The sequence below is a fragment of the Rhodopseudomonas palustris HaA2 genome, assembly GCF_000013365.1.
GTDB classification, from domain to species: Bacteria; Pseudomonadota; Alphaproteobacteria; order Rhizobiales; family Xanthobacteraceae; genus Rhodopseudomonas; species Rhodopseudomonas palustris_J.
In genome coordinates this window covers 4,450,820-4,678,019 of sequence record NC_007778.1, presented here as the reverse complement: position 1 = coordinate 4,678,019, position 227,200 = coordinate 4,450,820, and the positions used below count along the sequence as shown (strand labels likewise).

Sequence of the window (227,200 nt, the reverse complement as noted above, 5' to 3'; positions counted from 1 at the left end):
CGTTGTTGCGGTCACGAAACGCCTTGCAGGGGAGTGCTGAGTGGTGCGCGGACGGGTGGGGTTGGCAGTGGTGATTGCAACTGGTGTGACGGCGTCTCAACCCGCGGCGTTCGCCGGTTCGTGGACGCTCCAAGAAGGGCAGGGTTACGGCTACATCACTGCGACCGCCAGTGCGGCAAACACCGCGTTCGACGGTGCCGGCGCGCAGCATTCGATTCCGCGCTACCGGAAGGCCGAGGCGCAGGCCTTGATCGAATATGGTGTCACCGACTGGTTCACCATGATCATCTCGCCGTCGCTTCAGCACGTCGACATCGCCGCGCCGGTCGACGCCAGCCGGTCGGGATTTGGCTACACCGATTTAGGCGGCAGGGTTCGCCTCTGGGCCGGCGGATCATGGGTGGTCTCGGCGCAGACGACGTTCCGAATCCCGGGGACGTTCGACAAGTCGAATGCGGCGGCGATTGGATACAGTGATTCCGAAATCGATGTACGCGGCCTTGTCGGATACAGCACCGCGGTGGGAGGGTTGCCAGCCTTCGTCGACGTCCAGATCGCGCAGCGGTTCAGGCTGGGCGGCCCGCCGGACGAATTCCGGGCCGACATCACCTTCGGCATACGGCCGCAGGAGCGCTGGCTGCTGCTGGCGCAATCGTTCAATGTGGTTTCGGAAGGCGTGGGAAGCTGGGGATATGCGAGCTTCGCGTATCACAAGTTGCAACTCAGCGCGGTTTACGCCCTGACGCCGACCCTGTCGCTGCAGGCCGGCGGTTACACCACCTACACGGGTCGCAACGCGTTGCAGGAGAACGGTCTGGTTGTCGGGGCCTGGTTCAGGTTCTGATCAGCGCTGATTGCAGACGCCGGTCCAGGCGCAGGACAACACGGTTTGCGCCGGTTTGCCTTGGACGGTGAAGTCGGTGTCGTGGACGCCGCCTGCCGCGGGGTCGGTGAACCAGCGCCAGATCATCACGCCGCGGATCGACGGCCGGTCGAGCGCCGCCAGCCAGTCGGCGATGACGTCGGCCTGCAATTGCTGATCGGGCTGGGCGACACGCTCCTCCGCGCTTTCCCAGGGCTTTGCCGTCGCTCCCTTGGCCGATCTCAATCCGATTTCGCCGACCAGGATCGGTTTGCCGACTCGGCGCGACAGGGCTTCGAGACGCTCGGCGACGGCGCCCATCACGATCAGCCGTCCGGCACGATCGTCGTCTGCTCCCAAGGGGGGATAGAGCGACACGCCGACTGCGTCGAGCATCGGCCAGAACGTCACCGCCTCGGCCTCTTCGACATTGTGCGCGACGTAGAGCAATTGTCCGGGAAACAGCCGGCGTGCGGCGGCGATCAGCTCGATCCACTCCAGCCGATGGCTGGTCTTCTTGAGTTCAGTCCCAATCGCCAGTCTCTCGGCGCCTTCTTCGGCCGCGATCCGTGCGATACGCTCCAGTTCGATCTGATACCTGGAGAACCAGCTGCGCCATGCCGCCTCGGAGTCCGGCTCGACCGCGCCGGCCCAGCTCTCGGGTACCCAAACGTGCGGCTTCACGACCACGGACAGGCCTTGCCCCTTCGCTTGGCGGATGGCGAGCCGTAGGGTCTGGTCGGGCATCTCGCTGCCGGACCCGATATCCGGACTTGAAATGGTTGGTTGCCAGAGGAACGGAACAATCGCAACGGCGCGCGCGCCGAGCCGCTTTGCGAGGCGCAGTGAGCGTTCGGCGTCGGCGCCGCCGAACGGATGGCCCGCGGCCGCGACGATGTTGAAGCCGTCGAGTCGCTGTGCGGCAACCTGATTGCTGGCTGCGATCGTCAGCGTGATCGTCAGCGCCGCCAACAGCGGGATCGAACGCCGCGATCGAGCGCTCGATTTGCCCGGCGCGAGCATCACGTTACGAGTTCGCTCGGGCGTCACGCGCCTTGATGCCTGCGAGCAGCAGAGCGAGCGAGCGACGCACATTTGCAATGTCGACAGAATCGACACCTCCGTCGGAGATTGCCTGTTCGAGCTCGGCCGCGAGGTCGCCGAGCTGCGGAAATCCAAATACGCCGGAGGCGCCGGCGAGCCCGTGAGCAATCTCGCCGATTTGCTTCAAGCTCGCTTTCCTCGCCTTCCCCGACCTCAGAGTGTTCGCGAGTCGTTCCAGCTTGGCGACATCGTTGTCGAGACGCTGCAGAAAATCGCACTGTAGCCGTGCGAGCTTGCTGCCGATCGGTTCGATGTGGGAGCGGACCGAAGCCGCGAGCGTCATCGGGTCGAACGGCTTGGGGATGACGCCGACGGCGCCGAGAGAGCGGAACAGGTCGAGCTCGCGGGTCTGGGCGCGGGCCGTCATGAACACCACTGGAATGCCGGCGGTGATCGCGTTCGCGCGCAGGCGCACGAGCGTCGCCGGACCATCCATTCCCGGCATCATGACATCGAGCAGGATGATGTCGGGAGGCCATTCGGCGGCGACCGCGATGGCTTCGGAGCCAGATCCACAGCTGCGCGTGATGAACTCGGAATTCAGACCGAGCGAGATCGCTGCAATCTCGCGAATGTCCGGCTCGTCATCGACGTGAAGGACACGAATCGTCATGCCACCTCGCGATGTTCGCGATGAGCCAGGCAGTCCCGCACCGACGCCAGCAAGGAATCCAGCGGGGTCCGTGATTTGACGAGGATCACATGCACTTGTCCGTCGGGTGTCAGTTCGATCGGGCTGGTGCAAAAGACGATAACCGGGATGGCTTCACCGTCAGCGTCGTGCAGATCAGCCAATAATTCCAGCCCGGAGTGCTCGCCGAGCGAGATGTCCAGCAGGACCATGTCGACCGGATCGACCGACAAGATGCGTCGTGCGTCCTGGAGGGACCCGACCGATATCACCTGGGCTGCCGGGCTGAGGGCATGGGCGACAGCCGCCAGAATGTTGGGATCATCATCGAGGTGCAGAACTCGATACTTTGGAACCGACGGCCGTTCATCGATCGGAATCTTCCATTCCGGAAGATCGACGCAGAACACCGTGCCGCCGCCGGCCGCGTCTTCGAAGCTGACCCGGCCATTGAGCCGTTCGACGATCTGCTTGACGATGCTGAGGCCGAGGCCGGTACCGCCTTTCTGTCGTGCGTCGGTCGCATCCGCCTGGGCGAATTTTTCGAAGATGTGCAGCCGGAAGGTGGCTGGAATTCCGTCGCCCTGATCGCGAACGGAAATGCGGACAAACGCGTCGTGTGGTTCGACCGCGACAAGGACGTCCCGACCAGGAGGCGAGGCCTTGATCGCGTTCGAAAGAAGGTTGGTAATCACCTGCGCGAGGCGATCCGGGTCGGCGTTGACGTCGCTGCTCCTCGATGCGGTGGTGAGCCCGACATTGACGCCGTAGCCTTCGGCAAATCCGCGGTTGCTCTCGATCGCCTGCTCCACAATGGCGTGCACGTCGACGCGACACAGATTGAAGACCACGCGACCGTCGCCGAGTTTTTCGATATCGAGGATGTCGTTGATCAGGCGCACCAGCCGTTGGCTGTTCTTGTAGGCAATGGCCACGAGCCTCGCCGCGGGCTCCGGAAAAATGCCGACCCATTGCCCCACCAGAAGGCCGAGTGAGCCCGAGATCGACGTCAGCGGCGTGCGCAATTCGTGGCTGACGGTCGCGACGAATTCGTCCCTGAGGCGCTCCATGTGCTTGCGGGCGCTGATCTCGCGGATCGCGGCGGTTACCAGGATGCTGCCTTCGCTTTCCAGCGGGCTGAGCATGATCTCGATCGGAAATTCGCTGCCGTCCTTTCGCCGGCCGGTGAGCTCGATTCCTGCGCCGATGTGCTGGGCCAATGCATCTTCCCTGGATCGTAACCGGTCGGCGATCAACCGCTCGGCGAATCCTTCGGGGATGATGTTCGTCACCTTCTGGCCGAGCAGTTCGTCGCGACGATAGGCGAACTGCTTTTCCGCTTGCAGGTTGAGCAGGACGATCTCCCCGGTTTGATTCACCACCACCATCGCGTCAGGCGCCGCCTCCAGCAGCGCCTGGTATCGTCCCTCCATCTGCACCAGGTGCTTTTCCGCGTCCTTACGCTCCGAGATGTCGCGTATGGCAGCGGTGACCAGGACGCCTTCGGGACTGTCGAGCGGGCTCAACATGATCTCGATCGGGAATTCGCTGCCGTCCTTGCGGCGCGCGATCAGTTCGATGCCGGTTCCGATTTGCTGGGTCCGTGCGTCTTCCGCTGTTCGCAGCTTGTCGGCGATCAGCCGCTCGGGCACGTGCTCAAGCAGCGCTATCTCCAGCCGGCCTGATCCGGCTTTCTCTCCAACACCGACAGGACAAGAGCATGAAAAAGCTGATGGCAGCGGCGTGCGCCGCCGCGTGCATCGTCGCGTCCGCGCCTGCGTATGCCGGGAATTACGGACCGGGCGTGACCGACACCGAGGTGAAGATCGGGCAGACCATGCCGTATAGCGGCCCGGCCTCGAGCTTCGCCGCGATCGGGCGCGCGATGACGGCGTATTTCGAGAAGCTGAATGCCGAGGGCGGTGTCAACGGCCGCAAGATCAACCTGGTCTCGCTCGACGACGGCTACAGTCCGTCGAAGGCGGTGGAGCAGACCCGCCGGCTAGTGGAGAGCGACGAGGTGCTGGCGATCGTCGGCACCTTCGGTTCGCCGACCAATTTTGCGATTCAGAAATATCTCAACACCAGGAAGGTGCCGGGTCTGTTCCTCGGCACCGGGGCGAACCGCGTCTCCGAGCCGCAGACCTATCCGTGGTCGATGGGCTGGCAGCCGAACAACCACGCCAAGGGCGTGATCTACGCCAAATATCTTCTCAAGGAACGCCCCAACGCCAAGGTCGCGGTGCTGTATCAGAACGACGATTTCGGCCGCGACTATGCCAAGGGCTTTCGCGACGGGCTCGGCGACAAGGCCGGCAGCATGATCGTCAAGGAGCTCAGCTACGAGATCACCGAGCCGACGGTCGACTCCCAGATCTTGCTGTTGAAGTCGACCGGTGCCGATGTGTTCCTGAACATCTCGACGCCGAAGTTCTCCGCGCAGGCGATCAAAAAGATGACCGAGACCAAGTGGGAGGCGCTGCACATGCTGAGCGACGCCGCCGGTTCGATCTCGAGCACGCTGGTGCCGGCAGGGCTGGAGAACTCCAAGGGCGTGATCACGGTCGCGTTCCGCAAGGACCCGAACGATCCGGCCTGGGCCGAGGATCCGGGGATGAAACAGTATCTGGCATTCATGAAGCAATACATGCCGAACGCCGATCCGTCCGAGACGTATTACGTGTTTGGCTATGCCACCGCGCAGACCTTCGAGCATGTGTTGAAGGCCTGCGGCGACGAACTGACCCGCGAGAACCTGATGAAGCAGGCGGCCAGCATCAAGGATCTGGAACTGCCGATCCTGCTGCCCGGCATCAAGCTCAACACCAGCGCGACTCACTTCACGCCGATGAGCCAGGAGCAGTTGATGCAGTTCGACGGCACCAGGTGGAAGCCGATCGGCGTGGTGATCGACGCCGCAAAATAGATCGGCGACAAATGAAAACGCCCGGCGAAAGCCGGGCGTTCCTTGCTGGCGGAAGATGCGTCGACTAGTCCGTCATGCTGGCGCGCAGCACCTCACGGGCGATGGTCATCTTCATCACCTCGGTGGTGCCCTCGGCGACCTGCGCGATGCGACTCTGGAAATAGAGCTGGCCGAACCGGCTCTCCTGCAGCACGCCGAGCCCGCCGTGGATCTGAATCGCGCGATCGATCACCCGGCAGGCGGCGAGGGGCGCGAAGCACTTCACCATCGCGGCTTCCTTGCGTGCGTCGAGCCCCTGATCCAGCATCCAGGCGGTCTTGTAGACCATCAGCCGCGACTGCTCGAGGTCCATCTCGGACTCGGCGAGCATCCACTGGATCGCCTGCCGTTCGGACAGCGGCTTGCCGAAGGTCTCGCGCGCGCGTGCGCGCTTGACCGCCTGGGTCTGCGCCCAACGCGCGGTGCCGGTGAGCCGGGCACCGATCACGGTGCGGTTGCGGTTGAGCTGATCCATCATGTAGCGGAAGCCCATGCCCTCGGCGCCGAGCAAGTTCTTCGCCGGAACGACGCAGTCCTTGTACTGATAGTCGCAGCTCCGCCCGAGATAGGTTCCGGGCGCCATCGTGGTGTATTCGCGCAAGACCGAGACGCCGGGATTGGGATAGTCCACCAGAAACAGGCTGATGCCTTCGTAGCCTTTGCCCGGATCGGTGACTGCGTAACAGAGCAGATATTTCGGCGTGATGCCCGGATGGTTCGGCGGCGGCGCCCAGCGCTTGATGCCGTTGATCACATAGGTGTCGCCGTCGCGCACCGCGGTTGTCTCGATTCCGGCGGCGTCCGAGCCGGCGCCGGGTTCGGAAATATTGATGTGGTAGAACTTGTCCTCTTTCAGGATCGGGTAGAGATAAGCCTCCTTCTGCCATTCCGGGGCAACGTACAGCGCCGGGTGCGGATCGAGGAACCCCGACCAGGTCGTCAGCAGGCCGTGCATCACCGGCGATTTGACGATCTCTTCGTAGACGAGGCACTTCGCCATGGTGCCGAGCCCCTGACCGCCGGCGTCCTTCGGCACGGCGAGACCCCGGAAACCATACTCGCGAAACCGGCGCACGACGTCCATGAAGACGTCGTGCGGAACGGCGTAGTCGTCGATGCCCCATTGATCCTCGAGTGGTCGGCACACCTCGTCGACAAAGGCCGCCGCCCGCGCCTTGATCTCCTGTTGGTCCTTGGACAGTTCAAAATCCACGTGCGATCTCCAGCCGGTTCGAAACGATCGACCGTATCGAGCGTGGCACATGCGCAACATGACGCCGCACCTCAATTGTGTTGGCCGATTAGGCCAGAGACCTGCACCAGCCTTCTCTCCGGCCTCTTGTTACTCCGCCGACAGATCGGGCGGCTGCCGGCCTGGATACCCAGCCGGTCATCCGCCTACGCAGTCGTGATCGTATCATCTGAGATACGCGAATCGTCGAGAGTTCAGGCGCACGCCGGACGGGAACAGAATCGACATTTGCTGCTTGAATGCATGCCAATTTTTGCATTCAGAGAGACTTCGGTGTTTGAACAGTCATCGACCAGGATCTCCGCCGCGACTTACGGCGCTGTGGTCGCCATTCCTGCTCACAATGAGGCCGACACGATCCGTCGGTGCCTGGCGGCGCTGGCGATGCAGCGCGACGAGTCCGGTTGCCCGGTGCGCGCCGGGGCATTCGAAATTCTGATCTACGCCAACAATTGCAGCGACAGCACCGTCGAGGTGGTCCGTCACTTTGCCTGCTGCATTCCGCATCCGATCATCGTGATCGAAGCACAATTGCCGCCGTCGCAACTCTCGGCCGGCGCGGCACGCAAGACGGCTATGGATCTCGCTGCCGCGAGGCTCGCCGAGCGTGGCGCAGCCGACGGGGTGATCCTCACGACCGATGCAGACAGCTGCGTAGCGCCGACCTGGTTCTCGACGACGATGCGGGAATTGAGCGGCGGTGTGGATTGCGTTGCGGGATACATCGATGCCGAACCGCTCGAACTGGTCGGCCTCGGGCCGGCGTTTCTGGCGCGCGGTCGGCTCGAAGACGCGTATCTGAGATTGATCGCCGAAATCGACGCCCGTTGCGATCCCCGCCGCCATGATCCCTGGCCGAACCACCGTGTCGCGTCCGGCGCGAGCCTGGCCGTGGTGTTGAAGGCCTATCTGGCCATCGGCGGGTTGCCGCTGCGCGCGGTGGGCGAGGATGCCGCCCTCACCGCTGCGCTCGACCGCGGGGGGTTCAAGGTGCGACATTCCATGGCCGTCTCGGTGACGACGTCGTGCCGGCTCGACGGTCGTGCGCAGGGCGGCGCCGCCGATACGATGCGGCTGCGCCACGCGATGCCGGACGCGCCCTGCGACGACGATCTCGAGCCGGCGTTGCAGGCGACCCGCCGCGCCATCTATCGCGGACGTCTGCGCCGGCTGCTGGACGAACAAAGGTATCGCGCCCGGCAGGTTCAGGATATTCCGGCTCAGCAGCCACCGCGCCCAGGCGCTACGTTCGACGAGGCGTGGCAGCAGCTTTGTCGCGACAATCCGGTTCTTCGCCGCGGCGGGTCGTTGCGACCGTCCGATCTGCCGCGGCAGATCGCCGTTGCGACCATGGTGCTACGGCATCTGCGGCTGCCGCTCAGTGCGACGACAGTCGTTCCAGCCGATATGTCGCGTCGCGAACGATGGCTCGAGCCGGCAGCCTGACAGCAACAGCATCCGCGAACTGATCGCTTGCTGCCTGGCCGGTGAGCGGATAATCGGTTTCGCCCAACCAATGGCACATGATGATCTGGCCGCCGGGACGAAGCGCCTTGACGCTGAGCGCGGCCACGCGCTGCAGGTCGTCGCTGTCGAAGTAGTACAGCACCTCGGACAGGACGATGAGGTCGAAGTCCCCGGGCGGAAAATCGTTCGGCAAAGTCGCGACGGCGAAGGTCACATTGGGAGGCTGCGTTTCGCGTGCCGCGGTGATCGCCGTCGGCGAGGCGTCGATCGCCAGCAAGGTGTCGCAGCGCGGTGCCAGCAGGCCGGTCAGCACGCCGATCGAACAGCCGACTTCCAGCCCGCGATCGTAACGCGACCGCCCGAGCGCCTCGATCGTCGATTGATACTTCTCCCGCTCGTAGGCGCTGCTGCGAAAGCGCCACGGGTCGATGTCGGCGATATATTTCTGTTCGAAATAATCGGGCGGGATGGTCGCGGTCTTTCGGCTCATGACGACACCCGGATGAAATACTCGAATGGGCCGACGAATGGCGCGAGCGTTGTTGCGGTGAAGCGGAAGCCGTCCGGATCGTCGTCGATCAGGTCGGTCATCTGCGAGACGTGTGCGGCGATGGCGGAGCGCTTTTTGTCCTGATACGTCGAGATGTCGAGCCGAAATCCTTGCGGCGGGGGGCGGTCGATCGGCGTCGCCGGATCGAGATGCCAGCCCCAGATCGGATAGGCCCACAGCACGAGATGCGGAAGCCGGCTCAGCACCGCGTCCGCCATGCGCGCGGCGGCGAGGTGGTCGCAATGCGGATCGCCGTCCCAGGTCACGAACAGCGATTTGGCGCCCGCGCGGCTGCAGAGTTCCGCGATGGCGCTCACCGCCGTCTCGAACGGCGGCCCGGAGGTCGGCGCGTTGGTGTCCGGAAGCCCGAGATGATGCATCCGGTCCGGCGCCACGCCGAGAAGTGATCCGGCGGCTTCGAATTCCGCCCGTCGGATTTCGATCAGACGCTGCCTTGGGTACATCCGTGAGCCCGGATGCGAACCGCCGCCGTCGGTGATGACGACGACATCGGCGCGCTCGCTGGCGTCGCAGGCGCACGCGATCAGCCCGCCGGCCCCGAGCGATTCGTCGTCGGGGTGAGGCGACAGCAGCACGAACGGCGCGCCGCCGGTGAGGTCGTGCCGCGAGCCGAGGGGCAAGCGCCTGACCGCTTCGAGATATTCGGCCGTCGTCAAATCAGAAATCCCCGACGGATACGGAAGATCTGAGCCAGCTCCGCGCGGCGTCGCTCATCGCAAGATCCGGCACCGGCTGCCGCAGATAGGTTGCCAGATCACGACAGATCCGCTCGATCGGACTCGGACGAATGAACGAGGGAAGGCCGACGCCACGCTGCACGGCTTCCATGATGTCGAGCGCCGAGCGCTCGGTGACCATACGGGTCATGTTGGTAAAACCAACGACGGCGGACGCGTCCTTGTCGTCGCTGCCGAACCGTCGCGCGGCCTCTTCGACCCAGAAGCGTGCGGTTCGGGCGGCAGCCACGCAATGCGCGACGCGTTGAAGCTGATAAGGGTCTTCACCGCGCCCACGCGAGATCAGGTGATCGCGAAACAGGTCGACCAGCCGTTCCATCGCACCGAGATGCGCAGCGCAAAATCGCCACGCGCCGCCGGAGAAGTATGGCTGACGCATGAAGTCGCCGGCCACGCCGACGATCTCGTCCCCGCCGACAGCAATGCCCGATAGTTCGACAGCGCCTGTTGCGGTGGATCGCATCCCCTGCGCCGTCCAGCCGCTGAGATCGACAGGATAGTCCAGCGCCAGCCGCAGCAGGCACATCAACTGATCGTCGCCGGCCTTGGCCGTCACGATCGGGCGGGTCACGAAGCCGGCCCCGGATGCGAGAATCTTGCGGCCGCGCAGCTCGGCCGCGTTGCCGGCTCCGACGATCGTCAGGCCGGCGGCATCGTCAGCGCCCCACACACCCGCGGTTGCGCCATCCGCGACATCGATCGCGAGGGAGGCGATCTGCGCCTCGGTCCCGTAGCGGCAGACCAGCGAGATCGCGTTGACGTGCCCTTCGAACAACCGGGCGATCGACAAGTCGCCGGCGCCCACCATGCGTAACACCGTGCAGAGCACGCCCTGCCGCTCGTTCTCACAAAGCCCGGAGCCGCCGAGCCGTTCGGGAAAGGCGGCCATTGCCAACCCCGACCGGTGAAACTCCGACCAGAGCGTGGAGTCGATCGTGGCCGTGGCATCGGCTTTGTCGGCCCTGTCGAACGCTGTCGTGGCGAACAGCCGGGACCGGTCGATCAGAGCTTTGGTGTGGGTTGGCGACAGAATCGGGATCACTCACGACAAGGGCTGCTGGGTTTGATTCAGCGAGTGAAGTCCCGGCTGGCGGTTCGGTTCCCGCGCAGACGCGCGACCGGCATCGTCCGGTCGCGCCGATCCCTTGACGACGCCGGATGCATCCGAATGAACCGAGGCGGAAGCTGCGATTCATCTCGCGGTCGAGAATGCCGGCCCATTTCGGGCAGGCCGATCGCTCACCACATCGTCTGGCTGGCGCGCTCGGGCCAGGCGCGATCGTAGCCGTCACCGCCGACGCGGTTGTCGGTCATCGATGCGAGAATCTGGCCCGGCGTCGGCAGCGTGGCCGGATCGACCCGTGTGGCGGGATTCCACAAATCGGAGCGCAGAATCGCGCGCCCGCACTGGAAATAGATCTCCGCGATCGTCATCACCAGGACGGTGCGCGGCAGCTTGCCCTGCACGCGAAATCGCTCCAGCAGATCGGCGTCGGCCGAGACGATCGCCCGCCCGTTGATCCGCAGCGTCGTGAGCGAACCTGGTATCAGCAGCATCAGCGCCACGCGCGAATCGCGAACGACGTTGCGCAGCGAGTCGATGCGGTTGTTGCCGTGCCGGTCCGGAAGCATCAGCGTCTTGTCGTCGTGGATATGGATGAAGCCGGGCAGGTCTCCGCGCGGCGAACAATCGAGTCCTTCGGGGCCACAGGTCGCGAGCGCCGCGAACGGTGAGTGCGCGATCAGCGTGCGATACGCCGGCGTGATGCGGTCCGAGACCTTTTCGGTCGAAGCGTCGCCCGCGACGCCGTAAAGTTGCTCGAGATCGTTGATCGACGTGATGGCCGGGATCGTCACTGCACCACTCTCCTTCTGGCGGAATCTCCGTCGCAGATGATCTCGACGAGTTCGCGAGCATGGTCGTCACGGCTCGCGACGTTCAGGATGGTGAAGTCGGCGTCAGCGCTACTGCCGACCGTTCGGCCGATTCGATCCGCGCTGATGCCGTCGCTGCGTCTCGCCCGCGCCGCGATGCGGTTCGCGAGAATGTCCTCCGGGGCGGTGACGAGCACGACGGTCACGTTCTCATAGGTCTGCCGCGCCAGCGCGATGACCGTGCGCGAGACGTTCGCGACCACGGTGTGGCCGGCGCGAAGCTCGTTGTCGATCGAGCGCAGCACGCCGTAGCTGTGGCCGTGCGCCTGCCAATGCAGCGCGAATTCACCGCCGGCGATCATGGCCCGAAACGCCTCGGGCGTGCTCTGCAGATTGTCTTCGGCAGGCGAAGGCTCGCGCGTGATCACGCGCCGTGCGAACACGATGTCGCGCTTGCCGAGGCAGGTCGCCTTGGCGATGCCGAGCAGCGTGTCCTTGCCGGCGCCGCTCGGGCCGACCAACAGCACCAGCCGTCCGGGTCCGATCCGGCCGTTGTGTGCGGTGATCGGCGCGAAGTCGGTCATGCCACGCGATGCCCTGCGCGCCAGACGCTGCGCACCGCCGGAACGTGGTGGGCGACGTGCACGCGGATCAGGTCGGCGCGCTTGCCGACCGCGATCTCGCCGCGATCGGGCAGCCCGACTGCTTCCGCCGGCGCCTTGGTGACGGTCCGCACGGCGGCCGCGAGATCGATCGCCGGCGCCCGCAGCGGCAATTGCAGTGCGGCCATCAGCAGGCTCGACGGGATGTAGTCCGACGACAGGATGTCCAACAGCCCCTCGCGCGCCAGATCGATGGCGGCGATGTTACCGGAATGCGAACCGCCGCGCACCACGTTCGGCGCACCCATCAGGATGTCGATGCCGGCCTCGTGCAGGCCGCGCGCGGCCTCCAGCGTGGTCGGGAATTCCGCCACCGCGACCCGGTCACGGATCGCGTCGGTGACGTTCTCCTCGGTGGTGTCGTCGTGGCTTGCCAAAGGGATCTCGTGTTGTTGCGCCAACGCGACGATCGCGCGCATGTTGGCTTCGGCGTAGGTTTCCTTGCAGTACAGCCGCCGCGCGAACATCACGTCGAGCTCGGCGTCGGTCATGCCTGCGCCCTTTCCGCGGTAGTAATCACGCAGCTTCTCCTCGTCGCGAAACTGCCGTTGGCCGGGGGTGTGATCCATCAGCGACATCAGCCGGACGTCGGGCCGGCCGATCAGCTCTTTGGCTTCCGCCACCACATTCGGCATCGGGATTTCGCAGCGCAGATGCAGGAAATGCTCGGCGCGCAGCAGATTGGCGTCACGCGCCGTGCTGATCGCTTCCGCCAGCACGCCGGCCTGTCCGTCGACATCTTCGGCGCCTTCCTCGCGCCAGACCCGCAACGAATCCAGCACCGTGGTGATGCCGCAGGTCGCGAGCTGTCCGTCATACGACACCACGGCGGCGACCGGATTCCACTGCACCTTCGGACGCGGCATGTAGTGCGCCTCGAGGTGATCGGTGTGCAGCTCGATCAGCCCGGGCATCACCAGATCGCCGCCCATGTCGAGACTGCCGGCCGGGACGCCGCTCTCGCCGATCTCGGCGATGCGGCCGTTCTCGATCGCCAGCCAGCCGTGCTCGATCACCCGGTCGGCGAGCACGATGCGGGCGTTGCGCAGAACGAATTCGGAGTTGGTCGTCATCGGTTTTCGTCTCTCTTCAGGCGGCAGCGGCGAAGCTCGCGACGTCGATCAGCCGATCGGCGATCCGGGCGCGGACTTCGTCGTCGTGGACAATGGCGATCAAGGCGACGCCGTCGCGTTTCTTCTCGGCGATCAGGCGCATCACCACCTCGCGATTGGCGGCGTCGAGCGACGCGGTCGGCTCGTCGAGCAGCAGGATCGGCACATGCGCGATGAAGCCGCGAGCGATGTTGACGCGCTGCTGTTCGCCGCCGGAGAACGTCGCCGGCGGCAGCGACCACAGCCGCTCGGCGATGTTGAGCCGCTTCAACAATTCGCCGGCGCGCCCGCGTGCCTCGTCCTTGCCGACGCTGCCTGCGACCAGCGGCTCGGCGACCACGTCGATTGCTGCAACACGCGGCACCGCCCGTAAAAACTGGCTGACATAGCCGATCGTGTCGCGGCGCAACTCCAGCACCTGCCGCGGCTCGGCGGTAGCGAGGTCGATCGTCGCGCCGCGATGCAGGATGGCGATGCGACCGGCGTCGCAGCGATAATTGCCGAAGATCATCTTCAGGATCGACGATTTGCCGGCGCCGGACGGCCCGGCCAGGACGACGCATTCGCCGGCGTCGACGTGGAACGAGACGCCGCGCACCACGGGCAGCCGCACGCCGCCCTGCAGGTGCATGACGAAGGTCTTCTCGGCGTTGGTGAGTTGGATCATCGCGGACATCGGCGGGCTCATGGCGGCAGGATCGAGGCGACGAGAAGCTGGGTGTAGGGCTCGTGCGGGTCGTCGAGCACCTGGTCGGTGAGGCCGGTTTCGATCACGCGGCCACCCTGCATCACCATCACCCGATGTGACAACAGGCGCGCGACCGCGAGATCATGCGTGACGACGATGGCCGCAAGCCCGAGGTCGGTGACGAGGCCGCGCAACAGATCGAGCAGCCGCGCCTGCACCGAGACGTCGAGGCCGCCGGTCGGCTCGTCCATGAACATCAGCCGCGGCTCGGTCACCAGATTGCGCGCGATCTGCAGCCGCTGCCGCATCCCGCCCGAGTAAGTCCGCGGCGCGTCGTCGATGCGGTCCAGGCCGATCTCGACGCGCGACAGCCAGGACGATGCGGTGTCGCGGATCCGGCCGTAGTGATTCCAGCCGACCGCCATCAGCCGCTCGCCGACATTGGCGCCGGCCGACACCGCCATGCGAAGGCCCTGCGCCGGATCCTGGTGCACATAGCCCCAATCGGTGCGGAACAGGAACCGCCGCTCCGCTTCGCCGAGCGCCGCGAGATCACGCAGCACGCCGTCGCGCATCCGGTACGAGACCCGGCCGGCGCTCGGCGGCAGTTGCGCCGACAGCATCTGCAGCAGCGTCGACTTTCCGGAGCCGCTCTCGCCGACGATCGCCAGCACTTCGCCCGGATACAGCGTGAACGAGACATCGCGGCACGCCTGCAGTCGGCCGTAGGATTTGGCCAGGCCTTCGGCGATCAGCAGCGGTTCATTGAACCGAGAGGATGAGGTGCGATCAGGCATCTGCGCGCTCCTGATGCGGCGCGCTTTCGCTGCCGCGATGGCCTTGCACCTGACGTGTTTCGCAATAATCGGTGTCGGAGCAGACGAACATCCGTCCGCCGCGATCGTCGGTGACGATCTCGTCTAGATACGACTCCTCCGATCCGCACAGCGCGCAGGGCGCGTCCTGGCGATAGCGCGTGAACGGATGGTCCTGGAAGTCCAGCGACACCACGTGCGTATAGGGCGGGATCGCATAGATCCGCTTTTCGCGGCCGGCGCCGAACAATTGCAGCGCCGGGCAATCGTCCATCTTCGGATTGTCGAATTTCGGCGTCGGCGACGGGTCCATCACGTAGCGCGAATTGACCTTCACCGGATAGGCGTAGGACGTCGCGATGTGGCCGAATTTGGCGATGTCCTCGTACAGCTTGACGTGCATCAGCCCGTATTCGGCGAGCGCGTGCATCCGCCGCGTCTCGGTCTCGCGCGGCTCGAGAAAGCGCAGCGGCTCCGGGATCGGCACCTGATACACCAGCACCTGGCCCTCGTGCAGCGGCGCTTCCGGAATCCGGTGCCGTGTCTGGATCACGCTGGCATCCGTCGTGCTGGTGGTGGTCGCAACGCCGGCGGTCTTGGCGAAGAATTTCCGGATCGAGATCGCATTGGTGGTGTCGTCGCTGCCCTGATCGATCACCTTCAGCACGTCGTCCGGGCCGAGGATCGCTGCGGTGACCTGCACGCCGCCAGTGCCCCAGCCATACGGCATCGGCATCTCGCGGCTGGCGAACGGCACCTGATAGCCGGGGATCGCGATCGCCTTCAGGATCGCGCGGCGGATCATCCGCTTGGTCTGCTCGTCGAGATAGGCGAAGTTGTATTGTGGCGCGTTCATTCCGCGGCCTCCCGCAACGCATCCGCTTGCTCGGCGGCATCGGCAAAATCCTGCCGCAGCCGGCGGATCAGTCCGAGCTCGGACTGGAAGTCGACATAATGCGGCAGCTTCAGATGTTCGACGAAGCCGGTCGCCTGCACATTGTCGGAATGCGACAGCACGAATTCCTCGTCCTGCGCCGGCGCCAGCGCCTCCTCGCCGAGTTCCTTGGCGCGGAGCGCACGATCGACCAGCGCCATCGCCATGGTCTTGCGCTCGCTCTGCCCGAAGGCGAGGCCGTAGCCGCGGGTGAAGCAGGGCGGCTCTGTGGCCGAACCCTTGAACTGATTGACCATCTGGCATTCTGTCAGCGCGATGCTGCCGAGCGGCACCGCGAAGCCGACGTCCTCGGCGACGAACTCCAGTTCGACTTCGCCGAAGCGGATTTCGCCGGCGAACGGATGCGAGCGGCCATAGCCACGCTGCGTCGAGTAGCCGAGCGCGAGCAGGAAGCCCTCGTCGCCGCGCGCCAGATTTTGCAGCCGCAGATCGCGATCCGCCGGAAAGTTCAGCGGCTCGCGGGTGAGGTCGCCGACCGGCGCATCGGGGGCCGGCGCGGGCGACGGCTCGATCAGTCCGTCGCGGCCGAGGATATCGGTGACGCGCGGCATCGCTTCGTTCGACACCTCCGCATTGACCGGCTGATCCGGCTCGCCGCCTGCGGCGAGTTGCGGATCGAGCAGCCGATGGGTGTAGTCGAAGGTCGGTCCGAGAATCTGCCCGCCGGGAATATCCTTGAAGGTCGAGGACACCCGCCGCCGCACCGCCATCGCGCCGGTGTCGAGCGGTTCGGTGGCGCCGAACCGGGGCAGCGTGGCGCGGAATGCGCGCAGCAGGAAGATCGCCTCGATCAGATCGCCGCGGGCCTGCTTGATGGCGAGTGCCGCCAACTCGCGGTCATACAGCGAGCCCTCGACCATCACCCGGTCGACGCCGAGCGCGAGCTGTTCGGAAATCTGCGCCAGTGTCAGTTCAGGCACGGCGCGGTCGCCGCGGCGCTCGTGCGCCAGCAGCCGGTGGGCGTTGTCGATGGCGCGCTCGCCACCCTTGACGGCGACATACATCAGTTGCCTCCCTTGGCGACGAGCCGCGTGGTGCGCGGGATCGCGATCATCGCAGGGCCCGAGACCAGGATCAGATCGATGCCGCGCGGAAACAGGACGTGGTCGGCTTCGTGCTGTGACACGAGGCTGTCCGGCAGCGGCGCGCGCAGGGCCGCCGCCCCGCGGATGCCGGGTCCGCTCAGCTCGAACCCGGGGCCTTCGTCCAGACTCTCGAGCTGCAGGATCAGCGTGGTGGAGCGATCCGGATAGTCGTCGCTGCCGAGCGCGAAGCATTCGAGTGTCGGCATCCGATGAGGCTCGGCGATCAGTGCGAATGCAGCGGCTTCGGGCGCTTCGACGACCGGCGCGGAGGTGTGAAATCTCAGCCATTGCGTCACGACAGATGTTTTCGTCGCTGCGTCGAGCCACAGCGGCGTATCGTGATCGAACAGCGTCAGCGCGATCGCCGCGGTCGCCGGCATCAGCGGCGCCGGAACATGGTGCAGCTCGGCATCGAGCCGCTGCAGCGCGCCCGGCCGCGCCATCGCCTGCATCACCGCGCGGAACGTCGCCTGCGCCGAGGTGACCTTGTCGGCGAAGCCGGCGGACAATTCGACCGTCCCGATCATCGTCAACCCTCGCCTCGCACCAGAGTATAAAAGTCGACCTTGGTCGCAGCGGTGTGTTCGGCCTTGCGCTGCTGCGCCGTGGCCTGCTCGGCTCGCAGCGGCGCCAGCACCCTGGCTTCGATCGCCTCGGCGTAATCGTGGCGCTGGATCAGCGCGTCGCACAGCGCGATCAGCCGCGCCTTGTCGCGGTCTCGCCCGAGCGTATAGCCGAAGCCGCATTCGCCGCTGTCGAGCCGCACCGCCGCCCGCGTCACCGTGGCCTCGCCGAGATTGAACGCCGCGCCGTCGCCGCCGATCCTGCCGCGCACCATCACCAGGCCGTTCTCCGGCTCGCGCAGCGTCTCGTTCGCAGGCAGTTCCAACCCCGACAGCCGCGCCGCAATCTGCTCCGCCCCGGCATGAACCAGCACGGCCATCGCCGCCTGCCGGGTCTGGGGACCGGATTCGAAGGATGTCGTCATCTTGACTCTAGCCCGCATCAAGTTGTCTGTGATAATAGACAACTTGATAAAGCCGCGCCATGACTTTTTGATGACGGCGCGACGAAATCGCGCGGCCGCGACGACGATCGAACGGATGTGGATGGATGACGACTCTAGAACCGGATTCGGGCGTCGCGCTGTGGCGCAAGGTGGCCGATTCGATCGAGCGCGGGATCGCTGACGGCCACTACGCGGCAGGCGAGAAGCTGCCCGGCGAGGTCGAGATCGCGCAGGCGCATCGCGTCAATCGCCACACCGTCCGTCGCGCGCTGGCGGCGCTCGCCGAACGCGGGCTGGTCCGCGCCGAACGCGGCAGCGGCACCTATGTCGAGACCTCGCGGATCGCCTATCCGCTGCGCTCGCGGACGCGGTTCTCCGAAATCGTCGGCGCCGGCGGCCACGAGCCGCGCGGTCGATTGCTGGCGGCGAGCCGTGAAGCGGCGACCAAGGATCTGGCGCGGCAGCTCGACCTTGCGGCGGGCGCGCCGCTCATCCGCATCGAGGGGCTGCGGCTCGCCGACCGCGCGCCGATCTGCGTCGGAACCACCTGGTGCTCGGCCGAGCGCTTCCCGGAGGCCGAAACCTTGTATCGCCGCTTCGGCTCGATGACCAAGGTGCTGGCGCAGTACGGTGTCTGCGACTATCGCCGCGCCTCGACCCGAATCACCGCGGCGATTGCCGACGCCGGCGATGCGGCGCGGCTGGATCTCGGCATCGGCCGCCCGGTGCTGATCGTCGAGGCGCTGGACGTCGACGGCGAGGGGCACCCGCTGCTGGCGATCCGCTCCCGCTTCGCCGCGGAACGGGTCCAGTTCGTGGTCGAGACGGAGTAGCTCCGTTCCGTCGCTTCGCACCGCCCACAATCGTCATCGCCCGCGAAAGCGGGCGACCCAGTATTCCAGAGAGTCGGCGCATCATTTGCGATGCCGCGGAATACTGAATCCTCCGCATTCGCGGAGGATGACGTCCGAAATGGCGGAAGAAAAAGGAGGAATGGCAATTGCCGTCACACGACCGCGCGGCGGCCGATGATCGCGAAGCGCAGCTTGCCGGACAGCCAGTCGATCGCCGCCACCGCGATCATGATCAGCATGATCAGGAACGACACTTTCTGCCACTCCAGGACGCGGATCTGCTCGGCGAGCTGCAAGCCGATGCCGCCGGCGCCGACGATGCCGATGATGGTGGCCGAGCGCGTGTTGGATTCGAAATAGTACAGCACCTGGCTGGCGAGGATCGGGATCACCTGCGGCAGCAGGCCAAAGCGGATGCTGTGGACGTGCGATCCACCGGTCGCCTTGACGCCTTCGATCGATCGCTTGTCGGCGGTTTCGAAAGCTTCGGAAAACAATTTGCCGAAGGTGCCGAAATCGCTGCACATCACCGCGAGAATGCCGGCGAACGGGCCGAGTCCGACGACGCCGACCCAGATCAGTGCCCAGATCAGCGTGTCGACGCCGCGCACCGTGTCGAGCCCGCGTCGGGTGACGAGTTGCAGCACGCGGCTGCCGACGACGTTGCGCGCGGCCAGAAACGAAACGGGAAATGCCAGCACCGCGCCGCCGAGCGTGCCGAGGAAGGCGATCGCGATGGTTTCGCCCATCGCGTTCAGATAGATCTTCGCCTGCGCCCAGGAGCCGGGATCGGGCGGCAGCATCATCCCGGTGAATTCGACCAGCCGGATCGAGCCGCTGATCAGACGGTCGAACGGAATCTCGAGCCTGATCAGCCCGAACACGAACAGCGCCGCCATTACGGCGAGACCGCCGATCACTCGGCCGCGCCGCCACCAGTCGATCCCGAACTGATCCGGAAAGCGACGGACGATTTCGGCCTGATCGTCGAAATTCAGCGCCCTGCGCGTGTCGGTCATCGGCTTTCCCGCCCGATCAGACGATGACGGACCGCCTCTGTGCCGTAATCGATCGTTATCACTGCGATGATGATCAGCATCAAGATGGCGCTGACGTCGGTGTAGTAGAATTTGCGGACCGCCTCGATCAGGTCCTGCCCGATGCCGCCGGCGCCGACGAAACCCATTACGGCAGCGCCGCGGACGTTGATCTCGAAGCGCAGCAAGGCGTAACTGACGAAATTCGACAGCACCTGCGGCACCACCGCAAAGCGCACCATCTCCACCCAGTTGCCGCCCGAGGCGACGACGCCGTCGATCGGTTCGTCGTCGATATTTTCGACGACTTCGGCGAACAATTTGCCGAGCGCCCCTGTGGTGTGGATCGCGATCGCCAGCACGCCCGGCAGCGGCCCGAGTCCGAAGGCCAGCACGAACACCAGCGCAAAGACGAGCTCCGGAACGGTGCGGCAGATCTCCAGAAATCGGCGGGTCACGAACACCATGGTGCGCGAGCGGACTAGATTGGCGGAGGCCAGGAAGCACAGCACGAAACCGGCGATGGCGCCGATCAAAGTGCCGACATAGGCGATCAGCAGAGTGTCGAGCAGCAGCCCGGTCCAGCGCTTCAACCCCCACAGCCATTCGGCGAGGTCGGCCCACAGCGTGCCGAGCGACAGCGTCGGCATGATCGAAATGAAGTAGGATGGGAAGCGCCAGAAATTGTCCGCGAACTTCGCCGGGTCGACTTCGCCCATCCACGCCGCCGCGACGATCGCAGCGACCAGGATGGCCGCGCCAATCGCGGTGCGGCGGCGTTTGGCCGACACCGCGTCCTCATAGTGATCCATGAGGTGACGCAACTGAGCGTCGGGCAGTTCCGAAACAACCGCTGGCATCCACTATCCTGGCAAAAAGAGGGCGGCCTTGAAGGCCGCCCGTTTCAGTCGATCGTGTCGGCTCAGGATTTGCTCTTGCGCAGGGTGTCGACGAATTTCGTCAGATCGATGACCGGCTGATAGGCCTTGTGATCGACCGCGTCATAAGGCTTGCCCTTGCCTTCGTAGATCTTGTTGAAGGTTTCCGGATCGTCGGTCGCCAGATCGAGAACCGCCTTGCGGATCGCCGCCTTCAGGTCCGCCGGCAGGTCGGTGAGATAGGCCATCGGCGAATTCACGATCTGGTCGGACTTCAGGATGATGCGGAAGTCGGCCGCCTTGGCCATGCCCTTGCGGTCCATCCGCAGCAGGTTGGATTCGGCTTCGGTGTTCCACCAGTTGAATGCGGCGTCGCAGGTGCCCTGCGCGACGCCGATCACGGCATTCTCGTGGCTGCCGGCGTAAATCACTTTGCCGAAGAACTTGTCCGGATCGATCGACAGCTTGTTCATCTCGAAGCGGGGGACGTTGTTGCCCGAGGTCGAATTCGGATCGACCAGGCAAAGGTTCTTGCCCTTCAGGTCCTGAATGTTCTTGTAGGGCGACTCCGTCTTCACGTAGAGGACCGAGTAGTACCCTTTGCTGCCGTCATTGTTCACTTCGATGGCGAAAGGTTCGACCTTGGCGCCGATCAGATAGGCGCGGGCATAGGATGCCGGACCGTACATCGCGATCTGGATGTTCCCGGAGCGCTGGCCTTCGATCACGGCGGCATAGTCGTTGGCGATCCGCAGCGTCACCTTGGTGCCGAGCTTCTTCGACAGATACTCCGTCAGCGGCGTCCAGCGGGTGGTGGTGCCAGAGGCGTTCTCGTCCGGCACCTTGCCGAACACCAGTTCCGGATATTTCGACTTCCAATCCTGGGCCGGAGCGGCCGAGGCGGTCAACGCCAGCGCGAGGGCGCCTGCGAGAACGGTGCTGAACTTGATCATGGTGTGACGGGCCTTTTCGGGTGGACATGAACGGCAAGCCTCGAACGATGCTTCGAACGAGGGTGAGGTGATGCGCGATCGGGGGCGGCTCTTGCCGCCGGTTCATCCGGTGGCGACGGCCTGGGCGTAAGCGGGCAGGGCGGGCAAGGTGGGAACGACCGGCGCGTGATGGTCTGCACCCATGACGTCGTTGGCTTCGAGATCGTACAGCTCCCGCGCGACCCGGTCGGTGAGTTCGGCCGGCGCGCCATCGAACACCACGCGACCCGCCGCCATCCCGATCAGCCGATCGCAGTAGACCCGCGCCAGATCGAGCGAGTGCAGATTGCAGATCACGGTGATGCCGAAGTGCTTGTTGATGCGCAGCAGCGCATCCATCACGATCTTGGTATTGCGCGGGTCGAGCGACGCGATCGGCTCGTCGGACAACACGATGTCGGGCTGCTGCACCAGCGCCCGCGCGATCGCGACCCGTTGCTGCTGGCCGCCGGACAATTGGTCGGCGCGCTGCGCCGCGAAAGGCGCCATGTCGAACTGATCCAGCGCCGACATCGCCAGCGCGCGATCCTTCTCCGGCCAGGCCTGCGCCAGCGACCGCCAGGCGGGCATATGCGCCAGCCGTCCCATCAGCACGTTGGTCAACACGTCGAGCCGGCCGACGAGATTGAACTGCTGAAAGATCATGGCGGACCGCGCCCGCCACTGACGGAGTTCGCGGCCCTGCAGTGCGGTGACGTCGATGCCCTCGAACAGGATGCGGCCTTCGGAAGGCTCCGCAAGCCTGTTCAGCATTCGCAACAAGGTCGATTTGCCGGCGCCGGATCGGCCGATCACGCCGATGAAGCTGCCGCGCTCGATGGCGAAGGAAGCGTTGTCCACGGCGGCATGGTTGCCGAACCGGCAGGTGAGACCTTCAACTACCAGCATGCGCTGCTCCTGGAGCTTGTTGAGCATATCGGTAGCGCTGCTATTTTGCAGGCGTGTGACAACGGCGCGGCTCTGCCGTTATGCACAGCATGTGCGTGTCATCCCGACGTCACGACGTCGTCACCAAGTCCGCCGAAGAACCTCAGCCTCGACAAACCGGATGCGGGGATTCAATGGTCGCAAAAATGCTCTCTGTCGAACCGACGGTGGATCCCTCGGCCCGGCTTCACGAGGTGAAGCTCGGCGCCTATTGCGAGGTCGGAGCGCGCACGATCCTGAACGAGGTGGCGATGGACGATTACTCCTACGTCGTCAACGACTCGCAGATCACCTATTCGAGCATCGGCAAATTCTGCTCGATCGCGGCCATGACCCGGATCAATCCCGGCAATCATCCGATGCATCGCGCGACGCAGGCGCATTTCACCTATCGCGCCAGCGCGTATTTCGAGGGCGAGAGCGACGATGCGGAGTTCTTCGCCTGGCGCCGCGCCCACCATGTCCATATCGGCCACGACGTCTGGATCGGCCATGGCGCGATCGTGCTGCCCGGCCGCAACATCGGCACCGGCGCGGTGGTCGCCGCCGGCGCGATCGTCACCCGCGACGTGCCGGCCTATACGATCGTCGCCGGCAATCCGGCGCGGCCGATCCGGTGGCGGTTTCCGGAAGTCGTCGCCGAGCGGTTGGCCGAACTGGCGTGGTGGGATTGGGAGCATGAGGCGCTGCGCCTGGCACTGCCGGATTTTCGCCAGTTGGCGGTGGAGGAATTCCTCGACAAATACGAAGCCGCCGCGAAAATGCGGCGGGGATCGCGCAGCAAGGACGTGACGGCATGACCGACATCCTGATCGAAGGCGGCCGCACGCTGCTCGGCGACGAGCTGTCGGAAGCCTCGCTCGAGAGTTCGGGCGGGGTGATCGCGGCTGCGGGTTCGAGTTCGCGTCATCCCGCGATCCGGATCGACGCGCGCGGGTTGCTGGTGCTGCCCGGCATCGTCGATTTGCACGGCGACGCGTTCGAGCGGCAGATGATGCCGCGGCCGGGCGTCGATTTCCCGATCGACGTGGCCTTGGCGGACAGCGATCGGCAGGCGATCGCCAACGGCATCACCACGATGTTCCATGCCGTGACCTGGTCGTGGGAGCCGGGGCTGCGCAGCGCCGCCAATGCCCGGCGGATGCTGGACGCGATCGACGTCACGAGGGCGAGGCTCGCCGTCGATACGCGTATCCACTTGCGCCACGAGGCTTTCAATCTCGACGCCGTCGAGGAGATCGCGCAGTGGATCGGCGACCGCCGCGTCGATCTGTTCGCCTTCAACGACCACATGGATTCGACGATCGCGGATCTGTCGCGTCCGCATCGGCGCGCCCGGATGGTGGAACGCACCGGCCTGTCCGGCGAAGACTTCGACCGGCTGGTCGAGCGCGTCGCCTCGCGCACCGCCGAGGTGCCGGACGCGATTTCTCGGCTCGCCGCCTGCGCCCGCGACGCCGGCCTGCCGATGCTGTCGCATGACGACGACACACCGCAGATGCGGCAGGGCTTCCGCTCGCTCGGCGTCCGCATCGCCGAATTCCCCACCACCGAGGAGACCGCGCGGGACGCCGCCGGCGCGGGCGACTTCATCGTGTTTGGCGCGCCGAATGTCGTGCGCGGCGGCAGCCATACCGGCTGGACCAAAGCGGCGGACATGATCGCCAAGGGGCTGTGTTCGGTTCTGGCGTCGGATTACTACTATCCCGCCCCGCTGCTGGCGGCGTTCCGGCTGGTGCATGACGGCATCCTGCCGCTGCCGCAGGCGTGGAAGCTGGTTTCGGAATCGCCGGCACGCGCGGCGGGATTGTCCGACCGCGGCGTGCTGGAGGCCGGTAAGCGCGCCGATATCCTGATCGTCGACGACCGGATCGCCCTGCGGCCGCGGCTGGTCGCGGCGATCGCGGGAGGGCGGCTCGTTCATCTCGACGAGCCGGAGCGCTTCGTGATGTCGCACAAGGCCGCGCACGAGACGGTTGCCGCGGCCTGAGACGAGGCTATCCTGTCCGCGATGACGCAAATCCCCCGCTACGCCATCTATTATCTGCCGCCGCCCGGCAGCGTGCTCGACCGGTTCGGGTCCGCGCTGCTCGGCTACGACGTTGTCACCGGCGCCGAACCACCGTTTCCTGAGGCGATGACGCGCGCCGTGCCTGACTGGGCCGCCATCACCCGCGAGCCGCGCAAATACGGCTTCCACGCCACGCTGAAGGCGCCGATCGCTTTGGCGGCAGGCCAGAGCGAGGCGGAGCTGCTGTGGGCCTGCGCCACCTTCGCCGAGACGCCGCGGGCGATCCCCGTCATCGCGCCGGTGGTCCAGTCGATCGGCAGCTTCATCGCGGTGGTGCCTTCAGCGCCCTCGGACGAGCTCGTGCAACTCGCGACCGATTGCGTGCGCAGTTTCGACACCTTCCGCGCGCCGCTGACAGCGGCCGATCGGGCGCGCAGGAAGCCGGCGCAATTGACGCCCCGGCAGATCCAATATCTCGATCATTGGGGTTACCCCTATGTGATCGAGGAATTCCGCTTCCACATGACGCTGACCGGCTCGCTCGACCGCGTGCGGCACGTCGAGCTGCTCGGCCTGCTGCGCCAACAGTTCGACGTGCTTGATCTCGGGACGCTGGCGATCGACCGGATCGCGGTGTGCCGGCAGGACAGCGCCGGCGAGCGGTTCCGCAGCATCGGCCAGTTTCAACTGCGGCCGATGCCGTGAAGCGTTGCGGCACGAGGGTCAGCTCACGCGGCGTTCGCGGTTCTCCCAATAGGGCTGTCGCAATTCGCGCTTGAGGATCTTGCCGGCGCCCGACAGCGGCAGCGGCGTCTCGGTGATGTCGACGCTGCGCGGGCATTTGTAGCCGGCGATCAGCGCCTTGCAATGCGCGATCAGTTCGTCGGCGGTGACGCTCGCGCCGGCCTTGGTGACGACCACGGCGTGGACCTGCTCGCCCCAGGCCTCGTGCGGAATCCCGATCACCGCGCATTGCGCCACGGCCGGATGCTGCGCCACCGCGTTCTCGACCTCGACCGAATAGACGTTCTCGCCGCCGGAGATGATCATGTCCTTGACGCGGTCGACGACGTAGACGAAGCCGTGCTCGTCCATGTAGCCGCCGTCGCCGGTGTGCATCCAGCCGCCCGCCAGCGCCCGCGCGGTCTCCTCCGGACGCTCCCAATAGCCCATCATCACATTGTCGCCGCGCACGCAGATCTCGCCGACGGTGCCGTACGGCACCGGCTGGTCGTCGGCGTCGACGATGCGGACCTCGCAGCCGAGCGTAGCGCGGCCGGCCGCGCGCTGCCGTCCCTTGGCCTTGCCGTCGCCGATATGCTCCTTCCAGTGCAGCAGCGTGGCGATCGGCGACAATTCGGTCATGCCGTAGGCCTGGGTGAACTGCACGTGGGGCAGCGCGGCGCTGGCGCGGGCGAGCACCGCCTCGCTGATCGGGGAGGCGCCGTAGATGATGTTCTTCAGCGACGACAGGTCGTAGCTCTTCAGCGCCGGATGATCGACGAACATCTGGATCATGGTCGGCACCAGCAGCACATCGGTGACGCGGTCGTTCTGCATCGCCGCCATCACGCCTTCCGGCGTGAACGACGGCACCATGACATTGGAGCCGCCGGACAGCAGCAGCGAATACATCGCCGCCCCGTTGGCGAGATGGAACATCGGCGCCGCGTGCAGATACACCGAGGTGCTGGGAAACAGACCTTCGCCCAAAGCATTGAGCGCGTTGGCCATCAGGTTGCCGTGGCTCAGCATCACGCCCTTGGAACGCCCGGTGGTGCCGCCGGTATAGAAAATACCGGCGAGGTCCTCGGCCTTGCGCATCGCGTCGGGGATCGGCGCGTTGGTCGCGATGACGTCTTCGTAGCTCTTCATGCCTGCCGGCACATCGCCATCGTCGGCAAAGACCATTGCCAGACCTGGAATCGCTTGCGCCAGCGTCGCGCCTGTCGCGGCGAACGCCTTGTCGACGACCAGAGCCACCGCACGGCAGTCGCGCAGCGCGTCCTCGTTCTCCAGTGCGCTCCAGCGGATGTTGAGCGGCACGATCACGCCGCCGCACCAGCCGGCGGCCAGATACAGCTCCAGATAGCGGTCGGAATTCATCGACAGCACGGCGACGCGCTCGCCTTCGCCGACGCCGAGCGCACGCAGGCCGGCGGCGAGGCGGGCGACGCGCTCGCCGACGTCGCGCCAGCTGCGGCGGCGGCCGTTGAACACGGTGGCGAGGCCGTCGGCGTTGATCTGCAGCGCGCGCCGCAGGCCGTGGGTGATATTCATGAGTGTCCTCCCTGGGGTTACTTCTTCTTTGTTGCAGTCGGCGCCTTGACGACGCTCTTCTTGATCGATGGCGCGGCGAGCCCTTCCGTGAGACGGACAGCGAATTCATCGGCGATCGCATCCGGCGTCAGCGGGCCGCCGCGCTGGTACCAATGGCCGATCCAATTCAGCGAGCCGGCGATCGCGAATGCGGCCAGCTTCGGATCGCACGGCTTGATCGATTTGTCGGCGATGCCCTCCGCGATGTAGCGCCGAAACGTCCGGTCGATACTGCGCTTGGCGTCGCGCACCGTCTGCGCATTGTGCGGCTTCAGGTCGCGCGGATCGAACCGCACCAGGCTGGCGCCGAAATCGGTCGCCATCGTCCCGGCATAGGCGCGCACCAGTGCCCGCAGCTTGCCGAGGCCGTTCTGGCCGCTGCGGTTGATCACGGCGATGAACTCGTCGACTTGCTCCTGCCCCAGCGCCCAGCACTCGAACAGGATCTCGTCCTTGCTGCGGAAGTAGTTGTACAGCGCCGGCTTGGTGATGTTCAGCCGCTCGGCCACCTCGTTCAGGGTGGCGCGGTGATAGCCCTGCTCGAGAAACAGCTGCACCGCCGTGCGCAGCACCGCCTCGCGCTTCTCGTCGCGGGCGCGGCGGCGGCTCTCGAACGGCATCCAGGGCGATTGGTCGTTGGCGGGGCGTCCGTCCATCATGCATCCGTGAAGCGTCGCCGATTGACTCCAGCGACGGTGGCTTATATTACTCATGGGTAATAAAAAGTCCAACGGGTAAGTTAGGGAGAGAAACAAATGGCGTCATCCGTCTACGTCGCCGGTGTCGGCATGATTCCTTTCGTCAAGCCGGGCGCCAACGAGCCCTATCACCTGATGGGCGCCGAAGCGGCGCGGCGCGCGCTCAGCGACGCGGGTGTCGGCTACGACGCCATCCAGCAGGCCTTCGTCGGCTACGTTTACGGCGACTCCACCTGCGGGCAGCGCGCGCTGTATCAGGTCGGCATGACCGGCGTGCCGATCGTCAACGTCAACAACAACTGCTCGACCGGCTCGACCGCGCTGTTTCTGGCGCGGCAGGCGATCGCCTCGGGTGCGGCCGATTGCGTGCTGGCGCTCGGCTTCGAGCAGATGAAGCCCGGTGCGCTCGGCTCGGTGTTCGTCGATCGCCCCAGCGCGTTCGAGGATTTCGATGCCGCCGCCGACAAGTTGATCGATGCGCCCGGCATTCCGCTGGCGCTGCGCTATTTCGGCGGCGCCGGCCTCAGCCACATGCAGAAGCACGGCACGCCGCTGTCGTCCTTCGCCAAGGTCCGCGCCAAAGCGAGCCGCCACGCCGCGAAAAATCCGCTGGCGTTGTTCCGCAAGGAAGTCACCGCGGAGGACGTGCTGAACGACCAGGTGATCTGGCCCGGCGTGATGACGCGGCTGATGGCGTGCCCGCCGACCTGCGGCGGTGCCGCGGCTGTGCTGGTGTCGGAAGCCTTCGCCAAGAAGCACGGCCTCAACATCAACGTCCGCATCGCTGCGCAAGCAATGACAACCGACACGCCCTCGACATTCGACGCGGGCGACATGATGCGGGTGGTCGGCTACGACATGGCGCGTGCCGCGGCCGACAAGGTCTACGAGCAGGCCGGCGTGGGCCCGAAGGACATCGACGTCGTCGAGCTGCACGACTGCTTCGCCCACAACGAGTTGATCACCTACGAGGCGCTCGGCCTGTGCCCCGAAGGCGGCGCCGAGAAGTTCATCGACGACGGCGACAACACCTATGGCGGCCAATTCGTCACCAATCCGTCCGGCGGGTTGCTGTCGAAAGGCCATCCGCTCGGCGCCACCGGGCTCGCGCAGTGCTACGAACTGACCCGGCAGTTGCGCGGCTCCGCGGAGGCGACGCAGGTGGACGGCGCGAAGCGCGCGCTGCAGCACAATCTCGGCCTCGGCGGGGCTTGCGTCGTCACCCTTTACGAACGCGCCTGAGGCGACGCTCATGGTTGATCAATCCGCGGTCGGTCGCCGGTTCACGCCGGTGACGGCCCAAGTCGAGCCGGGCCGTCTGCGCTATTTTTTCGAGACGCTCGGCGAGTCCAATCCCGTGTATCGCGACGCCGCGGCGGCCACAGCCGCCTGCTACAGGGGGATTCCGATCCCGCCGACCTATCTGTTCTGTCTGGAGATGCTCGACAACGAAAAGTCGTTCGAATTTCTCACCGCGCTCGATATCGATCTCGGTCGCGTGCTGCACGGCGAGCAGAGCTTCGTTTATCACGCTCCGGTCGTCGTCGGTGACACGCTGACCTTCAGCCCGCGCGTCGCCAGCGTTACGGACAAGAAGGGCGGTGCGATGACGCTGATCGTGGTCGAGACCGCGGTGACCAATCAGGACGGCGTCCATGTGGCCGATACGGCCCGGACGATCGTCGTCCGCAACGGGTGAACTCCATGACCGAGACGACAACAGCAGCGGTCGGCGACCGCGTCGTGCACAAGCAGTTTCCGGCGATCAGCCGGCATCGGCTGGCGCTGTATTGCGGTGCTTCCGGCGATCATAATCCGATCCACGTCGATATCGACTTCGCCAAGGCGTCGGGATTCCCCGACGTGTTCAGCCACGGCATGCTGGTGATGGGCTATCTCGGCCAGGCGCTCAGCGACGCGTTTCCGCCCGATCGAATTCGTGCGTTCTCGACGCGCTTTTCGGCGATCACGCAGGTCGGCGCCGAGCTGACCTGCGAGGGCACCATCGCCGAACTGTTCGAAGCCGGCGGCGAACGCCGCGCCAGGCTGACACTCACCACCAAGGACCAGCACGGCGAGACCAAACTCGCCGGCGAGGCCGTGGTCGCTCTCTCATAACAACTCCGTTCAAGGACATCTCATGGCCAAACTGCAAGGCAAGGTGGCGCTCGTCACCGGATCGGGACGCGGCATCGGCCGCGCCATTGCGTTGAAGCTCGCCTCCGAAGGGGCGCGGGTCGTGGTCAACGACCTCGACGACGCGCCGGGCGACGCGGTCGCGGCCGAGATCATCGCGGCCGGCGGCGAGGCGATCGCGATCAACGGCAGTGTGTCCGAACCGGGCTTCGCCGATCGCTTCGTCGGCGCCGCGGTCGACAAATTCGGCGGCCTCGACATCATCGTCAACAACGCCGGCTACACTTGGGATTCGACGATCCAGAAGATGACCGACGAGCAGTTCCAGGCGATGCTCGACGTGCATCTGGTGGCGCCGTTCCGCATCCTGCGCGCGGCCGCCGAGCCGATCCGCATCTTCGCCAAGAAGGAGGCCGAAGCCGGGCGCGAGGTGTTCCGCAAGGTGGTCAACATCTCGTCGATCGCGGGGCTCTACGGCAATGCCGGCCAGGCGAGTTATTCCTCCGCCAAGGCATCGCTGGTCGGATTGACGCGGACGCTGTGCAAGGAATGGGGGCGCTACAAGGTCAACGTCAATTGCGTCGCCTTCGGCCTGATCAACACGCGTCTGACGCAACCGATCGAGGCGCAGCAGACCACCATCGACGTCGCCGGCCGCGACATCAAGGTCGGCGTCCAGCCGCAGATGCTCGACGCCATGGCGCGGATGATCCCGCTCGGGCGTGGCGGCACGCCGGAGGAGGCGGCCGACGCGGTGTATCTGTTCTGCAGCCCGGAATCGAACTACATCAGTGGTCAGGTCGTCGTCTGCGGCGGCGGACTTATTCTGTAGCGAGGAAAAATGCAGTATCGATCGCCCTGGATGACCGAGGAACTGGACACGTTCCGTGACCAGTTTCGCAAGTTCTTGGAGAAGGACCTTGCGCCGCACGCCGAAAAATGGCGCAAGCAGAAGATGGTCGATCGCTCCGCCTGGCTCAAGCTCGGCGAGATGGGCGCGCTGGTGCCGAGCGTGCCGGAGGCCTATGGCGGCCTCGGCGCCAGCTTCGCCTATGATGCCGCGATCTACGAGGACATGGAGTCGATCGTGCCGGACGCATTGTCCGGCGTCACCGTGTCGAGCGGCATCGTCGCGCACTACATCCTGAACTACGGCTCGGAAGAGCAGAAGCAGCGCTGGCTGCCGGCGATGGCGCGCGGTGAGCTGATCGGCGGCATCGCGATGACCGAGCCTGGCACCGGCTCTGATCTGCAGAGCGTGCGCACCACGGCCAAGCTCGAGGGCGACACCTACGTCATCAACGGCCAGAAGACCTTCATCACCAATGGCCAGAACGCCGATCTGATCATCGTGGTGGCGCGCACCGGCGGGCCGGGCGCCAAGGGGCTGTCGCTGATCGCGATGGAGACCAAAGACAATCCCGGCTTCAAGCGCGGCCGCAACCTCGACAAGATCGGCCTGCACGCCTCCGACACCTCCGAATTGTTCTTCGACAACGCGACGGCGCCGAAAGAGAATGTGCTGGGCGGCGAAGAGGGCAAGGGTTTCGCCCAGCTGATGCAGCAATTGCCGCAGGAGCGGCTGATCATCGCGGTCGGCGCGGTGGCGGCGATGGAGCGCGCCGTCAAGTTGACCACCGACTATACCCGCGAGCGCAAGGCGTTCGGCCAGCCGATCCTCGACTTCCAGAACACCGCCTTCACGCTCGCCGAGCGCAAGACCGAGGCGTTCATCGCCCGCGTGTTCGTCGATTTCTGCATCGAGCGGCTGATCGCCGGCGATCTCGACGCCGTCACGGCGTCGATGGCGAAATGGTGGACCACGCAGAAGCAGGTCGAGACCGTCGACGAGTGCCTGCAACTGCACGGTGGCTACGGTTACATGCAGGAATATCCGATCGGCCGGATGTTCGTCGATGCGCGGATCCAGAAGATCTACGGCGGCACCAACGAGGTGATGAAGCTGCTGATCGCGCGCTCGCTGTAGCGACCGCGACTGGCGAAGCAGCCCTGCAACGGGCAAGGGAGCGTGGCATGACGTGGGTGATGTCGGAGCAGCGCGGTGCGGTCACCGTGCTGACGCTGAACAATCCCGAGCAGTACAACGCGATGCGCCGCGGTCTGCTCGGCGACCTGCACGCCGCACTGAGCGCGGCCCTCGCCGATCGTTCGGTGCGCGCGATCCTGCTCACCGGCGCCGGCAAGGGATTCTGCGCCGGCGCCGAACTGGGCGGCGCCACGTTCGACGCCGGCGCGAATGTCGCGCCGTGGATGCGCGCCGAACTCAGTCCGTTGCTCGAAATGATGCGTGACGCGGAGAAGCCGATCGTGGTGGCGGTGAACGGCCCGGCGGCAGGCGCCGGTGTCGGTCTTGCGCTCGCCGGCGATATCGTGCTGGCGGCTCGCTCGGCGAAGTTCGTGCTGAGCTTCGTCAAGCTCGGCGCCGCGCTCGATGCCGGCACCTCGCTGTTCCTGCAGCGCTCGATCGGGGTGGCGCGGGCGCGGGCGCTCGCGCTGCTCGGCCGGCCGCTCGGCGCCGAACACGCGGCGCAATGGGGCCTGATCTATCAGGTCGTCGATGATGCCCAACTCATGACCGAGGCGATGGTGATCGCCGAGCAACTCGCGAACGGACCGCCGGTCAGCATCGGGCTTATCAAGCGCCAGATCGAGGCCGCCTGGAGCGCACCGCTTGCCGCGACGCTCGACGACGAAGCCGAACGTCAGGGCCAGGCGTTCGTCACCGCCGATCTGCGCGAAGGCGCCGCCGCCTTCGTCGAAAAGCGCCCGGCGCGGTTCACCGGACGATAGACGCGCTTACGCGTCCATCGTCTCCCGCACCAGGAAGCGCTCGCGCAGGGTCGGCTTGTGCACCTTGCCGGTGGCGTTGCGTGGCAGCGCCTCGACGAAGACCACCCGCTGCGGGCATTTGAACCGGGCCAGTCGCTCGCGGCAATGGGTGTGCAGCTTCGCTTCCGGAAGGTCGTGGCCGGTCTTGACCGCGATGATCGCCACGCCGGTCTCGCCCCATTGCGGATCGGGTGCGCCGATCACGGCGGCCTCGGCGATCTCCGGCAGCTGATACAGCACGTCCTCGACTTCGGCCGGATAGACGTTCTCGCCGCCGGAGATGTACATGTCCTTGGTGCGGTCGACGATGTAGTAGAAGCCTTCGCCGTCGACGCGTGCGGCATCGCCGGTGTGCAGCCAGCCGTCGGTGAACGAGGTGCGGTTGGCCTCCGGCCGGTTCCAGTAGCCGGGGGTGATGTTGGGGCCTTTCACCCAGAGCTCGCCCATCTCGCCGGGCGCGACCGGCTCGCCATCGGGGCCGACGATCTTCAGATCGGCGTGCAGCACCGGCTTGCCGGCCGAGCCCGCCTTGCGCGCGGCGTCGTCGGAATCCAGCATCATCACCGCGGGGCTGGTTTCCGTCATGCCGTAGCCTTGCACCAGGGTGCAGCCGCGCTCCTGCCAGATCCTGAGCAGCGGCACCGGCATCGGCGCCCCGCCGACGCCCGCCATCTGCAGCCGCGACAGATCGGTGTCTGCGAAGGCGGGATGCTGGCACATGAACTGATAGATCGACGGCACGCCGAAGAAATGCGTCAGGCCGATGCCAGCGTCGCCGATCAGCCGCAGCGTTTCGCCGGGATCGAAGGCGCGCATCAGGATCACCGTGCCGCCGGCGTGCAGCACCGGGTTGGTGTAGCAATTCAGCCCGCCGGTGTGGAACAGCGGCATCACGCAGAGAAACACGGTGCGCTGGGTGATGAAGGCCGGGATGCCGAGATTGACCGCGTTGATGAAGGTCATCAGGTGCGTGATCATCGCGCCCTTCGGTTTTCCCGTCGTCCCCGAGGTGTACATGATGGTCGAGACGTCATCGAGCGTCACCGCCTCGGCGCGGGCGAGCCGCGGCGCAGCCGACAGCGCGGCCTCGTAGGGCGCGCCGAACTGCAGGAGATGCGCGATGCCGCATTTGCTCTGAAGATCGCCGGCCATCGCGGCGAAATCGGAATCATGCGCCAGCACAAGCGGTGCGGCGTCGCCGACGATGAACGACAATTCGTGCACGGTCAGCCGCACATTCAGCGGCACGAAGATCGCGCCGAGCCGGAAGCAGGCGAATTGCACCTCCAGCGTGTCGGTGGTGTTGGCGGCCAGCACCGCGACGCGATCGCCACGGCCGACGCCGAGCGACGCGAGGTGCGACGCCAGGCGATCGATCCGATCATCGAGCGCGCGATAGGTCAGCCGGCGTTGCGTGGCGAGATCGATCAACGCGATCCGGTCGGGACGAACTTCGGCGTGATGGGTGATCCAGTCGAAATAGGCGAAGCTCATTTTTGTGTCCTCCCCGCGATATCCGCCGGCTCTTCTGGCCGGCTGGGCGTTGTTCGAGTGAAATCGGCGCAGGGCGATAAGTCAATCACGCCGACTTGTGCGGTGCAGCGTCGATGGTGTGCGCTGCACGGCGGCGCAAACCTCATCGCAGCGGCTCCGCGCAAGCCGCGGGCGATCGAACCGTCGGTGACGGCGAGCGATGCCGAAGGAAGGCAAGTTCTATTCGGCGTCGGATCATCCGTTCGGTATCGTCTGCGGGTAACGACGTACGCGCGCAGCCGGCAGACTAAACATCGTATTGTGGATAAGTACGTAGTCGCTGGCATTTGTATTGGAGAGGCAGATAGATTCGAGTCCTGAGTCGGAGTGTTGGTTGTGTCGGTGCATGTGGCGATCCTGAAGGTGTTGTCGAGTTATCCCGACGGCGTCGCCGGACCTGCCGCCTTGAATGCCGATTTGGCGATTCTGTCCGGCAGTCAGGATTGGACGCTGCGCATGCGGAAGCTCGCAGCGCGGCTTCCGCATATCGATATCTTCAGTCAGAAACTCGTCTTGCGCGATTCGCGGGGCTGGCAGCTCACCGCCGCCGGTCGAGCTGTCCTCGACCTGCTGGAGGGGCGCCGCGACGTTGATCGTTGCGATATCGCTGCCGCCGCACCGGCTGAGCCGGATCAGGCCGGACATGACGCGAACCAGCCCGCCCCGATTCCCGACGCGATTTCGCAGCCGAAGCCGCAATTGACGCTGATCCATGGGGGAAGGACGCGGTCCCACGACGATCGGATGTCGTCCGGGAATATCGCCGTCAAGGGTGCCGTGTCACGGCCCTGAGCCGACAGCGCGATACACGCGGGCCGGCTGCGTCACCTGCGCCTGCCATGTCACATGCTCCGGCTGCGTCACCTGCCGTCTCGGTCCTTGTCGGTCAGCTTGGACCGCAATTTGTCGATCGCCGTCGGAGAAGCGGGTGTGTTGCGAAATTCGCGGATGGCCTGCGCGAGTTCGTAGTCCGACATCGGCTTCACCGGCTTTTGGAGCTGCCCCTTCGCCAAGGCGTCGGCGATCAGATCGAGATGCTCGCTCGGCCCGTCGAAGAATCGGCGAATGCGCGCCAGGAATTCCCTATAAGGCAATGAGTCGTCCCCCGTTCGTGCTCGCGAGCACCGCCGTGCAGGACTCGACCGAAATCGGAAGAAGGCGTGCGGCCGGCATTTCGTCGGAACCGCATTCGACTCGGTGAAACCCGCTCACCGTCCAGGAGTTAATCGTCTCAGGAGAGGTTCGACGTATCAATTGATACGAGACGTCCGAAGGGAGTCCCTGTGGAGAGAGTTCACCGGATCTTGATCGACAAGCTCAAGGAGCATTCGCGGATCGGCCACGAGGATTTGGCCGCCATAAAGGCGCTCAGTTTCACGGTGCGCGAACTCAGGCGGAACGAGGACTTCATCCGCCAGGGCGACACCCCGAAGGTCTCGGCACTCGTGATCGATGGCATGGTCGGACGCTATCATCTGCTGCCGAACGGCCGGCGGCAATATTTGTCGTTTCACATGGCGGGCGACATGCCGGATTCGCAGACGTTGTTTCTCGACCGGATGGACCACGCGGTCTGCGCGATCGGCACGGCGCTGGTCGCGTCGATCCCGCACAAGCAACTGACGCGCACCTTCGAGCAGCGTCCGCAGCTCGGGTTCGCCATCTGGCGCGAAACGCTGATCGATGCGGCGATTTTTCGGGAAGCGATCACCAACAACAGCGCACGTGACATGACCGCGCGGATGGCGCATCTGTTCTGCGAGTTGTTCTATCGCGCCGAAGCGTCGCGGCTGACCCGCGGCAGGATCCTGACGCTGCCGATCGGCCTGGCGCAACTCGGCGAGACGCTGGGCATGGCGATCGCGACCGTCAATCGCACGCTGTCCGAGCTGCGCTCCGCACAGACGATCGAATTCCGCGGCGGCGAACTCGAGATGCTGGACTGGTCGCGCTTGGCCGAGATCGGCCAGTTCGACCCGAGCTATCTGCATCTCAGAAAGGCCTCCCTCGTCGCATCCGACGAATAGGCGGTGCGCTATGAGACCTCGGCCGGAGCCCAATTCGGGAACGGATCCGGCAGTGCTCGCCAGGCGTCCGGCGTGAACTGTGCAGGGTCGCCGACCAGACAGGCGTCGAGCTGCCGGCGCAAGGCGGTCTCGTCCATCTCGCCGGTGCCGATGAAGACGATTTCCTGGCGCCGGTCGCCCCACACCGGGTCGAAATAGGGCTGCATCGCTTCGCGCCAGGACTCCTGATCGGGCCATCGCGCCTTGGGCACCGCCGACCACCACAGGCCACGCTTCGAGGTGCGCACCACGGCGCCGGCCTGGGCCAATTCGCCCACGTAATGCGGCCGGGTTGCGAGCCAGAAGAACCCCTTGGCGCGGATCACGCCCGGCCAGCTGCAGTTGCAGAACCCCTGAAACCGTGCCGGATGAAATGGTCTCCGGGCGCGATACACGAACGAGCTGATGCCGTATTCGTCGGTTTCGGGTACGTGATCCTTGAAGCCGTTCAACTCTTTGAACCACAGCGGGTGCTGATGCGCCCGCTCGAAATCGAACAGCCCGGTGTGCAGCACCGACTGCAGCGGAACGTCGCCGAAATCCGTCTCGATGATCCGGGCGTCCGAATTCAGCGAGCGGACGATCGCCCGCGCCGCTTCGAGTCGGGCCGGCGAGGTGGCCGAGACCTTGTTGAGCACGATGACGTCGGCGAACTCGATCTGTTCGACCAGCAGGTCGACCAAAGTGCGATCGTCCTGCTCGCCGGCAACCTCGCCACGGTCGCGCAGGAACTCCTGGCTCGAATAGTTGGAGAGCAGGCTCGCGGCGTCAACGACGGTCACCATGGTGTCGAGCCGGGCGATGTCGGACAGGCTGGCGCCTTCTTCGTCACGGAACTCGAAGGTGGTGGCGATCGGCAGCGGCTCGGCGATGCCCGTCGATTCGATCACCAGGGCGTCGAACCGGCCGCTTTCGGCGAGCTTGCGGACCTCGATCAGGAGATCTTCGCGCAACGTGCAGCAGATGCAGCCATTGGTCATTTCCACCAGCGATTCTTCCGATCGCGTCAGCCCGCCGTCCTGTCGCACCAGTTCGGCGTCGATGTTCACCTCGCTCATGTCATTGACGATCACCGCGATACGCCGGCCCTCGCGATTGGTCAGCATGCGGTTGAGCAAGGTGGTCTTTCCGGCGCCGAGAAAGCCGGACAGCACCGTGACCGGAAGTCGGGATTCAAGCATGTCGTGGATCCGCTGAAAGGGGACATGTTTGTAATGTTATAACATTACAAACAGGGATTCAAGGTGACCCCGAGCGGAGCGAAGAGGGTGGGGCGAATACCCAGCGGGCGCGCCGTCCAGCTCACGCGCTGCAACGTAAACACGCGCAACCTGCATGCGGCAAGGCGTCACCATCCATTGAGGGGCCGGGCGTTCTCAAGTAAGGCTTGTGGCCAGACGACGATGTAACGGTTCGTCGCGTCGGGCGTTGAATGCGGTTCTGGCTGCGCGCCCGCCCACGCAACGGACAATTCTCACGGACACAGTCATGCCTGCATATCGATCCCGAACGACCACTCACGGCCGCAACATGGCCGGCGCGCGCGGCCTCTGGCGCGCCACCGGGATGAAGGATTCCGACTTCGGCAAGCCGATCATCGCCGTCGTCAACTCCTTCACGCAGTTCGTGCCGGGGCACGTGCATCTGAAGGATCTCGGCCAGCTCGTCGCCCGGGAGATCGAGGCCGCCGGCGGCGTCGCCAAGGAATTCAACACCATCGCGGTCGACGACGGCATCGCGATGGGCCATGACGGCATGCTGTACAGCCTGCCGTCGCGCGAACTGATCGCCGACAGCGTCGAATACATGGTCAACGCGCACTGCGCCGACGCGATGGTCTGCATCTCGAACTGCGACAAGATCACCCCCGGCATGCTGATGGCCGCGATGCGGCTCAACATCCCAGCGGTGTTCGTCTCCGGCGGGCCGATGGAAGCGGGCAAAGTGGTGTTGAAGGGCAAGACCCACGCCGTCGACCTGATCGACGCGATGGTCGCGGCCGCCGACAGCAGCATGAGCGACGAAGACGTGCAGACGATGGAGCGCTCGGCGTGCCCGACCTGCGGCTCCTGCTCCGGCATGTTCACCGCCAATTCGATGAACTGTCTCGCCGAGGCGCTGGGTCTGGCGCTGCCCGGCAACGGCTCGGTGCTCGCCACCCATGCCGATCGCAAGCGGCTGTTCGTCGAGGCCGGTCACACCATCGTCGATCTGGCGCGGCGCTACTACGAAGGCGACGACGAATCCGTGCTGCCGCGCAAGGTCGCGAGCTTCGAGGCGTTCGAGAACGCGATGACGCTCGACATCGCGATGGGCGGCTCGACCAACACGGTGCTGCATCTGCTCGCCGCGGCGCGCGAGGCCGAACTCGACTTCTCGATGAAGGACATCGACCGGCTGTCGCGCAAGGTGCCGTGCCTGAGCAAGATCGCCCCGTCGGTGTCCGACGTCCACATGGAGGACGTGCATCGCGCCGGCGGCATCATGGCGATCCTCGGCGAGCTCGATCGCGCCGGACTGATCCACAACTCATGCCCGACTGTGCATTCGGAGACGCTCGGTGCCGCGCTGGCGCGCTGGGACATCCGCCAGAGCAACAGCGAAGCGGTCCGCACCTTCTACCGCGCCGCGCCGGGCGGCGTGCCGACCCAGGTTGCGTTCAGCCAGGACCGCCGCTACGACGAGCTCGACCTCGACCGGCAGAAGGGCGTGATCCGCGACGCCGAGCACGCCTTCAGCAAGGACGGCGGCCTCGCGGTGCTGTACGGCAATATTGCGCTCGACGGCTGCATCGTGAAGACCGCCGGCGTCGACGCCTCGATCCTGACCTTCTCCGGCCCGGCGAAAGTGTTCGAGAGCCAGGACGACGCGGTGTCGGCGATCCTCGGCAACAAGATCGTCGCTGGCGACGTCATCGTGATCCGCTACGAAGGGCCACGTGGCGGGCCGGGCATGCAGGAGATGCTGTATCCGACCAGCTATCTGAAGTCGAAGGGCCTCGGCAAAGCCTGCGCGCTGATCACCGACGGCCGCTTCTCCGGCGGCACCTCGGGCCTGTCGATCGGTCACGTCTCGCCCGAGGCTGCGGAAGGCGGCCTGATCGGACTGGTGCGGAACGGCGACCGGATTTCGATCGACATTCCCAATCGCGGCATCACCCTTGACGTCGCCGCTGACGAGCTGTCGCGGCGCGCCGAGGAGGAAGAGGCGAAGGGCGACAAGGCCTGGCAGCCGAAAGACCGCAAGCGCAAGGTCTCGGCCGCGCTGCAGGCCTATGCCATGCTGACCACCAGCGCTGCGAACGGCGCGGTGCGCGACGTCAACCGCAGGCTCGGCAAAGGAAAGTAGCAAGCACCTCGAGCGGCCGTGACTCTCGGCCCGCCGACGCCGACCATACAGAACGAGCGCCGCGATGGCGCTCGTTTCGTTTTGAGCAGAGCCGCAGGTTCACCATGGCCTCGGCGCCATCGCGCCGACCAAATCATCGGTCCATCGAGCTGACCGCTAACCCGATTTCCGCAGCCCTGTCGGCTGACGGCGGCGGATTTGATACGCCCGCAGGGCTTCGCCGAAGGCGAGAAAGATCTCGCGATTGATCGGATTGTGCTGCGGGTCGTATTCCGCGTGCCACTGCACGCCGAGCGCGAAGCCCGGCGCGCCGTCGATGCGGATCGCTTCGATCGTGCCGTCCTCGGCGATGCCTTCGATCACGATGCGCCCGCCGGGTTCGAGGATGCCCTGGCCGTGCAGCGAGTTGACCCGGATCAGGTCGCGGCCGAGCAGCTTTGCGAATACGCCCTCAGGCTTGAGCTGGACGTCGTGACGATCGGCGAACACCACGGTGGCGTCGGGATGAATCTCGCCGGTCTCCAGTCGCGGCATGCGATGGTTGATGCGGCCCGGCAGTTCGCGGATTTCCGGATGCAGCGAGCCGCCATAGGCGACGTTCATCTCCTGCAGGCCGCGGCAGATGCCGAGCAGCGGGATGCCGCGCTCGACGCAGGTGCGCACCAGCCGCAGTGCCAGCGCGTCGCGGGCTTCGTCATAGGGCTCGTGGCGCGGGTGAGGCTCGGCGTTGAAATGCGTCGGATGCACGTTGGCGCGTCCGCCGGTGAGCAGGATGCCGTCGACGATGTCGAGCAACTCTTCGAGATCGGTGATCTCGGGGCATGCCGCGAACATCAGCGGCAGCGCGTTGGCGACCTCGGACACCGCGCGCAGGTTGCGTTCGCCGACGTGCTGGACGGCAAAGCGATTTTCGACGAGATGGGCGTTGCCGATCACGCCGACGACCGCTCTGCGCGCCATTCGATTGCTCCTTGACATTCCCTCGGACCATACATCCAAAAGGAGAAAAATCGAGTGTGAGGAATCATCCCGATTTGACTGACAGCTCTGCGCGGGCGCAGGCTCGGACCATCCAACCAAGCGGTCGAAGGCCATGAAAACAGTGACGCCGCGAGGGCTTTCTCGACTGCGCGGGGCCTCGCCCCAACTGGTCGGTGCGGCCGTCGCCGTTGGCAAGGTCAATTCACCCCGGATCGGCCGGTGAGCGCTGCATCACGGCCCGATCCAAGGGCGGCCGCGTCGGCGGGGTCTTCGTCGGCGTCGGGCCGTTGGTTGTTCCCGGCTGGCTTGCGCAACTTCGTCCGCAATCGCGAAATCGGCCTGGTGATCGTGGCGATGGTGATCGGGCTGCTGTCGGGGCTGTTGGTTGCGACGATCTCGATGCTGAGCGAGCTCGCGCACGCCATCCTGTTCGATATTCCATTCGACACCAAGCTGAGCGCGTCCGGCGTGATTTCATGGCAGCGGACGCTGCTGGTGCCGATCGCCGGCGCGGTCATTCTGGCGCTGATCGCCATCTTCTATGCGGGCCGTTTCAAGGGGCAATTGGCGGACGCGATCGAGGCCAATGCGCTGTATGGCGGCCGTGTCTCGATGCGCGGCAGCCTGCTGATCTCGATTCAGACCCTGCTGTCGAACGGCTTCGGCGCTTCGGTCGGGCTCGAGGCCGGCTATACCCAGATCTGCGCGGCCTTCAGCTCGCAAATCGGGCAGCGGCTCGCGGCGCGGCGCGCCGACTTGCGTCTCCTGGTGGCGTGCGGCGCCGCGGGGGCGATCAGCGCCGCGTTCTCGGCGCCGCTGGCGGGCGCCTTCTTCGCCTTCGAGGTCGTGCTCGGCGCCTATACGTCCGCGGCCCTGGTGCCGGTGATCGCCAGCGCGGTGGCGGCGTGGCTGGTGACGCGCCATCTGGCGCATCAGCAGTTCCTGATGGTGCCGGGCGTGCCGACGCCGGTGTCGGTGGAGATGATCGGCCAGGTCATGGCTGTCGGGATTCTATGTGCATTCTTCAGCATCCTGGTGATGCTGGCGGTGGCGTTCGCCGAGCGGACCTTGCAGCGGGTCACCTGGCTGCGCGGCGGGCTGCGCTTCGTCATCGGGGCGGCCATGCTCGGCTGTCTCGGGCTGCTGACGCCGACCGTGCTCGGCTCCGGCCACGGCGCGATGCAGATCCTGCTGGTGAGCAATCCGACCTGGCTGATGCTGGCGACCACGATCCTGCTCAAGACCGCCGCGTCGGCGATCTCGCTCGGCGCCGGCTTTCGCGGCGGCCTGTTCTTCGCTTCGCTGATGCTGGGTTCGATGATCGGCCAGCTCTACAGCACGGTGCTGAGCGGGCCGTTTCCGGAACTGGCGCTGCAGCCGGGAACGGCGGCCGTCGCCGGGATGGTCGCGCTCGGCACCGGCGTGCTCGGCGCTCCGTTCAGCATGGTGTGCCTCGCGCTCGAACTCACCGGCGACTTTTCGATCACGGCGGGCGCGGTTGTCGCGGCGTCGATCAGCGCGATGATCGTGCGCGAATTGTTCGGCTACAGCTTCGCCACCTGGCGCTTTCATTTGCGCGGCGAAGCCATTCGCGGGCCGCAGGACGTCGGCTGGGTCAGGCAGATCAGCGCGGCGACGTTGATGCGGTCGGATTTCGAAACCGCGCAGGCCGGCCTGTCGATCGCCGAGGCGCAGACGCTGTTTCCGCCGGGGCGCATCAAGCAGATCGTGCTGAGGAAAACCGACGGCTCCTATGGCGGCATCGTGGAAGCGCCCGAACTGCACGGGCATGTCCATGCCGAGGACGAGACGCTCGACACGCTGGCGCATCAGCGCGACGAGTTCCTGCTGCCGGACATCACCGTGCGCGACATCGTGACGGCGTTCGACCGCAGCGAAGCCGACGTGCTGGTGGTGGTGAACAATGCCGAGGAGCGGGTGACGATCGGCCTCGTCAGCGAGGCGCATGTGCTGCGCACTTTCGCCACCGAGCTCGAGCGGCGCAATCAGGAAGTGTTCTTTCGCTGATCGGCTCGGCTCAGGGGCGAAGGTCCATGTCGATCCGGACGAAGTCGCCGCGGTAAGTCACTTCGCCGAGATAGATCACGGTGCGGTCGGCGGCGGTGAAGACGCGGCGCACTTCGGCGACCGGCGAGTTCAGCGGCACGCGCAGCAGCCGCGCGACTTCGAGGTCGGCGGTGCCGATGGTCAGCGTCTGCCGCGCGCTGGCGATCGCCGGGTTCTTGAGATCTTTCAGGATCGGAATCACGGTCTGCTTGCGGAATTTGGCCGGCGAGCGGCGGAAGATCGTCTCGTCGAGATAGATCGAGATCACGCAATAAGGCTGGCCGCCGCGCGAATGCACCCGCCGCATGAAGACGTAGCGTGCCGCGGCCTTGCCGTCGGCCTCGATCAGGGGAGCCTTGCTGATACTTTCGGCGATGTTGATGATCTCGGGCGAGGTGTCCTGATAGACTTCGGCGAGATCGGACAGCGAGGTCTCGACCTTCAGCCAGCGGTCCTGCTTGACCTGGCCGGTGATGAAGGTGCCGCGGCCCTGTTGCGCTTCGAGGATGCCGTCGCGCGCGAGCAGCTCGACCGCCTGCCGGATGGTGACGCGCGAGACGCCGAATTCTTCGGCCAGCGCCTCGTTGGCCGGCAGCCGCATGCCGCGCGACCAGCTCCCGCGCGCGATCCGCTGCCGGAAGATGTCGGCGATCTGCGCGTATTTGGGCACGTGGCTGTCGATGCTCAGGTCCATACCGTGAGCATGACGATCCGCGTCGGAACTGGCGTTGATCTTCCTCATGAGGCGATCAGGGCGGCGCCCTTCTCGCCGATCATCAGGCTGGCGGCGTTGGTATTGGCCGAGGTGATCAGTGGCATCACCGAGGCGTCGACCACGCGCAGCCGCTCGACGCCGCGCACGCGCAGGCGCGGATCGACCACCGCGCCGTCGTCGGAACCCATCCGGCAGGTGCCGCAGGCATGGAACACCGTGCCGCCGGTGGTGCGGGCGAACTCCCACAGCCCGGCAGGGTCGTTGATGTTCTCGCCCGGCACCACGTCGAGGTCCCAGCGCTCGCGGAACGACGGCTGCCGATAGATCTCGCGCAGGATCTCGAGCCCGGCGACGATGGTGTTACGATCGATCTCGCGCTCGAAATAGTTCGGTACGATGGTCGGCTGCTCGAACGGGTCGGTCGAACGGATCGCCAGATGGCCCCGCGATTCGGCGTGGCACTGCCACACCGAAGCGGTGAAGCCCGAGTAGCTGTGCAGCGGCTCGCCGGGCTTGTCGACCGACAGCGGCATGACGTTGAACTGCACGTCGGGGCGGCCGTTCTTCGCATAGCGCGTGCAGGCGGCGCCGCCGACCTGGCCGGCGCCGGCGGTGAGCGGCCCGTTGCCGGCGAGCAGCCATTGCAGGCCCATCTTCGCGAGCCCGACCGGGCTGCGCACCTGATCGTTGAGCGAGTGCTTCTGCTTCAGCCGCACGATCATCCGCGCCTGATAATGATCCTGCAGGTTGCGCCCGACCTCGGGCGCATCGGCCACGATTTCGATGCCGAGGCCGCGCAGCAGCGCCGCAGGGCCGATACCGGAGAGCTGTAGCAATTGCGGCGACTGCAGCGCGCCGGCCGAGAGGATTACTTCACGTTCGGCGCGCGCCTGGATCCGTTGCCCGTCCCTGATCCATTCGACGCCGGTGGCGGTGGTGCCGTCGAACAGCACGCGGCTCGCGTGTGCCCGGGTGATCACCGTCAGATTCGTGCGGTGCATGACCGGATGCAGAAAAGCGGAAGCCGAGCTCGAGCGCCAGCGCCGGCCGATGCCGAGCTGATAGGCGCCGACGCCGTAAGTCGTCTCCGCGTTGAAGTCCGGATTGCGCGGCAGGCCGAATTCGATGCCGGCCTGCACCCATGCGGCGGCGGCCTCGCTGCCGGTGCGCAGATCGGAGACTTCGAACTCGCCGAAACCGCCGTGATACTGGCTGTCGCCGCCGCGATAGCGCTCGTAGCGCCGGAAATACGGCAGCAGCTCCTGATAGCTCCAGCCTTTGGCGCCGAGCCGCTCCCAATCGTCGAAGCCGGCCGGCTCGCCGCGGATGAAGATCAGCCCGTTGATCGACGACGAGCCCCCGAGCACGCGGCCGCGCGGCCAGACGATGGCGCGGCCGCCGGTGACGTCGCTCGGCTCGGTGATGAATTTGCGCGAGAAGCGGTCGTCGTAGATCGAGCGATAATAGCCGACCGGCAGCTTCAGCCAGATGTTGCGATCCGAGCCGCCGGCCTCGAGCAGCAGCACGCGGCAGGCCGGATCGGCCGACAGCCGGTTGGCGACGATGCAGCCCGCGGAGCCGGCGCCGACGATGATGTAGTCCCAACCCTGCGCGGCCATCGATGCGGCGTCCTATACGGTTCGATACTGCGCGATGCCGACGAGGTCCGGCTCGACTCCGAGGCCGGGCGCATCGCCGAGCGTGATGGCGCCGTCGCTGATCGCGGCGACGGGGCCACAGAACGCTTCGCGCAGCGGATTGTCGTTGGCGTCGACCTCCAGCAGGCCGTCACCGCCGATGCCGGCGAGCAGATGCGCCGATGCCAGCAGACCGATGCCGCCGCCGAGATAATGCGGGCAGAACCGCTTGCCGGCGGCCACGATGTCGCGGGCGATCGGCGCGCAGGCCGACAGCCCGCCCCATTTGGCGATATCGGGCTGGATGACGCCGAGCGTGTCGTCGGACAGCGCTTGCTGAAAGCTCTCGCGGCTCGCGAAATTCTCGCCGGCGGCGAGCGGCATCGTGGCGGCGCGGCGCAGCGCCTGCCATTCCGGCCACGGACGATCGGCGCGGATCGGCTCCTCCAGCCAGGCGAGATTGTAGTCGCGCAAATGCGGTGCCGCCTCGCATGCCTGCTGCAGCGTCCAGGCCTGATTGGCGTCGGCGGCCAGCGTGCCGTCGCCGGCCAGCGCGCGCAGCGCGGCGAGATTGGGGTGATCGATCTCGGCGCCGAAGCCGATCTTCAGCTTGAGCGCGCGATGGCCGCGCGCCAGCGCGGTTTCGGCCATCTCCCGCGTGCCGGTGGGATTGATGCCGCTGGCATAGACCTTGATCGTGGCATTCGCGCCGCCGAGCAGCCGCCACAGCGGCGTGGCGCGGCGTCGCGCGAACAGATCCCACAGCGCCAGATCGATGCCGGCGATCGCCTGCGCGAACGGCCCTTGCTCGCCGGATTGCAGCGCCAGCACAGCCGTGCGCTGCGTCAGCGCCTCGAAGAATTCGGACGGATGCGCGATGCGGGCGCCCGCCGCGAGCGGCGCCAGCACCTCGTTGATGGTTCGGGCGCGATGCTCGGCTCCGGTGGCGGGAAAGTTCGCCCACGCCTCGCCCCAGCCGCTGATGCCGTCTTCATCCGTGACACGGATGAAAACCGCGGGGCGGGTCGTCATCCGCCCGAATGAGGTCACAACCGGCAGCGACAACGGATAGCGGAAACACATCGCCTCGATGCTGCGGATGGTGAAATCCTGCGCGGTCATCGCGTCCCGTTCCGCGGCGCATCCGCCGCCTCTTGTATGGTCATCCTATTTATAGTATGACTTCGCCAACCGATCAACGCAAAGATGACGGACAACGCACGGGATGAACGGAAACGTCGCGAGGCGCGTGATACTCGGGCTCACGCCATGGGTCGGCGCGGTGCTACTGTGGTACGCGGTGCGCTGGAGCGGCTTCGTCAATCCGTCGCTGATTCCTGCGCCGCACAACGTCGCGGCGAAATTCGTCGAGCTGCTGTTCCAAGAACATCTGCTGCTCGACATCTGGGCCTCGACGCGGCGGGTGCTGCTCGGCGTGATTGCGGGCATCGCAGTGGCGGTGCCGGTCGGCTTCGTGCTCGGCTGGTATCGCGGCGCGCGCACCTTCGCCGATCCGATGATCAACTTCTTTCGCGCATTGCCGCCGATCGCGCTGATCCCGCTGGTGATCGTGTATTTCGGCGTCGATGAAGTGGCGAAGCTGGTGATCCTGTTCTACGCTTCGTTCTTCGCCGGCGTCATCGTGATGTATGAAGGCGTGTCGCAGATCACGCCGCTCTACATCCGCGTCGCGCACACGCTCGGCGCCAGCGAATTCGAGATCTTTCGCAAGGTGATCATTCCGCTGACGGTACCGCACATCCTCACCGCGCTGCGGGTGGCGCTCGGCGTCGCCTGGGCGACGCTGGTGGCGTCCGAACTGATCGCCGCGCAGCGCGGGCTCGGCGCGATGATCCAGAACGCCTCGACCTATTTCCTGCTCGACGTGATCTATGTCGGCATCATTTGCATCGGCTGCATCGCGCTCATCATGGACCTGATCCTGCGCCGGATCAGCGCCCGGCTGCTGGTGTGGCAGGAGAGGGCGTCGGCATGAATGGATCGACGCCTCTGCGGCCGCACCGCGCACAGTTCGACCACGTCTCGCTCGCCTTCGACACCGCGAAGGGCAAGCTGCAGGTGGTCGAGGATGTTTCCTATGCGATCGACGACGGCGATTTCGTCGCGGTGATCGGTCCGTCCGGCTGCGGCAAGACCACGATGATGAGCATGCTGGCCGGCTTCGTGAAGCCGACCGGCGGCCGCGTGCTGTTCGACGGCGCGCCGGTGAAAGGGCCGGGCCCCGAACGCGGCGTGATCTTTCAGGAATACGGCGTGTTCCCGTGGCTCACGGTACGCCAGAACATCGCCTTCGGGCTCGGGCTCGACGCCAACCGCGTGCCGCCGGCCGAGCGCGACGCGATCTGCGATCACTACCTCGCGCTGATGGGACTGGCCGATTTCGCCAACGCCTATCCGAAACACCTGTCCGGCGGAATGCGGCAGCGGCTCGCGATCGCGCGCGCCTATGCGGTGAAGCCGCAATTCCTGTTGATGGACGAGCCGTTCGGCGCGCTCGACGCGCAGACCCGCTCCAGCATGCAGAATCTGCTGCTGCAGGTGCTGGCGACGGAAAACAAAACGGTGATGCTGATCACCCATTCGGTCGAAGAGGCGATCTATCTCGCCTCGAAGATCATCGTGGTCACCGCGCGGCCGTCGCGGATCAAGCAGATCATCGAGGTGCCGTTTCCTTACCCGCGCGACGAGAGCATTCAGGAACGCAAGGAGTTCGGCGAATTGCGCAGCGTGATCCGCGAGCTGGTGATGAGCGAATATCGCAACCAGCAGGCCCAGGCGCGGCCGGTGTCGTTTTCAGACTAGAGAATCGGGATAACAACAAGCCGACCAAGGCCAACAGAGGGAGGATCGAAATGGACCGCAGAACGTTCCTGGCTTCCGCCGCAGGCGTCGCATTGAGCGGGCTCGCCGCGCCGGCGATCGCGCAGAGCAAGACCAAGATCCGCGTCGGCTATCTGCATACGCTTGCCGTCGACGGCCAGATCTGGACCGGCGTCGATCGCGGCCTGTTCGCCAAGCACGGGCTCGAGCTCGAACTGCGCCAGTTCAACACCGGCCTGGAGATCTTCCAGGCGCTGATCGGCGGCAGCCTCGACGTGCTGTCCACCGGCGCGGTGCTGTCGAATTTCCCGGCGCGCGGCCAGGGCAAGGTGTTCCTGGTCAACAATATCGAAGTGGCGACGGCGCAGCTCTGGGTGCATCGCGACATGGGCATCAACAGCTTCGCCGACCTCAAGGGCAAACGCATCGCCACCGCGGTCGGCACCACCGCGCACGTCTTCCTCGACCGGGCGCTGCGCGCCAACAAGATCGACCCGAAGGAGGTCGAGATCCTGAACCAGTCCATGCCGGCGGCGGTGACGTCGTTCATCTCCGGGGCGGTGCCTGCGGTGGCGCTGTGGGTGCCGTTCAACGTCACCGTGCGCGACAAGGTCAAGGACGCGGTCAAGCTCACCGACGCCTCGGCGTTCTATCCGCAGGCCGCGATCATCGGCGGCTGGGCGGCGGCGAACGATTACTACGACGCCAACAAGGAGACGCTGACCAACCTGATCAAGGGCTGGGGCGAAGCCAATGACTACATCGTCGCCAACAGCGAGGACGCCTTGGAGGCGATCCAGAAGAACCACTACAGCCAGACGCCGCTGTCCGACATCAAGGAGCAGTTCAAGGCGCAGAAGATGTTCTCGTCGAAAGACTGGGTGCGGATGTATGCCGACGGCAGCGTGACCAAATGGCTGCAGCAGTCGACCGACTTCTTCATGGGCGCTGCCAACATCAAGGAATTCACCCCGGCGGACAAGTATTTCGACCCGAGCCTGTATCTGAAGGCGATCGGGTGAGAAGAAGGCCGGCGCGCGCCTGAGTTTGATTCGGCGCGCGCATCATGTACTCCCGCCGGCTTGACCGGGCAACCCAGTATTGCAGAGCGCGCGAGTTGTTAGCACCGTGCTGAACGCCGGCGCTCCGGGATACTGGATCCCCGCCTGCGCGGGGATGACGGCTGGGTGTTGCTGCGCGCTGCTCGGTTTGCCAGCCCTCACCCCGCTTTCGCCAGCTCCGCCATATAGGCCCGCCAGCCGCCGAAATGGGTGATGTCGCGGGCGACCTCGAGCGCGGCGGGCTCGACCAGGAAGCCTTTGACCAGCGCGCCGTCCGCCAGCTTCAGGGTGCCGATCGACAAGGGCTGCGGGATCGCAGCGACGAAGCGGCCGAACGCGGCCGGCGACAGCGACCAGATTTCCAGCGCGATCGCCGCGCCTGCGCCTGCTGCGACGCGCAGCATGCCGGGCTTCGGCGGCACCGTGCCGTTCAGCGCATAGAGCTTGTAGTCCGGCGCCGTCGCGGTCGCGCGCAACAGTCGGCCGTCCAGCGACGTCAGCTCGCCGTTCAGCGCCATGCCGGACAGATGCGCGCCGACCACCGCGATCTGAATGTGGTCCGTGCCGGCGTCCGCATCCAGCGCCGCCAGCGGCGGCAGGGCGACGCCCGTCGCGCCCATCGGCAGCGCGGTGTCGGCGTGGAACATGCGGCCGAGGCTGGCGAGCTCGGCATCGCGGCCGCCCGGCGCCAGCAGCGTGACGCCGAACGGGATGCCGTCGGCGCGGATCGACGCCGGGATCGCGAGCCCGCAAAGGTCGAGCAGATTGACGAAATTGGTGTAGGTGCCGAGCCGGCTGTTGAGCGTGACCGGATCGGCCAGCACCTGTTCGACCGTGTAGGCGGTCGGCGCCGTCGGCAGCACCAGCGCGTCGATCGCCGCGAAGGCGGGCTCCGCGAGCTTGCGCAACGCCTGCAGTCGATACAGCGCTGCGAATGTGTCGGCGGCGCTGATCGCCTTGCCGCCGAGCGTGATCTGCCGCGTCACCGGATGCAGCGCGTCGGGGGTCGCGTCGATCAGCTCGCGGATCGCGAGATAGCGCTCGGCGACCCACGGGCCGTCATAGAGCAGCCGCGCGGTCTCGTATAAGGGCGCGACATCGATCTCGATCAGTTCGGCGCCGAGCGACGTCCAGCGTTGCAGCGCGTCGGCATAGGCCTGTTCGGATTGCTGATCGCCGAAAAACTGCAACTGATCGGGCCGCGGTACGCCGAGCCGTGGCCTGTCGGGCATCGCCGACATCGGCGCGATCGGCCGAGCGCGCGAATACGGATCGGTGGCGTCGGGGGTGCCCATCACCCGCAGCGCGATCATCGCGTCGTCCACGGTCAGCGCGAACACCGAGATGCAATCCAGCGTGCGGCACGCCGGCACCAGGCCGGTGGTCGAGATCAGGCCGAGGCTCGGCTTCAGCCCGACGATGTTGTTGAGCATCGCCGGGACGCGGCCGGAGCCGGCGGTGTCGGTGCCGAGGGACAGCGGCACCAGGCCGGCGCCGACCGCGACCGCCGAACCCGAACTCGAGCCGCCCGGCACCAGATCGGCGCGCATCGCGTTGCGCGGAATGCCGTAGGGCGAGCGCACGCCGACCAGGCCGGTGGCGAACTGATCGAGATTGGTCTTGCCGATGATGATCGCGCCTGCGGCGCGCAGCTTCGCAACCGCGGTGGAATCCTGCGCCGGCTGATACGCGAAAGCCGGACAGGCCGCGGTGGTCGGCAGGCCGGCGACGTCGATATTGTCCTTGACGGCGACCGGCACGCCGTAGAGCGGCAGCGACGGGTCACGGGCGGCGAGCGCCACGGCTTCGGCCACGGCGTCCGCCTCGTCGCGCAGCGTGATGAACAGCGCGGGATCGGCATGAGCGCGGATGCGCTGATAGCAGCGCGCGATGGTCTGCGCGGGCGTCGTGGTGCCGGCGCGATGCGCGGCGAGAATGTCGGCGATGGTTTCAGTCACGAAAAGCTCCAGTCACACCGAGACGGCGTAGATTTCATATTCGTCGCGCACCAGCGCGATATGGCCGCGCATCGCGGCCGCAGCGGCATTGCGGTCGCCGCGCATGATCGCCACCACGACGCGGTCGTGTTCGGCCTGCGATTTGGCGAGGCGTCCGAGATTGCGAAACTGCGCGCGCCGGAACGGCTGCACCCGCACCCGCGTCGCCAGCGTGATCTCGGCGATGTAGTCGTTGTGCGCGCCGGCATAGATCGCGTTGTGGAAGCGTTCGTTGACGTCGTGGAAGCGTTCCGGATTGCCGTGGTGACTGAGCATCCGCAGTTCGTCGTGGATCGCTTCGAGATCGCGGCGCTCCAGCGGCGTCATTCGCTCGGCGGCGAAGCCGGCGCACATCGCCTCCAGCTCGGCCATCGCTTCGAACATGCCGCTCAGTCGCTCGAACGACGGCTTGGCCACCACCGCGCCGTGATGCGGCCGCGACTCGACGAGCCCGCTCGTCACCAATTGGCGCAGCGCCTCGCGGACCGGCGTGCGCGACACCTTGAAGCGGTGGGCGAGTTCGGTTTCGTCGAGCGGCGCGCCGGGCGGCAGCGCGCCGCGCACGATCTCGTCGGCGAGCAGGCGGCGCAATTCCTCGGCGCGGGTGGTCTTGCCGATGGTCACGGCGGGCTGTCCCGGCGCGGCTGCGATCGCACCGGCTTTGCGGGCGCCGGCGCCGCGGTCGAGCGCGAGCGGATCGATGGTCATGCCCCGGTCCGCGGTTCATCGATGACGCTGACATGGGCGGCGACGATCCGCCAGCCTTCCGCAAAGCGCACCCAGGTCTGCATCTGGCGGCCGATCTTGCCCGGCGCGCTGTCGCGCGTGAACAGCGTCGAGGCGACCGCCATGTCGCGGCCATAGGCGGTGATCACCGTGCGCATCGTCTTGCGCATCAGCCCGACCGGCGAACGCGCCGCGCGAAAGCCCTGGATCTCGTCGTAGCCGTAGAGATTTTCGCCGATGCCGTAGCGGATCGTGCGCGGGTCATTGCGGAACAGTTCGCCGAGCGTGGCGACGTCGTTGCTGATCAGCGCCGCCTCGTAGCGGGCGAAAGCGTCGCCGACTTCTGCGAGCACGTCGGGCAGGTCGAGTTCCATGTCAGAATCCAATCAAAAGGTTTGCGGGCGCGGCGCGCAGGCGACGCCGGCTGTTTCGAGCGCATGCGCGACGCGCAGCGCGAGGTCCTCGCGCCACGGCGCGGCGATGATCTGGATGCCGATCGGCATCGGCTCGAGCGGGATCGGCACGGCCACGACCGGGAGGCCGATGAACGAGATCGGCTGGGTGTGGATGCCGATATTGGCGCGCACCGGCAGCTCCACGCCGTCGAGCATGAAGCTCTGCTGCCCGAGCTTCGGCGCGACGCAGGGGGTCGCCGGCGCGATGATGACATCCACGTCCCTGAACAACTCGAGCACGCGCGCGCGATACCAGCGGCGAAATTTCTGCGCGCGGTCGACCAGCGGCGCCGGGATCATCGCCCCTGCAATCAGCCGGTCGCGCACCGCGGGGTCGAAATCATTCGGCCGCTGGCGCAGACGATCGAGATGCAGCGACGCGCCCTCGACAGTGGTGATGACGAAGGCCGCGGCGCGGGCGCGCGCGGCTTCGGGCAGTTCCACGGTGATGGTGATACTGAGCGCCTTCGCCACGCGATCGACGGCTTCACGGGCTTCGGGAAACAGATTGGCCGCGAAGTACCCACCGGCCCGCGCGATGCGCAGGCCGTCGAGGCCTTGCGCCAGCGCGGCGTGAACCGGCTCGATCGAACGCGTCGAGCAGGCGGCGTCGTCGGAATCCGGCCCCTGCATCACGTCATAGGCGAGCGCGAGATCTGCGACGTTGCGCGCGAACGGGCCGAGGTGATCGAAGCTCGCGACGAACGGAAACGAGCGCGAGCGCGGCAGCCGGCCATAGGTCGGCTTCAGCCCGAAGATGCCGCAAAACGACGACGGCACCCGGATCGAGCCATTGGTATCCGAGCCGAGCGCCAGCGGCACCTCGCCGCCGCCGACCGCGGCACCCGAACCGCCGGACGAGCCGCCGGTCATCCGCGTCGGGTCGTGCGGATTGCGCGACGGGCCGTCGTGAAAATTCTCGCCGGTGAAGTCGTAGGCGTATTCGCCCATGTTGAGCGCGCCGATCAGCACCGCGCCGGCGGCTTCCAGCCGCTCGATCAGCGTGGCATCGCGTTTCGCGGGGGCAAGGTCGCGATTGATCTTGGAGCCGGCGCGGGTCGTCAGGCCCGCGACATTGAACAGGTTCTTCACCGCGAACGGCACGCCGGCGAGCGGGCCGACCTGTTCGCCGCGCGCGATCGCTGCATCGATCGCGCGGGCGCGATTGCGGGCGCGCTCGGCGACGATGTCGGTGAAGGCATTCAGGGTCGCGTCGCGCTGCGCGATCCGCGCCAGCGCCGCTTCGGTGGCGTCGAGGGCGGTCATCGTCCGGTTGGCGACGGCCGCCGCGATCTCGGCGGCGGTCATCCAGCCGGAGGATGTTTCGGACTTCATCTCAGGCACTGAAGACACTCGCGGGTTCGGTCTCGTCGGGAAGCGGACACTCGTCGACCTGCCGCGCCAGCCTCAGTGACACTTCGAGATTGGCGCGCACGGCCGGCTTCCAGGCCGGGTCGATGGTGAGCCCGAGGGCGGAGCCGACGGAGTCGATGTAGGAGTCGAGGGGATTGGGAGAACTCATAATCAGCTCCATCGGAAGCGTCGGAAGAAGGCACGGCCTGCTCCCTCGCCCCGCTCTTGCGGGGAGAGGGTTGGGGTGAGGGGCTGCTGCGGCCCGGCGAGTGTTGATGTTGAGTTGTGCGCGGTGCCCGGCCCCTCACCCGACCGGCTTCGCTTCGCTGCGCCGGTCGACCTCTCCCCGCGCAGAGCGGGGAGAGGTTGGGCCCTGCGCGGGGCTCTGTGTTTTGAGCAAGTATCATCACGTCACCGGCAGCGGCGGATGCGGGATCGCCGTCAACAGTTCGCGGGTGTAGGCGTCCTGCGGCGCGCCGAGCACCTGCTCGGATGTTCCCTGTTCGACGATCCGGCCGGCGCGCATCACGATCACGCGGTCGCACAAGAGCCGCACCACGTTGAGATCGTGCGACACGAACAGGTAGCTCATCCCCATCGACTGTTTCAGGTCCTGCAGCAAATTCAGCACCACGGCCTGCACGGAGACGTCGAGCGCGGCGGTGGGTTCGTCGAGAATGATCAGCTTCGGCTGCAGCGCGATGGCGCGGGCGATGCCGACCCGGGCTTTCTGGCCGCCGGAGAGCTGATGCGGAAAGCGGTCGAGCAGATCGAGCGGCAGGCCGACCTGTTCGGCCAATTCCTCGCAGCGTGCGCGCAGCGCGTCGCGGCCCTTGATGTCGCCGAGCTGCATGATTGGATCGGCGATGGCGCGTGCGGCGGTGAAGCGCGGGTTGAGGCTGTCGGTCGGGTCCTGGAACACCATCTGGATCGCCTTGCGCTGCGGCAGCCGCGCGAAACGTCCCGGAAGAATAGCGCCGATCTCCTCGCCGTCGAAACTGATCCGCCCCGAGGTCTGATCGAGCAGCCGCATCACCATCATCGAGGTCGTCGACTTGCCGCAGCCGGATTCGCCGACAAGCCCGACGCTCTCGCCATGGCCGACCGTAAAGCTGATGCCGTCGACGGCGCGGAAGACATCGGGCTCGACCGTGGGACCGCGCGAAAACAGTTTGCCGAGCACGGCGGTCGCGCCCTGGCGGGGATATTCCTTGACGAGCTTGTCGACGACGAGGAGGGGCCGCGGTGCCTGCAGAGTCGCTTCGCGCTCCCCGCCTGCCTGGTCGTCACCCCCGGGCTTGACCCGGGGGTCCATCGCCTTCGAAGAAGCGTCTTGCGAAGCGGGATGGATGGCCGGGTCAAGCCCGGCCATGACGGGCTTGGTTGATTGCGCCGGCATCGCGACCGCCATCGTCCCGCGTTCTTCGTCGGAGAGCAACTCGCGCAAACTCACGCCCAGCCGCGGCGTCGCGCGCATCAACTTCTTCGTGTAGGGGTGCTGCGGGTTGGCGAAGATGTCGGCGGCCAGCGCGGTCTCGACCACGCGGCCCTTCTCCATCACCACGACGCGGTCGCAATAGGCGGCGGCGAGGCCGAGGTCGTGGGTGATCAGGATGGTCGACAGGCCACGACTACGCGTGAGTTCGACGATCAGGTCCATCACCGCCTTCTGGGTGGTGACGTCGAGGCCGGTGGTCGGCTCGTCGGCGATCAGCAATTGCGGATTGCAGGCCAGCGCCAGCGCGATCACCACGCGCTGGCACATGCCGCCGGAGAGTTGGAACGGATAGGCGTGATAGCGCTCGCGCGGCCGCGCGATCTTCACCGCCTCGAGAGCCGCGATCGCCTTCTCGCCGCGGTCGGACGAGGTGGATTGAACGTGCTGGCGCAGCACGTCCTCGATCTGGTCGCCGACCTTGCGGATCGGATTGAGCGCGGCACGCGGGTTCTGGAAGATCATCGAGATCTCGCGGCCGCGCAGGTCGCGCATCTGCTGCTCGGTCGCGGCCTTGATATCGATGCCGCCGAACATCACCGAGCCCTCGGCGATCCGGCCGGCGCGATCAAGGATGCGCATCACCGCGAACGACGTCACCGATTTGCCCGAGCCGGATTCGCCGACGATCGCCAGCGTCTCGCCCTTGCCGACCGAAATATCGAAATGCTGCACCGCCTTGACGATGCCGCGGCGGGTGGCGAATTCGACGGTGAGGTCGCGGATGTCGAGGAGCGGTGGGGTGGTCATGACGACATCTCCACATTCCATTCGTCACCGCCGGGCTTGACCCGGCGGTCCATCGCCTTCGAAAGGCGCCTTTGCGAAGCGGGATGGATGGCCGGGGCAAGCCCGGCCATGACGGAGGCGTGTGGGGCGAGGGAAGCAGCTAACAAGACCATCCTCACGTCCTCCGCTGCGGGTCGAAGATGTCGCGCAGGCCGTCGCCGAGCAGGTTGAAGCAGAACACGGCGGTCATCAGCGCGAGGCCGGGGAACAGCGCGATCCACCACTCGCCCGAGACCATGAACGAGGCGCCCTCGGCGACCATGATGCCCCATTCGGCGGTGGGCGGGCGGACGCCGAGGCCGATGAACGACAGCCCGGCGGCGTTGAGGATGGCGTAGCCCATCGTCAGCGACATCTGCACGATCATGATCGGCATGATGTTCGGCAGGATGTGCACCAGCAGGATGCGCATCTCGCTGTTGCCCGAAAGCCTTGCTGCCATGACGAAGCCGGCCTCGCGCCGGACATTGGCCTCGGCGCGGGCGACCCGGGCGTAAAGCGGGAAGTTGACGATCGCGGTGGCGATGATGATGTTCTGCACGGTGTTGCCGAGCGCCGCGACGATGCCCATCGCCAGCACGAACAGCGGAAACGCCATGATGGTGTCGGCGATGCGGCCGACGATGCGGTCGGTCCATCCGCCGAAATAACCGGCTGCGATGCCGGCGAGGCCGCCCATCAGGAACACCAGCACCACCGAGGCGACGGCGATGAACAGATCGAGCCGGGTGGCGACGACGACGCGGCTGAAGATATCGCGGCCGAGCTGGTCGGTGCCGAACCAGTTGGCGGCGGACGGCGGCTTCAGCGCCTGCGCGGTATTGCTGGCGAGCGGGTCGTAGGGAACGATATACGGGCCGAACAATGCGGCGAAAACGATCACCACCAGCAGCCCGAAGGCGAAGGCGGTGACGCGGTTGTCGCCGAGGACGTAGCGGGTGTGCGCGATCATTTCGACCAGGCCGGAGCGCCGCACGGGCTTTGCGGCCGTTGAGGGCTTGGCGGGCTCGGTGATCGGGGGCGCGACGCTGCTCATGTCCACTATCCTTCCAGCCGCACGCGCGGATCGATGACGCCGTAGAGGATGTCGATCACCAGGTTCAGCAGCACATACATGATCGCCATGGTGAGCACGAAGCCCTGCACCGGGGCGAAGTCCGACGAGATCAGCGCCTCGACCGCGTAGGAGCCGATGCCCGGCCAGGCGAACACCTTCTCGACCAGCACATTGGCGCCGAGCAGGAACGAGAACACCATGCTGAGCGTGGTGATCACCGGCAGCATCGCGTTGCGGAAGGCGTAGGTCATCGTCACCTTGCCGGGCGACAGGCCGGAGGCGCGCGCGGTGCGGACGAAATCGGACGACAGGATCGCCAGCATCGAGGCCCGCGTCATGCGCGCGATCGGCGCCAGCGAGAAGATCGCCAGCGTCAATGCCGGAAGCAGCAATTGGCTCAACGCCGATCGGAAGGTCTCGAATTCGCGCGCGATCAGGCTGTCGATCAGATAGAAGCCGGTGACGTTCGGCGGCGCCGAGTAGAACACGTCGAGCCGGCCGAGCGGCGCCGGCGACCAGCCGAGCTTGAAGTAAAACACATAGACCAGCAGCAGCCCGGTGAAGAACACCGGCAGCGAGACGCCGGCCGTGGTGGTGACGCGGCAGATGTGATCGATCCACGAGCCCGGTCGCGTCGCCGCCATGATGCCGAGCGGGATCGCGATCACGATCGCCAGCATCAGGCCGAGCAAGGTGAGCTCGGCGGAGGCCGGCAGCCGGTTGCGGATCTCGGTGGCGACCGGCTGTCCGGTGGTCAGCGACTGGCCGAGATCGCCCTGGGCGAGTTCGGTGGTGTAGCGCACGAATTGCTCGGCCAGCGTCTTGTCGAGGCCGAGCTTCTGCCGGATCTGCTCGATCGCCTCCTTGCTGGCAGCGGGCCCGGCGAAGTAAGCGGCCGGATCGCCGGGCAGCGCCCGGGTCAGCAGAAAGGTGACGATCACGACGCCGATCAGGCTCGGAATCGCGAACATCAGACGCTTGCCGATCATGGTGAGCATCGCTTCAGGCTCCCAGCCACATGCAGGACGTCATCGAGGTGCGCGCCGCCTTCGCGGCGCGCCTCGAAGGATGGTTCAGAGGCACTGCTTGACGCCGCATCCTTCGAGGCGCGCAAGGGCGCGCACCTCAGGATGACGGCGCTGTGCAGGGCGGTCGGCACCGACATGCTCAGCCCTTCACCATCGTCCGGTAGTCCAGCCGGCGGTGGAACCAGTAGGCGAAGCCGGAGATGTTCTTCTGCATCGCGACGTTGAGATAGGGCTGATACAAAGGCACGCGCGGGATGTCCTTGAAGGCCAGATCGACGAAGCCCTTGACGTCGGTGTCGTAGGTCGGCATGTCGCCGGCCGCCGCGGCGACGCGGGCGCCTTCGATCAGCTTGTCCATATCGGGCGAGTTGTAGTTCATGGTGTTGAAGATCGAATTGCCGGAGCGGTAGCACCAGTAGAAGAAGTATTCCGGGTAATCGAGCCATCCCGAAAAGATGTTGACGTAGAGCGGCAGCACCTTCTTGTTCAACTCGGTGCGCCAGTTGGCGCCGGGGATCTTGTTGATCGTGCAGCGGATGCCGATCTGCGCGAGACTCTCCTGGATCAGGATGCACATCGGCTCGTTGACGCCGGCGAAGCCGAGGTCGAACGACAGCGTGGTGTCGAAGCCGCCGGCGTAGCCGGCTTCCGCCATCAGCGCCTTGGCCTTGGCGATGTCGGTATTGTACTTGGTCGGCTGCGGCCACTTCACTTCGGTCGCCTTGTCGGCGGCCGCCCCGAACATCGGATTGGCGAGGCCGAACATCACCGCGTCGATGATCTTCTGATACGGCACCGCATAGGCCACCGCCTCGCGCACCTTGGGATTGTTGAACGGCGGCTGGGTGACGTTCATGCCGAGATACTGGATGCCGTTCGAGATCGGCAGCGACACCACGTTGATCTTGCCGTCGCGCTTCATCTCGGCGAAGTCCTGGTTCGGCAACTCATAGGAGATGTCGGCGTCGCCGCGCTCCAGCAGGGCGCGGCGGTTGCCGGCCTGCGGCACCATGCGCCAGATCACGCGCTTGATCTTCGGCAGCGGGCCGCCGACCCATTTGTCGTTGCGCTCCATGATCACTTCGGTGCCGGCGGTCCACTTGACCACGCGGTAGGCGCCGGAGCCGGCGGTGTTCTGCTTGGTGTATTCGAGGCCCCACGGATCCTTCTCGGTGGCGTTCTTCTTCACCAGTTCGGAATTGACGACGCAGGGCACGATCACCGCGAGATCCGGGATCGTCAGCTTGTCCTTGCGGAGAAAGTCGACCCGCACGGTGTGGTCGTCGACGACGACGAACTGCTCGGGCTTGGTCAGCGAGCCGGCGCTCATCTGGAAGGTCGGGAAGCCGCCGACGCTGACCGAGCGATCGAGCGACCATTTGACGTCCTTGGCGGTGACCGGGGTGCCGTCCTGGAAGGTGGCGTTCTTCTTCAGCTTGAAGGTCGCCGACATGTCGCCGACCACCATGTCCTCGGCGAGTTCGCCCCTGAACTTGTCCTTGTCGTAATAGGGAACCCCGCCGGGGCCTTCCTTCATCTCGTGGGTGATCAGCCGGTCGTAGCAATTCCACGACACCTCGTAGCCCGGCACATTGGTGCCGATGCCGTGGATGTCGAGGTTGTTGGGGCCGCTTTCGGACACCACCAGCAGGGATTCCGACCGTGCGTCCGCCTTCGCAGCGGACCAGATCGCGGGCGCCGGCACCATCGCTCCGGCAGCGAGGGCGGTGGCAGATTTCAGGAAGTCGCGACGTTTCATACAACGCTCCAGGGCACGAGGGGTCGACTCGGAACCTGGATCGCAAACTTCATGCCAGTCGCGGAGCAGCGCCCTAGGATCAGCTCAAGCTCTTGAAAAGACGTGCGATAATGACCCGGAGACGGTGCGTGCGAGCGTTCCGGGTCGGCGCCCGCATTGCATACAAAGGGCCCTTTTATGCACAAAAATTAAGCTGAAATGCGCTGTGGATGCCAAAGTGGCGGGTCTCAGGGTTCCGGGCACCGGGCCGGCCTCAAAAACGCAAACGGCGGCAGGGAGGCTCCCTGCCGCCGTCAGAGTGGCTTGCGTCTGTGGCCCCGCGTGCTGGCAACCCGCCGCTGGCCAACAGCGGGTCAGTTCATCGTGGCGGGCTCGCTGCGCGGCGCCGTCGCGTAGATGACCTTGTCGCCGACCGGATTGGACTCGATCGCCACCGTCGGGCGCACCAGTGGGCGATGGCTGCGATAGACCTCGAACGCGTACCAGGCGGCGACGACGAGCGCGATCAGACCGACCTGACCCGCCGGCAGGATCAGCGACAGCGCGATCAGGGCCACGGCGATGGTGCCGGCCTTCACGACGCTCTCGCTGTCGGTGAACATCGCGTTGAAGCGCTCCCAGTTCTCGCCCTTCCAGAACGGCGCGGTGAAGCGATCGAGGCCGAACCGCGTCCAGGCACCGCGGAAGCCGAGCTTGCGAGCCCACATCAGGTACAACGAGCCCGCAAACGCGAGCAGCGAAATCACAGCGCCGACGGGCCCGGCCGCATAGCCGATTACCACGATGAGAGCGGCGGTGAATGCAATGATCCAGTATTGCATCGGGTTACCCTATCACCCGCTTTGCGGGTGCCTTTCCAATTTGATTCGTTGGGCGGCATGAGCCGAGCCGAGTATGTGCCGATTTCTGTGAATACACCGCAAAAATATTGACTGGTAATCGTTGGCGTGCCTAGCACTTTCGCTAAAGGTAACTGGATGGGGGAATTTCAGCTATCAGCACGCGGGGTGCGGCGACCTGTCGCGATACGGCCGCATCGCTCCGAGTCTCTGTTCCACTGCCGATCAGCTTCGCTGTGTCGGCTCGAGGTTCACGGGCGCGGCCCGCGCGCGCATCGGCCGGCTCTCCGCCTCTGCAATCTTGGCGTCGCGCAGCCGCTTCGCATCGCGGCTCGCCATGAACGGCATCCCGATCTTCCGGGCCTTCACCTGCACGGATGATCGCGCCCGCTTCAGCGCGGCTGCGGCCCGCACGGCGGACGCTCCGCTCGCAATCAGTTCCTTGAGACGCTGAACCTGCTCGTCATCCCAAGGTCGACAGGCATTGCTCTTCGTTGATATCGGCATCGACAGCTGTCCCTTGCTCTCAGTCGAAATGGGTCAGTTCTGAACCGGGAGGGGAACAGTCGGCGCGCGACGAATGCGGGCCGGCCTCCGAAACGTTGTACGCTCCCGGAAGCACACCGCCTCCCGGACTCCCGAAGTCCTGCGCCTCAATCTTTGCGGGCAACGAAAGTTCCCTTTCCGCGAGGTGTTGCGACCGATGCACGCAGCGGGACCACTGCTGGCGGGTCAAACGTCTGTCGCAAACCTGTCACCTGCCGCCGGTAGGTGAAGCGCGGTGCACTGCGGAGGTACTCCGGCTTCGCGTTGCCGGCTCATCGGGAGATATCATGACGATTGCTCGTTTCGCTGCGGCGCTGATCGCGCTGTCGCTGTTCGCCGCCGCGCCGGCTGCAAAGGCCGCGGATGTGATCTGCTACAATTGTCCGCCGCAATGGGCCGACTGGGCGTCGATGCTCAAGGCGATCAAGACGGACCTCGGCTACGACATCCCGTTCGACAACAAGAACTCCGGCCAGGCGCTGTCGCAATTGCTGGCCGAGAAGAGTAATCCGGTTGCGGATATCGGTTATTTCGGCGTCAATTTCGGCATGAAGGCCAAGGCGCAGGGCGTCACCCAGCCCTACAAGCCGCAGCACTGGAACGAGGTGCCGGCCGGTCTCAAGGACGCCGATGGCGAATGGACCGCGATCCATTCCGGGACGCTCGGCCTGTTCGTCAATGTCGACGCGCTCGGCGGCAAGCCGGTGCCTGCGTGCTGGAAGGATCTGCTGAAGCCGGACTACAAGGGCATGGTCGGCTACCTCGATCCGCCTTCGGCAGCGGTCGGTTATGTCGGCGCGGTCGCGGTCAATCTCGCGCTCGGCGGCAGCGACGCCGACTTCTCGCCGGCGATCGGATTCTTCAAGGCGCTGCACGGCAACGACGCCATCGTGCCGAAGCAGACGTCCTACGCACGCGTCGTGTCGGGCGAGATCCCGATCCTGTTCGACTATGATTTCAACGCCTACCGGGCCAAGTACACCGAGAAGGGCAAATTCGCCTTCGTCATCCCGTGCGAGGGGTCGGTGGTGTTTCCCTATGTGGTCAGCCTGACCAAGGGCGCGCCGAACGCCGAGAAGGCGAAGAAGGTGATCGACTATCTGTTGTCCGACAAGGGCCAGGCGATCTGGACCAACGCCTATCTGCGGCCGGCGCGACCGATCGAACTGCCCGAGGCGGTGAAGTCGAAATTCCTGCCGGACGCCGACTACGCCCGCGCCAAGAGTGTCGACTGGGCCAAGATGGAAGCGGGCCAGAAGGCGTTCACTGATCGCTATCTTGCTGAGGTTCGCTGAGCGCCGGTTCGCTCGAACGTTCAACAATGCCATGATGCATCCGGCCGCAGCGCGGCCGGGTGCGGACCCGTGATGTCACAAAGATCGTTCTCACTCGCCTGCCTGACGCCGCTTGTGGTGCTGACGGCGGCATTCTTCGTTTTGCCGATGGCTCGGCTCGTGGTCGTCGGCGCCGGGGGGCCGCAGGGCGTCGCCGGCTATCTCGCCATCTTGCTCGAGCCGCGCTACCGCGCCACGCTGATCAATACCGTATTGCTGGCGAGCGCGACCACGCTCGCGACGCTGGTGATCGCCGCCATCGCGGCGATCTTCCTGCAGCGCCATCGTTTCCCCGGGCGCGCGGTCCTGGTCGCGATGCTGACCTTTCCGCTGGCGTTTCCGGGCGTGGTGATCGGCTTCCTGATCATCCTGCTCGCCGGGCGGCAGGGGCTGATCGGCGACGTCACGCGGCTGCTCGGCGGCGGCAAGGTGGTGTTCGCCTATTCGATCTGGGGGCTGTTCCTGGGCTATCTGTATTTCTCGATTCCGCGCGTCATCCTCACCATCATGGCGGCGGTGCAGAAGCTCGATCCCGGCCTCGAGGAGGCCGCCCGCTCGCTCGGTGCGAGCCCTTGGGCGGTGCAACGCGACGTCGTGCTGCCGGCGCTCGGACCGGCCTTCGTCGCCTCGGGCGCGATCGCGTTCGCGACCGCGATGGGGGCGTTCGGCACCGCCTTCACGCTGGCCACCAATATCGACGTGTTGCCGATGCTGATCTACACCGAGTTCACGCTGGCGGCGAACTTCGCCACCGCCGCGTCGCTGTCGGTCGGTCTCGGGCTGATCTCCTGGGCGATGCTGGCGCTGGCGCGCTCGCTCTCGGGCGGCACGGTCGCGGCGACCGGTTAGCATCATGCGCGACCGCCTGATCTTCGCCGGACAATTGCTGTTCACGCTACTGGTCGCGGCGTTTCTCGTCGTGCCGGCCCTGCTGTCGATCATGGCCGGCGTCACCGAGAATTACTTCCGCGGCATCTCGTCGGGCGTGACGCTGCAATGGGTCGTGCAGGTCTGGGAGCTCTATGCCGACTCCATCCTGTTGTCGTTCGTGATCGCCTTCGCGACGCTGACGCTCACGCTGCTCGTCGGCGTGCCGGCCGCCTATGCGCTGCATGTCCGCGGCGGCCGGCTGTCGCGGCTGATCGAGGAGATCATCACGCTGCCGCTGGCGATTCCGGGCCTCGCCATCGCGCTGGCGCTGCTACTGACCTATGGCGGCTTCGGGACGTTCCGGCGATCATGGCTGTTCATTCTCGCCGGCCATGTGGTGTTCACGATGCCGTTCATGGTGCGCTCGGTGATGGCGGTGTTCGCCACCATCGACATCCGCACGCTCGACGAAGGCGCGGCCTCGCTCGGCGCCTCGCCATGGCGACGGTTCGTCGACGTTATCGTGCCGAATGCGCGGCCCGGCATTCTCGCCGGCGCGCTGATGGTGGTGACGCTGTCGCTCGGCGAATTCAACCTGACCTGGATGCTGCACACCCCGCTGACCAAGACGCTGCCGGTCGGATTGGCCGACGCCTACGCCTCGATGCGGCTCGAAGTGGCCTCGGCCTACACGCTGATCTTCTTCATCATGATCGTCCCGCTGCTGGTGGCGATGCAATTGTTGGCCGAACGGGAGCCGAAATCATGAAGGCGGATGCCGGACACGGCGTGGCGGTGCGGATCGAAACCTGCGGCAAGACCTTCGCCGACGGCACCCAGGCGCTGGCGCCCGCGACGCTGGATATCGCGCGCGGCGAGACGCTGGTGCTGCTCGGGCCATCCGGCTGCGGCAAGACCACCATGCTGCGGATCATCGCCGGCCTCGAACAGCCCGATCCCGGAGGTCGGGTGCTGTTCGACGGCGCCGACATGACGCGCGTGCCGATCGAGCAGCGTAATGTCGGCATGGTGTTTCAGTCCTACGCGCTGTTCCCGAACATGACCGTGGCCGACAATATCGGCTACGGGCTGAAGATCCGCGGCATCGGCAAGGCGGAACGCGCCGCGCGGGTCGCGGAACTGGTGAGGCTGACCAACATCACCGGACTGGAAGATCGCCGGATCGACCAGCTCTCCGGCGGCCAGCGCCAGCGCGTCGCGCTGGCGCGCGCGGTCGCGATCCGTCCCGGCATCCTGTTGCTCGACGAACCGCTGACCGCGCTCGACGCTGCACTTCGGGACCGGCTGCGCGGCGAACTCAACCGGCTGCTGCGTTCGCTCGGCATCACCACGATCTACGTCACCCACGATCAGTCCGAAGCGATGGAACTCGGCGACCGCATCGTGGTGATGAGCAAGGGCGCGATCGCGCAGATCGGCGCGCCGCGCGAGATTTACTTCCGGCCGACCAGCCGCTTCGTCGCCGAGTTCGTCGGCGCCGCCAATATTCTCGAAGCCGCGATCGTCGACGGCCAGCTGCGGCTTCCGGGCGGGCGGCTGGCGCTGGCTGACAGCAGTTCGCGGCCGCGGGTGGTGGCGATGATCCGGCCGGAGACGATCGCGATCGTTCCGCCGGACGCCGCGTCGCTGACCGGCCTCGTCGACAGTGTCAGCTTCGTCGGCGATCGCCAGCGCATCGTAGTTTCGGGCGCGGCCGAGCGGCTGTTGTCGATCGACGCATCGAATGCCGCGGCGATTCGGGTCGGCGACCGGATCGGGCTCGCGGTGGCGCCGGAGGCGATCCGGCTGCTGCCGGACGCTCCATGAAAGATGACTGACAGAGGAACGACAATGGCGCACAAGCCGATTCTGATCGCGCAGATTTCCGATCTGCATATCAAGGCGCCGGGCAGCCTCGCTTACGGCAAGGTCGATACCGCGCTGGCGCTGGAACGCTGCGTCGCCACGCTCAACGCGCTGGCGCCGCGGCCCGACCTCGTGGTGATTTCCGGGGATCTCGCCGATACGCCGACCGAAGAGGAATACGCGCATCTCGGGCGGCTGCTGGCGCCGCTGCAGATTCCGTTCGTCGCGGTTCCGGGCAATCACGATTCGCGCGAGCTGATGCGGAGCGCCTTCGCGCAGCCGCTGTTCACGGCGGAAGGCGCGCTCAATCAGGTGCAGCCGGTCGGCGACATCGACGTCGTGCTGCTGGATTCCAGCGTGCCCGGCCAACCGCACGGCGAACTCGACGCCGACACGCTGCAATGGCTCGATGTGGTGTTGTCGTCGTCCGACCGGCGGCCGGCGCTGCTGTTCCTGCATCACCCGCCGTTCCGCACCGGGATCTGGCACATGGATCGGCAGAACCTGCACAACGCCGCCGCGTTCGCGACGATCGTGGAGCGCTATCCCTGGGTCAAGCTGGTGGCTGCGGGCCATGTCCATCGCGCGACGCTCACTCAGTTCGCCGGCGTTCCCGCCACGATCTGCCCGGCGCCGAACCATGCCGTCGCGCTCGATCTCGGCGAACTCCTCGAACCTTCGTTCCGGATCGAACCGCCGGCTTTGCATCTGCATGCCTGGTATGCCGACGACGGCTTCGGCGAGCTCGTCACCCATTCTATCCCGATCGGCGATTACGACGGGCCGCATCCGTTCTTCGGTCCTGACGGAAAGCTGCTGTGAGTTCCGACGCGGCATCGCCAGGAACGAACCGAGGCGGTCGGAAGTACACAGGTGGATTTACCAATGTCGCCTGAAACCGGAACGATCGGGCGCTGTAACCTTTGACTGACCTCACACGAGGTTGAAGGATGCACCGATCGATGAGCACCAAATTGGTCGTCCTCGTCGTCGAAGACGAAGCACTACTGCGCATGAACGCGATCGACATGATCGAGGACGCCGGATTCGAGGTGCTCGAGGCGAGCAATGCCGACGACGCGATCGCGATTCTCGAGGGCCGCGACGACATCCGGGTCGTGTTCACCGACATCCAGATGCCGGGTTCGATGGATGGGCTGAAGCTGGCCCGCGCGGTGCGGGGCCGCTGGCCGCCGATCAAGATCATCGCCACCTCGGGCCGGGTCAACGTGTCCAGCACCGACCTGCCGGACGGCGGACGGTTTCTGGCGAAGCCTTATACGTCGCGCGATGTGACGAACCTGCTCACGGAAATCACCGCCTGAGGGGAATTTCTGCCTGACGGAAGCCTGATGGGATGCCGCGGCCGGCCCGGTTTCGGGTTTTGCGCTGCAGCGAAAGTCGCGGTTTCCAAAATTTAATCTATCCCGTTCTAATCGATGGTCTTTCCGAGTTAGTGTGACGGTCCAAATATAGAGTCCAAGAAGGTAACGGCCGCAACGGATCATCGATGAAACGAGCATTGACAGTGTTTCTGGGGCTGAGCGCGGTGGCTGCCGTCGCGTATTTCACGTTCAGCCATTGGGCGATCCGGCACGAGACGCTGAGCTTCTACGACGAAGCGCGGAAGCGGCCGATCGCCGTCTACCTCGCGGTGCGACGCGACGCCGAGATGAAGGCGGAGGCCGGTCTGTCGACGTTGCCGGTCGCCATCGTCAGCCACGGCAACACCGTCAAGAACACCGAATATTCGTTCCTCGCCAACGTTCTCGCGGCGCGCGGCTATCTGGTCGCGAGCATTCAGCACGATCTGCCGACCGACGCGCCGCTGATGACGCATCAGGGCTCGCTCTATGTCGGGCGGCTGGCGGTGTACGAGCGCGGCGAAAAGAACATCTTCTTCGCCGTCAACCAGCTCAAGAAGATCGTCCCCAGCGCCGATTACGAGCATCTCACGCTGGTCGGGCATTCCAACGGCGGCGATATTTCGATGTTCTTCGCCCAGCAGCACCCCGCATTGGTGCGGCGGGTGGTGACGCTGGACAATCTGCGGGTGCCGTTCGTAACGTCCGGCTTCGCCAAGATTCTGTCGTTCCGTTCCAAGGACCCGCACTTCAAGACCGATCCCGGCGTGCTGCCCGATCCGAACGTCGCCAAACAGGCCGGCATCGAGATCGTCGACACCGGCGCCCAGCACACCGAGATGAGCGATCGCGGTCCGGACAGCGTCAAGGCGCGGATCCAGTCGACGCTCGACCAGTTCCTGTCGGAGGACGCCAACAGCAGGATCGGCCCGGTCGACACGAGGCGGCTGAATGCCGACCCGAGCGCGATGGGGCCGTAGCGCCCTCGGCGCCGTCAACGCCCCGTCGATGCGAACGGTCCAGGCGCGCGGCCTTGACGATTGCCGCAGGGCAGGCGAGGGATCGCGTCCTGATCCGGGCGTTTCTCGATCACGGCATGGAGTGCGACAATGGCTGCGAAGGTAAGCCCGCTGGCGGGCAAGACCGTCGACCCCAACAACCTCGTCAACGTGCCGCGCCTGGTGACGGCGTATTTCGCCGGCAAGCCTGATCCGAAAGTCGCATCCGAGCGCGTCGCGTTCGGCACCTCGGGGCATCGCGGCTCGTCGCTCAACAACGCCTTCAACGAGGAGCACATTCTGGCTGTGAGCCAGGCGGTTTGCGACCATCGTGCCGGCGCCGGCATCACCGGGCCCTTGTTCATCGGCATCGACACCCATGCGCTGGCCGAGCCGGCGCTGGTCAGTGCGCTGGAAGTGTTCGCCGCCAACGGCGTGGACGTGGTGATCGACCAGCACGGCGGCTACACGCCGACGCCGGTGATCTCCCACGCGATCCTGACGCATAATCGCGGCCGCGACAGCGGCCTCGCCGACGGCGTGGTGGTGACGCCGTCCCACAATCCGCCGGAAGACGGCGGCTTCAAGTACAATCCGCCGAACGGCGGCCCGGCCGATACCGACGTGACGTCCGTGATCGAGAAGGCCGCCAATGCGCTGCTCGAAGGCGGCCTGAAGGGCGTCAAGCGCATCCCGTACGACCGCGCCCGCAAGGCCGACAACGTGCACCGGCGCGACTACGTCACGCCCTATGTCGAGGATCTCGCCAACGTCGTCGACATGGAGGCGATCCGCAGCTCCGGCGTCAAGCTCGGCATCGATCCGCTCGGCGGTGCGGCGGTGCATTACTGGCATCCGATCATCGAGCGCTACAAGATCGACGCGAAAGTCGTCAGCGACGCGGTCGATCCGACTTTCCGTTTCATGACGCTGGATTGGGACGGCAAGGTGCGGATGGACTGCTCGTCGCCTTATGCGATGGCGCGGCTGATCGGGATGCGCGACGATTTCGACGTCGCCTTCGCCAACGACACCGACGCCGACCGCCACGGCATCGTCACCCGCTCCAGCGGACTGATGAACCCCAATCACTATCTCGCGGTGGCGATCTCCTATCTGTTCGCCAACCGGCCAGAATGGGGCGCGGGCGCCGCGATAGGCAAGACCGCGGTGTCGAGCGCGATGATCGATCGCGTCGCCGCCAAGATCGGCCGCAAGGTTGTGGAGACCCCTGTCGGCTTCAAATGGTTCGTCGACGGGCTGATCGGCGGCGGCTTCGGCTTCGCCGGCGAGGAAAGCGCCGGCGCCTCGTTCCTGCGCCGCGACGGCAGCGTCTGGACCACCGACAAGGACGGCGTCATTCTCGGCCTGCTCGCGGCGGAGATCACCGCCAGAAGCAAGGCCGATCCCGGCGAGATCTATCAGCGCTTGACATCCGAACTCGGCGCGCCGTTCTACGCGCGCATCGACGCGCCGGCCTCCGCCGCGCAGAAGGCGCTGTTCAAGACGCTGACCGCCGACAAGCTCGGCATCCGGGAACTCGCCGGCGAGCCGGTCACCGCGACGCTGACCAACGCGCCGGGCAACAACCAGCCGATCGGCGGCGTCAAGGTGACGACCGCCAACGGCTGGTTCGCGGCGCGGCCATCGGGCACCGAGGACGTCTACAAGATCTACGCCGAGAGCTTCGTCAGCGCCGAGCATCTGACGCGCATCCAGCACGAGGCGCAGGCGGCGCTGAGCGCGATGTTCGCGGCAGGTTGAGTGCGGCGTTGCAGAGCGTCCTCCCGAGCTTCCGGGGTGCGGCTTTCGAGAGCGTCATCCTGAGGTGCTCGCCGTCTTCGGCGAGCCTCGAAGGACGACGCGTCGCAGGTGGTGAGTCCGACGTATTTGCGGCCCATACTTCGAGGCTCGCTGCGCGAGCACCTCAGGATGACGTGGGCGTGTGTGGTCATGGCCGCGGGCAGGCCGAGGTGACGAATTGATCGGCTGGACCGAATTCGTCGCGGCGTTCGTCGTGTTCCTGCTCAGCCACGCCATTCCGGCGCGGCCCGCGGTTCGCGCCAAGCTGGTGCAGGCGCTCGGCGAAACCGGCTTCCTGATCGCCTACAGCGCCGAGTCGCTGATCGTGCTGACCTGGCTGATCATCGCCACCGGCCGCGCCCCCTTCGTCGAATTATGGCCGTTCGAGCCCTGGCAGATGTGGGCGCCGAATCTGGCGCTGCCGCTGGCCTGCCAGTTCGCCGCCTTCGGCGTCGGCGCCGCCAATCCGCTGTCGTTCGGCGGCGATCCGAACAAGCGCTTCGATCCGGAGCAGCCGGGCATCGTCGGCCTCGTCCGGCATCCCTTGCTGTGGGCGATCGGGCTGTGGGCCGCCGCGCATGTGGTGCCGAACGGCGATCTCGCCCACGTCCTGCTGTTCGGCTTCTTCGCGCTGATCGCCTTGGCCGGCATGGCGATCATCGATAGCCGCAAGCGGCGACGGATGGGCGCCGACGCATGGAACGCGCTCGCCGCGCGCACCTCGTTCTGGCCGTTCGCGGCGCTGGTCAGCGGCCGGTTCCGGCCGCGGAGCTGGCGGATCAGCCTCACGCGGCTCGCGATCGGCCTCGCCGCCTGGCTCGTGCTGCTGCTGCTTCATCCACTGGTGATCGGGGTTTCGCCGCTACCCTGAAACGCTTCCAAACGGAGCCAGTCGCAAATCGTTCGCGAGTTTGCTCTGGCACAACCTTGCGGAGGCTTGCGGCTCCTAAATCCATTGGACGCTGGCGGAGCACCGCCGCGAACATCCGGTGGACGCCATGAGCAGCACGACGATCGATCCTTCCGCTTCCGGCCCGGCCAAGCGCAAGCCGGTGCCGCGCTATCGCGAGCAGGGCGGCTTGACCCTGCTGTCCGCCGGCTTCCGGCCGTTCTTCTTCTTCGGCGCCGTGTTCGCGGCCGTCGCCGTGCTGCTGTGGCTGCCGGTGTATTACGGCGACCTGACGCTACAGACCGCGTTCGCGCCGCGCGACTGGCACGTCCACGAGATGCTGTACGGCTATCTGCCCGCGGTGATCACCGGCTTCCTGCTCACCGCGATCCCGAACTGGACCGGCCGGCTGCCGCTGCAGGGCAGGCCGTTGCTGGTGCTGGTGCTGACTTGGCTCGCCGGGCGGCTGTGCGTGACGTTCTCGGCCGATACCGGCTGGCTGGCCGCGATGCTGGTCGATGCGAGCTTCATGGCGCTGGTTGCGCTCGCTGCCGCGCGCGAAATCGCCGCCGGGAAGAACTGGAGCAACCTCAACGTCGTCGCGCTGCTCACGCTGCTGCTCGCCGGCAACATCGCCTTTCATCTCGAGGCGCATGTCAACGGCACCGCCGATTACGGCATCCGCGCCGGCATCGGCGTGGTGATCCTGCTGATCTCGCTGATCGGCGGACGGATCACGCCGAGCTTCACCCGCAACTGGCTGGTGCGCGAGAATCCCGGCCGGCTGCCGGTTCCGTTCAACAAGCTCGACATCGCGATCGTCGCCTTCAGCGCCGCGACGCTGATCCTCTGGACCGTGTTGCCGATCAGCATGGTGACCGGCACGGCGCTGGCGCTGGCGGGCGTGGCGCATCTGGTGCGGCTGGCGCGCTGGGCCGGCGATCGCACGCTGCGGGATCGGCTGCTGCTGGTGTTGCATGTCGGCTATCTGTTCGTGCCGCTCGGCTTCCTGCTCACCGCCTGCGCGGCGTTCGGGCTGGTTCCGCCCAGCGCCGGCATGCACGCCTGGATGGTCGGCGGCGCCGGCATCATGACGCTGGCGGTGATGACCCGCGCCTCGCTCGGCCATACCGGGCAGGAATTGCGGGCGTCGCTGCCGACCCAGGCGGTCTATCTCGCCGCCCTGGTCGCCGTGATGGCACGCGTCGGCGCGGCGCTGCTGCCGTCGTGGAGCGATCCGTTGCTGCATCTCTCGGTGCTGGGCTGGTCGGTCGCCTTCCTCGGCTTCGCGCTGAGCTACGGCCCGACGCTGCTGGCCCGTAGCAAGCCGCATTGACTGTGTCCGCCGCGCTTCGACGACTGACCTCGCAGGAGAACCATGATGACCGACTTCGCCTCCGCCACCGAACGCGTTCTCGACGTGCGCGAGATCCCGCCCCAGCAGCGCCACGAGATCATTCCGCGGCTGTTCGACAATCTGCAGCCGGGGCAGGGGATGCAGATCATCGTCGATCACGACCCGCGGCCGTTGCGCTACTTCTTCGAATCCGTCCACGGCGATGACTGCCAGTGGAACTATCTGGAGCAGGGCCCGGAGGTGTGGCGCGTGGAGCTGCGGCGGGCGGCTTAGCTGATGTCTTCTTTCTCCTCGCAATTCAGCAGGTCCTTCCGGGATGTGCGCCGACAGGCGCGCAGACCCGGAATCCCGAGCTGGTGGAGGAGGGCGCAGAACATCTCGGGATTCCGGGTTCGCTCGCTGCGCGAGCGCCCCGGAATGACGTTCGATCAAATAGCGAAGTCTAGCTACGGGTCCGCCAGCCAGCCCATGCTGAGCGCGAAGCGCACCACTTCGACGCGGTTGTGGAAGCCGAGCTTGGCCATGCCGCGGGCCTTGTAGGTCTCGACGCTCTTGGCGCCGATCTGCAGCTTGGCGGCGATCGTCTTGTTGCTGTGGCCGACGGCGGCGAGCCGCAGCACCTCGATCTCGCGGGTCGACAGTTCGGACACCGCGCTGTGCTCCTCGCTGTTGTGCACATGCGGCGCGCTGCGGCCGATCGCGCGGCCGGCGATCGCCGGATCGAGATAGATGCCGCCGGTGCCGACCGCGTGAATGCCGCGGATCAACTCCTCGGTGGCGGAGCGCTTCAGCACGTAGCCGGACACGCCGAGATCGAGCAACTGGCGCAGATAAGCGCCGTCCTCGTGCACGGTCAGCACCAGCACCCGGCATTCGGGACAAGCGGCGAGAAATTTCCGGGCTACCTCGATGCCGTTCAGGCCGGGCATCGACAGATCGAGCACCGCGACGTCGGGCCGCAATTCGGTCGCGCGACGCAGCGCGTTCGGTCCGTCGCTCGCCTCGCCCACGACCTCGAGGGCGGGATCGCCGGCGACGAGCGCCTTCATGCCGCTGAGCACGACCGGATGATCGTCGGCGAGGAAGACGCGCAATCGGGAGGGGGCCTGCTGGTCCATCGGATGTGCTTCCATGCTTTACAACGGAATTCGTGCGTATAGAGCGGTGCCCTTGCCGGGCGCGGATTCGATTTCGAGCGAGCCGCGGACCAGCGTCAGCCGCTCGCGAATGCCGAGCAGGCCGAGCCGCTCCGGCGGGAGACCGGCATCGGGATTGACGAAGCCGCGGCCGTCGTCCTCGACCACCATCGTCACCTGCTGGTCCGACAATCGGAGGATGACGCTGACATGGCTCGCGGCGGCGTGGCGGACGATGTTGGTCAGCGCTTCCTGCAGCACGCGATACAGGGTGGTCTCGATCGCCGGCGGAAGTCGGCGGTCGCCGAGCGTCATGTGCAGGTCGAACTGCACCTGCGCCTTCTCGCTCCAGGCGTCGAGCAGATGCTGGATCGCGGTCTGGATGCCGAGATCGTCGAGCGCGGTGGGCCGGATCTCCCACGCCAGCCGGTTGACCTGCTGGCCGATATCGGCGGTGAGGCTCCTCATGCCGGCGATGCGGTTCTGCAATTCGCCGTTGTCCGGCGCGACCTGCCCGAGATTTTCGAAGCCGAGTTGCAGCAACGTCAGCGACTGGCCGAGCGTATCGTGCAGCTCGCGCGCGATCCGCAGCCGCTCGGCTTCCTGATCCTCGACCGTGCGGCGCAGCACCTGCGACAGGTCGGCCTCGACCGAAACTCGCCGCCGGGTCTCTTCCTGGAGCGTCTGGGCGACGTCGTGCGACCGGCGCAGCCCGAGTTCGACCTGCCGCATCAATTGTTCCTGCAGCAGCCGCGCGGATCGGCGTTCGCGGGCGATGCCGTCGATCCGCCGCAGCACCACTTCGAGCAGCGACAGCCGCAGTCGGTGCGCGGCCTCGATCTCGGAGGCGCGCCACGGCTCGGCATGGAGTCGCACCGATTCCTGCCACGCGGCGAAGCTGCGGCGCGGCGTCAGAAATTCGCCGCCGGGGCCGACGCCGACCGGCTTGTTCGGATTGCCGGCCCAGGTGACGGTGCGCACCACTTCGGGCCGGAACCACAGCACGTAGTCGCGCGGCGATTTCGACAGCGACAGCGCCATCAGGCCGCTGGCGCAATCGGCATAGGCCTTCGCCGGCGGATAGATCAGCGGCAGGCCGTCGGTGTGGAACACGCCGTCGTTCGAGTTGGCCGTCAACCAGCCGATCAGCGCTTCGGTCTGGGCGGCGTCCGGGGTGCGGCCGAGGCCGGTGAACTGACCGTCGATCCACAGCGCGACGCCGGTCCCCGGGATGAAGTCGAGTAGATTGGGATGAAACCGGATCAGACCTTCGGCGAGGTCGGATTCCTGGCTCATCCGCGTCACCAGCTCTTCGTGGATCCGGGTGCTGCGCAGCCGCGCCTCGAGCTGTTCGGCGGCGACCTTGGCCTCGAGCTGCGACGACGCCATCTCGGCGAACAGCTCGCACGCCTCGCGCATCCGGTACGGCAGATAGCGCGGCGCGCTGTGATGGCAGGCGATCAGCCCCCACAACCGGCCGTGCTGGATCATCGACAGCGACATCGACGCCACCACGCCCATATGCGCCAGATACACCCGGTGCGCCGGCGACACGCTGCGGATCACGCTCTGGCTGAGGTCGAGCCGCAGGCCGGTGCGCGGATTGACGGCGGGCGTGATCGGCGCCGGCGCGTAGCGCGCATCGGGAATCGCGCGGATCCAGTTGGTGAGATACAGCGCGCGGGCCTGCTTCGGGATGTCCGATTCCGGATAGCGCAGCCCTAGGAAACTCTCGATGCCGGCTGCGCATGATTCCGCGATCACTTCGCCGCTGTCGTCGGCGCTGAAGCGATAGATCATCACCCGCTCGAAGCCGGTGACCGCGCGGAGCTCCGCGACGATCGCTTCGCAGAACGCCTGCACCGTTCCGGCGCGCTGCACGTGCCGGATCATCGACTGCACCAGCGCCAGCGAATTCTCCGGCGCTGGCTCGCGGCGCGGATCGAATTCCAGAACCAGCAGGCCCGACGACTGATGCACCACGACATCGATCGGCGTGGCGTCGGGCGCGGTCAACGCGAAGGCGTGCAGCGGCCGCTCGATCCTGCGATCCGGGCCGAGCAGGGCGCGCAACCGCGCGATCTGGTCGGACGACAGGATCTCGGTGGCGTGGCGGCCCGGCAGCGGTCCGGCCGGCGCGCCCGGCAGCAACGTCGTATCGCCGCTGGCGTGGACGATCCGCAGATCGTCCGGCGCCAGCGCCAGCAGGGCGCCGTGCGGCTGGATGGAACCGGGCAGATGAATCGCTTCGCGCTCGCATCCGGACTGGCCGAATGCCTCGAATTCTGCGACTATCAACTCGGCCGAATTGTCAATGCCCGAGTTCATCACGTTTTACTCAATTTTCCGTGTCCGGGAGTCGGCGGACCGGCTTGAGGATGTCCGGTATGACACGGACACCCCCCAGTGTCATGTTAAATTGACAAAGATGTGTGTCAGGATCATCTTACAATCACTCGGATGTGATCGATAGGGCGAAAGCCTCGGCGGCACCCGGGCCTGGACGAACCCGCATCGGTCCCGCGTCCCGAAGCCAGCTTCTGGCGGCGATGGCGCGGACGGATGATCAGACGGACAGGAAAGTTGCTGAGACCAAACGAACTTTGTTCGGCGTAGCAGCGAAAACGACCTACGTGCAGGTTCAGCACGGAATGATCGAAAGTCTCTGAGGAGGTTTTACTATGGCAGACGATCCGAACAAGGTCTGGCCGACTGGCCTGACGATCGCGGAATCGGAAGAGCTCCACAAGCACGTCATCGACGGCACGCGCATTTTCGGCGCGATCGCGATCGTGGCGCACTTCCTGGCGTACGTTTACTCGCCCTGGCTGAAATAAGGAGTATCGAAAATGAACCAAGGTCGCATTTGGACTGTGGTCAAGCCGACCGTTGGCCTGCCGCTTCTGCTGGGCAGCGTCACCGTGATCGCCATCCTCGTTCACTACGCCGTGCTGTCGAACACCACCTGGTTCCCCAAGTACTGGAACGGGAAGACCGCGGCGATCGAGAGCTCGGTCACCATCGGCTGATTGCAGCTTCGTTGAAGCTGTTGTGGCTGGACCGGGATCCATGGGTCCCGGTCGCTTGCTTTGTACCTTGGTCGAGGCGCGGTGGCGGTTTGATCTGCCGCAGATCATCTCTGGCCGCAAAGTGGTGCTGTTCATTCGGTTATCGGTGACCGTCGTCGCCGGCCCCTTGCAAGCTGGATTTGCTGGACGATGAACGCAGTCAGCCAAAAAATGATGAGAGTCTGGGCCTCTATGGGGTCTCGCTTTCTGCCGTTCGCGGATGCGGCGACGCCGGATCTGCCGCTGTCGCGGTTGCTGCGCCTGTCGCTGTTTCAGGTGGCGGTCGGGATGTCGCTGGTGCTGCTGGTCGGCACTTTGAACCGCGTGATGATCGTCGAACTCAACGTGCCGGCCTCGATCGTCGGCGTGATGGTCTCGCTGCCTTTGCTGTTCGCGCCGTTCCGCGCGCTGATCGGTTTCAAATCCGACGTCCACAAATCCGTGCTCGGCTGGCGGCGCGTTCCCTTCCTCTATAAGGGCACGCTGGTGCAATTTGGCGGCCTGGCGATCCTGCCGTTCGCGCTCCTGGTGCTGTCCGGCAGCGGCGATGCGGGCAACGCCCCGGTGTGGATCGGACAATTCGGCGCGGCGCTGGCGTTCCTGCTGATCGGCGCCGGCGTTCACACCACCCAGACCGTGGGCCTTGCGCTCGCCACCGACCTCGCCTCGCCGGAATCGCGGCCGAAGGTCGTCGGCCTGATGTACACCATGCTGATGTTCGGCATGATCGCCGCGGCGATCGTGTTCGGCATGCTGCTCGCTGATTTTTCGCCCGGCCGGCTGATCCAGGTGATCCAGGGCTCGGCCGTCGTCACCATCGTTCTCAACGGCATCGCCGTCTGGAAGCAGGAAGCGCGGCGCACCTCCGGCGCGACGCAGGCGACCGCGCATCCCGGCGCGCCCTCCGCGAGCTTCCGCGAATCCTGGGACGTCTTCATCCAGGGCAAGGACGCGATGCGCCGGCTGATCGCGGTCGGCTTCGGCACCATGGCGTTCAGCATGGCGGACGTGCTGCTCGAACCCTATGGCGGCCAGATCCTGTCGATGTCGGTCGGCGACACCACCAAGCTCACCGCGGCGCTCGCGGTCGGCGGTCTGCTCGGCTTCGGCCTCGCCTCGCGCGTGCTGAGCCGCGGCGCAGATCCGTTCCGGATGGCGAGCTTCGGCTCGCTGGTCGGCATTCCGGCCTTTCTCGCGGTGATCTTCGCCGCCGAACTGCAGGGCGCCGCGTCGGTGCTGACATTCGGCTGCGGTACCGCGCTGATCGGCTTCGGCGCCGGCCTGTTCGGCCACGGCACGCTGACCGCGACGATGAACGCCGCGCCGAAGGACCAGGCCGGCCTCGCGCTCGGCGCCTGGGGCGCGGTGCAGGCCTCCGCGGCGGGCGTGGCGATTGCGCTCGGCGGCATCATCCGGGATCTCGTGACGGCGTTCGCTCCGCAGTTCGGCCCGGCCGCGGGTTACAACGCCGTCTACGGCCTCGAACTGCTGCTGTTGCTGGCGACGCTGGCGACGATGGTCCCGCTGATCAAGCGACGGGACACATTGTTGATGCAGGGACAACTGAACTGATGCAGGGCGGCTCTCTCCGCCCTGAGACTGAAACGGAGTAACTATGACCCAGATTGTCACCCGGTTGTACGATTCCAGCAGCAAGCTCGCTGCGTTGGAAGCCGACCTGAAGAAGAACAACTACAAATATGCCGTCGTCACCGGCACTCAGGCCGGCAAGTCGAGCTCGGTGGACGACATCATCGCGGCGATGGGCCGGGCTTACGTGTCGCGCGGCGACGCCCGGACCTATGCCGACTACGTCAAGAAGGGCGCCGTCGTGGTCGCGGTCCAGGCCGAGTTCGGCTTCGCCGCCAAGGCGACGACGATCCTCGACAGCTACGGCCCGAACAAGATCAGCTTGCAGTCGTCGTCGTCGTCCGCCGTCGAGATGAGCGAAGCGACGCCGTTCTCCAACATGATCCATGCCAAGACGCTGCTCGACACGTCGGGCAAGTACAAATCCTATTCCGGCGACTGGCTGCTCGTCGACAGCGACAAGACGTTCTCCGGAACGCCGCTCGTGATCAGCAGCAAGGGCCCATACCAGTCGTTTTCCGGAACGCCGCTGCTGCTCGACAGCAGCGGTCCCTACAAGTCCTTCTCGGGGACTCCTCTGTTGCTGGACGACAGCGGTCCGTACAAATCCTATTCGGGCGAGCCGCTGCTGCTCAACAATCCGACCATCTTCTCCTCCTGGCTGGGCCTGCCAGTGCTCTCCAAGTAAAGGAATTTGACCATGAGCGAATACAAAGGACACTCCGGCACTCCGCTGATTCTCGAGCAGAAGGGCGAGTACGAAAGCTATTCCGGCACGCCGCTGCTGCTGAAGCAGGAAGGCGAGTACAAGAGCTTCTCCGGCACGCCGCTGATCCTCGAACAGAAGGGCGAGTATCAGAGCTTCTCCGGCACGCCGCTGCTGCTGAAGCAGGAGGGCGAATACCAGTCGTTCTCCGGCACGCCGCTGCTGCTGAAGCAGGAAGGCGAGTACAAGTCGTTCTCTGGCTATCCGCTGCTGCTCAACATCTGAGCCGGCCGCGGCCGATCGGCCACGAAGCGCCGCGGGCAGCAATGCCCGCGGCGTTTTGCGTTTCGGCGTCCCGGTGCCTCGCCGCCCGGTCGGCGAGGCGCGCCCGGCGGCGCGACGATCGGCAGCGTCCGGTGTCGTTCACAACCGCCGCTGCGGGCGGCCAAGAAAATGCTGGGCAAAACACCGCGCAGGCGTCAATCTGGTTTCCAACGACAGAAAAAAAGTCGAGGAAACATGACCCAGCTTGCCGAAGCCGACGCGCCGCGCGTCGACCCCTCCGCCACGGCCCGATCCTGCCCCGACCATGTCGACGTGCTGATCGTCGGCGCCGGAATTTCCGGAATCGGCGGCGCCTATCACCTGACGACGCAATGTCCCGGCACCAGTTTCGCGGTGCTCGAGACGCAGGACAGCTTCGGCGGGACCTGGCTGACCCATCGCTATCCCGGCATCCGCTCCGACAGTGATCTCTACACGTTCGGCTATCGCTTCAAGCCGTGGACCGGAAAGCCGATCGCGACCGCGGCCGAAATCCGCGACTATCTCGGCGAGGTGATCGACGATAACGACCTCGACCGGCACATTCACTATCGCCACCGCATCGTGTCGGCGGACTGGTCGAGCGCGGACAAGCGCTGGAGCATTCTGGCGGAGCGAACCGACACCGGCGAGGCGGTCCGCGTCACCGCGGATTTCCTCTGGATGTGCCAGGGCTATTACCGCCACAGCGAAGGTTACACCCCCGAATGGGAGGGCATGGCGGCATTCAAGGGCCGCATCGTCCATCCGCAGACCTGGCCGGACGATCTCGATACGACCGGCAAGAAGGTCGTTGTCATCGGCTCCGGCGCGACCGCCGCGACGCTGGTGCCGGCGATTGCGCCGAACTGCGAGCACGTCACCGTGCTGCAGCGCTCGCCGACCTATTTCATCCCCGGGCGCAACAAGATCGAGATCGCCGACACGTTGCGCGAGCTCGGCATCTCCGAGGACTGGATCCACGAGATCGTCCGGCGCAAGATCCTATTCGATCAGGCCACCTTCACCCGCCGCTCGATGACCGAGCCGGAGGTGGTGAAGCAGGAACTGCTGGCCGGCGTTCGCGCCCACCTCGGTCCGGACTACGATCTCGATCCGCATTTCATGCCGAGCTACCGGCCGTGGCGTCAGCGCATCGCCTTCGTGCCGGACGGCGATCTGTTCAAAGGCATTGCGTCGGGCAAGGCGTCGGTGGTCACCGACGAGATCGTGCGATTCACCGAGACGGGGATCGCGCTGAAGTCCGGCGAAACGGTCGCGGCCGACATCGTCGTCACCGCGACCGGCTTCAACCTCAATGTTCTCGGCGACATCGCCTTCAGCATCGACGGCAGGCCGCTCGATTTCGCCGATACCGTGACCTATCGCGGTATGATGTTCACCGGTGTGCCGAACATGGTTTGGGTATTCGGTTATTTCCGCGCGAGCTGGACGCTGCGCGCCGATCTGGTGGCGGATTTCGTCTGCCGTCTGCTGCGTCATATGAAGCAGCACAATTGCCGCAGTGTCGTGCCGGCACTGCGCCCGGAAGACGCCGGGATGGAACTGCTGCCCTGGATGGACCCGGAGAACTTCAACCCGGGTTACCTGATGCGCGGCATGAGCCTGCTGCCGAAACGTGGCGCCAAGCCGGAGTGGCAGCACAGCCAGGACTATTGGACGGAGAAGGACGAGTTGCCGAAGATCGACCTCGATGATCCCGTTTTCGTCTATGGCAGGTAGCGAGCGCAGCTGCCGCCGAACCGCCGCGCGATTCGGTTGCCCCTGTTAACTATATGTTAACGATCAGGAATAATGCGCCCTGCCAGGGCGGTGCGAGACCTGATCAAGGCCCGGTCACGACAGCGTGACGCCGCAAAAAGGCTGCGGCGTCAGTCGGTTCCGTCGCGTGTGACATTGCGCCGCCACGCCGCAATGTTGTGATGCACCAATTCAACCTTAATTTCTGTTCATCAGTTCTTCATACGCTGCGGCGGGGCCGCTCGGCGAAGCGTGAGCGTGTGCGTGCTGCCGGCAGCGGCGCCGAAATTTTGACGAGGTCATTCGAATGCGGGGATCCATCAGGTTTGCCTTGACGGCGGTGACGCTTGCGTGTCTCGCGCCGGGGTTGGCCGGCTGTAACGACCCGAAGACAGCGAATGCGGCGACGCCCGAGAAGCCGGAAGTCGGCATCATCACGGTGAAGCCTCACGCCCGTGCGATCGTTCGCGAACTGCCCGGCCGCATCGCGCCGATCCGCGTCGCCGACGTGCGGCCCAGGGTCTCCGGCATCGTGGTCCACCGCCCGTTCAAGCAGGGCAGCGAGGTCAAGGCGGGCGATCCGCTCTACGTCATCGACCCGCGGCCGTTCGAGGTCGAATTGAAGGCCGCCGAGGCCGCGCTCGCCAAGGCGCATGCGGCGCGCGAGCAAGCGTTGCAGCAGGCCAATCGTGTGGCGATGCTGACCAGGGAGCAGGCCGCCTCCAAGGCGCAGAACGAAGTCGCGGCCAGTAATTCGCGGCAGGCCGATGCGGAGGTCTCCGCCCGGGAGGCCGAAGTCTCGCGCGCCAAGCTGAACCTCGAATATGCCACCGTCCGGGCGCCGATCAGCGGCAGGATCGGCGCTGCGCTGGTGAGCGAGGGCGCTCTGGTGGTCCAGAACGACTCCAACAGCCTCGCCACGATTCAGCAGCTCGATCACGTCTATGCCGACTTCACCCAACCGGTCGCCGAAATGGTCCGGCTGCGTCGCGCTTTCGAATCCGGCGAACTCGACCAGATCGCGCCGGACGCGGCGCGCGCCCGGCTGGTGCTGGACGACGGCACGGTCTACCCGTTGCCCGGCAAGCTGCTGTTCTCGGAGTCGAAGGTCGACGCCTATACCGGCCAGGTGACGCTGCGCGCCGAATTCGACAATCCGAACCGCGAATTGCTGCCCGGCATGTATGTCCGCGTGCGGATCGAGCAGGGCTTCGACGCCGACGCGATCTCGGTGCCGGAGGAGGCGGTCCAGCGCAACGGAGGCGGCGGCAGCGAGGTCTTCGTGGTCAAGGACGACAATCGCGTGGCGGTGCAGCCGGTCCGCGTCGGCTCGCAGCAGGACGGCCAGTGGCTGGTGCTCGACGGCCTCAAGCCGGGCGCGCGCGTCGTGGTCGAGGGCTTCCAGAAATTCGCGGCTGGAGACGCCGTCGTTCCGGTGAGCCTCGAGGAAACCAAGTCCGCGACCGCAGCCCCTCCGACGACGGGCAGCACGCAGAAGCTGCAGTAAGCGCCGATGCCCGCATTTTTTATCGACAGGCCGATTTTCGCCTGGGTCGTCGCGCTGTTCATCTGCCTTCTCGGCGCGATCTCGATTCCGTTTCTGCCGATCGCGCAATATCCGATCATCGCGCCGCCGTCGATCTCGGTGTCGACGCAATATCCCGGCGCCTCGCCGGAGAATTTGTACAACAGCGTCACCCGGCTGATCGAGGAAGAGCTCAACGGCGCCAACGGCATTCTCAATTTCGAATCGACCTCCGACTCGCTCGGTCAGGTCGAAATCATCGCCAATTTCGAGCCCGGCACCGACACCGAAATGGCGTCGGTCAACGTGCAGAACCGGATCAAACGTATTGAGGCGCGGCTGCCGCGCGCCGTTTTGCAGCAGGGCATCCTGGTCGAGGAAGCCTCCAGCGCGGTGCTGCAGATCATCACGCTGAGTTCGACCGACGGCTCGCTCGACGAGGTCGGCCTCGGCGACTTCATGATCCGCAACGTGCTCGGCGAAATCCGCCGCATTCCCGGCGTCGGCCGCGCCACGCTGTATTCGACCGAACGCGCGCTGCGGATCTGGATCGATCCCGACAAGCTGGTCGGCTACAATCTCACCGCCGACGAGGTCACCAAGGCGATCGAGGCGCAGAACGCCCAGGTCGCGTCCGGCGCCGTCGGCGCCGAGCCGAGCGCCAAGGGGCAGAAGACCTCGGTGCTGGTGCTGGTGAAGGGGCAGCTCTCCTCCGCCGACGAGTTCGGCGCGGTGGTGCTGCGCGCCAATCCCGATGGTTCGACCGTTCGGCTGCGCGACGTCGCGCGGATCGAGATCGGCGGCTTCAGCTACCAGTTCAACACCCGCCTCAACGGCAAGCCCACCGCCGGCCTCTCGGTGCTGATGTCGCCGACCGGCAACGCGCTGGCGACCGCGAGCGCGGTCGAAGCCAAGATGAAGGAGCTGTCGCGCTTCTTCCCGGCGAACATCAGCTACCAGATCCCGTACAACATCACGCCGGTGGTCGAGGCCTCGATCACCAAAGTGGTGCACACGCTGCTCGAGGCGGTGGCGCTGGTGTTCGTGGTGATGTTCCTGTTCCTGCAGAACATCCGCTACACCATCATTCCGACCATCGTGGTGCCGGTGGCGCTGCTCGGCACCTGCGTGTCGCTGCTGCTGTTCGGCTATTCGATCAACATGCTGACGATGTTCGGCATGGTGCTGGCGATCGGCATCCTGGTCGACGACGCCATCGTCGTGGTCGAAAACGTCGAACGCATCATGGCCGAGGAGGGGCTGCCGCCGAAGGAGGCCACCCGCAAGGCGATGACGCAGATCACCAGCGCCATCATCGGCATCACGCTGGTGCTGATCGCGGTGTTCGTGCCGATGGCGTTCTTCCCCGGCTCGGTCGGCATCATCTATCGGCAGTTCTCGGTGACCATGGTGTCGGCGATCGCGTTCTCGGCGCTGATGGCGTTGACGCTGACGCCGGCGCTGTGCGCCACGCTGCTGAAGCCGGTCGTCAAGGGCCACGCCCATGCCGAACGCGGCTTCTTCGGCCGGTTCAACCGCATTCTCGACGGCACCCGCGAGCGCTATTCGCGGATCGTGCGGTGGAATCTCGGGCGAACGGGCCGGCTGATGATTCTCTACGCCGTGCTGCTCGGCGTGCTCGGCTGGGGACTGGTCAGGATGCCGGGCGGCTTCCTGCCGATCGACGACCAGGGCTTCATCACCGTCGACCTGCAGACGCCGTCGGATTCGTCCTACAACCGGACCTTCGAGGTGATCAAGAAGGTCGAGGATTATCTGCTGAAGCGCGACGGCGTCGACAACGTCACCTTCCTCACCGGCTTCAGCTTCCTCGGCCAGGGCATGAACGCGGCGCAGGCCTTCGTCACGCTCAAGGACTGGTCCGAGCGCGACGGCAAATCCTCCGCGGCAGCGATCGTCGACGACGCCAACAAGGCGCTCGGGTCGGTGCGCGATGCGCGCATCGCGGCGCAGCAGCCGCCGCCGATCGACAATCTCGGCAACTCCTCGGGGTTCAGCTTCCGCCTGCAGGACCGCGGCCAGAAGGGCTACCCCGCGTTGATCCAGGCCAGTCAGCAACTGGTGGCGGCGGCCAATGCCAGCCCGATCCTCGAAAACGTCTATGTCGAAGGCCTCCCGCCGGCGCCGGTCATCAATCTGATGATCGACCGCGAGAAGGCCGGCGCCTTCGGCGTCACCTTCCAGGACATCAACAATACGATCTCGACCAATCTCGGCTCGGCCTATGTCAACGACTTCCCGAACCGCGGGCGGATGCAGCGCGTGATCGTGCAGGCCGACATTCCCGACCGGATGAAGGCCGACGACATCCTGACCTATTCGGTGAAGAACAGCCGCGGCCAGCTCGTGCCGCTGTCGTCCTTCGCGACAATCGAGTGGTCGAAGGGGCCGACCCAGGTGGTCGGCTTCAACTACTATCCGGCGATCCGCGTGAGCGGTCAGGCCCGTGCCGGCTACACCTCGGGCGATGCGATCGCCGAGATGGAGCGGCTCGCCGCGCAATTGCCCCGCGGTTTCGGTTACGACTGGACCGGCCAGTCGCTGCAGGAGAAGCTGTCGGGCTCGCAGGCGCCGTTCCTGCTGGCGCTGTCGGCGCTGGTGGTGTTCCTCGTGCTCGCCGCGCTTTACGAGAGCTGGACGATTCCGGTCGCCGTGCTGCTCACGGTGCCGCTCGGAATCATCGGGGCGGTCGTCGCGGCGACGACGCGCTCGCTGCCGAACGACGTGTACTTCACGGTCGGCCTGATCACGATCATCGGGCTCGCGGCCAAGGACGCGATTCTGATCGTCGAATTCGCCAAGGATCTGCGCAAGGAAGGCAAGTCGCTGCGCGAAGCGACGCTGGAAGCCTGCCACCTGCGGTTCCGCCCGATCGTGATGACCGGCCTCGCCTTCTGCAGCGGCGTGCTACCGATGGCGATTGCAACGGGCGCCGGCGCCAAGAGCCAGCAGGCGCTCGGCACCAGCGTGATGGGCGGCATGATCGCGGTGGTGGTGCTGGCGCTGCTGATGGTTCCGGTGTTCTTCGTCGTGGTGCAGCGGCTGTTCGCCGGCGATCGGTCCGACGATCCGGTCAGGGCGCCCCACGAGGTCCCGATGCACCCGCAACTGCCGAAAGAATCCGCCTAGCTTTTCCGGTTCTGATAAAATCAGAACCGGAGCTCTAGATTCTTGATTTGACGCGTTTTCGTCACGCGCACCGGCATCCACTTCGCACGAAAACGCTATAGCGATCCGCGTCCATCATTCTGCGAGGCGGCAGGAACCTTTCTGAAAACCTCTCGTTGGTTGTCGACAGACGGTCATTACTACTCGTCACTACGCGTCGACACACAACCTCGGAGGATTTCATGGACGGAGAGCAACCCATCAGCTGGCTGATGTTTTTCACCCTGGCGGCCGGCCTCGCGATCGTCGGATTCGCATTTCTCAACTTCATCAAGTCGCGGTCCAATCGTGCCGTGGCCGCCGACACGCTCGAAGGCAACGGTTCCGGCCGCGGAGCGGCACCGGACGGCGCGCTACCGGAACTGGTGGGCATCACCGTGTTCGCCATGATCGCGATGGCGCTGCTGGCGACCGGGGTGAGTGCGCGCAACGACACCCAGACCGCGCAGATGACGCCGCCGGCGGCGAACGACGCGGCCGGGACCACCACTGGCAGCTCATCGGGCAATACGACCGGCATGGCGCAGCCGGAGGGGATCCAGAACCAGCCCAAGCGCTATCAGCCGGCCAATCCGGGCACTGATCCGCGCACCGCGCCGACCGGTTCCGACGCTGGCGTCGGCAACTCGCCGGGCAACACCGGAACGCTGACCAAGTAACCGGACGGCATTTTCGGACTGACATCCGACTGAAACGAAATCGGGGGCGAAAGCCCCCGATTTTTTGTGTTTCCGATCTTTTTGTGCCGGCGTGCAGCGGCGATCAGGTCTGGGCCGCCTCATAGGCGGCGTTCTGCTGCTGCATCAGCTCGATCTTCTCGCGGATCTTGTTGCGCTGCGCGGTCAGCGTCGCGACGATCGCCGGCGCGCCGGCCGAGGCCTGCACCGCCTCGTCGTATTTCGCGAGGTTCCGCTTCTCGCCGTCGATCAGGCCGGGCAGCACGCTGCCGTCGAGCCCGTCGAACAGCGAACGCACGCTCATGATGGTCTTGTGAACCACGCTCATGAACGAACCGCTGTCGTCGGCTTCTTCGCCGGCGTTGAGCAGCATCCCAGCGAGTTCCTCGGCGTTGCCGTGATGTAGCGCGATCATGTCGCGGAACAGCGACGTCAGGCCCTTGCCTTCGGCATCTTCCAGCGCTTCCTGGTAGCCGTTGCGGGCGTCGATGGCGCTGGTATTCAGCGTCTTCAGGTGATCGAGAATGTCGGTGTCCAAGTGAGCCTCCCTGCTGGGTTCGGGAGTCACGCGACGGAATATCGGCCCGCCGCCTCCCGGCGCGCTAACTTGGTTCTGACAGACCGGTTCCGTGGCGGACCTGCCGCAGGTGAGGTGTTAGTTGCGCCGCTCGGAGTCGTCGGGCTCGAGCCCGTAGGGTTTGACCAGCGCCCAGACGTGCGCCGGTACCATGTTCTTGATCTTCTGTTTGTAGTTTCGGCGCAGATGCAGCACGGTTTCGACCGCCTTCATCTCGACCCGGGCGCGGCCGAATTCGAGCCCGCGCGGGCCGACCTTCGGCATCAGCCAGCCCATGAACGGCCGCAGCCAGTTCGGCATCCCGCGCACCGGCAGGCCGCCGGCGGCGAGCTCGGTGTTCTTCAGGAAGCCTTTCACCGGCGCGGTGCGGTTCCCCGCGCTGGTCGGCTCGCTCAGCCGCACTTCGTCGCCGAGCAGGTCGAGCAGTTCCTCGCCGCGCTGGTTGCGCACCAGCAGCCATTGCTCGCCGCGGCCGGCCATGTAGCCGACGGTGATGTCGGCCAGCGTATTGGTGTAGTCGACGCAGGTGCGGCAGGTGATCGGGAAGAAGTCCGGCTTCAGTTTCGAGATCGGCAACAACAGGAACGGAATCGCCTGCACCCGGCCGTCGGTGAAGCGAAGCTCGACATGATAGTCGGCGCGGAATTCCAGATAGGTGATGGTCTCGGGTCGGTCCGACAACAGATCGAGGAACTCGTGGAAATTTTCGGTCGTGGTGTTGTCCGAGCACGGCGTGCCGATCACATACAGCCGCTCGAAGCCGAGCTTCCGCTCCAGCGAGCGCAGCGCATAGACCTGGCATGGAATGCCGATCACCGCGATCCGCTTGTAGCCGGCGGCGCGCGCGGGCTCCAGCAGCGCCAGCGACGGCGCATAGCCCATCCGCATCCCGCGGCACTGCGCCATGCCCTCGGGGCTGGTCACCAGCACCGGCATCGGCTTCCATTTGTCGGCCGGGTCCGGCGCCATCGTCAGCACGGCATCGACCGCGCCGGTTTCGAGGAGGCGTTCAGCGATCCGCGTGGTGATCCCGGTCCATTGCGCGCCCTCACGCGGCTGCTTCATCGCAGCCTGCAGCATCCGCCGGTGCGGGCCGAAGAAGGCCTCATCCGGCTTCGACGGATCGCGGTTGCGTCCGTGCACCTGGAGTTCCATCGCCGGATAGTCCGGCTTGATGAACTGGCAGGCCTGTCCGCATTGCTTCGGATCGCTCATCCGCGACACGCCGCAATCGGTGCACAGCTCGCGCGGCGCGGGATCGTTCAGCGCCGGCGACCACACCGGCGCCGTGGTTCCGCTCTGCTCTACCATCCGCGCGTTCCTGCGCCACCCTTGAACGGGCCGACCACCAGCGAGGTGATCCAGCCGCCGTAGAAATCGCCTTGTTGCGGCTGCACGCGCTCGTCGCTGACGAAGCAGGCGTCGACTCGCGACGCGTAGAAGGCGAGATGATCGGCGATCGGCGCGAAGGCGGGGGAGGGCGATGGATAGCTCCAGGCGGCGTTGTCGGAGCGGCGGTCGCCGGCCTCGATCGACCAGTAGCGGGCTTCGCCCTTGAACTCGCACCAGGACGACCCCGACGCCTTGCGCATCAGGTCCATCCGGATATCGGTCTGCGGAATGTAGTAGACCGGCGGGTGACTGGTCTCGAGCACGCGAAACCCCGAAATGCTGTCGGCGATCGTTTCGCCGTTGAATATCACCCGCAGCCGCGCGGAAACCGGCTCCAGCCGTGGCGGGCGCGGATAGTCCCACACCGATTCCTGGCCGTTCGCGGGCACGTCGCGCCTGGGTCCGAACATCGTGCGGTTTCTCTATTCGGCGGCGGCGACCGTCGCCATTCGCCATAAGTCAGATCGCTCGCGTGAGCGCACGCTCGCCCCGATTCAATAGAGCCAAAGCCGCATGACGGATAGATCTGCATCAAAGGCGCGGCCGATTGCGACCAGCCCGATGCGGCGCAACCGCGCGAGGTTCAACGGGGTCTCGATGCGATGCGGAACAAACTGCCCGAACGGCAGCTGCACCACGGCCGGTTCCGGCGACGTCACGAAGCTTTCGCGGTAGGATTGCTGCGGCCGGAGCATGTCGGTGGTGCGCAGATGGACGCCGTAGCGTTCGCCGTTGCCCGCGACCTCGAGGCCGACGCCGGTGAAGCCGCCGGCGTCGTAGGCGCCGCCGTCCGGCGCCAGATCCATCGCGATCTGGATGAAGCCGCCGTTGTTCTCGGTCGACACCGCGCCGCGCATCCGCGCCGCAAGACGGCCGTGGAGCTCGGTCGCCTGCAGCGTGCCCCGCGAGACCCCGCCCATCACCGCGTCGGTGACCAGGCGCCAGCGCCGTTCGCCGCCTGCCGGCCAGAGCTCGATCTGCATCAGCGGATCACCATCGGGAACGTCACCGCGATCGCCCAGGCGAACAGGATCGCATTGGCGAGCGCGCCGGGGAGGGGGTGGTTGGTCGCCTTGTAGGTCCAGTTGCTGATCACGCCGAAGGCGATGAACAACAGCAGGATCGCCGGCACGATGATGATCAGGAAGAACAGCTTCTGCAGATTGAGCGCGACGGCGGCGGCGAGCGAGGCGAGGAAGCAGAATTTCGCCAGCGCATAGGCACCGCGTCTGGCGCCCGTGCCATGCGCCATCCATTCCGCGGTGAGAAAATACGGAACCGTGCCGCAGGCGACCGCGGCGATCAGATGCAGCCGCGGTTCGATCGGCATGAACGAGAATGCGTAAGTGTCGAGCGGCACGCCGAAGCCGATGATGTTGTAGGCGATCGCCGCCACCGACGCGATCACCAGCGCCGTGATTGCGACGCGCGGATGCGCGGGGTCGGGCAGCGACTCCAGTCGCTCCAGTCCGGGCGCGTGATGCGTGGAAGCATGGGCCTGAGAATGCGCCTTGCGGCCGCGCCGGCGGATCAGCAGCAGGATCGCGGCGGTCAAAGCGCCGTACAGCAGAAAGTGCAACGTCAGATAGTCGCCGAGCAGGATGGTCAGGAAGTCGGTCGGCGCCTTCCAGAGGATCAGCGGCGTCAGCACGGCGGGGACGATTGCGGCGATCAGCAACGGTTTCCACGCCAGACTGGCTCCCATCGGCAGCGGCGCCGCTTGCGGCAGCAGCTTCGACAGCGGCCAGGCCATCGCGATCAATCCGCCGAACAGCAGCGCCAGCCAGACCGGGCGGCGATCGATCCAGCCCGCGCTTTGCCGGCCGAACGATTCGTTCATCCATTGCAGCGATTCGCGCATGCTGTCCTGGCTGTACAGCACGCCGATATGTTCGACTCCGGACGAGAACGCCACGCGCCGCGCGGTGCCGTCGGCGAAGCTGCCATAGCTCCGCCCGGCCACCGCCCCGCCGCCGGCGACTTGATCGACGATGCGGAGGCCCTCGTCCTTCAGCATCTGCGGTTCCCAGTCGCCGACGATCACCAGCAGATTGTGCGGCAGGGTCGGCGTCGATTTGCGGGTGAACACCGACACCGCGACGGTGGCGGTGATCTCCGGATGCGCCACCGCATAGGCGACGACGATGTCGGACGCCATCGAATGCCCGAGCACCGCGGCGCGGCCGTCGCTTTGCGGCAGCGCGCGGGCGTAGTCGGTGACCCGGGCGAGGTCGTCGACCAGCACGCCGGTGATTTTTGTCGGCTCGTCGACGTCGCCGACCATCGTCACGGGGTTGCGGCCGTGGCCGGTGAAATCGAACGTCACCGCGATATAACCGTTGCGCGCCAGCGTCTGGGCGAACGGCTGCATGAGTTGTTGCGAGCCGGCGAAGCCGTGCGCGATCACCACCACCGGCGCGCGCGTGGTGGTCGGCTCGCGGAACACCGACACCGGCGTCTGGCCGACGCGCGCATGGGTGACGATCAGGTCGCCGCTGGCGCGATGCAATTGCCACAAGGCGGTGGCGATCGCGATCACCGCGACGAGGGCGACGAGCAGCCGCGCGAGTGTCGACCTGGCGGCGATGGTCATCAATCCTCGCTCGCGATGTGTTTCCTGCGGATGCTGCGCACCGTCCACCAGATCGAGAACGCGGCGATCGGCACGAAACCCGCGGTGACGAGGCTCGGCTCGACCGTGATCTGGCCGGAATCGTGCAGACCCTTCACCAAATAACCGAACAGCCCGACCACGTAGTAGGTGATCGCCGCGGTGGAGAGGCCTTCGACGGTGGCCTGCAGCCGCAATTGCAGCCGCGTCCGCGCGTTCATCGATTTCAGCAGCTCTTGATTCTGATGTTCGAGCTCGACGTCGACGCGGGTTCGCAGCAGGTTGGCGGCGCGGGCGAGTTTCAGCGACAGGTCGGATTGTCGCGCCTCGGTGGTGGTGCAGGTGCGCATCGCCGGCTTCATCCGGCGGGCGAGGAACGACGACCAGGTCGGCAGGCCGCCGACCTTGCGTTCGCCGAGCGTCGCCAGCCGGCCGGTCATGATCTCTTCATAGGCGCGGCTGGCGCTGAAGCGGCCCAGACTGGCGGCGGCGCCGGCTTCGACCTCGGCGGCGAGTTCGGTCAGTTCCTGCAGCAGTCTGTTGTTGATGGCGAGATCGGCCGCCTTGCGCATTTCGGCGGTGACTTCGGCGAGGCGGCGCTCGCCGTTGCTGATCGAGGGACCGAGCCGCTGCGCTTCCGGCAGGCCGAGCAGCGCCAGCGTGCGATAGGTCTCGATTTCGAGCACACGCTGCACCAGCGCTCCGGCGCGCTCCGGCGCCATGCCGCGATCGATCACCAGCACCCGCACGAAGCCCGAGGGACCGGGCTGGAAATCGGTGGCATAGACCGCCGCGCCGTCGGAATTCTCCGCGACAGCGAGGCTGGCGCGATCGAACAATCGCTCCGGCGCGGTGCGCGGCGGATCGTCCGGCAGCGCATGCAGATCGACCGCGACCAGCAACGGCCCGGGCTGGGGCACCAGCCGCATCGGCGAAGCCAGCGACGAGGCCTCCGGATGAAACGGCATCGCGACCGGGTCGGCGGTGAATTCCCAGGTGTAGGTGGTGAATTCGGAATGCTGTTCCCAGCGCAGCATGGTCGTGCCGAACGAGGCGCGGTGATGCTTCTCGTTGGACGGCGGCGGCTGCAGCCCGCGTGATTCGCAGAATTTCGTCAGCGCGATGCGATCGGCCTTGGCCTTCTCGCCCGAGGTGTCGAACGCGAAATGCAGCACCCGCGCCGGCACTGCGAGCGCAGTGAACGGGCGCGCGTGAACCTCGCCCAAGACGGCCGCCCGCAGTGGATGCGGCGAAAGTCTACCATCGCCATCACCGATCAGAACTTCAGCCGTCATAGGGGGTTTGACCTTGCTCAACATTGCGCTGGTTGACTTGAGTAGCATTGCAGCGCGATGGACAGAAGCCGAAAGGTTTTACCTGCGCAGGCAGCGTCAAGCCGTCGCTGGCTCCGGACTTGTTCGAAATCAACGACCATGGCACCCGGCCGGGGTCTGACGAAAAATCCGGTGGTCATCTGTTTGCAATCTGGTTCGGACTGGTATGGTTCGACCGTCAGTCGCCGCGGGCCCTTCGCGGTCGTCGAATGGAGCATGTGGTGAAAATTCCAGTCCGCATTGGGACGCGCAAGAGCGTGATGGCGCTTGCCCAGACCGAGGACATTGCCAACCAGTTGCGCGCAGCCGCGAGCGAACTCGATCCCGAGATCGTCAGGTTCGAAACCGTCGGCGACAGCGACCAGGTCAGCAAGCTGTTGCCGCACGGCGGCAAGGGCGGCGCTTTCGTCGCCGAGATCCGTGCCGCGATGCTGCGCGGCGAGCTGCATTGCGCGATGCACTCGCTGAAGGACATGCCCGCCAACGAGGAAACCCCCGGACTGATCGTCGCAGCCACGCTGGCGCGCGATCCGGCCAACGATTCGATGGTGTTGCGCAAGGGGCTGACGCTCGACGAACTGAAGGCGTCGCGCGGCAAGGGCTACACCATCGGCACCAATGCGGTGCGGCGCGCGGCCTATGCCAAGCGGCTGTTCCCCGAAGTCGAGGTGATTCATTTCCGCGGCGCGGCAGACACCCGCATCCGCAAGCTCGACAATCGCGAGAAGCAGCGGATGCCCGACGGCGGCGAGGTCGGCCCGGCCGATGCGCTGATCATGGCGCGCTCCGGGCTCGAGCGCGTCGGCTTCGTCGACCGCATCGTCCACGACTTCACGCCGCAGGAGATGTTGCCGGCCGCGGGGCAGGGCATCGTCGCGGTCGAGTGCCCGGTTCACGAGTGGCAGACCCGCAAATATCTGGCGCTGATCGACGATCCCAAGGCGCGGCTGTTCTGCGACGCCGAGCGCGAGGTGCTGTGGGTGCTGAACGGCCACTGCAATTCGCCGATGGCCGCCTATTCCACCATCAACGGCTCGGAGATGACGCTGAGCGCCTCGGTGCTCGACGAGGCGGGCGGATTGTTCATCGAGGCGACGCGCACCGGTCCGGCCAATCGGCCCCGCGAACTCGGTCGTACGGTCGGTCTTGATCTGCTGGACAAGGGCGCCGCCGCGATCATCGAAAAAACGCGGCCGGAGTGACTCATCCCATGGCGACCGTATTCCCGTTCTCAGCCATCGTCGGCCAGGAAGAGATGAAGCTCGCGCTGCTGATCGCGGCGATCGATCAGAAGGTCGGCGGCGTGCTGGCGTTCGGCGATCGCGGCGCCGGCAAATCGACCGCGGTGCGTGCGCTCGCGGCCTTGCTGCCGAAGATGAAGACCGTGGTCGGCTGCCGCTACAATTGCGATCCGGATCTGCCCCCGCGGTTCTGCGAGGAGTGCCAGGAGAAGGCCAAGCACGGCAAGATCAAGACCGCGCAGGTGCCGGTGCCGGTGGTCGATCTGCCGCTCGGCGCCACCGAGGACCGCGTCGTCGGCGCGCTCGATCTCGAACGCGCGCTGGCCAAGGGCGAGAAGGCGTTCGAGCCCGGCCTGCTGGCGCGGGCGCATCGCGGCTTCCTCTACATCGACGAAGCCAATCTGCTCGAAGATCATCTGGTCGATCTGCTGCTCGACGTCGCTGCCTCCGGCGAGAACGTGGTGGAGCGCGAAGGCCTCAGCATCCGCCATCCGGCGCGCTTCGTGCTGGTCGGCACCGGCAACCCGGAAGAGGGCGAGCTGCGTCCGCAATTGCTCGACCGGTTCGGCATGTCGGTCGAGGTCAAGACGCCCGACACGCTGCCGGAGCGGATCGAGGTGGTCCGCCGCCGCGATGCGTTCGAAAACGATTCTGCGGCCTTCCTCGAGCATTGGTCGAAGGAAGAAGCCAAGCTGCGCCGCAAGATCACCCAGGCCAAGGATCGGCTGCCCGATGTCAGCGTGCCCGACGCCGCGCTGGAGCGCGCCGCCAAATTGTGCATGGCGCTCGGCACCGACGGCCTGCGCGGCGAACTCACCTTGATGCGCGCGGCCCGTGCGCTCGCGGCCTTGGAACACGACAAGATCGTCACCGACGATCATCTGAAGCGGATCGCGCCGTCGGCGCTGCGGCATCGGCTGCGCCGCAATCCTCTGGACGACGCCGGATCGAGCGTTCGTGTCGATCGGGCGCTCGCTGAAATCTTCGGATGAGCATCTCGCCAGCATGGTCCGATGCGGTGACCGCGGCGCAGTTGTTCGCGGTGGATCCGGTCGGCACCGGCGGCGTGCTGCTGCGCTCGCGCGCCGGTCCGGTGCGCGACCGCTGGCTGGCGACGCTGCGCGCCGCGCTGCCCCCTGAGCAGCCCTATCGGAACTTGCCGCTGCACATCGCCGATGGCCGCCTGCTCGGCGGCCTCGATCTGTCCGCGACGCTGCTCGCCGGCCGCCCGGTCGCCGAGCGCGGATTGCTGGCGGAGGCCGATGGCGGCGTGCTGGTGGTGGCGATGGCCGAGCGGATGCAGTCCTCGACCAACGTGTATCTGACCGCCGCGATGGACGCGCAGGAGACCGCGGTCGAGCGCGACGGCCTGTCGCTGCGGATGCCGGCGCGGTTCGGCGTGGTGGCGCTCGACGAAGGCCTCGAGGACGAGTTCGCGCCGGCCGGCCTGCGCGACCGGCTCGGCTTCCATCTCGATCTCGATCAGTTCGCCTGGCGCGACACCGAGGATTTCCCGGTCCAGCTCGACGACATCATGGCGGCGCGTGCGCGCCTGTCCGCGATCAAGGTCGAGAGCGCGCAGATCGAGGCGATCTGCACGGCGGCCGCCGCGCTCGGCATCATCTCGCTGCGCGCGCCGCTGCTGGCGATCCGCGCGGCGCGGGCGAGTGCGGCGCTGTTCGATCGTGTCGTCATCGAGCAGGACGACCTCACGCTCGCCGCGCGTCTGGTGCTGGCGCCGCGCGCCACCGTGTTTCCGCAAGCCGATCAGCCCGACCAGGCCGAGCCGCCGCCGCCGGAGCCGCCGCCGGAGGACAATTCGGAAGAGAATAACGATCAGGAACAGCAGACGCCGGACATCGACAAGGCGCTCGACGAGGTGATCCTCGCCGCGGTGAAGGCCGCGATGCCGCCCGGCGTGCTCGAAGCGCTGCGCGCCTCCGCCGGCCGCGCCCGCGCACGTTCGGCGGGCAAGGCCGGCCAGTTGCAGAAGTCGAAGAAGCGCGGGCGTCCCACGGGCAGCGTGCGCGGCGAATTGCGCGACGGCTCCAAGCTCAACGTCATCGAGACGCTGCGCGCCGCCGCACCCTGGCAGCCGCTGCGCCGGCGCCAGGCCGCGGGCCGCTCCGGTAGCGCGCCGCGCATTCTGGTCGAGAAGGACGATTTCCGGATCGCGCGCTTCAAGCAGCGCACCGAGACCATCACCATCTTCGTGGTCGATGCTTCCGGCTCCGCGGCGCTACATCGGCTCGCCGAAGCCAAGGGCGCGGTCGAGTTGTTACTTGCGGATTGCTACGTGCGCCGCGATCAGGTGGCGATGATCGCGTTCCGCGGGAGCATCGCCGAGATCCTGCTGCCGCCGACGCGGTCGCTGGCGCGCGCCAAGCGCAGCCTCGCCGGCCTGCCCGGCGGCGGCGGCACGCCGCTCGCGGCCGGGCTCGACGCCGCCTTCATGCTGGCCGACTCGATCAAGCGCAAGGGCCAGACCCCGACCGTGATCGTGCTCACCGACGGCCGCGCCAACATCGCCCGCGACGGCGCGCCGGGCCGGCCGCAGGCCGAGGAAGACGCCAAGGCCTCGGCGCGGCAATTCCGCGTCGCCGGCATCAATGCGGTGGTGATCGACATGTCGCCGCGGCCGGGGCCGCAGGCCGAAGCCTTCGCCAAGGAAATGGACGCGCGCTATCTGCCGATGCCCTATGCGGACGCCAATGTGCTGGCGAAGGCGGTCACTGCGGCGACGGGCTGACCGACGTCAAGCGTCCAGGACGAAGGTCTGGTTGCCGTCGTCGTTCCGGGGCTTGGCATCGGTCCAGTTTGCCGACGCCTGTTCCGACGCGAGACGTTCGACGCGGGCTTCGGCCACGGAATTCCGTGCCGGCGGCCGGGCGATCCGCCATTCCAATTCGCTGCGGTTCTGCAGTTCGCTGAACTTCACCGCAAATCCATCGCTGCGGTGGCGGACGACGCGGCCGACGCAGCCGCCGACCGCCAGCGGTGTGCCGATCTCGGGCTGAACGTCGGCGGACACCGCGACGCCCGAAATCGACATGTCGATGACGAAGCAGGTGTGCACGCTGCCGTCGGCCATGATCAGGCTGGAATGCGGGCAGGCGGGGACGATCCGGGCCTGCTCCCTCGCATCGACGATCGCCGGGTCGTTCAGCTTCTTCTCCAGCCAGTTCAATTGGTTCGAGAGCCGCTCGCGCATCGCCCGGGTGACCGCGAGTTCGAGCAGGAACCCGCCCGGAACGGTGTCGCTGATATGGCCGTCGAGCTTGCCGAAATCGCTGAAATACGACGAGATCGCATCGCCGACGCGGCCGACGACCGGCACGTCGACGATCATCCGGAACGGCGAGACTCGGCTGGTCCGGCAGGCGAAGTTCCGCGGCTTGCCGTTCTGGTCGTACCAGTTCGCCAGCGAATAATTGCCACCGACAGCGATGTTCACGGCGCGTTGCTTGAGAAATGCCCGGACGGACACGGTTTGAACTCCTCCAGGTAGCCAGAGCGCTTACTAATCCCCGGAGCAATACGAAGGCCAGTCATTTCGACAATGGATTCCGCCGTGGTTATCGAACGATTATGCGGTGGCGCGATTGTCGAAATGCTTTGTTATCATGTTGAACTCGTCCGCACGCGCCTGCTCGCCTAACGAGCATTTATGCATCCATCGCGATCATTCAGGTGGAGTTGCTACCCCCGGTGATGCGCGGCGTGAACTCGGCGGCCGGAGCGCGTCATATCAACGACACTTGGCCCCGCTTCACGTCGGCACGAAAAAAGCCGGCGCTTGCGCACCGGCTTCGATCGTTGATACCGAAGATCTCAGCCTTTGTAGGCGCGGACCCGTTTCACCATCTGCTCGACATGCGCCACCGGCGCGTCCGGCGTGATGCCGTGGCCGAGATTGAAGATGTGGCGTCCGGCCGAGAAGTTCTTCAGCACGTCGTCGACGCCTTGATCGAGCGCCGAACCGCCGGCGATCAGCAGCAGCGGATCGAGGTTGCCCTGAACCGCGACCTTGCTCTGCACCCGTTCGCGGATCATGTTCGGCTCGGCCGTCCAGTCGATGCTCACGGCGTCGACGCCGGTGCGCGCGATGAAGTCCGGCAGCATCGCGCCGGCGCCGCGCGGGAAGCCGATGATCTTGGCGCCGGGGCTCACCTTGCGGACACCCTCGACGATGCGGCGGGTCGGCTCGATGCACCACTTCTCGAATTCGCGGGGCGGCAGGATGCCGCCCCAGGTGTCGAAGATCTGCAGCACGTCGGCGCCGGCCTCGAGCTGCTTCAACAGATACTGGATCGAACTCTCGACCAGCACGTCGATGATCCTGGCGAACGCGCCGGGGTGCTGATACGCCATCAGTCGCGCCGGGTGCTGATCCGACGTGCCCTGACCCGCGACCATGTAGGTCGCGACGGTGAACGGCGCGCCACAGAAGCCGATCAGCGTCGTCTCCGGGGCGAGCTCGCTGCGCACGATGCGCAGCGCTTCGAACACCGGCTCGAGCTTCGACAGGTCGATCGCGCCATTCAGCGTGCCGACCAGGTCCGGCGAATTCAACGGATCGAGCCGCGGGCCTTCGCCGACCTCGAAGCGCACCGCGCGTCCGAGCGCGTAAGGCACGACCAGAATATCCGAAAAGATGATCGCGGCGTCGAAGCCGAAGCGCCGGATCGGCTGCAACGTCACCTCGGCGGCGAGCTTGGCGTTGAAGCACAGATCGAGGAAGCTGCCGGCTTCGGCGCGGGTCGCGCGGTATTCCGGCAGGTAACGGCCGGCCTGCCGCATCATCCACATCGGGGGAGATGCCTGCCGATTTCCGGAAAGCACCTCAATGAACGGTTTCGTCACGAGTTTCTGTGTCAAGAGACATACCCATTGTTATACGACAAGCGTTCTTGACGGTCTGATACACTGCGCACACCGTCTTGGCCACGTCGAGATGCGGCCGGAGTGGCCGCGAACAGGAAATTCGAGATGAACGCAACCGCACCCACCCCCGGATCGACCGCGACGCGCAACGAAAACCCGAACCTTCCTGCACCGGTCTCCGGAGAGCGCCACGACATCGACAGCTTGGCCGGTCGGCTGACCTATTGGACCGCGTCGCCGGCGACACCGACGTCGGAGCCGCCGATGCTTCTCGTCCACAGCATCAATGCAGCGGGATCGGCCTACGAGATGAAACCGATCTACGAGCACTACGCCAGGAGCCGCCCGGTCTACGCGATCGAGTTGCCGGGCTTTGGTCATTCCTCGCGCGCCAAGCGTCAATACACAATTCGGATGATGACGGATGCGATCCATGCCGCCGTCGCCGAGATTCAGAAGATCCACGGCGACGCGCCGTTCGATGCGGTCGCGCTGTCGCTCGGCTGCGAGTTTCTCGGGCGCGCCGCCGACGAGACGCCGAAGGTTTTCCGCAGCGTGGCATTGGTCAGCCCGACCGGCTTCGATCGCCGGCAGGTGCGCTGGGTGAAGGGGTCGCGGGCGATCCCGTGGCTGTATGCGATCTTCGAAAACCCGCTGTGGGGCGAGGGAATCTTCGGCCTGCTGACGAAGAAATCGGTGATCGCCTGGTTCCTGCGCAAGACCTTCGGCTCGCCGAACATCGATCAGGGACTGCTCGACTACGACTATCTGACGACGCATCAGCCCGGCGCGCAGCACGCGCCTTATTACTTCGTCTCGGGCTATCTGTTCAGCCAGGACGTCCTGCGCATCTATCAGGACCTGAAGATGCCGGCGTGGCTGTCGCACGGCGTGCGCGGTGACTTCGTCGATTACGGCAACAAGAGCACGGTGGAAGGCCGGCCGAACTGGACCGTCACCGTGTTCCAGACCGGCGCGATGCCGCATTTCGAAATGCCCGACGAATTCCTGCGCACCTACGACGAATTCCTCGCCCGGGTCGCCAAGCAGCCGGCCTGAGGCGGGGCGATGAGCGAACTCGTCTGGAGCAGGGACGGCGCCGACTGGCCGCACCGGGACGCCAGCCGGTTCGTCGAGGCCGGCGGCTTTCGCTGGCACGTCCAGCAGATGGGGCCGGCGGATGCGCCGGCGCTGCTGCTGATCCACGGCACCGGCGCGGCCTCGCATTCCTGGCGCGGCCTGGCGCCGCTGCTGGCCGCGCATTTTCGCGTCGTCGTGCCGGATCTGCCGGGGCACGGCTTCACCCAGTCGCCGCGCGCGCATCGGCTGTCGCTGCCGGGCATGGCCGGCGACCTCGCCGCGCTGCTGCGGGTGCTCGGCGTGTCGCCGCAGATCGTGGTCGGGCACTCCGCAGGCGCCGCGATCGCCGCGCGGATGTGCCTCGACGGCAGCATCGCGCCGCGATTGCTGATCAGCCTCAACGGCGCGTTCCTGCCCTATGGTGGGCCGGCCGCGAACATCTTCTCGCCGCTGGCCAAGATGCTGGTGCTGAATCCCTTCGTCCCCAGCTTCTTCGCCTGGCAGGCCGGCAGCCGCGCCGCGGTCGAGCGGCTGATCGGCAATACCGGCTCGACGCTCGACCCGGTGGGAATCAGGCTCTACGGCAAACTGGTGGGCAATTCGGCCCATGTGGCCGCAGCGCTGCGCATGATGGCGAACTGGGATCTCGAACCGCTGCTGCGGGCGCTGCCCGGTCTGAAGCCGCAGCTCGTGCTGGTCGCCGCCGACGGCGATCGCGCGATTCCGCCCTCGGTTGCCCGTAAGGTCCAGGAAATTCAGCCGAAAGCGGTGATCGAGCGGATTCCGGGGCTGGGCCATCTGGCCCATGAAGAGCGTCCGGATCTGATCGCGGCGCTGATCGAGCGATATTCGCGTCCGGCCGGGCAAAATGTCGAATAGATCAAAGACAACGGTGTAAGGTTTACATTACACATTTGGACTGGTTCGGCTGTCAAATTTTCGTTACAGTGATGCCCATGCTCGATCCCGGTCTCAAACCCGCTCCCCGTCCTTCGAATGATCGCGCGCCGCATGCGGTGGTGATCGGCTCCGGCTTTGGCGGCTTGGCCGCTGCGGTCCGGCTCGGTGCCAAAGGGTACCGGGTCACCGTTCTTGAAAAGCTCGATGCGCCCGGCGGCCGCGCTTACGTCCACAAGCAGGACGGCTTCACCTTCGACGCCGGCCCGACCATCGTCACCGCGCCGTATCTGTTCGAGGAGCTGTGGACGCTGTGCGGCAAGCGGATGTCCGACGACGTCGTGCTGAAGCCGATGTCGCCGTTCTACCGCATCCGCTTCGACGACGGCACCTTCTTCGACTATTCGGACGACCGTAACGCGGTGCTGGACCAGATCGCGAAATTCTGCCCGGACGACGTCCCGGCCTATGACCGCTTCATGGCGGCGTCGCAGGCGATCTTCAAGGTCGGCTTCGAGCAGCTCGGCGACCAGGCGTTCAGCCGCTTCACCGACATGCTGAAGATCGCGCCGGACATGATCAAGCTGGAGAGCTATCGCAGCGTCTTCGGCATGGTCGCCAAGCACTTCAAGGACCCGAAGCTGCGCCAGGTGTTCAGCTTCCATCCGCTGCTGATCGGCGGCAATCCGTTCATGTCGAGTTCGGTGTACTGCCTGATCACCTATCTCGAAAAGCAGTGGGGCGTGCATTCGGCGATGGGCGGCACCGGCGCGCTGGTCTCCGGCCTCGTCAAGCTGATCGAAGGCCAGGGCAACACGATCCGCTATCAGCAGGACGTCCGCCGCATCGTGGTCGAGAACGGCGCCGCCCGCGGCGTCGAGCTCGCCGACGGCGAGGTGATCAAGGCCGATATCGTGGTGTCGAACGCCGATTCGGCCTCGACCTATCGCTACCTGCTGGCGCCGGAGACGCGCAAGCGCTGGACCGACGCCAAGATCGAGCGCTCGCGCTATTCGATGAGCCTGTTCGTCTGGTACTTCGGCACCAAGCGGCGCTACGACGACGTCAAGCACCACACCATCCTGCTCGGGCCGCGCTACAAAGAGCTGATCACCGACATTTTCTCCCGCAAGATCGTCGCCGACGATTTCAGCCTGTATCTGCACCGCCCGACCGCGACCGATCCGTCGCTGGCGCCGCCCGGCTGCGATACGTTCTACGTGCTGTCGCCGGTGCCGAATCTGCTCGGCGACATCGACTGGACCACCAAGGCCGAGAACTATCGCGCATCGATTGCGAAGATGCTCGGCGCCACCGTGCTGCCCGATCTCGAGAATCAGGTGGTGAGTTCGAAGCTCACCACGCCGCTGGATTTCCGCGACCGGCTGTCCTCGTTCCGCGGCGCCGCATTCGGCCTCGAGCCGGTGCTGTGGCAGAGCGCCTGGTTCAGGCCGCACAACCAGAGCGAAGACGTCAAGAATTTGTATCTCGTCGGTGCCGGAACCCATCCCGGCGCCGGTCTGCCCGGGGTGCTGTCCTCGGCGCGTGTGCTCGATTCCCTGGTCCCCGAGGCCGACAGTCTGGTGACGTCATGACCGTACATTCCGATATGCTGGCCTGCCGCGAGATGATCAAGGAAGGCTCTCGCACCTTCCACGCCGCCTCGATGGTGCTGCCGCGCCGGATCAGCGATCCGGCGATCGCGCTGTACGCGTTCTGCCGCGTCGCCGACGATGCCGTCGATCTCGGCCTCGATCGCACCGCTGCGGTCGAAGTGCTGAAGGACCGGCTCGATCGCGCCTGCCGCGGCCTGCCGCGGCCGTATCCGTCGGACCGCGCTTTCGCCGACGTGATCGCGCGGTTCTCGATTCCGCCGGCGATTCCCGAGGCGCTGATCGAAGGCCTCGAATGGGACTCGCAGGGCCGCCGCTTCGAGACGCTGTCGGATCTCTACGGCTATGCGGCGCGCGTCGCCGGCACCGTGGGGGTGATGATGACCCTGGTGATGGGGCAGCGCCGGCCGGACATCGTCGCGCGCGCCTGCGATCTCGGCTGCGCGATGCAGCTCACCAACATCGCCCGCGATATCGGCGAGGACGCCCGCAACGGCCGCATCTACATGCCGCTGTCGTGGATGCGCGAGGCCGGGCTCGATCCCGAGACCTGGCTCAAGGACCCGAAATTCACGCCGGAGATCGCCGGCATCGTCAAGCGGCTGATCGACACCGCGGATGCGCTGTACGATCGCGCCACGCTCGGCATCGCCAATCTGCCGCGCTCCTGCCGCCCCGGCATCTTCGCGGCGCGCGCGCTCTACGCCGAGATCGGCCGCGAGGTCGAACGCTCCGGGCTCGATTCGGTGTCGTCGCGCGCCGTGGTCTCGACCGGGCGCAAGCTCGCGGTGCTGGCGCGGATGCTGGCGTTCCAGGAAACCGAATGGGCGCCGGCGAAATATCTGCCGACCCGGTTCGGCGACATGGAAGAGACTCGCTTCCTGATCGACGCCGTGATCGCCCATCCGGTCCGCGACGTGCCGCCGGCCCCGCGCGTCAAGCCGATCGAGCAGAAAGTCGCCTGGCTGGTCGACCTGTTCACGAGGCTGGAACGCCGTGACCAGATGCTGCAGCGCAGCCGGGTGTAGTTCGGTCCAATCTCTGCACTAACTTCGTCATGCCCGGGCTTGTCCCAGGCATCCATGAACGGCGCTCGCGCCGTGCCCGGACCCGTGGATGACCGGGACGAAGCTCGGCCATGACGTCGGTGAAAATGTGTGACGGTGCGCTAAAGGCAGCGTCTCAACCGCCACCCATTTGCAAAAACTCTCGAAGACGCCACACTGGCGTGATACCGATGCTGACCTTGCGCAACGGATCACGGCCATGACCATCGACACCGACCTCGACCGCACGCCCGCTGTTTCCGATGACCCGGTGGAAGCCCGACGGACGCAGGCACGCGCCTGGTTCGAGGGCCTGCGCGATCGGATCTGCGCCGAGATCGAAACGCTGGAACGCGAGGCGCCGGCCGCATTGTTTCCCGGCGAGCCCGCGACCTTCAGCTACAAGCCGTGGCAGCGCAAAACCGGCGCCGGCGGCGGCGTCGGCGGTTTCCTCTCGGGCGGCCGGCTGTTCGAGAAGATCGGCATCCACACCTCGTCGGCCAACGGCACGCTGACGCCGGAGATGGCGAAGAATCTGCCCGGCGACGGCGTCACGCGCGACTACGTCTCGACCAGCATCAGCCTGATCATGCATCCGCGCAGTCCGCGGGTCCCCACCGTGCACATGAACACCCGGTTCCTGTCGACGTCGCAGGGCTGGTTCGGCGGCGGCGCCGATCTGACGCCGATGCTGCCCGAGCAGCGCAGCCAGGACGCCGAGGACGCGGTGATGTTCCACGCCGCCATGAAGGCCGCCTGCGACGCCCACGATCCGGCTTACTACGCGAAATTCAAGCCCTGGGCCGACACTTACTTCTTCCTGCCGCATCGCGGCACCGCGCGCGGCGTCGGCGGCATCTTCTACGATCACCTGAACAGCGGCGATTTCGAGCGCGACTTTGCCTTCACCCGCGACGTCGGCGCGGCATTGCTCGAGATCTATCCGAGGATCGTGCGCAAGCGCATGGTCGAGCCGTGGACCGAGCAGGAGCGGGCGCAGCAACTCGCCTGCCGCGGGCTCTATGTCGAGTTCAACCTGTTGTACGACAAGGGCACGATGTTCGGCCTGCAGACCGGCGGCAACACCGAGACCATCATGAGCTCGATGCCGCCGCTGGTGAGCTGGAGCTGAGGCGTACGTCAAGGCAGAATTGGCTTGAGACGACTGTGGGCGTCATCCTGAGGTGCTCGCCCGAAAGGGCGAGCCTCGAAGGATGCGCGACACGCGCGGCCCATCCTTCGAGGCTCGCTGCGCTCGCACCTCAGGATGACGTTCGGCATGGCGCACGAGAATACATTACAGTTTGAATTCGAGGTCTAACTTGTTTTCAACCGTCGCATCGCGGGAGACGGCAATGGAAGACTATTACGGATTGATCGAGCTTGTCGTCGTGTTCGCCTGCCTGATCGCCGGCTGGCTGATCCTCGAACGCCAGGGCAAACGCCTCGACCGCGCCCGCGCCGAGCGCGACAAGGAGAAAGCGCCATGACCAGCGACAGCGCCTTCAACTATTTCGAAATCCTGATGCTCGGCATGTTTGCCGCGAGCTGGCTGGTGCTGGAATGGCAAGGCAAGCGGCTGGACCGGAAGCGGGAAGAGGAGAAGGCGAAGCTCACGAAATTTCCCGAGGGGCACTGAATCCGTCATGGCCGGGCTCCGTCCCGGCCATCCACGAGAACGCGCAGCCCCTCACTTCCGCCGCGGCATCCGGAACGGCAGCATCGCCTGCACCACCGGCATCTTGAAGCGATCCAGCGACAGGCTTTCGTGCATCAGCGTCACGCGTTCGCCGAGCAGCGTGGTGGCGACCATCGAGCGGGCGTAGAACGGCGAGTCTTCCAGCGTTCGGATCACGCGCGCGTCGGTCTCGCTGCGGGCGCTGCGGCTGACTTGCCAGCCGGAGCGCGGCAGCGGCAGCAGCGGTGGCGGGGTGAAGCGCTCCATGTTGCCTTGCGCGTCGAAGGTGATCGCCAGATCGACCCGGCTGCCGTCGCGGCGCTCGGCTTCGTACAGGATCGCGGTCTTGTCGCGCAGCGCGCCGCGGGCCCATTCCCAATGCGTGAAGCCGGTCTCGATCGGCGCATCGCCGGCGTTGCAGTCGAGATAGGCCTCGCCCTGCCACGACAGCTTGGGCTGCTCCAGCGTCACCTCGATTCGCGAGCGCGGCGCGATCGGCCACCAGCGGTGGTTGCCGTCCGTGTTGAGCACGAAGTTGTTCTTCGTCACGAACTGCGGGATGACGCGGACGCGGCCCTTGATCCGGCCGGGGATCGGCGCGCGCACTTCGTTGATGTTGATGGTCAGCGCACGGCGGTCCCAGGCGAGGTCGCTCGGCCCGATCAGCAGCGAATGCAGATTGCGCGCGACCCGGCCGCGCGAGCGCTCGGTCATGGTCCAGCGCTTGCCGGCGCTGTGATACAGCGCGACATTGAGCGCGCAATGGTTCAACGGATCGGCCGGCGCGTCGCGCCGCGCGAATTTGTAGTAGGGCGAGAACACGCTGCCGATGAAGGCGATGATGGTGAGGCCTTCGCTGCCGTCGTCGCTGATCGCGTCGACATACCACCAGGCATAGCCGTTGGGCGGAACGTCGAGGTTGAATCCGGCGCGGCGTTCGTCGGTCTCGTTGGGCCAGGCAATCATCGATTCGTGTGCTTTGTACTTGCGCGGTGAGTGTCGCGCGTCGGTTCAGGTGGCGGCCGGCCGCAGCATCGGCTTCAAGCCCTGCAGCTCGGCCTCGAGGTCGGCCACGAGGCTCGCCGCGGCGGCGCGCCCGGACAGGCCGGCCATCGGCACGCCGGGGCCGGGATGGGTGCTGCCGCCGGCGAGATACAGGCCGGGGATTTTCGTCCGTGCGCCGGGGCGCTCGAACGAGGCGGTCCAGCCGTGCGAGGCGCGGCCGTACAGCGCCCCGCCGGTCGCCGGAAACAGCCGGTTGAAATCGGCGGGCGTGGTCACCGTGGTTTTGTCAGGCTGAAGCCGGATGCGCAACCCGCAGCGTTCCAGCACGTCGAACGTGCGCTCCGCGCAACGCGCGATCTCGGCCTCATCGAACGGTTTGCGATCGCCGACAGGCGGCGCGTTGATCAGCACCAGCAGTTCTTCCTCGCCGCCATCGCCGAGCCGCGCGTCGTCGTCGATTCGGTCCTGACCGCAGACATAGACGGTCGGCTCGCTCGGCACTTCGCCGCGCTGGAAGATATCGTTGAATTCGCGCGCGTAGTCGCGGGAGAAGAACACCGAATGCCGGCTGAGCGGAAAACCCTCGGTCTTCGCCACCATACTCCAGGTCATCGCCGACAGCGACCGCAGCTTCGGCGCCAGCGGCGGCACGGCGCGTTGCACCTGGTCGCCGAACAGGCCGCCGGGCAGGGCGCCGACATCGGCGTTGACGATCACCGATTGCGCTTCGATGCGTTCGCCGCTGGCGAGAATCACCCCGGCGGCGCGGCCGCCCGAGACCATGATCTCGCGCACCTCCTGATCGTAGCGAATGCTGGCGCCTTGCGACGCCGCGCAATCGGCCAGCGCGCGCGCCAGCGCATGCATGCCGCCCTCGATGATCCAGACGCCCTGCTGCTCGACATGCGCGACCAGCATCAGCGTCGCCGGCGCCTGGAACGGCGAGGATCCGCAATAAGTCGAATAGCGCCCGAACAATTGCCGCAGGCGTGGATCGCGGAAGTAGTCGCCGAGCGCGTTCCACATCGTGGTGAACGGGCGGATCTTGCGCAACTCCAGCAGCCCGCCGAGGCCGTTGGCGGTGGCGAGGCTGGGCAGGCTCGGCGCGGTGGCGCGCAGGAACGGTTGTTCTAGGATCTGATAGATCCGCCGGCTGTCGGCGCAGAATTGTCGGTAGCGCTTCGCCTCGGCCGGGCCGGCGAACACGCCGATCGCATCCGCCGAGCGCGCCTCGTCGGCGAACAGATCGAGTCGCGTGGCCTCGTTCCAGGCATGGCGCGCCAGCACCGACAGCGGCCGCAGCCGGACGTGATCGGCGAAGTTCAGCTTGGCCGCGGCGAACAATTCCTCGAACACCCAGCGCATGGTGAAGACGGTGGGGCCGCTGTCGATCCGCGCCGCGCCGATGCCGACCTCGCGGATCTTGCCGCCCGGCGTCGCGGCGCGCTCGACCACGGTCACGTCGAGGCCGCGCGCCGACAGGGCGAGAGCGGAGGTCAGTCCGGCCACGCCGGCACCGATCACCACCACGCGATTCTTTGCGGTCTGATCCCTCAAGTCCGACTCCCGCTTCGCCTTAAGTGTCATTGCGCCATGTCATTGACACGTGTCCATAATAATTTACAGTCGCGTATGACAAGTCAAATTGACACTTGCTGCGCCTAGAGCGGGAGTCGGCCATGGATGTCACCAATCGGATCGAGCGTGCCCTCACCGAGGCGCTCAGCCAGGCGGATCTGGCAGGATGCCCGCCCCGACTGGCGGCGGCAATGCGAAGCGCGGTGTTCCCGCGCGGTGCCCGCGTTCGGCCCCGACTTTGTCACAGCGTTGCCGCAGCCTGTGGCGATGACAATCCGGCCACCGAAGCCGCCGGCGCAGCCCTCGAATTGATGCATTGCGCCTCGCTGGTGCACGATGATCTGCCCTGTTTCGACGGCGCCGATATCCGCCGCGGCCGTCCCTCGGTGCACAAGGCGTTCGGCGAGCCGCTCGCGGTGCTGACCGGCGACGCGCTGATCGTGCTGGCGTTCCAGACCATCGCCCGCGTCAATTGCGCGCCGGACCGCTTGCTGAAGCTCACCCAGGTCATCGGCAGCGCCGTCGGCGTGCCGCTCGGCATCGTCGCCGGGCAGGCGTGGGAATGCGAATCCGAAATCAATCTCGCCCATTATCACCGCTCCAAGACCGGTGCATTGTTCGTCGCCGCGACCGCGGCCGGGGCGGCCTCGGCCGGTGCCGATCCCGAGCCGTGGCGGATGGTCGGCGAGAAGATCGGCGAGGCCTATCAGGTCGCCGACGATCTGCGCGATGCCGCCGCCGATGAAGACGAGATCGGCAAGCCGGTCGGCCAGGACGTCGCCCATGATCGCCCGAGCGCGGTGCGCGAGATGGGCATCGACGGCGCGGTGTACCATCTGAAGTCGCTGGTGCGCGGCGCGGTCGAAGCGATGCCACCGTGCTCCAACGGCAACGAGCTGCGCTCGCTGATCATGTCGGAAGCCACCCGGCTGGTGCCGGCGAAGCTCGCGCAATCCGCGGCGTAATGGCGTGATAAAGCCTTCCCCCGGCGTGGCCTCGGCGGCCGGCCGGTGGTAGCAGGAACGATGAACTCCTTGAGTCTGCGTGACCGGCTGCTCGGCTGGCGCGATTCAGTCTTGTCGAACCCGCGGTTTCAGCGCTTCGCCGCGGTGTTTCCGCTGATGCGGCCTGTTGCGCGCCGCCGCGCCGCCGCGATGTTCGACCTCGTCGCCGGCTTCGTCTATTCCCAGATCCTGCTCGCCTGCGTGCAGTTGCGGCTGTTCGACCTGATCGCCGAACGGCCTGCCACCGTCGACGAATTGTCGGTGCGATGCGAGCTGCCGCGCGAATCGATGCAGATGCTGCTCGATGCGGCGATCGCGCTGAAGCTGGTGCAGCCGCGCAGCGAAGGCCGCTATGGCCTCGGCCAGCTCGGCGCCGAACTGTGCGGCAATCGCGGCGTGCTGGCGATGGTCGAGCATCACGCGATGCTGTATCGCGACCTCGCCGATCCGGTGGCGCTGCTGCGCGGCCCGCGCGGCGGCGGAGAACTCGCTGCTTACTGGGCCTATGTCCGCGGCGAGCGGCCGGCCGAGCTCGGTGCGGAGCACGTCGCGTCCTACACCGCGCTGATGGCCGCGTCGCAGCCGATGATCGCGCGCGAAGTGCTGCACGTGTTCTCGTTCGGCGCTCATCGTTGCCTGCTCGACGTCGGCGGCGGCGACGGCTCGTTCCTGTCGGCAGTCGCCGCGCAGACCCCGGAGCTGCGCTGCATCCTGTTCGATCTTCCGGCCGTGGCCGCCAAGGCGGCCGACCGCTTCCGTACCAATGGCCTGGCCGAGCGCGCGACCGCGATCGGCGGCAGTTTCCGGACCGACCCGCTGCCCGAAGGCGCCGATATCGTCTCGCTGGTGCGAGTCATCCACGACCATGACGACGAGGTCGTCGCCGCGCTGTTGCGAGCGGTCCACAGCGCCCTTCCCGAGCGGGGGACACTGCTGATCGCCGAGCCGATCGCCGGCCTGTCGCGTACCGCGTCGATCTCGGACGGCTATTTTGCCTTTTATTTGAGGGCAATGGGAACCGGTAAAGCCAGGACCTTCGAACATCTCCGATCGCTGCTGGAGGCCGCCGGATTCGCTGAGATCAAGCTCCACCTGGTTCCGATGCCACTGGTCGCCTCCGTAATTACCGCAACCAAGACCTCCAAATGTGTTAATCTGGCTTGACACTGACGTCCGTCAGTTTAGCATGACACTCGGCGGCCGGTCTCTGCCGCCGAGATTTGGAGTGAGCGATGGACACCATCGCGGTCGTACTCAAGCAGCCACAACACGTCGAACTCAGTCGCCTGGCCCTCACGGCCCCGACTGCGGATGACGTTGTCGTTGATGTTGCCTGGAGCGGGGTCAGCACCGGTACCGAGCGGCTGTTGTGGTCCGGCCGGATGCCGGCGTTCCCCGGAATGGGGTACCCGCTGGTGCCGGGATATGAGTCGGTGGGCGAAGTGGTCGAGGCCGGATCGGCGACCGATCTGCAGCCCGGCCAGATGGTCTTCGTACCCGGCGCAAAGTGTTTCGGCGAAGTCCGCGGTCTGTTCGGAGCCTCCGCATCGCGGCTGGTCGTGCCGGCCAAACGCGTCGTGCCGCTGGATCAGCAACTCGGCGAGCGCGGTATCCTGATAGCTCTTGCTGCCACCGCCTATCACGCGATTGCCGCGCGCCATGCGACGCCGCCGGACTGCATCGTCGGTCACGGCGTGCTCGGCCGCCTGCTGGCGCGGATTTCGATCGCGCTCGGCAATCCGCCGCCGGTGGTGTGGGAGAAGAACCCGATCCGCAGCGGCGGCGCCGTTGGCTACGAAGTGATCGACCCCGAGGCCGACCAGCGTCGCGACTACAAAAGCATCTACGACGTCAGCGGCGATCCGAAGCTGCTCGATTCTTTGATCTGCCGCATCGCGTCGACCGGCGAGATCGTGCTCGCTGGCTTCTACAGCGAGCCGCTGTCGTTCGCGTTCCCGCCGGCCTTCATGCGCGAAGCCCGGATCCGGATCGCAGCGGAATGGCAACCGGCGGACATCGGCGCCACCAAGGCGCTGATCGATTCCGGCAAGCTCTCGCTCGACGGACTGATTACGCATCATCAGGAAGCGGCTTCCGCACCTGATGCCTATCGCATCGCCTTCGAAGATCCCGCCTGCCTCAAGATGGTTCTGAACTGGAGATTGAGCTGATGAACGTCGTTCCGCAGATCAACCTGCAAGACGCGCAACTCCGGGCCGAGGCGGCAATCGAGCCCGACGCGCCGCTGACGACTCCCGTGACCAAGGAAACCCAGATCATCGCGATCTACGGCAAGGGCGGTATCGGCAAGAGCTTCACGCTCTCCAACCTGTCCTACATGATGGCGCAGCAGGGCAAGAAAGTGCTGCTGATCGGCTGCGATCCGAAGAGCGATACGACATCGCTGCTGTTCGGCGGCAAGGCCTGTCCGACCATCATCGAGACGTCTTCGAAGAAGAAGCTTGCCGGCGAGGAAGTGCAGATCGGCGACGTCTGCTTCAAGCGCGACGGCGTGTTCGCGATGGAGCTCGGCGGCCCGGAAGTCGGCCGCGGTTGTGGCGGCCGTGGCATCATTCACGGCTTCGAGACGCTCGAAAAGCTCGGCTTCCACGAATGGGGCTTCGACTACGTGCTGCTCGATTTCCTCGGCGACGTGGTGTGCGGCGGCTTCGGCCTGCCGATCGCCCGCGACATGTGCCAGAAGGTGATCATCGTCGGCTCCAACGATCTGCAGTCGCTGTACGTCGCCAACAACGTCTGCTCCGCGGTTGAATATTTCCGCAAGCTCGGCGGCAATGTCGGCGTCGCCGGTCTGGTGATCAACAAAGATGACGGCACCGGCGAGGCGCAGGCCTTCGCCGAAGCGGCCGGCATTCCGGTGCTGGCGGCGATTCCCGCCGATGACGACATCCGCAGGAAGAGCGCCAATTACGAAATCATCGGCCTGCCGGACGGGGAGTGGGGTCCGCTGTTCGCGGAGCTGGCCGCCAACGTCGCCACCGCGCCGCCGGTACGTCCGAAGCCGCTCACCCAGGACGGGCTGCTCGGCCTGTTCTCCAGTGACGTGACCGGCCGCGATGTCGTGCTGCTGCCCGCCACCATGGAAGACATGTGCGGCGCCGCGGTGCTGAACAAGCCGTCGCTCGAAGTGATCTACGACGCGGTTTGAAGCACAGCGTGTCCGGGAGTTCGTCATGAACGTTATGCCCCGCTATTCCGGTCCGATCGGCGAATCGATCGTCAGCGATCCTGCTGATCTCGATGTCGCGTCGGAGTCCGACGGCGCAACGCCCGCGATCAATGCGGCGGCGACCAAGGCCGACGGCCTCGGCTGCCACGCCGGCGCCGCCGAAATGAAGGCGGCCGCCGAAGCCGCGGGCAAGAGCGAGATTCTCGATCGCTACGCCGCGGACTATCCGAAGGGGCCGCACGACCAGCCGCAGAGCATGTGCCCGGCGTTCGGCTCGCTGCGCGTCGGCCTGCGGATGCGGCGCACCGCGACGATCCTGTCCGGCTCGGCCTGCTGCGTCTACGGCTTGACCTTCGTGTCGCATTTCTACGGCGCGCGTCGCACGGTCGGCTACGTGCCGTTCAATTCGGAGACGCTGGTCACCGGCAAGCTGTTCGAGGACATCCGCGACGCAGTGTTCAAGCTCGCCGATCCCGAACATTACGACACCATCATCATCACCAATCTGTGCGTGCCGACCGCCTCGGGCGTGCCGCTCGATCTACTGCCGAACGAGATCAACGGCGTGCGCATCATCGGCATCGACGTGCCGGGCTTCGGCGTGCCGACCCATGCCGAGGCCAAGGACGTGCTGGCCGGGGCGATGCTGGAATACGCCCGCAAGGAAGCCGAACAGGGCCCGGTGCAGGCGCCGCGCGGCGGTCGCAGCGAGCGCCCCACGGTGACGCTGCTCGGCGAGATGTTCCCGGCCGATCCGGTTGGTATCAACATGATGCTGGAGCCGCTCGGCCTCGCGGCCGGGCCGGTGGTGCCGACCCGCGAATGGCGCGAGCTGTATGCGGCGCTCGACTGCCAGGTCGTCGCCGCGATCCATCCGTTCTACAAGGCCTGCGTCCGCCAGTTCGATCTCGCCGGCCGCAAGACCGTCGGCTCCGCGCCGGTCGGTCATGACGGCACCGAGACCTGGCTGGAAGCGATCGGCACCGCCTGCAACGTCTCGCGCGACAAGATCGACGCCGCCAAGAATCGTTTTCTGCCGGCCATCAAGGCGGCGCTCGCTGCCAAGCCGATCGATGCGCGGATCACGGTGTCCGGCTATGAGGGCTCCGAGCTTCTGGTGGCGCGCCTGCTGATCGAAAGCGGCGCGCGCGTGCCTTATGTCGGCACCGCGGTGCCGCGCACGCCATGGTCCGACCTCGATCGCGAATGGCTCGAGGCCAAGGGCGTGCGGGTGCAGTACCGCGCCTCGCTGGAGCAGGACTTCGCGGCGGTCGACGAATTCAAGCCGGATCTGGCGATCGGCACCACGCCCGTGGTGCAGAAGGCCAAGACCATGGCGATCCCGGCGCTGTACTTCACCAATCTGATCTCGGCGCGGCCGCTGTTCGGCGTCGCCGGTGCCGGTTCGCTGGCGCAGGTGATCAACGCGGCGCTCGCCAACCAGGCGCGCTTCGACGAAATGAAAGAGTTCTTCGGCGACGTCGGGCAGGGTTATGCGGCCGGCGTCTGGGAAGATACGCCGAAGGACAACCCGGCGTTCCGCGAGAAATACAGGAAGCAGATCGAAGCCGCAGCCAAGAAGCGCAAGGCGGAGGAGATGATCTGATGCTTGTCCTCGACCATGATCGCGCCGGCGGCTATTGGGGCGCCGTCTATGCCTTCACCGCGGTGAAGGGCCTGCAGGTGATCATCGACGGCCCGGTCGGCTGTGAAAACCTGCCGGTGACCTCGGTGCTGCACTACACCGACGCGCTGCCGCCGCACGAACTGCCGATCGTCGTGACCGGCCTCGGCGAAGAAGAGCTCGGCAAGCTCGGCACCGAAGGCGCCATGAAGCGCGCGCATCGCACGCTCGACCCGTTCATGCCCGCGGTCGTGGTGACCGGTTCGATCGCCGAGATGATCGGCGGCGGCGTGACGCCCGAAGGCACCGGCATCAAGCGCTTCCTGCCGCGCACCATCGACGAAGACCAGTGGCAGAGCGCCGATCGCGCGATCTCTTGGCTGTGGAAAGAATACGGCCCGAAGAAGATTCCGGAGCGCAAGCCGCTGTCGCCGGACGTCAAGCCGCGGGTCAACATCATCGGCCCGATCTACGGCACGTTCAACATGCCGTCCGATCTCGCGGAAATCCGCCGCCTGATCGAGGGCATCGGCGCCGAAGTCAACATGGTGTTTCCGCTCGGGACGCATCTGTCCGATATCCCGAAGCTGGTGAACGCCGACGTCAACGTCTGCATGTATCGCGAGTTCGGCCGGCTGCTGTGCGAAACCTTGGAGCGGCCGTATCTCCAGGCGCCGATCGGACTGCATTCGACGACGCGCTTCCTGCGCAAGCTCGGCGAACTCACCGGTCTCGATCCGGAGCCGTTCATCGAGCGCGAGAAGAACACCACGATCAAGCCGTTGTGGGACCTTTGGCGCTCGGTGACGCAGGACTTCTTCGGCACCGCCAGCTTCGCGATCGTCGCGACCGACACGTACGCCCGCGGTGTGCGGCATTTCCTCGAAGAGGAAATGGGCCTGCCGTGCGCCTTCGCGATGTCGCGCCGGGCCGGCGTCAAGCCGGACAACGACGCGGTGCGGACCGCGATCCGGCAGACCCCGCCGTTGATCATGTTCGGAAGCTACAACGAAAGAATGTACCTCGCCGAATCCGGCTCACGCGCGATCTACATCCCGGCGTCGTTTCCCGGCGCGGTGATCCGCCGCCATCTCGGCACGCCCTTCATGGGATACTCCGGCGCGACCTATCTGGTGCAGGAGGTCTGCAACGCGCTGTTCGACGCGCTGTTCAACATCCTGCCGCTCGGCAGTGATCTCGATCGGGTCGATCCGACCCCGGCGCGCCGTCACGAAGAGCTGCTCTGGAGTGACGAGGCCAAGGCGCTGCTCGACGAGGTTCTCGAAGCTCATCCGGTGCTGGTGCGAATTTCCGCGGCGAAGCGCTTGCGCGACGCAGCCGAGAATAGCGCGCGCCGCGCCGGCCAGGAGCGTGTGACCGAAGAATTCGTCACGAAAGCGCGTGCAGCGCTGATGGACGGGCAGACTGTGTAACGATGATTTGAGCTAGAACAATGCGCATCACAATGTCGCGACCAAATATGCGCAATCCAAGACTGAGGAGATGAACGATGTCCGACTACGTCCACACCGGCAGTCGCTCGAGGTTGCTCCAGGATAACGCCGCGATCGAGTGCCGGCTGATGTTCGGCGGCTGCTACGTCTTGTTCCTGATCCGCGCGATCGTGACGCGAGCGATGCCGTGGCGCAAGAAGTCGGGTCAGCATCAATCGGTGTTCGGTGAAGCCCACAACGCGGCGAGCGTGATGGTCACCTCGTCGTTCATGGGCATGTAATTCGAATTTCGTCCGGCTTGCCGGACGGAACACTGCCGTCTCGGAAACGAAACGGTAACTCGCTGTCGTTTCGGAAACGATACGGCAATCGTTGGCCGCCCGCGATCTTGGGCGGCGTGTCGGCCGATAAGGCCATCACTAGGAGGTGTACCAAATGAGTGACGGTTCCATCTCGGGACTTTCCGAAGCGGAAGCCAAGGAATTCCACTCGATCTTCGTGACGAGCTTCTTCCTTTTCATCGTCGTCGCTGTGGTTGCTCACATCCTCGCCTGGATGTGGCGTCCGTGGCTGCCGAAAGCCACCGGCTATGCGATGGACAGCGTTCATCAACTGACTTCGGTCCTGTGCTAAGGGGAGACTACTATGTGGCGAATTTGGCTTCTGTTTGATCCGCGTCGCGCGCTGGTCCTGCTGTTCGTGTTCCTGTTCGGCCTGGCCATCATCATCCACTTCATCCTGCTGAGCACCAGCCGCTTCAACTGGCTGGATGGCCCGAAGAAGACGGCTGAGATCTCTCAGACCTACACCAGCATGCCCGTCTAACGGCGTGATGAACTGCTTACCGGAACGGACGGGAAACGGACCCACCTGCCGGGCCCGTCCGCTTCCGGGAAGCGATTTCACCTGGATCACTACGATGGATTATCCCTGGCGCGCTCGCGGAGGAACGATCGATGGCAATGCTCAGTTTTGAGAAAAAATACCGCGTTCGTGGCGGAACGCTAATCGGAGGCGACCTATTCGATTTCTGGGTCGGTCCGTTCTATGTCGGGTTTTTCGGCGTCGCGACGGTGTTCTGCGCCCTGATGGGGACTGCGCTGATCATCTGGAATACCGCGCTCGGCCCGACCTGGGTTCTTTGGCAGATCAGCGTCAACCCGCCGGATGCCAAATACGGCCTGGGTTTCGCTCCGCTCGCCGAAGGCGGCATCTGGCAGTGGGTCTCGATCTTCGCGACCGGCGCGTTCGTTTCGTGGGCGCTTCGTGAAGTCGAAATCTGCCGCAAGCTCGGCATCGGCTATCACGTGCCGTTCGCCTTCAGCTTCGCGATTTTCGCTTACGTTACGCTGGTTGTGATTCGTCCGGTTCTGATGGGCTCCTGGAGCTACGGCTTCCCCTACGGCATCTTCACGCATCTCGATTGGGTGTCGAACACGGGCTATGCCTACGGCCAGTTCCACTACAATCCCGCGCACATGATCGCGATCACCTTCTTCTTCACGACATGTCTGGCGCTAGCGCTGCATGGCGGCCTCGTTCTGTCGGCCCTGAATCCGGACCGTGGCGAGCCCGTCAAGTCGCCCGAGCACGAGAACACCATCTTCCGCGACCTCGTCGGCTATTCGATCGGCACTATCGGCATTCACCGCCTGGGCCTGTTTCTGGCGCTCGCGGCCGTTTTCTTCAGCGCGGTCTGCATGATCATCAGCGGTCCGGTGCTCGCCGAAGGTGGTTCGTGGCCGGATTGGTGGAATTGGTGGCGCACCCTGCCGATCTGGAACTCGTAATTCAACCGGTCACAAGAGAGTCTTGTCATGGCCCAATATCAGAACATCTTCACGCAGGTCCAGGTTGAAGGACCTGCCTATGCGGGGGTGCCGCTACGACCCGGCAGTTCCCCCCGCGAGACCAAGACCACCTTCAGCTACTGGCTCGGAAAGCTCGGCGATGCGCAGGTGGGTCCGATCTATCTCGGCTTCACCGGGATCTGTTCGGTGCTGTGCGGCTTCGTCGCGATCGAGATCATCGGCCTCAACATGTTGGCGGCGGTGGACTGGAGTCCGATCGAATTCCTGCGCCAGTTCTGCTGGCTCGCGCTCGAGCCGCCGAAGCCGGAATACGGTCTGTCGATCCCGCCGCTCAAGGAAGGCGGCTGGTGGCTGATGGCCGGCTTCTTCCTGACGGTGTCCATCGTGCTGTGGTGGGTCCGCACCTATCGCCGCGCGCGGGCGCTCGGCATGGGGACCCACGTGTCGTGGGCGTTCGCTTCGGCGATCCTGTTGTACCTCGCCATCGGCTTCATTCAGCCGCTGCTGATGGGCACCTGGAGCGAAGCTCCGCCGTTCGGCATCTTCCCGCACCTCGACTGGACCAACAACTTCTCGATCAAGTACGGCAATCTCTACTACAACCCCTTCCACTGTCTCTCGATCGCCTTCCTGTATGGCTCGGCCCTGCTGTTCGCCATGCACGGTGCGACCATTCTGGCCGTGAGCCGCTACGGCGGCGAGCGCGAAATCGAGCAGATGCTGGACCGCGGTACCGCACTTGAACGCGCTGCTCTGTTCTGGCGCTGGACGATGGGCTTCAACGCCACCGCGGAATCGATCCATCGCTGGGCCTGGTGGTTCGCCGTTCTCACGCCGCTGACCGGCGCGATCGGCATCATCCTCACCGGTCCGGTGGTCGACAACTGGTTCGACTGGGGTGTGAAGCACGGTCTCGCTCCGCCGCGCTGAGCGACCCGACATCCAGACGACACAAAGTGCGCACGCCTGATTGCAAAAATCCGATCAGGCGTGCGCTGCTAATTCAGCTCCCCAACAGGTGTCGCCCGAGAGAAGTTTTTCCTGCCGGTAATGACGTTCGCAACAATGTGCGGTAAAGGAAACCCTTCCCACCCGCGCCTGTCAGGCCAACGACAAGCTCGTCGACGACGATACGGAGCCAGCCAGAGGGCTTCGGATCAGTAGAGACCCGACTTGTTTGGACGCAGACGCCGGAGTGGAGGACGAGTTTTTGCAGGAGGATATTTGCCCTGGTGCAAGTGTTCAAATCTCCGAAGGAGTCGCTGGGGGATCTCGGTGCCCAGTCTGCCGCCAAGCTGATCGCCGCTGCGACCGATGTCGCGCTGGTCGTCGATTCGCAGGGCGTGATCCGGGACGTGGCGTTCAACAAGGACGAACTGGCTCTCGAACTGGACGGCCAGGGCCGTTGGCTCGAGTCCCGGCTGGTCGACATCGTGACCTCCGACACTCAGCCGAAAATTCGCGAGCTGTTGCTCGACGCGACCGTGCGTGACGCGCCGACCTGGCGTCAGGTCAACCATCCCTCGCCGGGCGGCGACGACGTGCCGGTGCTGTACTCGGCCATCAATTACGGGCCCGACGATCGCCTGCTGGTGGTCGGCCGTGATCTGCGTCAACTCGCGATGATGCAACAGCGTCTAATCAACGCCCAGCAGTCGATGGAGCGAGACTACATCCGGCTGCGGCACGCCGAAACGCGGTACCGGCTGCTGTTTCAGGTCTCGTCGGAAGCCGTCATGATCGTCGACGCGAGCAGCGAATTGATCGTGGATGCCAACCCGGCGACGCTGGCGCTGTTCGACATGACTGCAGCGCAGACATTGAATTCGGCGGTCATCGGCCATTTCGGCAGCGCCGACCAGCAGGTCGTGATGAAATTGTTCGGCGAGGTCCGCACCACCGGCCGGGACGGCCGCGCCAAAGTGCGACTCGCCAGCAGCGGCCGCGAGTGCGAATTGTCGGCGTCCTTGTTCAGGCAAGAGAACGCCTCGCTGTTCCTGGTCCGCCTGACATCGCAATCGGCCGTGCCGGAAAGCGGCGCCGCGAAGAATGCGTCGTTGCTGCTGAAGTACTTCGAGGCCGGCGCCGACGCGCTGGTCATCACCCAGTTCGACGGACGCGTCATTCGGGCCAATCTCGCCTTTCTGGAAATGGCGCAACTCGGCAGCGCCGAGCAGGCGCGCGGCCAATTGCTCGACCGTTGGCTCGGCCGGACCGGCGTCGATCTCAGCGTCGCGCTGGCCAATTTGCGGCAGAGCGGCGCCATCAAACTGTTCGCAACCGTGCTGCGCGGCGAGTACGGCGCTGCCGCCGAAGTCGAGGTCTCGGCGGTCGCGCTGAACGACATCGAGGACAAGCCGTGCTTCGGCTTCGCGATCCGCAACGTCGAGAAGCGGTTGCCCGCGTCGCCGAGTTCGAAGCGGGAACTGCCGCGCTCGGTGGCCCAACTCACCGAACTGATCGGCCGGGTGCCGCTGCGCGACCTCGTGCGCGAAACCACCGATGTGATCGAAAAGCTGTCGATCGAGGCGGCGCTGGAGCTGACCGGCGACAACCGGGCGTCGGCGGCCGACATGCTGGGTCTCAGCCGTCAAAGCCTGTATGTGAAATTGCGTCGCTACGGCCTCGCGGAACACGCGCCGGAGGGAGAGGCTGCAGATGAATAAGACCGATGCGACGCGGATGAGTAACGCCATGATCACGCGTCCGGCGCCATCGGCGGTGCTCGAGGTGCTTCACCCCATCACCTGGTTTCCGCCGATGTGGGCGTTCGCCTGCGGCGTGGTGTCGTCGGGCGTGCCGATCTCCGCCCGATGGCCGGAAGTGATCGCCGGCATCGTGCTGTGCGGGCCGCTCCTGGTCGCCAGCAGCCAAGTGGTCAACGACTGGTTCGACCGCGACGTCGACGCCATCAACGAACCCAACCGGCCGATCCCGTCGGGGCGGATCCCGGGACGCTGGGGGCTGTATCTGTCCTATCTCTGGACCGGCGCATCGCTGCTGCTCGCGAGCCAGCTCGGAGTCTGGGTGTTCGGCGCCGCCGCGCTCGGGCTGGTGCTGGCCTGGATGTATTCGATGCCGCCGTTCCGGCTGAAGCAGAATGGCTGGCTCGGCAACGGCGCCTGCGCCATCACCTATGAAGGCTTCGCCTGGTTCACCGGCGCCGCGGTGATGCTCGGCGGGCTGCCGCCGTGGTGGATCGTGACTTTGGCTCTGCTCTACAGCGCCGGCGCGCACGGCATCATGACGCTCAACGACTTCAAGTCGATCGAGGGCGATATCAAGACCGGGGTCGGCTCGCTGCCGGTCAAGCTCGGGGTCGACAACGCGGCCCGCGTCGCCTGCGCCGTGATGGCGATCCCGCAGGTGATCGTCATCGCGCTGCTGCTGGGGTGGGACCGCCCGATTCAGGCCGCCATCGTCGGCCTGGTGCTGGCGGTGCAACTCGGCCTGATGGTGCGGTTTCTCCGCGCGCCGGTCGAGCGCGCCACCTGGTTCAGCGGCCTCGGTGTCGCGCTCTATGTCATGGGCATGATGGCGAGTGCGGTCGCGGTCTCGCCGTTCGGACCGTCCGCATGAACGCTCACTCGATCGGAGGCGCCTGATCATGATGCGACCATTGTCTTGGCTTGGCATTGTCCGAATGGGTCTGGTGCAAACCGGCCTTGGCGCCATCGTCGTGCTCACCACCTCGACCTTGAACCGCGTGATGGTGGTGGAACTGGCACTTCCGGCGATGCTGCCGGGCGCGCTGGTCGCGATCCACTATGCGCTGCAGGTGTTCCGCCCGGCCTGGGGCCACGGCTCCGACCGCGGCGCGCGGCGGACGCCATGGATCATCGGCGGCATGGCCGTGCTCGCGCTCGGCGGCTTCCTCGCTGCAGTCGCGACGGCATGGATGAGCACGCAGCCGCTGTTCGGCGTGGCTCTCGCCATCGTCGCGTTTTGTCTGATCGGCGGTGGCGTCGGCGCGGCCGGAACATCGCTGTTGGTGCTGCTCGCCAAGCGCACCGACGAACGCCGACGCGCGGCGGCGGCGACCATAGTGTGGGTGATGATGATCGCAGGATTTATCGTCACCACCGGCTTCGCCGGCCATCTGCTCGATCCGTTCTCGCCGGCGCGGCTGGTCGCGGTGTCGGGCGGGGTCTCGGTGATCGCGATGCTGCTCACTTTCGTCGGCGTCTGGGGCATCGAAGGCAAAGCGGCCACCGCCGAGGTGGTGGCAAAGCAAGCGGCCGACAAGGGCTCGTTCCGCGCCGCCTTCAAGGAAGTCTGGGCCGAGCCGCAGGCGCGCCGGTTCGCGATCTTCGTATTCGTGTCGATGCTCGCCTACAGCGCTCAGGACCTGATCCTGGAGCCGTTCGCCGGTGCAGTGTTCGGTTTCACGCCGGGCGAGACCACCAAATTGTCGAGCGTGCAGCATGGCGGCACGCTGATCGGCATGGCGCTCGTGCCGCTGATCGGCGCGCTGTTTCCTCGATCGCGCGGCAATTTGCAGATCTGGACCGTCGGCGGCTGCATCGCCTCGGCGATCGCCTTGCTGGGCCTGTCGACGGCTGCGATGGTCGGGCCGTCCTGGCCGCTGCGGGAAACCGTGTTTCTGCTCGGCATCACCAACGGCGCCTATGCGGTCGCGGCGATCGGCTCGATGATGGAACTGGTCACCGCCGGCGGCGAAAAGCGCGAAGGCGTCCGCATGGGGTTGTGGGGCGCGGCGCAGGCGATCGCCTTCGGCATCGGCGGCTTCGTCGGGACTCTGGCCAGCGACGTCGCGCGCTTCATCCTGTCGTCGCCGGCGCTGTCCTATGCGTCGGTGTTCGCCGCTGAGGCGGGACTGTTCATTGCCTCCGCCGCGATGGCCGTCTGGGTGCATCGCGCCCAGGTCCGTTCTGCCCGAAATCAGAGTCAAGTCGTCGGTCTGTCCAACGCCGCGGTTGCGGGAGGGTGAGATGAGCGAGAATTCCGAGGTCTACGACGTCGTCGTTGTCGGCGGTGGTCCGTCCGGCGCCACTGCGGCCTGCGATCTCGCGCGGGCCGGCAAGCGCGTCGTGTTGCTCGACCGCGCCGGTCGCATCAAGCCCTGCGGCGGTGCGATCCCGCCGCGGGCCATCCGCGATTTTGCCATTCCCGACAGCATGCTGGTCGCCAAGATCAATGCCGCGCGGATGGTGTCGCCGACCGACGTCGAAGTCGATATGCCGATCGACGGTGGCTTCGTCGGCATGGTCGATCGCGAGCATTTCGACGAATGGCTGCGCCAGCGCGCCGCAAATGTCGGCGCCGAGCGCCGCACCGGACTTTTCCGGCGCTTCACCCGCGACGAGAGCGGCGTCAACATCGTGCACTACGAGGAGCGTCTACCCGACGGCACGATGCAGGACCAGACGGTCCGGGCGCGGGCGATCATCGGCGCCGACGGCGCGGTGTCGGCGGTCGCGCGGCAGTTCTTGCCGGACGCCGACCGGGTTCCGTTCGTGTTCGCCTATCACGAGATCATCAAGGCGCCGCAGCCGGGACAGGCCGCGTACGAGAGCCGGCGTTGCGACGTGTACTACCAGGGCAAGGTGTCGCCGGACTTCTACGGCTGGGTGTTCCCGCATGGCGACACCGTCAGCGTCGGCACCGGCTCGATGCACAAGGGCTTCTCGCTTCGCGACTCGGTCGCCGAGTTGCGCAAGCAGACCGGGCTCGACGAGGTCGAGACCATCCGAAAGGAAGGCGCACCGATCCCGCTGCATCCGCTGCCGCGCTGGGACGACGGTCACAGCGTGCTGCTCGCCGGCGATGCGGCCGGCGTGGTGGCGCCGGCGTCGGGCGAGGGCATCTACTACGCGTTGGTCGGCGGCCGGCTTGCGGCCGAGGCCGTCGGTGAATTTCTCGACACAGCGGACGCGAAGGCGCTGAAGCTGGCACGCAAGCGTTTCATGCGCGCGAACGGCTCGGTGTTCCGGATCCTCGGCCTGATGCAGTGGTACTGGTACGCCAACGACAAACGCCGCGAGCAATTCGTCAGTATCTGCCGTGATCAAGACGTCCAGAAGCTGACCTGGGACGCCTACATGAACAAGAAACTGGTCCGCGCCAAGCCGATCGCCCATGTCCGGATCTTCTTCAAGAATCTGGCCCACATGACCGGCCTGGCTTCGGTGTAACCTCGGCAGGCTCGACTTGAATCCTATTTTCGTTGCCTTTTCCGTCGCGATCCTGGTTGGGCTGCTCGGCGGATCTCTGACCGACACCGGGATCTGGTATCAGAGCCTGATCAAGCCCTGGTGGCAGCCGCCGGACTGGGCCTTCGGTCCGGCTTGGACGGTGATCTTCGCGCTCGCCGCAATGTCTGCCATCCACGCCTGGCGTGGGGCTCACAGCAGGGCGCAGCGCGACTGGGTGATCGGCATCTTCGCCGCCAACGGGTTCTTCAACCTGCTGTGGAGCATGCTGTTCTTCACCGTGCAGCGGCCGGACTGGGCGTTGCTCGAAGTGCCGCTGCTGTGGCTGTCGGTGCTGGTCGGAATCGTGGTGTTCTGGCGCAGCGCCCGGACCGCGACCTACTATTTGATGCCGTATCTGCTCTGGGTCAGCTTCGCGGCCTATCTGAACTGGACCGTGGTGCGACTCAACGCACCGTTCTCCTGATCGCCTGATTGCGCGATGGCTCTCGCCCGCCGGTGTTCTCCATGTCGATGATGTCGGATTTGTTCGCGAGTGGCTTCATCGTGGACGCCGTGCTGATCGTTCTGGCCCTCGAGGCCTTCGCCGTGATCGGCTATTGGCTATGGCGAAACCGGGGGATTGCGCCGGCCGATTTCCTGCCCGGTATGATATCGGGCGCCCTGATGCTGCTGGCGCTGCGCGCCGTGCTGGCGGGGGCGGGGTGGTTGGTGCCGACGCTTTGCCTGATGGCGGCGGGATTGGCCCACCTGGTCGATGTCCGCCGGCGCTGGCGGAATTGAACGCCTCCGGGCTCGGCGACGGGGCGCCTCGGCGAACCCAGCGCAAGGGCAGAAAAAGCAAAAGCCCCGGTTCTGAGGATCAGAACCAGGGCTTTCGCGTCAGCAGCAATCAATCAGAGAGATCAGTCCAGCTTACTTCAGCGTGGCGAGATACGCCGCAACATCCTTGCGCTGCTGTTCGTTGGCCAGTTTGAAGGTCATCTTGGTCGAACCGACGGCCTTGTCGGCCTGGCCCTTGTCGGTGAGGAACTTCTTCAGGAAGGCATTCGGATCCGGCAGGTAGGCCACGATGTTTTCCTGGGTCCAGACCAGACCGGCTTCGCCGGAATTGTGGTTCAGCGGCGAATAGGTGAAGCCGGCAGCCGTGCCCGCCTTACGGCCGACGGCGCCGCCGAGGGCCGGTCCGACCATATTCTTGTCGGCACGATGGCAGGTCATGCACTGCTTGAACACCGCTTCGCCCTTGGCGGCGTCCTGCGCCGAGGCGATACCTGTCGACAGAGATCCTGCGGCAGCGGTGATGGTGACAATTGCGAGAAATTTTCGGACCACGTCTCTCTCCATAGATCTCGTCGTTACGCCCAACGGAATCAGGCCCTCTGCGGGGCCGGACAACAGCCCTATCCAAACCCGTTCTAAAGTGGCCTGTAAAGCAATTCTGACAACGGAGGTACCACCTCGCACGAAGTATTCGACGGCTATCGCCTTGAATCGGCGTAATTTTATTGCGGAATAAGCAATTCGGCGGATTTCTTGACGGTTCTGTGCCGCTTCCACTTGTCATTGGCACGCTGTCTGCATAATTGCTGCAGAGCGTACCGTTCGACTGCGTCTCGGGGACGCCGAACCGCCGCTCGCGAGTGGATCGATGTCTGCAAAACCCGCCCAACCCGACATCACCCTCCTTCTGGATATGGATGGCGTGATCCGCGACGCTTCCCTTTCACCGGCTCTGGCCGGGGAAAGTGTTCAGGGTTGGCTCGGCCAAGCCTGGACCGATGTTGCCGGCGATGATGGTGGCGACAAGGTCCGGCGCATGGTCGAGGATGCCCGGACCAGCGGAATCTCTGCATTTCGGCAGGTAAATCAACGATTTCCGTCCGGCGCCGAGCTCCCGATCGAATTCACCACCATGCTACTCGGTGATCGCACCGGACTGCTCGCGGTGGGCAAGAACCTGCAGGCGGTGACCGAACTGCATGCGCGACTGATTGCGGCGCAACAAACGATCGAGCGCGACTACTGGCGGCTGCGTGAAATGGAAACGCGTTATCGGCTGGTATTCGACGCTGCAACCGAAGCGGTGATGATCGTCTCGGCGCACGATCTCCGGATCGTCGAGGCCAATCGGGCCGCGGTGCAGGCCCTCAGCGGGGTCGACCGTGACAACGAGGATGTCACCGGCCGCGAGATCTTGAACGAGGTTGCGCAGCTCGACCGCGATGCGGTTCGCGAAATGCTGGCGCGGGTCCGTGATCGCGGCAAAGCGCTGAGCATCCTCGTGCATATCGGCCGCGATGCGCGGCCATGGATGTTGCGTGGCTCGCTGGTGTCGTCGGAACAAGGGCAGGTGTTCCTGCTGCAATTCTCACCGGTCGCCACGACTTCGCGGGACGACGAACGCGCCGAGCCGACCGTGCTCAAGACGCTGATCGACCGGGTGCCGGACGGCTTCGTCGCGCTCGACGCCGGCGGCGTCATCCGCCACGCCAATCAGGCCTTTCTGGACCTCGTCCAGATCGGCTCGAAGGGATCCGCGATCGGCGAATCGCTCGGTCGTTGGCTCAATCAGCCCGGTGCAGACCTCGCGGCGCTGATGTCGCATCTGCAGCGCTACAAGACCGTGCGGCTGTTTCAGACCTCCATTCGCGGCGAACTCGGGAGCGAGACGGATGTCGAGATCTCGGCGGTCGACGGCGACGACCACAACTACCTCGGTGTACTGATCAGGAATGTGTCGCGGCGTCTCGGCGGCGGCGAAAGCGATGCACTACGCTCGGCGCTCGGCCCGATCAGCAAGCAGCTCGGCCGCTCTTCGCTGAGAAAGCTGGTCAAGAATACCGTAGGCATCGTCGAACGCCACTATGTCAAGGAAGCGCTGGAACTCACCAAGGGCAACCGCACGGCCACTGCCGAACTGCTGGGGTTGAGCCGGCAAAGTCTCTATGCCAAGCTCGCGCGCTATGGGCTCGACGACAAGGGTGCCGTCTCCCAAAACGCCGAGGACTGAGTGACGGCTGAAGCGACGATCTCCCCCGCATTCGGAACCGCCGATCTTTCGAACTGCGAGCAGGAGCAAATTCATCTTGCCGGTTCGATTCAGCCGCACGGCGCTCTGCTGGTGATCAGCGAGCCGGATCACCGTATCGTTCAAGCCAGCGCCAACGCCGCCGAGTTCCTCAACGTCGAGCGGGTGCTCGGTCTGCCGCTCGCCGAACTCGAAGGCGATCTGCTGATCCGTATCCTGCCTCATCTCGACCCGACTTCCGAGGGAACGCCGATCGCCGTGCGCTGCCGGATCGGCAGCCCGGGGGCGGATTTCGACGGCTTGATCCATCGGCCGCTGGAAGGGGGGCTGATCGTCGAGCTGGAGCGCGCCGGCCCGCCGGTCGATCTGTCGCTGATGGTCGGGCAGGCGCTGGACAAGATCCGGACCGCGAGCTCGGTTCGCGCCTTGTGCGAAGAAGCTGCGGTGCTGTTCCAGAATCGCACCGGCTACGACCGGGTGATGATCTACCGTTTCGACGAAGAGGGCCACGGCGAGGTGTTCTCCGAGCGCCACGTCCCGGGGCTCGAATCCTATCTCAGCAACCGTTATCCGTCCTCCGACATTCCGCAAATGGCGCGACGCTTGTACGAGCGAATTCGCGTGCGCGTGCTGGTCGACGTCGGCTACGAGCCGGTGCCCCTGCAGCCGCGGCTGTCACCTCTCACCGGGCGCGACCTCGACATGTCGAGCTGCTTTCTCCGCTCGATGTCGCCGATCCATCTGCAGTATCTGAAGAACATGGGCGTCCGCGCGACGCTGGTGGTGTCGCTGGTGGTCGGCGGCAAACTGTGGGGACTGGTCGCCTGCCATCACTATCAGCCGCGCTTCATCCATTTCGAGCTGCGCGCCGTCTGCGAGCTGCTCGCCGAGGCGATCGCCACGCGGATCACCGCACTCGAGAGCTTTGCGCAAAGCCAGTCCGAACTGTTCGTGCAGCGGCTCGAGCAACGCATGATCGAAGCGATCTCGCGGGAGGGCGACTGGCGCGCGGCGATCTTCGACACGACGCAGTCGATCCTGCCGCCGGTCGGTGCGACTGGTGGCGCGCTGGTGTACGAGGGGCAGGTCACCACGATCGGTGAAGTGCCAGGCACCCAGGATATTCGCGAGGTCGCCGCCTGGCTCAGCCGCCAGCCCCGCGTGTCGGTGATCTCGACATCGTCGCTCGGTCTCGATGCGCCGGAATTCGCGCCGTTGACGCGCGTCGCGAGCGGCGTCGCGGCGGCGCCGGTCTCCAACCATCCGGGCGAATTCCTCATCTGGTTCCGTCCCGAGCGTGTGCGCACGGTGACCTGGGGCGGCGATCCGAAAAAGCCTTTCGTGATCGGAGATACGCCGGCTGATCTTTCCCCCCGGCGCTCGTTCGCCAAATGGAATCAGGTGGTCGAAGGGACTTCCGATCCGTGGACGCCGGCCGACCTGGCAGCGGTGCGGATGATCGGCCAGTCTGTCGCCGACATCGTCTTGCAGTTCCGCGCCGTACGAACGCTGATCGCCCAGGAGCAACTCGACCAGTTCTCCCGTCAGGTGCTGACCTCCGACCATCCGGTGGTGATCGCCGACATCGAAGGCAAGATCCTGCTGATGAACGACGCGTTCACATCGATGCTGCCGCAGGCGCATCCGCCCGTCCAGCGACTGGACGATCTCGCCTCGGCCTTCGTCGAACCCTACGATTTCCTGCGGAATGTCGGCGAGCTGATCAGTCGACGGCGCGGCTGGCGGGGCGAATTGCTGTTGCGCGGCGGGGGAAACGAGCCGCGTCCGTTGATGGTGCGGGCCGACCCGGTGGTCCCGTCGCGCGATCGCGCGCTCGGCTTCGTGCTGATCTTCACCGACAACACCGACCGCCGCGCTGCTGAAGCGGCGCGTGGCCGTTTCCAGGAAGGCATCATCAAAAGCAGTCGGGTCGGCAGCGTGCGGTTGGATTCGAAATCCGACCTCGTCTATCAGAATCTGTTGTCGTCGCTGGTCGAGAACGCCCAGCTCGCGGCGCTGGAGATCACCTATGGGGTCGAGACCGGGCGGATTGCCGAAATGCTCGAAGGCGTGCGCAATTCGACGCTGCGCACTGCGGAAGTCCTCGAGTATTTGATGCTGCACGCGTCCCGCACCAGCGGGAACGACAACACGACAAGAAACAACAAGTCCAACAGCTAGGGATGGGGGCGGCCGGCCTGATCCCATCAAGGCCCGGGCTCCGGATCCGAAGCTGCACTAAGACGGTCGTGGCACCAGGGTGTCCGCCAAACGCCGTTGGACGGCGACCGACAGGGCAATGTTGCATTCGAAGGCGTGCGCCCCCTCCTTGACGATTGCGTCGGAGGCGGCGGCCGCCGCTCCGGCCCGTTCCAGCGCCTGGCGATAGTCGGACTTCAGCGTCGCCGGCTCGGCAATCGCGGAGAAGTCGTAATGTGAAAGTTCGGACGCGCCGAGTCCGAGCGACTTTTCGAGCAGGCGGCGCACGATCTGGCCGCCGTTGAGATCGCCGAGATAGCGTGTGTAGGCGTGGGCGATCAACCGACTGCCGTCGCCCTCGGCCGCAAGCGTGATCGTGCGGGCATAGGCCTCGCCCTCCGGCAGAAGCGGCCATTGCTCCGCCCAGTTCGGACCAGCCAGCGCCGTCAGATCCGCTGCGATTGCGGATGTTCGCGCCAGGCACCATCGCGCCAGCGGCGCGAGAATTGGGCTGTTGCGATGGCGTTCGATCCCGTCCTCGAGCTCGCGATAGGCCGGATGCAGATTGCGCATCAGCAGGACGTATCCGTCACGGCTCGCGGCTCCGCGCAAGATATCGGCCACGATGCCGGTGCGCTCGGCTTCGAGGTGCAGAGCTTTGGTGCGAAGGTAAAGAGCGGTGACGACACTCGGCTCGTCGCTGACCGCGGTGACTGAGACCATTTCGGTTCCCCGGCTTGACGCCGCCTTATAGCAGTGCGGAAGCAGGGGCGCGAATATCCGTCACAGTGAATCTTCGCCTTTCAAGGCAATCACCAGTTCTCGGGCGAGCTGCGGCGCGCGCGCACCGTCGATTGCCATCCCGTCGGCGCCGAGCGAGCCCACCAACTCCGGTCGATCGACCAGCATTGGCCCGCCGACGATCACGCCGATGCGGCGATTGCGGGAATCGCGACGAATGTCGACGATATTGCTCTTCAACTGGTTCAACCGCCTGTCGCTGGTCACGGAGAAGCCGATCACGTCGAACCAGCGCTCCGCGACCAGCGTCGTCATGTCACGATGCGTGGCGAAAGGGCCGGTGCAGATGTCCCAGCCGTCGTTGCGGAAAAACTCCGCGACCATCGCAAGGCCGAAGCTGTGTTGTTCGCCGGGGATGGTGGTGAGCAGGACAGCGCCGCTGCGTTGCAGAGCTTCGGTCCGGCCATGGTTCTCGCCGATCTGGCGAAGGATGCGCTGAAGGCGACTGACCCCGAGAGTCACATTGGCGAAGTCGGTCGTGTCGTCCTCCCACATCTCTCCCAGTCGCCGCGCCGCAGGCGCCAGCAGGTTGAGGAAGATCAAATCAGTGGAGGCCCCTCGCGCGCTAAGAGACTCGACATAGGCCAAGGCCGCGCTCTCGTCTAAACCGAGCACCAGAAGCGTGAACTGCTGCACCTCGAATGGTGCAGACGGATCGGTGGGTGCGGAAAGCGCGGGAAAGGACATGGAGCGCAGGGCGTAGCCAACCTGGGGGAGTATCTGGGTGCGCATCGAACGGACAATGCCTCTGGCACCGATTAAAGGCCGAAACCGCCAGAGCGGCTCTGGGGGCGATAAATCCTGCGGTCTTAAAGGTAACTGGGTCTGCTCGGTGTCGGTGGCTGGCGGAAGCGAAAGCTCGTTCCGGTTGGTCATTGGATACTCCCTTCTAGCCAGCTAACCCGAACGGCCTTCCGACCGTCAAGTTTAATTTACGTATGGTTTGGTTGACAGTTCTAGGATCCGAGACTAGCCTTTGTCGATCAGCCGCACTTAGGGAGTGGCGCGGTGCACCGCAGAACAGCATCAGATCAAGAAAATGACTGTCGCGGTGTGACGGTGTCTGCTTCCTCGCCACATTCGTCGGTATCGCATCACCGCGACCGCGATGTGTCAAATGTTCTTTACATCGACGCCGTCAAAACATCTTCCGCAGTGCCGCATGGCGCGGCGGCTGAAGCCGCAAAGGTTCGGCAGCCAGTGCAGCAGCTTAAGACGCTTTACACCCCAGAAGAGCGGCTTCGCCGCGATGCAACAAAATGGACCCTGGTGCAGGGAATTCTCGCGCCGGTCCAATTTCTGGTCTTCCTGATCAGCCTCGGGCTGGTGCTCCGATATCTGGCGACGGGGGACGGTTACACCGCCGCAACCGTGTCGGTCGTGATCAAGACGCTGGTGCTCTACACCATCATGATCACAGGCGCGATCTGGGAGAAGGAAGTCTTCGGCTGCTATCTGTTCGCGCCGGCTTTCTTCTGGGAGGACGTCTTCAGTTTCCTCGTGCTGGCGCTGCACACCACCTATCTGGTGATGCTGTTCGCCGGCATTGGTGATCCGCGCCAGCAGATGCTGGCCGCGCTCGCCGCCTATGCGACCTACGTGGTCAACGCCGCGCAATTTCTGCTCAAGCTTCGCGCCGCGCGCCGCGACGAGCGGATTGCTGCGATGAATGCTCCCGGCATTTCGGGGAGCCGCGCATGACCGTCCACGTGCAGCCCTGCGCCGCGCCAGCGGAAGATCCTGTCTCGCGTGCGGTTCGCACCGAGAGCGGCCAGCGCGAAGTCTTCTGCGGTCTCACCGGCATCGTCTGGCTTCACCGCAAGATTCAGGACGCGTTCTTCCTGGTCGTCGGCTCGCGTACTTGTGCGCATCTGATCCAGTCGGCCGCCGGCGTGATGATCTTCGCCGAACCGCGCTTCGGCACCGCCATCATGGAAGAGAAGGACCTCGCCGGTCTCACCGACGCCAATGACGAACTCGATCGCATCGTCACGCAGTTGCTGACCCGGCGGCCCGACATCAAGCTGCTGTTCCTCGTCGGTTCCTGCCCGTCGGAAGTGATCAAGCTCGATCTGTCGCGCGCGGCGCTGCGGCTGTCGCAGCGGTTCTCGCCCGGCGTGCGCATCCTGAACTACTCTGGCAGCGGCATCGAGACCACCTTCACCCAGGGCGAGGATTCCTGCCTCGCGTCGCTGGTGCCGGCATTGCCCGCGGCCCAGGACGAAACGTCGTCGCTGCTGGTGATAGGCTCGCTCGCCGACGTCGTCGAGGACCAGTTCATGCGGATGTTCGATGCGCTCGGCATCGGCCCCGTGCAGTTCTTTCCGCCGCGCAAATCGACCGCGCTGCCGAGCGTTGGCCCGAACACCAAGATCCTGATGGCGCAGCCGTTCCTGCCGGACACCGTGCGTGCGCTGCAGGAGCGCGGCGCCAAGCGGCTGGCCGCGCCGTTCCCGCTCGGCGTCGAAGGCACCACCGGCTGGCTGCGCGCCGCCGCCGATGCATTTGGGATCGACGCTGCGACATTCGACCGGGTGACGGAGCCGAACCGCGTCCGTGCCGAACGCGCGCTCGGCGCCTACAAGGCCGAACTCGGTGGCCGCCGGATTTTCTTCTTTCCCGACTCCCAGCTCGAAATTCCGCTGGCGCGGTTTCTCGCGCGCGAGCTGTCGATGCAATTGGTCGAGGTCGGCACGCCGTATCTGCACCGCGAGCATCTCGCGGAGGAGCTGAAGCTGCTGCCCGCCGGCGTCGCGCTGACCGAAGGTCAGGACGTCGACCTGCAGCTCGACCGCTGCCGGCTTGCACGTCCCGACATCGCCGTCTGCGGTCTCGGCCTCGCCAATCCGCTCGAGGCCGAAGGCATCACCACGAAGTGGTCGATTGAACTCGTCTTCACCCCGATCCAGGGGTACGAGCAGGCGGCCGACCTCGCTGAATTGTTCGCGCGCCCGCTCGTCCGTCGCGCCAAGCTGGTGGCCTGATCATGCAGCTCACCGTCTGGACCTATGAAGGACCTCCCCATGTCGGCGCGATGCGAATCGCCACCGGGATGGAAGGGCTGCACTACGTCCTGCACGCGCCGCAGGGCGACACCTACGCCGATCTGTTGTTCACCATGATCGAGCGCCGCAACAAGCGGCCGCCGGTGACCTATACGACGTTCGCCGCACGCGACCTCGGTCGCGACACCGCCGAACTGTTCATGACCGCCGCGCGCGACGCCTATGCGCGGTTCCAGCCGCAGGCGATGATCGTCGGCGCGTCCTGCACCGGCTCGCTGATCCAGGACGATCCGGGCGGGCTGGCGAAATCGCTCGGCTTCCCGATCCCGGTGATCGCGATCGATCTGCCTGCCTATCAGCGCAAGGAAAACTGGGGCGCCGCCGAAACCTTCTACCAGCTTGTCCGCGCGCTCGCCGGTCCCAACGCGCCGGCGCCCGGCACCAAGCGTCCGGAGCGCGCGGCGGGAGTCCGCCCGAGCTGCAATCTGCTGGGGCCGACGGCGCTCGGCTTCCGCCATCGCGACGACATCACCGAAATCACCGGGCTGCTCGGCAAGCTCGGCATCGATGTCAACGTTGTCGCCCCGATGGGGTCGACGCCGGCGGATATCGCGCGGCTCGGCGATGCCGATTTCAACGTGGTGATGTATCCGGAAATCGCCGGGCAGGCGGCGTCCTGGCTGCACCGCATCTTCCATCAGCCGTTCACCAAGACGGTACCGATCGGCGTGTCCGCGACGCGCGACTTCATTCAGGAAGTGACCGCGCTCGCCGGCATCGATCCCGCGCCGATGCTGCAGGCCTCGTCGAGCCGGTTGCCGTGGTACTCGCATTCGGTCGACAGCACTTACCTGACCAACAAGCGCGTCTTCATCTTCGGCGATGCCACCCACGCGATCGCCGCGGCGCGGATCGCGTCGGAAGAGCTCGGCTTCAAGGTGGTTGGGCTCGGCAGCTACAGCCGTGAGTTCGGCCGCGAGCTGCGCGAAGCCGCGAAGCGTTACGATGTCGAACCGCTGATCACCGACGACTATCTCGAGGTCGAGGCCAAGGTGGCCGAGCTCCACCCCGAGCTGGTGCTCGGCACCCAGATGGAGCGCCACATCGCCAAGCGGCTCGGCGTTCCCTGCGCGGTGATCTCGGCGCCGGTGCACGTTCAGGATTTCCCGGCGCGCTACGCGCCGCAGATGGGCTTCGAAGGCGCCAATGTGATCTTCGACACCTGGGTGCATCCGCTGATGATGGGCCTGGAAGAGCATCTGCTGACGATGTTCAAGGACGATTTCGAATTCAAGGACGGGGCGATGCCGTCGCATCTCGGGACCGGCCACGCCGCGCCGGTCGCGGAAGCCGTCGCCGCTCCGGCTGCCGCTGTCGCGACCGAATCCGTCGCGACCGGAGTCGCCGCGCCCGACATCGCGTCGGCAACCGCTGTGGCCGCAGCCGCAGCCGTGTGGGCGCCCGAAGCCGAGAAGGAACTGCAGAAGATACCGTTCTTCGTTCGCGGGAAAGCCCGCCGGAATACCGAGCGATTCGCCAACGAGAATGGCGTCGCAACCATCACTGTCGAGACCTTGTACGATGCAAAAGCGCACTTCGCACGCTGACAAGACGCCAGTTCGTGTCGTCATCGTTACTATGGACAGCCATCTGTCCGGCGCCGCCGCGCGCGCGCGGGATCTGCTGCGTCGCGACTATCCCGGGCTCGAGTTGACAGTCCACTCCGCCGACGAGTGGGGCACCGACGACACCGCGCTGTCGCGCTGTCACGCCGACATCGCCGCCGGCGATATCGTCATCGCCACCATGCTGTTCCTCGACGACCACGTCCGTGCGGTGATGCCCGCGCTGCAGGCGCGCCGCAACGATTGCGACGCGCTGGTGTGCTGCATGTCGGCGGGCGAGGTGGTCAAGCTCACCCGCGTCGGCAAGTTCGACATGAGCGCCGAAGCGCTCGGCATGATCAACTGGCTGAAGAAGCTGCGCGGCAAGAAGACTGAAGGCGGCGCCGGCAAGGGCGAGATGAAGATGCTGCGGCAGCTGCCCAAGCTGCTGCGCTTCATCCCCGGCACCGCTCAGGACATGCGGGCGTACTTCCTGACACTGCAATACTGGCTGGCCGGCTCCGAGGCGAACATCGCCAACATGGTCCGCCTGCTGATCGATCGCTATGCCAGCGGTCCGCGCAAGGTTCTGCGTGGTGTCGCCAAGGTCGAGCCGCCGGTCGAATACGCCGATATCGGCGTCTATCATCCGAAGATGAAGGGGCGGATCGCCGAGTCGGTCGACAAGCTCCCGGCCGGCCCCGCCGACGCCAAGGGTTCGGTCGGCGTCCTGCTGCTGCGCTCCTATCTGCTCGCCGGCAATTCCGGTCATTACGACGGCATGCTGGAAGCGTTCGAGGCCAAGGGCCTTCGCGTCATTCCGGCGTTCGCCTCGGGTCTCGACCAGCGCCCGGCGATCGAGCGCTTCTTCATGAAGAACGGCCGTCCGACGGTCGACGCGGTGGTGTCGCTCACCGGCTTCTCGCTGGTCGGTGGTCCCGCCTACAACGACTCCAAGGCGGCCGAGCATATTCTCGCCGAGCTCGACGTGCCGTATCTGTCGGCGCACCCCGTCGAGTTCCAGACGCTCGAGCAGTGGGCCGCGTCCGATCGTGGACTGATGCCGGTGGAAAGCACCATCATGGTGGCGATCCCCGAACTCGACGGCTCGTCGGGCCCGATGGTCTATGGCGGCCGTTCGGATGGCGGCGACGTCGCCTGCCCGGGCTGCGACAGGTTCTGCAAGTTCGACCGCAACCAGACCGGCGGCGACATGAACATCTGCATCGAGCGGGCGCAGATGCTGGCGTCGCGCACCGCGCGGCTGGTCGCGCTCCGCCGCAGCGAGCGCAAGGACCGCAAGGTCGCGGCCGTGCTGTTCAACTTCCCGCCGAACGCCGGCAACACCGGCACTGCGGCCTTCCTCGGCGTGTTCGAGTCGCTGCACAACACGCTAAAGGCGATGAAGGCCGAGGGCTACACCGTCGAGGTGCCGGACAGCGTCGATGCGCTGCGCGAAGCCATCATCAACGGCAACGCCTCGCGATTCGGCGCCCATGCCAACGTCCATGCCCGCGTCCCGGCCGGCGATCACGTCAAGAACGAGCGCTGGCTGCGCGAGATCGAAGGACAGTGGGGGCCGGCGCCGGGCAAGCAGCAGAGCGACGGCAGCTCGATCTTCGTGCTCGGTGAGCGCTTCGGCAACGTCTTCGTCGGCGTCCAGCCGGCGTTCGGCTACGAAGGCGACCCGATGCGGCTGCTGTTCGAGAAGGGATTTGCGCCCACGCACGCTTTCTCGGCGTTCTATCGATGGATCAGGCAGGATTTCGGGGCCCACGCCGTGCTGCATTTCGGCACCCACGGCGCGCTCGAATTCATGCCCGGCAAGCAGACCGGCCTGTCCGGCACCTGCTGGCCCGACCGCATGATCGGCGACCTGCCTAACATGTACATCTACGCCTCCAACAATCCCTCGGAAGGCGCCATCGCCAAGCGGCGCTCGGCGGCGACGCTGATCAGCTATCTGACGCCGCCGGTCGCTCATGCCGGTCTGTATCGCGGGCTGCTCGAATTGAAGTCCTCGATCGAGCGCTGGCGCGGCCTGACGCCGGAGGAAGAAACCGAACGCGCCAATCTCGCGGTGCTGGTGCAGGCGCAGGCCTCGGCCCTCGACCTGACCCCGGCCGAACCGGCCTGGACCGCGGAAGAAGCCGGCGCCACCATCGCCAAGCTCGCCGACTCCGTGCTGGAGATGGAATACGCGCTGATCCCGCATGGTTTGCATGTGATCGGCAACGTGCCCTCCGAAGAGGAGCGGGTCGAAACGCTGGAAGCCGTCGCCGATGCCATGCATGGCAAGCGCCCGGACAAGGCGCTGCTCGAAGCGCTGGTGCGCGGCGGCCATCCCGAGCACCTGTCCGGCAACGGCCCGGAGGCGGAAGCCGATCTGGCAATGCTTCACGAACTCGCCGGCATCGACCGCATTCTCGCCGAAGATCACGAGATCCCGAGTATCCTGCGGGCGCTCGACGCCAAGTTCATCCGGCCGGCGCCGGGCGGCGATCTGCTGCGCACGCCGGCGGTGCTGCCGACGGGCCGCAATCTGCACGGCTTCGATCCGTTCCGCATCCCGAGCGCATTCGCGCTGCAGGACGGCGCCAAACAGGCGCAACGGCTGATCGATAAACACGTCGCCGAGGGCAATCCGCTGCCGGAGACCGTCGCGATCGTGCTGTGGGGCACCGACAATCTCAAGAACGAAGGCGCGCCGATCGGCCAGGCTCTGGCGTTGATGGGGGCGAAGCCGCGGTTCGACAGCTACGGCCGTCTCGCCGGCGCCGATCTGATCCCGCTCGACGAATTGAAGCGGCCACGGATCGACGTGATCATCACCATGTCGGGCATCTTCCGCGACCTGCTGCCGCTGCAGATCAAGCTGCTCGCGGAAGCCGCGTTCATGGCGGCGAGCGCCGATGAGCCGGCCGACCAGAACTTCGTCCGCAAGCATTCGCTGGCCTATCAGGCCGAGCACAATTGCGACATGGAGACCGCGTCACTGCGGGTGTTCGGCAACGCCGACGGCGCCTACGGTTCCAACGTCAACCATCTGGTCGAGAACAGCCGCTGGGAAGACGAGGACGAACTCGCCGAGACCTATACGCGACGCAAGAGCTTCGCCTACGGACTGAAGGGTCAGCCGGTGCAGCGCGCCGATCTGCTGAAGAGCGCGCTCGCCGACGTCGACCTCGCTTATCAGAATCTCGACTCGGTCGAACTCGGCGTCACCACCGTCGATCACTATTTCGACACGCTGGGCGGCATCAGCCGCGCCGTGCGCAAAGCCAAGGGCGGTCAGGCGGCGCCGGTCTATATCGGCGACCAGACCCGCGGTGCCGGCACGGTGCGGACGCTGTCGGAGCAGGTCGCTCTCGAGACTCGGACCCGGATGCTCAATCCGAAATGGTACGAAGGCATGCTCAAGCACGGCTACGAAGGCGTGCGGCAGATCGAAGAGCACGTCACCAACACCATGGGCTGGTCGGCCACCACCGGTGAAGTCGCACCGTGGGTGTATCGCCAGCTCACCGAAACCTTCGTGCTCGACCCCGAAATGCGGGAACGGCTCGCCTCGCTCAATCCGGTGGCGTCGGCGAAAGTCGCCAACCGCCTGATCGAGGCGCATGAACGCAATTACTGGTCTCCGGACCCTGAAATGCTCGAGGTTCTGCGCAAGGCAGGCGAAGAGCTCGAGGATCGCCTGGAAGGCGTGGGAGTGGCCGCATGAACATTCTGACTGATCCCCTCAAGTTGAAGACCTCGGGCTGCGCCGACGCCAACGCATCGAAATGCGCTGAAGGCGACGGTGAGGGCAGCGTCCAGGTGCAGCTCGATCCGAACGTCAAGATCGGCAGCGCCAAGGTGTTCTCGATCTACGGCAAGGGCGGCATCGGCAAGAGCACGACGTCGTCGAACCTATCGGTCGCGTTCTCCAAGCTCGGCAAGCGCGTGCTGCAGATCGGCTGCGATCCCAAGCACGACTCGACCTTCACGTTGACCAAGCGGCTGATCCCGACGGTGATCGACGTGCTCGAAGAGGTGAACTTCCACTCCGAGGAATTGCGGCCCGAGGACTTCGTGTTCGAAGGCTATAACGGTGTGATGTGCCTCGAGGCCGGCGGTCCGCCCGCCGGCACCGGCTGCGGCGGTTATGTCGTCGGCCAGACTGTCAAACTGTTGAAGGAGCATCACCTCCTCGAAGACACCGACGTGGTGATTTTCGACGTGCTCGGCGACGTGGTGTGCGGTGGCTTCGCCGCCCCGCTGCAGCATTCCGAGCGCGCGATGATCGTCGCGGCCAATGATTTCGACTCGATCTTTGCCGCCAACCGAATCGCCGCGGCGATCCAGGCGAAGTCGAAGAATTACGGCGTGCGGCTGGCGGGAATCATTGCCAATCGCAGTCGGGAGACCGACCAGATCGACAAGTTCGGCGCGGCCACCGGTATCCAGCGCGTCGCGCATCTGCCCGACCTCGATGTCATCCGGAAGAGCCGTCTGAAAAAGATGACACTTTTTGAGATGGATCACACCGACGAAATTCTGGCTGTGCAACAAGAGTATCTTCGGCTCGCGACCGAGATGTGGGAGGCGAAGACGCCCCCGGTCCAGGGCAAGCCGCTGAAGGATCGCGACATCTTTGATCTCCTGGGATTTGATTGATGGCGTTGGGCAGCTACATCGAGCGACGTGGAGAGCTTGAAACCTATTTCGACCGCACCGCGGCCGATACTTGGGCCAAGCTGACGTCGGATGCCCCGGTCAGCGGCATCCGTGCCACCGTGCGCGCCGGCCGCGACGAAATGCGCAACACGCTGTTGTCCTGGCTGCCGGCCGATATGACCGGTACCCGCCTGCTCGACGCCGGCTGCGGCACCGGTGCGCTGTCGATCGCGGCGGCGCGGCGCGGCGCGAAGGTGCTGGCGATCGACCTGTCGCCGACGTTGGTCGGCGTCGCGCGTGAACGCCTGCCGGAAGACATCGATCCGGCGGCGATCGATTTCCGTTCCGGCGATATGCTCGATTCCGCGCTCGGCGAATTCGATTTCGTCGTCGCGATGGACTCGCTGATCCACTATCTGCCGCATGATATCTGCCGGATCCTCGCGACGCTGGCGTCGCGGACCCGGCGGTCGATGGCAGTGACGTTCGCGCCGAAGACGCCGGCGCTGGCGCTGATGCATTTCGTCGGCGGTTTCTTCCCGCGCGCCGATCGGGCCCCGGCAATCGAGCCGGTCAGCGAGAAGAAGCTGCTGAAACTGATTTCCGAAGAGCCGCAGCTGACGCAGTGGCAGCCCGGCCGGACCCACCGCGTGTCGTCCGGTTTCTACACCTCGCAGGCCTTGGAGATGGTTCGACGATGAGCCAGATGGCGGCGACATTGGCGAAAGGCTGGATGCGTCTCGGGACGCGTTTCCTGCCGTTCGCCGACGCGGCGACGAAAGAGCTCCCGCTCGGCCGTCTGCTGCGCCTGTCGCTGTTTCAGGTCTCTGTCGGCGCTTCGGTGGTGCTGCTCAACGGCACGCTGAACCGGGTGATGATCGTCGAGCTCGGCGTCTCGACGCTGCTGGTCTCGCTGATGGTGTCGCTGCCACTGATCTTCGCGCCGTTCCGCGTGCTGATCGGATTCAAGTCGGACAACCACCGCTCGGTGCTGGGCTGGCGTCGTGTGCCTTATATCTGGATGGGCACGATGCTGCAGTTCGGCGGCTTCGCGATCATGCCATTCGCGCTGCTGGTGCTGTCCGGCGGCGGCGAGTATCCGGCGGTCTATGGTCAGATCGGCGCTGCTCTGGCGTTCTTGCTTGTCGGCGCCGGGCTGCACACGACGCAGACCGCCGGCCTTGCGCTCGCCACCGATCTGGCGCCGGAAGAATCGCGGCCGCGGGTCGTCGCGTTCCTTTACGTGATGCTGCTCGTCGGGATGACCGGCAGCGCGCTGCTGTTCAGCGAACTGCTCCGCGACTTCAGCGAGCTTCAACTGATCCAGGTGATTCAGGGCGTCGCCGTCGCCCAGTTGCTGCTCAACATCGCTGCGCTGTGGAAGCAGGAGGCGCGCAATCCCGCGCTCACCTCGGCGACCCGTCCGCGGCCGCAGTTCAATCAATCTTGGGCGCGGTTCCGCGCTGCCGGCGGTTCGAACCGGATGCTGGTCGCGGTCGCGCTCGGTACCGCGGGATTCTCCATGCAGGACATCCTGCTGGAGCCTTACGGCGCCGAAGTGCTGAAGCTCTCCGTCGGTCAGACCACGGCGCTGACCGCGTTTTTCGCGCTCGGCACGCTGGCCGGCTTCGGCCTCGCGGCGCGGACGCTCGGACGCGGCAGCGATCCGTATCGGATCGCCGGCTTCGGCGCGCTGATCGGCATCTTCGCGTTTGCGGCCGTCGCGCTGGCGGCGCCGGCGCAATCGGTTGTTCTGTTCCGGATCGGCACCGCGCTGATCGGGCTGGGCGGAGGCCTGTTCGCGGCCGGCACGCTGACCGCAGCGATGCAGATCGGTTCCGACAGCGAACCCGGGCTCGCGCTCGGTGCCTGGGGCGCGGTGCAGGCCACCGCGGCGGGCGGCGGCATCCTGCTCGGCGGCGGTCTGCGCGATTTGTTCGCTTCGCTCGCCGACAGCGGCATGCTCGGCGCCGTGCTGTCGGGGCCCGCGATCGGTTACGGCTTCGTCTACAACATCGAGATCGCGTTGCTGTTCGCAACGTTGGTTGCGGTAGGTCCTCTCGTGCGGGTCGCACGGCCGAACTACGCGCAGCCTTCATCCAAGTTCGGCCTAGCCGAATTTCCAGGTTAACAAAGAGGAAGGGGTCGGTCCCATGCAACCCGGAGCGTATTTGGACTTAGCACAGGTTACCCTGTACGTATTTTGGATCTTCTTCGCAGGCTTGCTCTTCTATCTTCGCCGTGAAGACAAGCGCGAAGGATATCCGCTGATCCCCGACACCGGCACGGGCCGGCTGCGGAAGACCGGCATTCCGGCTTCGCCGGATCCGAAGACCTATCTGCTGCGCGGTGGTGCGACCCGGACCGTGCCGAGCGTCAGCAACGATCGTCCCAACGTCGCGCTGGCTCCGGTCGCTCCGTGGCCGGGTGCAGCGTTCGCGCCGACCGGCGACCCGTTCGCCGACGGCGTCGGCCCCGGCTCCTACGCCCAGCGTCAGGACGTTCCGGAGGCCGGACTCGACAACCTGCCGATCATCGCGCCGCTGCGTGCGGCGAAGGGCATGTTCCTCGATCCGCGTGACCCCAATCCGGTCGGCATGCCGGTGATCGGCTGTGACGGCCAGGTCGGCGGCACGGTGACCGAGGTCTGGGTCGACCGGGCCGAAGTCATTGCCCGCTATCTCGAAGTCGAGGTCGCAAAGAGCAAGAAGCGCGTGCTTCTGCCGGTTCCGTTCGCGCTGATCAACAGCCCGAGCGGCCGTGTGTCCGTCGATGCCATTCGTGGCGACCAGTTCGCTGGCGTCCCGACCATCGCCAAGGCGGATCAGGTCACCAAGCTCGAAGAAGACAAGATCTGTGCCTACTACGGCGCCGGCACGCTCTACGCCACGCCGATGCGTCAGGAGCCGATCGTATGACGGACGTCCCCAGCCAGTTTCGTGAACTTCCATCGCCCTTGCCGGAGGGAGAGCGCGTTCTCTGGCAGGGGAAGCCGACCTACAAAGGTCTGGCGATCAGATCCTTCCACATGCGGGCCGTCGCGATCTATTTCGCGTTGATCTACCTGTGGAAGGTCTGGTCAAACTGGTCGAACGGCCAGTCCATCTGGGAGGCGTCGACGTCCGCGTCGATGCTCCTGATCCCGGCGATCGGCGGTCTCGCACTGCTGGCGCTTCTCGCTTATCTGTTCAGGCGCGCGAGTTGCTATACGATTACCAGCAAGCGCGTCCTGATCCAGACTGGCGTGGCGCTGCCGATCACCCTGAATATCCCGCTCGGCAAGATCGCCAATGCGGATCTGAACAATCATCGCGACGGCAGCGGCGACATCCCGCTGCGGATCATCGACACCAAGCGCACTTCCTACGTTCTGCTGTGGCCGCATATCCGGCCGTGGCGCCTGCGCGAGCCCGAGCCGATGATGTTGTCGGTTCCCGAGGCCGACAAGGTCGCCGCCACGCTCACCGAGGCGGTGAAGGCTCAGCTCGATACCTCCGCAGTGTCTCTCGTTCAAACGGCTACCAGCGGACCGAAAGAAGGCCCGTTGTCGAGTTCGACGGCAACCGCAGTAGCCTGAACCGGAGATTGACATGAGCGAGGCCGCCCACAACCTCTCCGTTCCCAAAGGCGCGTTGATCGGTGCCGCCGCGATCGTCTTGTTTGCGATCGGGGCGGGAGCGACAGTCCGCCTGACGGGATTCGGACACTCTCACATGACGCCACCGGCGACCGTGGAGAGTATCGACCTCACTTTCGAAGACAGCCCCACCGGGCAAGTCAACATTTATCGCGCCGGCGATCACAGCCTGGTTCGCACGATCAATCCGGGCGAGTCCGGCTTCATCCGTGTGGCGATGCGCGGTCTGGCACGCGAGCGCCTGGTGGCGGGCGTCGGATCGGCCCCGCCGTTTCACCTCGCCCGCCACGTCAACGGCCAGTACACGCTGACCGACACCGCGACCAAGAAGGTGCTCGACCTGAACGCATTCGGAGCCGACAACCTCCGCGCGTTCTCTCAACTGATGACCGGCGGCAACGTCGCCGGCAAACAAGACGAAAACAAAACGGACGGCTCGAAATGAGCACGTTCCGAATCGGGAAACGCACAAGCTTCGACGTCCCCTGCACGGTCGAGATCGAGCAGACCTCGGAGACCCTTCATGCCCACGTGATTCTCGATGGCGACATCGAGATCGGGCCCGGCGACGAAGTGATGGTTCACGACGCGCCGACGCATGTCGATTTCGGCGAACGACTGGTCGTTCGCCGCACTGCGACCGTGGTCCGGGCTGGTCTTCTCGACAAGATCCGGGCGCGTCTCGAAGGATATCGCGAACTGACCGAACTTTACGAAGTCAGCTTCTCAGATGGGAGGGTCTCATGATTCCGATGGAAGGTGGCGCCCAGAGCGCGCTGCGAAGCCGGCCGGCGATCAAGGGCAGTGTCGAAAGTCTGAACATCGCGAAAGAGGATACCATCCTCACGCCGCGGTTCTACACCACCGACTATGCCGCGATGGACAAGCTCGACGTCAGCCTGGTTCGTTCCGAATGGAACGTGATGATGAACGAGATGCGCGCCGACTACAACAAGTCGCACTTCAAGAAGAACGACGAGTTTCTGGAAAGCGACCTCGACAAGCTGCCGCCGGCGCTGCGCGCCGAGTTCAAGGACTTCCTGGTGTCGTCGCTCACCGCGGAATTTTCCGGCTGCGTGCTTTACGCCGAGATCAAGAAGCGCATCAAGAATCCCGAAATCCGCGAATTGTTCGGTCTGCTGAGCCGCGACGAGGCCCGTCATGCCGGCTTCATCAACGAGATCCTCAAGGATCACGGCATCGGCGTCGACCTGTCGTTCCTGACCAAGGTCAAGAAGTACACCTATTTCCGGCCGAAGTTCATCTTCTACGCGACCTATCTGTCGGAGAAGATCGGCTACGCCCGCTACATCACGATCTATCGCCAGATGGAGCGGCATCCCGAGCGCCGGTTCCATCCGATCTTCAAATGGTTCGAGCGCTGGTGCAACGACGAGTTCCGCCACGGCGAGGCTTTCGCGCTGCTGATGCGCGCCGACCCGTCGCTGCTTTCGGGCGTGAACAAGCTGTGGATCCGCTTCTTCCTGCTCGCCGTGTTCGCGACGATGTACGTCCGCGATCATATGCGGCCGGCGTTCTACGAGGCGCTCGGCATGGACGCCGCCGAGTACGGCATGCAGGTTTTCCGCATCACGACCGAGATCTCGAAGCAGGTTTTCCCGGTCACGATCAACCTCGACGACCCGCGCTTCCTGGCGGGCCTCGAGCGCCTGCGCGTGGCCTCGGAGAAGCTCGCCGACTGTCGCAGCCAAGGGTTCGTCGGCAAGCTGAAGCGGCCGTTCTACGTGGCGTCTGCGGCGTTGGCCTTCGGCCGGCTTTTCCTTCTGCCGGCGAAGCGCAACGAGTTGCCGCGCGTCATCGGCCTTCGGCCGGCGTGGTGAGGGGAGCGGCGCGATGGTCTCGTATCTGGGCCCCCCCATCTTCGCGGCGTTCGTCTGGTGGTTCTCCACCGGCGCCGTGATGCTGCTGGTCGGCAGCGTCGGCCGTTCCGGCATGTTGCGGGTGGTCTGCGCCGGCGGAATGATCACCATCGCGCTGTGCGGCCTGTCGGTGACGGCTAACGACACCAGCGTCGCCGCCGCCTATATGGCCTTCAGCTGCATCATCTTTCTGTGGGGCGCGCAGGAGATCGCGTTTCTGTCCGGCTGGCTGACCGGCCCGCGGGCCGAGCCTTGTCCGCCCGGCGCAAAGGGGTTCGCCCGCCTCAGCTTCGCGTTGCAGGCGATCATCTACCACGAGATCTGCCTGCTCGCCTGCGGCGCGGTCGTGGTGCTGGTCACCCTCGGCGCCGAGAACGAAGTCGGTCGCTGGACCTATCTGGCGCTGTGGGTGCTGCGTCAGAGCGCCAAGATCAATCTGTTTCTGGGCGTGCCCGTCACCAACGACGAGCTGATGCCGGACGCCGTGCAGTTCCTCAAGACGTACTTCGCGCGCAAGCCCGTGAGCGCGTTCTTCCCGATCTCGGTGACGCTGGCGACCGTCGTTCTGATGGCGATGATCCAGCGCATCGTCGAGGTTGCCGACACGCCGTCCGAAATCGTCGGCCTGACGCTGGTATCGACTTTATTCGCTCTTGGCGTCGTCGAGCATTGGTTCATGCTGCTACCGCTGCCTGCCATCACGTTGTGGAGCTGGGGTATCCGTCCAGGTTTCTCGCCGGAGAACGTCACCATGGAACAGAATCCATCCGCCAATATCGCTGCTGCGTCCGAGCACGCTGCGTCGACGCAGACTCCCGAAACACCGTTGGCCGGCGCCGAGGCGAGAAGCACGGTACCGCAGCTCGTCGTGGTGCCGAGCACCCGCAACGAGTTGGCCCCGCCGAAGGAGCGTTCGAATTGCGCCCGGCAGCGGCTCGAAGAACAGTTCCGCCAGACTTTTCTCGAACAGCATTCGCGCAGTGGTCTGGCGCCGGCCCGGGTCGGAATCTCAGCGGAACCGGCCGCGACCATCAACGGGAGGACGTCATGAACTACGAAGCCTATTTCCGCCGTCAGCTCGAAGGCCTGCATCGTGAGGGCCGGTATCGGGTGTTCGCCGATCTGGAACGCCATGCCGGCGCCTATCCCCGCGCGACGCATCACCGGCCGGACGGCACCGGCGACGTGACGGTGTGGTGCTCCAACGATTACCTCGGCATGGGCCAGCACCCGGCGGTGCTGAAGGCGATGCACGAGGCGCTGGACAGCTGCGGCGCCGGCGCCGGCGGCACCCGCAACATCGCGGGAACGAATCACTATCACGTGCTGCTCGAGCAGGAGCTGGCGGCGCTGCACGGCAAGGAATCCGCGCTGCTGTTCACCTCCGGCTACGTCTCCAACTGGGCGTCGCTGTCGACGCTGGCGTCGCGCATGCCCGGCTGCGTGATCCTGTCCGACGAGCTCAACCACGCCTCGATGATCGAGGGCATCCGCCACAGCCGCAGCGAAACCCGAATCTTCGCGCACAACGACCCGCGCGACCTCGAGCGCAAGCTTGCCGATCTCGATCCGCATGCGCCCAAGTTGGTCGCCTTCGAGTCGGTGTATTCGATGGATGGCGATATCGCTCCGATCGCCGAGATCTGCGACGTCGCCGATGCGGCCAACGCCATGACCTATCTCGATGAAGTCCATGGTGTCGGGCTGTACGGCCCGAACGGCGGCGGCATTGCGGATCGCGAGGGCCTCAGCCATCGCCTCACCATCATCGAGGGCACCCTGGCCAAAGCGTTCGGCGTGGTCGGCGGCTACATTGCCGGCTCCGCGGCGGTGTGCGATTTCGTCCGCAGCTTCGCTTCCGGCTTCATCTTCAGCACCTCGCCGCCGCCCGCAGTGGCCGCCGGCGCGCTGGCGAGCATCCGGCATCTGCGCGCCTCTTCCATCGAGCGCGAACGCCATCAGGACCGGGTGGCGCGACTGCGCGCCCGGCTCGATCAGGCCGGCGTGGCCCACATGCCGAACCCCAGCCATATCGTGCCGGTGATGGTCGGCGACGCAGCGCTGTGCAAGCAGATCAGTGACGAGCTGATCAACCGCTACGGCATCTATGTTCAGCCGATCAACTATCCGACCGTCCCGCGTGGCACCGAGCGGCTGCGGATCACGCCGTCGCCGCAGCACTCCGACGCGGACATCGAGCATCTGGTCCAGGCGCTCAGCGAAATCTGGGCTCGCGTCGGCCTCGCCAAGGCGGCCTGAGCACTCTATCGGCTTTCGTTTCGGAAGCAGACGCGCGCCGCGAGGCGCGCGTTTTGCGTTCGACGCACACGACGAAGTCGATGGTGAGGCGTGGGGTCGAAACTGGCCGTGTTGCGCTCAGTCGCGCTTGCCGCGTGTCGACGGGCGCGTCAGCCGCATCCGCCGGTCGGTGCGCGGCAGGAAGTGCGAAGCCTCGGCCTTGAGAAAGTCGAGCATCGCGCGGGCCGGAGGCAGCAGCACCTTGTCTTTGCGCGTCACCACGAACCATTGCCGTACGACCGGCAGACCGACCACATCGAGGATCACCAATCGCCGTTCGTCGAGCTCGGTCGCGACCGTGTGGGCGGAGAGAAATGCCATGCCGAGGCCGGCGATCACCGCCTGCTTGATGGTCTCGTTGCTGGCCATCTCCATGCCGATGTTCGGCCTGATCCCGGCGTTGCCGAAGAGTTGCTCCATCAGGCTGCGGGTCCCCGAACCCGGCTCGCGGGTGAGGAAAGTCTCGTCGGCCAGTTCGGCGAGCGCGATATCCTGCTTTCGCGCCAGACGATGCGCCGTCGGCGCGATGATGACGTGCGGGTGATCGCCGATCAGATGGGTCTCGACGTCGAGATCGACCGGGGGGCGGCCCATGATCGCGATGTCGAGATCGTAGCCGCGCAACGCGGCGCCGATGTCCTGGCGGTTGCCGATGGACAGCCGCACGTCGATCTTCGGATGGCGCTTGAGAAAGCTGGAGATCGCGAACGGAACGAAATATTTCGCCGTGGACACGGCCCCGATCGAAATCCGCCCAGCGGTCTTGCCGGCGATCATGTCCAGCGAAGTCTCGCAGGCGGAGATCGCCGCCTCGATCCGCTCGCACAGCGCCAACACCTCCAGGCCGGCATCGGTGAGCTGCATGCCGTCGCTCCTGCGCTGGATCAGCGGAATGTCGGCCAGCGATTGCAGGTTGCGTAGTTGCAGGGTCACCGCCGGCTGGGTCAGATGCAGCCTGTTCGCCGCCGCGGTGATGCTGCCGGTTTCGGCCAGCGCAGCAAGCGCGCGCAATTGTCGGATCGACACGGCTTTGAACTGACGACTCATAAAGAATACTTTGCTGACGGTGACAATGTTGAATTTTCCATTATTCGGTCGGTGCGGTCAACATTGATCAAGTAGAGTTTCGAGGGTTCCTCCCCGGCGGACGTCGATCCTGGCGACCGAGCTGATCGACAGCCTCGTGCGCGGCAGCGGCGCAGCGGGATTCGGCCTGCGACATCCCGGTGTGTCGAATTCGACTTGGTGCGCCGTTCTGTCGCTCGCCCGTAGAGTCGATCTCGATTCGGGTTCGGATAGTACGAATGCGTGATTAGCGACCTCGTACAAATCCGGAAAACGCACCGAATGCGGAATAGAGTTGTTCGACTACACATGTAAGTATCAACTAATCATCGTGGATTCGATCGGGGTAATTAGGGCGATCTTAAACGGGTTGTTAGCAACGGACTCTGCACACTCCCTGGCGTCGTGCGGTGGTTCATTGATGTCCGCCGCAGATTGGCAAAGTTGCCGTGCTATGGAGACGGGGGACGCAGTGAAGAGTCGCATCCTGCATATCGATGACGATCCGGCGATGCTGGAGATAGTCGGGTCGGTGCTGTCGCGCGATCCGACTCTGGAGACCAGGGGGTGTCTCTCAGGCGTCGACGGCATGCGTGCGGCGGCCGACTGGCTTCCCGACCTGATTCTCAGCGACGTGTCGATGCCGGGCTTGAGTGGGATCGAATTGCTCGACAGGCTGAACGGGAACGAGAATACCGCGACCATTCCGGTGGTGTTCACCACCGCGTGCGGGCGGCTGGAACAGGTTGCCGATTACATGGCGTGCGGAGTGGCCGGCGTCATCGTCAAGCCGTTCAATCTGCGTGAGCTGGCCAACAGCGTACGCAACTATCTCGATCTGACCGCCCTGGCGGTCGTCGATCAGCTGCCTCCCGACGTCGGCATCGTGAAGCGGTTTCGGGATGACGCGTCCGTTCTTCGCGAGCTGCGGCCTGAATTTTCAGCCGGAGCGCATCCGGACGCGTTGCGTCACGTCGTTCACAAGCTCGCGGGCGTCGCAGGCATCTACGGCTTCTCGTCGATCAGCGAGGCGGCGGCGGACGTCGAGCGCGGACTCGAAAGCCTGACGCGCCACGCGTCGACACGCATCGATGTGCTCTATCGCCTGGATCGGTTGCTCGGTCTGCTCGATCGGGAGAACGAGTCCCGGTCCGATCGGCAAACCCAAGACATTGGAGAGTGATATGAGCGCCCCGAGAATCCTGATAGCGGACGACGACCCGGGAGTTCTGGCGGCACTGTCGACGCGCTGCAAGAAGATGGGCTTCGAGGTCGACACCGCGCACAACGGCATGCAGATGCTGCTGAAGGCGCGTCGGACGGCGCCGGATCTGATGATCGTCGACGTCAACATGCCGAAACTGGATGGGCTGACCGCATCCTGCCATCTGCTCGAGCCCGGTGGTCCGCCGATGGACGTCATCGTCGTCAGCGGGATTTCCAGCGAGGAGACGCTCGAGCGCTGTGAGGCCCTCGGGATGTTCTACGCCTGCAAACAAGCCGAGTTCTGGCGGGATATCAGCAAGGCGCTGACCGAGATATTTCCGCACATGGCGGCGACGATCGCAGCGCAGGCGGGTCCAATGGCCGGGGCGCCCGACGTCGTGCCGAGTCGCCCGCGGGTGCTGATCGTCGATGACGACGAGGAGATCGGGATCTTTTTGACGAGCAGGCTGAAGAAGATCGGGATCGAGGTGTTGTACGCGTCCAATGCCGGCCGCGCGCTTCGCCTCGCGGTCTGGCACTATCCGAGTTTGATCGTCACAGATTTCAGTATGCCCGACGGAGATGCCGGCTTGTTGCTCTCGAGGTTGCGGAGCTATCCCGCGACGGCTGCGATTCCGGTCGTCGTGCTGAGCGGCAAGGATATCGACGAGCCGACCTCGAAGATGCTGAAGCGCGAAGTGATGGGCCACGCCGGCGCCATCAAGATCGTCAAGAAGTCCTTCGACGTCAGCGAATTGTTCGACACGATCCAGGAGTATTGCTCGGCCGAGCCGAGTGCGGTTGTCGGACGGTGAGACGAGATGGCACAGACCGTGGCCGGTCCTGATCCCGAAAGCGGGCAGTTGCACGCCGCGCCGCCCCTTGGGCGGCCCGGTTCACGGCACTCATGAGTGCGGGATCCGAATGCTGGCCAAGGCGTCTTCCGGAATGTCCAAGTCGATCGCGGTGCTGCCGATCCAGGCCGCCGCGGCGCGCGAGCGGGCCGCGCGGCGGAAGTGGTGGGGCGGCATGGTCACCGGGGTGGTGGCCAGCCTGCTCCTGAGCGCCGTCATCGAATACGGGGTATCGCGAAAGAACGCCGCCACGGCGGAGCAGAAATTCGAGAGTCTCGCCTCGGACTTCATCTATCGGCTCAAGGAGCGCGTCGGCACTTATCGCTTCGAGCTGCTGGCGGCGCGCGGCGTCATCGCCGTTGCCGGCGAAGCGATCAGTTTCGACACCTTCCACCGATACGCTGAGACGCGCAACTTCATCAGCGAGTTTCCCGGCGCGCGCGGCTTCGGCTTCGTCCGTCCGGTCGCACCGCAGGACGTGGAGGCGTTCGTGGCGCGGATGCGCGCGAACGGGCTGCCCACCTACGGGGTGAAACAGCTGGCTCCTCACGAGGGGGTCCGTTACCTCGTGACGTATCTCGAGCCCCACGATCTCAACGGCACCGCGCTCGGTATCGACCTGGCATCGGAGGCGAAGCGCAAGACCGCAGCGGATGCGGCCGCTGCGAGCGGCCAGGCGACGATGACTGCGCCGATCGAGCTCCTGCCGATCAGCGGCATGGATCGCGGGTTCCTGGTTCTGCTGCCGGTGTATCGCAGCGGTGATCCGGTGACGACCGAAGAGCAGCGGCGACGCGCATTGGTCGGCTGGACCTTCACCCCGGTCGACATCTACGCGATCCTGGCCGAACTCGACAGCGGCGCCGGCGAGTTCGGCTTTTCGGTGAGCGACGATGGCGGAGCGCCGTTCCATACGGTCGGCGCGCCTCGGGATTCGAGCCTGTCGCTGCCGACACGAGATATTTCGTTCGGAATGTACGGCCGCACCTGGAAAATCGCCTTTTGGGCTCTGCCGCCGTTCATCGAGTCGTTGAGTCTGCCGAATCCGTGGCTCCCTTTCGCAATGACGTTGGCGATCGGTCTGCTGGTCACTGCACTCGTCAACTTGCAGATGTTCTATCAGGCCCGGCGCGCCGAGCAGACGATCGAGCGCTCGCGGCTGGCAGCGATCGTCGAAGGCTCGAACGACGCGATCCTCGCCAAGTCGGTCGACGGCATCGTGATCGATTGGAACAAGGCGGCGGAACGGTTGTTCGGCTACAGTTCCCACGAAGCGGTCGGCAGCAAGGTCTACGATCTCATCGTTCCGGAAGATCGCCGAGAAGAGGAACTGCGGATGCTGGAGCGCATGCGCCACGGCGATCCGATGACGTATTTTCGGACCCGTCGCATCAGGCGTGACGGCAGCCTGGTCGACGTCGCTATCAGCCTCTCGCCGATTCGCTCCGAAGTCGGCGCGCTGATCGGCATCGCCTCGGCGGCGCGCGATATCACCGAGCTTGTGGCCGCGGAGAAACAGATCCGCGAGCTCAACGCCTCGCTGGAGCGACAGGTTGCCGACCGGACCGCAATGCTCGAGAAGAGCATGACGCTGCAGACCGCCATCCTCGAACGCGCCGCCTATGCCGTGATCGCTACGAACGTCGACGGCACGATCACCTTGTTCAACCCGGCGGCTGAACGCATGCTCGGGTACAAGGCCGAGGAGTTGATCGGTCGTGCGACGGCAATGCTGTTTCATGATCCGCAGGAACTGCTGGACAGGGCCGATGCGATGCGGAGGCAGGGCATCGAGGTCGGGTCGGGTCAACGCGTCGTTCAAGCGCTGCTCGCCCACAACGATCCGGACACGTCGCTGTGGACCTATGTCGGCAAGACCGGGAACCGCATTCCGGTTCGGTTGACGCTCTGCCGCCTGCGAACGAAGGACGGCACCGATCTCGGCGTTCTCGGGATTGCGGTCGATCTGACCGAACAGCTCAAATACGAGGACGAGCTCAAAGCCGCGCGGGCGAGCGCCGAACAGGCCGGTGCCGCGAAGGCGGATTTTCTCGCCAATATGAGCCACGAAATCCGGACGCCGCTCAACGGCATCATCGGCTACGCCGATCTCGCTCTCGAAGACCAGACGCTCGTACCGACGACTCGCCGCCAGGTGGAGCGCATCTTCGAAGCCAGCGACTCGCTCCGGGTGATCATCGACGACATTCTCGATTTTTCCAAGATCGAGGCCTGCGGCCTCAAGCTGGAAAGCAAGCCGCTCTACCTCACTGAGCTGATCGACAATTGCGTGTCGATCATTCAACCCAAGGCCGAAGAGAAAGGCCTGAAGCTGCTCGCGACCGCGCGCGACACTCCGGCCGTGTTGATGGGCGATGCCGCGCGTCTGCGGCAAGTCCTGCTGAATTTGATGAACAATGCCGTCAAGTTCACCTCGGCCGGCTCGGTCGAATTGATCGTCTCCTGCGTGTCGCGCGCCGACCCCATGGTTCGCCTGCGGATCGCTGTGGTCGACACCGGCATCGGCATCTCCAAGGTTGATCAGCAAGGATTGTTCAAGCGTTTCAGTCAAGCCGATGAAACGATCTCGCGCAAATATGGTGGCACCGGTCTCGGACTCGCGATTTCGCAGCGCATCGTGCAGGCGATGCAGAGTGAGTTGAAGATCGACAGCGATCAAGGACGAGGCAGCACGTTCTATTTCGAGGTCGAATTGCCGATCGCCGAGCGGATCGACATCGAAGGGCGTGAAAGCCCGGTGCTGAACGGGCCGAGACGAAGAATCCTGGTGGTGGACGACGTGGAGATGAATCGCGACCTGTGCAAGTCCATGCTCGGTCGCATCGGCCACGAGGTGGATCTGGCGGACAGCGGCAGCACGGCGATCGCGATGGCGTGCGCCCGCTCCTACGACCTGATCTTCATGGACGTGCAGATGGGCGAGATGGATGGGATGGAGGCGACGCGTCGCATCCGGACCTTGCGCGGCAGCGCCTGTACCGTGCCGATCATCGCGCTGACGGCGAACGTGCTTCCAAAACAGGTCGAGCGCTACAAGGCGGCCGGCATGGACGACCATATCGGCAAGCCGATCAATCGCGTGGCCCTTCTCACGTGCGTTGCGAGATGGACCGACGACGGGGCCGATCGTAAGTCCGGCCAGGATTTCGCGCCGCCAACCGCTCGCGATGAGATGCCGGTGCGCGATCCGACCGCGCTGGAAGACCTGAGAACGTTCGCGGCCGATGTCGACATCGCCGGATTCACCCGGCGCCTCTACGACGCCGTGACGGACATGCGGACGCGCTGGCCGGCAGGCACCGGAGCGTCTGATCTCGACGAAGACCCGCGCGAAGCACTACGCCTCACAGCCCACAAGACCGTCTCGCTCGCGGGACAACTCGGCTTCGTCCAACTCGCGGAAGCCTGTCGCAGAATGGAGAACGCGTGCCTTGGCAATGCGGGCCTGCCGGAGGCGCTGGATGACTTGCACGCCGCGATCGCCTCGGCGGAGCCCGAGTTGGGCGCCCTGAGCGATGTGGCCTGAGTGGGCTTGTGGTCGATCTCCGCATCGATCGCGATGGTCGTGACATGGAATGCGAGAGCGGTCTGCGGCTCCGTCTGATTGCGCCCTCGGCGGGGGCCGCCGGTCCGGCGATGCGGCCCGCCGACAAGACATAAGAATTACTTTCTTTCTGTCGAAGATTATAAAATTTCTCTTATGTTGATGCGTGTGGTCAAAGTCGTCCGCAACGAATTCGCGACGCCGACTGCCCGATTTGTACGTCGCGCCCCAACGGCATCCAGTCACCCGGCCCGACACGGCCGCCGGGATTTTTCAAGGAGGAGCGACATGAACGAGTCAGTCACCGTCCGCGGCAAGGATCGCTACAAATCCGGCGTGATGGAATACAAGAAGATGGGCTATTGGGAGCCCGACTACGAGCCCAAAGACACCGACGTCATCGCGCTGTTCCGTGTCACGCCGCAGGACGGCGTGGATCCGATCGAGGCATCGGCAGCGGTGGCCGGCGAGTCTTCGACCGCGACCTGGACCGTGGTGTGGACCGACCGTCTGACCGCGGCGGAGAAGTACCGCGCGAAGTGCTATCGCGTCGATCCGGTGCCGAATTCGCCCGGCCAGTATTTCGCTTACATCGCCTACGATCTCGACCTGTTCGAGAATGGCTCGATCGCCAATCTGTCGGCGTCGATCATCGGCAACGTGTTCGGCTTCAAGCCACTGAAAGCGCTGCGGCTCGAGGACATGCGGCTGCCGGTCGCCTATGTGAAGACGTTCCAGGGCCCCGCCACCGGCATCGTGGTCGAGCGCGAGCGGATGGACAAGTTCGGACGTCCCTTGCTCGGCGCCACCGTCAAGCCGAAGCTCGGCCTGTCGGGCCGCAACTACGGCCGCGTCGTCTACGAGGCGCTGAAGGGCGGGCTCGACTTCACCAAGGACGACGAGAACATCAACTCGCAGCCGTTCATGCATTGGCGCGAGCGCTTCCTGTATTGCATGGAGGCGGTGAACAAGGCGCAGGCGGCGTCGGGCGAGATCAAGGGCACCTATCTCAACGTCACCGCCGGCACCATGGAGGAGATGTACGAGCGCGCCGAATTCGCCAAACAGCTCGGCTCGGTGATCATCATGATCGACCTGGTGATCGGCTACACCGCGATCCAGTCGATGGCGAAATGGGCACGCAAGAACGACATGATCTTGCATCTGCATCGCGCCGGCCATTCGACCTACACCCGCCAGCGCAATCACGGCGTGTCGTTCCGCGTCATCGCCAAATGGATGCGGCTCGCCGGCGTCGATCACATCCATGCCGGCACCGTGGTCGGCAAGCTCGAAGGCGATCCGGCGACCACCAAGGGCTACTACGACATCTGCCGCGAGGACTACAACCCGGCGAATCTCGAGCACGGCCTGTTCTTCGACCAGCACTGGGCCAGCCTGAACAAGCTGATGCCGGTGGCCTCGGGCGGCATCCATGCCGGCCAGATGCACCAGCTGCTCGACCTGCTCGGTGAGGACGTCGTGCTGCAGTTCGGCGGCGGCACCATCGGCCACCCGATGGGCATCGCGGCCGGCGCCACCGCCAATCGCGTCGCGCTGGAGGCGATGATCCTCGCTCGCAACGAGGGCCGCGACTACGTGCACGAAGGCCCGGAGATTCTCGCCAAGGCGGCGCAGACCTGCACGCCGCTGAAGGCTGCGCTCGACACCTGGAAGAACGTGTCCTTCAATTACGAATCCACCGACACCCCCGACTACGCGCCGACCCCCAGCGTCTCGGTCTAAGGAGCAGAACACATGCGAATGACCCAAGGCTGTTTCTCTTACCTGCCGGACCTCACCGACGAGCAGATCTCGGCGCAAGTGCAATACGCGCTCGGCAAGGGCTGGGCGGTGAACCTCGAATTCACCGACGATCCGCATCCCCGCAACACCTATTGGGACATGTGGGGCCTGCCGATGTTCGATCTGCAGGACGCCGCCGGCGTGATGCTGGAACTGGCCGAATGCCGCAAGGTCTACGGCGACCGCTACATCCGGATGTCGGCGTTCGACTCGTCTCATGGCTGGGAATCGGTGCGGCTGTCCTTCATCGTCAACCGGCCGAAGGACGAGCCGGGCTTCCGGCTGGATCGCCAGGAAGTCGACGGCCGCAACATGCGCTACACCACCAGGTCCTATGCGGCTGACAAGCCCGAGGGCAGCCGCTACGGAGGGTGATCTTGGACACGACCTCCGCCGACAATGAAGCCGCGTCGCAGGCCCCGATCGATCTTCGCAAGGAGTTCGAGGAGGTCGGCATCGGCGAGGTGCTCGATCAGCTCGATCGCGAGCTGATCGGGCTCCGCCCGGTCAAGACGCGGATCCGCGAGATCGCGGCGCTGCTGCTGGTCGAACGGCTGCGCAAGCGGATGGGGCTCGCCACCGGCAACCCGACCCTGCACATGTCGTTCACCGGCAATCCCGGCACCGGCAAGACGACGGTCGCGCTGCGGATCGCCTCGATCCTGCACAGGCTCGGCTTCGTCCGCCGCGGCCACGTGGTGTCCGTGACGCGCGACGAACTGGTCGGGCAATATATCGGCCACACCGCGCCGAAGACCAAGGAGGTGCTGAAGAAGGCGATGGGCGGCGTGCTGTTCATCGACGAGGCCTACTATCTGTATCGCCCCGAAAACGAGCGGGATTACGGCCAGGAAGCGATCGAGATCCTGCTGCAGGTGATGGAGAACCAGCGTGACGATCTGGTGGTGATCCTCGCCGGCTATGCCGACCGGATGGAGAAATTCTTCGCCTCGAATCCGGGTTTCCGCTCGCGGATCGCGCATCACATAGATTTCCCCGACTACACCGACGGCGAGTTGCTCGGGATCGCGGAAGGCATGCTGCGCGAACAGAACTATCACTTCGACGCGGACGCACGTGCCGCGTTCGAGCGCTACATCGCGGTGCGCAAGACGCAAGCACTGTTCGCCAACGCCCGCTCGATCCGCAACGCGCTCGACCGCATCCGTCTGCGTCAGGCCAACCGCCTGATCGCCGACCTCGATCGCAAGCTCAGCGCCGACGATCTGATGAGGATCGAGGCAAAGGACGTGCTGGCGAGCCGGGTGTTCGGCATGGGGGAGGGTGGCGGAGGGTGACAAACCTCCCGTTTGTCATTCCGGAAGGCTCGCGAAGCGAGACTGTCCGGAATCCATATCCCATGGAGTTGCTTTGGAGCCCGGCGTTGCGACGCCGTGCTTGAACGCGAAATCGGTGGTTATGGATTCCGGGTTCGCTCGCTCGCCCGAGCGCCCCGGAATGACGGCCTCTAGGTTGATAGCTACCCCTGCAACGCCTTCAGCACCTCGTCCGGGCGCTCCACCATCATCGTATGGCCGGCGCCCTTCAGGATCATGGTGCGTGAGCCCGCGATCGCCGCCGCCAACGTCTTGCCGTTCTTGGTCGGCGTCATCATGTCACGTTCGCCGAGGATGAGCGTCGTCGGCACGGTCACCTTCGCCGCCGCCGCCAGCGCATCCTTGTAGTCGTTACAGGCCGACAGATCGTTGAAGATGACGCCGGGCTTGTTGGCCTCGAGGACGCGTACCGAGCCGCCATGCATCCACAGGCCGGGCGCGAGGTTGCCGCCGATCTCGGCGTCGGGGCCGAGGCCCCAGATCGTCATCATGGCGAACGCGGCGGGATCATTCGCCTCCGCGGCCTTCAACAGATCGGGGCCGACCGTCATCGTCGCTGTGGTGCCGATCAGTGCCAAGGCCGCGACCTTGGCCGGATGCCGCGCGGCGGTTTCCAGCGCAATCAGCGAGCCCATCGAATGGCCGATCAGCTTCGCCGGCTGCGCGCCGGCCGCATCGAGCAGCGCTGCGATCCAGTCGGCCATCTCGGCGATGGTCTTCAGCGGCGCGCTGCCCGAACGGCCGTGGCCGGGCAGATCCGGCGCCAACACCGCGTAGCCGTGATGCGCGAACCAGCGCGTCTGCAGCGCCCATGCCGAATGATCGAACCCCGCGCCGTGGATGAACACGGCGGCGGGAAGTGACGCATCGAACGGCTTGCCGCCGGTGGCGACGAAGCTGTCGATCCCATTGACCTCGATCTGCATGGCTCAGCCCTTCTGCGAAATGCGCAGCGCCTGCGCCAGATCAGCGATGATGTCGTCGGCGGTTTCGATCCCGACCGAGAGGCGGATCAGTTCCTCACCGATCCCGGCGGCCGTCAACTGCTCCGCGCTCATCTGCTGATGCGTCGTCGAGGCCGGGTGGATCACCAGCGTCTTGGCGTCGCCGACATTGGCGAGGTGGCTGGTCAGCTTGAGCGCTTCGATGAATTTGCGCCCGGCGGCGCGGCCGCCCTTGATGCCGAACGAGACGATCGAGCCGGCGCCCTTCGGCAGCAGCTCTTTCGCGAGTGCGTAGTCCGGATGGCTTTCCAGCGTCGGATGCAGCACCCACTCGACCGCCTTGTTGCCGCCGAGAAAGTCGAGCACCGCTGCGGTGTTGGCGACGTGCCGATCCATCCGCACCGACAGCGTTTCCACGCCCTGCAGCAGCTGGAACGCATTGGTCGGCGACAGACAAGCTCCAAAGTCGCGCAGCCCTTCCATTCGCGCGCGAATGATAAAGGCCGGCGGCCCGAATTGTTCGTCGAAGACGATGTCGTGATAGCCGGCATAGGGTTCGGTCAGCGTCGGGAATTTGCCCGAGCCGCGCCAGTCGAAACGGCCGCCGTCGACCAACACGCCGCCGATCGCGATGCCGTGGCCGCCGAGCCATTTGGTCGCCGAATGCATCACGATATCGGCGCCGAGCGCGATCGGCTGGCTCAGATAGGGCGTCGCAAAGGTGTTGTCGATCAGCAAGGGGATCTTAGCCTCATGCGCAATCGCCGCGACCTTCGGAATGTCGAGCACTTCGAGGCCGGGATTGCCGATGGTCTCACCGATCATCAGCCGCGTATTCGGCTTGATGGCGGCCGCGAGGCCGTCGTGGTCGCGCGGCTTCACAAAAGTCGTGGTGATGCCGAAGCGCGGCAGCGTGTGCGCGAGAAGGTTGATCGTGCCGCCGTACAGCGACGACGACGCGACGATGTGATCGCCGGCGTTGAGCAGCGTCGCGATCGCCAGATGCAGCGCCGCCATGCCGCTCGCGGTGGCGACCGCGCCGACGCCGTTTTCGAGCGCGGCGATACGCTCTTCCAGCACCGCGGTGGTCGGGTTGGAGATGCGCGTGTAGAGATGCCCGGGCCGCTCCATGTTGAACAAAGCGGCGGCGTGGTCGGTGTCCTGGAAGACGTAGGACGTGGTCTGATAGATCGGCACCGCGCGCGAGCCGGTCAGCGGGTCGGGGTGTTGCCCGGCGTGCAGGCTAAGTGTCTCGAATCCGGGCGGTTTTGGAGCGGCCATGAGCATCTCTGCGGCTGAAGGAGGGTTGCGGCAAACTGGTGGCGAAGTTCAGGCAGCGGAATCCGCGAGGCCGACCGCCCACAAGGCGAAGGCGTAGACGATCGCGACCTCGTCGAGCCGGCTGAACCGGCCGGACGCGCCGCCGTGGCCGGCGCCCATGTTGATGCGGAGCAGCACGGGGCCGCCGCCGGTCATGGTCGCGCGCAGCCGCGCCACCCATTTCGCCGGCTCCCAATAGGTGACGCGCGGATCGGTGAGGCCGCCCATCGCGAGGATGGCCGGATAGGTCGTCGCCGCGACGTTGTCGTAGGGCGAGTAGGACAGGATGGTTTTGAAGTCGGCTTCGCTGCTGATCGGATTTCCCCATTCAGGCCATTCCGGCGGCGTCAGCGGCAGCGTATCGTCGAGCATGGTGTTGAGCACGTCGACGAACGGCACTTCGGCGACGATGCCGGCGAACAACTCGCCCGAGCGGTTGGCGACCGCGCCCATCAGCATGCCGCCGGCACTGCCGCCATGGGCGACAATGCGTTTCGCCGACGTGTACTTGGCGTCGATCAACGCCTGCGCGCAGGCGGCGAAATCGTCGAACGAGTTGGTCTTCTTCTCGCGCTTGCCGTCGAGATACCAGCCCCAGCCCTTGTCGGCGCCGCCGCGGATATGCGCGATCGCGTAAACGAAGCCGCGATCGACCAGCGACAGCGCGTTGGCGGAGAAGCCCGCCGGCATCGCGTGGCCGTAGGAGCCGTAGCCGTACAGAAGCAGCGGCGCCGCGCCGTCGAGCGCGAGCCCCTTGCGATGCAGCAGCGACACCGGCACCTCGGCGCCGTCGTCGGCCTTCGCCATGATCCGGGTGGTGACGTAGTCTGCCGGATTTTGGCCCGAGGGAATTTCCTGGCGCTTGCGCAAGCTCCGCTCGCGCGTCGCCATGTCGTAATCGTAGACTTCCGACGGCGTCGTCATCGACGAGTAGGAGAACCGCATCACCGTGGTGTCGAATTCCCAGCCGCCGGAGGCGGACAGCGAGTAGGCCGCCTCGTCGAAGGCGATGGCATGCTCATCGCCGCTCGCGAGATCGCGGATCGTCACCGACGGCAGCGCGTTGGCGCGCTCCAGCCGCATCATGTGGCCGGAGAACAGGTCGAAGTCGATGATATAGATGCCTTCGCGATGCGGGATCAGATCGCGCCAATTGTCGCGCACAGGCGAAGCCAGCGGCGCGGTGACGATCTTGAAGTCGATCGCGCCGTCCGCATTGGTGAGGATGAACAGCTCGTCGCCGCGATCTGCGAGCGAATATTGCACGCCGAGTTCGCGCGCGGCGACGAGCCGCGGCGGCGCGGTCGGATCGGAGACGTCGATCAGCCGCTGCTCCGACGTCTCGTGGTCGCCGCCGGCGATCACGCAGAACCGTCCGCTGCTGCTCTCGTGGATGTGGGTGAACCAGCCGGCGTCTTTCTCCTCGTACACCAGCAGGTCGTCGGCCTGCGCGGTGCCGAGCTTGTGCAGCCAGATCTGCATCGGCCGATGATTGTCGTCGAGCTTGACGTAGAAGAACGCGCTCGAGTCCGCGGTCCAGACCACGCCGCCGTCGGTCTCCTCGACGAGGTCGGGCAAATCCTGCTTCGTCGTCCAGTCGCGCACGCGGATGGTGTAGTATTCCGAGCCCTTGGCGTCAGCGCTCCAGGCTTCCAGCTTGTGGTCGAGCGAATGCCGCCGTCCGCCGAACTGGAAGTACTCGGTGCCCTTCGCCAGTTCGTCGCCGTCGAGGATGATGTCGAGTTCGCCGCCGTCGCGCGGCGTGCGGCCATACAGCGGATGCTGGCCGCCTTCGCGGAATTTGCGCAAGTAAGCGTAGGGCCCGTCCGGCTGCGGCACGCTGGAATCGTCTTCCTTGATCCGCCCGCGCATTTCCGCAACCAGCGTCTTCTGCAACGCCTCGGTGTGGCCGAGCACGCTGTCGGTGTAGCCGTTCTCGGCTTCGAGATAGGCGCGGATATCGGGATCGAGCAGCGCCGGATCGCGCAGCACCTCCTGCCAGTTCGGGTCCTTCAGCCAGGCATAGTCGTCGTTGATGGTGATGCCGTGGGTGGTGAAGGCGTGCGGACGGCGCGGCGCGACGGGAGGCGTGGCGTCGCGGGGCGGGGACAGGGTCATGAGCGGGTCTCGTTGCATGCGGATGCGGTTGGCTTAGCAGAGTTTGGCGCTTGCGGCGCGCGCCGGATTGATGTCGATAGGCCGCGGCCGGTTCCGGCTTCCGCCAGAGACAGCATGTGGTTCTGCAAATGACTGAATTTCGAGGCGTTTTTCCCTATCTGGTGTCTCCCCTCGAGTCTGACGGCCGGGTCCGCGGCGAGGTGCTCGGCCGGCTCTGCGACGATCTGGTCAAGGCCGGGGTGCACGGGCTGACGCCGCTCGGCTCGACCGGCGAGTTTGCCTATCTCGGCGCGGCGCAGCGCACGGCCGTGGTGCAGGCGACGATCGAGGCCGCGGCTGGCCGCGTGCCGGTGGTCGCCGGCGTGGCGTCGACCTCGACCGCGGATGCGGTGGCGCAGGCCAGGGCCTATCAGAAACACGGTGCCGACGGCATCCTGGCGATTCTGGAGGCGTATTTTCCGCTGAAGGACGCGCAGATCGAGAGTTATTTTCGCGCGATCGCCGACGCCGTCGATATCCCGGTGGTGATCTACACCAATCCGCAATTCCAGCGCTCGGACCTGACGCTCGACGTGATCGCGCGGCTCGCTGAACATCCGCGCATCCGCTACATCAAGGACGCCTCGACCAACACCGGCCGGCTGCTGTCGATCATGAATCGTTGCGGTGATTCGTTGCGGGTGTTCTCGGCCTCGGCGCATATTCCGGCCGCGGTGATGCTGATCGGCGGCGTCGGCTGGATGGCCGGCCCGGCCTGCATCGCGCCGCGCCAGAGCGTGCGTTTGTACGAGTTGTGCAAGGCGCAGCGCTGGGACGAAGCGCTGACGCTTCAACGCAAACTCTGGCGCGTCAACGAAGCCTTCGCCAAGTTCAACCTCGCCGCCTGCATCAAGGCCGGCCTCGCGCTGCAGGGCTACGACGTCGGCGACCCGGTGCCGCCGCAAGCCGCGCTGACGGCCGAAGAGCGCAAGGCGGTCGAGAAGGTGCTGGCGGAGATCGCGTAAGACTCTCGATCGTCATTCCGGGGCGCGCTGCGAAGCTGCGCGAACCCGGAATCTCGAGATGTTCTGCGTTGAACGCGGGTGACCTGAACGTCGAGATTCCGGGTTCGCTCGCTCCGCGAGCGCCCCGGAATGACGAACGGGAGGGGCAGTAACCCTGCAATCAGCCGCGGCTACTCCCTCGCCCGCAGGCGGGAGCGTGATCGCATATGAAATTTCGCGGTCGCGCCGAGCATCACCCTCCCCTGGAGGGGGAGGGTCGCTCGCGTCAGCGAGCGGGGTGGGGTGGCGAAGCGTTCATCCGCCGTGCCCGCTTCTCACCCCACCCCGTCACGCATCCCGCACTGCGGGCTGCGTGCCGACCCTCCCCCTCCAGGGGAGGGTGAAGGGAGCCCGGTACAATAGCCTCGAAGTCCATAGGCGATTGCCCCGCCCTGGCGGGGAGAGGTTCGGCTTCGCTTCGGGGAGGGGCTTGCCCCTCTTGGCTTACCGCTGCTTTCTCCGCTAAAACCGTTCCAAGCAAGCAACACAAGGAAGCGGCATGAACATTCTTCCCGGCTCCATGCGGTTCGGCGCGGGGCAGCCCGTCAAGCGTCTCGAGGATCAGCGGCTCGTCACCGGACACGGGCACTATCTCGACGACAAGCCCGCCGACGGCGCGTTGTGGCTGGTGGTGCTGCGCTCACCACACGCGCACGCCAAGATCGTCTCGATCGATGCCGAGGCGGCGCGCGCGATGCCGGGAGTCGAAAGCGTTCTGACCGGCGCGGACCTCGTCGCCGACGAGATCGGCACGATCCCGACCCTGCCGATCTTCAAGCGGCCGGACGGTTCGCCGATGCTGCTGCCGCCGCGCCGGCTCTTGGCGCACGAGATCGTCCGCTTCGTCGGCGAGCCGGTCGCCGCGGTGATCGCGGCGTCGCAGGCCGCGGCGCAGGCTGCGGCCGAGGCGGTCGTCGTCGAGTATGAAGAATTGCCGGCGGTGACCGATCCGGTCGCGGCGATCCAGCCCGGCGCGCCGGTGGTGGTCGAGACCGCGCCCGACAACATCGTCGCGGCGATGAGCTATGGCGATGCCGCCAAGGTCGATGAGGCTTTCGCCAGCGCCGCGCACACCGTGTCGCTCGACATCGTCAGCCAGCGCCTGATCCCCTCGGCGATGGAGCCGCGCGCCACTATCGCGGAAATCGAGAAGAAGACCGGCCGGCTGATCCTGCACGTGCAGTCGCAGACGCCGGCGCAGACCCGCGACGCGCTCGCCGACGCGATCCTGAAGCGGCCGAAGGAGTCGATCCAGGTGCTGGTCGGCGACATCGGCGGCGGTTTCGGCCAGAAGACCGGCGTCTATCCCGAGGACGCGCTGGTGGCCTATGCGGCGGTGAAGCTCAACAAGAAGATCCGCTGGCGCGGGGACCGCACCGACGAATTCGTCGGTGGCACCCATGGCCGCGACCTGACCTCGACCGCGTCGATCGCGCTCGACGCCAAGGGCCGCGTGCTGGCCTATCGGGTGTCGTCGATCGGCGGCACCGGCGCGTATCTCGCCGGCGCCGGCGTGATCATTCCGCTGGTGCTCGGCCCGTTCGTGCAGACCGGCGTCTATGATCTGCCGCTGGTGCATTTCGACATCAAGGCGGTGATGACCCACACCGCGCCCGTCGGCGCCTATCGCGGCGCAGGCCGCCCGGAAGCCGTGTACATCATCGAGCGCCTGATGGACGCCGCGGCGCGCCAGCTGAACATGGACCCGCGCGCGATCCGCAAGGTCAACTACATCAAGCCGACGCAACTGCCCTACACCAACGCGGTCGGGCAGGTGTACGATTCGGGCGCCTTCGCGCATCTGATGCAGCGCGCGACCGAGCTGTCCGACTGGGACGGCTTCAAGGCGCGCAAGAAGGAAGCGCAGAAGAAGGGCCTGCTCTACGGCCGCGGCGTCACCAGCTACATCGAATGGACCGGCGGCCGCGCCCACACCGAGAAGGTCAGCCTGCACGCCACCGCGGAAGGCCGCATCGTGCTGCATTCCGGCACGCAGGCGATGGGGCAGGGGCTGGAGACCACCTACTCGCAGATGATCGCGCAGGCGCTCGACATCCCGATCGAGAGCATCGACGTCGTGCAGGGCAACACCGATCTGGCGCAGGGCTTCGGCAGCGTCGGCTCGCGCTCGCTGTTCGTCGGCGGCACCGCGGTCGCGGTGTCGACCGTCGATATGATCGCCAAAGCGCGCGAGAAGGCCGCGAACATTCTCGAAGCCTCGATCGAGGACATCGAGTATTCCGGCGGCATGCTGACGATCGCCGGCACCGATCGCAAGATCAGCCTGTTCGAAATCGCCGCCAAGGAAAAAGGTACCAAGCTCAGCGTCGATTCGACCGGCGAAGTCGACGGTCCGAGCTGGCCGAACGGCGCGCATATCTGCGAGGTCGAGGTCGATCCCGAAACCGGCGTCAGCCGTGTGGTGCGCTACACCACGGTCGACGACGTCGGCAATGCGGTCAATCCGATGCTGGTCGCGGGGCAGATCCATGGCGGCGTCGCGCAGGGCGTCGGCCAGGCGCTGTACGAAGGCGCGGCCTATAACGACGACGGCCAGCTGCTGACCGCGAGCTATCAGGACTACTGCATCCCGCGCGCCGACAATCTGCCGCCGATCAACGTCACGCTCGATCCGTCGGCGCCGTGCCGGACCAATCCGCTCGGCGCCAAGGGCTGCGGCGAATCCGGCGCGATCGGTGGGCCGCCCTGCGTCGTCCACGGCGTGCTCGACGCGCTGGCGCCGCTCGGCGTCACCACGCTGAACACGCCGCTGACCCCGGAAAAGGTGTGGCGGGCGATCCAGGACGCCAAGGCCGCGCAGGCGGCCTGACCCGGAGCAGCATCACCGCTCGTCATGCCCGCGCTTGTCGCGGGCATCCACGTCTTCGAGGCTCAACCTCAGCAAAGACGTGGATGGCCGGGACGAGCCCGGCCATGACGGTATTTGGAACGGTGCTCTGTTCGCTCTGAGCCGCTTTAGAACCATATCGGCCCAACAACCGACAAACCTGTCGCCCGGCGCATGCTATGCTGCGCCGGTTCGCCCGGGGAGAGATCGATGCGGAAGTTTCTGACGGTGCTGGCGGCGCTTGCCACGCTGAGCCTGACCAATTGCGGCTACAATGCCATCCAGAGCGAAGACCAGGAGGTCAAGGCGACCTGGTCGGAGGTGGTCAACCAGTATCAGCGCCGCGCCGATCTGGTGCCGAACCTCGTCAACTCGGTGAAGGGCTTCGCGCAGCAGGAAAAAGACGTGCTGCTCGGCGTCACCAACGCCCGAGCCAAGGTCGGCAGCGTGCAGGCCACGCCCGAGGTGCTGAACGATCCGGCCGCCTTCCAGAAGTTCCAGCAGGCGCAAGGGGAACTCTCCAGCGCGCTGTCGCGGCTGCTGGTGGTGACCGAGAACTATCCGCAGCTCAAATCCGACGCGCTGTTCACCAATTTGATGGCGCAGCTCGAAGGCACCGAGAACCGCATCACCGTGGCGCGCAACCGCTATATCAAGGCGGTGCAGGCCTATAACGTCACGGTGCGCTCGGTGCCGACCAACTTCACCGCAATGATGTTCGGCTACAAGGAAAAGCCGAACTTCACGGTCGAGAACGAGGGCGCGATCTCGACCGCGCCCAAGGTCGACTTCAACACGGCCCCGGCCCCGGCGAAGTAAATGCGCGCGGAGCGCGTGGCGATGATGCGGATGGCGCGGGCCTCGGTGCTCGCGGCGCTGATGTGCTGGCTGGTCGTGGGTTTCACCACGATCGCACAGGCGCAGCTCGCGGTGCCGCAGCTCACCGGCCGCGTCGTCGATCAGACCGGCACGCTCGACAGCGACGTGATCGCGCGGCTCGACCAGAAGCTGAAGGCGTTCGAGGCCCGCAAAGGCAGCCAGATCGCGGTGCTGATCGTGCCGACGACGCAGCCCGAAGCGATCGAGCCATTTGCGATAAGGGTGGCCGAGGCCTGGAAGATCGGCCGCAAAAAGGTCGACGACGGCGCCATCCTGCTGGTCGCCAAGAACGACCGCAAGCTGCGGATCGAGGTCGGCTACGGCCTCGAAGGCGCGCTGCCCGACGTCACGGCCAAGCGCATCATCGACGAGATCATCACGCCGAAATTCAGGACCGGCGATTTCGCCGGCGGCATCGAGGCCGGCGTCGACCGCATGATCGCCGTGATCGACGGCGAGGCGCTGCCGGCGCCCGAGCCGCAACATGAATGGTCGCCGGAATCGTTCGATCAGGTTAGCGGCTGGGCGATCCCGCTGATCTTCGGTACGCTGGTGGTGAACGGTTTCCTGCAGAGCCTGCTCGGCCGCATGGCCGCCTCGGCGCTGACCGGCAGCATCATCGGCGGCGTCGCCTGGATGTTCGGGCTCGGCTTTCCGATCGCGATGATCGTCGGCTTCGCGGCGTTCTTGTTCGCGCTGTTCATCGATTTGTTCAGCGGGGGCGGACCAGGGATCGGTTCCGGCCGCCGCAGCGGCGGCATCTATCCCGGCGGCGCGTGGTCGGGCGGCTCGCGCGGCTCGAGCAGCAGCGGCGGCTTCAGCGGCGGGGGCGGCAGCTTCGGTGGCGGCGGCGCTTCGGGGAGTTGGTGAGCGGGGAGACGGCGATGGGCATCCGGCGGATCAGCAAACATCTGTTCACCAGCCGCGGGCTGGTGCAGAAGGCGTTTCCGCCGTCGGCGCTCGATGCCATCGAGCGCGCGATCGGCGCCAGCGAAGCGCGGCACGCCGGGCAGATCCGGTTCGTGGTGGAAGGCGCGCTCGACGGCGCGCCTTTGTTCCGCGACCAGCCGGCGCGCGAGCGCGCGCTCGACGTGTTCTCGCAATTGCGGATCTGGGACACCGAGCACAATAACGGCGTGCTGATCTATCTGTTGCTCGCCGATCGCGACGTCGAGATCGTCGCCGACCGCGGCATCGACGGCCGGGTCGACGCGGCGGCGTGGGAGGACATCTGCCGCGAGATGGAAAGCGCCTTCCGCCAGGGCCGCTTCGAAGCCGGCGTGCTGCGCGGCATCGAACTGATCACCGCGCATTTGGCGGCGCATTTTCCGAAAGACAGCGGCGGCGACAACGAACTGCCCGACGCGCCGGTCGTGGTCTGAGCCGCGGGGCGTCAGATCCGGTCTTCGGTGGTAAGCGCCAGCGTCAGTCGCCGCAGCCATGGCGCCGCGAACAGCACGACCGGCAGCATCAGCATCCACGACACCAGCCACGCGCCCAGCCAATGCTCCAGGAAGGTCCCCTCGCCGAGGAAGGGTACGCTGGCGATCATCGAGGCGATCGCGGTGGTGATCCCCGATTGCAGGACGGCGTAGACGAAATGGCTGAATCTGCGAGGAATGCCGAGCATCGATCAATCTCGTCAAGGGCGAATGGATCGAATTCAAGCAAACCTCGTGCCGTTTCCCCAGAGATCAGCCGGATCATCCGGCTTGCGTTGGCGCTCTATTCGTAATAATTGAAGTTACATGAAAAGAGACAGCCGCCTGTCGTCGGTTCTGCATGCGCTGCTGCACATGGCGGAGCACGACGCACCGATGACCTCCGACCAGCTCGCCGCGTGCATGTGCACCCATCCGGTGGTGGTGCGGCGGACGATGGGACTGCTGCGCGAGGCCGGGCTGGTGGCGTCCGAGCGCGGGCCGTCCGGCGGCTGGCTGATCACCGCCGATCCCGCCGCCGTCACGCTGCGCGACTTGCACCAGGCGCTCGGCGAGCCGGCGATCTTCGCGATCGGCAATCGCAACGAGACGCCGGAGTGTCTGGTCGAGCAGGTCGTCAACGCCGCGCTCGACAGCGCCTTCGTCGACGCCGAGGCGCTGCTGCTCGAACGCTTCGCCGAGGTGACGCTGGCGAAGCTGTCGGCGGATTTCAACCGGCGCCACGCGGCGCAGCGCGCCCGAAAATAAAGGATTGATCGACATGCAGCACGACGTGATCGTGATCGGCGGCAGCTATGCGGGCATGGCCGCAGCACTCCAGCTGCTGCGCGCCCGCCGCAGCGTGCTGGTGATCGACGCCGGTGAGCGGCGCAACCGCTTCGCCGCGCATTCGCACGGCTTCCTCGGCCAGGACGGCGCCGATCCGGCGGCGATCGCCGCCTCGGCGCGTCGGCAAATCGAAACCTACAAGACGCTGCGCTGGATCGACGGCGTCGCCGACGCCGCGTCAGGCTGCAAAGACGACTTCACCGTGACGACGCGCGACGGCGCGCAGCATCGCGGGCGACGATTGCTATTCGCGACCGGCGTGTCGGATCGTCTGCCGGCGATCGAGGGGCTGCAGCCGCGCTGGGGCGTCAGCGTGTTTCTCTGCCCGTATTGCCACGGCTACGAACTCGACCAGGGCCGCATCGCGGTGATCGCCACCGGGCCGATGTCGCTGCATCAGGCGCAATTGCTGCCGGAATGGGGCGAGGTCACGCTGTTCACCAACGCTGCAGTGGCGCCCGACGCCGCGGCGCGCGCCGACCTGACCGCGCGCGGCGTGACCATCGAGGACTCGCCGATCGCGCGCGTCGACGGTCATGCCGACATCGTGCTGAGCGACGGCCGGCGGCTGGCGTTCGCCGGCATCTTCACCACCTCGCACAACGCGCCGGCGTCGCCGGTCGCCGAGAGTCTCGGCTGCGCGCTGAGCGAGACGCCGTTCGGCACGCAGATCGCAACCGACGAGGCGAAACAGACCAGCGTGCCGGGCGCGTTCGCCTGCGGCGACGCGGCGCGGGTGCCGCATTCGCTGTCGCTGGCGGTCGCCGACGGCGCCTGGGCCGGCGCCAGTCTGCATCGCTCGCTGGTGTGGCCCGACGCCTGACGGCAGCCGGCGCGTGCGGCTACTTAAGCCTTCGCCGACGGCCGCGCCGCGATGCGCGCGTGCCATTCGGCGAGCACGGTGTTGGCGGGATCGAGCGGCTGGCCGACCTGCGCGCCGAAATCGATCCAGCCGTACAGCAACAAATCGGCGAGCGTGAAGCGCGCGCCGCAGACATAGTCCTTGCCCTGCATCTGGCTGTTCATCCATTGCAGCCGATGCGCCGCCATCTGCTTCAGCCCTGGCGCGGCTTCCGGGAAACACGGCACGCGATCCTTGAACATCTTCAGCCCCTCGCTGAAGCGGAAGCCGTTGGCCAGCGGCTCGCAGATCGTCAGATCGATCCGCCGCGTCCACATCCGGCATTCGGCGCGCTCCTCGGCGGTGGTGCCGATCAGCGGCGGCGTCGGATGTTTCTCTTCGAGATATTCGCAGATCGCGGTGATCTCCGACAAAAAGCTGCCATCGTCGAGTTCGAGAGTGGGGGTCTGTCCGTGCGGATTGCGCGCCAGATGCTCGGGCTTGCGGTTCTCGCCGGCCCGGATGTCGATGCTCTGGGTCGGGATCGTCAGGCCCTTCTCGGCGATGAACATCCGCACCAGGCGCGGATTGGGCCCGATCGAATCGTACAGCTTCATGGTCGTCTCCCTGATCGGCGGCTTGATGCGCCGTTGCAACGATCTGTCCTAGCGCGGGACAGCGCGCAGCGCAAAGCCGCGCGGCCGCGGCGCGGGAGCTGAATCCTGAAATTTTCGTAAGCATCGAAGGAAGTAACGGATTGGCAAGTAATCAAAGTTACCGAATGGTCAAGCGTATCAGGAGGATTTGACGTGGACGAGCATCGCAAAGAGCCCATCATCGGCGACGACAAGGCTGGCGTCGGGGCCGTGCCGGATGCATCGGCGTCTTCGGCGCAGGCGTCTTCGGATAAGGCGTCCTCGGCACAGGCGTCGGCCGTGAGCGCCGGCGGCGAGGCTGCTGCGTCGGCGGAGTCCGCGTCCGAGCCGGCCAAGCGGGCCGAGGCCGCGAGCAGTGAAATCGCCCAGCGTCGCCCCGGCAACGTCACCATCATGGCGCCGCCGCGCAGACAACAGGATTGGTCTCGCCATTGGGACGACGAGATCGAGGTCGAGGCGCCGGATGAACCCGGCGAGCCGGCCGCCAAGCCACACGGCAAGCGGCAGCTCGCGCTGGCCGCCGTCGCGGTGATCCTGGCGGCGATCGCCGGCGCGGCCGGCGGCGCGCTGACCAGCGCGGGCTTCGCGCAAGTCGGCGGCAGCGCCGATGCGACGACCCAGGCGCAGGCGCAGGCGCGCGCGCTGGACGAGCAGGTGTCCAAGCTGCAGACCGAGCTCGCCGCGCTGAAGGCCAGCGTCGACCGCGCCGACAAGACCGCCAGCGCCCAGATCGCCAAGGCCAACGACCGAATCGAGAAAGTCGAAAAGGCGCAGGCCGAGCCGGCGCAGAAGATCGCCAGACTGAGCGAGACCGTCGAGAAGTTGCGGTCCGCGCAGGCCGAGAAGCCGGCGCCGGCCCCGGCGCAGGTCGCCTCCGCCGCGCAGGACGTCACCGGTTCGGTGCCGCCGAAGCCGGCAGCGAAGGCCAACGATGTCGGCCGGCTGCCGACGGTCGAGGGCTGGGTGCTGCGCGAGGTCTATGACGGCGGTGCGGTGATCGTCGGCCGTGCCGGAACGTTCGAAGTCTATGCCGGCGATCCGGTGCCGGGCCTCGGCCGGGTCGATGCGATCCGCCGCCAGGACGGACGCTGGGTGGTGGTGACCAGCCGCGGCCTGATCGTCTCGCGCTGATCGTCACGTCGGGTTGGAATTCGGCGGCGCGGCGTGTGCAGACACGCTGCGCCGTTTGCTTTAGATTCCCGGGCAATTCCTGCGCTGCGCCCATGCAGCACGACGGCTCGGGACCACGGCACGCGTGCGACGCTTCCTCGGTCTGGCATTGCTGATCTGCGGCCTGCTGCGGCCCGGCGCCGGGCTGGCCGCGGATCTGTCGCGCGGGCTCGCGATCGCCGATCCGCTGGCCCTGCGCGAACTCGATCTGCGCGAACAGCGGGATGACGGCTCGACGCATCCCGGCTTCGGCCTGCGGCAGATGCTCGACCCGGAATCGTCCGCGCCGCTGCACAACGAACGCTTGTTCGCGCTGCCGTCGATGGCCGCGCTGCGCGCGTCGCTCGACGACGAATTCGCGCGCTATCAGCAGGACCATTGGGGGCGGGCGCCGAAGCTGTTCGACCGCGACCGGCTGGCCGCGGGCACGACGCGCTTCGTGCTCGCCGGCATCGTCAATCGGATGGATCGCGGCTTCGTCGCGGCCGATGGTTGCGGCGAGATCCGCCTGATCTATCGGCCGATCGACGACGCCGCGGGCGGGCGGCGACTGCCGATGACGCTGAACATCGTGCTGCGCGCGCGCGGCGCCGAGCCCGGCATCGCCTGCCGCGAGATCGCGCGGCGCTGGCTGGCGACCGGAGAATGGCCCGACAAAGGTGCCGATCTGGCGCGCAGGCTGGTCGCGGCGGATGGCCCGCTGGCGCCGCTCGGCCCGGCCGCGATCGATCGCATCGAGGTCAATCTGCAGATCGCCACGATGCCCGCCGCCACGGGCGGCGATTTTCGCGCGGACTATCTGATGCAGGTGTTTCGCTTCGACGCGGTGTCGCAGCGCTATCAGGCGGCGCCGATGGAGAACCAGATCGATCGCGACCGGCTGCTGGCCGATCGCGATCTCGGATCGCAATTCAAGCGCTGGCTGCTACAGCCGGAGAATGTCGTGGCGTTCGATCGCGGCACGCTGATCGTCCCGGAAACCTATCTCGCCCGCCGCGCGATCGCGGCGACGCCGGCGGCGTTCACGGATTCGGAGCTGCGGCCTGCTTTCGGCCTCGCCGGACCGGGGCCGCAGGCTCCGCTGTTCAGCGACGCCGATATCGTCGCAGCGTTGCAGCGCGCCGCCGACAGTGGCGGGGCGTTGCAAACGGTCCGCTCGCCGGCCGGCTTCGCGCGACGGCTCAACGACATCACCTGTTCGGGCTGCCACCAGACGCAGGCGATCGGCGGCTTTCATTTTCCCGGCGCCGAATGGGGTGGAGACCAGGCGACATCGACCGTCGCGCCGGGCTCGCCGCATTTCGTCGGCGATCAGCTCCGCCGTCGCGATATCGTCATGGCGCTACGCGATGGCCGGCAGCCGGACTATTCCCGCGGTTTCACCGACCGGCCGCAATTGCGCGGCGCGACCGCGCTCGACGGCACGGCGGAGATGGACGGCTGGGGCGCGGCATGCGGCCTTGCCGACCCGCACGGGACCGTCGATCCGAGCTTCCGGAACTGGCGCTGCGCGGCGGGGTTGAGTTGCCAGCCGGCGCGTGGCGCGGCGGCGTTTCCGATCGGCATGTGCTTCGTCGGCCACCGTTGATCCGGGCGCCCACGTCGGAACGAGGAGGACTGACGGTGAGCGACCCCGCAACCGACAACAAGCAACGCAATCAGCAGATCGCCGACAATGAAGCGTCGCGGAAGACCGCGAGCGAGGTCCGCGTCTCCGGTTTCGCGATCGCCGCCACCGTGCTGATCGCGCTCGCCGCCTTCGGCTGGATCTTCTTCCGACGCTGATTATCCCACCACGCCGGATGTCCGCAGCGCGCTGATCGCGGCGTCGTCGTAGCCGGCGCTGCGCAGCACGTCGTCGCTGTGTTCGCCGAGCGCCGGCGGCAGCCGCGGCCGCGTCTTGGCGCTGCCCTCGACCCAGATCGGGCTGTTGATCGTCATGATGGTGTTGTTCTCGAACGGCACCAGCACGTCGTTGTCGATCATCTGCTGATCGTTCGGGATGTCGTCGAGGATGCCGACGACGCCGAACACCAGCCCGCTGCCGTCGAGCGCCTTGCGCCAGTCGGCGAGGTCGCGGGTCGCGAAGATCTCGTCGAAGATCGCGATCAGTTCGACCGAGCGGGCATGGCGGTCGGGCGTGGTGGCGAAGCGCGGATCGTCGGTCAGGTCCTCGCGGCCGAGGCAGCGCGTCAGCGTCGGCCACTGCTTCTCTTCGTTGAGCAGCGACAGGATCAGCCAGCGGCCGTCGCGGCAGCGATAATGATTGGCCACCGCGTTGAGCGCGCGCTCGCGCGGCATCCGCGGCTGGAACTGCGCGCCGACCAGCTTGGCCTGCGCCAGCACGCTCGACGACCACACGCCATTGGCCATCAGATTGGACTTCACCTCGCTGCCCTTGCCGCTGCGTTCGCGCTTGTACAGTGCGGTGACGATCGCGCCGTACAGCGCCATCGCGCAGGGATGGTCGCCCATCCCGGCGACCGAGCGCGCCGGCGTGGTGTCTTCATCGGCGCGGACCAGATCCATCATGCCGGAGCGCGCCCACCACGCGTTGCTGTCGAAGCCCGGCTTGTTGGCCTCCTCGCCGCGCTCGCCATAGCCGGTGAAGCTCGCATAGATCAGCCGCGCGTTGAGCGGCGCCAGATCCGCATAGGCGATGCCGAGCCGCGCCCGCACCTGCGGCGGGAAATTGGTGATGAACACGTCGGCCTCGGCGACGAGCTTGCGCAACACCTCTTTGCCTTCCGGTTTGGCGAGGTCGAGCGCGAGGCTGCGCTTGTTGCGGCTCTCGATCATCCACGCGTAGTTGTGCTCGCTGCGCGGATAGCCCGGCAGGTTCGGCAGGTTGCGATAGGGATCGCCGGCGCCCGGCGGCTCGATCTTGATGACGTCGGCGCCGAAATCCGACAGCACCGTGGCGGCGGCGGGTGCGGCGATGAAGCTCGCGCAATCGAGCACCTTGAGACCCTTGAAGATGCCGTCGTCCATCGCGCGCTGCTCCCTGGCGTTTGTTGTTTTTCGTCGGCCGGAATATGCGCTGGCGCAGGTTTTCGGCGGTGGCGCGCATATGAACCGGGTTGGGCTATCGATGCAATATTGGAACCCGCATGACCGTCATCCTGAGGCGCGAGCGTAGCGAGCCTCGAAGGATGACAGCGACGGTGACGGCGGCCCATCCTTCGAGGCCATCGCTGCGCGACGGCGCCTCAGGATGACGTATCACTCGTCGCCGGCCAGCAACGCAGCGTTGCCGCCGGCCGCCGCGGTGTTGATCGACACCGTCTGTTCCAGCGTGAAGCGCGGCAGATAATGCGGGCCGCCGGCCTTCGGCCCGGTGCCGGACAGGCCCGAGCCGCCGAACGGCTGCGTGCCGACGACGGCGCCGATCATGTTGCGGTTGACGTAGACGTTGCCGATCGCGAGCCGGTCGACGATGCACGCCACCGTGTCGTCGATCCGCGACTGCACGCCGAGCGTCAGCGCGTAGCCGCTCGCCGCGATGCCAGCGAGCACGGCGTCGAGGTGGGCGGCCTTGTAGCGCACGACGTGCAGGATCGGGCCGAACACTTCCTCGGTCAGTTGCGCGGCGTCGCGCAGTTCGAAGATGTGCGGTGCCACGTAGTTGCCGGTGGACGGCGCGGCGCCTGCGAAATGCAGCCGCGCCTCGCGCGTCATCGCCGCAATATGCGCGTCGAGCCTGACCTTGGCCTCGGCGTCGATCACCGGGCCGAGATGCGTCGCCGGATCGCGCGGGTCGCCGAGCTTCAATTCGCGGGCGCTGCCGGCGATCATCTCGATCATCCTCTCGGCGACGTCGTCCTGCACGAACAACAGCCGCAGCGCCGAGCAGCGCTGGCCGGCGGAGCGGAACGCCGAGGTCACGACGTCGTCGGCGACCTGCTCGGGCAGCGCGGTGGCGTCGACGATCATCGTATTGATGCCGCCGGTCTCGGCGATCAGGGGCACGATCGGGCCGTCCTTCGCGGCGAGCGCGCGGTTGATCGCGCGCGCCACGTCTGTCGAGCCGGTGAAGACGACCCCGGCGACGTCGCGATGCGCCACCAGCGCCGCGCCGATCGCGCCGTCGCCTTGCACGAGTTGCAGCGCCGCGCGCGGCACGCCGGCCTCGTGCAAAAGCCCCACGGCGGCGTCGCCGATCACCGGCGTCTGCTCCGCCGGCTTGGCGATCACGGCGTTGCCGGCCATCAGCGCCGCGGTGATCTGGCCGAGGAAAATCGCCAGCGGAAAATTCCACGGCGAGATCGCGACGAAGACGCCGCGGCCACGCAGCCGCAGACTGTTGCGCTCGCCGGTCGGGCCGGGCAGCGCGACGCCGTCGCCGAATAGCCGGCGACCTTCGGCCGCGTAGTAGCGGCAATAATCGATCGCTTCGCGGACCTCGGAGATGCAGTCGTCGAGCGTCTTGCCGGCTTCGTCCTGCAGCAGCGCGACGAAGTTCGCGCGGCGCTGCTCCAACAGATCAGCGGCGCGCTCCAGCGCGGCGGCGCGGGTCTCGGCAGGCGTGCGGCTCCATGCGGCGAAGCCATCGCGCGCGGCGGCCACCGCCGCCGCCGCCGCATCCTCCGGCGTTACGGGAGTGACGCGCGGCAGCGGCCGGCGCGCGGCGTCGATCTCACTGAGCAGCCGTCGCAGCGCGGCGCGGTCGCCGAATTCGACGCCGCGCGAGTTTTCGCGCTGCGGCCGATACAAGTCTCGCGGCAGCGGGATGTGCGGATGGCGGGCGTTGTCGGGCGTCCCGATGATCGCCTCCGGCCGTCGCAGCAACTCCTCTACCGGCACGGTATCGTCGCCGGCCTGCGCGACGAACGACGAATTGGCGCCGTTCTCCAGCAGCCGCCGCACCAGATAGGCGAGCAGATCGCGATGGCCGCCGACCGGGGCGTAGATCCGGCAGGTGAGCTCGGGATGCTCGGCGCGCAGCCGCGCATACAGCGCCTCGCCCATGCCGTGCAGCCGCTGGAATTCGTAGCCGTCGCTGTCGCCGGCGAGGTCGAGGACGGTCGCGACCGTCAGCGCGTTGTGGCTGGCGAATTGCGGGAAGATCCGTTGCCGCAGCCCGAGTAGTTTCTGCACGCAATGCAGGTAGTTGAGGTCGGTCATCGCCTTGCGGCTGAACACCGGATAGTCGGCAAGGCCGCGCTCCTGCGCGCGCTTGATCTCGGTGTCCCAATAGGCGCCCTTCACCAGCCGCAGCATCAGCCGGCGATCGTGTCGCTGCGCCAGCGCATCGACGTAGTCGATCACCGCGGATGCGCGTTTCTGATAGGCCTGCACCGCGAGGCCGTAGCCGTCCCAGCCTTTGAGCGAAGGATCGGCGAGGCAGGCGGCGAACACCTCGAGCGAGAGTTCGAGCCGGTCGGCCTCCTCGGCGTCGACGGTGAAGCCGAGGTCGTGGTCCTTGGCTTTGCGCGCCAGCTCGATCAGGCGCGGCGTCAGCTCGCGCAGCACGCGGTCGCGGCTCACCGCCTCGAAGCGTGGATGCAGCGCCGAGAGTTTCACCGAGATGCCCGGCCGCGCCGGCAGTCGCGCGTTGCCGGCGGCGCGGCCGATCGCGTCGATCGCCTGCGCGTAGGACGCGAAGTAGCGCTCGGCGTCGGCCCGGGTGCGCGCACCTTCGCCAAGCATGTCGTAGGAATAGCGCACGCCATCGGCGGCATCCGCCTGCGCGCGGGCGAGCGCATCGTCGATGGTCTCGCCGAGCACGAAATGATTGCCGAGCAGCCGCATCGCCTGCCGCGTCGCCGCGCGCACCGCCGGCGCGCCGATCCGCTTCGCCAGCGCTGCCAGCGTGCTTTGCGGCGTGTCGCCGGCATGCACCACGCGCGCCGACAGGCCGAGCGCCCAGGCCGAGGCGTTGACCAGCAGCGCATCGGACTTGATGCGGTGATGCGCGAAATCGCCCTGGCCCAGCCGGTCCTCGATGAAGGCGTCGGCGGTCGCCGCGTCCGGCACCCGCAGCAGCGCCTCGGCCAGCACCATCAGCGCAAGCCCCTCTTTGCTGGATAGCGCGTATTCGCGCAGCATCGCCTCGACGCTGCCGAGATGATGATCGCCGGCACGGATCGCTGCGATCAGTCCGGTGGCGGTCGTGTCGATCGGCGCCTCGCGCGCGGGGTCGCGCGGCATCACCGCGATCAGCGCCGCCGCGAGCGTGGCGTCGTCGGGCGCGTAGGCAGCGTCGAATTCCGGATGCGGCGAATCAGGCGGCATGATCGCTCCTTGCGAAGAATCCGCGGTGCGGGCGGTGTGTGCGGGACGCATCAGCCGCCCCGCAAATACGCCGCCGCCCGACTCCAATATTGGCACCGCGGGCCGGTCACGCTAGCGTCCCGGCGATGAAGATGCGGGCAGGAGCGAGGATGCAAGTGGGATTCGTCGGTCGATCGCAGCGGTGGCGCGGCTTGGCGCTGGTGCTCGCGGTGATCTCGGCGGTCGGCGCGAGCCTGTTGCCGGCGCGGGCCGACCCGCTCAGCCGGGAGGTGGCGCAACTCTACAGTTCGGTGTCGATCAACCCGCCGTCGGCCTCGGGCATGACGGTGTGCTACGGCTTCGTCTGCCGCCGTCGCCACGAACTCGCCTTCGGCCCCGGCGACCGCGCCGCGCTGTCGCGGATCATGGCCTCGGGTCGGGCCTCGCCGGCAGCCGAGCGCGCGGCGGTGCAGAAGGCGGTGGTGTGGCTCGACCGAAGGCTCGGTCCGGTGCTCGGCACCGACAAGCGGATCGCCCGCGCGGATTTCCGTTACTTCGACGACAAGCACAATTTCGATTGCTGGGACACCACCCGCAACACCACCAGCCTGCTGCTGGTGATGCAGGGCTGGGGCCTCCTGAAGCATCACAGCGTCGGCGATCCGAAATATCGCGGCAACGTGCTGGTGCTGCAGACGCCGCACAATACCGCGGTGCTGGTCGAGCGCGGCAGCGGCGCCCAGTGGGTGGTCGACATGTGGACCCGCGCCTATGCGCAGACGCCGGAAGTGATGCCGGTCGATCAGTGGGTCAAGCTCGACTGATCACCAGCTCTTCGACAGGTAAAGTCCCGGCCGCGCCGGCGGCCGGGACTCCACGCCTGCAACGTCGGTCGAAACCTCAGTAGCAGATGTTGAAGGTGCGCCAGCGCCAGCCATGCGAGGTCGGCACGCGGCGGGTGACGTAGCAGCTGCCGTAGCCGGCGCCATAGCCGGCGCCGATATAGCCGACGCCGAAGGCGGGACCGTGGAAGTGGTGGTGATGGCCCCAGCCATGGTGATGCCACTTGCCACCGCCGGCGGAAGCGGAAGTCGGCGCCAGCGCGACGACGCTGAGCGAAGCGGCAGCAAACAGTCCAAGTGCGATCTTGCGAAACATGGTCGTTCTCCTCGAAATGCGCCCGCGGGCGCGGTTGTTACTTCATCAAGTCCGGTGGTCGTGGACCCGCCCATCGCACGTTCGTCGTGATGAAATTTGCGCGGGTTCACGCCGCGCGGCGGCGGATCGGCGACCGAAAACCGGGAGTGTGCGCTGGATCACAAAGCGCCGCAGCTGCGCGCCGCGCCCTCAGAGTCCGACTTGAAATGAGAGCTACAAGATCAGGTACTTAAGTTCGTCATTGCGAGGAGCGAAGCGACGAAGCAATCCAGAATCACGCACCCGGCGCACTGGATTGCTTCGCTTCGCTCGCAATGACGGGGGGAGAGCCTAGACTTTGCCTCCCGCATTTTCGGTCAGGCCCTCAGGCGAGCGTCAGTTCGCTCGGGTCCAGCGCTGCGGCGAGGTCGCGCGATTGCGCGATCGGGCAGACCTGCATCGGCTCGACGCGGCCGCGGATCTCGACCTGCTGGGTCGGCCAGGCGTCGGCGGCGACGCCGGCGGTGGCGCGCAGTTCGTCGGACAGCAGCGTCTCGCAGCCGAGCGCCTTGGTCATGTCCTGCAGCCGTGCCGCGACGTTGACCGAGTCGCCGAGCGCGGTGAACACCATGTGGTCGCGATAGCCGATCTCGCCGAGGATGACGTCGCCGCCATGGATGCCGATGCCGAAGCGGATCGGTTCGGGGAGATCGTGGCCGAGGAAGCCGTTGAGTTCGTCGACGGCGGCGGCGATCGCCGAGGCGGCGCGGATCGCGTTGCGGCAAGCGTCGCGCGGCATGTCCTCGAGGCCGAACAGCGCCAGCACGCCGTCGCCGATGAACTGATTGGGCCGGCCGCCGCAAGCGATCACGGCGCGCGACACCGCGCCGAGGAATCGGTTGACGATGAACACGGTGTCGAACGGCAGTCGCGTCTCGGCGATCTTGGTCGAGCCGCGCAGATCGACGAACATGCTGACGAGGTAGCGCTCCTCGCCGGCTTTCATCGCGCGCGCCATCCGCCGTGCCGCGGCCGCGTTGCGCGGCGGAAAGATCGGCATGAAAGCGAGGTCGTGGGTCGGCCGCAACTGGCAGGCGAGGCGGATCGACGGATCGTCGCCGGCGCCGACGCTGTCGAGCACGAAAGCCTCGCGGCTCGACGGCGCCGGCAGCTCGGCCGGGTCGCCGATCACGCGGATCCGGCAGGTCGAGCAGCGGGCACGGCCGCCGCAGGCGCTGGCGTGCGGAATGTTGTAGCGCTGGCTCGCCTCCAGCACGCTGGTGCCCTTCGGCACCCGGATGCTGCGGTCGGTGCCGTAGGTGAGGCGGATCATGCCGCCGCGCCGCTCGTTCAGGCTGCGCGCGGCGCGGGCGATCAGCGCCAGGCCGATCAGCCCGAGATAGCCGAACACGAACGCGTCGCCGATCCGGTCGAGCGTCGCCTGCTGATGAAGCGTGCCGAGCTGCTTCACCGACATGTTGGCGTCCTGCCAGCCCGGCGCGGACGCGGCGCGGATGGTGTCGCGGCCGCCCTGATAGAAGCCGAGCAGCGCCAGCGTCGGAATCAGCACCGCAAGCGCGAGCAGCCACGGCATCGCCCGGCGCGCCATCGGCTTGATCCGCAGCCAGATGGTCAGCCCGATGCAGCCGTGCACCCAGGCGATCAGCAGCACCGCCACCATCAGCCACAGCCGGGAGGCCGGCCAGACCACCCAGTAGGCGTACAGCGCCTGCGGATACAGCTTGTCGATGTCGTACAGCACGTTGCTGAGCCGCAGCCCGATCACATGGCTGTAGATCAGCAGCGGCACGCTGAGGCCGAGCAGGAGCTGCAGTGGCTCGACCGTCCGCCAGCGAAACTGCCGGCGCTGAACCAGCGCCCACAACCCCAGTCCGGTATGCACCGCGACCGAGCCGTAAAACAGGATCGCCACCGGCAGGAACTGCCAGAATGCGAGGTGCCACATCACCCCGGCTTCGAGCGCTTCCGCCGAGACGTTGCCGAGCGCGTGATTGAGGTAGTGGCTGAGCAGATAGGCGAACAGCACCAGCCCGGTGAACATCCGCACCTGGCGCAGCCCGATGCCGCGCAGGAAGCCTAACCGCCGAGGTCGGGGTTCGGCGGTGCTGCGGGTTCGGTCGGTGATGGTTCGCGGGTTCGGCACTGGCGGGTTGTCGAGGGAATCCCGGCCGCGGTCAACACGCGGGGCGGCATTCGCGATACCGTGCCTTCACCTCTCCCCGCGCGCGGGGAGAGGTCGGATTGCGCAGCAATCCGGGTGAGGGGGCGTTTCCGCAGGGTCGAGAGTCAGCGACTCGCGTCGCCCTCACCCCAGCCCTCTCCCGCAGGCGGGAGAGGGAGCGCGACGCTACTCGTCCTTCTCGCGCTTCTTCAGCAGATCCTTGACCAGATCGCCGAGCACCGGGCGGGACAGGGCGTCGAACGGGAGCGGCCGCGTCAGGTCGATCGCGGCGAGGCCGAGGCGGGCGGTCAGCATGCCGTTGACGACGCCTTCGCCGAGCTTGGCCGACAGCCGCGAGGCGAGGCCGTGGCCGAGCACGGATTGCATCACGCTGTCGCTGAGCGCGATGCCGCCGGTGACGGCGAGGTGCGATATCGTCTGCCGCATCAGCTTGAACATGCCGAGCGCGCCGGGGCGGCCGCCGTACAGCCGCGCGAGCTGGCCGATCAGCCGGGTGGCGACGATCGCCACGAACAGCACGTCGATCAGCGCCTTCGGGCTGATCGCAGTCACCAGCGAGACGCGCTGCGCCGCCTTCGAGATCATCACCCGCGCTTCGAGGTCGAGCGGCGTCATCAATTCGCGCTCGGCGAGCCTGATCAGATCGGCGCCGTCGATGATGTCGTCGATGTGCTTTTCCAGCGTCGCACGGCCGCGCGCGAGTTGCGGATTGGGGTGCTCGAATTTCAGCAATTCGCGGATGATCGCCTGCGCCTCGGCGCGGTTGTCGGTTTCGAGCACCTTCGCGGCCCGGGCGTGCAACTGCTCGATCCGCGCCAGCCGGATCAACCCGAATGCCTCGCGGCCGACGATGATCGCGAGCGAGCCGGCGGCGAGCAGCGCCAGCACCATGCCGACGGTGCCGAGCGTCTGGCTCTGCGCGAACAGATCCTCGATCAGCTTGCTGACCCACAGCCAGAACGCCAGCGTCACCAGCCCGCCCGCGGCTGACCAGAACAGCGTGCCCCAGCGGAAACCCTTCTTCGGATTGATGACGCTGGCCGGCGGTTTCGGCGCGACGATCGGCGGCTCGGCTTCCTTGGCGAGCTGGATCCGCGCGCGCGGCGGCGGCGCCGAGGCCGACGACGCCGCTGACGCCGTCGACGACGCCGTCGCGCTCGCCTGCGCGGCGGGGCGGCTGCTGCCGCTCTCGTCGGAATCGATCAGCACAACGCTCGGATCGGTGAGCTTGAAGGTCGCCGGCCTTCGGGGAGGCACCCGCTCGGTCATTGCAGTTGATCTCCGATCAGGAACTGGAGCGCGCGGTCGAGGCGGATGTGAGGCAGTGCCGGGCCGTCCGGATCGCGATTGTCGAGCCGTGGCGGCCGGAAGCGCAGGAAGCGAAAATCGGCGTCCTCGTGGCGGCCCGCGGCGAGGCCGCGAAACGTGTCCTCGCCCTTGAACAGCCCCTGCAGATTGGTCGGCAGGTCGCCGGGGAAGGTAGCGACCTCGGTCTCGCCGTCGAAGATCTCGCCGTCGGCCATTTCGCCCTTGATCGGGGTGCCGACGATCGACGGCAGCCGGTCGCGGCCGCGCTGCACCTGGGCCTCGCGGGTGGCGCGCACCGCGGCCAGCGCCACCACGTCGACGGTCGCCCCGGCGAATTCGGCGCGCTGCATCGCCCGCTCGACCAGCTTGCGCAGGATCGCCTCCAGCCGGTCGTGGCTGGAATGGTGCAGATGGTCGGCCTTGGTGGCGGCGAACAGGATGCGGTCGATCCGCGGCCGGAACATCGTCGACAGCATCGACGCGCGCCCGACCCGGAAACAGTCGAGAATGCCGGCGAGCGCGGCTTCGAGGTCCTGCAGTGCCTCGGGGCCGGCGTTGAAAGCCGACAGCGCATCCGCCAGCACGATCTGGCGGTCGAGCCTCGCGAAGTGATCGCGGAAGAACGGCCGCACCACCACGTCCTTGTAGGCCTCGTAGCGTCGCACCATCATCGCCCACAGCGAGCGCTCCGGCGCGGTGCCGCCCTCCGGCACATCCAGAGGCGCGAAGGTCAACGCCGGCGAGCCGGCGAGGTTGCCGGGCATCAGGAAACGGCCGGGCGGCAGCAGGCTCATCGCGAACTGCTCGTTGCGGCAGTCGCGCAGATAGGTGGTGAACAGCCGCGCCGCGGTCAGCGTTTCCTGCTCGTTCTCGCGGCCGTTCGGATCGAGCGTGGCGAGATGCGCATGCCAGTCGACGGCGACGCGGCGGCGCGGGTCCTGTCGCGACAGCGCCAGGCTCTCCGCCGCCCATTTCTCGTAGCTCTTGTTCAGCAGCGGCAGGTCGAGCAGCCATTCGCCGGGGTAGTCGACGATGTCCAGCGTCAGCGTGCGTTCGGCGCCGTTCTTACGCTGATAGTCGATCACCAGCCGCAATTCGCTGATATCCACCGTCGAACTCGGCCAGTCGCGCTGCTCCATCAGGGTGGCGAGAAAGCCCTCATAGCCGAACCGCGGCACCGCGTCGTCGGGCTGCGGCGCCAGCCGGGCCTTGGCGATTCGTCCGGTCGACATCGATTCGAAGATCGGAAACCGCCCGCCGCGCGACAGGCCGTGCACCAGCGCGGTGATGAACACCGTCTTGCCGGCACGTGACAGCCCGGTGACGCCGAGCCGGACCGTCGGATTGAAGATATTCTCGCTGTAGTCCTTCAGCGCCCGCGCCGACAGCCACGCTTCCTCGACCAGATCTGAAAAACTGAAGGCCATGCGCGCTAAGGTTCAATCAGGAGGCGGTTACCGGCAAAACTAAACGGAAAACGAGCAGTGCGACAATCCGACCTGCTGCCGACAGGCCCCGGGGCCTTGGCTTCGCCGCCTTTGAGGGGGATAAAATCGGTCAGGAACGGCAGGACGCGCCGCGAATTGTATTGCATCGCCGCCGCCAACCATGAATGCGCCAGATCAATTCGAGACAGGGTGTCGCTCCGCCTATGACGATCTTTCGGATCAAGCAAATCGATTCGCATTCCAGGATCGACTCCAGGGGATCGGTTCACTGGAATTACGATCGCGCCGAGCTGATTGCGGATGGCGTGGTCCACGTGCTGGGCCTCGTCGCCGGCCTGATCGCCGTGACCGCGCTGATCACGCTGACCGGAGTGTTCGCGAATACGTCCAAATTCGTCTCGGTCACGGTCTATGCCGCCGGCCTGCTGGCGATGCTGGGTTTGTCGGCGGCGTATAATCTGTGGCCGGTGTCGCCGCGCAAATGGGTGCTGCGGCGGTTCGACCATTCGGCGATCTACATCCTGATCGCCGCAACCTACACACCGATCATCAGCCAGATCAAGGACCAGATGTTCGCGCTGGCGCTGCTCGCCGGCGTCTGGAGCGTCGCGCTGGTCGGCATCCTGCTGAAGCTGTTCAAGCCCGGCAAGTTCGACAAGCTCTCGGTCGGGCTGTATCTGGCGATGGGCTGGAGCGGGCTGATCGCCTATGATCATGTGGTCGAAACGCTGCCCAATCTGGCGATGTGGTTCCTCGCCGCCGGCGGCGCGCTGTACACGCTCGGCGTGATCTTCCACGCCTGGCGCCGGCTGCGATTCCAGAACGCGATCTGGCACGCTTTCGTGCTGGTCGCCGCCGCCTGCCACTATGTGGCGGTGATGGACCTGGTGCTGGCCGCCTAGCGCCGCGGACGGCGTTTGGCGCTGTTCCCGTTGCGCATATCCCGGCTGCAAAACCGGGTGCCACTTCGGCCGGATCCGCGCTAAGACACCCCCAACAACAACCATTCGGGGGAAAAATCATGCAGGTTGCGGGCAAGGTCGTCGTCGTCACCGGCGGCGGCAATGGAATCGGTCAGGCGATGTGCGAGGCCTTTGCCAAGGCCGGCGCCGCCAAGGTCGTGGTCGCCGATCTCGATGAGGCCCGCGCCGAGGCGGTGGCCGCCGCGATCGGCGGCGCGGCGTTCAAATGCGACGTCGCGAAAGAATCCGACATCAAGCACGTGATCGACGAGACCGAGCGGCGCTTCGGCCCGATCGCGCTGTTCTGCTCCAATGCGGGGATCGGCGGCGGCTTCGATCCGCTGTCGGAGAATGCCGGCGGCGCGTCCGACGAGCCGTTCATGAACAGCTGGATGATCCACGTGATGGCGCATGTCTATGCCGCACGGCATCTGGTGCCGCTCTACAGAGCGCGCGGCGGCGGCTATTTCCTCAACACGATTTCGGCGGCGGGCCTGTTGTCGCAGGTCGGCAGCCCGGCCTATTCGGCGACCAAGCACGGCGCGGTGGGCTTCGCCGAAAATCTCGCGATCTCGCACAAGGCGCACAACATCAAGGTCTCGATCCTGTGCCCGCAGGGCGTCGACACCAACATGCTGCGCGGGCTGCCGAAGGGCCCGCAATCCGCCGACGGCGATCTCAGCCCCGAGCAGGTCGCGCAGGACGTGATCGAGGGGCTCGCCGAAGAGAGCTTCCTGATCCTACCGCACAAGCAGGTGATCGACTACATGCGCAAGAAGACCGAGAACTACGACCGCTGGATCGGCGGCATGGCCAAGATCCAGGCGAAATTGCGCGAGACGTTCGGCGCGAAGGGGTAGTTGTTCGACGTTGCCGCGCGCTCTGCCTAACCTCTCCCCGCGCGCGGGGAGAGGTCGACCGGCGAAGCGTAGCGCAGCCGGTCGGGTGAGGGGGCGTCTCGACGAGGCCGAGAGTCGGCGACCGGTCTCGCCCCTCACCCCAACCCTCTCCCCGCAAGAGCGGGGCGAGGGAGCTCGCCGTGCTCGTTGCGGGCGCTGCGGATCATGTTGCGACGACCTACCCGTTCTTCGCGTACAGCAGCGGCACCGCGCTATCCAGCGTCGCCTCGACCACGAACACGCCGTCATGCGCCAGCGCGCGGGCGAGCACCGGCGCGAGGTCCTCACAGCGTGACACGCGTTCGGCGACACAGCCCATCGACTGCGCGAGCTGGACGTAGTCGATCCCGGGCAGCTCCAGCCCGGGCACGTCGCGGACCTGCATCACCTGGCTGAACGAGCGCATCGCGCCGTAGCCGCCATTGTTCAGCACCACCACGGTCAGCGGCAGCTTGCGCTCTGCCGCAGTCCACAGCGCCTGGATCGAATACATCGCCGAGCCGTCGCCGATCAGGCACACGGTGCGGCGCTCCGGATGCGCCAGCGCGAAGCCGACCGCGGCCGGCAGCGACCAGCCGAGGCCGCCGCTCGCCATCGTGGCGAAACTGTCCTGGCCGCGCATCGGCATGAATTTCTGCATCGCCAGCCGATGCGACGGCGCTTCCTCGACCAGCATCGTGCCGGCCGGCATCGCCTTGCTCAACGCATCGAGCAGAAATTCGGCCGGCATCGGATCGGCCGCGGCAGGCGCTGGCGGCAGCGCCCGTGCCGGCGGCGCCGCGCATTGGGTCTCTGGTAACAACTCCAGCAGCAGCGATAATGCCGGCTTCATGGTGGCGATGATGCTGGTGCCGAGCGGCGTCACCGACGCGGCCTCGGCGTCGTCGGTGATCTGGAACAGCGACGTTGCGCCGTCGAAGATCGACGCGCGGCCTTCGACATGGAAGGTGAACACCGGTGCGCCGATCACCACCACGACGTCGTAGGCGCCGATGGCTTCGGAGAGTTGCCCCGGCGAGGCGGGCAGGAAGCCGGCGAACAGCGGATGCCGCTCCGGGAAACTGCAGCGCGCCGAGAACGGACTGACGAACACCGGCGCGTTGGCGCGCTCGGCGAGGCGCACCATCAAATCGACCGCGGCGGCGCGATCGATCGCGGGGCCGACCACCAGGGCGGGCTTCTTCGCCTCCGCCAGCGCCTCCGCCAGCGCCTGCATCGCCGCGCGCTCCGGGCCGAGTTCGCGCGTCACGTTGCGCAGCGGAACCGGCTGCGCGGGCCGCGCCCAGTCGTCGATCGGCACCGACACGAAGGTCGGCCCGCACGGCGGCTGCATCGCCACATAATAGGCGCGGGCGATCGCCGCCGGCACGTCCTCGGCGCGCGCCGGCTCGATGCTGTATTTCACGTAAGGCCGCGGAAATTCGGATGCGCGTTCGGCGCCGAGAAACGCCTGTAACGGCAGCAGGCTGCGCGCCTGCTGGCCGGCGGTGATCAGCAGCGGCGTCTGGTTCTTGAACGCGGTGTAGATGTTGCCGAGCGCGTTGCCGACGCCGGCGGCTGAATGCAGATTGACGAAGCCGGCGTTGCGCGTCGCCTGCGCGTAGCCGTCGGCCATCGCCATCGCGCTCGCCTCCTGCAGCGCCAGTACGTAGTCGATGTCGTCCGGCCAGTCGCTGAGGAACGGCAGCTCGGTGGAGCCGGGATTGCCGAACACCTTGTCGATCTTGAACGCGCGGAGCAGATCGAGCGTGGCGGATTTGACGGTGCTGACGGCAGCGCTCGGCTTCGGCTTCTTCGGCAAGGCGGTTTCCTCCGGCGGCGGCGCGCCGTGATTGTTGCTTGCGCCGATCAATCAGCAGGAGGCGAGGGGAGTCAACAGCCTGTGCAGGCAGTACGGGCCTTGCACGGCGCGTTTCAGCGATGCTGAAGGCCGCTTCGCTGTACCGGGCACAGCCTGCTCCCTCTCCCCGCTCTTGCGGGGAGAGGGGTGGGGTGAGGGGCGGCGACGAGCACTGAGTCTCGGCCTCGTCGAGGCGCCCCCTCACCCGACCGGCTGCGCCGGTCGACCTCTCCCCGCGCGCGGGGAGAGGTTAGGACGCGGCTGCTACCAGCTCGCGGTGCCCTTCATCGTCGGCACGCCGTCGGCATTCGCGGTCCACAATTCGAGGCCGGTCGCCGTCTCGTTGGCGTTGACCGAAAATTCCGCGCCGTCGAACAGCGGCTGCACGCCGCGATAGGAGAACGTCTTCGGCGCTGCGCCTTTCAGCTTCGCGGCGAATTCGACCAGCAGTGCGGCCTGCATCGGGCCGTGGACGATCAGGCCGGGATAGCCCTCGACCTTGGTGACGTAGTCGCGGTCGTAATGGATGCGGTGGCCGTTGAAGGTCAGCGCGGAATAACGAAACAGCAGCACCGGATCGGCGAGATGGCTCTCGCGATGCTGCGCGGCCGGCGGCGCGGTGGCGGGCTTGGCCGGGGCCGCCGGTGTGGCGGAGGGCGGCGGCACGTCGCGATAGACGATGTCCTGGCGGTCGCGGATCGCGATGCCGCGCGGGGTGGTGATCTCGTGATGGACGGTGACGAAGCACAGCGTGCCGGTCGAGCCCTGCTTGATCGTCACGTCGCCGATCGTCGAGGTTCGCGTCACCTCGTCGCCGACCTTCAGCGGATCGATGAAGGTCAGCTCGCCGCCCGCCCACATCCGGCGCGGCAGCGGCACCGGCGGCAGGAAGCCGCCGCGGGTCGGGTGGCCGTCGGGGCCGAGCATGTCCATCGGATACACCGGCTGGCCGAGGCACCAATGCGCGGTGAAAGGTGCCGCGTCGCCCGCCGCGGGCTTGCCGATGTCGAGAAACAGCGTCGCGCGCAGGCCGCGGACGAGCTGCGCCGTGACGGTGTCGGCGGCCTGTTCGCTGCGGCCGATCCATTGCCGCAGGTGATCGATGTCGAGCGCGTCAGTCATGGTGTTGGCCCTTGTTACTTGCGCTTGTCGCCGATGCCCGGCACGGCGCCGTACCGGCGGTCGTCGCCGACCACGATCGCGGCCGGCGCCGGATAGGTCACCTTGCCGTTCGGGGTGTCGACCTCGATCCGGCGCAGATGCGGATGCTGCGACAGATCTTCCATCGTGTTGACCTCGGCGAAGGCGATGTCGGCGCTGGCGAGATGTTCGAGCAGATCGTCGCGGGTCAGCGAGCCGAAGATGTCGGCGACGATCTTGTCGGTGTAGGCGCGGTTCTTCACCCGCTCGACGCCGCTGCACAGCCGCGGATCGGTCGCGAGATCCGGCTGGCGCAGCACGTCCGAGCAGAGTTTTTTCCACTCCCGCTCGCTCTGGATCGAGATCAGGATGTCCTTGCCGTCCTTGGAGGTGAACACGCCATAGGGCGCGATCGACGGATGCGCCAGCCCGAGCCGTTTCGGCGGATTGCCGGCCTCGGCGTTGAGCAGCGGCACGGTCAGCCAGTCGGCCATCACGTCGAACATCGAGATCCGGATGTCGGCGCCCTGGCCGGTGCGGCCGCGGCCGATCAGCGCTTCGAGGATCGCCGCGTGCGCGGTGGCGCCGGTGGCGACGTCGACGATCGACATGCCGACGCGCGAGGCGCTTTCCGGGCCGCCGGTGATCGAGGCGAGGCCGCTTTCGGCCTGGATCAACAGATCATAGGCCTTGCGATGCGCGTAAGGCCCGTCGTCGCCATAGCCGGAGATGGTGCAGATGATCAGCTTCGGATAGTCGGCGCGCAGCCGCTCGCGGGTGAAGCCGAGCTTGTCCATCGAGCCGGGCTTCAGATTCTGCAGCAGCACGTCGGCCGAGGCGATCAGCCTTTCGAGTTCGTCGCGGCCTTCCTTGGTCGCAAGATCGACCACGGCGGAGTCCTTGCCGCGGTTGAGCCAGACGAAGTAGCTGCTCTGGCCCTTGGCGGCGTGGTCATAGCCGCGCGCGAAATCGCCCTCGGGGCGTTCGATCTTGATGACATGGGCGCCGGCATCGGCCAGCCGCGAACTGCAGAACGGGGCGGCGACCGCCTGTTCGACGGCGATGACGGTCAGTCCTTCGAGCGGGAGCATGCTCACCTCTCCCCGCTTGCGGGGAGAGGTCGGATCGTCGCGTAGCGACGGTCCGGGTGAGGGGGCGTCTCCGCAAGGCCGAGAGTCAGCGACTCGTGTCGCCCCTCACCCCGACCCTCTCCCCGCGAAGAGCGGGGCGAGGGAGCTCGCTGCGACTCGTGGCGAGCGCGCATCTTTCCGAAGCTGATCAGCATGACCCGCCCTCAATACGACCGCGGCATGCCGAGCACGTGCTCGGCGAGATGCGACAGGATCAGGTTGGTGGAGATCGGCGCGACCTGATAGAGGCGCGTTTCGCGGAATTTGCGTTCGACGTCGTATTCCTCGGCGAAGCCGAAGCCACCATGGGTTTGAATGCAGGCATTGGCGGCCTCGAACGAGGCATCAGCGGCGAGCATCTTGGCCATGTTGGCCTCGGCGCCGCAATCCATGCCGGCTTCGTACTTCCGCGTCGCTTCCTTCACCATCAGCTCGGCCGCGCGCATGTTGGCGTAGGCCTTGGCGATCGGAAACTGGATGCCCTGGTTCTGGCCGATCGGCCGGCCGAACACCGTGCGGTCCTTGGCGTAGTTCGAGGCCTTGGCGATGAACCATTTGGCGTCGCCGACGCATTCCGCCGCGATCAGGATGCGCTCGGCGTTCATGCCGGAGAGGATGTAGCGGAAGCCCTTGCCTTCCTCGCCGATCAGATTTTCCTTCGGCACCTTGAGGTCGGTGAAGAACACTTCGGTGGTGGCGTGGTTCATCATGGTGCGGATCGGGCGGATCTCCAGCCCATGGCCGCGCGCTTCGCGCATGTCGACCAGGAACACCGACAGGCCCTCGGTCTTCTTCGCCGCCTGATCCTTCGGCGTGGTGCGCGCCAAGAGGATCATCAGATCGGAATATTCGGCGCGGCTGGTCCAGATCTTCTGGCCGTTGACGACGTAGTCGCCGTTGTCGTCCTTCTTGGCGAAGGTCTTCAGCGAGGTGGTGTCGGTGCCCGAGGTCGGCTCGGTGACGCCGAACGCCTGCAGCCGCAATTCACCGGAGGCGACCTTCGGCAGCCACTTCGCCTTCTGCTCGTCGGAGCCGTGCCGCAGCAGCGTGCCCATGGTGTACATCTGGGCGTGGCAGCCGCCGCCGTTGCAGCCGGCGCGCTGGATCTCTTCCAGGATCGCCGCCGCGGCCGACAGCTTCAGCCCGGCGCCGCCGTATTCCTCGGGGATCAGCACCGACAGATAGCCGGCGGTGGTCAGCGCGTCGACGAAGGCCTGCGGGTAGGCCATCTCGCGGTCGAGCTTGCGCCAATATTCGCCGGGGAACTGCGAACACAGTTTGGCGACGGCGTCGCGGATGTCGTGGAATTCGTCCTGCTCCGCGGCGGCATGATGTTTCATTTTGGAGGCTGTCTTCTTTTTCTTAGGGGGTCATGAGATGCGAACCGGCAAGGACTCGTAGCCCTTGACGAAGCTCGAATACACCCGCTTCGGCTCCCCGACAACTTCAATGCGCTCGAACCGTTTGAGCATTTCTTCCCAGACGATCTTCAGTTGCAATTCGGCCAGCCGCATCCCGACGCAGCGGTGGATACCGAAGCCGAACGACAAATGGATCTTCGCCCGCTTGCGGTCGATGATGAACTCGTTCGGGCGCTCGATCACCTCGTCGTCGCGGTTGCCGGAGACGTACCACATCACCACCCGGTCGCCCTTCTTGATGGTCTTGCCGCCGAGTTCGGTGTCCTGCAAGGCGGTGCGGCGCATATGCGCCAGCGGCGTCTGCCAGCGGATCACCTCGGGTACCATGGTGTCGATCAGCGCCGGGTTGGCGCGCAGCTTGGCGAACTGGTCCGGGTTCTGGTTCAGCGCCAGCACCGAGCCGGTCATGGTGTTGCGGGTGGTGTCGTTGCCGCCGACGATCAACAGCAGGATGTTGCCGATCAGATTGTCGCGGTCCATCTGCCGTGTGGCGTCGTGATGCGCCATCATCGACAGCAGGTCATTCCGTGGCTCGGAATTGACGCGCTCGTTCCACATCGCCGCGAAGGTCGCGGCGCATTCGTTCAGCTCGCTGCGGCGTTCCTCCTCCGACGCCACGATCATGCTCTTGGGCAGCGCGGTGGCGACGTCGGACCAGCGCGTCAACTTGCGGCGCTGCGCGAACGGGAAGTCGAACAAGGTGGCCAGCATCTGCGTCGTCAGCTCGATCGAGACCCGCTCGACGAAGTTGAAGGTCTCGTTGCGCGGCAGGCCATCGAGCACTTTCTGCGTCCGGCCGCGGATCAGCACCGCGAGTTCGTCGAGATGGTCCGGCGTGAACATCGGCGACACCGTCTTGCGCTGCGCCGAGTGCCGCGGCTCGTCCATCGCGATGAAGCTCGGCCAGTCGTAGCCCTGCGGCGCGTCGCGGATCGAAATGCCGCCGAGCGTCGAATCCGACGAGAAGATCTGATGGCTGGTGTCGACATGCATGATGTCGTTGTACTTGGTCACGCTCCAATACGGCGCGATCGGCGCGTTGGTGCAGTAGTGCACCGGCTCCTCGGCGCGCAGCCGCTCGAACCACGGCCACAGCGTGTCGTCGCGGAAGTGCCGCGGCGCGCCGGGGTGGAATTGCGACAGCGGCGTCGCATAGGCTTCCTCGCGCGCGGCGCGCTGGCGGGCGGCGTTGTCGATCTCGATGGTGCCGTGCATGAAGGGCCCTCGGTTGTTGTGCGTTGGCGTTTCTGTCCGATGGGCCGCCATGCGGCGGATCGGCCGTCCTCCCGTCCGCCGTCTCGAGCGCGGCGGATCGTGCGGGCGACTACAACCGGTTGTCGTGGCGAGAGCAAGGTACTCCCGGCGCATCCGGCCATGCTCACGAACAAATTGATCCGGCAACGGATTTCCGTCCGGCAGCGTCTTGCGTCGAGGCGCTGGCGAGCGCTCCGAAAGCCTCGCCGGAACGACCAATGGAGCCTTCTCAGCCCTGCGGCGCCATGACATGGTGGCCGCAACCAGAACACTGGCGCGCGGCTTCAACGCTGCGCCCGACGAGTGGAGACGTTCCGACCATGATCCCCAACGCGCAGAGCATGTTCAATTTCGATCTCGGCGAGACCGCCGATGCGATCCGCGAGACGGTGCGGGATTTCGCCTCGAACGAGATCGCGCCGCGCGCCGACGCGATCGACAAGACCAACACCTTCCCGCGCGATCTGTGGCCGAAGCTCGGCGAGCTCGGGCTGCACGGCATCACCGTCGAGGAGGAGTATGGCGGGTCCGGTCTCGGTTATCTCGAGCACTGCATCGCGGTCGAGGAAATCTCCCGCGCCTCCGCCTCGGTCGGCCTGTCCTACGGCGCGCATTCCAATCTCTGCATCAACCAGATCCGCCGCAACGGCAGCGAGGCGCAGAAGCGCAAATATCTGCCGAAGCTGATCAGCGGCGAACATGTCGGCGCGCTGGCGATGTCCGAGCCCGGCGCCGGCTCCGACGTGGTGTCGATGAAGACTCGCGCCGAGAAGAAGGGCGACCGCTTCGTCCTCAACGGCAACAAGATGTGGATCACCAACGGCCCGATCGCCGAGACGCTGGTGGTCTACGCCAAGACCGATCCGAATGCCGGGCCGCGCGGTATGACCGCGTTCCTGGTCGAGAAAGGCTTCAAGGGATTCAGCACCGCGCAGAAACTCGACAAGCTCGGCATGCGCGGCTCCGACACCGGCGAACTGGTGTTCGAGGATTGCGAGGTGCCGGAGGAGAACGTGCTCGGCGAGGTCGGTCGCGGCGTCAACGTGCTGATGAGCGGGCTGGACTACGAGCGCGCGGTGCTGGCGGCGGGGCCGCTCGGCATCATGCAGGCGTGCATGGACGTGGTGATGCCCTATGTGCACGAGCGCAAGCAGTTCGGGGAGCCGATCGGCACGTTCCAGCTGGTGCAGGCCAAGATCGCCGACATGTATGTGACGATGAACGCCTCGCGCGCCTACGTCTATGCGGTGGCGAAGGCCTGCGACCGCGGCCAGACCACCCGCGAGGACGCCGCCGGCGCCATCCTCTACGCTGCCGAGAAGGCGACGCAATGCGCGCTCGATGCGATCCAGCTGCTGGGCGGCAACGGCTACATCAACGACTACCCGACCGGGCGCCTGTTGCGCGACGCCAAGCTCTACGAAATCGGCGCCGGCACCAGCGAAATCCGCCGGATGCTGATCGGCCGCGAGCTGTTCGCCAAGACGGCGTAGGGCGGATAGTTCGGCGAAGAGCCTTCCCCGCGCAGGGCGTCATCTCTCCCCGCGCGCGGGGAGAGGTCGACCGGCGTAGCGCAGCGAAGCCGGTCGGGTGAGGGGGCGTTTCCGCTCAGCCGAGACTCCGCGACTCGCGTCGCCCCTCACCCCAACCCTCTCCCCGCAAGGGCGGGGCGAGGGAGTTCGCCGTGCTTGGTGAGAGGCAGAGCACTTGGTGAGATTCAAAAGTGCTTGGTGAGCGTCAAAGCGCTTCGGGAGAGTCAAAGTCCTTGGTGAGAGGACGAGCAGTCGCCGGTGGCTTTGACCAGCAAGCAATGCGCGTGATCGTTCGTGCCCGTCTCACGGCCCCGTCCCGTTCACCCTCGCGACCCAGCCACGCACGTCGCGCATCACTTGCGGCAGTACGGCCTTGACCTCCTGCACCGTCATCCCCGGCTTGATCTCCGGGTGATACAGGATGTTCATCAGATACTGGTCGTAGACGTCGAAATAGCCCTTCTGGACGCCGTCGTTGAACATCGTCCACGGCACCGCGTCGGTGTCGTTGATCGGGCCGAGCGACTGCAGCAGTTCCTCATAGGCGCAGTCGAGAAAGACGAAGTCGCCGTTGTCGACGGTCAGGATCACGTTGGCCTGTTCGATCTCGTATCTGTCGTTCTTGCGGAAGCCGGACAGGCATTGCGGGTCCAGCGACTGGTGGATCTCCCGCGCGCGCTCGGCGCCGTAGAAGCTCGCGATCGTCTTGCCGAGATTCTTGTCGCGGACCAGGTGGACGGTGACGTTGGCCTCGTCGCCGTCGTCGGTCATGGCGATGTCGAGATGGCGGACGCGCCTCGCGATGTCGGCGACCACCCGGGCGAGCTGGGCGCGGCGGTCGGGCCGGCTCTCGCCCTCGGCATGGATCCGCACCGGACCTTCGAATTTCCGGATCCGATCGACCCGGCCGGCGACGTGGTACTCGGCCCCGAACGCGGTCTTGAAGAAGCCGTCGAGGATCTGGCTGTCGCTGAAATCCGTCTTCTCGGCGCGCTGGTCGGCGGCGATGTCGGTGGGTTCGGCCGCCGACGAGGAAGCCGCAGCCGACGACGTCAGAACAGCGGCGACGATCGCCGCGAGCGCGCGTCGGACGGGTCGGGGGCGGGGGCCGCGTTGCATCGCCGGACGCTGCCGCAATCCCGGCGGCCGCACAACCCGCAATTCGGGGCATCGGGCCCGATGCGGGCCCGACGCACGCGATCGTGTCAGTTCTTGACCACGACCGTGGTGCCGACGCGGACGCGCTCGTAGAGATCCTTGACGTCCTCATTGGTCATCCGGAAGCAGCCGGACGAAACCGCCTGGCCGATCGTCTCCGGCTCGTTGGAGCCGTGGATACGGTACAGCGTCGAGCCGAGATACATCGCCCGCGCGCCGAGCGGATTGTCCTCGCCGCCGGCCATATGGCGCGGCAGGTCGGGGCGGCGGCGCAACATCTGCGCCGGCGGGGTCCAGCTCGGCCATTCCTTTTTCGCGGTGATGCGGTGGGTGCCCGACCAGCGGAAGCCGTCGCGGCCGACGCCGATGCCGTAGCGCAGCGCGGTTCCGTCGGCGCCGACCAGATACAGCCGCCGCTCGGAGGTGCTGATGACGATGGTTCCGGGCGCGTAGTTGCCCATGAACTGCACCCATTCGCGCGGCACCGGGCTCACGCCGGAGGAGCCGGACCGGAAAAACGGCCCGAAGCCCATCACCTCGCGCAGGTCTTCCTGCGCCGATGCCGGCAAAATCCCCGCGACGGCGATGGCGGCGGCGAACACGAACACGCGGGCAACAGAGCGAACCATCGGTGAACCTCGCAATCGTCGGAATGTGACCCCAGACAGGCCACAATCGCAGCTTCGGCGCAAGTCGTCGGGACGGCGCGCATTGTCGCCTCGCGCAATTCTGATCCGCGCTGTGGCCCTTTGACGAAACCCCGGAACAATGATTGATCGGTCGAATAATCGTCACAACCGGGGAGAGACGCGATGAACGGTGCCGAAAGTCTGGTGCGGACGCTGGTCCATGGCGGCGTGGACGTCTGCTTCACCAATCCCGGCACCTCGGAAATGCACTTCGTCGCCGCGCTCGACCGCGTCGAGGGCATGCGCTGCGTGCTCGGCCTGTTCGAGGGCGTGGTCACCGGCGCCGCCGACGGTTATTTCCGGATGAAAGGCACGCCGGCCTCGACGCTGCTGCATCTCGGCCCCGGCCTCGCCAACGGCCTCGCCAATCTGCACAACGCCAAGAAGGCGAGTTCCGGCATCGTCAACATCGTCGGCCAGCACGCCACCTACCACATCGACTACAACGCGCCGCTGACCTCCGACATCGAGGGCCTGGCGCGGCCGATGTCGGCCTGGGTCCGCACCTCGCCGGACGCGCAATCGGTGGCGCGCGACGGCGCCGCCGCGATTGCCGCCGCGAAGAGCGCGCCGCCGCAGATCGCCACCCTGATCCTGCCCGCCGACACCGCCTGGGGCGAGGCCGACGGCATCGCCGAGGTGCCGCAAGACACCCAGCGCCCGAGCTATTCGCCGCACGCGGTGGAAGCCGCGGCGCGCGTGCTGCGCTCCGGCGAGCCGACGCTGCTGCTGCTGACCGGCGGCGCGCTCACCGAACACGGCCTCGAGCTCGCCGCGCGGATCGCCGGCAAGACCGGCTGCCGTGTGATGGGCCAGACCTACAATCCGCGGATGGCGCGCGGTCGCGGCCGCTATGCGATCGAGCGGATTCCCTATGTGATCGAAGCCGCGCTGCCGATCCTGAAGGACTTCCGCCACATCGTGCTGGTCGAGGCCAACGATCCGGTGGCGTTCTTCGCCTATCCGAACAAGCCGAGCCTGCTGAAACCGGACGGCTGCGAGGTACATCGCATGACCGAGGGCGGCGAGAATTCCACCGCAGCGCTCGAAGCGCTGGCCGGCGCGCTCGGCGCCAAGGCGGCCGACGCCCAGCCGCAGACCCATGTCGAGATCGCGCGGCCGAGCGGCGCGCTGACCCATGCCTCGATCGCCCAGGCGATCGCGATGGCGATCCCGGACAACGCCATCGTGATCGACGAATCGATCACTACCGGCCGCGGCTTCTTTCCGCCGACGGCGGCGGCGGCGCCGCACGACTGGCTGCAGAACATGGGCGGCTCGATCGGGTTCTCGCCGCCGGTCGCGGTCGGCGCCGCGGTGGCGTGCCCGGATCGCAAGGTGATCTGCCTGGTCGGCGACGGCAGCGCGATGTACACGCTGCAGGCGCTGTGGACCCAGGCTCGCGAAAATCTCGACGTCACCACCGTGGTGTTCGCCAACCGCAAATATCAGATCCTGCGCGGCGAGTTCGACGGCGTCGGCGCCGGCGAGCCGGGCCAGCGCGCGCAGGACATGCTGTCGCTGGATCGGCCGAACCTCGACTGGGTGTCGCTGGCCCGGGGCATGGGCGTGCCGGCCCGCGCCGTGACCAGCGCCGATGAACTCAACAAGGCGCTCGACGCCGGCGTCGCCGGCAGCGGTCCGAATTTGATCGAAGTGCAGATGTAGCCGGCGCGCCGGGCCGGCGGACGAAGCGGTTGTCGGACGCCCCGGCTCCGGCGTAGCCTGAGGGCCGGCGGCGCGGTTGCCGCCGGTGGAGCAGAGATGAAGCGATATCTGATTTTCGGCGCGCTCGGTCCGTTTGTCGGCGGGCTGCTGTTGCTGTTGGCGACCAGCTATCTGTCGGGCTACTGGGCCCACACCGATCTGATGGAGGTGAAGAAGTTCGTCGTCGTGCTGTTCAAGTCGCTGCAATACAGCTACCTGTTCGGCCTGCTGCCGGCGCTGATGATGGCGGCGATCGACGAGATCATCTGTCACATCCGCCCGATCGGCCCGCGGGTGCGGATGCTGATCGTCGGCCTGATCGGCTTCACCGCCACCGCCTTCCTGTATTCCAACCGCGGCGCCGACATGGGCTCGCTGCAGTTCGTGCTCTACGGCGTGGTCGGCCTGGTGCCGGCGATGCTGTCGTCCTGGCTGGCCGAAAGGTACTGTCCGCCGGTCGTCCCGAAGACGACGGAGGGGGCGTCGGCATAGCGCCGCAGTCGTCCGGCGCTGATCGACTCAGAGCCGGCGCTTTCGATTCTGGATGAGGTGTCGTCTCGACGCGAACCGGTCTCGGCTTCGCGCGAGACGCTGTCGGTCTCAGCCGCGCGCGGCGGCGCCGCCCCAGTCGCTGAGGCTTTCGATCGCATTGTCCTGTAGCGCGGTATCGATCTTGTCCTTCAGTTCGGCGTGGCGTTCGCGCGCCGCTTCGAACTCGGTCTGGCTCATCGCGCCGCGATGCGCCCGGATCTGCGGATCGAGCCGCAGGAATTCCTCGGTCTCCGCGGGCGAGAGCCCGGCGATCACGGTGACGCCGCGCGAATCCTTGATCAGCGCGCGCATCTGCTCCAGCCATTGCCGCAACGCGGTCTCCTGCTCGAGCAAGCCGATGATTTTCTGTTCGAGGGTATGAGCCATGGTCCTTCGCCTCCCGCCGATGGTCTGCTGAGCCATCTGCCAAGTCGCCTAACCGACCGCCGCGGCCGCCGCTTTGTGCCGGATCAATTGGTGCGGTGCGCCAGTGTGCGGCCGATTGGCGCGAATGCGAGCGAGGGGCAGAAGCGGAGGGAGTAGCGTCGAATGGCGGCCTGCTTTCGCCGAACGCGAAAGGTGCGGGATCGACGGCAGAGGGCTTGCCGGCGATCTAGAGAATCGCGCCGAAGAGCCTGCCGATCCCGGCCGTGATCCCCAACGCCAGCGCGCCCCAGAACGTCACGCGGGTGGTGGCGCGCAAGATGCCGGCCCCGCCCGCCTTGGCGCCGACGGCACCGAGCACGGCGAGGAAGCCGAGTGAAGCGGCCGACGTCAGCTGGATCAGCAGGTTCGCAGGCGCGATGATCACCATCGACAGCGGCATCGCGGCGCCCACCGTGAATGTCAGCGCCGAAGTCAGGGCCGCCTGCACCGGCCGGGCGGTCGTCGTTTGCGTGATGCCGAGTTCGTCGCGCGCGTGCGCGCCGAGCGCATCCGACTTCATCATTTGCGCCGCCACCTGTCGGGCCAGCATCGGGTCGACGCCGCGCTTGACGTAGATCTCGGCGAGTTCGTCGAGTTCGCCGCCGGGATCGTCGCGCAGCTCGCGGGCCTCGCGCCGCAGGTCGGCGTTTTCGGTATCGGATTGCGAGCTCACCGAGACGTATTCGCCCGCCGCCATCGACATTGCGCCGGCCACAAGCCCGGCGATGCCGGCTACCAGCACCTCGTCCCGGTTCGGTGTCGCCGCGGCGACGCCGACGATCAGGCTCGCCGTCGAGATGATCCCGTCATTGGCCCCGAGCACCGCTGCGCGCAGCCACCCGATCCGATTGACGAGGTGGATCTCCTTGGGTCGGACGGGTCGGATCACGAAGCGACTCCGGAACGGATGCGGGATCGAGGCTCATCGACGAGTCCGACAATCCTGTCGTCTGAATGCGATTCTCTGCGGGGGCGCAACGGGCGCGTTACTTCCGCGGCCGGCCTCGCTTGGCGAAGTGGACGCCCCCGCCATCGGCCGCGAATTGCAGCAGGCCGGCCCGCTTCAGGGCTTCGGCGCGCTCCGGCCCGGGCTTCATCTTGCGGGCGGCCTCCAGAGCTTCCCTCGCATCCTGTTCGGAGCTGGCGGATCGGAATCGTCCGCGCGTGCTTCGCTGGGCGCCGGTCGAGGCGGGCGCGGACTCGTCAGATGTCGCGCTCGGCTCGGTGGGTTCTCCGCGATCGTGCCCCGTCTGTCCCCCCATGGGCCGCGCCTCAGCCGCGGTGACCGAAGCGGCCACCGATCGGCCCGCCGCCGGCGGCGTCCGGCTGCTGGTCGCTGGCGCCATGGCGGTCGCGATCGGCACCGTGCGTCCCGGCACGATGCGCTGACGGTCCTGATGCTGGAAGGCTCGACGGGAGTTGTTTCATGATCGATCGGGGCAATACACCCATCTCCGTGATTCAAATGAGGCGCAGACGAAACCGCCGCGGCCGACAGCCGAAGGTGATCAAACGTTCCATCCCCGAAAGGGTTGCGTTGAATCAGTCCCACAGCTGTGTCGGCCCACAATTCGGCCGTGCGATGGCGCCCGGCCCGACAAGCCGGGATTTCGGGGGAGGCCGCTGGTTGGAAACAATTGATTGTGGGACAACGAGACGGCGCGACGCACCTCTGCGGCGCAACGGATGGATGGATCGATGAACGACCACAAGCAGCATGATCGAGAACAGCCCGCGGCGGCCGGGCGCGGCGGCAGGCCGATCCATCATTCTCCGGTTTTCTGGATCGGTATCCTGCTCTGCCTGGCCGCCATCATCGTCTATCTCTGGTCCGACGACCTGTCGTGGCGGCCCAGCGGGCAGTAAGCAGATCGGTCGGTCCGAAGGCTCGCGAGATCGACCATGCTGGCGGGCGGTTACGTCACGCCACGGCCTTCTTCCGCGGCTTGGCTCCAGCCGGTTCGGCCGTCAGCCGGATTCCCATGGCGCCGAACACCCGCAGGACGGTGGCGAATTCGGGGTTACCATTCTCGCCGAGCGTCTTGTAGAGCCCCTCTCTGGTCACGCCAGCGGCCTTGGCGACCGCGCTCATGCCCTGCGCGCGGGCGACGAGATTGAGCGCGTCACGCACTTCGGTGGGATCGCCATCGGCGAGAACGATGCTCAGATACTCCGCTCGGGCTTCCGGCGTGCGAAGGTGTTCGGCGGCGTTGAATTTCTTCAGTTTGCTGACTTTCATCCTCAGTCCTCCAATGCCTCTGCGATGTCCTTGGCCTGTTTCGCGATCGGCGATCATGCGGCAATTGTAATCTACAGATTACAACCCGCGACCGCGATGTAGCCTATGGATGACAGATCGGAATCCCGGCCGATCGGCGATCCTCGCCGCATTGCGGGCTTCAACAGAGGGACGGGTGCAACGGAATGGATGGTCGGCGCACAAGGGATCGAACCTTGGACCTCTCCCGTGTGAAGGGTTAGGGGCAATCTTTATGATACGTGATTTCAATATACTAGCCGGCAATTGCTGCTCGATGCACGGCCCATGCACGGACTTGAGGAGGTAGTTGCCTTTGACGGCAACTACCAGTTTGTCACCTCTGTGACTCACATGTCAGCTTCTTCAGTTTCACTTTCTTTTTGAAGCTTCAATACAAGCTCGCCAAGCTTCTCGATGGGGACATTGATCTGGCCTTTCAAGACCGCATTGCCCAACGCGCGCTTTGCAGAGCACAATTCGTGCTCCAACAATCGCCGTCGAAACCTCTCACTCCGGAGTTCATTTCGAGCTTCAGATAGCCAGCCACGAATTTCGTCTTTGGTCGGCTGGATCATCGTCGCGCCTAAAGTTCTAGCCATTGTTCCTCGCACATTCCGTTGCAACCCCCGCAGTTCCAATAGTTGGGGTTGCGTCAGACCGGAGGGGAGGTCTGCAGGGCAAAAAATTAACGAACATTTACTGGAGGTTTTGAACTACCACCGCGAGGATTAGTCGGCCATTCGCCCGGTTTCCGATGCGGCTTGTGCCGCATGGGAATCCTCTCGCTCATGCTCCGCAGTGGTCGGCCGGACAGGCGAAAAATCCTGGATAGCGTCGCCGCCTAGCTTGGGACGCTAGCGCAGGCGCACCGTGCACTCCCGCTGCCGCAAGTATGGAGCGGCGGCAAGTCAGAAAACACCCCTAGAATTGGGCTAGGAGCCTTAAGCGACCTGCTGAAGGGGGATAACGTGGGGGAAAATGCACGGAAAGTTAACGTTCACGAAATCGTGAACGATTGACCGAGCTAATTCGTCATAGATATGGGGAAGGTTAGACCGGTCCGCGCTTCCAACGCGGACCGGTTGAAACCGGGGGCGTGGCGAAACTGGTAAACGCAGTGGTCTTCCAAACCACTTCCGGCACGGATTGCGGGTTCAAGTCCCGCCGCCCCCACCACACTGGAGATTTAGTCCATCTCCGGGGATAAATATCTATATTGCCATCATTGGATTCTTGTCAACAAAATTGTCTCACCATCATCGATAGTATTGTTTTTCCATCACAATCAATCGAGTTTTCCATCGCGATAGATTCCACATAACTTCAACGATGTGTCTCTCATCTTAGGTGTATGATTGCCGAGTTCACTGCAGTTATAGAGCGCGCGCAGCTCTGTCGGCGTCGATCTCTGCCTGGTGGATAGATAATTGCTGGGTTGATCGCCATGGTGCTCGGTCCATGGATTCTCCGATCTGCATCGCCGCCCTGAGAGACCGCGAGGAGGATGCACGGCTAATGCACGGATGTTCCTACCCTGTTCAACCCAAATAGGCACTTTGGTGTCCTCTGGTGTGCCAGAGGGCAGTAGAAAAAGTGAAGCAATTCAGGGCATTTAATGGTGGGCGCACAAGGGATCGAACCTTGGACCTCTCCCGTGTGAAGGGAACGCTCTCCCGCTGAGCTATGCGCCCGGGACCGATCGGAACGGGCCGCGGGGCGGCCGGTCGTCGTGATCGTTGATCGGGCGATTTACGGAGTGCGGGGCGGGGGTGTCAAGCGCCAAGCCCCGGATTTGCGGCCGGGTTCACCCGTTTGCCGCGGTCGCGGGGGACGATGCCGCGGCCCGTCAGCCGATCTGTCGGGCGCGCGAGGCGTGGGATTGCAGCGCGCGGATGCGTTCGGCGAGCGTGCCGCCTGTGACCGCCGGGGCGGCGGGCGTTGCGGCGGCGCCGTTGGCGCGGGCCGGCGCGGCCGGCGGGGTCGCTCTGGACGACGGGGCGGTGGGCGCGGGCGCGGGCTGGCTCGCCAGAATCGCCTCGATCGGCGAATCCGGGCCCTCCAGCGTGATCGCCAGCCTGGCGACTTCGGCGGCGATGTCGTTGATGCGCTCGCGCAGCAGCGCGTTCTCCATCCGCTCGGTCGCCCAGGTGTTCTCGGTCTGCTGCTGGATCGCCGCCAGTTCGCGCTGCGCCTGCGCGCGCTCGTCGCGGGCGAGACGCAACTGTTCTTCGAGCGCGGCCTTCTCGTCGCGCAGCCGGGCGAGCTCGGGCGCGGCCGCAGCAGCCTTGCCGGTGCTCTTGGCGGCGGCGCGCAGCTCGGCATTCTCGGCCTCGAGCGCGGCGACGCGGCTGCCGAGCATCTCGGCCTCCTTGACCTGCGCCAGCAATTGCCGGTCGAGATCGGCGACGCGCTGGCTGAGATTGTCGACGCGCGCGCGGGCGTCCTCGAGCTCGCGGGTCGCGTTGGCGGATTCACCGCGCTGCGCTTCGAGCCGGGTCTGCGTCGCGGCGAATTCCCGCTCGGCGTCGCCGACGCGGGCGCGTAGCTCCTCGATCTGGGTGCGCACCGCCACCAGTTCGATCTGCCGCGTGTCGGCGAGCATCGAGCGGTCCGCCAGTTCGGCGTTGATCTGCGCCAGCTCGGCCTGCTTCTCGGTCAGCGCCGTCTCGGCGCCGCGCAGCGCCTGGGTCTTGGCGGCGAAATCCGCCTCGGTGGCGCGGAGCTGTTCCTGCACCGCCTTCTCGCGCGCCTCCAGCGTGAAGATCGCCTCGTTCTTTTCGGCGAGCTCGACCTTGAGGCGGTTGACCGCGTCGCTCTTGCGCCCGAGTTCGGCGAGCTGGCTGGTGGTCTTGTGCTTGAGCTGGTCGACGCTCATTTCCAGCCGTCGCGCCGACATCGCGAATTCGGCGCGGAGCTGGTCCTTGTCGGCCTGGATCTCGGCCATCGACAGCGGCGTCGCCGCCTCCAGCCGCTTGGTCGTCAGCCGCACCGCGCGATGATGCACCAGCGGCGCGATCATCAGCGCCAGCAGCATCGCCACCAGAAAGCCGATCGCCAGATACATGATCTGTTCGACCATGACATTCTCCTACCCGAGGAATTCGAGCGCTCACATCCCCGCGATCCGGCCGGCCGGTGCAGCGGGTTCTGCCTGCGCGACGTCTGTTTGCGAGCCGATGGTGCGGCGAGCCGTTGCCTGAACATGGGGCCGGCCAGACGATCGCCGTCCGGCCGGAAATCTCCAGCCACGACAATGCCACGGAGCGGCGCCGCAGCGCCAGTGCGTTGCGGCGTTAACGTGAATCCCGGCGGGGGATGGCGGCCGAACAGGCGGGCCGGGTCAGAACGGATTCCAGGTCGCCGACGGCGTGAACTTCAGATAGCCGATATTGGCGCCGAGCCGCAGCCCGATGCCGGACTGGATCGGCACCAGCACGATGTTGTTGGCGGTGAGCGCCGTCATGCCGAAGCCACCGACCACATAGGCCGAGCCGTCGATGCCGCCGAAGCGCTGGTAGATCGCATTGGTCGAGGGCAAATTGTAGACCAGCGTCATGGTGCGGGCGCCGTTGCCGCCCCAGTCGAAGCCGACCGACGGGCCCTGCCAGTACACCCGCAGATCGCCGGCGTTCTTGGTGTAGAGCGTGCCCTCGCCGTAGCGCAGGCCGGCCACGAACGCGCCGGAGCCTTCCTCGCCCAGCACGTAGCCGTTCGGCAGGCCCCATTGGCTGACCGCGCGCTCGATCACCGAGGCCAGCCCGCGCGACACGTTGCCGAAGAAGCGATGGCCGGCATTCATCAATTCGTCCGGCGCGTAGGTGTTCGGGCCGGGCCCGGCTTTGGGCGGCATTTGCTGCTGCTGCGCCGATGCCGGCATGATCAAGGCGGCCGACGCAAGCAGCGCCAGCGCCACACGACGTGAAACGATGGTCATCAAACTCACCCCTGGGTCCCAATCCCCGACGCCGCCTTAACCGGATGCTGACCCGCATCCCCTAGTGTGGCGCCTCTGCCCCGCGACTCGGACGTTATCGGGTTCAACTATGACGGCACAACGGCAGGAAGGAAACGCGCTGCGTCACGGTCTCGCCACAATCGGACTCGCTGCGTTGCTGCTGTGGCCCGCGGGTTCCTTGGCGTGGGCGGAAGGCGCCACGACCCAGCGAATCGTGGTCGATCGGCACACCGGACTCGCGATCGACGGCTTCGATCCGGTGGCCTATTTCACCGACGGTGAGGCCCGGAGCGGGGTTGCCGACTTCGAGGCCACCGCCGCCGGCGCGATCTGGCGATTCCGCGGCGCCTCCAACAGGGCCGCCTTCCTGAGCCATCCCGGGATCTATGCGCCGCAGTTCGGCGGTCATGATCCCGTGGGGATCGCCCGCGGCGTGCCGTTGCGGGGCAATCCGACGATCTGGCTGATCTCTGGCCAGCGGCTGTATTTGTTCAGTCGGCAGGAGGACCGCGACGCCTTCGCGGCCGATCCGGAGCGCATTCTGGCCCAGGCGCAGCAGCAGTGGCCGGCGCTCCTGGCCACGCTGGCGGAATAGCGCGCTGTCGCGGCGGCGTCTCAGGCTGCTGCCCGGGCATCCCCCCAGGCGATGAATTCCGGCACGATGAAGTTCGGTCGCGGCTCGTCGAACCGCAGCGGCCGGCCGCTGCTGTCGGTCAGTTCGCCGCCGGCGGCGATCACCACGGCGGCGCCGGCGGCGATGTCCCATTCGCAGGTCGGCGACAGCCGCGGATAGATGTCGGCCGCGCCGTCGGCGATCCGGCAGAATTTCAGCGCCGATCCCATCCGCGCGTGGACGCCGCCTGGCCGCTCGGCGATGAACGCCAGAGTGCGTTCGTCGAGATGCAGCCGGCTGATCGCCACGACCCACGGCGCTCCGTCGGCCGGCATCGGCCGGGTGTGGATCGGCGTCGTGTCGTAGCCGGTGCCGTCGGCGTCGACCGCCAGCCGCTCGGCGCCGTGGCCGACCAGGCCGCGCCACACCAGGCCCAGCGCCGGCGCCCCGACGATGCCGAGCAGCGGCTTGCCGTCGGTCACCAGCGCCAGATTGACGGTGAATTCGTCACGCCCGGCGACGTATTCCTTGGTGCCGTCGAGCGGATCGACCAGGAAGAAGCTCCCGGTATTCGGCCGGCCGAGGTCGCAGCGCTCTTCCGACAGCGCCGGCACGTCGGGCGCGATCCGCTTCAGCCCCTCGGCGATGATGCGGTCGGCGGCGAGGTCGGCGGAGGTCACCGGCGAGCCGTCCGGCTTGTGCTCGACCGGGTCGGAGCGGTCGGTGGCGAGGATCGCGGCCCCGGCGCGCAGCACCAGCTCGGTCAATGGCTGCATCAAAGCGACGGCGTCGTTGTGCGAAATCACCGGTCCTGTCCCGAACGCCTGGCCCTTGCCCATCAACCCGTCGTCCTCCGTCTGGCCGGTTGTCCCGGTCCCTCTGTTGGCAGCGCAACCGGCCGCAGTGTATCAAGCCATGCAACATGGCTGATTCGTCTCGAACGAGCCGCGCGGTTTCCGAGGAGCAGACAAATGTCCGTCAATCCCCCTCCCGTCCAGCCCCCCGCGCCGGACGCGCTCGAATTGGCGGCGCTGCTGTGCTCGCGTGTCTGTCATGATCTCATCAGTCCGGTCGGCGCGATCGTCAATGGCCTCGAGGTGCTGGACGACAGTTCCAAGCAGGAAGATCGTGATTTCGCCCTCGATCTGATCCGCAAGAGCGCCCGGACCGCGTCCGCTCGGCTGCAATTCTGCCGGCTGGCCTTCGGCGCCGCGGGTTCCGCCGGCGCCCAGATCGACCTCGGCGACGCGCAGAACATGGCCCGCGGCCATCTCGAGGACGAGAAGACCAAGCTCGCCTGGAATCTGCCGCGGGTGCTGCTGGCGAAGAATCGGGTCAAGCTGCTGCTCAACATGCTGATCATCGCGCAGCAGACGATCCCGCGCGGCGGCACCTTGACGGTGGACCCGGTCGGCGAGGGCGACAATCTGTCGTTCCGCGTGGTGGCTGCGGGCCTCAATGCGCGGATGCCGCAGAACATCGTCGAGAAGCTCAACGGCAGTCACGCCGGCCCGGTCGAGTCGCACGGCGTGCAGCCTTACTACACGCGCCTGCTGGCCGAGTCCTGCGGGCTCGCGGTGACGCTCGCACCGGAGGGCGAAGCCATGGTCGTCAGCGCGACCTGAGCGCCGGCCCGCATGGTAAAGGCGAGGTTACGACGATCCGCCTAGTAGTCGTACGCGTTCGACTATTGATTTAAACGGACTCACCCGTCCGGGATACGCAACCAATATTAAACGCTTTCCGCAGACAGTGGCCGCATCACTTCGGTCACGGCTGCTGCCGTGTGCCGCGCAAAGAGGCCAGCGCACATGGACGATCTTCTCCGTGAGTTCTTGACGGAAACCTTCGAAAGCCTGGATACGGTTGACAATCAACTGGTCCGCTTCGAGCAGGAGCCGAACAACGCGAAGATACTGGATAATATCTTCCGGCTCGTTCACACCATCAAGGGTACCTGCGGGTTCCTCGGGCTGCCGCGACTGGAAGCGCTGGCGCATGCGGCCGAGACGTTGATGGGCAAATTCCGCGACGGCATGCCGGTCACCGGCGAGGCGGTGACGCTGATCCTGACCACGATCGACCGCATCAAGGACATTCTCGGCGGACTGGAAGCGACCGAGGCCGAGCCCGAGGGCGACGACGGCGACCTGATCGGCGAACTCGAACGGCTGTCGATGCGCACGCCGGAGCAGATCGCCGCCGAGCTCGGCGGCAGCGCTGCGCCGGTCGACGAAGCCGTTCCGGAGGACGCTGCGCCGGTCGAAGCGGCCGTGGCCGCACCGGCGGTGGCAGAAGGTTCGCTGGTGCCGCAGACGCTGGAGCGTCCGTTGCGCCCGGGCGAAGTGTCGCTCGACGAGCTGGAGCGCGCGTTCCAGGAAACCGCGATCGAAGTGGCCTCGCCGCCGCTGGCGCCGGTCGCGAGCGAGCCGGAGAAGCCGGCCGAGGCTCCGCCTGCGGTCGTCGAAGCAGCCAAGCCGGCGCCGAAGCCGGCCGCCAAGGCCCCGAAGAAGAATGCCGACGCCGAGGCTCCGGCCGAGGGCGACCGGATCGCCAACCAGTCGATCCGCGTCAACGTCGACACGCTCGAACACCTGATGACGATGGTGTCGGAGCTGGTGCTGACCCGCAACCAGCTGCTCGAGATCAGCCGTCGCCACGAGGACACCGAATTCAAGGTGCCGCTGCAGCGGCTCTCGACCGTCACCGCCGAGTTGCAGGACGGCGTGATGAAGACCCGGATGCAGCCGATCGGCAACGCCTGGCAGAAGCTGCCGCGGATCGTGCGCGATCTCGCCGCCGAACTCGGCAAGCAGATCGAACTCGAGATGCACGGCGCCGATACCGAACTCGACCGCCAGGTCCTCGACCTGATCAAGGATCCGCTCACCCACATGGTGCGCAACTCCGCCGATCACGGTCTGGAGCGGCCGGAGGAGCGGGTGCGCAACGGCAAGCCCGAGCAGGGCACGATCCGTCTGTCCGCCTATCACGAAGGCGGCCATATCGTGATCTGCATCGCCGACAACGGCCGCGGCCTCAACACCGAGCGGATCAAGGCGAAGGCGATCGCCAACGGCCTGGTCACCGAGGCCGAGGTCGAGAAGATGACCGAGGCGCAGATCCACAAGTTCATCTTCGCGCCCGGGTTCTCGACCGCCGCCGAAGTCACCAGCGTGTCCGGCCGCGGCGTCGGCATGGACGTGGTGCGTACCAATATCGACCAGATCGGCGGCACCATCGAGATCAAGTCGGTGGCCGACGAAGGCTCCAGCGTCACCATCAAGATCCCGCTGACGCTGGCGATCGTCTCGGCGCTGATCGTCGAGGCCGGCGGCGATCGCTTCGCGATCCCGCAGCTCGCGGTGGTCGAACTGGTGCGGGCGCGGGCCAATTCCGAGCACCGCATCGAGCGTATCAAGGACACTCCGGTGCTGCGTCTGCGCGACAAGCTGCTGCCGCTGATGCACCTGAAGAAGCTGCTGCACATCGACGACGGCACCGCCTCGACCGAGCCGGAGAACGGCTTCATCGTGGTGACCCAGGTCGGCAGCCAGACCTTCGGCATCGTCGTCGACGGCGTGTTCCACACCGAGGAAATCGTCGTCAAGCCGATGTCGACCAAGCTGCGCCACATCGGCATGTTCTCGGGCAACACCATCCTGGGCGACGGCGCGGTGATCATGATCGTCGATCCGAACGGGATCGCGCAGGCGCTCGGCACCTCGGTGTCGGCGCAGCACGACCTGGCGGAGCAGAGCGCGGCGACCCGCGCGGCCACGACCGAGCAGCTCACCTCGCTGCTGGTGTTCCGCTCCGGCTCGCCGCAGCCGAAGGCGGTGCCGCTGTCGCTGGTCACCCGGCTCGAAGAGATCGCCGCCGACAAGATCGAATCGTCGAACGGCCGCTACATGGTGCAGTACCGCGATCAACTGATGCCGCTGGTGCTGATGGAGGGCGTCGAGGTCGCGAGCACGGGTGTGCAGCCGATCCTGGTGTTCGCCGACGAAGATCGCAGCATGGGTCTCGTGGTCGACGAGATCGTCGACATCGTCGAGGAGCATCTGCAGATTCAGGTCGGCTCCAGCCGCGACGGCATTCTCGGCTCGGCGGTGATCAAGGGGCTCGCCACCGAAGTCATCGACGTCGCTCACTTCCTGCCGATGGCGTTCTCCGACTGGCTCTCCCGCAAGGAGATGAAGCAGTCGATCGCCAGCCGGTCGGTGCTCCTGGTCGACGACTCCGCGTTCTTCCGCAACATGCTCGGCCCGGTGCTGAAGGCAGCCGGCTACAAGGTGCGGCTGGCGACTTCGGCGGTCGAAGGACTCTCGGTGCTGCGTAGCGGCGCCAGCTTCGACGTGATCCTGACCGACATCGAGATGCCGGAAATGAACGGCTTCGAGTTCGCCGAGGCGATCCGCGCCGACACGAAACTGGCGCCGACGCCGGTGATCGCGCTGTCCTCGCTGGTGTCGCCGGCGGCGATCGAGCGCGGACGCCAGGCCGGCCTCACCGACTACGTCGCCAAATTCGATCGTCCCGGCCTGATTGCGGCGCTGAAGGAGCAAACCGCGAGCACCGAGCGGGTCGAGGCATTGCAGCAGCAGGCGGCATGATGACCGACATCCAGGAAAGACAGCACACCATGAACCGGCAGGTCGATGCCATCAGCGGCAACACCACCCAATTCGCCACTGCGATGATCGGCGGACAGCTGTTCGGGCTGCCGATCTCGCGCGTCCAGGACGTGTTCATGCCGGAGCGGCTGACGCGGGTGCCGCTGGCTCCCGACGACGTCGCCGGCGTGCTCAATCTCCGCGGCCGCATCGTCACGGCGATCGACATGCGCACCCGTCTCGGCCTGCCGCGGATCGACGACGGCAAGCCGCCGATGGCGATGGGCGTCGATCTGCGCGGCGAATCCTACGGCCTGCTGATCGACACGATCGGCGAAGTGCTGACGCTTCCCGACGAAGGCCGCGAGGTCAATCCGGTCAATCTCGACCCGCGGATGGCGTCGTTCGCCAACGGCGTTCATCGTCTCGACGGCCAGCTGATGGTCGTTCTCGACGTCGACAAGGTTCTCGAAATCGCGAACGCGCGGATGGCCGCGTAACCCCGCGATGGCTTCGGCCGCAACCATCGTCCGCCGATCCGGCGGCGACTGATAGAGGCAGACAATGAAGACATGTTTGGTGGTCGACGATTCGAGCGTGATCCGAAAGGTCGCGCGACGCATTCTCGAAGGCCTCGACTTCGAGATCGTCGAAGCTGAGGACGGCGAGAAGGCGCTCGAACTCTGTAAGAACGGGTTGCCCGACGCGGTGCTGCTCGACTGGAACATGCCGGTGATGGACGGCTACGAATTCCTGCGCAATCTGCGCCGGATGCCGGGCGGCGATCACCCGAAAGTGGTGTTCTGCACCACCGAGAACGACGTCGCGCACATCGCGCGGGCGCTGCATGCCGGCGCCAACGAGTACATTATGAAGCCGTTCGACAAGGACATCGTCACGGCGAAGTTCCAGGAAGTCGGCCTGATCTGACGGGGTCTGCCGGGATGTCGTCGACGCTGCGTCATTCGACGCGGCGGGGGTGTCGTGTTGCGTCGGTGTGTGATGAGTGTAGCTCTGGCAGGAAGTCCGGCCATCAATGCGACGCAGTATGAACCGCTGCGGGTGATGGTCGTCGACGATTCGGTGGTGATTCGCGGGCTGATCTCGCGTTGGATCGAGGCCGAGCCCGACATGGTCGTCGCGGCCTCGCTGCGCACCGGGCTCGACGCGGTCAATCAGGTCGAACGCATCAAGCCGGACATCGCCCTGCTCGACATCGAGATGCCCGAGCTCGACGGCATCGCCGCGCTGCCGCAATTGCTGGCCAAGAAGCGCGACCTGATCGTCATCATGGCGTCGACCCTGACGCGCCGTAACGCCGAGATCAGCTTCAAGGCGCTGTCGCTCGGCGCCGCCGACTACATTCCGAAGCCGGAGACGACCCGCGAATCCGCCGGCGCCGAGGTGTTCAGGCACGACCTGCTGCAGAAGATCCGCCATCTCGGCGGCAAGGTGCGGCGCAGGGTCTCGGCGCCGAGCGCCAGCGCGCCCATGGTCGCGCGCGTTCGCGAGGCGGCCGCAGCACCGGCCGCGCCGAGCGTCGCCAGTCAGGCGGCGCTGGTGAAGCGTGCGTTCGGCCCGACGGCGCCGCGCGTGCTGCTGATCGGGTCCTCGACCGGCGGGCCGCAGGCGCTGATGTCGCTGGTCGCCGAGATCGGTCCGGTGATCGACCGCTATCCGGTGCTGATCACGCAGCATATGCCGCCGACCTTCACGACGATTCTCGCCGAACATCTGATGCGCGCCGCCCGGCGGCCGGCGCACGAGGGCGTCGACGGCGAACTGATCAAGCCGGGCCGGATCTATCTGGCCCCCGGCGGTCGCCACATGCGGGTGACCCGCCAGGGCGGACAGCCCGCGATCGCGCTCGACGACGGCCCGGCGGTGAATTTCTGCAAGCCCGCGGTCGACCCGCTGTTCACCTCGGCGATCGACGTCTGGCAGGGCGGGATCATGGCGGTGGTGTTGACCGGAATGGGGTCCGACGGCATGCGCGGCGGCAAGGACATCGTCGCCGCCGGCGGCAGCGTGATCGCCCAGGACGAGGCCAGCAGCGTGGTGTGGGGCATGCCCGGCGCGGCGGCGAATGCCGGCATCTGCGCCGCGGTGTTGCCGCTCAATCAGATCGGGCCGAAGCTCGTACGTTTGTTTTCAGGAGATCGGTCGTGACGCCGCTGGACTACGAATATCTGCGCAAGGCGTTGAAGGACCGCTCCGGGCTCGATCTGTCGATCGACAAGCAGTACCTCGTCGAAAGCCGGCTGCTGCCGCTGGCGCGGCGCTACGGGCTCTCCGGCATCCCCGACCTCGTCCAGAAGATGAAGGGCGGCGCCGACAAGATGACGGCCGAAGTGGTCGAGGCGATGACCACCAACGAGACGTTCTTCTTCCGCGACAAGCTGCCGTTCGATCATCTGCGCGAAGAGATCCTGCCGGCGCTGCTGCAGGCCCGCGCCGGACGGCGATCCTTGCGGATCTGGTGCGCGGCATCCTCGACCGGGCAGGAGCCTTATTCGATCGCGATGTGCCTGAAGGAGCTCGGCCCCGCCGTCGCCGGCTGGCGCTTCGAGATCGTCGCGACCGATCTGTCGCCCTCGGTGCTGGAGAAGTCGAAATCCGGCCTGTTCACCCAGTTCGAGGTGCAGCGCGGATTGCCGATCCAGTTGCTGGTGAAGTACTTCAAGCAGACCGGCGAGCTGTGGGAGATCAGCCCCGAGCTCCGTGCCATGATCCAGCACCGCCAGTTCAACCTGCTGCAGGACTACGGCCAGCTCGGCATGTTCGACGTGATCTTCTGCCGCAACGTGCTGATCTATTTCGATCAGGCGACCAAGATCTCGATCTTCGAGCGGCTCGCCAAGCGGCTCGAGCCCGACGGCTATCTCGCGCTCGGCGCCGCCGAAACCGTGGTCGGCCTGACCGACGCGTTCAAGCCGCATCCGACAAGGCGCGGGATCTATCTGCCGAACACCAAGTCGCCGTCGATCGTGCCGGCGGCCAAGCCGGCCCTGGCCAGCGCCGGGTTCGGACGCTGAGCAACGTCACACGAGCCGTGCCGCGGCTGGCCCAGCCGTTGCGAATCCTCCGCGGTGATATGGCGGTTGACGCATGCAGCCGAGCCGTCGTCGGATGACGAGATAGATTCACCGCAACTACAAGATCGCGTGCGGCACGAAGCGCGACGTGTTGCCGGTGATCAGGCTGTCGTCCTCGCGAATTGACAGCCCGCAGGGCGAGCCATCGACCAGCCAGCTTCCCAGCACCGGGTGCTGCCCTGAAAAATTCGGCAGCGGATCGGCGGCCTGGCGGATGTAGCCTTCTGCTCCATAGGGGCCGTCCTCGGCCGCTTCGATCGCACCGTCGTTGACGAGCGTGATATTGGCGCCTTCGCGCGAGTACAGCGGCTTGCGCACGAAGGATGCTCCCAATTGCCCCGCCTCGGGATCGTCCTCGAAATAGGCCGGCAGCAGATTCGGGTGTCCGGGGTGCATCTTCCACAACAGAGGCAGGATGCCCTTGTTGGACAGGATGGCTTTCCATGGCGGCTCCATCCAGCCGGTCTGCGCCTCGGCAAGCCGGGGGCCGAAGGCTTCGCGAAACAGCCACTCCCACGGGTACAACTTGAACGCCAGCTCGATGTTGCGGTCTTGCAGATCGACGAAGCCGCCGCCGCTTCGCCATCCGATGTCGGCGATGTCGATCAGCACGGTCTCGACGCCGCCTTGCTGCGCGACGTCCATGAGATAGTGCAGTGTGCCGCTGTCTTCGGCGCTGCTCAGCGTGCCGGTGAGGTGGAGCCGCCGGCCGCCGGCGAAGCGACGCCAGGCCGCGATCAGCCGTTCGTGCAACGAATTGAACTGGTCGGCGCGTTTCGGAATGATCTGCCGTGCGGTCGCCTGCTCGAGCCACGTCCATTGAAAGACCGCGGCCTCGAACAGAGACGTCGGCGTATCCGCATTGTATTCGAGTAGCTTCGCGGGATCGCGGCCGTCGAAACGGAGGTCGAGCCTGCCGTACAGGCTGGGATCGCCGCGACGCCAGCTCGTGGCGATGAACGACCAATATTGTTCCGGAATGTTGAGGCGACGAAGCATGGGCTCGTCGCGAATGGCCCGGTCCACGAGGTCAAGGCACATCGCGTCGAGCTCTGCCGTCGGCGCTTCGATCTGCCGCTCGATTTCGTCGAGCGTGAACGCGTAGTAGGTGCGCTCGTCCCAATAGCGCTGGCCGGAGGCGCTATGGAAATTGAATCCGCAGCCGGCGGCCGTGGCTTCCCAGTCGTCGCGTTCTGCGCAGGCGATCCGGCGCATCGGCTGGACTATCCGCCGCCCGAGAAATGCGTAGTGAACGCGTTCCCGAACGAGCCGAATCCGCCGCGGTCGGTCTCGCCCACGATCGATTGCGTCCAGCCACCCCCGGACGAGCGCCGCGTGTCGCCCAAGATCGATTGCGCCCAATCACCTCCGGATCCGCTCTGCCAGGCGGATGAGGTGCCGCGATCCTCGCTTGTCGCGGTGTGCGCCGACGCCTCGGCGTTACTCTTTTGCTTCGGCATCAGGGCATTGGCAGTGGCGCCCACCGCGATCGTGCCCATCACCAACAGCACCACCTTTTGCGATCGCTTGAGGGGCGGCACGGCCGGCGTTGGAGGCGGGGGGCGGCGCTTGCCGAACTCGTCCGAGCCGTCTGCGGACATAGTCAGATCACCATCGACGCAGCGTTGAGGACGCCGGCGGCAAGCGATGCACAACCGAGCCAGATCGCCGGCGCGAGTTCGCCCTGGGCGATCCGCTGCGACAGGTTGGTGACCGGGATGCGAACCGCATAATAGACGATGATCTGGACGAGCAGGGCGATCACGCTCCAGATCATGCAGTCGACGGCGTTGGCGGAATGGACGATGGCGCTCGCCACCGGAAGCACGAAGCCGAGCAGGCTGAGGCCGAGCGCAATCGCGGCGGCCGCCCCATTGCCGTTGATCAGGGCGAACTCATCGTGCCCGGTCACCCGGGTATAGACGAAGAGGTAGAGAACGACAGCGACCAGCCCGGTGCAGAAATACACCAGAAAGGCGGGCAATCCCGCCAACGACTGCAGCAGCATCGATCACCCCCGCAACCATGAGCCTGCCCGCCCACAATCGTGGTGTTTGCAGCGCGATGCAAGCCGCCGGCGGCGCTCCCCCCACAAACAAAAACCCCGCCATTTGCGGCGGGGTTCAGTCGGGAGGTGAGCGCCTGACCGGGCGCTCCTTGAAAGACGAAAGCGATCAGGCCGGGATGCGGACGTCGTCTTCGGTCGGTTCGCGCAGCACGTAGCCGCGGCCCCACACCGTTTCGATGAAGTTGCGGCCGTCGGAGGCGTTGGCGAGCTTCTTGCGCAGCTTGCAGATGAAGACGTCGATGATCTTCAGTTCCGGCTCGTCCATCCCGCCATAGAGATGGTTCAGGAACATTTCCTTGGTCAGCGTCGTGCCCTTGCGGAGCGAGAGCAGCTCCAGCATCTGGTATTCCTTGCCGGTCAGATGCACGCGCTGGCCGCCGACTTCGACGGTCTTGGTGTCGAGATTGACGACGAGATCGCCGGTCTGGATCACCGATTGGGCATGGCCCTTGGAACGGCGGACGATGGCATGGATGCGGGCGACCAGCTCGTCCTTGTGGAACGGCTTGGTCATGTAGTCGTCGGCGCCGACGCCGAGACCCTTCACCTTGTCCTCGATGCCGGCGAGGCCGGACAGGATCAGGATCGGGGTTTTGATCTTGGAGACCCGCAGCTGCTTGAGAACGTCGTAACCGGACATGTCCGGCAGGTTCAGATCGAGCAGGATGATGTCGTAATCGTACAATTTGCCGAGGTCGACGCCTTCTTCACCGAGATCCGTCGTGTAGACATTGAAACTCTCGGATTTGAGCATCAATTCGATCGACTGCGCAGTCGCGCTGTCATCTTCAATCAGCAATACGCGCATGCCAGTCCCCTTATAGCGCCGCTCCGGGCGTCAGGCGTCCGCACTACCTGCGGCACTGGAAACGCCTCTGAACAACTGATTCGGATCCTGACAAGGTATGGTTAACAAATCCTGATTCTGGTCCGCAAGGTCTGTTCGTGCAATTTTTGCAGAATCGCCGTAAGATGTTGCGTAGAAGCAGTTTTTTGTTACCGGGCCTCTTCAGGTTTCACATTAAGAGTCAGCGTCAACCGACTCCCGCGACTCGTACCTTCGTTCTGAAGGGCAAGCGCGTTCAGCCACCAAAGACAGTGACGCAATGATTAACGATGCGGGTAAACACGAAGTTAAGGTGACAGCGCAGCGCCCCACAAACTTAAGGGTTTTGCAATGAAGGCCCTGGCCGAACAGATCGGCGACATCGACGGCGTCAATATTTATGGCCGGGTTGTGGGCGTCCGCGGCCTCATGGTCGAGATCGCCGGACCGATCCATGCGATGTCGGTCGGCGCGCGAATTGTCGTTGAAACAGGGGGCGATCGCAACATTCCCTGCGAGGTGATCGGCTTCACCGGCAACAATGCGATGGTGATGCCGTTCGCCGGGCTGGAAGGTGTGCGCCGCGGCTGCCGCGCGGTGATCGCCAATTCGGCCGCCCAGGTCCGGCCGTCGCAGGCCTGGCTCGGCCGTGTCATTAACGCTCTCGGCGAGCCGATCGACGGCAAGGGGCCGCTGCCGCAGGGGCCGTCGCCGATGCGGTTCCGCAATACGCCGCCGCCGGCGCATTCGCGCAAGCGGGTCGGCGCGCCGCTCGATCTCGGCGTGCGTGCGCTGAACACCTTCCTCACCTGTTGCCGCGGCCAGCGCATGGGCATCTTCGCCGGTTCCGGCGTCGGCAAGTCGGTGCTGTTGTCGATGCTGGCGCGCAACGTCGACGCCGCGGTCTCGGTGATCGGGCTGATCGGCGAACGCGGCCGCGAGGTGCAGGAGTTCTTGCAGGACGATCTCGGCGAGGAGGGCATGGCGCGCTCGGTGGTGGTGGTGGCGACCTCCGACGAGCCGGCGCTGATGCGGCGGCAGGCCGCCTATCTGACGCTGTCGATCGCCGAATATTTTCGCGACGAGGACAAGGACGTGCTGTGCCTGATGGATTCGGTGACGCGCTTTGCGATGGCGCAGCGCGAAATCGGCCTGTCCGCCGGCGAGCCGCCGACCGCCAAGGGCTACACGCCGACCGTGTTCACGGAGTTGCCGAAGCTGCTGGAGCGCGCCGGGCCGGGCCTCGGCGAGGGGACGATCAGCGGCATCTTCACCGTGCTGGTCGACGGCGACGATCACAACGAGCCGGTCGCCGATGCGGTGCGCGGCATTCTCGACGGCCACATCGTGATGCAACGCTCGATCGCCGAGCGCGGCCGTTTCCCGGCGATCAACGTGCTGAAATCGGTGTCGCGGACCATGCCGCGCTCGGCCGATCCGGCCTATCTGCCGGTGATCAAGCGCGCCCGTCAGGTGATGGCGACTTACGCCGACATGGAGGAGCTGATCCGGCTCGGCGCCTACCGGCCCGGCTCCAGCGCCGAGGTCGACGAAGCGGTGCGGCTGCACGAGCCGCTGGAGGAGTTCCTGCGGCAGGGCAAGGACGAGGCGACCAGCCTGTCCGCAGGATATCTCCAGCTCGAGCAGATCCTGAAGAGTGTGGAAACGGAACGCTAACTTTGTCGCGTCATCATGCTTGGCACGTCAATCGTTTTGCCGGTTGGCCCCTTGCGGGAGACCGGCCTGTCCCGCGTCGAATCGGGACTTCTGGGGAGTAAGAGTCGATGAAGTCACGTGACACGCTGATCCGCTTGAAGAAGTTTCAGGTCGACGAGCGGCGCAGGCGGGTGGCCCAGATCGAGGGGATGATCGCGGACTTCCAGCGGATGTCGAACGATCTGGAGCGCGAAATCCAGACCGAGCAGGACCGCGCCGGCATCACCGATCCCACCCACTTCGCCTATCCGACCTATGCCAAGGCCGCGATCCAGCGCCGCGAGAATCTCACCCGCTCGGCCGACGAATTGCGGGTTCAGCTCGAGGACGCGCGCGCGCAATTGTCCGAGGCGTTCGACGAGTTGAAGAAGGTCGAGCTGCTCGACGAGCGCGATCAGGCCCGCGAGCGCGCCGAGGAAAGCGCGCGCGAACAGGCCGACCTCGACAGCATCGGGCTGATGCGGTCGCGCCTCGGCGCCGTTGCCTCGGCCTGACCGACCTCTGCCTTGCCGATTCCGACAAGCCCGGGCGCCCGCGCCCGGGCTTTTGCCGTGCTGTATCCACAGCAGAGACCGCTGCGACATGGCGGACCGAAACGTCGCGAGATATGCTACGAACGGCCGACGCGCTCGACCGGACGGTCGGGGCGGCGCGGAATTGCCGGGATGGGGACTGAATGCTGACGTCGGCTGAGTTGGTCTGGCTGCTTGCCGCTGTGGCCAAAGGGGATCAGGCAGCCTTCGAGCGGCTCTACAACGCCACGCGCGCGAAACTCTACGGCGTGGTTCTGCGTATCTTGAGACGTCAGGATCTCGCGGAAGAAGTCATCCAGGAAACGTACGTCAAGATCTGGAACAGCGCCGGAACGTTCAATCCCGGCGTGGCGTCGCCGATCACCTGGATGGCGTCGATCGCGCGGAACCGGGCCATCGACGTGGCGCGCAAGCGCAGCGAGGTTTCGATCGAGGACGAGCCTGCGGCGCAGGAAGCCGCGGCGGATTCGCCGGATCCGCTGGCGCGCCGGGAGATGACTGAAGAATTGAAGCGGCTGCTCGAATGCGTCGGCCGGCTGGAGCCGGATCGCCAGAAGCTCGTGCTGCTCGCTTACTACAATGGTTGGAGCCGCGAACAGCTCGCGGCGAAATTCGATGCGCCGGTGAACACGGTCAAGACTTGGCTGCGTCGCAGCCTGCTCGATATCCGGGAGTGTCTGGGACTCGTCTGATGGCCATTAGCGAAGACCATATCGCGCTCGCCGCGGAATACGCGCTCGGTACGCTCGATGCCGGCGAGCGGGCGCAGGTCGAGTCCATGATGGCTGCCGACGCGCACTACGCGGCGCTGGTCGACGCCTGGCAGATCAAGCTCGGCGCGCTCAACCAGATGGTCGGCTTCGTCGAGCCGTCCCCCGAGGTGTGGGAGCGGATCAAGGCGTCGATCGGGATGGCCGGCGAGCAGCAGGCGTTTGCATTGCCGCCGGCTGCGGAGACGCCCAAAGCTGCGCCGCCGCTGACGCCGCTGACGCCGCCGACGCCGGCCAACGACACCGGCTCCGGCCTCAGCCCGGAATCGATGCGCGTCGTTCGCTTCGCCAAGCAGACCTATGTCTGGAAGCGGGTCGCTGGCGCGGCCGGCCTGCTGGCCGCGTCGCTGGCGCTGGTGATCGGCGCGCAGCTCTATCAGCCGGATGTGTTGCCGAATGCCATGCGGCCGGCGATCCGCACCCAGATCGTCAGGGTCGAGACCCCGCCGCCGGCGATCCCGGCGCAATACGTCGCGGTGCTGCAGCAGGACGGCAACTCGCCGGCCTTCATCCTCACCGTCGATGCCGGCAGCAAGAGCTTCACCGTGCGCCGCGTCGCGGCGACGCCGGAGCCGGGCAAGAGCTACGAACTCTGGCTGGTGTCGGACAAGCTGCAGAAGCCGCGCTCGCTCGGCGTCATCGGCGGCCGCGATTTCACCGTCAATCCGTCGCTCGCCGCCTATGATGCGGACATCGTCAGCAAGGCGACCTATGCGGTGACGATCGAGCCCGAAGGCGGCTCGCCGACCGGCGTCGCCACCGGTCCGATCGTCTACACCGGCAAGCTGGTCGAGAGCGTGCCGCCGACGCCGGTGACACCGCGGCGCTGACGTCGCCGCCCATGCCCCGCCTCACGGCGTCCGCGCGGCGCGATGTCTCATGCGGGAAGTCTCACGCGCGAAGTCTCACACGGGCAAAAGAAAAGCGCCCGTGGGGAGCGGGCGCTTTTCGTTCGGTCCACTTGGGGCGAGTGGACCTCTGCATGTCCACGCGGGCCTGGGGGCTTATCAGGCGCAGCGTGAATGCAACCGTGTATCAGCGAATGGCCGTCTCGCCCGACGTCGTGACCATGACCGGCTTGCCGGCCTTGATGACGCGCGCGGTCTGGGTATAGCCGTCCTCGGCGCCGCCGAGACGGGCGGAAATTCCGAGACCTGCCACCGTGATCCCCGCGACCAGCGCGACAACAACCACCTTGAGGTGGGTCGAACGATCAGCGCTGTAGATCGAATGGTTCATGGTGAGCCTCCTGGCGCCTTTTGCCGCCTTCGAGATTTGGTGGCTGAGATCTCGAAGCTGGTTCAAACAACTCGCCATAAAAACGTAGGTCATGGCCTGTACGTTCCCAAGAACCGATCACAAGGCAGTGATAGGATGTGAACAGTCGCGACTATGCGACTCCGCGTGTTTCGAAAATGATAAAATAAACAAGACATTGCGAGCGAGATGGCGACTTTTGGCAGGTTTGTTGGATTGACCGCTGCTCGACGACTCATCAATCCTTTGGCTTGTCTGTGGCGAAAATGCCGCGGTCGAACCCGACCGCGCGGACCTGCTTGACGGCCGTCATACGCTGCCGACCGTCTTCAGCCGGGCGCGCGGATGAATCTCGGCCTGCGACAGCACGGTGGTCTGGGCACGGAACCGTTCCACCAGCGAACGCACGAACGGCCGGATCGAGGCCGACGTCACGAGCACCGGGGCCTCGCCTTCGCGCGCGGCCTGTTCGAACCGGTCGCGCACCGCGGTCATGAATTCGGACAGCTTCGACGGCGCCATCGCCAGGCTGCGTTCGTCGCCCTGGCCGATGATCGATTCGGCGAACGCCTGCTCCCATTTCGCCGACAGCGCGATCAGCGGCAAATAGCCGTTGTACGAGGTGTTCTGCGCGCAGATCTGCCGCGCCAGCCTGGCGCGGACGTGCTCGACGATGGTGTTCGGGTTGCGCGAGAAGGCGAGCGCGTCGGCGACGCCTTCGAGGATGGTCGAGAGGTCGCGGATCGAGATACGCTCGGCGAGCAGCAGCTGCAGCACGCGCTGGATGCCCGAGACGGTGATCTGGCCGGGCACGATGTCCTTGACCAGTTCGCCTTGCTCCGCCGGCAGCTCCTTGAGCAGCTTCTGGGTCTCGCCATAGGACAACAGGTCCGACATGTTGCCCTTCAAGAGCTCGGTCAGGTGCGTCGACAGCACGGTGGCGGCGTCGACCACGGTGTAGCCCTTCAGCGAGGCCTCTTCCTTGAAGGCGGCGTCGACCCAGGTCGCAGGTAATCCAAAGGTCGGCTCGGTGGTGTGGATGCCCGGCACCGTCACCTGTTCGCCAGCCGGGTCCATCACCATGAACTGGTTCGGCCAGATCCGGCCGCTGCCGGCGTCGACTTCCTTGATCTTGATGACGTAGGTGTTGGCCTCGAGCTGAACGTTGTCGAGGATCCGCACCGCCGGCATCACGAAGCCCATTTCGATCGCCAGCGAACGGCGCAGCGCCTTGATCTGTTCGGTGAGGCGGTCGGTGCCGTCCGGGCCGTTGACCAGCGGCAGCAGCGCGTAGCCGAGCTCGATCTTGAGATCGTCGATCTTCAGCGCCGCGCTGATCGGCTCTTCGGCCGCCGCCGCGGCCGCGGCCGCGACCGCCTCGGGCGCCAGCGCCAGCGCCGCATCGTCCGCGGCCTTGCCGGCGGTCTTGCGCTTGCTCGCCGATACCGCGAGCCACGCCGCGCCGCCGCCGAGAAACAGGAACGGCAGCGTCGGGATGCCGGGCAGGGCGGCCAGCACCAGCATCACGCCGGCCGACATGCCGAGCGCCTGCGGATAGCCGGACAGCTGGCTCATCAGCGCCTTGTCGGCGGAGCCGGAGATGCCGGCCTTCGACACCAAGAGGCCGGCGGCGGTGGAGACGATCAGCGCCGGCACCTGCGTGACGAGGCCGTCGCCGACGGTCAGCAGCGTGTAGGTGTGGCCGGCCTCGGCGAAGGAGAGACCCTGCTGGGCTACGCCGATGATGATGCCGCCGATGACGTTGATGAACACCACCAGGAGGCCGGCGATGGCGTCGCCGCGGACGAATTTCGAGGCACCGTCCATCGCGCCGAAAAAGCCGCTCTCGTCTTCGAGCTCCTGGCGGCGCTTCTTGGCGGTGGCTTCGTCGATCAGGCCGGCGCTGAGATCGGCGTCGATCGCCATCTGCTTGCCGGGCATCGAGTCGAGCTGGAACCGCGCCGCGACTTCGGCGATGCGGCCCGAACCCTTGGTGATGACCACGAAGTTGACGATGATCAGGATCGTGAACACGATGATCCCGATCACGAAATTGCCGCCCATCACGAAGTTGCCGAACGCCTCGATGACGTGGCCGGCGGCGGCGGTGCCTTCATGGCCGTGCGACAGGATCAGCCGGGTCGAGGCCATGTTCAGCGACAGCCGCAGCATGGTCGAGATCAGCAGCACGGTCGGAAACGACGAGAATTCCAGCGGCGCCTGGATGAACAGAGCGGTCATCAGGATCAGGATCGACAGCGTGATCGAGATCGCCAGGAACAGGTCGAGCACGATCGCCGGCAGCGGCATGATCAGCACGACCAGGATGGTGAGCACGCCGAAGGCGAGCGCGAGATCGCCGCGCTTCAGCATCCCGCCGATGTCGCGCAGGCTGGGCAGCTTGCTGCCGGGGCCCTGGCCGACCGTCGTATCCGTCATGTCCGCCGCTCTCTCCCGCTGTCGTCTGCGCTTGCCGAACGCCCACGTCGCGACCGCGGCGTCGCCGACTCCGATGTGAGGCACCGCACTGGCGTCCACGGGCATTCCCCCGATGTTCGCGGCTGACGACACGTCCGATCACTCGGCAAAATTTGCCCAGTTTATGGTTAGGAAAGCGTTAACGCCGGTTAACCTGCGGCGTCATGGCAGCGGCGCGGCCGATGCCCTTGACCCTCGGCCCGCGTCCGGAGAAGTTGGCGGGGTGGAAACGCCTGCACAAAAGACCGGCACAACGCCGGCATTCATGCTCGACTCGCGCCAGGCCTGGATCAGGCTGGCGCTGGCGCTCGTCATCGGCTCGATCGGCAGCGTCGGGATGTGGTCGGTGGTGGTGGTGCTGCCGGTGGTGCAGACCGACTACGGCGCGACCCGCGCTGCGGCGTCGCTGGCCTTCACTTTGGCGATGCTCGGCTTCGGCCTCGGCGGGGTGGCGACCGGCAAGCTCACCGACCGTTTCGGCATCGTCGCGGCGATCGGCAGCGGCGTCGGGCTGATCGGGCTCGGCTATCTCGGCGCCGGTCTGTCGACCGCGCTGTGGCAGTTCAATCTGATGCATTTCGTGATCGGCGCCGGCGCCTCGGCGACGTTCGGCCCGCTGATGGCGGAGGCCTCGCACTGGTTTCTGCGCTATCGCGGCGTCGCGGTGTCGATCGCCGCCACCGGTAATTATCTCGGCGGCACGATATGGCCGCCGCTGGTGAATTGGGCGACGCAGACCTACGGCTGGCGCGCCACCCACGTGGCGATCGGGGCGTTCTGCGTGGTGTCGATGGCGCTGGTGCTGGCGCTGCTGCGGGCGCGGATGGGCGGCCATGTGGTGGCCGCGCACACCGCGGCCCCGCCGCCGAAGATCGACCTGCAGCTCGGCACCAACACGCTGACGGCGCTGCTGTGCATGGCCGCGATCGCCTGCTGCGTGGCGATGGCGATGCCGCAGGTCCATATCGTGGCGTATTGCGGCGACCTCGGCTACGGCGTCGCGCGCGGCGCCGAGATGCTGTCGCTGATGCTGGCCTGCGGCATCATCAGCCGGATCGGCTCCGGCTTCCTCGCCGACCGCATCGGCGGCATCGCGACGCTGCTGATCGGCGCGGTGGCGCAGGGCGCAGCGTTGCTGTTCTATCTGTTCTTCGACAGCCTGGTGTCGCTCTACGTGATCTCGGCGATGTTCGGCCTGTTCCAGGGCGGCATCGTGCCGGCCTATGCGATCATCGTGCGCGAGGCGATGCCGGCGCACGAAGCCGCCACCCGTGTCGGCATTGTGATCATGGCCTCGGTGGTCGGGATGTCGCTCGGCGGCTGGATCTCCGGCCTGATCTTCGACGCCACCGGCTCCTACGCCGCCGCCTTCCTCAACGGCATCGGCTGGAACGCCCTCAACGTCGCCATCATGGCCGCGCTGCTGCTGCGCGCCAGGCGGCGCGGCGGCGGCTCACGGGTGGCGATGGCGTGAGGCGAGGGCGCCGCGCCTGCGCAAGGTAGCGATTGCCGCGCCGAACCCGTCATTGTATGCCGTCCCCGCACCGTCCGCCGCCCGAGCGGCCGCCGGCGGGGCCTGTAGCTCAATGGTTAGAGCCGGCCGCTCATAACGGTCTGGTTGCAGGTTCGAGTCCTGCCGGGCCCACCAAGCATACCCGCAGCAGTGTTCGCATTCGGATTCAATTCCACCTATATTGACCGGATTGGAGGTCGCTCATGAGCGAATTCGCAACCCTCAGTCTAACCCGGACCGTGATCGACGCGGCTGCCGACCGCGCCAGGCAGCAAGGGCTCACGACCGAGGACTACGTGATGCAGGTTCTGCTGCGTGAATTGGAAATCGGACCGAATGAACTCATTCTCCTGGCTTACGATGCCGCTCGGCCAGGATCCGGATTCGTTCTTGACCGCGACAGCGATGAGAGCGACGACGACTATCAGGCGCGTTCTTCGACGCTCGACCGTCTCTTCCCCTGAGCCATGAGAGCCGGTGACTACGTCCGGTGCAATTTTCCCTTCAGGGAGGTGGCCGGCCCCGGCCCATCGGCTCACATCGTCATCTGTATCGGCACCGGTCGAGTTGCGGATCGAGCCTATGCGGTGGTTGTCTATACGAGCAGCCGTGTTTCCTTTGAGGGTTCAAGGCGGCCGCGTCAGCAGCTCTATGTCGATCAACCGCAGGCGGGTTTGCTCGGACAGAAAAAGCCGTTCGTCATTGATGCGAGCCGGGTCGCCCGTTTGCCGATCAATCGCGACTATTTTCCAGATCTGCGCGACGGCAGTGTGCCGACACGTGGCCAAGATCCACGCTGCGCGCGAGCCGTCGTCGATCGTATTCGCGATCTGATAGCGGAGGGATTTGTGGTTGTGCCTGTCGATTTGACGACGCCGCCCAAGTCGAGTGGCTGAGAGCTGACATCGCTATCGCGGAGTGAGACGAGGGGGCGTGCGCTGCCCTCACCCCTTCGCCTGCCCCGCCAGTTCTTTCCTGACCGCGGCGGCCGAGTTGCCGACCTTGTCGATCAGGCGCTGCAGCTGCTCCTTGGTGATGCCGAGCTGCTTGATCCAGTATTTGACCTCGTAGTCTTCATGCATGTTGATCTTGCTGCGGTCCTCTACGCCCCTCTTCTTGAGATTATCCATACTTGCTGTCCTGCCGTGAGAGGAGACGCGTCAGAGGAACTGCACGGAACCGCGCCATGACCGCGCCAGGCCGCGTCGCGGCCACATCGTGATGGCCGCTCGCTTGCGAACACGTCGACTAGACCGTCCGCCGCCGTCCGGCGATGAAGCCGTAGACCAACAGCACGATGATGGCGCCGACCACCGCGCCGATCAGACCGGCGCCCTGGTCGGCGCTGTACCAGCCGAGCGACTGACCGAGAAACGTCGCGACGAAGGCGCCGACGATGCCGAGGACCGTGGTCATGATGAAGCCCGACGGCTCGTTGTCGCCCGGCATCAGGAATTTCGCGATAAGGCCGGCGACGAAGCCGATGATGATAATCCAGAGAATACCCATGTGGTCGCTCCCATGTTCTGGGAGGCAGAACGCCGGTCCATCAACTCGGTTCCAGGCGCAACGCGCGACTTGGGGCGGCGGTCCCGCGCGAGCTAACCGGCCAGCCCCTCGGCCACCGCGTCCCGCATGAACTCCGCCTCGAACATTCCTGCGGCATGGGCGCCGTCGTCGTCGACGCTTTCGATGCGGATCATGCGGCGGCCGAACGGGTCGTCCCATTGCTGGATCACCATGACGCGGTGGCCCTGATAGCGGTAGGTCTTCCACATTTCAGCCTCGGGCATGGCGGTCTCCGCGGATCGTCCTGGGTCGGGCAGCGTGATCACGGCGTGATCCAGGTCTCCTGCAGATGCCGCCACATCGGCGTCGGCCGGTCGGCGCGGGCGATCAGCAGCGCGGTGGAGATCCGGTCGGTGGTGCCGCTGTCCTGGATCTGCCGCTCGCAATAGGTGACGAGCGCCGTGGACGCGTCGAGATAGCGCACCACGACGTCGCTGATCTGCATGATCAGCGTCGGCCGCGATCCGCGCATCGTCGGCAGGCCGCCGGAGAACTGCTCGTAGGTCAGCACCTTGCCGGCCGGCGTCACCATGGTGAAGCCGTCGTCGAAGCGGGCGCGGATCGCGGCGGGATCGTCGGTCCCCTCGGCGCGAAACCAGGCCTGCAACAGGCGGTGCAGCGCGTCCGCCTCGAGCGGCACGGCCTCGGCGAAAGCGGGCGTCGTGGTGGTCATCGCAAATCCTTCCTTGTCATCCCAACCAGGGCGTTGCTGTCACGGCTGCATCAGCACCGATTTCTCCGGCACGCTCTGCGCCCAGCCCGGCGTCAGCGGCGCGACGAACAGATTTTCGGTGCGCGTGCGCGCGACCTTCCAGACGCCGTCCACCTTGCGGAACAAATTGTTCAGCCGGCTGGAGCGCAGCAGCGACGAGCCGTCGGTGAAGATCCAGGGCTGGCAGTGCACCCACTGGCCATCGGCCTCGTCGCCGCGGACGTGGATCTGCTCGGAGGTGAGATAGTGCACATTCAGCACCAGCCCCGGCACCCGTGTCGGCCCCCAGAAGCCCTGGAAGTGCTTGCGGATCGCGTCCTTGCCGACGCTGCGGCCGAACTGGTTGTCGTAGTAAGCGCCGACGCCCTCCCAGATCGCGTCCTCGGTGTACAGATCGAGGATGCGCTCGATCCGCTCGTCGTCGTTGTCGACGCCGAATTCGGGGCAGGGCGTGTCGCACAGGAACATGTAGCGCGCCTGGATGCGGCGGATATCCGCCTCCGCGCGCAGCGTGGCGATCTCGTCCTGCAGGGCCTTCACGGTCGATGCGAGTTGGTCGATGTTCATCGGGATGCGGCTTTCTCTGGTCGAAGCGGGATCAGTCCTGGTGGCACAGGTCGCGCTGCGCCGGCGCGAGGTCGTGATAGGAGCGGTTGAAGTAGATCAGCCCTTCCGGCTGCGCGCCGAGCGCGATCGCCCGGACGCGGCAGAAGAACACGCTGTGGGTGCCGATCTCGGTGGTCTGCGCGATCGCGCAATCGAGGCTGACCACGGCGTCGGCGAGCGATGGCGCGCCGGTCGTCAGCACCCGCCATTCGGCTCCGGCGAAGCGCTGCTCCACCGGGATGCCGCCGCGACCGAACAGAGTCGACAATTCCTGATGCCGGCTCGCCAGCACGTTGACGCACAGCACGCCGTTCTGCGACAGCGCCGCATGGACGTTGGAGGCGCGGTTGACGCAGACCAGCAACGTCGGCGGATCGTCGGTGACACTGCACACCGCCGAGGCGGTCAAGCCGTGCAGCCCGGCCGCGCCGTCGGTGGTGATGATGTTGACCGCGGCGCCGAGCCGGCTCATCGCCTCGCGAAATTCGTCGCGCTCGACCGTGGGCGTCATGGCCTGCTTCATCGTCGGCCTCATCGCATGAACAGCCCGCCATTGACGTCCCAGGTCGCGCCGGAGACGAAGCCGGATTCGGGCGACGCCAGTTGCAGCACCAGCTGCGCGACAAATTTCGGATCGCCGATATCGCCGACCGGAATGTTCGCCTTGAACTCGGCGAAGCGCTCGGCCGGCACCGTCTTGTGCACGATCGGCAGATCGAGCGGCCCCGGCGCGATCGCATTGACGGTGACGCCGGCCTTGCCGAGATCGCGCGCGAACACTTTGGTCAGCGTGACGATGCCGCCCTTCGATGCCGCATAGTGCGCGCCGGTGGCGGTGCCGCCGTTCTGGCCGGCGAGCGAGGCCATGTTGACGATGCGGCCGTGCCCGGCATCGCGGAAGTAAGCGCCGAACACCTGGCAGCCGAGAAACGTGCCGCGCAGATTGACCGCGATCACCGCGTCGAATTCCTCCGGCGAGATCTCCATCACCGGCCGCGCCACGGTGACGGCGGCGTTGTTGACGAGGACGTGGGCGCCACCCCAGCGCGCCAGCAGCGCCGCCAGCGCGGCCTCGAAATCGCCTTTGAGGCGGACGTCGAGATGCAGCGCGATCGCCGTTTGTCCGCCCGGGTCCAGCCGCGTTGCGACGGTCTGCGCCGCAGCTTCGTCGATGTCGGCGACGGCGACCCGATAGCCCGCGCCGTGCAGCGCGCCGGCGATGATCTCGCCGAGCCCGTTGCCGCCGCCGGTGACCAGCGCGACGCGTCCTTCGCTGTTGGCGGAGGGCGCGCTCATAGGATGTAGCCGATGCCGCCGAGCGCCTCGGTGGAGTTGATCAGCCAGACCACCTTGCGGGCGATCTGCAGACCGGTCGGGCCTCGCACCAGACGATAGGTGACGTCGCCGGTGTAGGTCCGCTCGCGGCCGCGACGATATTCGGTGACGATCTGCGCGCAGCGCAGTTCGCAGGAGGCTTCGTCGGCCTGCAGCAGGCGGAAGCGCGACAGCGAGCGCACCGTGAGCGCCACCGGCGAGGCCGAAATGGATTGCCCGTTGAGCAGCCGCTCGACGCGCTTCTTGCGCATGCCGTGATCGTCATAGGCGTAGTTCAGGCTGTTTTCGAAATCGGTCGTGCCGGGTTCGATCGGCACGATGTAGAGCGCGTCGGCGGTCCACTGCGCCAGCCACTCGTCGTAGATGGCGTGGTCGAGCAGATCGGCCTCGGTCCAGGCGAATTCCATCGCCTCGGCGAGCGTGACGGGCAGGGAGGTGGTCGCGGGGATTGTCATGGGCATGTTCATGGTCAGACCGTCATCATCCGCTTCCATTGATCATAGGCGGCGCGCATCCCGGTTTCGGCGCTGACGTCGCTGCGGGCGCGCCCGTCGGGCAGGTTTTCCTCCTTTGGAAAACCGCGGTTCAGCATGATCCACATCTCGTCGCCGCCCTGCGCGCCGTGCTGGACGCGATCCCACACCTCAGCGTCGTCGGGGCTGCCGAAGCCCATCGGGCCCTGGAAGAATTCGTGCAGGCGGATCCGCGCGCGGTTGGCCGCCGCCGGCCCGCCGTCCATGCCGATCGCGATGTGGCGGATCTCGGTCTCGTTCACCGAGACCGGCTGCAGCACGCGGAAGAACGCCATCGAGCAGGCCAGATTCGGAAACAGATTGATGTTGAAGCCGGAGCCGCCGGCGGCGCGGACGATGCGCCGGACTTCCGTGTCGGAATAGCCTTCGGCGACGAGCTCCTTGGCGAGATCGGCGAACTTCTCCGGGATCGGCGCCTCGAGATTGTCGTCGAGGTCGATCAGTTCGGGGATCATCACCATCACGCTGTGGCCGTTGCCGAGATCCTCGACGAAGCCGCCATTGTTCAGCATGTCGAGCTGCTGCTCGGTTTCCTTGTCGACCGCGGTGAGGAAGGATTTGTGCACCAGCGGGAAGTGATAGGCGTCGGTGGTGTTCTCGAGCTGGATCTTCCAGTTGCCGGGAAAGCGGAACTTGTGTTCGCCGAGCACCTTCACCGGAAACCCGCCGCCCTGCTTCATGAACAGGTCGATCCACTTCTTCGCCGGCCCGAGGAAGTCGGCCAGGGGCTCGATGTCGTCGCGGAAGGTCGCGAAGATCAGGCCGTTATATTCCTCGACCCGCAGCGACTTCAAAGACAGCTCGTTGCGGTCGAGCGTCGTCTCGTCGTAGCCGTTCTCGTAAGGCACGCCGCGCAGCTTGCCGTCGAGCGAATAGCCCCAGCCGTGATACGGGCAGACCAAGCTGGAGGTCTTGCCCTTGCGCACTTCGCACAGCGTCGCGCCGCGATGCCGGCAGCGGTTGAGGTGGACGTGGACCTTGCCCTTGCGGTCGCGCACCACGATCACCGGCTCGAGCCCGACCTGCGCCATCTTGAAGTCGCCGTTGTTGGCGATCTCGCTGACATGCGCGACCCAGACCCATGTATTGCGGAAGATCTTGGTCATCTCGGCGTCGAAGATCGCCGGATCGGTGTAGAGCGGGGTGCGAACGCGATCCTTGCGGATCAGGTCGTCGGGATTGGTGGAGAGCTCCGCCAGGCTGGTCATGTGTCTGATCCTTGTCGCTGGGAAATGGTCGGAGAGGGGCGCGGCATCATGGATAGCCGGGGACCGAGGGCAGCCCGAGCAGCACGCGGC

The 227,200-nt window shown here is 65.9% G+C and carries 219 protein-coding genes and 3 tRNA genes (1 of these 222 only partly in view); 123 read left to right on the top strand and 99 right to left on the bottom strand.

The window, feature by feature from the left end; translation table 11 throughout:
- Window positions 1-40: 40 nt before the first annotated feature.
- A complete protein-coding gene (locus tag RPB_RS20690) occupies window positions 41-844 on the top strand; it encodes a transporter (protein ID WP_011442984.1) in 804 nt (267 codons plus the stop codon).
- Here the strand turns inward: RPB_RS20690 and RPB_RS20685 are convergent, their stop codons facing one another.
- From RPB_RS20685 to RPB_RS20675, 3 genes are read right to left on the bottom strand one after another with little or no spacing between them, the layout of a single operon-like run.
- Window positions 845-1,834: a glycoside hydrolase family 113 gene (locus RPB_RS20685; protein ID WP_157038873.1), complete on the bottom strand. Its 990-nt coding sequence runs from the start codon at window positions 1,832-1,834 to the stop codon at window positions 845-847.
- Window positions 1,835-1,889: 55 nt separating this feature from the next.
- The gene (locus tag RPB_RS25245; protein WP_011442982.1) at window positions 1,890-2,579 is read right to left on the bottom strand and encodes a response regulator; all 690 of its coding nucleotides are present in this window, start codon (window positions 2,577-2,579) and stop codon (window positions 1,890-1,892) included.
- Window positions 2,576-4,249 carry a PAS domain S-box protein gene (locus RPB_RS20675; protein WP_011442981.1) on the bottom strand — a complete coding sequence of 558 codons (1,674 nt, stop codon included), beginning with the start codon at window positions 4,247-4,249 and terminating at the stop codon, window positions 2,576-2,578. Before RPB_RS20675 ends, RPB_RS25245 begins: the two co-directional genes overlap by 4 nt.
- A gap of 68 nt (window positions 4,250-4,317) precedes the next feature.
- Here RPB_RS20675 and RPB_RS20670 point away from each other — a divergent pair, with 68 nt between their 5' ends.
- Window positions 4,318-5,523: an ABC transporter substrate-binding protein gene (locus RPB_RS20670; RefSeq protein ID WP_011442980.1), complete on the top strand. Its 1,206-nt coding sequence runs from the start codon at window positions 4,318-4,320 to the stop codon at window positions 5,521-5,523.
- A 64-nt stretch (window positions 5,524-5,587) separates the two neighbouring features.
- Here the strand turns inward: RPB_RS20670 and RPB_RS20665 are convergent, their stop codons facing one another.
- Entirely contained in the window at window positions 5,588-6,775 is a 1,188-nt protein-coding gene (locus RPB_RS20665) for an acyl-CoA dehydrogenase family protein (protein WP_049824710.1), read from the bottom strand.
- Between the two features lie 195 nt (window positions 6,776-6,970).
- Between RPB_RS20665 and RPB_RS20660 the strand changes: the two genes are divergently transcribed.
- Entirely contained in the window at window positions 6,971-8,260 is a 1,290-nt protein-coding gene (locus RPB_RS20660) for a glycosyltransferase (protein ID WP_245258266.1), read from the top strand.
- On the opposite strand, the gene RPB_RS20655 is transcribed toward RPB_RS20660, so the two are convergent.
- The 12 genes from RPB_RS20655 to phnG form a co-directional block, all read right to left on the bottom strand.
- Window positions 8,193-8,771 (bottom strand): class I SAM-dependent DNA methyltransferase, encoded by a 579-nt coding sequence (locus tag RPB_RS20655; protein WP_011442977.1) that lies wholly within the window; start codon window positions 8,769-8,771, stop codon window positions 8,193-8,195. The two genes, RPB_RS20660 and RPB_RS20655, sit on opposite strands and share 68 nt — an antisense overlap.
- Complete coding sequence (locus RPB_RS20650) at window positions 8,768-9,508, bottom strand: PIG-L deacetylase family protein (RefSeq protein ID WP_011442976.1); 741 nt, start codon at window positions 9,506-9,508, stop codon at window positions 8,768-8,770. Before RPB_RS20650 ends, RPB_RS20655 begins: the two co-directional genes overlap by 4 nt.
- Window position 9,509: 1 nt before the next feature.
- Entirely contained in the window at window positions 9,510-10,631 is a 1,122-nt protein-coding gene (locus RPB_RS20645; RefSeq protein WP_011442975.1) for an acyl-CoA dehydrogenase family protein, read from the bottom strand.
- 197 nt (window positions 10,632-10,828) lie between these two features.
- On the bottom strand, window positions 10,829-11,440 hold the full coding sequence (locus RPB_RS20640; protein WP_049824761.1) for a pyridoxamine 5'-phosphate oxidase family protein: 612 nt from the start codon (window positions 11,438-11,440) through the stop codon (window positions 10,829-10,831).
- A gap of 2 nt (window positions 11,441-11,442) precedes the next feature.
- Complete coding sequence (gene phnN / locus RPB_RS20635) at window positions 11,443-12,048, bottom strand: phosphonate metabolism protein/1,5-bisphosphokinase (PRPP-forming) PhnN (protein ID WP_011442973.1); 606 nt, start codon at window positions 12,046-12,048, stop codon at window positions 11,443-11,445.
- The gene (locus RPB_RS20630; protein WP_011442972.1) at window positions 12,045-13,199 is read right to left on the bottom strand and encodes an alpha-D-ribose 1-methylphosphonate 5-triphosphate diphosphatase; all 1,155 of its coding nucleotides are present in this window, start codon (window positions 13,197-13,199) and stop codon (window positions 12,045-12,047) included. The genes phnN and RPB_RS20630 overlap by 4 nt, the downstream gene beginning before the upstream one ends.
- Window positions 13,200-13,215: 16 nt before the next feature.
- Window positions 13,216-13,914, bottom strand: a complete 699-nt coding sequence (phnL, locus tag RPB_RS20625) for a phosphonate C-P lyase system protein PhnL (protein ID WP_041798918.1) — start codon at window positions 13,912-13,914, stop codon at window positions 13,216-13,218.
- Between the two features lie 8 nt (window positions 13,915-13,922).
- A complete protein-coding gene (gene phnK / locus RPB_RS20620; protein ID WP_011442970.1) occupies window positions 13,923-14,723 on the bottom strand; it encodes a phosphonate C-P lyase system protein PhnK in 801 nt (266 codons plus the stop codon).
- Entirely contained in the window at window positions 14,716-15,597 is an 882-nt protein-coding gene (locus tag RPB_RS20615) for an alpha-D-ribose 1-methylphosphonate 5-phosphate C-P-lyase PhnJ (protein ID WP_011442969.1), read from the bottom strand. The genes phnK and RPB_RS20615 overlap by 8 nt, the downstream gene beginning before the upstream one ends.
- A complete protein-coding gene (locus RPB_RS20610; protein ID WP_011442968.1) occupies window positions 15,594-16,700 on the bottom strand; it encodes a carbon-phosphorus lyase complex subunit PhnI in 1,107 nt (368 codons plus the stop codon). The genes RPB_RS20615 and RPB_RS20610 overlap by 4 nt, the downstream gene beginning before the upstream one ends.
- Window positions 16,700-17,308 (bottom strand): phosphonate C-P lyase system protein PhnH, encoded by a 609-nt coding sequence (gene phnH / locus RPB_RS20605; protein ID WP_041798384.1) that lies wholly within the window; start codon window positions 17,306-17,308, stop codon window positions 16,700-16,702. Before phnH ends, RPB_RS20610 begins: the two co-directional genes overlap by 1 nt.
- A gap of 2 nt (window positions 17,309-17,310) precedes the next feature.
- Window positions 17,311-17,769, bottom strand: coding sequence for a phosphonate C-P lyase system protein PhnG (gene phnG, locus RPB_RS20600; RefSeq protein ID WP_157038871.1), 459 nt, complete (start codon window positions 17,767-17,769; stop codon window positions 17,311-17,313).
- A gap of 125 nt (window positions 17,770-17,894) precedes the next feature.
- Between phnG and phnF the strand changes: the two genes are divergently transcribed.
- Window positions 17,895-18,623: a phosphonate metabolism transcriptional regulator PhnF gene (phnF, locus tag RPB_RS20595; RefSeq protein WP_011442965.1), complete on the top strand. Its 729-nt coding sequence runs from the start codon at window positions 17,895-17,897 to the stop codon at window positions 18,621-18,623.
- 173 nt (window positions 18,624-18,796) lie between these two features.
- Here the strand turns inward: phnF and phnE (RPB_RS20590) are convergent, their stop codons facing one another.
- The 4 genes from phnE (RPB_RS20590) to phnC all read right to left on the bottom strand — a co-directional run bounded on the left by phnE (RPB_RS20590) (window position 18,797) and on the right by phnC (window position 22,439).
- Window positions 18,797-19,663: a phosphonate ABC transporter, permease protein PhnE gene (gene phnE / locus RPB_RS20590; protein ID WP_011442964.1), complete on the bottom strand. Its 867-nt coding sequence runs from the start codon at window positions 19,661-19,663 to the stop codon at window positions 18,797-18,799.
- Entirely contained in the window at window positions 19,660-20,541 is an 882-nt protein-coding gene (gene phnE, locus RPB_RS20585) for a phosphonate ABC transporter, permease protein PhnE (protein ID WP_011442963.1), read from the bottom strand. Before phnE (RPB_RS20585) ends, phnE (RPB_RS20590) begins: the two co-directional genes overlap by 4 nt.
- 62 nt (window positions 20,542-20,603) lie before the next feature.
- Window positions 20,604-21,512, bottom strand: a complete 909-nt coding sequence (gene phnD, locus RPB_RS20580) for a phosphonate ABC transporter substrate-binding protein (protein WP_011442962.1) — start codon at window positions 21,510-21,512, stop codon at window positions 20,604-20,606.
- Between the two features lie 102 nt (window positions 21,513-21,614).
- On the bottom strand, window positions 21,615-22,439 hold the full coding sequence (gene phnC, locus RPB_RS20575; RefSeq protein WP_011442961.1) for a phosphonate ABC transporter ATP-binding protein: 825 nt from the start codon (window positions 22,437-22,439) through the stop codon (window positions 21,615-21,617).
- Between the two features lie 173 nt (window positions 22,440-22,612).
- Between phnC and RPB_RS20570 the strand changes: the two genes are divergently transcribed.
- From RPB_RS20570 to RPB_RS20560, 3 genes are read left to right on the top strand one after another with little or no spacing between them, the layout of a single operon-like run.
- Window positions 22,613-23,278 (top strand): acetyltransferase, encoded by a 666-nt coding sequence (locus RPB_RS20570; RefSeq protein WP_011442960.1) that lies wholly within the window; start codon window positions 22,613-22,615, stop codon window positions 23,276-23,278.
- The gene (locus tag RPB_RS20565; RefSeq protein ID WP_011442959.1) at window positions 23,275-24,468 is read left to right on the top strand and encodes an alpha-D-ribose 1-methylphosphonate 5-triphosphate diphosphatase; all 1,194 of its coding nucleotides are present in this window, start codon (window positions 23,275-23,277) and stop codon (window positions 24,466-24,468) included. Before RPB_RS20570 ends, RPB_RS20565 begins: the two co-directional genes overlap by 4 nt.
- A 21-nt stretch (window positions 24,469-24,489) precedes the next feature.
- Entirely contained in the window at window positions 24,490-25,194 is a 705-nt protein-coding gene (locus tag RPB_RS20560) for a DUF1045 domain-containing protein (protein ID WP_011442958.1), read from the top strand.
- A gap of 18 nt (window positions 25,195-25,212) precedes the next feature.
- On the opposite strand, the gene RPB_RS20555 is transcribed toward RPB_RS20560, so the two are convergent.
- Window positions 25,213-26,769 carry an acyl-CoA synthetase gene (locus tag RPB_RS20555; RefSeq protein WP_011442957.1) on the bottom strand — a complete coding sequence of 519 codons (1,557 nt, stop codon included), beginning with the start codon at window positions 26,767-26,769 and terminating at the stop codon, window positions 25,213-25,215.
- Window positions 26,770-26,786: 17 nt separating this feature from the next.
- Window positions 26,787-27,464, bottom strand: coding sequence for a TetR/AcrR family transcriptional regulator (locus RPB_RS20550; protein WP_049824760.1), 678 nt, complete (start codon window positions 27,462-27,464; stop codon window positions 26,787-26,789).
- A 99-nt stretch (window positions 27,465-27,563) separates the two neighbouring features.
- On the opposite strand from RPB_RS20550, the gene RPB_RS20545 reads away from it, so the two are divergent.
- From RPB_RS20545 to RPB_RS20520, 6 genes are read left to right on the top strand one after another with little or no spacing between them, the layout of a single operon-like run.
- Complete coding sequence (locus RPB_RS20545; RefSeq protein ID WP_011442955.1) at window positions 27,564-28,748, top strand: lipid-transfer protein; 1,185 nt, start codon at window positions 27,564-27,566, stop codon at window positions 28,746-28,748.
- Window positions 28,749-28,758: 10 nt separating this feature from the next.
- Window positions 28,759-29,205 (top strand): MaoC family dehydratase N-terminal domain-containing protein, encoded by a 447-nt coding sequence (locus RPB_RS20540; RefSeq protein WP_011442954.1) that lies wholly within the window; start codon window positions 28,759-28,761, stop codon window positions 29,203-29,205.
- Window positions 29,206-29,210: 5 nt separating this feature from the next.
- On the top strand, window positions 29,211-29,624 hold the full coding sequence (locus RPB_RS20535) for a MaoC family dehydratase (RefSeq protein WP_011442953.1): 414 nt from the start codon (window positions 29,211-29,213) through the stop codon (window positions 29,622-29,624).
- A gap of 22 nt (window positions 29,625-29,646) precedes the next feature.
- Window positions 29,647-30,474, top strand: a complete 828-nt coding sequence (locus tag RPB_RS20530; RefSeq protein WP_011442952.1) for an SDR family NAD(P)-dependent oxidoreductase — start codon at window positions 29,647-29,649, stop codon at window positions 30,472-30,474.
- Between the two features lie 9 nt (window positions 30,475-30,483).
- Window positions 30,484-31,629 carry an acyl-CoA dehydrogenase family protein gene (locus tag RPB_RS20525; RefSeq protein ID WP_011442951.1) on the top strand — a complete coding sequence of 382 codons (1,146 nt, stop codon included), beginning with the start codon at window positions 30,484-30,486 and terminating at the stop codon, window positions 31,627-31,629.
- A gap of 47 nt (window positions 31,630-31,676) precedes the next feature.
- Window positions 31,677-32,453 carry an enoyl-CoA hydratase-related protein gene (locus tag RPB_RS20520; protein WP_011442950.1) on the top strand — a complete coding sequence of 259 codons (777 nt, stop codon included), beginning with the start codon at window positions 31,677-31,679 and terminating at the stop codon, window positions 32,451-32,453.
- Window positions 32,454-32,459: 6 nt separating this feature from the next.
- Here the strand turns inward: RPB_RS20520 and RPB_RS20515 are convergent, their stop codons facing one another.
- A complete protein-coding gene (locus tag RPB_RS20515) occupies window positions 32,460-33,986 on the bottom strand; it encodes an acyl-CoA synthetase (protein ID WP_011442949.1) in 1,527 nt (508 codons plus the stop codon).
- Window positions 33,987-34,352: 366 nt separating this feature from the next.
- On the opposite strand from RPB_RS20515, the gene RPB_RS20510 reads away from it, so the two are divergent.
- Window positions 34,353-34,817 carry a hypothetical protein gene (locus RPB_RS20510; RefSeq protein WP_011442947.1) on the top strand — a complete coding sequence of 155 codons (465 nt, stop codon included), beginning with the start codon at window positions 34,353-34,355 and terminating at the stop codon, window positions 34,815-34,817.
- Between the two features lie 68 nt (window positions 34,818-34,885).
- On the opposite strand, the gene RPB_RS20505 is transcribed toward RPB_RS20510, so the two are convergent.
- Window positions 34,886-35,119 (bottom strand): hypothetical protein, encoded by a 234-nt coding sequence (locus RPB_RS20505; protein ID WP_011442946.1) that lies wholly within the window; start codon window positions 35,117-35,119, stop codon window positions 34,886-34,888.
- A gap of 189 nt (window positions 35,120-35,308) precedes the next feature.
- Here RPB_RS20505 and RPB_RS20500 point away from each other — a divergent pair, with 189 nt between their 5' ends.
- Window positions 35,309-36,052, top strand: a complete 744-nt coding sequence (locus tag RPB_RS20500; RefSeq protein ID WP_011442945.1) for a Crp/Fnr family transcriptional regulator — start codon at window positions 35,309-35,311, stop codon at window positions 36,050-36,052.
- 8 nt (window positions 36,053-36,060) lie between these two features.
- Here RPB_RS20500 and zigA read toward each other — a convergent pair whose 3' ends face one another.
- Complete coding sequence (gene zigA, locus RPB_RS20495; protein ID WP_011442944.1) at window positions 36,061-37,272, bottom strand: zinc metallochaperone GTPase ZigA; 1,212 nt, start codon at window positions 37,270-37,272, stop codon at window positions 36,061-36,063.
- A 307-nt stretch (window positions 37,273-37,579) separates the two neighbouring features.
- Between zigA and ilvD the strand changes: the two genes are divergently transcribed.
- Window positions 37,580-39,439 (top strand): dihydroxy-acid dehydratase, encoded by a 1,860-nt coding sequence (gene ilvD / locus RPB_RS20490; RefSeq protein ID WP_011442943.1) that lies wholly within the window; start codon window positions 37,580-37,582, stop codon window positions 39,437-39,439.
- Between the two features lie 156 nt (window positions 39,440-39,595).
- Here the strand turns inward: ilvD and RPB_RS20485 are convergent, their stop codons facing one another.
- Complete coding sequence (locus RPB_RS20485; protein WP_011442942.1) at window positions 39,596-40,399, bottom strand: gamma-glutamyl-gamma-aminobutyrate hydrolase family protein; 804 nt, start codon at window positions 40,397-40,399, stop codon at window positions 39,596-39,598.
- Window positions 40,400-40,726: 327 nt separating this feature from the next.
- Between RPB_RS20485 and RPB_RS20480 the strand changes: the two genes are divergently transcribed.
- On the top strand, window positions 40,727-42,448 hold the full coding sequence (locus RPB_RS20480; protein ID WP_245258265.1) for a chloride channel protein: 1,722 nt from the start codon (window positions 40,727-40,729) through the stop codon (window positions 42,446-42,448).
- A 10-nt stretch (window positions 42,449-42,458) separates the two neighbouring features.
- On the opposite strand, the gene RPB_RS20475 is transcribed toward RPB_RS20480, so the two are convergent.
- Genes RPB_RS20475 through RPB_RS20465 form a run of 3 tightly spaced genes read right to left on the bottom strand, consistent with a single transcriptional unit; the run spans window position 42,459 to window position 45,961 of the window.
- A complete protein-coding gene (locus RPB_RS20475) occupies window positions 42,459-43,181 on the bottom strand; it encodes a GntR family transcriptional regulator (RefSeq protein WP_041798379.1) in 723 nt (240 codons plus the stop codon).
- 44 nt (window positions 43,182-43,225) lie between these two features.
- Window positions 43,226-44,821 carry a GMC family oxidoreductase gene (locus RPB_RS20470; RefSeq protein WP_011442939.1) on the bottom strand — a complete coding sequence of 532 codons (1,596 nt, stop codon included), beginning with the start codon at window positions 44,819-44,821 and terminating at the stop codon, window positions 43,226-43,228.
- Between the two features lie 12 nt (window positions 44,822-44,833).
- Window positions 44,834-45,961 carry a mandelate racemase/muconate lactonizing enzyme family protein gene (locus RPB_RS20465; protein ID WP_011442938.1) on the bottom strand — a complete coding sequence of 376 codons (1,128 nt, stop codon included), beginning with the start codon at window positions 45,959-45,961 and terminating at the stop codon, window positions 44,834-44,836.
- A 130-nt stretch (window positions 45,962-46,091) separates the two neighbouring features.
- On the opposite strand from RPB_RS20465, the gene RPB_RS20460 reads away from it, so the two are divergent.
- From RPB_RS20460 to RPB_RS20450, 3 genes are read left to right on the top strand one after another with little or no spacing between them, the layout of a single operon-like run.
- Window positions 46,092-46,835 carry an ABC transporter permease gene (locus tag RPB_RS20460; RefSeq protein ID WP_080507884.1) on the top strand — a complete coding sequence of 248 codons (744 nt, stop codon included), beginning with the start codon at window positions 46,092-46,094 and terminating at the stop codon, window positions 46,833-46,835.
- Window positions 46,832-47,662 (top strand): ABC transporter ATP-binding protein, encoded by an 831-nt coding sequence (locus RPB_RS20455; protein ID WP_011442936.1) that lies wholly within the window; start codon window positions 46,832-46,834, stop codon window positions 47,660-47,662. Before RPB_RS20460 ends, RPB_RS20455 begins: the two co-directional genes overlap by 4 nt.
- A gap of 50 nt (window positions 47,663-47,712) precedes the next feature.
- Window positions 47,713-48,702 carry an ABC transporter substrate-binding protein gene (locus RPB_RS20450; RefSeq protein WP_011442935.1) on the top strand — a complete coding sequence of 330 codons (990 nt, stop codon included), beginning with the start codon at window positions 47,713-47,715 and terminating at the stop codon, window positions 48,700-48,702.
- A 197-nt stretch (window positions 48,703-48,899) separates the two neighbouring features.
- Here RPB_RS20450 and atzF read toward each other — a convergent pair whose 3' ends face one another.
- From atzF to RPB_RS20395, 11 genes are all read right to left on the bottom strand, one after another.
- Window positions 48,900-50,699, bottom strand: coding sequence for an allophanate hydrolase (atzF, locus tag RPB_RS20445; protein WP_011442934.1), 1,800 nt, complete (start codon window positions 50,697-50,699; stop codon window positions 48,900-48,902).
- A 12-nt stretch (window positions 50,700-50,711) separates the two neighbouring features.
- Window positions 50,712-51,446 carry a GntR family transcriptional regulator gene (locus tag RPB_RS20440; RefSeq protein ID WP_011442933.1) on the bottom strand — a complete coding sequence of 245 codons (735 nt, stop codon included), beginning with the start codon at window positions 51,444-51,446 and terminating at the stop codon, window positions 50,712-50,714.
- Window positions 51,443-51,838, bottom strand: a complete 396-nt coding sequence (gene hpxZ / locus RPB_RS20435; RefSeq protein WP_011442932.1) for an oxalurate catabolism protein HpxZ — start codon at window positions 51,836-51,838, stop codon at window positions 51,443-51,445. Before hpxZ ends, RPB_RS20440 begins: the two co-directional genes overlap by 4 nt.
- Window positions 51,839-51,850: 12 nt before the next feature.
- Window positions 51,851-53,254 (bottom strand): AtzE family amidohydrolase, encoded by a 1,404-nt coding sequence (locus RPB_RS20430; RefSeq protein WP_011442931.1) that lies wholly within the window; start codon window positions 53,252-53,254, stop codon window positions 51,851-51,853.
- Window position 53,255: 1 nt separating this feature from the next.
- Window positions 53,256-53,441: a DUF4089 domain-containing protein gene (locus tag RPB_RS20425; protein ID WP_011442930.1), complete on the bottom strand. Its 186-nt coding sequence runs from the start codon at window positions 53,439-53,441 to the stop codon at window positions 53,256-53,258.
- 237 nt (window positions 53,442-53,678) lie between these two features.
- Window positions 53,679-55,517, bottom strand: a complete 1,839-nt coding sequence (locus RPB_RS20420; RefSeq protein ID WP_011442929.1) for a dipeptide ABC transporter ATP-binding protein — start codon at window positions 55,515-55,517, stop codon at window positions 53,679-53,681.
- A 154-nt stretch (window positions 55,518-55,671) separates the two neighbouring features.
- Window positions 55,672-56,592, bottom strand: a complete 921-nt coding sequence (locus tag RPB_RS20415; protein ID WP_011442928.1) for an ABC transporter permease — start codon at window positions 56,590-56,592, stop codon at window positions 55,672-55,674.
- A gap of 5 nt (window positions 56,593-56,597) precedes the next feature.
- Window positions 56,598-57,611 (bottom strand): ABC transporter permease, encoded by a 1,014-nt coding sequence (locus tag RPB_RS20410; protein WP_011442927.1) that lies wholly within the window; start codon window positions 57,609-57,611, stop codon window positions 56,598-56,600.
- A 169-nt stretch (window positions 57,612-57,780) separates the two neighbouring features.
- Entirely contained in the window at window positions 57,781-59,400 is a 1,620-nt protein-coding gene (locus RPB_RS20405; protein WP_011442926.1) for an ABC transporter substrate-binding protein, read from the bottom strand.
- Window positions 59,401-59,753: 353 nt separating this feature from the next.
- Window positions 59,754-60,221, bottom strand: coding sequence for a hypothetical protein (locus RPB_RS20400; RefSeq protein ID WP_011442925.1), 468 nt, complete (start codon window positions 60,219-60,221; stop codon window positions 59,754-59,756).
- A 243-nt stretch (window positions 60,222-60,464) separates the two neighbouring features.
- Window positions 60,465-60,653 carry a hypothetical protein gene (locus RPB_RS20395; RefSeq protein WP_245258263.1) on the bottom strand — a complete coding sequence of 63 codons (189 nt, stop codon included), beginning with the start codon at window positions 60,651-60,653 and terminating at the stop codon, window positions 60,465-60,467.
- 419 nt (window positions 60,654-61,072) lie between these two features.
- Here RPB_RS20395 and RPB_RS20390 point away from each other — a divergent pair, with 419 nt between their 5' ends.
- From RPB_RS20390 to RPB_RS20340, 11 genes are all read left to right on the top strand, one after another.
- On the top strand, window positions 61,073-62,080 hold the full coding sequence (locus RPB_RS20390) for an ABC transporter substrate-binding protein (RefSeq protein ID WP_011442923.1): 1,008 nt from the start codon (window positions 61,073-61,075) through the stop codon (window positions 62,078-62,080).
- A gap of 72 nt (window positions 62,081-62,152) precedes the next feature.
- Entirely contained in the window at window positions 62,153-62,968 is an 816-nt protein-coding gene (locus RPB_RS20385) for an ABC transporter permease (protein ID WP_011442922.1), read from the top strand.
- A gap of 4 nt (window positions 62,969-62,972) precedes the next feature.
- A complete protein-coding gene (locus RPB_RS20380; RefSeq protein WP_011442921.1) occupies window positions 62,973-63,758 on the top strand; it encodes an ABC transporter permease in 786 nt (261 codons plus the stop codon).
- Window positions 63,755-64,816: an ABC transporter ATP-binding protein gene (locus tag RPB_RS20375; protein ID WP_011442920.1), complete on the top strand. Its 1,062-nt coding sequence runs from the start codon at window positions 63,755-63,757 to the stop codon at window positions 64,814-64,816. Before RPB_RS20380 ends, RPB_RS20375 begins: the two co-directional genes overlap by 4 nt.
- 24 nt (window positions 64,817-64,840) lie before the next feature.
- Window positions 64,841-65,677, top strand: coding sequence for a phosphodiesterase (locus tag RPB_RS20370; RefSeq protein WP_011442919.1), 837 nt, complete (start codon window positions 64,841-64,843; stop codon window positions 65,675-65,677).
- A gap of 140 nt (window positions 65,678-65,817) precedes the next feature.
- Window positions 65,818-66,180: a response regulator gene (locus tag RPB_RS20365; RefSeq protein WP_041798378.1), complete on the top strand. Its 363-nt coding sequence runs from the start codon at window positions 65,818-65,820 to the stop codon at window positions 66,178-66,180.
- Window positions 66,181-66,365: 185 nt separating this feature from the next.
- Window positions 66,366-67,199, top strand: coding sequence for an alpha/beta fold hydrolase (locus RPB_RS20360; protein WP_011442917.1), 834 nt, complete (start codon window positions 66,366-66,368; stop codon window positions 67,197-67,199).
- Between the two features lie 129 nt (window positions 67,200-67,328).
- A complete protein-coding gene (gene pgm, locus RPB_RS20355) occupies window positions 67,329-68,981 on the top strand; it encodes a phosphoglucomutase (alpha-D-glucose-1,6-bisphosphate-dependent) (protein WP_011442916.1) in 1,653 nt (550 codons plus the stop codon).
- Between the two features lie 217 nt (window positions 68,982-69,198).
- Window positions 69,199-69,891 carry an NnrU family protein gene (locus RPB_RS20350; protein WP_041798377.1) on the top strand — a complete coding sequence of 231 codons (693 nt, stop codon included), beginning with the start codon at window positions 69,199-69,201 and terminating at the stop codon, window positions 69,889-69,891.
- Between the two features lie 127 nt (window positions 69,892-70,018).
- Window positions 70,019-71,245 (top strand): NnrS family protein, encoded by a 1,227-nt coding sequence (locus RPB_RS20345; protein WP_011442914.1) that lies wholly within the window; start codon window positions 70,019-70,021, stop codon window positions 71,243-71,245.
- Window positions 71,246-71,290: 45 nt separating this feature from the next.
- Window positions 71,291-71,539, top strand: a complete 249-nt coding sequence (locus tag RPB_RS20340; RefSeq protein ID WP_041798914.1) for a DUF2249 domain-containing protein — start codon at window positions 71,291-71,293, stop codon at window positions 71,537-71,539.
- A gap of 173 nt (window positions 71,540-71,712) precedes the next feature.
- Here the strand turns inward: RPB_RS20340 and RPB_RS20335 are convergent, their stop codons facing one another.
- Both RPB_RS20335 and RPB_RS20330 read right to left on the bottom strand, forming a co-directional pair.
- Entirely contained in the window at window positions 71,713-72,384 is a 672-nt protein-coding gene (locus tag RPB_RS20335; RefSeq protein ID WP_041798912.1) for a response regulator transcription factor, read from the bottom strand.
- Window positions 72,385-72,402: 18 nt separating this feature from the next.
- On the bottom strand, window positions 72,403-74,730 hold the full coding sequence (locus tag RPB_RS20330) for a GAF domain-containing protein (protein WP_011442911.1): 2,328 nt from the start codon (window positions 74,728-74,730) through the stop codon (window positions 72,403-72,405).
- A gap of 353 nt (window positions 74,731-75,083) precedes the next feature.
- On the opposite strand from RPB_RS20330, the gene pufB (RPB_RS20325) reads away from it, so the two are divergent.
- The 9 genes from pufB (RPB_RS20325) to RPB_RS20285 all read left to right on the top strand — a co-directional run bounded on the left by pufB (RPB_RS20325) (window position 75,084) and on the right by RPB_RS20285 (window position 85,203).
- Window positions 75,084-75,239 carry a light-harvesting antenna LH1, beta subunit gene (pufB, locus tag RPB_RS20325; protein WP_011442910.1) on the top strand — a complete coding sequence of 52 codons (156 nt, stop codon included), beginning with the start codon at window positions 75,084-75,086 and terminating at the stop codon, window positions 75,237-75,239.
- A 12-nt stretch (window positions 75,240-75,251) separates the two neighbouring features.
- Entirely contained in the window at window positions 75,252-75,431 is a 180-nt protein-coding gene (locus RPB_RS20320; protein WP_011442909.1) for a light-harvesting protein, read from the top strand.
- Window positions 75,432-75,620: 189 nt separating this feature from the next.
- A complete protein-coding gene (locus tag RPB_RS20315; RefSeq protein ID WP_011442908.1) occupies window positions 75,621-77,042 on the top strand; it encodes a PucC family protein in 1,422 nt (473 codons plus the stop codon).
- A 43-nt stretch (window positions 77,043-77,085) separates the two neighbouring features.
- Window positions 77,086-77,748, top strand: a complete 663-nt coding sequence (locus tag RPB_RS20310; protein ID WP_011442907.1) for a hypothetical protein — start codon at window positions 77,086-77,088, stop codon at window positions 77,746-77,748.
- 12 nt (window positions 77,749-77,760) lie between these two features.
- Window positions 77,761-78,051, top strand: coding sequence for a hypothetical protein (locus RPB_RS20305; RefSeq protein WP_011442906.1), 291 nt, complete (start codon window positions 77,761-77,763; stop codon window positions 78,049-78,051).
- 234 nt (window positions 78,052-78,285) lie between these two features.
- Window positions 78,286-79,812: a flavin-containing monooxygenase gene (locus RPB_RS20300; RefSeq protein WP_011442905.1), complete on the top strand. Its 1,527-nt coding sequence runs from the start codon at window positions 78,286-78,288 to the stop codon at window positions 79,810-79,812.
- A gap of 325 nt (window positions 79,813-80,137) precedes the next feature.
- Window positions 80,138-81,337 carry an efflux RND transporter periplasmic adaptor subunit gene (locus RPB_RS20295; RefSeq protein WP_011442904.1) on the top strand — a complete coding sequence of 400 codons (1,200 nt, stop codon included), beginning with the start codon at window positions 80,138-80,140 and terminating at the stop codon, window positions 81,335-81,337.
- Between the two features lie 6 nt (window positions 81,338-81,343).
- A complete protein-coding gene (locus tag RPB_RS20290) occupies window positions 81,344-84,505 on the top strand; it encodes an efflux RND transporter permease subunit (protein WP_011442903.1) in 3,162 nt (1,053 codons plus the stop codon).
- Between the two features lie 221 nt (window positions 84,506-84,726).
- The gene (locus RPB_RS20285; RefSeq protein WP_011442902.1) at window positions 84,727-85,203 is read left to right on the top strand and encodes a hypothetical protein; all 477 of its coding nucleotides are present in this window, start codon (window positions 84,727-84,729) and stop codon (window positions 85,201-85,203) included.
- A gap of 103 nt (window positions 85,204-85,306) precedes the next feature.
- On the opposite strand, the gene RPB_RS20280 is transcribed toward RPB_RS20285, so the two are convergent.
- The 6 genes from RPB_RS20280 to RPB_RS20255 all read right to left on the bottom strand — a co-directional run bounded on the left by RPB_RS20280 (window position 85,307) and on the right by RPB_RS20255 (window position 91,096).
- A complete protein-coding gene (locus RPB_RS20280) occupies window positions 85,307-85,759 on the bottom strand; it encodes a PA2169 family four-helix-bundle protein (RefSeq protein ID WP_011442901.1) in 453 nt (150 codons plus the stop codon).
- A gap of 117 nt (window positions 85,760-85,876) precedes the next feature.
- Window positions 85,877-87,109: a Coenzyme F420 hydrogenase/dehydrogenase, beta subunit C-terminal domain gene (locus RPB_RS20275; protein WP_011442900.1), complete on the bottom strand. Its 1,233-nt coding sequence runs from the start codon at window positions 87,107-87,109 to the stop codon at window positions 85,877-85,879.
- Entirely contained in the window at window positions 87,103-87,600 is a 498-nt protein-coding gene (locus RPB_RS20270; protein WP_011442899.1) for a DUF427 domain-containing protein, read from the bottom strand. Before RPB_RS20270 ends, RPB_RS20275 begins: the two co-directional genes overlap by 7 nt.
- Window positions 87,601-87,684: 84 nt before the next feature.
- Window positions 87,685-88,173 carry a CIA30 family protein gene (locus RPB_RS20265; RefSeq protein ID WP_011442898.1) on the bottom strand — a complete coding sequence of 163 codons (489 nt, stop codon included), beginning with the start codon at window positions 88,171-88,173 and terminating at the stop codon, window positions 87,685-87,687.
- The gene (locus RPB_RS20260; protein ID WP_011442897.1) at window positions 88,173-89,783 is read right to left on the bottom strand and encodes an alpha/beta hydrolase; all 1,611 of its coding nucleotides are present in this window, start codon (window positions 89,781-89,783) and stop codon (window positions 88,173-88,175) included. The genes RPB_RS20265 and RPB_RS20260 overlap by 1 nt, the downstream gene beginning before the upstream one ends.
- On the bottom strand, window positions 89,783-91,096 hold the full coding sequence (locus tag RPB_RS20255; RefSeq protein ID WP_011442896.1) for a DUF3422 family protein: 1,314 nt from the start codon (window positions 91,094-91,096) through the stop codon (window positions 89,783-89,785). Before RPB_RS20255 ends, RPB_RS20260 begins: the two co-directional genes overlap by 1 nt.
- 260 nt (window positions 91,097-91,356) lie before the next feature.
- Between RPB_RS20255 and hemC the strand changes: the two genes are divergently transcribed.
- The 3 genes from hemC to RPB_RS20240 are packed head-to-tail and all read left to right on the top strand — an operon-like array spanning window position 91,357 to window position 95,125.
- Window positions 91,357-92,337, top strand: coding sequence for a hydroxymethylbilane synthase (hemC, locus tag RPB_RS20250; protein ID WP_011442895.1), 981 nt, complete (start codon window positions 91,357-91,359; stop codon window positions 92,335-92,337).
- A gap of 8 nt (window positions 92,338-92,345) precedes the next feature.
- Window positions 92,346-93,368: a magnesium chelatase ATPase subunit I gene (bchI, locus tag RPB_RS20245; RefSeq protein ID WP_011442894.1), complete on the top strand. Its 1,023-nt coding sequence runs from the start codon at window positions 92,346-92,348 to the stop codon at window positions 93,366-93,368.
- The gene (locus RPB_RS20240; protein ID WP_011442893.1) at window positions 93,365-95,125 is read left to right on the top strand and encodes a magnesium chelatase subunit D; all 1,761 of its coding nucleotides are present in this window, start codon (window positions 93,365-93,367) and stop codon (window positions 95,123-95,125) included. The genes bchI and RPB_RS20240 overlap by 4 nt, the downstream gene beginning before the upstream one ends.
- Window positions 95,126-95,131: 6 nt before the next feature.
- On the opposite strand, the gene RPB_RS20235 is transcribed toward RPB_RS20240, so the two are convergent.
- Window positions 95,132-95,863 (bottom strand): PilZ domain-containing protein, encoded by a 732-nt coding sequence (locus RPB_RS20235; RefSeq protein WP_011442892.1) that lies wholly within the window; start codon window positions 95,861-95,863, stop codon window positions 95,132-95,134.
- 344 nt (window positions 95,864-96,207) lie between these two features.
- Window positions 96,208-97,254 carry a uroporphyrinogen decarboxylase gene (gene hemE, locus RPB_RS20230; RefSeq protein WP_011442891.1) on the bottom strand — a complete coding sequence of 349 codons (1,047 nt, stop codon included), beginning with the start codon at window positions 97,252-97,254 and terminating at the stop codon, window positions 96,208-96,210.
- 111 nt (window positions 97,255-97,365) lie between these two features.
- Here hemE and RPB_RS20225 point away from each other — a divergent pair, with 111 nt between their 5' ends.
- The 7 genes from RPB_RS20225 to RPB_RS24960 all read left to right on the top strand — a co-directional run bounded on the left by RPB_RS20225 (window position 97,366) and on the right by RPB_RS24960 (window position 103,535).
- Window positions 97,366-98,319, top strand: coding sequence for an alpha/beta fold hydrolase (locus tag RPB_RS20225; protein ID WP_011442890.1), 954 nt, complete (start codon window positions 97,366-97,368; stop codon window positions 98,317-98,319).
- A 9-nt stretch (window positions 98,320-98,328) separates the two neighbouring features.
- Window positions 98,329-99,219, top strand: a complete 891-nt coding sequence (gene bchO / locus RPB_RS20220; RefSeq protein ID WP_011442889.1) for an alpha/beta fold hydrolase BchO — start codon at window positions 98,329-98,331, stop codon at window positions 99,217-99,219.
- A gap of 77 nt (window positions 99,220-99,296) precedes the next feature.
- The gene (locus RPB_RS20215) at window positions 99,297-100,832 is read left to right on the top strand and encodes a phytoene desaturase (RefSeq protein WP_011442888.1); all 1,536 of its coding nucleotides are present in this window, start codon (window positions 99,297-99,299) and stop codon (window positions 100,830-100,832) included.
- Window positions 100,829-101,878, top strand: a complete 1,050-nt coding sequence (locus tag RPB_RS20210) for a phytoene/squalene synthase family protein (protein WP_011442887.1) — start codon at window positions 100,829-100,831, stop codon at window positions 101,876-101,878. Before RPB_RS20215 ends, RPB_RS20210 begins: the two co-directional genes overlap by 4 nt.
- A gap of 238 nt (window positions 101,879-102,116) precedes the next feature.
- The gene (gene hemF, locus RPB_RS20205; RefSeq protein ID WP_011442886.1) at window positions 102,117-103,028 is read left to right on the top strand and encodes an oxygen-dependent coproporphyrinogen oxidase; all 912 of its coding nucleotides are present in this window, start codon (window positions 102,117-102,119) and stop codon (window positions 103,026-103,028) included.
- Between the two features lie 223 nt (window positions 103,029-103,251).
- On the top strand, window positions 103,252-103,386 hold the full coding sequence (locus RPB_RS25200) for a hypothetical protein (RefSeq protein WP_011442885.1): 135 nt from the start codon (window positions 103,252-103,254) through the stop codon (window positions 103,384-103,386).
- Window positions 103,383-103,535 carry a hypothetical protein gene (locus tag RPB_RS24960; protein ID WP_011442884.1) on the top strand — a complete coding sequence of 51 codons (153 nt, stop codon included), beginning with the start codon at window positions 103,383-103,385 and terminating at the stop codon, window positions 103,533-103,535. The genes RPB_RS25200 and RPB_RS24960 overlap by 4 nt, the downstream gene beginning before the upstream one ends.
- A 51-nt stretch (window positions 103,536-103,586) precedes the next feature.
- On the opposite strand, the gene RPB_RS20200 is transcribed toward RPB_RS24960, so the two are convergent.
- Window positions 103,587-104,540, bottom strand: coding sequence for a carotenoid 1,2-hydratase (locus RPB_RS20200; protein ID WP_011442883.1), 954 nt, complete (start codon window positions 104,538-104,540; stop codon window positions 103,587-103,589).
- A gap of 45 nt (window positions 104,541-104,585) precedes the next feature.
- A complete protein-coding gene (crtD, locus tag RPB_RS20195; RefSeq protein WP_011442882.1) occupies window positions 104,586-106,136 on the bottom strand; it encodes a 1-hydroxycarotenoid 3,4-desaturase CrtD in 1,551 nt (516 codons plus the stop codon).
- 122 nt (window positions 106,137-106,258) lie between these two features.
- Here crtD and RPB_RS20190 point away from each other — a divergent pair, with 122 nt between their 5' ends.
- The 17 genes from RPB_RS20190 to RPB_RS20110 all read left to right on the top strand — a co-directional run bounded on the left by RPB_RS20190 (window position 106,259) and on the right by RPB_RS20110 (window position 122,196).
- Window positions 106,259-107,122, top strand: coding sequence for a polyprenyl synthetase family protein (locus tag RPB_RS20190; protein WP_011442881.1), 864 nt, complete (start codon window positions 106,259-106,261; stop codon window positions 107,120-107,122).
- Between the two features lie 60 nt (window positions 107,123-107,182).
- Window positions 107,183-108,325 carry a methyltransferase gene (locus tag RPB_RS20185; RefSeq protein ID WP_011442880.1) on the top strand — a complete coding sequence of 381 codons (1,143 nt, stop codon included), beginning with the start codon at window positions 107,183-107,185 and terminating at the stop codon, window positions 108,323-108,325.
- 68 nt (window positions 108,326-108,393) lie between these two features.
- On the top strand, window positions 108,394-109,332 hold the full coding sequence (gene bchC, locus RPB_RS20180; protein WP_011442879.1) for a chlorophyll synthesis pathway protein BchC: 939 nt from the start codon (window positions 108,394-108,396) through the stop codon (window positions 109,330-109,332).
- The gene (locus RPB_RS20175) at window positions 109,332-110,330 is read left to right on the top strand and encodes a chlorophyllide a reductase iron protein subunit X (protein ID WP_011442878.1); all 999 of its coding nucleotides are present in this window, start codon (window positions 109,332-109,334) and stop codon (window positions 110,328-110,330) included. The genes bchC and RPB_RS20175 overlap by 1 nt, the downstream gene beginning before the upstream one ends.
- 25 nt (window positions 110,331-110,355) lie before the next feature.
- On the top strand, window positions 110,356-111,957 hold the full coding sequence (gene bchY / locus RPB_RS20170; protein WP_011442877.1) for a chlorophyllide a reductase subunit Y: 1,602 nt from the start codon (window positions 110,356-110,358) through the stop codon (window positions 111,955-111,957).
- The gene (gene bchZ / locus RPB_RS20165; protein ID WP_011442876.1) at window positions 111,957-113,408 is read left to right on the top strand and encodes a chlorophyllide a reductase subunit Z; all 1,452 of its coding nucleotides are present in this window, start codon (window positions 111,957-111,959) and stop codon (window positions 113,406-113,408) included. Before bchY ends, bchZ begins: the two co-directional genes overlap by 1 nt.
- A 77-nt stretch (window positions 113,409-113,485) precedes the next feature.
- A complete protein-coding gene (locus tag RPB_RS20160; RefSeq protein WP_011442875.1) occupies window positions 113,486-113,710 on the top strand; it encodes a hypothetical protein in 225 nt (74 codons plus the stop codon).
- A gap of 154 nt (window positions 113,711-113,864) precedes the next feature.
- Entirely contained in the window at window positions 113,865-114,062 is a 198-nt protein-coding gene (pufB, locus tag RPB_RS20155; protein ID WP_011442874.1) for a light-harvesting antenna LH1, beta subunit, read from the top strand.
- Between the two features lie 12 nt (window positions 114,063-114,074).
- Window positions 114,075-114,254: a light-harvesting antenna LH1, alpha subunit gene (gene pufA, locus RPB_RS20150; protein ID WP_011442873.1), complete on the top strand. Its 180-nt coding sequence runs from the start codon at window positions 114,075-114,077 to the stop codon at window positions 114,252-114,254.
- A gap of 131 nt (window positions 114,255-114,385) precedes the next feature.
- Complete coding sequence (gene pufL, locus RPB_RS20145; RefSeq protein WP_011442872.1) at window positions 114,386-115,219, top strand: photosynthetic reaction center subunit L; 834 nt, start codon at window positions 114,386-114,388, stop codon at window positions 115,217-115,219.
- Between the two features lie 27 nt (window positions 115,220-115,246).
- A complete protein-coding gene (pufM, locus tag RPB_RS20140) occupies window positions 115,247-116,170 on the top strand; it encodes a photosynthetic reaction center subunit M (RefSeq protein WP_011442871.1) in 924 nt (307 codons plus the stop codon).
- A 302-nt stretch (window positions 116,171-116,472) separates the two neighbouring features.
- Window positions 116,473-117,906: a transcriptional regulator PpsR gene (gene ppsR / locus RPB_RS20135; protein WP_011442870.1), complete on the top strand. Its 1,434-nt coding sequence runs from the start codon at window positions 116,473-116,475 to the stop codon at window positions 117,904-117,906.
- Window positions 117,907-117,922: 16 nt separating this feature from the next.
- Entirely contained in the window at window positions 117,923-118,819 is an 897-nt protein-coding gene (chlG, locus tag RPB_RS20130) for a chlorophyll synthase ChlG (RefSeq protein ID WP_041798904.1), read from the top strand.
- Window positions 118,820-118,847: 28 nt separating this feature from the next.
- Window positions 118,848-120,191, top strand: coding sequence for a BCD family MFS transporter (locus RPB_RS20125; protein ID WP_011442868.1), 1,344 nt, complete (start codon window positions 118,848-118,850; stop codon window positions 120,189-120,191).
- A 1-nt stretch (window position 120,192) separates the two neighbouring features.
- Window positions 120,193-121,395, top strand: a complete 1,203-nt coding sequence (locus RPB_RS20120; RefSeq protein ID WP_011442867.1) for a geranylgeranyl diphosphate reductase — start codon at window positions 120,193-120,195, stop codon at window positions 121,393-121,395.
- 16 nt (window positions 121,396-121,411) lie between these two features.
- A complete protein-coding gene (locus RPB_RS20115; protein WP_011442866.1) occupies window positions 121,412-121,879 on the top strand; it encodes a TspO/MBR family protein in 468 nt (155 codons plus the stop codon).
- A 41-nt stretch (window positions 121,880-121,920) separates the two neighbouring features.
- Window positions 121,921-122,196, top strand: a complete 276-nt coding sequence (locus tag RPB_RS20110; protein WP_011442865.1) for a hypothetical protein — start codon at window positions 121,921-121,923, stop codon at window positions 122,194-122,196.
- A gap of 132 nt (window positions 122,197-122,328) precedes the next feature.
- Here RPB_RS20110 and RPB_RS20105 read toward each other — a convergent pair whose 3' ends face one another.
- On the bottom strand, window positions 122,329-122,748 hold the full coding sequence (locus tag RPB_RS20105) for a c-type cytochrome (protein WP_011442864.1): 420 nt from the start codon (window positions 122,746-122,748) through the stop codon (window positions 122,329-122,331).
- Window positions 122,749-123,064: 316 nt separating this feature from the next.
- On the opposite strand from RPB_RS20105, the gene ppsR (RPB_RS20100) reads away from it, so the two are divergent.
- Window positions 123,065-124,426 (top strand): transcriptional regulator PpsR, encoded by a 1,362-nt coding sequence (ppsR, locus tag RPB_RS20100; protein WP_011442863.1) that lies wholly within the window; start codon window positions 123,065-123,067, stop codon window positions 124,424-124,426.
- On the top strand, window positions 124,427-126,625 hold the full coding sequence (locus RPB_RS20095) for a GAF domain-containing protein (protein ID WP_011442862.1): 2,199 nt from the start codon (window positions 124,427-124,429) through the stop codon (window positions 126,623-126,625). It begins immediately after the preceding gene.
- Between the two features lie 57 nt (window positions 126,626-126,682).
- Here RPB_RS20095 and RPB_RS20090 read toward each other — a convergent pair whose 3' ends face one another.
- Window positions 126,683-127,366, bottom strand: coding sequence for a heme oxygenase (biliverdin-producing) (locus RPB_RS20090; protein ID WP_011442861.1), 684 nt, complete (start codon window positions 127,364-127,366; stop codon window positions 126,683-126,685).
- 60 nt (window positions 127,367-127,426) lie between these two features.
- A complete protein-coding gene (locus RPB_RS20085) occupies window positions 127,427-128,320 on the bottom strand; it encodes a cobalamin B12-binding domain-containing protein (protein ID WP_011442860.1) in 894 nt (297 codons plus the stop codon).
- A 279-nt stretch (window positions 128,321-128,599) separates the two neighbouring features.
- On the opposite strand from RPB_RS20085, the gene bchF reads away from it, so the two are divergent.
- The 14 genes from bchF to hemA are packed head-to-tail and all read left to right on the top strand — an operon-like array spanning window position 128,600 to window position 144,488.
- On the top strand, window positions 128,600-129,145 hold the full coding sequence (bchF, locus tag RPB_RS20080; RefSeq protein WP_011442859.1) for a 2-vinyl bacteriochlorophyllide hydratase: 546 nt from the start codon (window positions 128,600-128,602) through the stop codon (window positions 129,143-129,145).
- Complete coding sequence (locus tag RPB_RS20075) at window positions 129,142-130,428, top strand: ferredoxin:protochlorophyllide reductase (ATP-dependent) subunit N (RefSeq protein WP_011442858.1); 1,287 nt, start codon at window positions 129,142-129,144, stop codon at window positions 130,426-130,428. Before bchF ends, RPB_RS20075 begins: the two co-directional genes overlap by 4 nt.
- Before the next feature lie 2 nt (window positions 130,429-130,430).
- Window positions 130,431-132,056, top strand: coding sequence for a ferredoxin:protochlorophyllide reductase (ATP-dependent) subunit B (gene bchB / locus RPB_RS20070; RefSeq protein WP_011442857.1), 1,626 nt, complete (start codon window positions 130,431-130,433; stop codon window positions 132,054-132,056).
- Complete coding sequence (locus RPB_RS20065; RefSeq protein ID WP_011442856.1) at window positions 132,031-135,777, top strand: magnesium chelatase subunit H; 3,747 nt, start codon at window positions 132,031-132,033, stop codon at window positions 135,775-135,777. Before bchB ends, RPB_RS20065 begins: the two co-directional genes overlap by 26 nt.
- A complete protein-coding gene (gene bchL / locus RPB_RS20060; protein WP_011442855.1) occupies window positions 135,774-136,712 on the top strand; it encodes a ferredoxin:protochlorophyllide reductase (ATP-dependent) iron-sulfur ATP-binding protein in 939 nt (312 codons plus the stop codon). Before RPB_RS20065 ends, bchL begins: the two co-directional genes overlap by 4 nt.
- Complete coding sequence (bchM, locus tag RPB_RS20055) at window positions 136,712-137,413, top strand: magnesium protoporphyrin IX methyltransferase (protein ID WP_011442854.1); 702 nt, start codon at window positions 136,712-136,714, stop codon at window positions 137,411-137,413. The genes bchL and bchM overlap by 1 nt, the downstream gene beginning before the upstream one ends.
- Window positions 137,410-138,843, top strand: a complete 1,434-nt coding sequence (locus RPB_RS20050; protein ID WP_011442853.1) for an MFS transporter — start codon at window positions 137,410-137,412, stop codon at window positions 138,841-138,843. Before bchM ends, RPB_RS20050 begins: the two co-directional genes overlap by 4 nt.
- A gap of 22 nt (window positions 138,844-138,865) precedes the next feature.
- Entirely contained in the window at window positions 138,866-139,630 is a 765-nt protein-coding gene (puhA, locus tag RPB_RS20045; RefSeq protein WP_011442852.1) for a photosynthetic reaction center subunit H, read from the top strand.
- Window positions 139,627-140,289 carry a photosynthetic complex putative assembly protein PuhB gene (gene puhB / locus RPB_RS20040; protein WP_011442851.1) on the top strand — a complete coding sequence of 221 codons (663 nt, stop codon included), beginning with the start codon at window positions 139,627-139,629 and terminating at the stop codon, window positions 140,287-140,289. The genes puhA and puhB overlap by 4 nt, the downstream gene beginning before the upstream one ends.
- A gap of 13 nt (window positions 140,290-140,302) precedes the next feature.
- Window positions 140,303-140,794: a photosynthetic complex assembly protein PuhC gene (gene puhC, locus RPB_RS20035; RefSeq protein WP_011442850.1), complete on the top strand. Its 492-nt coding sequence runs from the start codon at window positions 140,303-140,305 to the stop codon at window positions 140,792-140,794.
- Window positions 140,791-141,096 carry a hypothetical protein gene (locus RPB_RS20030; protein ID WP_011442849.1) on the top strand — a complete coding sequence of 102 codons (306 nt, stop codon included), beginning with the start codon at window positions 140,791-140,793 and terminating at the stop codon, window positions 141,094-141,096. Before puhC ends, RPB_RS20030 begins: the two co-directional genes overlap by 4 nt.
- The gene (acsF, locus tag RPB_RS20025; RefSeq protein WP_011442848.1) at window positions 141,093-142,190 is read left to right on the top strand and encodes a magnesium-protoporphyrin IX monomethyl ester (oxidative) cyclase; all 1,098 of its coding nucleotides are present in this window, start codon (window positions 141,093-141,095) and stop codon (window positions 142,188-142,190) included. The genes RPB_RS20030 and acsF overlap by 4 nt, the downstream gene beginning before the upstream one ends.
- Before the next feature lie 13 nt (window positions 142,191-142,203).
- The gene (gene puhE, locus RPB_RS20020) at window positions 142,204-143,280 is read left to right on the top strand and encodes a putative photosynthetic complex assembly protein PuhE (protein WP_011442847.1); all 1,077 of its coding nucleotides are present in this window, start codon (window positions 142,204-142,206) and stop codon (window positions 143,278-143,280) included.
- On the top strand, window positions 143,277-144,488 hold the full coding sequence (hemA, locus tag RPB_RS20015; protein WP_011442846.1) for a 5-aminolevulinate synthase: 1,212 nt from the start codon (window positions 143,277-143,279) through the stop codon (window positions 144,486-144,488). The genes puhE and hemA overlap by 4 nt, the downstream gene beginning before the upstream one ends.
- Window positions 144,489-144,605: 117 nt before the next feature.
- Here hemA and RPB_RS20010 read toward each other — a convergent pair whose 3' ends face one another.
- Window positions 144,606-145,574: a LysR family transcriptional regulator gene (locus RPB_RS20010; RefSeq protein WP_011442845.1), complete on the bottom strand. Its 969-nt coding sequence runs from the start codon at window positions 145,572-145,574 to the stop codon at window positions 144,606-144,608.
- Between the two features lie 490 nt (window positions 145,575-146,064).
- On the opposite strand from RPB_RS20010, the gene RPB_RS20005 reads away from it, so the two are divergent.
- The 6 genes from RPB_RS20005 to cbbX all read left to right on the top strand — a co-directional run bounded on the left by RPB_RS20005 (window position 146,065) and on the right by cbbX (window position 154,321).
- Window positions 146,065-146,775, top strand: a complete 711-nt coding sequence (locus tag RPB_RS20005; RefSeq protein ID WP_041798902.1) for a response regulator — start codon at window positions 146,065-146,067, stop codon at window positions 146,773-146,775.
- 1 nt (window position 146,776) lies between these two features.
- Window positions 146,777-147,613 carry a response regulator gene (locus tag RPB_RS20000; protein ID WP_011442843.1) on the top strand — a complete coding sequence of 279 codons (837 nt, stop codon included), beginning with the start codon at window positions 146,777-146,779 and terminating at the stop codon, window positions 147,611-147,613.
- Window positions 147,614-147,746: 133 nt separating this feature from the next.
- Window positions 147,747-151,199 (top strand): PAS domain S-box protein, encoded by a 3,453-nt coding sequence (locus tag RPB_RS19995; protein WP_157038947.1) that lies wholly within the window; start codon window positions 147,747-147,749, stop codon window positions 151,197-151,199.
- A gap of 306 nt (window positions 151,200-151,505) precedes the next feature.
- Window positions 151,506-152,963 (top strand): form I ribulose bisphosphate carboxylase large subunit, encoded by a 1,458-nt coding sequence (locus RPB_RS19990; protein WP_011442841.1) that lies wholly within the window; start codon window positions 151,506-151,508, stop codon window positions 152,961-152,963.
- A 12-nt stretch (window positions 152,964-152,975) separates the two neighbouring features.
- Window positions 152,976-153,398: a ribulose bisphosphate carboxylase small subunit gene (locus tag RPB_RS19985; protein ID WP_011442840.1), complete on the top strand. Its 423-nt coding sequence runs from the start codon at window positions 152,976-152,978 to the stop codon at window positions 153,396-153,398.
- Window positions 153,399-153,400: 2 nt separating this feature from the next.
- Window positions 153,401-154,321, top strand: coding sequence for a CbbX protein (gene cbbX, locus RPB_RS19980; RefSeq protein WP_011442839.1), 921 nt, complete (start codon window positions 153,401-153,403; stop codon window positions 154,319-154,321).
- A gap of 182 nt (window positions 154,322-154,503) precedes the next feature.
- Here the strand turns inward: cbbX and RPB_RS19975 are convergent, their stop codons facing one another.
- Genes RPB_RS19975 through RPB_RS19965 form a run of 3 tightly spaced genes read right to left on the bottom strand, consistent with a single transcriptional unit; the run spans window position 154,504 to window position 158,742 of the window.
- Window positions 154,504-155,286, bottom strand: coding sequence for an alpha/beta fold hydrolase (locus RPB_RS19975; RefSeq protein WP_011442838.1), 783 nt, complete (start codon window positions 155,284-155,286; stop codon window positions 154,504-154,506).
- A 3-nt stretch (window positions 155,287-155,289) separates the two neighbouring features.
- A complete protein-coding gene (locus tag RPB_RS19970) occupies window positions 155,290-156,585 on the bottom strand; it encodes an O-acetylhomoserine aminocarboxypropyltransferase (RefSeq protein ID WP_041798376.1) in 1,296 nt (431 codons plus the stop codon).
- Between the two features lie 48 nt (window positions 156,586-156,633).
- Window positions 156,634-158,742: a S9 family peptidase gene (locus RPB_RS19965; protein WP_041798375.1), complete on the bottom strand. Its 2,109-nt coding sequence runs from the start codon at window positions 158,740-158,742 to the stop codon at window positions 156,634-156,636.
- A gap of 128 nt (window positions 158,743-158,870) precedes the next feature.
- On the opposite strand from RPB_RS19965, the gene RPB_RS19960 reads away from it, so the two are divergent.
- From RPB_RS19960 to RPB_RS19940, 5 genes are all read left to right on the top strand, one after another.
- A complete protein-coding gene (locus tag RPB_RS19960) occupies window positions 158,871-159,746 on the top strand; it encodes a dihydrodipicolinate synthase family protein (RefSeq protein WP_011442835.1) in 876 nt (291 codons plus the stop codon).
- A 538-nt stretch (window positions 159,747-160,284) separates the two neighbouring features.
- The gene (locus RPB_RS19955) at window positions 160,285-162,615 is read left to right on the top strand and encodes a xanthine dehydrogenase family protein molybdopterin-binding subunit (RefSeq protein ID WP_011442834.1); all 2,331 of its coding nucleotides are present in this window, start codon (window positions 160,285-160,287) and stop codon (window positions 162,613-162,615) included.
- Window positions 162,616-162,843: 228 nt separating this feature from the next.
- Window positions 162,844-163,452: a LemA family protein gene (locus RPB_RS19950; RefSeq protein WP_011442833.1), complete on the top strand. Its 609-nt coding sequence runs from the start codon at window positions 162,844-162,846 to the stop codon at window positions 163,450-163,452.
- On the top strand, window positions 163,453-164,382 hold the full coding sequence (locus tag RPB_RS19945; protein ID WP_041798374.1) for a TPM domain-containing protein: 930 nt from the start codon (window positions 163,453-163,455) through the stop codon (window positions 164,380-164,382).
- Between the two features lie 14 nt (window positions 164,383-164,396).
- Window positions 164,397-164,894 (top strand): TPM domain-containing protein, encoded by a 498-nt coding sequence (locus RPB_RS19940; RefSeq protein WP_011442831.1) that lies wholly within the window; start codon window positions 164,397-164,399, stop codon window positions 164,892-164,894.
- Between the two features lie 11 nt (window positions 164,895-164,905).
- Here RPB_RS19940 and RPB_RS19935 read toward each other — a convergent pair whose 3' ends face one another.
- Entirely contained in the window at window positions 164,906-165,142 is a 237-nt protein-coding gene (locus tag RPB_RS19935) for a DUF2798 domain-containing protein (protein WP_011442830.1), read from the bottom strand.
- Between the two features lie 118 nt (window positions 165,143-165,260).
- Here RPB_RS19935 and RPB_RS19930 point away from each other — a divergent pair, with 118 nt between their 5' ends.
- Window positions 165,261-165,701, top strand: a complete 441-nt coding sequence (locus tag RPB_RS19930) for an RrF2 family transcriptional regulator (RefSeq protein WP_011442829.1) — start codon at window positions 165,261-165,263, stop codon at window positions 165,699-165,701.
- Between the two features lie 13 nt (window positions 165,702-165,714).
- Entirely contained in the window at window positions 165,715-166,605 is an 891-nt protein-coding gene (locus tag RPB_RS19925) for an NAD(P)/FAD-dependent oxidoreductase (RefSeq protein ID WP_011442828.1), read from the top strand.
- A 23-nt stretch (window positions 166,606-166,628) separates the two neighbouring features.
- On the opposite strand, the gene RPB_RS19920 is transcribed toward RPB_RS19925, so the two are convergent.
- Complete coding sequence (locus RPB_RS19920) at window positions 166,629-167,240, bottom strand: glutathione S-transferase family protein (RefSeq protein ID WP_011442827.1); 612 nt, start codon at window positions 167,238-167,240, stop codon at window positions 166,629-166,631.
- 192 nt (window positions 167,241-167,432) lie between these two features.
- Between RPB_RS19920 and RPB_RS19915 the strand changes: the two genes are divergently transcribed.
- From RPB_RS19915 to RPB_RS24955, 3 genes are all read left to right on the top strand, one after another.
- On the top strand, window positions 167,433-168,410 hold the full coding sequence (locus tag RPB_RS19915) for a hypothetical protein (protein WP_011442826.1): 978 nt from the start codon (window positions 167,433-167,435) through the stop codon (window positions 168,408-168,410).
- Window positions 168,411-168,534: 124 nt separating this feature from the next.
- On the top strand, window positions 168,535-170,037 hold the full coding sequence (locus tag RPB_RS19910; RefSeq protein ID WP_011442825.1) for a hypothetical protein: 1,503 nt from the start codon (window positions 168,535-168,537) through the stop codon (window positions 170,035-170,037).
- Window positions 170,038-170,072: 35 nt separating this feature from the next.
- Window positions 170,073-170,234 carry a hypothetical protein gene (locus tag RPB_RS24955; protein WP_198135133.1) on the top strand — a complete coding sequence of 54 codons (162 nt, stop codon included), beginning with the start codon at window positions 170,073-170,075 and terminating at the stop codon, window positions 170,232-170,234.
- On the opposite strand, the gene RPB_RS19905 is transcribed toward RPB_RS24955, so the two are convergent.
- Both RPB_RS19905 and putA read right to left on the bottom strand, forming a co-directional pair.
- A complete protein-coding gene (locus RPB_RS19905; protein WP_011442824.1) occupies window positions 170,235-171,440 on the bottom strand; it encodes a CaiB/BaiF CoA transferase family protein in 1,206 nt (401 codons plus the stop codon).
- Between the two features lie 231 nt (window positions 171,441-171,671).
- Window positions 171,672-174,683 carry a bifunctional proline dehydrogenase/L-glutamate gamma-semialdehyde dehydrogenase PutA gene (gene putA, locus RPB_RS19900; protein ID WP_011442823.1) on the bottom strand — a complete coding sequence of 1,004 codons (3,012 nt, stop codon included), beginning with the start codon at window positions 174,681-174,683 and terminating at the stop codon, window positions 171,672-171,674.
- 149 nt (window positions 174,684-174,832) lie between these two features.
- Between putA and RPB_RS19895 the strand changes: the two genes are divergently transcribed.
- The gene (locus tag RPB_RS19895; RefSeq protein ID WP_011442822.1) at window positions 174,833-175,486 is read left to right on the top strand and encodes a hypothetical protein; all 654 of its coding nucleotides are present in this window, start codon (window positions 174,833-174,835) and stop codon (window positions 175,484-175,486) included.
- Between the two features lie 76 nt (window positions 175,487-175,562).
- On the opposite strand, the gene RPB_RS19890 is transcribed toward RPB_RS19895, so the two are convergent.
- The 5 genes from RPB_RS19890 to RPB_RS24950 form a co-directional block, all read right to left on the bottom strand.
- Window positions 175,563-175,820 carry a hypothetical protein gene (locus RPB_RS19890; protein WP_011442821.1) on the bottom strand — a complete coding sequence of 86 codons (258 nt, stop codon included), beginning with the start codon at window positions 175,818-175,820 and terminating at the stop codon, window positions 175,563-175,565.
- A gap of 364 nt (window positions 175,821-176,184) precedes the next feature.
- The gene (locus RPB_RS19885; RefSeq protein WP_011442820.1) at window positions 176,185-177,963 is read right to left on the bottom strand and encodes an adenylate/guanylate cyclase domain-containing protein; all 1,779 of its coding nucleotides are present in this window, start codon (window positions 177,961-177,963) and stop codon (window positions 176,185-176,187) included.
- Window positions 177,964-178,167: 204 nt separating this feature from the next.
- Complete coding sequence (locus tag RPB_RS19880) at window positions 178,168-179,271, bottom strand: YcjF family protein (RefSeq protein ID WP_011442819.1); 1,104 nt, start codon at window positions 179,269-179,271, stop codon at window positions 178,168-178,170.
- Window positions 179,268-180,737 (bottom strand): YcjX family protein, encoded by a 1,470-nt coding sequence (locus RPB_RS19875; protein ID WP_011442818.1) that lies wholly within the window; start codon window positions 180,735-180,737, stop codon window positions 179,268-179,270. The genes RPB_RS19880 and RPB_RS19875 overlap by 4 nt, the downstream gene beginning before the upstream one ends.
- Before the next feature lie 5 nt (window positions 180,738-180,742).
- Window positions 180,743-181,072: a hypothetical protein gene (locus tag RPB_RS24950; RefSeq protein ID WP_198135197.1), complete on the bottom strand. Its 330-nt coding sequence runs from the start codon at window positions 181,070-181,072 to the stop codon at window positions 180,743-180,745.
- Between RPB_RS24950 and trhA the strand changes: the two genes are divergently transcribed.
- Both trhA and RPB_RS19865 read left to right on the top strand, forming a co-directional pair.
- On the top strand, window positions 180,962-181,660 hold the full coding sequence (gene trhA / locus RPB_RS19870; protein ID WP_011442817.1) for a PAQR family membrane homeostasis protein TrhA: 699 nt from the start codon (window positions 180,962-180,964) through the stop codon (window positions 181,658-181,660). The genes RPB_RS24950 and trhA overlap by 111 nt on opposite strands.
- Window positions 181,661-181,779: 119 nt before the next feature.
- The gene (locus RPB_RS19865; protein ID WP_011442816.1) at window positions 181,780-182,580 is read left to right on the top strand and encodes an SDR family oxidoreductase; all 801 of its coding nucleotides are present in this window, start codon (window positions 181,780-181,782) and stop codon (window positions 182,578-182,580) included.
- A 217-nt stretch (window positions 182,581-182,797) separates the two neighbouring features.
- Here the strand turns inward: RPB_RS19865 and mdlC are convergent, their stop codons facing one another.
- The 5 genes from mdlC to RPB_RS19840 all read right to left on the bottom strand — a co-directional run bounded on the left by mdlC (window position 182,798) and on the right by RPB_RS19840 (window position 189,365).
- On the bottom strand, window positions 182,798-184,420 hold the full coding sequence (mdlC, locus tag RPB_RS19860) for a benzoylformate decarboxylase (protein WP_011442815.1): 1,623 nt from the start codon (window positions 184,418-184,420) through the stop codon (window positions 182,798-182,800).
- A 303-nt stretch (window positions 184,421-184,723) separates the two neighbouring features.
- Window positions 184,724-185,581 (bottom strand): FAS1-like dehydratase domain-containing protein, encoded by an 858-nt coding sequence (locus tag RPB_RS19855; protein WP_011442814.1) that lies wholly within the window; start codon window positions 185,579-185,581, stop codon window positions 184,724-184,726.
- Window positions 185,582-185,595: 14 nt separating this feature from the next.
- Window positions 185,596-186,690, bottom strand: coding sequence for a CaiB/BaiF CoA transferase family protein (locus tag RPB_RS19850; RefSeq protein ID WP_011442813.1), 1,095 nt, complete (start codon window positions 186,688-186,690; stop codon window positions 185,596-185,598).
- Window positions 186,691-186,893: 203 nt separating this feature from the next.
- Window positions 186,894-188,069, bottom strand: coding sequence for an acyl-CoA dehydrogenase family protein (locus tag RPB_RS19845; RefSeq protein ID WP_011442812.1), 1,176 nt, complete (start codon window positions 188,067-188,069; stop codon window positions 186,894-186,896).
- 30 nt (window positions 188,070-188,099) lie between these two features.
- Window positions 188,100-189,365, bottom strand: a complete 1,266-nt coding sequence (locus tag RPB_RS19840) for a cytochrome P450 (RefSeq protein WP_011442811.1) — start codon at window positions 189,363-189,365, stop codon at window positions 188,100-188,102.
- A 359-nt stretch (window positions 189,366-189,724) separates the two neighbouring features.
- On the opposite strand from RPB_RS19840, the gene RPB_RS19835 reads away from it, so the two are divergent.
- Entirely contained in the window at window positions 189,725-190,897 is a 1,173-nt protein-coding gene (locus RPB_RS19835; RefSeq protein ID WP_011442810.1) for an isovaleryl-CoA dehydrogenase, read from the top strand.
- Window positions 190,898-191,239: 342 nt separating this feature from the next.
- On the opposite strand, the gene RPB_RS19830 is transcribed toward RPB_RS19835, so the two are convergent.
- On the bottom strand, window positions 191,240-192,055 hold the full coding sequence (locus RPB_RS19830) for a DUF2927 domain-containing protein (RefSeq protein WP_011442809.1): 816 nt from the start codon (window positions 192,053-192,055) through the stop codon (window positions 191,240-191,242).
- Window positions 192,056-192,141: 86 nt separating this feature from the next.
- Window positions 192,142-192,723: a L,D-transpeptidase gene (locus RPB_RS19825; RefSeq protein WP_011442808.1), complete on the bottom strand. Its 582-nt coding sequence runs from the start codon at window positions 192,721-192,723 to the stop codon at window positions 192,142-192,144.
- A gap of 183 nt (window positions 192,724-192,906) precedes the next feature.
- Here RPB_RS19825 and RPB_RS19820 point away from each other — a divergent pair, with 183 nt between their 5' ends.
- Together RPB_RS19820 and RPB_RS19815 are read left to right on the top strand one after the other, a co-directional pair.
- Window positions 192,907-194,451 (top strand): acetolactate synthase large subunit, encoded by a 1,545-nt coding sequence (locus RPB_RS19820; RefSeq protein WP_011442807.1) that lies wholly within the window; start codon window positions 192,907-192,909, stop codon window positions 194,449-194,451.
- 96 nt (window positions 194,452-194,547) lie between these two features.
- Window positions 194,548-194,982, top strand: coding sequence for a DUF5413 family protein (locus RPB_RS19815; RefSeq protein ID WP_011442806.1), 435 nt, complete (start codon window positions 194,548-194,550; stop codon window positions 194,980-194,982).
- Between the two features lie 108 nt (window positions 194,983-195,090).
- Here RPB_RS19815 and RPB_RS19810 read toward each other — a convergent pair whose 3' ends face one another.
- Both RPB_RS19810 and RPB_RS19805 read right to left on the bottom strand, forming a co-directional pair.
- Window positions 195,091-195,408 (bottom strand): hypothetical protein, encoded by a 318-nt coding sequence (locus RPB_RS19810; protein ID WP_011442805.1) that lies wholly within the window; start codon window positions 195,406-195,408, stop codon window positions 195,091-195,093.
- A 226-nt stretch (window positions 195,409-195,634) separates the two neighbouring features.
- A complete protein-coding gene (locus RPB_RS19805) occupies window positions 195,635-196,336 on the bottom strand; it encodes a VIT1/CCC1 transporter family protein (protein WP_011442804.1) in 702 nt (233 codons plus the stop codon).
- Window positions 196,337-196,707: 371 nt separating this feature from the next.
- Here RPB_RS19805 and RPB_RS25195 point away from each other — a divergent pair, with 371 nt between their 5' ends.
- Window positions 196,708-196,836, top strand: coding sequence for a hypothetical protein (locus RPB_RS25195; RefSeq protein ID WP_283804833.1), 129 nt, complete (start codon window positions 196,708-196,710; stop codon window positions 196,834-196,836).
- 309 nt (window positions 196,837-197,145) lie between these two features.
- Window positions 197,146-197,313: a hypothetical protein gene (locus RPB_RS24945; protein ID WP_198135132.1), complete on the top strand. Its 168-nt coding sequence runs from the start codon at window positions 197,146-197,148 to the stop codon at window positions 197,311-197,313.
- 55 nt (window positions 197,314-197,368) lie between these two features.
- Here the strand turns inward: RPB_RS24945 and RPB_RS19800 are convergent, their stop codons facing one another.
- Window positions 197,369-197,686, bottom strand: a complete 318-nt coding sequence (locus RPB_RS19800; RefSeq protein ID WP_011442803.1) for an addiction module antidote protein — start codon at window positions 197,684-197,686, stop codon at window positions 197,369-197,371.
- A 368-nt stretch (window positions 197,687-198,054) separates the two neighbouring features.
- Window positions 198,055-198,282 (bottom strand): hypothetical protein, encoded by a 228-nt coding sequence (locus RPB_RS24735; RefSeq protein WP_157038870.1) that lies wholly within the window; start codon window positions 198,280-198,282, stop codon window positions 198,055-198,057.
- Window positions 198,283-198,797: 515 nt separating this feature from the next.
- Between RPB_RS24735 and RPB_RS19795 the strand changes: the two genes are divergently transcribed.
- Window positions 198,798-198,883, top strand: a tRNA-Gly gene (locus RPB_RS19795).
- A 440-nt stretch (window positions 198,884-199,323) separates the two neighbouring features.
- Here RPB_RS19795 and RPB_RS19790 read toward each other — a convergent pair.
- The 3 genes from RPB_RS19790 to RPB_RS19780 form a co-directional block, all read right to left on the bottom strand.
- Window positions 199,324-199,398: transfer RNA gene (locus tag RPB_RS19790), tRNA-Val, on the bottom strand.
- 155 nt (window positions 199,399-199,553) lie between these two features.
- On the bottom strand, window positions 199,554-200,786 hold the full coding sequence (locus tag RPB_RS19785; RefSeq protein WP_011442802.1) for a hypothetical protein: 1,233 nt from the start codon (window positions 200,784-200,786) through the stop codon (window positions 199,554-199,556).
- A 261-nt stretch (window positions 200,787-201,047) separates the two neighbouring features.
- A complete protein-coding gene (locus tag RPB_RS19780; RefSeq protein WP_011442801.1) occupies window positions 201,048-201,641 on the bottom strand; it encodes a DUF1134 domain-containing protein in 594 nt (197 codons plus the stop codon).
- A 109-nt stretch (window positions 201,642-201,750) separates the two neighbouring features.
- On the opposite strand from RPB_RS19780, the gene RPB_RS19775 reads away from it, so the two are divergent.
- Window positions 201,751-202,257, top strand: coding sequence for a YHS domain-containing (seleno)protein (locus RPB_RS19775; RefSeq protein WP_011442800.1), 507 nt, complete (start codon window positions 201,751-201,753; stop codon window positions 202,255-202,257).
- A 20-nt stretch (window positions 202,258-202,277) separates the two neighbouring features.
- On the opposite strand, the gene RPB_RS19770 is transcribed toward RPB_RS19775, so the two are convergent.
- Window positions 202,278-203,114 (bottom strand): 3'(2'),5'-bisphosphate nucleotidase CysQ family protein, encoded by an 837-nt coding sequence (locus RPB_RS19770; RefSeq protein ID WP_011442799.1) that lies wholly within the window; start codon window positions 203,112-203,114, stop codon window positions 202,278-202,280.
- 132 nt (window positions 203,115-203,246) lie between these two features.
- On the opposite strand from RPB_RS19770, the gene chpT reads away from it, so the two are divergent.
- The 6 genes from chpT to RPB_RS19740 all read left to right on the top strand — a co-directional run bounded on the left by chpT (window position 203,247) and on the right by RPB_RS19740 (window position 209,926).
- On the top strand, window positions 203,247-203,900 hold the full coding sequence (gene chpT / locus RPB_RS19765) for a histidine phosphotransferase ChpT (protein WP_011442798.1): 654 nt from the start codon (window positions 203,247-203,249) through the stop codon (window positions 203,898-203,900).
- 186 nt (window positions 203,901-204,086) lie between these two features.
- Window positions 204,087-206,891 (top strand): hybrid sensor histidine kinase/response regulator, encoded by a 2,805-nt coding sequence (locus RPB_RS19760; protein ID WP_011442797.1) that lies wholly within the window; start codon window positions 204,087-204,089, stop codon window positions 206,889-206,891.
- 29 nt (window positions 206,892-206,920) lie between these two features.
- Entirely contained in the window at window positions 206,921-207,391 is a 471-nt protein-coding gene (locus tag RPB_RS19755) for a chemotaxis protein CheW (protein ID WP_041798897.1), read from the top strand.
- Between the two features lie 64 nt (window positions 207,392-207,455).
- Entirely contained in the window at window positions 207,456-207,821 is a 366-nt protein-coding gene (locus RPB_RS19750; protein ID WP_011442795.1) for a response regulator, read from the top strand.
- A 72-nt stretch (window positions 207,822-207,893) separates the two neighbouring features.
- A complete protein-coding gene (locus tag RPB_RS19745) occupies window positions 207,894-209,060 on the top strand; it encodes a protein-glutamate methylesterase/protein-glutamine glutaminase (RefSeq protein ID WP_011442794.1) in 1,167 nt (388 codons plus the stop codon).
- Window positions 209,057-209,926 carry a CheR family methyltransferase gene (locus RPB_RS19740; RefSeq protein WP_011442793.1) on the top strand — a complete coding sequence of 290 codons (870 nt, stop codon included), beginning with the start codon at window positions 209,057-209,059 and terminating at the stop codon, window positions 209,924-209,926. Before RPB_RS19745 ends, RPB_RS19740 begins: the two co-directional genes overlap by 4 nt.
- A gap of 117 nt (window positions 209,927-210,043) precedes the next feature.
- Here RPB_RS19740 and RPB_RS19735 read toward each other — a convergent pair whose 3' ends face one another.
- The 4 genes from RPB_RS19735 to ctrA form a co-directional block, all read right to left on the bottom strand.
- The gene (locus RPB_RS19735) at window positions 210,044-211,201 is read right to left on the bottom strand and encodes a glutathionylspermidine synthase family protein (protein ID WP_011442792.1); all 1,158 of its coding nucleotides are present in this window, start codon (window positions 211,199-211,201) and stop codon (window positions 210,044-210,046) included.
- Between the two features lie 8 nt (window positions 211,202-211,209).
- The gene (locus RPB_RS19730; protein WP_011442791.1) at window positions 211,210-211,587 is read right to left on the bottom strand and encodes a hypothetical protein; all 378 of its coding nucleotides are present in this window, start codon (window positions 211,585-211,587) and stop codon (window positions 211,210-211,212) included.
- A 2-nt stretch (window positions 211,588-211,589) separates the two neighbouring features.
- Window positions 211,590-211,994, bottom strand: coding sequence for a DUF350 domain-containing protein (locus RPB_RS19725; RefSeq protein WP_011442790.1), 405 nt, complete (start codon window positions 211,992-211,994; stop codon window positions 211,590-211,592).
- Between the two features lie 166 nt (window positions 211,995-212,160).
- Window positions 212,161-212,862 carry a response regulator transcription factor CtrA gene (gene ctrA, locus RPB_RS19720; RefSeq protein WP_011442789.1) on the bottom strand — a complete coding sequence of 234 codons (702 nt, stop codon included), beginning with the start codon at window positions 212,860-212,862 and terminating at the stop codon, window positions 212,161-212,163.
- Between the two features lie 369 nt (window positions 212,863-213,231).
- Between ctrA and fliI the strand changes: the two genes are divergently transcribed.
- The 4 genes from fliI (at window position 213,232) to RPB_RS19700 (ending at window position 216,729) form a co-directional block, all read left to right on the top strand.
- Window positions 213,232-214,557, top strand: coding sequence for a flagellar protein export ATPase FliI (gene fliI, locus RPB_RS19715; protein ID WP_011442788.1), 1,326 nt, complete (start codon window positions 213,232-213,234; stop codon window positions 214,555-214,557).
- A gap of 107 nt (window positions 214,558-214,664) precedes the next feature.
- Complete coding sequence (fliJ, locus tag RPB_RS19710) at window positions 214,665-215,090, top strand: flagellar export protein FliJ (RefSeq protein WP_011442787.1); 426 nt, start codon at window positions 214,665-214,667, stop codon at window positions 215,088-215,090.
- 182 nt (window positions 215,091-215,272) lie between these two features.
- Window positions 215,273-215,821: a sigma-70 family RNA polymerase sigma factor gene (locus tag RPB_RS19705; protein ID WP_011442786.1), complete on the top strand. Its 549-nt coding sequence runs from the start codon at window positions 215,273-215,275 to the stop codon at window positions 215,819-215,821.
- On the top strand, window positions 215,821-216,729 hold the full coding sequence (locus tag RPB_RS19700; RefSeq protein WP_011442785.1) for an anti-sigma factor: 909 nt from the start codon (window positions 215,821-215,823) through the stop codon (window positions 216,727-216,729). Before RPB_RS19705 ends, RPB_RS19700 begins: the two co-directional genes overlap by 1 nt.
- 205 nt (window positions 216,730-216,934) lie before the next feature.
- Here the strand turns inward: RPB_RS19700 and RPB_RS19695 are convergent, their stop codons facing one another.
- Together RPB_RS19695 and flhA are read right to left on the bottom strand one after the other, a co-directional pair.
- Window positions 216,935-217,138: a hypothetical protein gene (locus tag RPB_RS19695; RefSeq protein WP_011442784.1), complete on the bottom strand. Its 204-nt coding sequence runs from the start codon at window positions 217,136-217,138 to the stop codon at window positions 216,935-216,937.
- A 327-nt stretch (window positions 217,139-217,465) separates the two neighbouring features.
- Window positions 217,466-219,595 (bottom strand): flagellar biosynthesis protein FlhA, encoded by a 2,130-nt coding sequence (gene flhA / locus RPB_RS19690; RefSeq protein ID WP_011442783.1) that lies wholly within the window; start codon window positions 219,593-219,595, stop codon window positions 217,466-217,468.
- Window positions 219,596-219,899: 304 nt separating this feature from the next.
- Between flhA and RPB_RS19685 the strand changes: the two genes are divergently transcribed.
- The 4 genes from RPB_RS19685 to RPB_RS24730 all read left to right on the top strand — a co-directional run bounded on the left by RPB_RS19685 (window position 219,900) and on the right by RPB_RS24730 (window position 222,043).
- Window positions 219,900-221,108: an MFS transporter gene (locus RPB_RS19685; RefSeq protein WP_049824709.1), complete on the top strand. Its 1,209-nt coding sequence runs from the start codon at window positions 219,900-219,902 to the stop codon at window positions 221,106-221,108.
- A gap of 98 nt (window positions 221,109-221,206) precedes the next feature.
- Window positions 221,207-221,282 (top strand) — tRNA-Ile (locus RPB_RS19680).
- A gap of 68 nt (window positions 221,283-221,350) precedes the next feature.
- Window positions 221,351-221,611, top strand: coding sequence for a hypothetical protein (locus RPB_RS19675; protein WP_011442781.1), 261 nt, complete (start codon window positions 221,351-221,353; stop codon window positions 221,609-221,611).
- 123 nt (window positions 221,612-221,734) lie between these two features.
- Window positions 221,735-222,043, top strand: a complete 309-nt coding sequence (locus RPB_RS24730; RefSeq protein ID WP_157038869.1) for a hypothetical protein — start codon at window positions 221,735-221,737, stop codon at window positions 222,041-222,043.
- Window positions 222,044-222,091: 48 nt separating this feature from the next.
- Here RPB_RS24730 and RPB_RS19670 read toward each other — a convergent pair whose 3' ends face one another.
- The 10 genes from RPB_RS19670 to RPB_RS19630 all read right to left on the bottom strand — a co-directional run.
- A complete protein-coding gene (locus RPB_RS19670; RefSeq protein WP_011442779.1) occupies window positions 222,092-222,277 on the bottom strand; it encodes a DUF3606 domain-containing protein in 186 nt (61 codons plus the stop codon).
- A 118-nt stretch (window positions 222,278-222,395) separates the two neighbouring features.
- Window positions 222,396-222,656, bottom strand: coding sequence for a GlsB/YeaQ/YmgE family stress response membrane protein (locus RPB_RS19665; RefSeq protein WP_011442778.1), 261 nt, complete (start codon window positions 222,654-222,656; stop codon window positions 222,396-222,398).
- Window positions 222,657-222,748: 92 nt separating this feature from the next.
- Window positions 222,749-222,940 (bottom strand): hypothetical protein, encoded by a 192-nt coding sequence (locus tag RPB_RS24725; protein WP_157038868.1) that lies wholly within the window; start codon window positions 222,938-222,940, stop codon window positions 222,749-222,751.
- 38 nt (window positions 222,941-222,978) lie between these two features.
- Window positions 222,979-223,389: a DUF4440 domain-containing protein gene (locus RPB_RS19660; RefSeq protein WP_011442777.1), complete on the bottom strand. Its 411-nt coding sequence runs from the start codon at window positions 223,387-223,389 to the stop codon at window positions 222,979-222,981.
- A gap of 39 nt (window positions 223,390-223,428) precedes the next feature.
- The gene (locus RPB_RS19655; RefSeq protein WP_011442776.1) at window positions 223,429-223,995 is read right to left on the bottom strand and encodes a nuclear transport factor 2 family protein; all 567 of its coding nucleotides are present in this window, start codon (window positions 223,993-223,995) and stop codon (window positions 223,429-223,431) included.
- Between the two features lie 31 nt (window positions 223,996-224,026).
- The gene (locus RPB_RS19650) at window positions 224,027-224,557 is read right to left on the bottom strand and encodes a flavin reductase (RefSeq protein ID WP_011442775.1); all 531 of its coding nucleotides are present in this window, start codon (window positions 224,555-224,557) and stop codon (window positions 224,027-224,029) included.
- Window positions 224,558-224,565: 8 nt separating this feature from the next.
- Entirely contained in the window at window positions 224,566-225,330 is a 765-nt protein-coding gene (locus tag RPB_RS19645; RefSeq protein ID WP_011442774.1) for an SDR family NAD(P)-dependent oxidoreductase, read from the bottom strand.
- On the bottom strand, window positions 225,327-225,824 hold the full coding sequence (locus RPB_RS19640) for an aromatic-ring-hydroxylating dioxygenase subunit beta (RefSeq protein WP_198135131.1): 498 nt from the start codon (window positions 225,822-225,824) through the stop codon (window positions 225,327-225,329). The genes RPB_RS19645 and RPB_RS19640 overlap by 4 nt, the downstream gene beginning before the upstream one ends.
- Before the next feature lie 14 nt (window positions 225,825-225,838).
- The gene (locus RPB_RS19635; RefSeq protein ID WP_011442772.1) at window positions 225,839-227,110 is read right to left on the bottom strand and encodes an aromatic ring-hydroxylating oxygenase subunit alpha; all 1,272 of its coding nucleotides are present in this window, start codon (window positions 227,108-227,110) and stop codon (window positions 225,839-225,841) included.
- A gap of 46 nt (window positions 227,111-227,156) precedes the next feature.
- Window positions 227,157-227,200: the end of an acyl-CoA dehydrogenase family protein gene (locus RPB_RS19630; RefSeq protein WP_011442771.1), read on the bottom strand. 1,117 nt of this gene lie beyond the right edge of the window; only the last 44 of its 1,161 coding nucleotides appear in the window; its start codon lies beyond the right edge, outside the window — the gene reads right to left on this strand; its stop codon occupies window positions 227,157-227,159.

Coding starts and splice junctions, on each gene's coding strand:
- RPB_RS25245 (WP_011442982.1), bottom strand. CDS start 2,579: ATGACGATTCGTGTCCTTCACGTCGATGACGAGCCGGACATTCGCGAG.
- RPB_RS20670 (WP_011442980.1), top strand. CDS start 4,318: ATGAAAAAGCTGATGGCAGCGGCGTGCGCCGCCGCGTGCATCGTCGCG.
- RPB_RS20655 (WP_011442977.1), bottom strand. CDS start 8,771: ATGAGCCGAAAGACCGCGACCATCCCGCCCGATTATTTCGAACAGAAA.
- phnN (WP_011442973.1), bottom strand. CDS start 12,048: ATGACCGACTTCGCGCCGATCACCGCACACAACGGCCGGATCGGACCC.
- RPB_RS20630 (WP_011442972.1), bottom strand. CDS start 13,199: ATGACGACCAACTCCGAATTCGTTCTGCGCAACGCCCGCATCGTGCTC.
- phnL (WP_041798918.1), bottom strand. CDS start 13,914: ATGTCCGCGATGATCCAACTCACCAACGCCGAGAAGACCTTCGTCATG.
- phnK (WP_011442970.1), bottom strand. CDS start 14,723: ATGCCTGATCGCACCTCATCCTCTCGGTTCAATGAACCGCTGCTGATC.
- RPB_RS20615 (WP_011442969.1), bottom strand. CDS start 15,597: ATGAACGCGCCACAATACAACTTCGCCTATCTCGACGAGCAGACCAAG.
- RPB_RS20610 (WP_011442968.1), bottom strand. CDS start 16,700: ATGTATGTCGCCGTCAAGGGTGGCGAGCGCGCCATCGACAACGCCCAC.
- phnH (WP_041798384.1), bottom strand. CDS start 17,308: ATGATCGGGACGGTCGAATTGTCCGCCGGCTTCGCCGACAAGGTCACC.
- phnG (WP_157038871.1), bottom strand. CDS start 17,769: ATGACGACATCCTTCGAATCCGGTCCCCAGACCCGGCAGGCGGCGATG.
- phnF (WP_011442965.1), top strand. CDS start 17,895: ATGACGACTCTAGAACCGGATTCGGGCGTCGCGCTGTGGCGCAAGGTG.
- phnE (WP_011442964.1), bottom strand. CDS start 19,663: ATGACCGACACGCGCAGGGCGCTGAATTTCGACGATCAGGCCGAAATC.
- phnE (WP_011442963.1), bottom strand. CDS start 20,541: ATGCCAGCGGTTGTTTCGGAACTGCCCGACGCTCAGTTGCGTCACCTC.
- phnD (WP_011442962.1), bottom strand. CDS start 21,512: ATGATCAAGTTCAGCACCGTTCTCGCAGGCGCCCTCGCGCTGGCGTTG.
- phnC (WP_011442961.1), bottom strand. CDS start 22,439: ATGCTGGTAGTTGAAGGTCTCACCTGCCGGTTCGGCAACCATGCCGCC.
- RPB_RS20570 (WP_011442960.1), top strand. CDS start 22,613: ATGGTCGCAAAAATGCTCTCTGTCGAACCGACGGTGGATCCCTCGGCC.
- RPB_RS20565 (WP_011442959.1), top strand. CDS start 23,275: ATGACCGACATCCTGATCGAAGGCGGCCGCACGCTGCTCGGCGACGAG.
- RPB_RS20560 (WP_011442958.1), top strand. CDS start 24,490: ATGACGCAAATCCCCCGCTACGCCATCTATTATCTGCCGCCGCCCGGC.
- RPB_RS20555 (WP_011442957.1), bottom strand. CDS start 26,769: ATGAATATCACCCACGGCCTGCGGCGCGCGCTGCAGATCAACGCCGAC.
- RPB_RS20550 (WP_049824760.1), bottom strand. CDS start 27,464: ATGGACGGACGCCCCGCCAACGACCAATCGCCCTGGATGCCGTTCGAG.
- RPB_RS20545 (WP_011442955.1), top strand. CDS start 27,564: ATGGCGTCATCCGTCTACGTCGCCGGTGTCGGCATGATTCCTTTCGTC.
- RPB_RS20540 (WP_011442954.1), top strand. CDS start 28,759: ATGGTTGATCAATCCGCGGTCGGTCGCCGGTTCACGCCGGTGACGGCC.
- RPB_RS20535 (WP_011442953.1), top strand. CDS start 29,211: ATGACCGAGACGACAACAGCAGCGGTCGGCGACCGCGTCGTGCACAAG.
- RPB_RS20530 (WP_011442952.1), top strand. CDS start 29,647: ATGGCCAAACTGCAAGGCAAGGTGGCGCTCGTCACCGGATCGGGACGC.
- RPB_RS20525 (WP_011442951.1), top strand. CDS start 30,484: ATGCAGTATCGATCGCCCTGGATGACCGAGGAACTGGACACGTTCCGT.
- RPB_RS20520 (WP_011442950.1), top strand. CDS start 31,677: ATGACGTGGGTGATGTCGGAGCAGCGCGGTGCGGTCACCGTGCTGACG.
- RPB_RS20515 (WP_011442949.1), bottom strand. CDS start 33,986: ATGAGCTTCGCCTATTTCGACTGGATCACCCATCACGCCGAAGTTCGT.
- zigA (WP_011442944.1), bottom strand. CDS start 37,272: ATGCTTGAATCCCGACTTCCGGTCACGGTGCTGTCCGGCTTTCTCGGC.
- ilvD (WP_011442943.1), top strand. CDS start 37,580: ATGCCTGCATATCGATCCCGAACGACCACTCACGGCCGCAACATGGCC.
- RPB_RS20485 (WP_011442942.1), bottom strand. CDS start 40,399: ATGGCGCGCAGAGCGGTCGTCGGCGTGATCGGCAACGCCCATCTCGTC.
- RPB_RS20475 (WP_041798379.1), bottom strand. CDS start 43,181: ATGGACCTGAGCATCGACAGCCACGTGCCCAAATACGCGCAGATCGCC.
- RPB_RS20470 (WP_011442939.1), bottom strand. CDS start 44,821: ATGGCCGCGCAGGGTTGGGACTACATCATCGTCGGCGCCGGCTCCGCG.
- RPB_RS20465 (WP_011442938.1), bottom strand. CDS start 45,961: ATGACCGCGCAGGATTTCACCATCCGCAGCATCGAGGCGATGTGTTTC.
- RPB_RS20455 (WP_011442936.1), top strand. CDS start 46,832: ATGAATGGATCGACGCCTCTGCGGCCGCACCGCGCACAGTTCGACCAC.
- RPB_RS20450 (WP_011442935.1), top strand. CDS start 47,713: ATGGACCGCAGAACGTTCCTGGCTTCCGCCGCAGGCGTCGCATTGAGC.
- RPB_RS20440 (WP_011442933.1), bottom strand. CDS start 51,446: ATGACCATCGATCCGCTCGCGCTCGACCGCGGCGCCGGCGCCCGCAAA.
- hpxZ (WP_011442932.1), bottom strand. CDS start 51,838: ATGGAACTCGACCTGCCCGACGTGCTCGCAGAAGTCGGCGACGCTTTC.
- RPB_RS20430 (WP_011442931.1), bottom strand. CDS start 53,254: ATGAAGTCCGAAACATCCTCCGGCTGGATGACCGCCGCCGAGATCGCG.
- RPB_RS20425 (WP_011442930.1), bottom strand. CDS start 53,441: ATGAGTTCTCCCAATCCCCTCGACTCCTACATCGACTCCGTCGGCTCC.
- RPB_RS20420 (WP_011442929.1), bottom strand. CDS start 55,517: ATGACCACCCCACCGCTCCTCGACATCCGCGACCTCACCGTCGAATTC.
- RPB_RS20415 (WP_011442928.1), bottom strand. CDS start 56,592: ATGAGCAGCGTCGCGCCCCCGATCACCGAGCCCGCCAAGCCCTCAACG.
- RPB_RS20410 (WP_011442927.1), bottom strand. CDS start 57,611: ATGCTCACCATGATCGGCAAGCGTCTGATGTTCGCGATTCCGAGCCTG.
- RPB_RS20405 (WP_011442926.1), bottom strand. CDS start 59,400: ATGAAACGTCGCGACTTCCTGAAATCTGCCACCGCCCTCGCTGCCGGA.
- RPB_RS20400 (WP_011442925.1), bottom strand. CDS start 60,221: ATGCAATACTGGATCATTGCATTCACCGCCGCTCTCATCGTGGTAATC.
- RPB_RS20390 (WP_011442923.1), top strand. CDS start 61,073: ATGACGATTGCTCGTTTCGCTGCGGCGCTGATCGCGCTGTCGCTGTTC.
- RPB_RS20385 (WP_011442922.1), top strand. CDS start 62,153: ATGTCACAAAGATCGTTCTCACTCGCCTGCCTGACGCCGCTTGTGGTG.
- RPB_RS20380 (WP_011442921.1), top strand. CDS start 62,973: ATGCGCGACCGCCTGATCTTCGCCGGACAATTGCTGTTCACGCTACTG.
- RPB_RS20375 (WP_011442920.1), top strand. CDS start 63,755: ATGAAGGCGGATGCCGGACACGGCGTGGCGGTGCGGATCGAAACCTGC.
- RPB_RS20370 (WP_011442919.1), top strand. CDS start 64,841: ATGGCGCACAAGCCGATTCTGATCGCGCAGATTTCCGATCTGCATATC.
- RPB_RS20365 (WP_041798378.1), top strand. CDS start 65,818: ATGAGCACCAAATTGGTCGTCCTCGTCGTCGAAGACGAAGCACTACTG.
- RPB_RS20360 (WP_011442917.1), top strand. CDS start 66,366: ATGAAACGAGCATTGACAGTGTTTCTGGGGCTGAGCGCGGTGGCTGCC.
- pgm (WP_011442916.1), top strand. CDS start 67,329: ATGGCTGCGAAGGTAAGCCCGCTGGCGGGCAAGACCGTCGACCCCAAC.
- RPB_RS20345 (WP_011442914.1), top strand. CDS start 70,019: ATGAGCAGCACGACGATCGATCCTTCCGCTTCCGGCCCGGCCAAGCGC.
- RPB_RS20340 (WP_041798914.1), top strand. CDS start 71,291: ATGACCGACTTCGCCTCCGCCACCGAACGCGTTCTCGACGTGCGCGAG.
- RPB_RS20335 (WP_041798912.1), bottom strand. CDS start 72,384: ATGGACCAGCAGGCCCCCTCCCGATTGCGCGTCTTCCTCGCCGACGAT.
- RPB_RS20330 (WP_011442911.1), bottom strand. CDS start 74,730: ATGAACTCGGGCATTGACAATTCGGCCGAGTTGATAGTCGCAGAATTC.
- pufB (WP_011442910.1), top strand. CDS start 75,084: ATGGCAGACGATCCGAACAAGGTCTGGCCGACTGGCCTGACGATCGCG.
- RPB_RS20320 (WP_011442909.1), top strand. CDS start 75,252: ATGAACCAAGGTCGCATTTGGACTGTGGTCAAGCCGACCGTTGGCCTG.
- RPB_RS20315 (WP_011442908.1), top strand. CDS start 75,621: ATGAACGCAGTCAGCCAAAAAATGATGAGAGTCTGGGCCTCTATGGGG.
- RPB_RS20310 (WP_011442907.1), top strand. CDS start 77,086: ATGACCCAGATTGTCACCCGGTTGTACGATTCCAGCAGCAAGCTCGCT.
- RPB_RS20305 (WP_011442906.1), top strand. CDS start 77,761: ATGAGCGAATACAAAGGACACTCCGGCACTCCGCTGATTCTCGAGCAG.
- RPB_RS20300 (WP_011442905.1), top strand. CDS start 78,286: ATGACCCAGCTTGCCGAAGCCGACGCGCCGCGCGTCGACCCCTCCGCC.
- RPB_RS20295 (WP_011442904.1), top strand. CDS start 80,138: ATGCGGGGATCCATCAGGTTTGCCTTGACGGCGGTGACGCTTGCGTGT.
- RPB_RS20290 (WP_011442903.1), top strand. CDS start 81,344: ATGCCCGCATTTTTTATCGACAGGCCGATTTTCGCCTGGGTCGTCGCG.
- RPB_RS20285 (WP_011442902.1), top strand. CDS start 84,727: ATGGACGGAGAGCAACCCATCAGCTGGCTGATGTTTTTCACCCTGGCG.
- RPB_RS20275 (WP_011442900.1), bottom strand. CDS start 87,109: ATGGTAGAGCAGAGCGGAACCACGGCGCCGGTGTGGTCGCCGGCGCTG.
- RPB_RS20270 (WP_011442899.1), bottom strand. CDS start 87,600: ATGTTCGGACCCAGGCGCGACGTGCCCGCGAACGGCCAGGAATCGGTG.
- RPB_RS20265 (WP_011442898.1), bottom strand. CDS start 88,173: ATGCAGATCGAGCTCTGGCCGGCAGGCGGCGAACGGCGCTGGCGCCTG.
- RPB_RS20260 (WP_011442897.1), bottom strand. CDS start 89,783: ATGACCATCGCCGCCAGGTCGACACTCGCGCGGCTGCTCGTCGCCCTC.
- RPB_RS20255 (WP_011442896.1), bottom strand. CDS start 91,096: ATGACGGCTGAAGTTCTGATCGGTGATGGCGATGGTAGACTTTCGCCG.
- bchI (WP_011442894.1), top strand. CDS start 92,346: ATGGCGACCGTATTCCCGTTCTCAGCCATCGTCGGCCAGGAAGAGATG.
- RPB_RS20240 (WP_011442893.1), top strand. CDS start 93,365: ATGAGCATCTCGCCAGCATGGTCCGATGCGGTGACCGCGGCGCAGTTG.
- RPB_RS20225 (WP_011442890.1), top strand. CDS start 97,366: ATGAACGCAACCGCACCCACCCCCGGATCGACCGCGACGCGCAACGAA.
- bchO (WP_011442889.1), top strand. CDS start 98,329: ATGAGCGAACTCGTCTGGAGCAGGGACGGCGCCGACTGGCCGCACCGG.
- RPB_RS20215 (WP_011442888.1), top strand. CDS start 99,297: ATGCTCGATCCCGGTCTCAAACCCGCTCCCCGTCCTTCGAATGATCGC.
- RPB_RS20210 (WP_011442887.1), top strand. CDS start 100,829: ATGACCGTACATTCCGATATGCTGGCCTGCCGCGAGATGATCAAGGAA.
- hemF (WP_011442886.1), top strand. CDS start 102,117: ATGACCATCGACACCGACCTCGACCGCACGCCCGCTGTTTCCGATGAC.
- RPB_RS25200 (WP_011442885.1), top strand. CDS start 103,252: ATGGAAGACTATTACGGATTGATCGAGCTTGTCGTCGTGTTCGCCTGC.
- RPB_RS24960 (WP_011442884.1), top strand. CDS start 103,383: ATGACCAGCGACAGCGCCTTCAACTATTTCGAAATCCTGATGCTCGGC.
- RPB_RS20200 (WP_011442883.1), bottom strand. CDS start 104,540: ATGATTGCCTGGCCCAACGAGACCGACGAACGCCGCGCCGGATTCAAC.
- RPB_RS20190 (WP_011442881.1), top strand. CDS start 106,259: ATGGATGTCACCAATCGGATCGAGCGTGCCCTCACCGAGGCGCTCAGC.
- RPB_RS20185 (WP_011442880.1), top strand. CDS start 107,183: ATGAACTCCTTGAGTCTGCGTGACCGGCTGCTCGGCTGGCGCGATTCA.
- bchC (WP_011442879.1), top strand. CDS start 108,394: ATGGACACCATCGCGGTCGTACTCAAGCAGCCACAACACGTCGAACTC.
- RPB_RS20175 (WP_011442878.1), top strand. CDS start 109,332: ATGAACGTCGTTCCGCAGATCAACCTGCAAGACGCGCAACTCCGGGCC.
- bchY (WP_011442877.1), top strand. CDS start 110,356: ATGAACGTTATGCCCCGCTATTCCGGTCCGATCGGCGAATCGATCGTC.
- bchZ (WP_011442876.1), top strand. CDS start 111,957: ATGCTTGTCCTCGACCATGATCGCGCCGGCGGCTATTGGGGCGCCGTC.
- RPB_RS20160 (WP_011442875.1), top strand. CDS start 113,486: ATGTCCGACTACGTCCACACCGGCAGTCGCTCGAGGTTGCTCCAGGAT.
- pufB (WP_011442874.1), top strand. CDS start 113,865: ATGAGTGACGGTTCCATCTCGGGACTTTCCGAAGCGGAAGCCAAGGAA.
- pufA (WP_011442873.1), top strand. CDS start 114,075: ATGTGGCGAATTTGGCTTCTGTTTGATCCGCGTCGCGCGCTGGTCCTG.
- pufL (WP_011442872.1), top strand. CDS start 114,386: ATGGCAATGCTCAGTTTTGAGAAAAAATACCGCGTTCGTGGCGGAACG.
- pufM (WP_011442871.1), top strand. CDS start 115,247: ATGGCCCAATATCAGAACATCTTCACGCAGGTCCAGGTTGAAGGACCT.
- chlG (WP_041798904.1), top strand. CDS start 117,923: ATGAGTAACGCCATGATCACGCGTCCGGCGCCATCGGCGGTGCTCGAG.
- RPB_RS20125 (WP_011442868.1), top strand. CDS start 118,848: ATGATGCGACCATTGTCTTGGCTTGGCATTGTCCGAATGGGTCTGGTG.
- RPB_RS20120 (WP_011442867.1), top strand. CDS start 120,193: ATGAGCGAGAATTCCGAGGTCTACGACGTCGTCGTTGTCGGCGGTGGT.
- RPB_RS20110 (WP_011442865.1), top strand. CDS start 121,921: ATGTCGATGATGTCGGATTTGTTCGCGAGTGGCTTCATCGTGGACGCC.
- ppsR (WP_011442863.1), top strand. CDS start 123,065: ATGTCTGCAAAACCCGCCCAACCCGACATCACCCTCCTTCTGGATATG.
- RPB_RS20090 (WP_011442861.1), bottom strand. CDS start 127,366: ATGGTCTCAGTCACCGCGGTCAGCGACGAGCCGAGTGTCGTCACCGCT.
- RPB_RS20085 (WP_011442860.1), bottom strand. CDS start 128,320: ATGACCAACCGGAACGAGCTTTCGCTTCCGCCAGCCACCGACACCGAG.
- RPB_RS20075 (WP_011442858.1), top strand. CDS start 129,142: ATGACCGTCCACGTGCAGCCCTGCGCCGCGCCAGCGGAAGATCCTGTC.
- bchB (WP_011442857.1), top strand. CDS start 130,431: ATGCAGCTCACCGTCTGGACCTATGAAGGACCTCCCCATGTCGGCGCG.
- RPB_RS20065 (WP_011442856.1), top strand. CDS start 132,031: ATGCAAAAGCGCACTTCGCACGCTGACAAGACGCCAGTTCGTGTCGTC.
- bchL (WP_011442855.1), top strand. CDS start 135,774: ATGAACATTCTGACTGATCCCCTCAAGTTGAAGACCTCGGGCTGCGCC.
- bchM (WP_011442854.1), top strand. CDS start 136,712: ATGGCGTTGGGCAGCTACATCGAGCGACGTGGAGAGCTTGAAACCTAT.
- RPB_RS20050 (WP_011442853.1), top strand. CDS start 137,410: ATGAGCCAGATGGCGGCGACATTGGCGAAAGGCTGGATGCGTCTCGGG.
- puhA (WP_011442852.1), top strand. CDS start 138,866: ATGCAACCCGGAGCGTATTTGGACTTAGCACAGGTTACCCTGTACGTA.
- puhB (WP_011442851.1), top strand. CDS start 139,627: ATGACGGACGTCCCCAGCCAGTTTCGTGAACTTCCATCGCCCTTGCCG.
- puhC (WP_011442850.1), top strand. CDS start 140,303: ATGAGCGAGGCCGCCCACAACCTCTCCGTTCCCAAAGGCGCGTTGATC.
- RPB_RS20030 (WP_011442849.1), top strand. CDS start 140,791: ATGAGCACGTTCCGAATCGGGAAACGCACAAGCTTCGACGTCCCCTGC.
- acsF (WP_011442848.1), top strand. CDS start 141,093: ATGATTCCGATGGAAGGTGGCGCCCAGAGCGCGCTGCGAAGCCGGCCG.
- puhE (WP_011442847.1), top strand. CDS start 142,204: ATGGTCTCGTATCTGGGCCCCCCCATCTTCGCGGCGTTCGTCTGGTGG.
- hemA (WP_011442846.1), top strand. CDS start 143,277: ATGAACTACGAAGCCTATTTCCGCCGTCAGCTCGAAGGCCTGCATCGT.
- RPB_RS20010 (WP_011442845.1), bottom strand. CDS start 145,574: ATGAGTCGTCAGTTCAAAGCCGTGTCGATCCGACAATTGCGCGCGCTT.
- RPB_RS20000 (WP_011442843.1), top strand. CDS start 146,777: ATGAGCGCCCCGAGAATCCTGATAGCGGACGACGACCCGGGAGTTCTG.
- RPB_RS19995 (WP_157038947.1), top strand. CDS start 147,747: ATGTCCAAGTCGATCGCGGTGCTGCCGATCCAGGCCGCCGCGGCGCGC.
- RPB_RS19990 (WP_011442841.1), top strand. CDS start 151,506: ATGAACGAGTCAGTCACCGTCCGCGGCAAGGATCGCTACAAATCCGGC.
- RPB_RS19985 (WP_011442840.1), top strand. CDS start 152,976: ATGCGAATGACCCAAGGCTGTTTCTCTTACCTGCCGGACCTCACCGAC.
- RPB_RS19975 (WP_011442838.1), bottom strand. CDS start 155,286: ATGCAGATCGAGGTCAATGGGATCGACAGCTTCGTCGCCACCGGCGGC.
- RPB_RS19970 (WP_041798376.1), bottom strand. CDS start 156,585: ATGGCCGCTCCAAAACCGCCCGGATTCGAGACACTTAGCCTGCACGCC.
- RPB_RS19965 (WP_041798375.1), bottom strand. CDS start 158,742: ATGACCCTGTCCCCGCCCCGCGACGCCACGCCTCCCGTCGCGCCGCGC.
- RPB_RS19960 (WP_011442835.1), top strand. CDS start 158,871: ATGACTGAATTTCGAGGCGTTTTTCCCTATCTGGTGTCTCCCCTCGAG.
- RPB_RS19955 (WP_011442834.1), top strand. CDS start 160,285: ATGAACATTCTTCCCGGCTCCATGCGGTTCGGCGCGGGGCAGCCCGTC.
- RPB_RS19950 (WP_011442833.1), top strand. CDS start 162,844: ATGCGGAAGTTTCTGACGGTGCTGGCGGCGCTTGCCACGCTGAGCCTG.
- RPB_RS19945 (WP_041798374.1), top strand. CDS start 163,453: ATGCGCGCGGAGCGCGTGGCGATGATGCGGATGGCGCGGGCCTCGGTG.
- RPB_RS19940 (WP_011442831.1), top strand. CDS start 164,397: ATGGGCATCCGGCGGATCAGCAAACATCTGTTCACCAGCCGCGGGCTG.
- RPB_RS19935 (WP_011442830.1), bottom strand. CDS start 165,142: ATGCTCGGCATTCCTCGCAGATTCAGCCATTTCGTCTACGCCGTCCTG.
- RPB_RS19930 (WP_011442829.1), top strand. CDS start 165,261: ATGAAAAGAGACAGCCGCCTGTCGTCGGTTCTGCATGCGCTGCTGCAC.
- RPB_RS19925 (WP_011442828.1), top strand. CDS start 165,715: ATGCAGCACGACGTGATCGTGATCGGCGGCAGCTATGCGGGCATGGCC.
- RPB_RS19920 (WP_011442827.1), bottom strand. CDS start 167,240: ATGAAGCTGTACGATTCGATCGGGCCCAATCCGCGCCTGGTGCGGATG.
- RPB_RS19905 (WP_011442824.1), bottom strand. CDS start 171,440: ATGGACGACGGCATCTTCAAGGGTCTCAAGGTGCTCGATTGCGCGAGC.
- putA (WP_011442823.1), bottom strand. CDS start 174,683: ATGCCGCCTGATTCGCCGCATCCGGAATTCGACGCTGCCTACGCGCCC.
- RPB_RS19895 (WP_011442822.1), top strand. CDS start 174,833: ATGCAAGTGGGATTCGTCGGTCGATCGCAGCGGTGGCGCGGCTTGGCG.
- RPB_RS19890 (WP_011442821.1), bottom strand. CDS start 175,820: ATGTTTCGCAAGATCGCACTTGGACTGTTTGCTGCCGCTTCGCTCAGC.
- RPB_RS19880 (WP_011442819.1), bottom strand. CDS start 179,271: ATGACCGAGCGGGTGCCTCCCCGAAGGCCGGCGACCTTCAAGCTCACC.
- RPB_RS19875 (WP_011442818.1), bottom strand. CDS start 180,737: ATGGCCTTCAGTTTTTCAGATCTGGTCGAGGAAGCGTGGCTGTCGGCG.
- trhA (WP_011442817.1), top strand. CDS start 180,962: ATGACGATCTTTCGGATCAAGCAAATCGATTCGCATTCCAGGATCGAC.
- RPB_RS19865 (WP_011442816.1), top strand. CDS start 181,780: ATGCAGGTTGCGGGCAAGGTCGTCGTCGTCACCGGCGGCGGCAATGGA.
- RPB_RS19855 (WP_011442814.1), bottom strand. CDS start 185,581: ATGACTGACGCGCTCGACATCGATCACCTGCGGCAATGGATCGGCCGC.
- RPB_RS19850 (WP_011442813.1), bottom strand. CDS start 186,690: ATGCTCCCGCTCGAAGGACTGACCGTCATCGCCGTCGAACAGGCGGTC.
- RPB_RS19845 (WP_011442812.1), bottom strand. CDS start 188,069: ATGAAACATCATGCCGCCGCGGAGCAGGACGAATTCCACGACATCCGC.
- RPB_RS19840 (WP_011442811.1), bottom strand. CDS start 189,365: ATGCACGGCACCATCGAGATCGACAACGCCGCCCGCCAGCGCGCCGCG.
- RPB_RS19835 (WP_011442810.1), top strand. CDS start 189,725: ATGATCCCCAACGCGCAGAGCATGTTCAATTTCGATCTCGGCGAGACC.
- RPB_RS19830 (WP_011442809.1), bottom strand. CDS start 192,055: ATGCAACGCGGCCCCCGCCCCCGACCCGTCCGACGCGCGCTCGCGGCG.
- RPB_RS19825 (WP_011442808.1), bottom strand. CDS start 192,723: ATGGTTCGCTCTGTTGCCCGCGTGTTCGTGTTCGCCGCCGCCATCGCC.
- RPB_RS19820 (WP_011442807.1), top strand. CDS start 192,907: ATGAACGGTGCCGAAAGTCTGGTGCGGACGCTGGTCCATGGCGGCGTG.
- RPB_RS19815 (WP_011442806.1), top strand. CDS start 194,548: ATGAAGCGATATCTGATTTTCGGCGCGCTCGGTCCGTTTGTCGGCGGG.
- RPB_RS19810 (WP_011442805.1), bottom strand. CDS start 195,408: ATGGCTCATACCCTCGAACAGAAAATCATCGGCTTGCTCGAGCAGGAG.
- RPB_RS25195 (WP_283804833.1), top strand. CDS start 196,708: ATGGGCCGCGCCTCAGCCGCGGTGACCGAAGCGGCCACCGATCGGCCC.
- RPB_RS24945 (WP_198135132.1), top strand. CDS start 197,146: ATGAACGACCACAAGCAGCATGATCGAGAACAGCCCGCGGCGGCCGGG.
- RPB_RS19800 (WP_011442803.1), bottom strand. CDS start 197,686: ATGAAAGTCAGCAAACTGAAGAAATTCAACGCCGCCGAACACCTTCGC.
- RPB_RS24735 (WP_157038870.1), bottom strand. CDS start 198,282: ATGATCCAGCCGACCAAAGACGAAATTCGTGGCTGGCTATCTGAAGCT.
- RPB_RS19785 (WP_011442802.1), bottom strand. CDS start 200,786: ATGGTCGAACAGATCATGTATCTGGCGATCGGCTTTCTGGTGGCGATG.
- RPB_RS19780 (WP_011442801.1), bottom strand. CDS start 201,641: ATGACCATCGTTTCACGTCGTGTGGCGCTGGCGCTGCTTGCGTCGGCC.
- RPB_RS19775 (WP_011442800.1), top strand. CDS start 201,751: ATGACGGCACAACGGCAGGAAGGAAACGCGCTGCGTCACGGTCTCGCC.
- RPB_RS19770 (WP_011442799.1), bottom strand. CDS start 203,114: ATGGGCAAGGGCCAGGCGTTCGGGACAGGACCGGTGATTTCGCACAAC.
- chpT (WP_011442798.1), top strand. CDS start 203,247: ATGTCCGTCAATCCCCCTCCCGTCCAGCCCCCCGCGCCGGACGCGCTC.
- RPB_RS19760 (WP_011442797.1), top strand. CDS start 204,087: ATGGACGATCTTCTCCGTGAGTTCTTGACGGAAACCTTCGAAAGCCTG.
- RPB_RS19755 (WP_041798897.1), top strand. CDS start 206,921: ATGAACCGGCAGGTCGATGCCATCAGCGGCAACACCACCCAATTCGCC.
- RPB_RS19750 (WP_011442795.1), top strand. CDS start 207,456: ATGAAGACATGTTTGGTGGTCGACGATTCGAGCGTGATCCGAAAGGTC.
- RPB_RS19745 (WP_011442794.1), top strand. CDS start 207,894: ATGAGTGTAGCTCTGGCAGGAAGTCCGGCCATCAATGCGACGCAGTAT.
- RPB_RS19735 (WP_011442792.1), bottom strand. CDS start 211,201: ATGCGCCGGATCGCCTGCGCAGAACGCGACGACTGGGAAGCCACGGCC.
- RPB_RS19730 (WP_011442791.1), bottom strand. CDS start 211,587: ATGTCCGCAGACGGCTCGGACGAGTTCGGCAAGCGCCGCCCCCCGCCT.
- RPB_RS19725 (WP_011442790.1), bottom strand. CDS start 211,994: ATGCTGCTGCAGTCGTTGGCGGGATTGCCCGCCTTTCTGGTGTATTTC.
- ctrA (WP_011442789.1), bottom strand. CDS start 212,862: ATGCGCGTATTGCTGATTGAAGATGACAGCGCGACTGCGCAGTCGATC.
- fliI (WP_011442788.1), top strand. CDS start 213,232: ATGAAGGCCCTGGCCGAACAGATCGGCGACATCGACGGCGTCAATATT.
- fliJ (WP_011442787.1), top strand. CDS start 214,665: ATGAAGTCACGTGACACGCTGATCCGCTTGAAGAAGTTTCAGGTCGAC.
- RPB_RS19705 (WP_011442786.1), top strand. CDS start 215,273: ATGCTGACGTCGGCTGAGTTGGTCTGGCTGCTTGCCGCTGTGGCCAAA.
- RPB_RS19700 (WP_011442785.1), top strand. CDS start 215,821: ATGGCCATTAGCGAAGACCATATCGCGCTCGCCGCGGAATACGCGCTC.
- RPB_RS19695 (WP_011442784.1), bottom strand. CDS start 217,138: ATGAACCATTCGATCTACAGCGCTGATCGTTCGACCCACCTCAAGGTG.
- flhA (WP_011442783.1), bottom strand. CDS start 219,595: ATGACGGATACGACGGTCGGCCAGGGCCCCGGCAGCAAGCTGCCCAGC.
- RPB_RS19685 (WP_049824709.1), top strand. CDS start 219,900: ATGCTCGACTCGCGCCAGGCCTGGATCAGGCTGGCGCTGGCGCTCGTC.
- RPB_RS19675 (WP_011442781.1), top strand. CDS start 221,351: ATGAGCGAATTCGCAACCCTCAGTCTAACCCGGACCGTGATCGACGCG.
- RPB_RS19670 (WP_011442779.1), bottom strand. CDS start 222,277: ATGGATAATCTCAAGAAGAGGGGCGTAGAGGACCGCAGCAAGATCAAC.
- RPB_RS19665 (WP_011442778.1), bottom strand. CDS start 222,656: ATGGGTATTCTCTGGATTATCATCATCGGCTTCGTCGCCGGCCTTATC.
- RPB_RS24725 (WP_157038868.1), bottom strand. CDS start 222,940: ATGCCCGAGGCTGAAATGTGGAAGACCTACCGCTATCAGGGCCACCGC.
- RPB_RS19660 (WP_011442777.1), bottom strand. CDS start 223,389: ATGACCACCACGACGCCCGCTTTCGCCGAGGCCGTGCCGCTCGAGGCG.
- RPB_RS19655 (WP_011442776.1), bottom strand. CDS start 223,995: ATGAACATCGACCAACTCGCATCGACCGTGAAGGCCCTGCAGGACGAG.
- RPB_RS19650 (WP_011442775.1), bottom strand. CDS start 224,557: ATGAAGCAGGCCATGACGCCCACGGTCGAGCGCGACGAATTTCGCGAG.
- RPB_RS19645 (WP_011442774.1), bottom strand. CDS start 225,330: ATGAGCGCGCCCTCCGCCAACAGCGAAGGACGCGTCGCGCTGGTCACC.
- RPB_RS19640 (WP_198135131.1), bottom strand. CDS start 225,824: ATGACAATCCCCGCGACCACCTCCCTGCCCGTCACGCTCGCCGAGGCG.
- RPB_RS19635 (WP_011442772.1), bottom strand. CDS start 227,110: ATGACCAGCCTGGCGGAGCTCTCCACCAATCCCGACGACCTGATCCGC.